Here is a 230,686-nt window from a genome sequence, read left to right as displayed (position 1 = left end):
GTAGGGATTGATATATGGCAAGAAGTCAAGAAAATCATCAAAAAACTATAGATCCTATTATAGGAAAGTTAAAACCTAAAGGTATAGATCTTGAGCTAGACAAAATAAAAATTACAGATCTATTAAATTGCCGATATAGTAAAAGGTTATTAACGAAGATCATGCTATTTTTGCTTGTCGAGCATCAATCAAAAGCAGATCATTTCATGCCTTTTAGGCTATTTAAATATATGATTAATATTTGTGAGCGACATTTAATACAAAATCCTCAAGCTAAGACTTTACCATTAATATACCCGATGATATTTTATAATGGTCAGTAGAAATACAATGTTGCAAGGAATTTATGGGATTTATTTGCTAATAACAAATTAGCAAAAGAATTATGGATTAATGATTACCAGTTAGTGAATGTTCATGAAATACCAGATGAGGAGTTTAAACAAAGAATATGGTCAGGGATATTAGAATTTTTTCTCAAACATATACATGAGAGGGAATTATTAAAAAGATGGCAAGAAATATCAGATATATTACCGGAATTAACTAAAATAACGATAGGTTATGATTATCTAGAAATGATATTATATTATACTTTGACAAAGATAGAGCAAGCTGATAAAATAAAGCTAGAGAATTTATTAACAAAGTTGAATCCAGAAATAGGAACAAGGCTTATGAGAAGTTTAGCACAGCATTGGCAACAAGAAGGGAAAGAACTAGGTATTCTTGAAGGCTTACAAGTTGGTGAAGCTAAAGGTATCCAAATCGGTGAAGCTGAAGAAAGAGTTGAGATAGCAAAAAAAATGCTATCCCAAGGTTGTAATGTTTCTTTAATTTCTAGTGTAACAGGTCTTGATGAAGCTTTTATTAGTTCTTTAGAGTAAATATGTTTTTTGTAAAATTTACTCTATACAAATTCTGAAATAACAAAAAAGTTTTTTATGCACAGCTTACCTCTAAAACTTGTAATACTAAATTAGCGATTTAAATGGGCATTATAATAGAATTTTTCTTTATAAGGTATCCCCCTCCATCAAACAATTGAAATCTTTTAAAAATGCCATTAAAATGGTTTTATGTTTTTGGATTTAAATCAAGTTTGTAAATTCATTTGTAATTTAGTAATTGGGAAATTACCCAAAAGTTTTACATAATAGGTAAGATCTTCTAGATTCATAATTTCAGAAGGCATTACTAATAATTTTCTTCTTTCTAGGTGGTTCATATTCACTCCATCACGCATGGAGTTAGCTCCGTATGAGAGACTTTCTTGAGTTTCAATAATTTCTTGCTCACCAAGCATTAAAGCTGATTTATGTGCTATCTGCTGATCACTCACTCGAAAAATAAATTTGCTACCAAATAGATCAAGCATTGAAGCTGCTCCTGCATGACCATATATTTCCTCTAATTGATGAATATTCTGCATACCTGCAACAACGCAGCCACCATATTTCCTGCTTTCAGCTAAAGCTATAGGGAGTGAAGATATCTTTTGTAAAGCTGGCAGCTCATCAATCACAAACCACATATTACTATGAGTATTATTGATGTTCCTATTCATTAATGCTTTTATCGCTATGCTAATCCATGCAGCAATAAGTGGTCGTAGCATTCTCTTTGATTAGGAGTATTAGTTATAAATAACCAACCTTTGTCCGCAGTAAACCACTTTCTAATACTAAACCTACCATCAGGCTTTAAATGTTGCAGAGCTTCAATATTTTTACTAATAGTTGCTTGAATACCTGAAGAAGTCTCAGGTGCATTACTGCTAATTATACCAGCTACTGCACTATTCTTAAAGATCCTAACAAATTCTTTATTATTTGCATAAAGAATAGTATTTATTAGCTTTTTGATATCTTTACTATCATGATATAATCTTAATCCTTCAGCTAATACTAACTCAGCACTTTTAGCAAAAAAATCATCTAATTTTGGATTATAATTACTAAAACTACTGGCTATATCATTAAAATCCCAAATTGCATGACAATCATTCCACGGTAACCATGCTGAAGTATTCTCTTGCAAAGGATTAAGTATCTTATCACATTTGGGATCAAAAAATCTATCAGTAAAGCTACCTGTTAAATCAACAATAATTGCTCTACCACACTCTTTTCTAATCTGAGGTAATAACCAGGATAATGAGGAATATATATTTTATAACCGAGTTTTGTAAGAAGCTTAATTTGCTGTATCCAAACATGAAAAAGTGTATTTAAAGGTGTTTAAAGGTGGAAGCAGAATTATATTTTTATTAAATCCGGTTCCAAAGATAACCCATTCTATATTTTTATCTATAATGGTTTTATATTGGATATTTTTAAAGCTAAAATGAGATTCCGATGAATTATTTAAAAATGTCTTTGAGTTTTGCTCTTTTTTTAAATTAAAAATTTTAGATGATAGGTCCACAATATTTTTCGAATCAAAAATTATACTAGAATCATTTACATTATATTGAGTTTTAAAATTTTCTAAAATCTGTAAGGCAATTATTGAATCAACTCCAAGATCACTTAAAGTTTTATCTATTGGAATTTCTTCTATTTTGTAATCTAATTTTTCGGATATTATGTATAGAATCTTTCTTAGAATTTCATTAACTTCATCTCCTAAATTATCTAAAATAAAACTTACATTTTCCTGCTCATGTTTAATATCACTAAAACTTTGAACCCAAAATTCTTTTTGTTTATATTTATATTCTGGTAGACTTATTTTTTGTGCATTTGGTGAATAAATTGAGGAAATATTAAATTTTTTCCGCTCAATATTTCTGTAGCTAATTTTTCTAACATGTTTAAATATATATTTTTATCATTATCTAAGCTTTTCTTTGAAAGAAACTCTAGAACATTTTCTAAATCAATATAATGCTTTTCATATTGAATTAGCTCTCTATTATTTAGATAAGATTGTATTTTATTTTTCAGATCTACAATAGAATCAGCAATAAATAATATTTTCTCATCAAAGTGATTTTTTCTACAGTTCAAACTATAACTCAAGCTTTCAAGATCCAAATCAACATTACTATTCAAGAATTCAATATTATCTTTAAGAAGTTCATCTAATGACATATTATCCAGCGCAGTAAATAAAAATATAAAAGGTTTCCCTGAAATTTTGTGTAATACTTTGTTAGCTCTTTCTGGTTTACTTAACACTAAATGTGCATTAGTGCCGCTAAAACCAAAGGCACTGATTGCAGCAAATTTTTTATCTTTAGGCCATGAAGTTGTAGCTTATCTGTACAGTATATTCTTTCCCTTTAGAATTTATCCAAGTTTTCTCTTCATATCGATCGCAAGCTCTATGAGTTTTTACGTCACTCAAATGCATTTTATTGCCGAATTCAGTTTTACGCCTTTTTTCGATATGTTTAATTCTATTGGAGTAAGTATGGAATAAAAGTTACGTGTGCTATTAATTCTAAAAATATATACTAAATTACCCTGCTTACCAGCGGAAATCCTACATTTACATACCAATATTTGCTTAATGCAAGTTTCTTTTAATTGAGACGAATTTTATCTCCAAATGTAATGGTAATTTGTCCAAAGTCCAAATGATAAAATTATGGGAGAAATTTTTAACAGAGTTTAAACATATTATAATATTGGATAAAGAAAAAGGTTATATTTACCTTAGGTCATTCTTGTGGTATACTGACACAAAATTATCAGAATAAAAACAACCGGCATTAGTACAAGTATTTACTAAGCATTTATCATCTAAAGATAAGGATAACATTATGAAAACTATAGCAGAAAAATATATGGGAGAAGGTCTGATACGAGGAAGAAGAGAAGGTATTAAGATAGGAGAAGCTAGAGGAAAAGCCGAGGGCGAGTATAGTAAGGCGGTAATAATAGCAAAAAAATGTCCACTCAATTGTAAAAAGTAATTAATTGTGCAAGCACCACTTACACAAATCCTAAATATCCATATCCTCCCAAAGAAAAGCATATATTGTCATAATCACATATAATCTTTATAATAACATTCTTGAATCAACTACAAAATCTATGAAAGAATTTCCAAAAAATTATAATTTTACCGAAAATGAAAAAAAGTGGCAGCAAATTTGGCAAGAGCAACAAATTTATGCGTATGATCCAAATATTTCAAAAGAAGAAACATTTATAGTAGATACACCTCCTCCGACTGTTTCAGGACAACTACATATCGGGCATGTTTACAGCTATACGCAAACAGATTTTATTGTACGCTTCCAGCGTATGATCGGTAAAAATATCTTTTACCCTATGGGTTTTGACGATAATGGGCTACCGACCGAGAGACTTGTTGAAAAGCAGAAACAGATCAAAGCTTATAATATGGGAAGAGACGAGTTTATAAAAATTTGCGAAGAGGTAGTAGCAAGTGAAGAAGAAAAATTTAGAAGTCTATTTAACCAAATAGCTTTATCGGTTGATTGGAGTTTAGAGTATCAAACTATCAGTCCGTTATCACGAAAAATATCACAAATGTCTTTTCTTGATTTAGTACAAAAAGAGGAAGTTTATCGTGCTAATCAACCAATTTTATGGGATCCGGTAGATGGTACAGCTCTTGCCCAAGCTGATATTGAGGATAAGGAAAAAACCTCTTTCATGAATTATATTACGTTTAAAACCGAGCAAGGAGAACCGCTTACTATAGCAACTACAAGACCTGAATTATTACCGGCTTGCGTAGCCGTATTTTATCACCCTGACGATAGACGTTATAAGCATCTAGCAGGTAAATCAGCTATAACCCCGCTTTTTAATGAGAAAGTTCCACTGCTTGCTGATCCTTTAGTACAACAAGATAAAGGTACAGGGCTGGTAATGTGCTGTACGTTTGGCGATCAAACGGATATTACTTGGTGGAAGACACATAATCTACCTTTAAAAACAATTATCACTAAAAAAGGTACAATAGACTTCCAACATGAAACTTCTATAGACGGATTGAAAATTAAAGAAGCTCGAACAAAAATAATAGATATTTTAAAAGAACAAGAGTTGCTTATTAAACAAGAAGAAATAACGCATACCGTTAAATGTGCTGAGAGATCAGGTTCACCGCTTGAAATTTTAACCGTCCCGCAATGGTTCGTTAAAACGATATCACATAAAGAAGCATTACTTAACAGAGCAAACGAGTTAAACTGGCGTCCTAACAATATGAAAATTCGCTTAGAGAATTGGATTAATGCCATTAGCTGGGATTGGTGCATCAGTAGGCAACGTTATTTCGGTGTACCATTTCCTGTTTGGTACTCTAAAAGAGTCGGTGAGAAAGGCAAGATTTTATATGCCGATATTTCACAGCTACCTGTCGATCCGTTAAAAGATTTACCTATAGGTTATAGTAAGGAAGAAGTAGAACCTGATTTGGACGTTATGGATACTTGGGCAACAAGTTCCGTTTCGCCTCAACTTTCTACTAATGGCATTTCTGATGATTTCGCTGTTAATAAAGATAGACACGATAAATTATTTCCGATGGATTTAAGACCTCAAGCACACGAAATTATCAGAACTTGGGCATTTTATACTATCTTAAAAGCTCATTTACACCAAAATACTCTACCGTGGAAAAACATCATGGTAAGCGGTTGGTGTTTAGCTGAAGATCGAAGTAAAATGTCAAAATCTAAAGACAATGTTTTAGTTCCTGAAAAACTGCTAGAACAATATGGTTCCGACGTAATACGTTATTGGTCAGCAAATTCAAAGCTGGGTGCTGATACCGCCTATTCTGAAGACGTTATGAAAAACGGCAAAAGGCTTGTTAACAAGCTATGGAATGCTGCTAAATTTGTTTCTATACATTTTGATAAACTGAAAGGTGAAGATAAAAAAACAAAGCTTTTAGATATTAAAGAAAAAATCACTAACGAATTTGATCAGTGGATGATTAATAAACTAGTGGAATTAGTTAATACGGCAAAAAATGAGTTACAAAACTATGAATATGCAAATGCTATGCATCTGACGGAAAAGTTTTTTTGGGCGGTATTTTGTGATAATTATTTAGAAATAAGCAAAACAAGAAGCTATGACGAGAAAAACAAAAATCCACAAGGACAATATAGTAGCATATTAACTTTATATCATGTTATGCAAACGTTATTAAAACTATTTGCACCTTTCATGCCTTATATTACCGAAGAATTATACCAAATAATATATAGTGAAAATTCTATTCACGTTAAAGGTAACTGGGTTCATTACGGTGACTTAAATTATAAAATCGATGCAAAAGGAGCAGAAGGGCTGATTGAAATACTAGATATCGTCAGAAAATTCAAAGCTGAGAAGAATCTATCTATAAAAGCTCCAATAAAATTGCTTGAAGTTAGCGGCATAGTATTATCTGCAGAATTAGCAGAAGATTTAAAAAACGTCACATCGGCAGAAGAAATACAATTTGAGATGAAAGATGATAAAATTAAAGTCAATGTTATTCTTTAAAAATATTACAGGTTTAATATTACTTATATTTGCCGGTATATTTTTTTATGCTTATATATCAGAACATGACTGGCGATATGTAACCTTAAGTGATGAACAAGTAAAAAAATACAGGATTAGCGAGAAAAAAGCTATTGCCCTTTATCAGTTAATGAAAGACACTCATGAGCTACTTGGTAAGAATAATATTAATTATTGGATAGAAGGCGGCACTCTACTTGGAGCCGTTAGACATCAAGGCATAATTCCTTTTGACGATGATTTAGATATCGGTATTATGCATGAAGACGAAATACGCCTACAACAAATATTACCGCAATTTGAACAATTAGGTTATACTGTTTCCTATGAGAGAGCTTATAATATATGCAAAAAAGCTTGTTTAGATATTTTCATTGTTCATAAAGAACAAAACAAATTTATATATACTAATTTAGCGGCACGAGATAAGTATCCAAAGAGTTCATTTTATGATAATGAATTATATCCTTTAAAAAAATATAAATTCGGTAGTATAGAGGTTTACGGTCCCGCTGATCCTATAGGAAATCTAAATAGGCAATATCCGGAATGGGATAAGTATGCAGTGATAGAGCATTCCCATAGCTTACATTTACCTTTTTTATCGAATATCGAGAAAAAAACCAAATTTATATTAACGCCGGAATTGTTAAAACCGGCTCAGCCACTCGGACCGCTAGAAGATAAAGTGAATATAACCAATTCAGCTACATTTATTGGTATGTGAGGATACAGCTTATAATTAAATGTCGAATTGGTAATGACAATTTCTTTATATGTTTAAACAGATTACCTTTTTTGCAAAAATTCATATTAAATAAGTTGAGATAAGAAAGTAATAGCCAGTACTATCCATAAACCCGATTTATCAAAGCAAGAGGTAGAAATAGCTTGTTCATTTTGAATTACTTAAAAACTAAACTTAGGTTTAAGTAATTCATGGAAATATTTTAAGATTGAAGAAACAGCTAGGTCACTTACTTTTGCTTCCATTAAAATCCAAGATTGGTTATCTTTTGTGTGTATCACGAAGATAGTATAAACCAAAATCACTAAGCCCTGTTTCGTTCCCAAAATATACGGCTTTTAAAAGGTGAGAAGCTACAAGATTTTCAAACCTCGCTCCTATATCTTTTATTTGTGACCAATCCCAAAGGTAATATTTAGGCTCTTTTTATTAACGCGAGTTTCATATTAATCAAGGCGTTGTATAGCTGATAATCACTGTGTTACGAGTGTATTAATAATAGTGTTTTTGTTATTTGGACTTTGGACAAATTAGCATTATATTTGGAGATAAAATTCGTCCCAATTAAAAGAAACTTGCATTAAGCAAATATTGGTATGTAGTTGATATTTTAATTAATACAACTATGACGATATGCAAGAGCTACATACTGGGATTCAACAGTTTAGGAGTGAGTTATATCATCTTTTTCCAAAACGTTTGGATGCAATTATGAATTTACTAGATGCGTTAACTAGTCATGGACATCGGTGTAGAAGCATTATACAATTAAGCGACGTCAATTGTTTTGATAGACAGTATAGTATAGCTAGACCATAGTAAGTAGGTACATACTATGCTAATATATATGTTATAAATAATAAAATAAATTATGGCAAGCAGTTACAGTTACGATTTAAGAATGAAACTATTCAAAGCTCTAGATGATGGGCTCTCAATTGTTAAAGCATGTAAAATATTCAATATAGGTCGTAACACTATATATAGATGGAAAACTCTTAAATGGGAAACAGGAAAAAGCAAAACCTTATGGTCCAGCAAAGGGTTATAATGCAAAAATAAATCTCAAAGAATTTGAAGAATTAATTATCTAATAATCATGATAAAACAGCTAAAGAATTAAGTATTATACTAGGTAATAGATTACAAAGAACTAGAATAAATTACTATAGAAAACTACTAGGCTACACTTATAAAAAAAAGTCATCTTCATCCCAAAAGGGATATTGGTTTAAGGAATGAATTTATAGAAAAGATACAGCAAATTTCTAAAGAAACTCTAGTATTCATTGATGAGTCAGGAATAGAAGATAATGTTTGTAGAGAATATGGATGGAGTATAAAAGGTACTAGATGTTATGGAAACAAAGTGTATCAACATAAATCCAGGATCAGTATGATAGCGGGGCTTCGTAATAATCAAATTATAGCGCCAGTAATATTTGAAGGAAATTGTAATAAAGAAATATTTACAACCTATGTAGAGACTATATTAACTAAAGAATTACATCCTGGACAAACAGTAATTATGGATAATATCAACTTCCATAAGAATAATATAATAAGAGAATTAATCGAGTCGGTTGGGTGCAGAATTTTATTCTTACCTACATATAGCCCAGACTTAAATCCTATAGAACATTATTGGTTTAAGATTAAGAACGAAATAAGAAAAGTTACGGGGCAATTCAAAGATATCAGTATGGCTGTAGAACACGTACTAAAGTTTATTTAACTGTACCTTTTCCTATGGTCTAGCTATACTCCAGAGTTAGGTTGTTGTAATCCAGAATAAATAATATTAATAAACTTTATTCCTAAATTTAATAGATTATTCACTAATTTTTCTAAACTATTACTAAAACTTGAATTTTTATTTAGGGAATCAATTATCGATACACCATTAGTATTTTTGACAAAAACTATAGCATGATTACCATCTTGATAATTTTTATACCTAAAATTTTTAAATAATTTGTATTGTTAAATAACAGTTGCATTCTATTATCATCAATATCAACTACTGTTTGATTAATATCTTGATTAATCATATGTATATTATGCCTAATTGATTCTAAATCTAACCCCATTGCTTCTACATAATCTATTCCTTTATAGACATCTTCTTTCAAACTTGTCTGAATTCGTTTAATAAAATCTTGTACGTTTTCTAGCCCGCTATGCTTATTGCAATATTGAATGATTGAATTTAATTTTAATGCTTTTATAAAGCCTAGGTTTATTTTGATGTAATGATTATAATACTGTTCTATTGTTTTACCCATGATTTGAGTTCCACTATTCTCCTTTAAATAAGTAGAAAATTCATTATAACAATCATAATTACTTGCCCCCTTCCGAACAAAGCCAGTTATATCAGCTTTTTCCAAAACGTTCGGATGCAATTATGAATTTACTAGATGCGTTAACTAGTAATGGACATCGGTGTAGGAGCATTATACAATTAAGCAACGTCAATTGTTTTGATAGACAGTATAGTAACCCCGATTATGGATAAGGAATAGAGAGGAAGGAAGGTTACAAGAGTTATTAAACCTTATATAAATAGGGCACTGAAGGAGTAAAATAAAGGTTTAATAACATGTGTAAATATACTACAATATTTTGTATAGTAGATAAATTTTGTAAAATTTATGAGAAATGGGTAAAACATCAATTGCTGAAAAGTAATAAGCAAAGATTTAGAGAAGGTAAGCTTTCCTTAAGTGAAGAACTCTCAATAATGATTTTTACCATTTTAGTGCATATAAACATTTAAAAGCTTATTACCAAAACTTTATTATTAATGGTAATTTGTTCAGGAATCCACCTTGTTATGAGAGATTTGTTCAGCTTATTCCTTCATTATTTCTGCCATTGATTGTGATGTTACATTACTTAAGTGGGAAAAGAACGGGAATTTATTATGCAGATTCCACACATTTTGCAGTATGTAAAAATATCAGAATTAATTCTAACAGAACTTTTAATAATCTTGCAAAAATGGGACGTAGTTCTGTCGATTGGTTTTTTGGATTCAAGCTTCATATGATAATCAATGATAAGGGAGAAATTATTGCTGTTAAAATTACCAAAGGTAATGTTGATGACAGAATTGCATTTGAAGCAATGGTTATCAAAAAAGGTCTAAAAGGTAAGTGTTATGATGATAAGGGGTTTATTTCAGAAAAAATGTTTACAAAACTTTATAAGCAAGGTTTAATAAAAATTACCGGAATAAGAAAGGATATGAAAAACTATTTATTACCTCTTTTGGATAAAATCCTTTTAAGGAAGAGATTCATTATCGAAACCATTTTTGGCTACATAAAAGAGAATTTTAATATTACTCCTTTCAGACATCGATCACCTATTAATTTTTTTACTTCTTTATTCTCTGCTCTTATTGCTTACCAACTTAAACCTAATAAACCATGTATTTCTTATCCATAATCGGGGTTATAGTAGCATTACCGACGCCATCGCAGATGGAGCCGTATGCAGACTTTAAACAAATAGGGAAACTGATTTACGATTATGCAAGCAAGAAGGATGAAGCAAAGTATCATCTTTTTATTATTGATTGTACGCTGAATCCAAGGCCTTATGCAAGAAATCTTGTTGATAGACGTATAACACATTTTCCGAATCCTGCACCTGGGAACAAGCCGATTGTAGTTGGTCATCAATATTCAGTATTGACGATGCTAACGAATAATCCGTTAGAAAAAGCAAAACATTGGGTAATACCGATTTCAACAAAAAGAGTAGAGAGCTGTACAAAAGGTAATGAAGTTGGAATGGAGCAGATAGTAGAGAGCATCAGTACATTAGATTTAGAGCAAGAGCTTTGCGCTACTGTAGGGATACATTATATGGAACTGAACAATGCAGGATGTCCGCTGGTAAGCAGGGTAATTTAGTACATATTTTTAGAATTAATAGCACACGTAACTTTTATTCCATACCTACTCCAATAGAATCAAACATATCGAAAAAAGGGCGTAAAACTGAATTCGGCAATAAAATGCATTTGAGTGACGTAAAAACTCATAGAGCTTGTGATCGATATGAAGAGAACACTTGGATAAATTCTAAAGGGAAAAATATACTGTACAGATAAGGTGCTGGGATGATATGTTACTACGTGGATCAAGAAAATATCATTCATCCGCATATCCGATGAATTTAATTCAAATTATACTACTAAACGATCAAAAAAAAAGAAGTATATAAAAGACCTTTGTGGCTGAGTGTATTTGGATTAAGGCGTAATGAAATTTCGCTTTTTGATGCATATCAAAGTTATAATTCTCGTTATGATATCGAACATTTTTTTAGATTCAGTAAACAAAACTTACTATTGGAGGCGTATCAAACACCAGACGTAGAACATGAAGAATTATGGTGGCAGTTTTGTATGTTAACCCCGATTATGGATAAGAAATACATGGTTTATTAGGTTTAAGTTGGTAAGCAATAAGAGCAGAGAATAGAGAAGTAAAGAAATTAATAGGTGATCGATGTCTGGAAGGAGTAATATTAAAATGTAAAAGTAAAGAATTGATCTGACAGTTAAGGATTGTTGGGTACGAAGAAAAAAGATAAGATAGTACCTGGCAAGTTTTAACAACCTACTAAAAAGGAGACTGTCAGATGACAACATATCAAGAAAAAATCATAAAGCCAAGAATCGGTTTATTAAAACTCGCTGAACAATTAGGGAATGTATCACAAGCTTGCAAAGTAATGGGTTATAGCAGGGATACATTTTATCGTTACAAAGAGCTCCATGATCAAGGTGGGGAGGGGGGAAGCTCTATATGAGATGACTAGACGTAAAGCTTGCATTAAGAATCGTGTGCCCGCAAATATAGAGGATGCTGTAGTTAATATAGCTGTTGAATTTCCAGCATTTGGTCAGGAACGTGCTGCTAATGAATTACGCAAAAGTGGGATAATCATTTCTGGTGGCGGAGTTAGATCTGTGTGGTTACGTCATGATTTAGAAAGTTTCAAAAAACGTCTAAAAGCTCTAGAGACTAAAGTAGCAAATGATGGTATTGTTTTAAGTGATAATCAACTTGCTGTTCTTGAAAAAGTTAAAAACCAACGTGAAGCTAGTGGTGAAATAGAAACTATGCACCCTGGCTACCTTGGTTCACAAGATACTTACTATGTTGGTAATATTAAAGGCATAGGCCGTATTTATCAGCAAACTTTTGTCGATACCTATTGAGGAGTAGCTATTTGTAAACTCTATACCGAAAAGACGGCTATTACAGCTGCAGACCACTTAAATGATAAGGTTATTCCATTCTTTGCAAACCATGATATCCCTCTGCTTAGAATATTAACTGATAGAGGTACGGAATATTGTGGAAAACCAGAAAACCATGCTTACCAACTATATCTTGGCATTGAGAATATCGATCATTCCAAAACTAAAGCATATAGTCCTCAAACCAACGGTATCTGTGAGCGTTTCCATAAAACTATGCAGGAAGAGTGCTATCACATTCTATTCCGCAAAAAATTTTATAATTCACTTGATGAATTGCAAACAGATATAGATAACTGGCTTGTGAGTTACAATAATGCAAGACCTCATTCCGGTAAACATTGCTTTGGTAAAACACCAATGCAATCTTTTACAGATTCACTTTATATTGCTAAAGATAAAAATATTGGTAATATTGGTAATATAGATAAAAATATTGGTAATATAGAGAGAATATCAGACAATTTGATGATTGCCCATCAAGCTGCCTGATTACTCAACTCTGTCAGATTAAGTCGTAACTTGTACCCCCTGATACCTACACACCAAATCTTACAGAGTCAAGATTTTGTAAATTTTTCTTTAAGTCTACCAGCGATGTGCTTACTACTAGCTTTCTTATATCGCCTGCTATCTGCATAGTTTGTGAGCCTAGCTGATATAGGTTTAATGCACGATCTAGAACATCAAGCCAGTGTGCGTACCATTTTTATGTATTAAGTGATTGGCAAGCTTTGCCGTGTAGCTTAAATCTTCTTGCATGCCAATATGTATGCCAGCTTGCATTGTAGTAGATAGAGGATAATTATATAGAGGATTTAGCTGTCATTGCCTATTATATCGACTTCGTCCTCTAAATAAGAAGCTATATGATATTTTTAGGTCAACAGGCAGTAGATTAAGGATTGGACTTTCTTCTAAAGATTTTTCTACTAATTTAAAATTTAAAAATGGAGTATGATCTTTAAAAGGGTTTTCAGTTTGATAAGAGCTATAAAAAAGCTTATAATTTTGTCCTATAAATAAATTTAATGCCTCTTTATCTATTGCTTTATATTTATCTGCAATCTCCTTTATTTCTTCTAGCGTATAATTATTAGATAAAATTTTAGCAAATTCTTTATGAGGTAGATTAGCTATTTTTGCTAACGTATTTATATCTTGGAAACTCATTTTATCTTGATAATGATTTGTAAAAGTATATTGCTCATTTTTTTTGTTAATTTATAAGAAAATAATATTAATAAGTCAATAAGTTGTATTTAATATTTTAATAATTTATTATTCTCTTCACCGCTATAATTACTGAGTTCTAGCAAAGCTGCGTGTATTTCTTTCTCAAGTAAATTAGATACTGCCGCAAAATCATTATCAAGAGCTATTATTTGCCTTGCTAGATTATTTGGAAGCCCTAGAGCATCCTTGCTCTAAACGCTAGCAACAAATTTGACCAAGTAAGCTCTATTTCCGATATTGCTAAATATTTACCCTCTAATATGGCTACTTCTAGCTCTGCCTTATCTGCTTGAGCTTTTAGTAACCTAAGCTTTTGAGTATGTAGATTATTGTTTTTGCCTAGATTCTGCTGTTGTAAATACTTCCCATAACCAATAGTAGACAGAATATTTTTTAGCAAGACATGGATCGAAAATTAAAACAAAAGGAACATTCAAAGTTTTTACTAAATTTCAAAAAGCCTTGAAACCCTTGTCGGAACTGGTGGAGGCAAAGGGAATCGAACCCTTGACCCTCTGCGTGCAAAACAGATGCTCTACCCCTGAGCTATGCCCCCGATTATGTAGAAGATATATTGTTTATAAGTAATTAGGATAAGCTTTTAACTAGTCCCCAAGGTAATGGTTGACCGTTACTTCCTACGACTAAATCTCCGGAAGATTCATATTCGGCAGCTAGAAAAGAATTTTGAACAGCAATAAGCTTTACCGGTTTGATTTTCTGACCGTTATGAAAATATTCTTTAGCCTGTTCCCTAGAAGTCGGGTTATTTTTGGAAGCTGTTTTTGCTTTCGCTTTAGACATACACTATTAACTTTTTTTAAACTTGTGAAAAATATAAAACTTTTTCCTAAACTTGTCAATAACTACCGTGTCGATAAATAGACATTGCTTAGAAAAAAGTGGTTTTGTTTTACACAACTTCTAAAAAATCCCTTATTGTCATTCCTGCGAAAGGCTTGCTTGCATGGAGCAGTTGTTTCGTCATTGCGAGCAGCCATTGTTACGTGGATCAATTTCACCTCTGTCATCCCGTGGCTTGACCACGGGATCCAGTTAAAAATATTAAAATTATTAGTATTTTTTATTGTCTTTATGGACCCCGTGGTCAAGCGAACTAGGTGACACAGTAAATTTTACCGGTCTACGCAACAATTTGCGAGCAGCCGTAGGCTGCGTGGCAATCTTATGAAATAATAACAAACTCCTGAGATTGCTTCGTCGAATTACTGCGTAATTCTTCTCGCAATGACGATGAAACTAATCCATGCGAGAATGACATCCTGAACGTTCGTACACTATAGAGTCAAGCTACAGAGTGACAGTAAAAAAACCGAAGCTTAATAACAATCATTATTATTCCGTTATTACTTCACTTTCACCGACTAATGCTATTTTAAATTCTACTATTTCTGATATCGTTTTTCCATCATATATACTAAACCCTACTCCTCTAAATTCTACTTTTGCGTTGATATCAGCACCATATGATACTAACAGCTTATATATTTCATCATCCTTAATATCTTTAGAAGTACATCGAACGTTTTTAAGTAATAGTTTTGCTACATTAAAGTGCTTACCGCTTCATATAAAGGTGATCATAGCCAAGTTCCATCGTTCCCGTTTACTACAGCTCCTTTTGATATTAGATATTCTGCTACTTTATAATTTCCGTGACGTGCGGCTGAATTTAAAGGAGTATCCTTAAAAATATCACTACACATATTAACATTTGCTTTTTTTTCTTCGACTAACCATTTAGCAACTTTTAGCGCATTATTTGTAGATGCCGAAAATAGTTCAGTAGTAGATACTGCACGTAATTCATTTAAACTCCTTACTACGCCCACTTTATCAAGAAAGATAGACTCTTTTAAAACTTAAAGGTGATAAAGAGCCTATTGTCATTCCTGCAAAAGGCTTGCTTGCGTGGAGCAGTAAAACCCACTGTGTCATCCCGTAGTCAAGCCACGGGATGACAGGGGTGAACTCGATCCACGCAGACAATACTAAGCTAGGCATGACACTAAACTCCTACTGATTAATTCTTGCCGTGCAGATTTTCGGTGATTTCTTTCAGTTTTTCTACTCTATCTATTAAATATAAAAGTTGTTCTTTTGTAATTTTATAGTTTTTATCATATCTTGCGTCAACATAAGCTTTTTGAAGCAACTCAAAACATTCTTTTTGCTCCGGGGTTGCTATAGGAAATACTTGCAATAACTCACTATTATAATTTTCTGCCATACTACCTAATTTTTCTATATCATGTAGCTTTGGTTTATAGTTTGAAAAAACTAATAAAATAGTGCTATAAAGACTTTCCGTAGCTTGATGTAACTCAAAAGCACATTTATTTAAATTACCTCTTAGCAAAATATTATGAACATCAATAAGACATTCGTTAGCATGTTTAAACCATTCTTTATAATAATCTTTAGCAATTTCTTTCATCTCACTCCAAGGTAACTCCTTAGCTTCGCTTAAGGTAAATTCACCTCTATTATATAAAAGAATACCTTCTTTTTTTATATCCGTGTAAAAATAACGCCCTATCTCCAACTGTCTATTTACTTCATCAATTGACTCTAGAATTATCGATATTAATGAATCATACGGAATAATTTGCTTAGGATTTATTACTCCTGTTTTTTCTAATCTTTTATATATTATCTTCTAACCTTAAAGTAGCATGCCCTTTATATTTACCTTTTTTCAGAATTATCAAAATATCGGTATCGCTATGGTAACCGTTAGGTAGATCACGTACCCAATCGCCTCTTGCAAAAGAACCGTACAAGATAATCATAGCGATTTTATCTTGTGCAATATCTAAAATTTGCTGCACTATAAAATTAAGCCTAGCTTGGATTTTTAGAGAACGTTCGGGTAAAGTGGTTTTCATCTACTCATTTGCACCATGACAATATTTATATTTCTTGCCTGAACCGCACGGACATAGCTCATTACGAGATACCCTACCCCAACTAGTAGGATCTTCAGGGTTTCTATCTTTTGGGTCAATGCGTGATACGACGGGTTTAAGGTCAGTCTCAAGGCTACTTCCTGCATTATATTTACTAAATGCCGGATCTTCCCGACTCTCACGCATATTTTTCTGAAGTTTTTTATGCTCAAGCGAAACATCTTCTTTTTGAACATGTTTTAAGTCGATATGGAAGTGATATATTGTTTGAATAAATAATTCTTTTAAATTATTAAGCATCTGCTCGAATAAGTTAAATGCTTCTCTTTGATACTCGCTAAGAGGGTCTTTTTGAGCATAAGCTCGAAGCGATATGCCTTGTCTTAAATGATCTAAGCTATATAAATGATCTTTCCAAACTTGATCAAGGGTAGTTAGTAAAATATATTTCACGGCATTATGCATTAACTCGCTACTATAGGCTTCTTCTTTTGACTTATATATATCATGAGCCATTTGTATAACGGTCTTCGTGATTTCTTCTTCCGTTACATCATTTTTACTTACTAAATTATGATCAAATTTTATAGAAAAAACACGATGTAATTCTACGCTTAAATTTTCTATATCCCAATCTTCTCTATAAGAGCCTACCGGCATGAAAGTTAATACTATCTTTTTGGCGAGTTCCTCAGTAGTACTATTTAAGAAACCGTGACTATCTTTAGATTTAATAATTTCAGTACGTTGCTCGTATATTATCTTACGTTGGTCATTCATTACATCATCAAAACGTAATAAATTTTTACGCATCTCGTAGTTATGTCCTTCAACTTTTTGCTGAGCTTTCTCAAGTGAACGACTAATCATCGGATGGTGGATAGCCTCTCCGTCTTTCAATCCAAGTGTTCTAAGAACTCCTGATATACGATCTGATGCAAAAATACGCATTAAATCGTCATCAAGCGATAGGAAAAACTTAGTTTTACCAGGATCACCTTGTCTACCTGATCTTCCTCTTAGTTGATTATCTATCCTACGGCTTTCATGCCTTTCCGTACCTATCACAAATAAGCCGCCTGCTTCAATAACCTGCTTCTTTTCTTCGGCAATTTGAGCTTTTATTTCAGCTATTTTAGCTTCATAATTATGTTCTTTATCCAGCTGCTCTATTAACATTTCAGGGTTACCACCAAGCATAATATCAGTGCCTCGCCCTGCCATATTAGTTGCAATCGTTACTGCCTTAAACCTACCTGCTTGAGCAATAATAAAAGCTTCCTGCTCATGAAATTTGGCGTTTAATACTTTATGAGGGATTTTTTCTTTATTTAAAACGCTTGAAAGTTCTTCTGACTTTTCTATGCTTATCGTACCGACAAGTATAGGCTGACCACGATCGTAACAATCCTTAATCAGTTTTAAGATAGCATCATATTTTTCTTTTTTACTACCGTAAATCTCGTCATCAAGGTCAAGCCTTGTGACTTTATTATGGGTTGGGACTGCGACCACATCGAGATTATATATGTCTTTTAGTTCGGGTGCTTCGGTCATAGCCGTACCGGTCATACCCGATAATTTAGGATAATTACGGAAATAATTTTGGAAAGTAATGGATGCAAGAGTTTGGTTTTCATTTTGAATTTTCACATTTTCTTTTGCTTCTAATGCTTGATGTAGGCCTTCTGAATATCTACGCCCTTCCATTACACGACCGGTAAACTCATCAATAATCATTACTTTACCTTCACGCACCAAATAATCTACATCAACAGTAAACATATTATGAGCTCTTAAGGCTTGGTTAACATAATGTACTAAAGTTAAATTCTCAAAATCATATAAACCGGTATCAGGTTTTATAATATTTTCTTTACTTAAAAGCGATTCTATATGCGTAATGCCGGTTTCCGTTAAATTGATAGTTTTTAATTTTTCGTCTTTTTCAAAATCACTTGCATTAAGCAGGCGTACAATTTTATCAATTTTACCGTATAATTCTGAATTATCATTAACCGGACCTGAGATAACTAGCGGAGTTCTTGCTTCATCTATCAAAATCGAATCAACCTCATCGATGATAGCAAAATTAAAAGGACGAAGTACTCGCTCTTGCAAACTATACTTCATATTATCCCTTAAATAGTCGAAACCTAGTTCATTATTTGTTGCATGGGTAATATCGGCATTATAGGCAGCTCGTTTTGCTTCATCAGGCATACCGGCAACAATACATCCAACCGATAAACCTAAAAAATTGTAAATTTTACCCATGGAAGCAGAATCACGGCTTACCAAATAATCATTCACGGTTACAACATGTACGCCTTTTCCGGTTAAAGCATTTAAGTAAGCAGGAAGCGTTGCAACTAAGGTCTTACCCTCACCGGTACGCATTTCGGTAATCATGCCTCTATGTAATATAAGACCACCTATAAGCTGAACGTCAAAATGACGCATACCGCAAACTCTTCTAGCCGCTTCCCTAACTACCGCAAACGCCTCATATACTATATCGTCTAAAGTTGCTCCGTTTTTAAGCTTTTCTTTAAACTCTACAGTTTTATTCTTCAACTCCTCGTCTAATAATTTTTGTATAGCAGGCTCAAGCGAGTTAATTTTTGTAATTTCGGAAAATAGTTTTTTTACAGTACGATCATTTGCAGTACCGAAAAGTTTTTTTAAAATAGAAAGCATTAAAGTCCTTATGATATTTTTAGTATTTTAGTACTTAAAATTAAAAATATAGGTATATTTTATAAAATTATCAAATGTTATAATTTTATTTAAATGAATAATTTTTTATTGAAAGGCATTTTTTTACTACAAATATTTGTAAATTATTATTAATAAATAAAATATTCTCAAATAGCTGTTGACGGTTATATATTATTTTTATAAAATTTAAGCTTATTTTTAACACAATTATGAGTCATAAATGAAAAAATTATCTGTTATATTTTTATCAGTTAGCATGCTTTCCGGTATTGCTTTTGCCAATAAAGACAAAGTAGTTGCTACCTATAAAGGCGGTGAAGTAAAAGAATCGCAAATTATGAAAGAATTTAAGCCTCAGCTTAATCTTCAATCAGGTGAAACAATCAAAAATTTTGATGATTTTCCGCCGCAAGATCAGGAAAAATTAATAAAAATTTATGTTAATAATCTTTTGTTAAAAGAAGAAGTTGCTAAATCAAACATTACTTCATCTAAAGAATTCCAAGAAAAACTTAAAAATGCAAAAAATCAATTAGCTCAACAAGAATTACTAGCAAATTACATAAAATCTAACATTACAGATAAGATGTTTGATGACGAATATACTAAATATGTCGGTAATCTTAAAGGTAAAGAGCAAATAAAAGTTGCTCATATTTTAGTTAAATCCCAAAAAGAAGCTAACGATATAAAGACCAAATTAAGCAAAGGCGGAAATTTCACTAAGCTTGCAGAAGAGTCATCTCTTGATAAAGCTTCAGCTTCAAACGGCGGCGTTATCGGTTACATTCTACTAAATCAACCTGGGCAGTTAGTACCGGAATTTGAAAAGAAAGCTTTTGCTTTAAAAGTAAATGAAGTTTCAACTCCTGTAAAAACCGATTTCGGTTGGCATATTATCAAAGTGCTTGAGAAAAAACCTGTGCCTATTCCAACAAAAGAAGAAGCAAAAGTAACTATTGATAATATATTAGCTGCAGAAGTACTAAAGAAATATATTTCTGATTTAGAAGCTAAAGCTGATTTAAAAATCATGTTACCTAAAGCAGATAGCAAAGCCGGATCGTAATTTATATTTTGTCATTGCGAGCGGGTATTGTGGGTAGCAAATCGTCATTGCGAGCAGCCATAGGCTGCGTGGCAATCTCATGAAATAATAACAAAATCCTGAGATTACTTCGTAATTTCCTCGCAATGACGAGAAAACTGATCTACGCAGGCATAACATTATAACTACTCTCAATCACAGCAAATGCTACGCATACAGGATAATCATCAGAAAGAGAAAGGTGAATATTAAAAGGAGTGGGTTTGTTTGTATAGTTTGAACTAACTTCTACTATAGGCTTGCCTAAATCATCATTTAGTATAGTAATATCTTTAAAATTTATACCTTGACCTATACCGACTCCAAAGGCTTTACTAACAGCCTCTTTAGCAGCAAAACGCTTGGCTAAAAAAGCAGCACAGTTTGTTTTATCCAACAAAGCAAACTGTTTTAATTCCTTTAGAGCTAGAATTTTTTTAGCAAAAAGTTCCGGATATAAATGTAATATCTTTTCGATTCTAGGAATTTGTACTATATCAGTACCGACACCGATAAGCATTTACTTATCGGTTTCATAATCTTCGCCATTCTCATCAATAAAGATTTGATCATCTAAATCAGAATAATCTTCCCCGATATAAACTTCAGGTAAATACTCAAATTTTTCTTCTACATCTTCTGATTCATCTTGCTTAACAAGCGGCTCTATCATAGTTCTTGTACGCAGACTGTTTATTAAGTCTTGTTCTAACTGGGCTACCGATACTTTTCCGGCAGCAATTCTACGTAATGAGATAACAGGAGGTTTATCACGCTTTTCTTTTTTTATTTGACTAGTTTCTACTTTATAATTTAATAATTTAGCATATATTGTTGCTAGAACAACAAGCCGAAACCTATCCGGTATAATTTTATTACAATCTTCTGCTGTAATTCTTGCCATAATTTTCTCCGTTAAAAATAATATACTACGAATAAAAAATAAGAAATGAGTATACGAAGATCAACTTCAAAAAGAGCAAGGAGTTCACAAGTCGAGGAACGGAGCGTATACTTAATACGTGAGTACCGCAGATCTTGTAGAACGACGCAGCCAATTTTTGAAGTTCATCGAGTATATTATACTCTTTTTATATCCGCACCGCAATTACTTAATTTTTTTTCTAAATCTTGGAAGCCACGATCTAAGTGATATATTCGATGTAATACGGTTTTGCTATTAGTACTAAGACCGACGAGTATTAGCGATACCGAAGCTCTAAGGTCACTTGCCATAACTTCCGCTCCTTTTAACATTTCTACACCTCGGACGACCGCCTTATTACCTCGTACTACTATATCTGCTCCCATCCTACATAATTCAGGGACATGCATGAAACGATTTTCAAAAATATTTTCGGTGATCATTGAAACACCGTTGCTAAGCGTCATAAGACTCATAAATTGTGCTTGTAAATCTGTGGCAAACCCAGGATAGGGATTAGTTTCTAAATCAACTGAATTTAACTTCCCTTCATAAGTTACTTGGACTCCGTTATTGATCGGCACGACTTTTATACCTGTTTCAATGAGTTTTAAAGCTATATTTTCTATAATATGGTAATCAATTCCACAAATTTTCACATCACCTTTAGTAATAGCTGCCGCAAACATATAAGTACCGGCTTCAATACGATCAGAAAGTACTTTATAGCTCGCTTTATTTAAAGAATCTGTACCTTTAATCGTTATTTCGCTAGTGCCGACACCTGCAATATCGGCTCCCATTTTAATAAGACAATTACATAAATCAACTATCTCCGGCTCTCGACCGCAATTAAAAAGCACAGTGTCTCCCTCTGCTAAAACAGCTGCAAGTATTGCATTAATCGTAGCACCTACGGAAACTTTATCAAAAACAAAATGAGTACCTTTTAAGCGTCCTTTACTTGAAGCGTTAATATAACCGTCTTCTATTTCAATCGTAGCTCCCATAGCTTTTAATACGGCAATATGCAAATCTACTTGCCTTGCTCCAATAGCACAACCACCCGGAAGCGATACTTTTGCTTTACCGTATTTGGTAAGCAAAGGACCAAGCACCCAAATCGATGCTCTCATTTTACGGACTATTTCATAATCTGCAGTAAAGTTATTTATATTTCCGGTATTAATTATAAGCTCAAATTCATCTTGGTGTTCTATTATTTCAATATCCGCTCCGTGACTTCTTAGCAAATCTTTCATAGTACTAACATCCGTTAATTTTGGAACATTAGTAATATGTAGTTTATCGGTAAGAATAGATGCCGCCATAATAGGTAACACGGCATTTTTAGCACCGCTAATATTAATACTACCTTCAAGAGGCTTACCGCCGTGAATAATTAATTTTTGCATAAATTATTTTGATAAAATTGTAACGTCATTGCGAGGAGAAACTGATTATATTGTCATCCTACGACTTGATCGCGGGATCCAGTTAAAAATAATAATATTATTAGTATTTTTAGTTATTTTCTGGATACCGTGGTCAAGCCACGGGATGACACCAATTATACTACACATCCAAATTCACGACATTTAAAGCATTCGCTTGAATAAATAATCTGCGAGGTTCAACAACGTCACCCATTAAAGTAGAGAAAATGCCCTCCGCTTCATCGACTTCCGCAACTCTTACCTGAAGCAAAGTTCTTTTTGCAGGGGCAAGAGTAGTTTCCCATAGTTGGTCGGAATTCATCTCACCAAGACCCTTAAAACGCTGGATGTTTATACCTTTTTTCCCGCATTCTATAATAGTATTTAACAACTGGCTTGGCGTTAAAATATCGAATTCTTGACTTTTCACTATAAGCTTTAATTGCTTACCGAATATATCAAAAATTGTTAAAGCAAGCTTTGATATTTGTACAAACTCAAATGATTCCAACTGCTCTTTCAACAATATTTTACTTTCTTTTAAACCCCTACTAAAGCGGAAAAACTCTATTTTATTTTCATGTTTTAAAATTTCCCAATTAGTTTTATCAGGCGACTCTTCTAAGCTATTTAAAACATCTAAAGCTTTTTCAAGTCTTAAATCACTTTCAGCTTCAAATATTTTGTTATTAAGTAAGTCATTAATTGCAAGAATTTCAGTAATTGAGCGATTAAATTTTTTGCTAGCATGATCAAGCAAGCCGTTAAACTTAACTACTTTATTAATTAGCTCTTCTAAATTATCGCCTACTAACTGTTCTTTACCGTCTAGAGTTAAGGTTGCATCATTAATAGTTGATTTTATCAAATAATCTTGCAGTGCTTGTTCATTCTTTAAATAAAGCTCGGCTGCTCCTTTCTTTACCTTATAAAGCGGTGGCTGGGCTATGTATAGATAACCTTTATTTATTAGCTCCGGCATATGACGATAAAAGAACGTAAGTAATAATGTTCTAATATGTGAACCGTCAACATCAGCATCGGTCATAATAATAACTTTATGGTATCTAAGCTTTTCTAAGGAAAATTCTCGTTCAACACTAATCCCAAGAGCTGTAATTAACGTACCGATTTGGTCCGAACCAAGCATTTTATCAAACCTTGCTCGCTCAACGTTCAAAATTTTACCACGCAGAGGCAATATAGCCTGAATTTTACTATCCCTACCCTGTTTTGCAGTACCGCCCGCAGAGTCTCCCTCAACAATAAACAATTCTGAAATTGCCGGATCTTTTGCATGGCAATCAGCAAGCTTACCGGGTAAATTCGAGACTTCTAAAGCTGATTTTCTTCGAGTTAGCTCCCTTGCTTTTCTAGCAGCTTCACGAGCATTAGCCGCTTCCATAATCTTAGCTATAATTGCCTTAGCTTCCGCCGGATGCTCTTCAAACCACTCAAGAACCTTTGTATAAACGGCATTCTCAACAACCGGTCGTACTTCGGAGCTTACTAGCTTATCTTTTGTTTGAGAAGAAAATTTAGGATCAGGAACTTTAACGGAAAGCACACAACATAGCCCTTCCCTAGTATCTTCACCGCTAAAGTCATTTTTAGCTTTTTTATTAAGACCCGTAGTATCAAGGTAAGAGGTAATAACACGTGTTATCGCTGATTTGAAAGCACTAAGATGAGCTCCGCCGTCACGCTGCCTAATATTATTAGTAAAGCATAAAATATTTTCGTGATAAGAATCGTTCCAATGCATCGCAAGCTCAAGACTTATACCGGACTCATCATTCTCCGTATTAACTACTATACATGGATGAATAGCGTGCTTCGCTCTGTCTATATATTTTACATAAGCTTCTATACCGCCCGTATAATAAAACTGTACTTCCTTAGCTTCTTCAAAGCGATTATCGACGAGTAAAATCTTTACTCCTGAATTTAAAAAAGCAAGCTCACGAAGACGATGTTCTATAGTGCCGGAATCAAATTCTATATTAGTAAACATTTCTACAGATGGGAAAAAAGTAACTTCCGTACCTTTTTTGTCAATATTTTCTTTGACAACCGCAAGCGGAGCTTCCGTTATACCATTATTAAATCTAATCAAATATTCCTTATTATTACGCCAAATACGCAGCTCAAGCCACTCAGAAAGAGCATTTACAACCGATACACCGACACCGTGTAGACCGCCTGAAACCTTATAAGAGTTCTGATCAAACTTACCGCCGGCGTGAAGTTGCGTCATAATAACTTCAGCTGCCGATATTCCTTCTTCTTCATGAATTTCAACGGGTATACCTCGCCCGTTATCAGATACGGTTACCGAACCGTTTTTATTTAATGTTACTCGTACTAGATCGCAATAACCGGCGAGCGATTCGTCGATAGCGTTGTCGACTACTTCATAAATCATATGATGTAGACCCGACCCGTCTCCAACGTCCCCGATATACATTCCGGGTCTTTTTCTTACAGCTTCAAGACCTTTTAAAACCTTAATAGAATCAGCACCGTATGATGATTCGTTAAATTTTTCTTCAATTTCCGACATAATCTTTATATTTATATATTTAGCTCTATATATTTGTTGCTAGAAACAATAAAAATTACTATAACGTAACTTATTAAAATAGTAAAGTTTCTTGATTTAAAATTAGCGAGATAACAAAATAAAGGCTGACACCGTCATTGCGAACGACTGAAGACCTTGTTGCATAGCTCTTATGTCATTCCCGCAAGAGCGGGAATGACACCGAAACTTTAAGTCAACTTTTTCTAGTCAATACCAAATTAGCGAGATAACAATGAATACATTAAAGTTAAAAAATATTTTCGACGTGATAGATGATTATGATGTGTTTTTATTTGATCTTTGGGGTGTAATAATCGAAGGAGGGCATACTTATCCGGGCGTCGTAGAAAATATTAATAAAATTATTAAACGGAAAAAAGTATATTTCGTTACTAATGCTCCGCGAAATATTTTTTCGCTGCATCAAACAATTAAATCTTGGGGAGTAAACGTGTTACCTGAAATGATTATTAGCTCAGGTGAAATAGCAGTGCAAATGATCCTAGAAAGTAAAGAACGATTCGATATTGAAAAGCCGATAATATATCACTTAGGACATTTAGAAAATGATATAATAAACGGAATTCAATGTCCTATCACTGATGATATTAACAAAGCTAATATTTTCTTAATGACTATCTATAGAGATGAAAACGAAAATTTAGATTTAAACGAGTTCAATGAATTATTTAAAATTGTTGTACAACATAAAATGGTCAATATTTGTGCTAATCCTGACCTTGGAATAAATCAGCACAGTGTTTATAGATATTGTAGCGGCTATTATGCTGAAAAAATAAAGCAGCTTGGTGGAAAAGTAATTTATAGCGGTAAGCCATATGAAGAAATATATAGCAAGATTTTAAAAGAATGTCATAATACCCCTAAGAATCGTATGTTAATGATTGGGGACACTTTTTACACCGATATACTTGCTGCAAATCGCCTCGGTATAGGCTCTGGCCTAGTGTTAACCGGAAATTCTAGAGAATATCACATTAATTTTGATAATATTGAAGAAAAACTAGATAGTTTAACGAAAGCTGCTGCTAAACAATCGATTACACCTAGTTTTGTTGTTGATTTATCTTGAATAGCTTTGCCGTCATTGCGAGAAAAAACTGTAAGTTTTGACGAAGCAATCTCGTGCTAAAGTCCTGAGATTGCCACGCTCCTTTTAGTCGCTCGCAATGACGGAAACCTATATATGCCCTTGCAATGACGTTAAAACAACAACTCTATTGATATTTTACTTATAATCTGCTATAGAATAAAACTTAAGCGGTCGTGGCGGAATTGGTAGACGCGCAGCATTGAGGGTGCTGTTCTGTAAAAAGATTGGAAGTTCAAGTCTTCTCGACCGCACCATTCGTCGTTTTTCACAAAGTCAAATTAGCGACTTCTTGCTGCAGGTTGCTCTTTTCTTTGTTCTGAGGTCACTGCCTTAAAACTTTTCTGTTTTAACACTTCAGATTTTATATTTACTCCTAAGTTCTTCTTGTTAGCAAATGTTTGTGCTAATTGTATACTCCTGATAAATGAAAAGGAGTTAAAATAAAAACTATTGCTTATTTGTACTCTGTGATTTATATTGATTAGCAAATTGTACACAATTCTGTGCCAAGCCTAACTAAATCAGTTTTAAATAATTATAATTAACTAAGTCTAATAAACTATTAGGTAAATAGGTTATGCCTAATTTCAATATATTTAAAAGCATCTTACCTGATCATCACGATCAATTTGCTGAAATTTTTGATCAAATTAATGATCTGATCGAAGATCACAATTATGATGCTGCTGCAAGCAGGCTGGCCAAACTTCATTATGCCGATTTAGCGGATTTCTTAGATAATCTTAACAATAAAACATATAAAATAATTATTCCCTTATTACAGGATGAAATTAAGCCTGAAACGTTAGTATCGTTAAATGCTTATAGTAAACCTATAATAATAGAAACTTTAGGCATAAAAAAATCTGCAGAATTAATCAATAAGCTAGTTATAGAAGATGCTATTGAAGTAGTAATCGATCTAGACGATGATATAAAAGACCTTATCCTAAGTAATCTCACTAAAGAAAAAAAACACCAAATTACCGTAGGTTGTACATATCCTGAAAATACGGTAGGTAGAGTAATTGAGCGAGATTTTATTAATCTTCAAGAAGGATGGACGGTCGAGGAATCATTAAATTTTATCAAGAACGTAAAAAATGACTTTTATGCTGCAATTGTTACGGATAATAAATTACGCCCTATCGGTATTATTTCTCTTAGCACGCTAATTAAAGGCAAAAAAAATGAATTAATAAAAGATTTGATGAGCAAAGATTTTAAGCTTGCAGATGCTTTTACCGACTTAAACGAACTAAGCTTCATTTTTAGACAATATGCTTTAACTATTGTACCGGTAGTAAATAAAAGCGGTAAGTTAGTAGGTAGCGTATCAATCGATAATATAATTTATATTATCGAAGAACAAGCCGGAAAAGATATATTATCATTAAGCGGGGTGCACACTCAAGATACTTTCTTCAATGTATTTTATACCGTTAAACATCGTTTTCCTTGGCTCTTTGTTAATTTAATCACTGCCTGCATGACCTCACTTATCATTAACCATTTTAACGATACTATTGCAAAACTTGTAACACTTGCAGCCACTATGCCTATTGTAGCTTCAATGGGCGGAAATGCCGGAACACAAGCCATGACCGTTACGGTTAGAGCCCTTGCTAATAAAGATATTCATTATAATAATGTCAATAAAGTTATATTAAAAGAAATAGCCGTATCGGCTTTTAACGGTTTTGTACTTGCAATTATCGGAGCAGGACTTAGCTTTGTGATGTTGCTTGACTTAAATCTTAGCGTTATTTTTGCTATTGCAGTTATTTTAAATTTTTTAGTAGCCGGATTATTCGGCTCTGCTATTCCTATAATACTGCATTATTTTGATATAGACCCCGCTGCAGGCTCCGGTGTATTTCTAACAACCATAACCGATGCTCTAGGTTTCCTAACTTTCTTAAGCCTTGCTCATATTTTTTTAGTGTAAAATTTGGTGTTTATTCAAATAAAAATACGTACGCATTGCAGCAAACAGTAGCTATAGCTCCAAGACATTTACATATACCACAACTTGTATCCTGATTTTCAAAGTCGGTAATATTATTAATATTATTCTCAGATATATTATTATCTCTTTTTATATTTGTATATTCTGATTATTATTATTAATATTTGACTCTTTGAACAATAAATTTGCAACAGTTAGTATTAACTCACCCTGTGATGCAGTTAGATTATTATTATTTAAGGAGCTAGCTTGTGCGTACTCTTGTACTTCTAAACTATTACTGTTTGACATAGTGACATTTTGACTTTAGGATTAATATTTAAAATTATATAACAATAATCTTTAATCTGCAGCTATTTATTACTGCAATTTTTGGTATTTCCTCGAAACGGTTGATATCGTCATGAGCTAAGCGACTGCAAAGAGCGTGGCAATGACGTAAACTTTTCAAATTATCAACTTTTCTAGGCAATGCCTAATTTTTTAATAGCCCACAAATTATAATGAAATAAGAAATAACTTTTATGGAAGATATAAGCTCTCGGAAAGAAAAGTTTGAAATTTGTGTTTATAGTAAAAAATTACTTGATAAACTCGAATATTTAAATACTAAAGTAGAAAATCCTATATATATACTCGAAATCAAAAAAGGTATCTACTAAATATAAATTTTTTTCTTTCAACCAGCTATTTAACCCCGATTATGGATAAGAAATACATGGTTTATTAGGTTTAAGTTGGTAAGCAATAAGAGCAGAGAATAGAGAAGTAAAAAAATTAATAGGTGATCGATGTCTGGAAGGAGTAATATTAAAATTCTCTTTTATGTAGCCAAAAATGGTTTCGATAATGAATCTCTTCCTTAAAAGGATTTTATCCAAAAGAGGTAATAAATAGTTTTTCATATCCTTTCTTATTCCGGTAATTTTTATTAAACCTTGCTTATAAAGTTTTGTAAACATTTTTTCTGAAATAAACCCCTTATCATCATAACACTTACCTTTTAGACCTTTTTGATAACCATTGCTTCAAATGCAATTCTGTCATCAACATTACCTTTGGTAATTTTAACAGCAATAATTTCTCCCTTATCATTGATTATCATATGAAGCTTGAATCCAAAAAACCAATCGACAGAACTACGTCCCATTTTTGCAAGATTATTAAAAGTTCTGTTAGAATTAATTCTGATATTTTTACATACTGCAAAATGTGTGGAATCTGCATAATAAATTCCCGTTCTTTTCCCACTTAAGTAATGTAACATCACAATCAATGGCAGAAATAATGAAGGAATAAGCTGAACAAATCTCTCATAACAAGGTGGATTCCTGAACAAATTACCATTAATAATAAAGTTTTGGTAATAAGCTTTTAAATGTTTATATGCACTAAAATGGTAAAAATCATTATTGAGAGTTCTTCACTTAAGGAAAGCTTACCTTCTCTAAATCTTTGCTTATTACTTTTCAGCAATTGATGTTTTACCCATTTCTCATAAATTTTACAAAATTTATCTACTATACAAAATATTGTAGTATATTTACACATGTTATTAAACCTTTATTTTACTCCTTCAGTGCCCTATTTATATAAGGTTTAATAACTCTTGCAACCTTCCTTCCTCTCTATTCCTTATCCATAATCGGGGTTAAATAAACTAGGGATTGATATATGGCAAGAAGTCAATAAAATCATCAAAAAACCATAGATCCTATTATAGGAAAGTTAAAACCTAAAGGTATAGATCTTGAGCTAGACAAAATAAAAATTACAGATCTATCAAATTGCCGATATAGTAAAAGGCTATTAACGAAGATCATGCTTATTAATAAGATTTCTAGAAATAGAATTGATCTTAATAAAATTAAAAAAGCAATATATTTTACTAAAAAATATCATGGCGGGCAAAGAAGAGAAACAGGAGAATTTTATTATTCACATCCTTTAGAAGTAGCATATATGATTTCTGATTATTTATTTAGAACGGATATCATAGTAACTAGCATATTGCATGATTGTATTGAAGATACGTTACTTACTAAAGAAATGATTATACAAGAATTTGGCCATAAGATTGCTAATCAAGTTGAAGATTTAACACGAGTTAAAAATGATAAAAAAATTAGTTCAGCAGAAATAGTTAAAATATTATATCAGCAAAAGAAAAAAGAGTTGCTATTAATTAAATTATTTGATCGATTACATAATATACAAACAGTCGGAGCTAAAATTCCTGAGAAAGGATGAAAAATAATTTTAGAGACTTTACAATTTTTCTTAACTATTGCTACTTATCTCAAGGTACCAAGAGTTGCAAGGCAATTATATACACATTGCTTTAATATAGCTGCAAATTACAAAAAATTAAATGTACTGAGAGTGTTGCAAGAATAAAATTTTTATTTCAGAATGAAAGTATTACGATTTCAGGATATAGATTTTATAGTGTGGTTAAAAATTTTTTATCTTGCAACATTTTCACAGATGCTTAAGTAAATATCATGTTATATCAAAATATCACCAATAATTCATGCATTAATCAAGCTTTAGAGTTATACCATCAATACTGCTCTGATAAAACAACCTACCCTGACCAAATATATACCATTACAAAAGCATTACAACTAGATTCTTCCTCATTCACAGCAGTACTATTACATGAAAATATACAACATCTTAATCTAGAAGATTATAATCATTTTAATAATAATATTATATATCTAGTTGATGTTATTAATAAATTATCTACTATTCACTATAAACCATATGCTGAGCAACATATTCATTTTCATGAGCTGTTACTAATTATTAATCCCAAACTACAGGAAACGGCAATATTAACTTCGCTTGTTCCATTATTACATAAGGTGAGTATCTTTAACCTTGAGTATAATAATACCGATGCTCAGCATATATCAGAGATCATCACTAATTGTTATATCCCTTATCTTTTATCATATACAGCACACAATGACCTTGCTTATCTTTTACAAGATTTATGTTTTAGATTCAATATCCTGAAGAACGTAATAGAATTCTTCATTATATGCATTGGCTATATCCTGACATAGATAATATAATTCACAATATAGAACAGCAATTCAGAAATATATTTAGAAAACTAAATATAAAAGCAAGCCTAAGCTACAGAATTAAGTCCCCATATTCTATATGGATAAAAACACTTGTTAAAGATATCCATATTACAGCACTTAATGATATTTTGGCTTTTAGAGCAATTGTAACAAATAAAAAAGCATGTTACGATTTTTCTAAATTAATTCATCTACATTATAATACCATAACATCACAGTTTGTTGATTATATTAGATATCCCAAGAATAATGGATATCAATCAATACATTTAGTCATATCAGGTGGTAGTAATAAAGGTAATATTGAACTTCAAATACGCTCTACCACTATGCATAGGCAAACACAATACGGTAGTGCACATCACACTTATAAAGCAAATAAGTATTATGTATCTCGTACTAATAATAATGTCAGTGTATAATTACATTAAGTTATAGTAATAGGATACTCAATGTTGATATAAGCATCGTAACTATTACCAGTAAAATAATCAATAACGTGAGTACTTATAATACTTTTGCTTCATTTACCCACACTCAACATAGTACTCATTTTGTTGTCAATAACACTACAACATGCACATTGTCTCGGACCACCACCCCAGAATATATAACGTATTATAATAATAATTTATCACTTTTGATAAAAGACACTAATACTATACCTTACAACTTTTCTCTAAATATAAATCTCAATTTGCATAATATTTTAGAATATAAATTAGTACCTTTAGCAGTATTACAGATTCCGGTAAGTAATTTATTATTCGAACATAATAGTGTTTTTATTAACATCACTTACAAACCAATATTAGCTGAATGTGCTTTTCCGGCAACTATAACTTATACAAAGAGACATGAAGATTCCAATATCAGATCAATATTTAAGCCACCCTCACCAAAAACAGATATAATTAACACAACATACAATACATTATTGGCTACCATAAACGATAAAGTTGTTTTGGAACAATATGGTCAAAAGGAATTTTTATCAACTACTATAAACACAAACATTACTCAAATGCTTCCTATAATAACCTTATTAGTAGATCCATCAGAGCTGAATAAGAGAATAAATGATATATCAGATAGTAATAAGGACCAGTTATTACATCTTGCACTTCAACTTGGCTGTGTAGAATCAGTGCCATTATTAATCACACATGGTGCTAATCCTAATGCTACAAATTGTCATGGTGTAATATCATTACACTGTGCTGCTAAGAATGGTAACTTAGATTTAGCGAAATTATTAGCTAAAAATGGTGCTGATGTTAATGCTAAAACTGATAATGGTCTAACAGCATTACACTATGCTGTTTATGATGGTAACTTATACTTAGTAAAGTGGTTGATTGAAAATAAAGCTAATATTCATGCTAAAACCGATAATGGTGAAACAGTATTCTGTTAGTTTTGGTAGCTCAGATTTAGTATACTTACTAATTTCCCATGGTGCTGATGTCAATAATGCTAAAACAATATTACACTTTGCTGCTAAGTCTGGTAACTTAAATTTAGTAAATTGGTTGATTGAAAATAAAGCTGATATTCATGCTAAAACTAATAGTGGCGAAACAATATTACACTTTGCTGCTGAGTCTGGTAACTTAAATTTAGTATCTTTGCTAATTCACAATGGTACTGATATCAATACTAAAACTGATGATGGTCTAACAAGCACTACCTTGGTTCACAAGATATAGCTAGACCATAGTAAGTAGGTACATACTATGCTAATATATATGTTATAAATAATAAAATAAATTATGGCAAGCAGTTACAGTTACGATTTAAGAATGAAACTATTCAAAGCTCTAGATGATGGGCTCTCAATTGTTAAAGCATGTAAAATATTCAATATAGGTCGTAACACTATATATAGATGGAAAACTCTTAAATGGGAAACAGGAAAAAGCAAAACCTTATGGTCCAGCAAAGGGTTATAATGCAAAAATAAATCTCAAAGAATTTGAAGAATTAATTATCTAATAATCATGATAAAACAGCTAAAGAATTAAGTATTATACTAGGTAATAGATTACAAAGAACTAGAATAAATTACTATAGAAAACTACTAGGCTACACTTATAAAAAAAAGTCATCTTCATCCCAAAAGGGATATTGGTTTAAGGAATGAATTTATAGAAAAGATACAGCAAATTTCTAAAGAAACTCTAGTATTCATTGATGAGTCAGGAATAGAAGATAATGTTTGTAGAGAATATGGATGGAGTATAAAAGGTACTAGATGTTATGGAAACAAAGTGTATCAACATAAATCCAGGATCAGTATGATAGCGGGGCTTCGTAATAATCAAATTATAGCGCCAGTAATATTTGAAGGAAATTGTAATAAAGAAATATTTACAACCTATGTAGAGACTATATTAACTAAAGAATTACATCCTGGACAAACAGTAATTATGGATAATATCAACTTCCATAAGAATAATATAATAAGAGAATTAATCGAGTCGGTTGGGTGCAGAATTTTATTCTTACCTACATATAGCCCAGACTTAAATCCTATAGAACATTATTGGTTTAAGATTAAGAACGAAATAAGAAAAGTTACGGGGCAATTCAAAGATATCAGTATGGCTGTAGAACACGTACTAAAGTTTATTTAACTGTACCTATTTCCTATGGTCTAGCTATACTTACTATGTTGGTAATATTAAAGGCATAGGCCGTATTTATCAGCAAACTTTTGTCGATACCTATTGAGGAGTAGCTATTTGTAAACTCTATACCGAAAAGACGGCTATTACAGCTGCAGACCACTTAAATGATAAGGTTATTCCATTCTTTGCAAACCATGATATCCCTCTGCTTAGAATATTAACTGATAGAGGTACGGAATATTGTGGAAAACCAGAAAACCATGCTTACCAACTATATCTTGGCATTGAGAATATCGATCATTCCAAAACTAAAGCATATAGTCCTCAAACCAACGGTATCTGTGAGCGTTTCCATAAAACTATGCAGGAAGAGTGCTATCACATTCTATTCCGCAAAAAATTTTATAATTCACTTGATGAATTGCAAACAGATATAGATAACTGGCTTGTGAGTTACAATAATGCAAGACCTCATTCCGGTAAACATTGCTTTGGTAAAACACCAATGCAATCTTTTACAGATTCACTTTATATTGCTAAAGATAAAAATATTGGTAATATTGGTAATATAGATAAAAATATTGGTAATATAGAGAGAATATCAGACAATTTGATGATTGCCCATCAAGCTGCCTGATTACTCAACTCTGTCAGATTAAGTCGTAACTTGTACACATAATGAATATTGCCTAAACATGGTTGCTTTGTAGGACATCTTAACCATTCTTAAGTTATTCTTGTAAAGGTGCTGTTGCATGGATTAATTCCACTCCTGTCACCCCGTGACTTGACCACGGTATGACACCGAACTTATTTTTCGATTCATGCAGCAAGTTATATTCCTCTTCCTGTAGGTTCTATTTTCTTTCTTTGTACCGCTATAGCTTTTGCTAGTTCTTCTTTATGATTATCTCCTCCTTGAGGCATTTGTTTACCAATATCCTTTACCTCTTTTTTTATAGTCTTTGGAATTGATATAGGTGGTGACGGAGGCGATGGGGGGATAGGAATAACGCTTCCAGGCATTGGAGGCGGCATCGGTATAGTACCGCTAGGCATAGTTGTAGTATTTTTTGAAGATTGATTAACAGCTTCTGCTTGCTGCTGTTTTATCTTCTCTTCTTTCATACGTTTTATAACTGCTAATGCTCCTTGTTGCTGTAAATCTGCAGCTGTCGGTTCTCTTTTTGTAGAAGTTAAGTGTTTATTTTTATAATCAAACTTTTTTTCTCTATCGGAAGCACTATTAATAGTATTATGTTCTTTTTCTATAGCCTTAAATTGATTATTAATAGCTTCTAATTCTGCAACGATTTTCCATCTTTCTTCTCTAGTAATATTAGAATTAGCTTTTTTTTCTTCAAGCCCCTTTTTCCTATCTTCTAGTTCTTTCTGTTTTTGCTTTAATTCTTCTATACGTTTTGCATGATTATCTATTTTTTCTTCTGTAATCTTTGTTTGCTGCTCGGAAGAATCCTTTACTTGTCTGCTTTGAACTTTTTTCTTTAACTCTTCATCAAAAGAAAGCGGTTTACTTCGTACAGGTTTTCCTAAATCAGAATGTATTAGATCTTCAAAATTTTCTCTAGAAGCTAACGGTTTTTTACTGATATCAGGTATTTGAGGATCATGTTTTCGTAAATCTTTTGTAATTTCTTGTATATTTTTATGAAGTTCTGTAATTGAAGCCATTTTACCTCTCACAAGTTAATTGATTTTAAAGATATAGTAATTAAACCTCTTTTATAGCTTCAACGCAAGCAAAAGTTGCTATTTTTAGTATTTCATTAGCTGTTGCTGTAGCTTGAAGTATTTGAACGGGTTTTTCAAAACCGTTTGTTATAGGACCTATAAAGCTATTTGATGAAAATTCTTGTAATAATTCAGTAGAAATAGCAGCTGAATTTAAACCAGGCATAATTAATACATTTGCAGATCCTGATAATCTACAAAATTTATATAATTTACGTAAATCACCATCTAAAGCCACCTTAACCGACATCTCTCCGTCATATTCAAAATCTACTTTCATGCCACTCAGCTCTTCTTTGTCTTTGCTAAAATTATCTAGTATATTTACTGCTTCACGAATACGAGCTGTTTTTTCCTTAGAAGAATTACCGAATGTTGAAAAAGAAAGAAGTGCAACACGAGGAGTGATTCCCATATTTTTAGCAATTTCTGCAGTTTGGGTTGCTATTTGTGCAAGTTCCCAGCTGTTTGGATATTCGGTAATACAATTATCGGCAATAATAATATTATTATCTTTAGCAATCATAATTGAATAGCCAAGGATTCTACGATTAGGTTTTGGTGAAATGGCTTTCATGATATCTTCTAAACTATCGATATAACTTTTCGTAACACCAGTTAAAAGAGCATCACCGTCACCACATGCTACCATACAAGCAGCAAAAATATTCTTATCAGTTTTAACAAGCTTTGCACAATCACGATATAAATAACCTTTTCTCTGAAGTCTTTTATATAAATAATCAGTATATTTCTCTAAACTATCGCTTAAGGCCGCATTCATTATTTGAATTCCGTCTAAGCTAATATCTTTACCTATCTTTTTTAACGTAGCCTCAATTCGTTCAACACAACCAATTATAATCGGATGGCCGTATTTCTCGTCTCGCATCATAAGAGCGGCAGAAATTACTTCTTCTTCTTCACCTTCAGCAAAAACAATCCGTTTAAGCGGTGCATTATGAATTTTTTCAGCTAAGAAATTCATATAGTTAGCAGTAGGGTTTAATCTGCTACCTAATTCTTTCTTATATTTACCTATACTAAAATCTTTAACCCTAGCAACGCCGCTTTCTATTGCAGCAACGGCAACCGCTGCTGCCACTACAGTAATTAAACGAGGATCAAAAGGCACAGGAATAATATACTCATTACCGAAAACCATCTTACGCCCTGAGTAAGCTTTATACACCTCTTCCGGTACAGGTCTACGGGCTAAATCTGCAATGGCTTTTGCTGCAGCTATTTTCATTTCCGTATTAATAGTCTTAGCTCTTACATCTAATGTTCCTCTAAAAATATAAGGAAATCCCATAACATTATTAATCTGATTATTATAATCAGATCGCCCTGTTGCTATAATCGCATCATCTCGCATAAGCTTTATATCTTCAGGAGTAATTTCCGGATCAGGGTTAGCCATAGCAAAAATAATCGGATTATTTGCCATCCCCTTCACCATGTCTTTAGTTACTGCCCCTTTTACCGATAACCCTATAAATACATCAGCATTATTTAAGCTTCCCGCTAAGGTTCTAAACTTGGTATCACTTGCATATAGCTCTTTCCATTTATTCATACCTTCTAGGCGTCCTTTGTAAACAACACCTTTAGTATCACATAAAATAATCTTTGATTTATCAACTCCAAGAGCAATTAATAAATCAATACAAGCAATAGCCGCTGCACCTGCTCCGTTAACTACGATTTTTAAATCTTCAAGCTTGCGATTAGTAAGATACGCAGCATTTATTAGCCCTGCGGCGGTAATAATCGCCGTTCCATGCTGATCGTCATGAAAGACCGGTATATCCATTAAAGATTTTAATTTTTCTTCTATAATAAAACATTCTGGAGCTTTAATATCTTCAAGATTAATACCCCCAAAACTATAACTGAGATACTTCACGGCATTAATAAATTCTTCAGGGTCTTCCGTATTCAATTCCAAGTCAATTGCATCAATATCGGCAAATTTTTTGAATAGTACGGCTTTGCCTTCCATCACCGGTTTTGAAGCGGCAGCTCCCAAATTACCAAGCCCAAGTACGGCAGTGCCGTTAGAGATCACCGCAACTAAATTACCCCTTGCCGTATATTTATATACTTCCTCTAGATTTTTAGCAATTTCAATGCAGGGAGCAGCAACCCCCGGTGAATAAGCAAGCGATAAATCTTGCTGAGTAACTAAAGACTTTGTTGCAGAAATAGCTATCTTACCAGGCTTATCTTTTTCATGATACTCAAGTGCTTCAGCGTAATTTATTTTATTCATTTCATCCATTTTAGAAATTCCTGTTTTATTTGTTTGTTTGTTTTAATTTATCGTCATTGCGAGAAGAATTACGTAGTAATTCGACGAAGCAATCTCAGGCAAATTCTTGAGATTGCCACGCTCCATATGGTCGCTCGCAATGATGTGATAAATTCACCCCATTATATACATAATAATTGATATAGTAACTACCGAGAAAAAAGTAGTAAATGTTATAATCGACGCCATAGAATCAGGATCACCGTCAAGCTGACGAGATAAAACATAAGCCGTACTCGCACATGGAAGACAGCTATATAATATTCCTACCGATCTATCTAATCCGTCAATAGACATTAACCATAGTACTACTACACTAACTAGAGGAAATGCAACTAATTTAACAAAGCCTGTAAACATTACATTATGTAAAAGCTCTTGTCTAATAGTAAAATTAAGCCCTGCCCCAACATTTAGCATACCGATAGCTAAAGCGGCATTAGAAAGGCTATCTAACGTTTTCTTAAGCCCTAAATGTAATTCAAGATTTGAGTAATTAAAAACGAATCCTACTAAACTTGCGATAATTAACGGATTACGCACAATTAATTTCATCATTAAAACAAAACTAGTTCTAATAGTATTAGTAACGGATTTATTAGGGATATAATAAGCGAAAATCATTATCGATAAAATATTGGTAAAAATAATCATATAAGAAGAAATAACGGCGACAATAGAAAGCCCGCTAGGACCAAGCAGCGGGCTACTTACTCCAAAAAAAATGTAGCTATTATAACGAATCGACCCTTGAAAAATGGAAGTAAATTGGACTTTATCTATGTTGTATTTTTTTTGGTAAATTATAAGACCGATTGATACAAGAATAGTGGATATAATAAGAGCCACTACTAATTTAATTATGGATGCAACGCTTAAGTCGGCAGTAGATACGTAATTAAACAGCATGGCAGGGAATAGTACAAAATACGATAATTTCTCAATACCACGCCAAAATTCTTCCGAAGTTAACCATTTATTTTTGATAATACTACCAAGAAGCGTAATTAAAAAAATAGGTAACGTACTACAAAAAATTTCATTCATTTGTTTTCGGTGTCATACCGTGGCTTGACCACGGTATCCAGTTTTATAATATAATTTGTTCATGGTTTTATGACAATTGGCTTATGTAATGTCATTCCTGCGAAAGCAGGAATCCATAGAACTATTCAATTAAATCTTTGTAAATTCTTCTGTATAAACAAGCTTTGTAATATTATATTTTGAGGTAAAACCCTTTATTATTTTTTGTTTATGTTCATAAGCACGACGTATTATATTATTAGTAATACCAATATATAAAGTACCATGCTTATTAGAGCATAATATATACCCAATACATTTTAATTTTGTAGTTTTATTTTATGGATTCCTGCTTTCGCAGGAATGACATATAGGTTACAACTTCCCTTCAACCAACTTCATCGTTTCTTTTATACCGTAAAGCTTTATAAAAGTCCCAAGTCTTGGACCTTCATTCTGCCCAAGCAATATCTGATATAAATCTTTGAAGTAATCACGCAGATTTTCATACCCTGCTTTCATTCCTATATCATATATTGCTTTCTGAATTACTTCAGCCTCGGTTTGATTGGATATACTAGATAACATATCTAATATATCCCGTAAAATAACCTTATGCTTTTCAGAAGGAGCTAAATATGATTTATGTGCTTTAATAAAGTCATTATAATATCTTATAGCAAATTCTGCTAAGTGGTCAAGATAAGGACTAGTATTTGGAGTTGCTTTTGGCTCATATTTGCTAATAAATCCCCAAAGTACCGATTTATCGGAAGGATTACACACAGAAGTAAGATTTAAAAGCAACGAATAGGTAATGCCAAAAGTCTCAATTTTCGGTACATTTCCGTGATGGATGTGATAAACGGGATTTGCAAAACGCTTTGCCCTATCCTCTTCTAAATGATATTTCTGATTAAAAGTAATATATTCATCAACATTTTTAGGAATTACATCAAAAAACAAACGCTTAGCTCTAGTCGGATTTTGGTACATAAATAATGCCATACTTTCAACAGGAGCATATTTAAGCCAATCATCAACGCTAATACTATTACCTTTTGATTTTGATATTTTCTCACCGTTTTCATCTAAGAACAGCTCATAACATAGCTGCACCGGCGGCTTTCCTCCTAGGATTCGGCAAATTTCCGAATAAAGTCGAGCATTTGCCAAATGGTCTTTGCCGTACATTTCATAATCGACTTTAAGAGCAGCCCAACGCATACCAAAATCCGGCTTCCACTGTAATTTACAATGCCCTCCCGTTACCGGTACTTCTATATAATTACCGACATCGTCTTTATACGTAACTGTCCCTGCTCTAGCATCCCATTTTTCTATAGGTACTTGCAGTACCTTACCTGTTTTCGGGCATATAGGCATGAAAGGTGAATAGGTAGCCTTTCGCTCTTCTCTAAAATTCGGTAACATCAGCTCCATTATCTCATCATATTTCTCAAGCACCTTTAGTAGCATCTCATCAAACATACCCGCTTTATAACTTTCAGTACTGCTATAAAACTCATACTTAAAGCCGAATTTATCAAGAAATGAGCGAAGCTTTGCATTCATATAATGCCCATAACTTTCACATTCCTTGAACGGATCAGGGATAGAGGTAAGCGGCATATCCATATACTGTGCTACCATTTCAGGGTTGGGGATATTACTTGGCACTTTACGAAGCCCGTCCATATCATCGGAAAAGCAAATTAGCTTAGTCGGAATATCGGATAATTGCTCAAACGCTTTCTGCACCATCACCATACGAGCATTCTCACCAAAAGTACCTATATGAGGTAAACCTGAAGGACCGTAACCCGTTTCAAATAATACATAACCTTTTTCAGGAGTTTTACCGTTTAAGCTGTCTAATATCTTCTTAGCCTCGACAAAAGGCAAAGCATTTGACTTAATTGCATCTTCCCAAATTTCTGACATTTATTTTTCTTGCACTTTAATTAATAATCAGTGACAATATACTAAATTTATTTATTTGTAAAATATCACTTGAATTTCTTACGATTTTGAGCATAAACTAGCGTCATTGCGAGGAGGCATTGTTGCGTGGACCGGTAAAACCCACTGTGTCACCCCGTGGCTTGACCATGGGGTCCATAAAAACAATAAAAAATACTAATAATTTTAGTATTTTTAACTGGATCCCGCGATCAAGTCGTGGGATGACACTGGAAAAACTGATCCACGCAACAATGCCTTGCGAGAAGCGAAGCGACGTGGCAATCTCATCAAACTTCCTGAGATTGCCACGCCCCTTACAGTCGCTCGCAATGACATTAAGAATAAAAAGCCCATGCCATTTAATACTATTATAAATTACATCAGAAAAGATAGCTATAAAGTTCTACATTTAGGGCTAATTGCAATTTCTATAATAGCACTTGCTACCGCTTATATTGCTGAATATATATTCCATTACACCCCCTGCCCTTTATGCGTTTACGAAAGGTTCCCCTATTTAACGCTAATCAAAATTTGCTTAACTGCTTTAATCATCAGACAATTAAGCAAATATACTTTAATATTCATTCTCCTAACTATCCTTAGCTCTTGCATATTATCAACATATCATAGCTTCGTAGAAAGAGGCATAGTACAACCAAGTGCTCTTTGTTCATCAATGATCCGTATCCCAAAAGGTTTATCCATCCAGCATATCAAACAAATGTTCTACTCGCAGCCAATCACTTCCTGCACTAAACCCGCTATCAAAATCCTGGGTATTTCCATGACAGAGTATAATCTACTCTTAAATATCGGTCTTCTAATCTGTTTACTCCTCGTTTGGTTTTATCCAAAAAAAACTTAGTTTTAAAAACATTCCTAGCTCAACATGGGGTTGTTACATGCATTGGGTTTATGTCATTCTCGCATATGCGGGAATCCTCCGTTGTCATACCGCGACTTGATCGCGGTATCCAAAAATACAACTTAAAAATACTAAATTTTAGTATTTTTAACTGGACCCCGTGATCAAGTCACGGGGTGACAGTCATTTTCTGGATTCCACCTACGCGGGAATGACATACAGTAAAAATCATAGAGTACTATACCCTACTTCTTACTCACCGTACTCAACGAAATAAACAATACTATCCCTAATATAAGTTTAAGGTTTATGGGATCAATGCCAATCCGAAGCAACACGCTCAAAGCAATAAAGTAAAATAATATACCTATAAAACAGGAAAATATCTCTTTAAACGCATTAAAATTATTAGCATGGATTAAAATATGATGCCCTATAACAATCGCACCGATACCGACTAGTGCCACCCCAAAACCCATATTAATATCGGCAAAACCGTTTATTTGTGCAGATAAAGTACCCGTTAAAGCAGCCAAGCAATTACTTATGCTAAGACCGATAGTGCGATAAAGCTCGGCAGGTTTTCCTAAATTAATCAATAAATCTTTATTAAAACCAAAAGCTCGAAGAAATAAACCGAGCTTACCTTTCAATAAAATTATAACTGCAGATATAATAAGGCAATTGATTATTTTAAAGGCACTAACCAATTTTCGAGATCTAATATAGATAATAGCGTCGGCATACCAAGAACCGATATATTAGGACGCTGCATAATTTGTAAGTTAACGGAATAAAGCATAAAACTTGCAAGTATTCCGGCATAAGCCCGTTAATGCGGTTATTCTTCTGCATAAACTAACTATACTGCCGATAATTCCGCCTGATATTACGGCAAATATTAATGCAGGAAATAACCCAAATGAAAGACTACGAGCAAATACCGCCGCACCAAGTACATAAGTACCGTCTACGGTAAGATCGGTAATTTTTAGAACCCGATAACTTATATACATACCTAAAATAAGCGGTAGCATTATTAAGGATTGCTCAAGAGCAGTAATAACAATACTCATATACTACTCTACAATTTCTTTATGAGTGAAAGGAAGTATGGATAAATTTTCTTTAGTTAGAATAACTTGTTTTGACAAAGATTGAAGATTAATAAACAAAGTTAACTCCGATTATGGATAAGGAATAGAGAGGAAGGAAGGTTACAAGAGTTATTAAACCTTATATAAATAGGGCACTGAAGGAGTAAAATAAAGGTTTAATAACATGTGTAAATATACTACAATATTTTGTATAGTAGATAAATTTTGTAAAATTTATGAGAAATGGGTAAAACATCAATTGCTGAAAAGTAATAAGCAAAGATTTAGAGAAGGTAAGCTTTCCTTAAGTGAAGAACTCTCAATAATGATTTTTACCATTTTAGTGCATATAAACATTTAAAAGCTTATTACCAAAACTTTATTATTAATGGTAATTTGTTCAGGAATCCACCTTGTTATGAGAGATTTGTTCAGCTTATTCCTTCATTATTTCTGCCATTGATTGTGATGTTACATTACTTAAGTGGGAAAAGAACGGGAATTTATTATGCAGATTCCACACATTTTGCAGTATGTAAAAATATCAGAATTAATTCTAACAGAACTTTTAATAATCTTGCAAAAATGGGACGTAGTTCTGTCGATTGGTTTTTTGGATTCAAGCTTCATATGATAATCAATGATAAGGGAGAAATTATTGCTGTTAAAATTACCAAAGGTAATGTTGATGACAGAATTGCATTTGAAGCAATGGTTATCAAAAAAGGTCTAAAAGGTAAGTGTTATGATGATAAGGAGTTTATTTCAGAAAAAATGTTTACAAAACTTTATAAGCAAGGTTTAATAAAAATTACCGGAATAAGAAAGGATATGAAAAACTATTTATTACCTCTTTTGGATAAAATCCTTTTAAGGAAGAGATTCATTATCGAAACCATTTTTGGCTACATAAAAGAGAATTTTAATATTACTCCTTCCAGACATCGATCACCTATTAATTTCTTTACTTCTCTATTCTCTGCTCTTATTGCTTACCAACTTAAACCTAATAAACCATGTATTTCTTATCCATAATCGGGGTTAAATAAGATTTCGGTTGGTTTAGTTTGTATCACTTCATCATCAATGCTTTTTTTATTATTTATATTAGACAAACCTTTTCGAGGTCCTTTCGCCGTAAATCAATATGACCTTATTAAGGCTGTACATTATATTGAGAGATTAAATTCGTGATATCTGTAACAACATAACGCCATAATTTATCCGTGCCTTTGGTAATACCGATGCGGGTAGTAGTAGAGTAGGGGAGTTTTAAACCAATATCGCTGACAAAAAATTCGTTGTTATTTATAAGATTGCATTTATTATGAGAAATATTAATTCCTAAATATTTGCATAATTTACCAGGACCGTTGAGGTATAGATTTTCAGGCGAAATAACATGTACGCCCCTTATTAAGGTCGCAGCAGGGAAGCCTTCAGCTTCAGTTACGAAATTTAAACAATAATACATTCCGTAAATTAAATAGACATAGCTAAAGCCTGCAGGACCAAACATTATATCCGTTCTTTTAGTCCGCCCTCTTGCTGCATGGCAAGCAGGATCATCCTGTCCTATATAGCTTTCAGTTTCAGTAATGATAGCTGTCTTACCTTGGAAATAAAGAGCTTTACCGATTAACTCAGTGCTTACTAGGTTAGTATCTCTTGCAAAAAATTCACGAGGTAAAGGATTTAAATTCATTTCACTATAGTATTTATATTTATGACCCTAACAAAGTATATCGATGTCATTCCTGCGAAAGCAGGAATCCAGAAAAAGCGAAATTATTGAGCTTTTAATTCTAAAGTTTAGTGTGTTTATACCTTTTAGTGGCTGGATTCCCGCTTTCGCAGGAATGACATCGAACTTCTGTATCATGCAATAAAACCCCATTATAAAACGGTTGGCATTTGATGATTCTTTTAAAGGTAAGCAACAAGCCTTTAAGTGTGCCGTGTGTTGTTATAGCTTCTTTTGCATATTCTGAACAAGTGGGGCGAAATCGGCAATTATTGCCAAGTATCGGGGAAATGAAATATTGATAAAACTTTATTATTAATAAGAGTATTTTACTCATTTTGCAGTTTATCTATAATAGTTTCCATTTTTTCTTGAGTTAGATCTTCATAATAATCATCATTGATTTGTATGACCGGAGCGTTAACGCATGCTCCTAAACATTCTATCTCGCTTAAAGTAAATTTTTGATCTTCAGTAGTTTCTTTGAGTTTTACACCTAATTTCTTTTCGCAAATTTTCATTATATCATCACTACCACGCAGCCAGCAAGGAGTAGTAGTACATACTTGAATATGATATTTACCGACGGGCTTTAAGTTAAACATAGTATAAAATGTTGCAACTTCATAAGCCCGCATATAAGACATTTCTAACATATTTGCGACATATTCGATAGCAGGCACGGGCAGCCAACCGCCATTTTGACGTTGTGCTAGATCAAGCAGCGGAAGTATTGCACTTCTTTTACCTTTCGGCGGATATTTCTTTATAATCTCTTCTGCTAGATTTAAATTTTTCTTATCAAACATAAAATTTGTGTTCATATATCTCTTATATTATTCCTGTGTGGATCGATTCCCCCGCTGTCCTCCCGCGACTTGATCGCGGGATCTAGTTAAAAAATACTAGTATTTTTATTGTTTTTCTGGATACCGTGGTCAAGCCACGGTATGACAAATTTGGTATTTTCCGATCCATGCAACAATGCCTACTCGCAATGACGACCTATCTATCTATCTCACCAAATACTATATCAAGCGTGGCTATAATAGTAATAACATCTGCCATTAAATGACCTTTAGACATAAAATCTAGTCCTTGCAAATGAGCAAAGCCTGGGGCTTTAATTCGGCATCTATAAGGTCTGTTATTGCCGGTTGAATATAAATATACTCCGAACTCGCCTTTAGGAGCTTCTACTGCTTTGTAGGTCTCGCCGGCTGGTACTTCATATCCTTCCGTATAGAGCTTAAAATGATGAATCATTGCTTCCATAGATTCTTTCATTTTAGCTCTTGTCGGTGGTGTTAATTTAGGATCATCGGTTTTAACTGCACCTTTCGGCATTTTTTCTATACATTGCTTGATTATCTTAACAGATTCATACATTTCAAGCATACGAACGAAATATCTGTCGTAACAATCACCGTTTTTGCCGATTGGTACTTTAAAGTCCATTTCATCGTAAACGTCATAAGGGTTTGACTTGCGTAAATCCCAAGCTATACCCGAACCTCTAAGCATCGGTCCTGAAAACCCCCAGTTCATTGCCTCTTTTTGAGACACAACGCCGATATCTACTAAACGTTGTTTCCATAATCTATTTTCATTTAGTAGATTTTCAATATCGTGAAGTTTAGGAGGAAACTGCTCTATGAACTTATCTATATCCTCAAGTAAACCATCGGGTAAATCTTCTACAACTCCGCCGGGTCTGAAGTAGTTTGAATGCATACGAGAGCCGGAAACACGCTCGTAAAATTCCATGATCTTTTCTCGCTCTTCAAAAAGCCATAATAGAGGAGTAGTAGCACCGATATCTAAAGCTTGGCTGCTGATATTTAAAGTATGGTTAAGAATTCTTGTTAGCTCTGAAAATAGCACCCTGATAAACTGAGCTCTTCGTGGGACTTCGCATTCTAATAATGACTCGACAGCTAAAGCAAATGCATGTTCCTGGCACATTGGCGAAACATAATCAAGGCGATCAAAATAAGGTATAGCCTGCAAATATGTTTTATGCTCAATAAGTTTTTCCGTACCACGATGAAGTAATCCAATATGAGGATCGGCGTTATTTACTACTTCTCCGTCCATCTTAAGTATTAACCTTAAAACTCCGTGAGTTGCCGGATGCTGCGGACCAAGATTTAGAGTTATAGTTTTAGTATTGTTAGTCATAGTATCCGTTATTGCGAGGAGCCGTAGGCGACGTGGCAATCCAGTTAAATAATTTCATCATATAAATCTTTCCAATTTACATTCATTTGCTCAATTAAATTAAGCTTTTTTGCTCTTGAGCCTGATTTAATTTGTGTTCATATATACGTTTGATAAGATTAGAAGTTACTCCTAAGTAAATAGTACCGTTTCGTTTATTAGCAATAATATATACAGTCGGTTGTTTCATAATTTTTACTGGATTGCCACGCTCCTTTCAGTCGCTCGCAATGACGACTTGGGTATCCTTCTCGCAATGACGTTGTTACTTCCCAGCTTTCTCATCCCCAGGCAATATGTAAGTCGGGCTGTGCCAGTGAGAGCTAAAATCAAACTCACGATATTCTATGTCTAAATCGACCGGTTCATAAGCTACTTTCTTTAGCTTCTCATCATATTTAACTTGTGTATAACCGGTTAACGGGAAATCTTTACGTAATGGATGCCCCTCAAATTCATAATCGGTTAGTATTCGTCTTTTATCATCATTGCCATCAAAATTTATCCCGTACATATCGTAAACTTCACGCTCATACCAACAAGCGGCACTAAATATATTCATTGCCGAAGGTATAGTTTCTTTTTCAGATATATCTACTTTTATCATTAAACGCTTATTTAATTTTAAGCTTAGTAAATTATATACTACTTCAAATCTTTTATCTCTTTCAGGAAAATCAGAGCCGAATAAATCCGTAAGTACAGTAAAACGTAATTCTTCCGATTCTTTTAAAGCTTTTAAAAACGGTAATAAAAAATTCGGCGCAATTTTATAAGCTAAATAATTCTTAACTGTGACCGGAGTTATTAAAATGCTAGATTTAGCTGCAAGTTTTTCAATGAGTTTGTCTAGCGTCATACTTAAAACCTGTAGTGCGTTTAATTTTTTTCTGTAGCTGCATAAGCCCGTAAATTAATGTTTCGGCAGTAGGAGGGCAACCAGGGACATATATGTCAACCGGTACGATTCTATCACAGCCACGCACTACCGAATAGGAAAAGTGGTAATAGCCGCCGCCGTTAGCACAGCTACCCATTGAAAGCACCCATTTAGGCTCAGCCATCTGATCATATACTTTACGTAGAGCCGGTGCCATTTTATTAGTAAGCGTTCCTGCGACTATCATAAGGTCGGACTGTCTTGGACTTGGTCTAAATAACATACCGAAGCGATCCATATCATATCTGCTTGCTGCTGCCTGCATCATCTCAACAGCACAACAAGCAAGCCCAAAAGTCATAGGCCATAAGGAATTAGTTCTCGCCCAGCCTATAACGTCATCAACTTTAGTGAGTAAGAATCCTCTATTAGAAAGCTCATGGTTTAATAATTCGTCTTCTTGATAAAAGTTATTATGCATGTTTATTCTTAATAAATTAAATACAGTAAATATAGTCATTCCGTACACGTCATCCCGTAGCTTGTCCAGCTTTGTTGCATGGATCGGTTTTTCCGTCATTGCGAGCAATTGTAAGGAGCGTGGCAATCTCATGAAATAATGAGAATCTCCTGAGATTGCTTCGTCAAAACTTACAGTTTTTCCTCGCAATGATGGAAAAACCGATCCATGCAACAAAGCTGGACAAGCTACGGGATGACCCCAAGTATTTTTATTACCAGTCTAAAGCTCCTTTCTTCCATTCATATATGAACCCGATAGTAAGTACGAATAAGAAAAATATCATTGAGAAAAAGCCTATTTTACCTATTGTATTAAGGCTAATAGCCCAAGGCACTAAAAATGCGATTTCAAGGTCAAAGATAATAAATAAAATAGCAACTAAGTAAAAACGTATGTCAAATTTTGACCTTGCATCACTAAAAGGTTCAAAACCACATTCATAAGGCTCTAGCTTATCTTTATTATATTTCTTTGTCGATAATAGGTTAGGTAGAATCATTATTAAACCGGAAACCAATACCGCAATACCGAAAAATATAGCAATCGGTAGGTATTCTTGTAAAAGCTCTGAGTTTTGTAGCATATGTTTTTTATTATGTAATTTCTGTGTCATACCATACAAAATGTCATCCCGCGACTTGATCGCGGGATCCAGACTTTTTAAATTTTTTTCTGGACCCCGTGGTCAAGCCACGGGGTGACACAGTGGGTTTTACCGGTCCACGCAATGACGTAGGTTTAATGATACTTATTTCTATATTTACCTCAAATAGCATCAATTATCAACGACAATATCAGGTTTAACTAGTAACTTCATTAAAACTAGTATCCAAATACTGCTTGATATCCACCATATTTGCCAAATATTATATGAAATCATGCCGATAATGTAGTAATTTATAAAACATGCATAAGAAGCTGACCTAAAATTATTATTCTTTATTTTATCAATTTGTTTTAAGTATTTATAGGTTAAGCTTAAAAATAATATTAAACCTATTATACCGAGTTCAAGAGTGATTTGTAATATATTATTATGAGGATGAAGCGGCAAAGGATGCCATTTTTCACCTTTATAATCGATCATTTCACTATCATTGACTTCGATATATTTAGAAGAAGCAAAGCCATAGCCTAAAATCGTCTTTTCGATGATTTTGTTTGCGACGAAATGCAAAATAAATAAACGATGAGCAGCTGAAGGCTGAGTAGTTAAATATTTTTCAGATAAATATTGCGGTTCTATTTGTTTAGCTATAACGGGTAATAGTAATGAGCCGGTAATTAAACTTATTGCAATTAACTTGAAAAATATCGGCTTTATAAGTCTTGCTAAAATAAATATTACTCCTCCTATACCGAAACCTAAAAAACTTGCTAAACTATCGGAAATACTTAATAAATAAAGCACTAATATATATAGCATTAATGCATGTCTTCTTTTACTAGACCTCTTCGGAAACTCTACTTCTAGAGGTAATTTGTACGTCGATCCGGTACTTGAATCCTCACGTACATTTGAGTACGTTGCGGTTCTGCGTTCTGTGTCTCCTCCAAATTCCTCTCTATAAGCGAGTTTCCGAAGAGGTCTACCGTTAGAGAGTAAAATTATAATCGCTACCCAAGCAGTAATTGAAAGTAAAGCACAGCCCCGATCTAACATATATAAGCCAAAACTAGCTTTGAATATTCTTGTTAAAAAACCATGAGAAGAATATTCGATGAAGAATAATAATATTGCTGTGAGAATCCCGAATATTAAGGCTTTTTTAAGCTGTAAGCGATTTTGAAAAGGAGCAGAATTACTAACGATAAATCCAAGGAATAAGAGTATGGAAACTTGAGTAAAAGTAGCTAAGCTATTAATAGGATGAATTGCGAATAAACAAGATATAAAGCACCAAGCGGTGAATAATAGTTCGGTTTTTATGACATCCCCACACTTTATGATGTCATTCCCGCGAAAGCGGTGATCCATTTTATTTTTTCTAGATTCCTGCTTTCGCAGGAATGACATAGACATTTGTGGGAGGGTATTCCGTACAACAATACTTAGCAAAAAAATTGTAACAGTAGCTGCAGCTGATAAGCCCGCAAGCATCCCAAGGCTTGGAATTAAAAATATTAAACTTGAAATTAAATATTGCATCTAAAAACAATCTTTAGCAAAAATTTCATAGATTGGGTGTTCAAACGTTGAAAGTGAAATGCTTGACGAAATCATCCATCCTTGAAAGAGTAAATTAGGATCTTCGTCTATTTTATATTCTGTTATGGTCATCAACAAATAATTATCTTCATTATACGGATCAAGATTTTTTGTACATTTATGTAATTTGATTTTTATATTACCGAAATATTTTTCTTCCCCGACTTTAAAATCTATCTCTTCAGAAGTAGCGGTAATTTTATTTAATGCAATAATTTTACCGTTTGTGTAATTCTTAAATTCAGAACTATTATTAATATTATCGTTTGGATTTAAAATAGGATGATTTTCATCAAGAGGGATAAATACATCATTTTCAATATCCTCGGTTGTAGTAACCGACTCTAAATTTTCTGCGAATATAGGAAAATTAATGCATATAGTAATGATAAAAATAATTTTTAGTAATTTCATAAATAAACATATTTTTTTCAAAATTATATACTATAGGGGATTAATGGCAATGATAATTTATAATATATGTCATACCGTGGCTTGACCACGGTATGACAGTAAGTCACAGTATGATATAATAACATGCTCCACTTTAAAGAACTCTTAAATTCTATTTTACGGCAGGATTTTTACAGTTTTATAATTAAGGTATTTAATACTATTAATCCCGGAGCAGAGTATTACCCAAGTAAACATATAAGAATAATTACCGATTATTTAAATGCCGTGCAAAGCGGTGAGTTTAATAATTAATATACCGCCAAGGAGTTTAAAGTCTATTTGTGTTAGCGTTGCTTGGCCTGCTTATTTACTTGGGGCCAAGTCCCACCAAAAGAATTATGGTTGCCAGCTATTCTCAAATACTTAGCATTAAACACTCACTAGATTGTCAGTTTATTTTAAATTCCGATTAAGGAACTTTTTCCAAGTACTATCCTTAGTAAAACTCATAATCAAAAAAGTAAATTTTTAACGACAGCTAACTGCTTTAGATTTGCAACATCGGTCGGAGGATTGGCAACAGGCGAGGGCGGTGATATCTTAATTATCGATGATCCTCATAATCCTACGCAAATTCATTCTTATAAAATACGTAAGAAAGTTATAGATTGGTTTGAGCAAACTTTTGTTAGCAGACTAAATAATCGTAATAAGGGAGCGATAGTTTTAGTTATGCAGCGTCTTCATACGGATGATTTATCCGGTTATCTACTTAATAATAGCAATTCATGGCATGATTTAAAAATTCCGGCGATTAGTATTCAAGATTATTCTTTTAAATTAATGAATAAAGAATATCACTATCTTAGTGGTGAAGTATTAGACAGCTATAAAGAACCTCCTGATTGCTTAGCAAAGTTAGAGCAGGAAATAGGTAGCTATAATTATAATGCTCAATATTTGCAAGAACCTATAGCTATAGGGTCATCGCTACTTAATATGGAGGAAGATATTAGCTTTTATGAAAATTTACCTTCAAGATTTGGTTATTTTGTACAAAGCTGGGATACGGCAATTAAGATTTCCGAAGATTCCGATTATAGTGTTTGCACTATATGAGGGGATTCTTGAGCAGAAATATTATCTAGTATCATTAGTACGGAAAAAAATTAATTATCCTGAGCTTAAGAATTTGACGAAAAAATTAGCTAGAGAATATCAGCCAAAATTTATATTAATCTTTATATTAATCGAAGATAAAGCAAGCGGTCAACAATTGATTCAAGATATAGGATTTTTAGGCGATAATATTAGAGTGATCGGGATTAAGCCAAGATTTGATAAAGTTACAAGATTCGCCTCGATAGTTCCTTTATTTCAATCAGCTAGTGTTCTAATATCCAAACAATCAAGCATAATTTTAAAGGAATTATTGAATTTTCCCCATATTAAAAATGACGATATAGTAGATTCAGTTAGCCAGTTCTTGAATTTTATGAAGGATAAATCGTTTAAATATCCTGCAAGGATTAGGAGTTTAATATAAAAATAGTTGCTTTTTTGTATGGATGTTGGTAGTATTACAGCGGTTTAGTAGTGGCTTTAAAAACGTCATTGCGAGGAAAGGCGAAGCCTTGACGTGGCAATCTCAGGAATTTTGTGCTACTTCATGAGATTGCCACGCTCCTTACAGTCGCTCGCAATGACGATGGACATCATAAAAACAACCAAGGCTGGGTAGCAAAGTGGTAATGCCGTGGACTGCAAATCCTCTATTCGTCGGTTCGATTCCGACCCTGGCCTCCAATATAAAAATTAAAACATCTTATGGAATTTATTTCGCAATTCCTAGAAATGCTTTTAGCCGAGAGAGCATTGTCAAAAAATTCCATACTTAGCTATAAGCGTGACTTATTCGATTTTCAAAATTATCTTGCTAAACAAAAATTATCAGAATTAAATATTACCACAGAGAATGTTAGAGATTGGATTGAGTATCTAGCAACTAATGATTTGCAAGCACGCTCAATCAACAGAAAAATCTCAACTATAAAAAGTTATTATGAATTTTTAATTAGCGAAAACCATACCGCTTTTAATCCGGTTCTTAACGTAGATTTGCCCAAATATCAAAATAAACTTCCCGAAATATTATCTATAGATCAAATTAAATCGTTACTTGAACATTGCTCTCAAGATAATTCTCCTGAAGGTATCCGGCTTAATGCTATGATTCATTTGCTTTATGCTAGCGGTCTTAGAGTCTCGGAGCTTGTTAGTCTTAAGCTTGCTGATATTCTGACTAATAAAACGTCTAAAGGAGAAATAAGAAAAATATTTTCGGTACTTGGTAAAGGTAATAAAGAAAGAGTCATAGTAATAAATGAACAGGCAGTTATCAGTATTGCTAAATATCTTGCAATTATAGATGTTTTTGTGAATAAAGCTAAACCAGAAAATCTAATTTATTTATTTCCCTCATCAGCTTTAGCGGGTTATATGACTAGGCAAAATTTTGCTATTCTGTTAAAATCTGCTGCCCTTTATGCAGGACTTAACCCTGAGCATATTTCTCCGCATATATTACGTCACAGTTTTGCAAGTCATTTGCTTGAGGGCGGAGCAGACTTAAGAGTAATTCAAGAGCTACTCGGTCACGCTGATATATCCACTACCCAAATATATACTCATCTTCAAACTAATCATCTAAAAAAAGCATTATTGCATCACCCCCTTAATAAAAATTAATTTATCTTAATCTTTTATAAAGTGCTTGTTAATATTTTTTAACTAAATATAATATGCCTTTTAAATTTAAGGAATAAATTATATGAAGCTAAAAGAAATTATGATCTCTTGTATTAGTAAACCTAGAAAAATTGAAAAAAAATATCCTAGATTAGATCAAAAGAAAGAAGCAGGATTCAATGTTTGTTCCAGGTTAGGATACAAAAATCAAGAAGTAGAATTTAGTAACTATTATGAGTTAGTTAAAAAAATTCAACAAGGAGAAATAACTTTAGAAGTTCTAGAAAATTTAAGGAAATTAAAAGTAGATGATAAAAAATCTTTTCTAGCAGATGTGAAAGATATTATATCTAACAATAGGTTACATGAACTTAATGGAAAAATGATAGAACATGCTTTAGATTTAGTTGATTCTAAAGATTCAGCTTTTTTACTCCGTAGGACAAAAGAGGATGGTATATTTCGAGATCTAATATATTTAGAAGCAAAAGAAAACAAGTTTACTGTAGAAATTGATAAAAAAGGAACTTTGAAAATTAACTTTCCTAGCGGGGTACTTGAGCTTTACAAGCTATTAATTGATAATTTTTATTTGAAAAAATTTGAAGAAGAGGAATTACAGAAAAAATTATATCAAGAATTGTTACCTGATTTCAAAATTTCTTTTGAAAAACTAATTGAAGAAGAGGAGTTGCAGAAAAAATTATATCAAGAATTATTACCTGATTTCAAAATTTCTTTTGAAAAACTAAATTTTTTTGAGGGTTTTATTGAATGCTTAAAAGAATTTTATATTAAAAATAGTTTAGCACGAAGCATAATGAGTTTATTTGTAAGTAGAAATATTAAAGAACATGCTGTATGTGAAGGATTACTTGAATTAGATACATTTAAAAAATTATTTGAGGAAAAAATGTCATTATACGGAACTTCTGCTGATTCTAAATTATTAGTGGTTGATTATGTATTAAATGATGTAAAAGATGTTTATATTAGCAATTTAGCATCTTCAAATATTTTAGATTTAGTAATACATAGTCAGTCAAATAGTGAGATAGTAGAATCAATAGAAATTCTAGGAAATAGTGAAAGCCCAGTATGACTTTCTAGATACTGTCTTAAAGTTTTGATTATAAATATAGTAAAAACATCTAGAAATTAATTTAATCTATAATTAATATTTAAATAATTATAAGTTAGATTAATATTAAATATGGCTACAAAAAATAAAAAAGAAACAGTGAATACTAAAACAAAAAATTTAGCAAATTTAGTTATCAAAGAAATAGGTAACGAAAATTTTGATTTTGGTGTTTTGCAAAAGATGCAGCAGGCTTTTAGTACTGCAAGTAAGCAAAAACAAAGGGAAGCTTTTATAAGTTTTTTAGATAAAAAGCTTAATAAAGAGCAATTACATAAACTCAATCAAGCAATAATGGAAAATGCAAATGAATTAATGCCGGATAATGATCCTAATTTTGTTTGTCGTACTCCTAATAATAAAGTTTTTCAAGAAATATTATTATTGGAAGCAAAACGCTCAGGTATGAAAGCAAAATTTAATGATAAAGGAGAATTACAATCTCTTGATGTAAAAGATATAACACAGGAAATATTAGATCACTATTGTATTTTACAAGAAAAATTTTATCCTAAAAGAGATTCTAAAGATTTGATAGATAGTAGAATAGCTCAAAGTATTAATTTTTTATTATATGCTCCACTTTTCCGAGAATCAGATATATATACAAAATTAGGTTTAAAATCTGCTGAGATAGAGCGAGAAATACAAGATCCTAACTGTAAGTATGTTAAACAATTAGTAGATGCTAAAATAGGAACCAATATACATTTTAATACCAAAGAAAATTTAGAAAATAAAGCAAATGAAGGAAAAAAGACTAAGATATCTTCAATAATTGAAAAAGCAATAACAACACTCGAGAAAGACAAAAAGGTAAGTATTGAAGATAAGAGACAAGGAGAAATAAAAAGGCATTTATCTAAATCCTTAGAAGGAGCTTCTGATTATATATTAACATTCAAAAAAAATGATTTAGTAGATGTAATATATCAAGGATTAGATAAAAGACAAACTTGGTGGTCAAAGATTGTTAATTATATAGGTATAAAATCATATTCCATTTCTAAAGAAAATCTTGAGAAAATAGGAAAAATAATAAATAGTGAAATTAAAAACTCTCATACTCCTTTAAAGATAGAAATACAAGAACAGTTAAAACAAATCTCAAAAGAGTTAAATAGATTAAATAATCCGGCATTGCCGTCAGAGGCTAAAAAGGTTCAGGCAAAATCTAAAAAACCGCCTGTTCCTCCAAAACCTGAACACCTCAAAAAAAGAAATCACGAATTATAATGATTTTGTTGTGTGGCTCAGTTTTTTCGTCATTGCGAGGAAAAATTGAAAATTTTGACGAAGCAATCCAGTAAAAAATTCTGATTTTACAGAATTTTTTATTATTTTTCTGGATTGCCACGCTCCTTTCAGTCGCTCGCAATGACGATTCGGTGTCTACACAAGCAAGCCTTTCGCAGGAATGACATCAATCCCTATAATTTATTACTTCCCATAATATTATAACCGCAATCTACATAATGAATTTCACCGGTAACACCTTTAGATAAATTACTAAATAAATATACTGCTGCTCCTCCTACATCTTCTTGGGTAGTATTACGTTTTAACGGTGCGGTTGCAGCGTGAGATTTAAGCATAGTACTAAAATCACCTATTGCACTAGATGCTAAAGTTTTGATAGGTCCTGCCGAAATAGCATTTACTCTAATATTATTTTCTCCCAAATCGTTTGCTAGATATTTTACACTAGCCTCAAGTGCAGCTTTAGAAATCCCCATTACATTATAATTAGGTATAACTTTTTCAGCACCGTAGTAAGTTAACGTCACAATGCTTCCGCCGTCATGCATTAAGGCTTCTGCGGATCTTGAGAGTTCTAAAAGAGAGTAACATGATATATGTAAGGAATTATGAAAATTTTCTAAGCTAGTATCAACATAACGTCCTTTTAATTCATTTTTATAGGCAAAAGCCATACCGTGAAGTAAGAAATCGAAACTACCCCATTTCTCTTTTATATCATCAAATAAATTACTAATTGATTTTGGATTCGTAACATCAAGTTCGCTAACAAAATTACAACCTATTTCCTCAGCAAGCGGTTTAACTCGTTTTTCTAGTACTTCCGATTGATAAGTAAACCATAGTTCGGCACCGTGTTTTTTAGCAAGCTGTGCAATCGCCCACGATATTGACATATTATTTGCAATACCTGTAATTAAGCCTTTTTTTCCTTGTAGTAATCCTGTAGTCATTTATTTACTCATTATATTAAAACTTGCTGAAATGATAGCATGATGTATGTTTTTGTAAACAAATAATCGATAAAAATGTATAAACCTAAAATCATATGTTTACTGCTAGGTATGTTAAGCGGTTTAGTTTTTGCTCCGACTTTCTTTATACCGGCATTATTAACGTTATCTTACTTATGTTATATAGTTCAAAAATCCGAAAATTGGCAAGAAGCCGCAAAATTTGGTTATTTATTCGGTTTTGGGCATTTTTTAAGTGGAATATATTGGATAAGTATCGGTGTTAGCGTTTATATTGCAGATTTTTGGTGGGCAATTCCTTTTGCGTTATTTGGACTACCTATAGTTTTAGCTTTCTTTATATCGGCAAGTTGCACGCTTAGTTTTTTCGCTAAAAATAATAAATATTACCAATTTATATTCTGTTTATGTTGGGTATTATTTGAGTGGATACGTTCGTGGATTTTTACCGGTCTTCCTTGGAATTTGATCGGTTATGCTTTTTCATTTTCAGATATTTTAATACAGTCTTTAAGTATAATAGGGATATATGGACTTAGTTTTATAGTTATATATATTGCCACTTTCGCTTATCCTTTATTTAGCAAGCAATTTACTCAGTTAAAAATATTACTAGCTAGTTCAGTTCTAGTATTAACCTTAATTGTCATTTACGGAGCAGTAAGGCTAAGTAATAACCATGCAAATTTTACCGATATAAAAGTGCGATTAGTGCAGCCTTCGATCCCTCAAACCGAAAAATGGAATGAAGAAGAATTTTGGCATAATTTAATGCTATATATTAATTTATCGGACAATTCGGAACCTACCGATTTAATTATTTGGTCTGAAGCAGCATTAGTAGTACCTGATGATATACCGCAAGTTAAATCAGAATTATTAAAAATGCTAAATTCTACAAATGCTATTTTGATAACAGGAGGAATTTCGGATAATAAAAAACAAGGTGATGAGTTTGAACTTTACTCAGCTATGTATGCTCTTGATAAAAATGATCATAAATTATTTGAATACCATAAATCACATTTAGTACCTTTCGGTGAGTATATGCCTCTTAAAAAGATACTACCGTTTAAAAAATTAACTCACGGTTTAATTGATTATAAAGAAGGAGACGGAGGGCTTGTTTATCTTGAAAAATATAATCTTAAAATTAAACCTTTAATTTGCTATGAATCTATTTTTCCTGATTTTGTACGGACGAATAATGAAATAGCCGATGTAATAATTAATATTACAAATGATGCATGGTATGGTAAATCAAGCGGTCCATATCAGCATTTTCATATTAGTAGAAGTAGAGCCGTAGAGAACGGTTTACCTATGATTAGAGTAGCGAATAACGGTATTTCAGCTATAGTAGATCCTTTTGGCAGAACAATAAAAAAACTAAATCTAAATGAAATAAATTATACCCAAGGTTTAATTCCTAAAAAACTAACCTCTCCTACTATATTCTCGCAATTCGGTAATTTTACTATTCTATTACTCATCGTTTTTATACTTTTAATTAATTATTTATTAGCCTTGATTCTTGATAACTAAAGGGTTTTAGTATTATTATATTAAATTTTTAATAAAGTTGCTTGATTAAATATAAAGTAATATATATTACATTCAAAGTTGAATAGACTTTATAATAATTAACTTTTAATAATTAAAACTTATTGTTAAAATGAATGATTCAATAAAACATCCGGACAAACTCGCAAGTGAACGTTTAAAAGAACGACGTCTTGCTGTAGGTATTAGCCAAAAAGAATTAGGGCAAGCTTTAGACATTAGTGCTCTCCAAGTTAAAAAATATGAAGAAGGTTTAAGTAGGTTATATGTTTTTGCAAAAGTTTTAAATACGCCTTTAAAGTATTTCTTTAATAGTTCTGAAGAAGAAAAGTTAAAAACTGACGATGAAAATACTTCTAATAATAAAATTGAATATCTATTCAAAGAAATAGAAAGTGATTTTTTAAATAATATTGCTGAAGAAGAAGGGCAATATGAAAATGACATCTCTTTTGATTATAAAGAATTATCAAGGACTATGGAAAGAGAACTTTTATCGTTAACTAGAGCATTTACTAGAGTACAAAATCCAAATATTAGAAAAATAATAATTGAACTTGTCAGATCAGTATCTATACCTTGTGAATAATATTAAATTTTCATTGACTTAGCATTACTAAAGTATTAATTTTTGTTAAGGTTTAGTAAATTCTGAACCATGTAACAATTATTAAATATATTGGAGGAAGTTTATGAGTAAAAGTAAGGCTATAGAAAATAACGGTATTAGTAATACAAATAGTACAAACGGTAAATATATGACTCCAAGGCCGGAAGGAGTAAAACCTACCTGTGTAGTAATTACTTATTCTGTAAGCAAGGATATTAAAGCTGCTCGTGAAGTATTGGATGAGCGAGGTGCAAGTGTTCATTACATAATTGATAAGGATGGGACTCAAAAAGAATATCATAATGATTTAACAGATCAAGCTTTTTATGCGGGCAAGAGTAGTTGGAAAGGAGAAGTAGGTGTTAATAAGTTTGGTATTGGAGTCATGCTTATTAATGATGCAAAAAGCGATTTTCCTAAAGAGCAAATAGGGAAATTAAAAAGCTTTCTTACAGATTTAGCAGAAAGATATCCAGATTTAGATTTAAAACATGATTTAGTTGGTCTTGGTGAAGTAACTGTAAACCGAGAAGGAAATGCTCATATAGCTCCTGGATCAAAATTTCCTTGGAAAGAATTAGCGGAAGCGGGTTTTGGTAGATATTTTGAGACTATGCAAGAGCAAAAGAGTAAATTATTATTAAGTCCTGATAGTACTGGAGAAAAAGTTAATACTTTACAAGGAAATTTAAAAGAATATGGCTATGGAGTAGAATCCACAAGTACATTTGATCAATTTACTCAGCAAGCAGTTAGAGTATTTAATGATCGTTATGGTACCGGTTTAACAGGTGAAGAGCCGCCCGTAAGCTGGACTGAAGCAGGTCAAGATGTTCTATCGCAATTACTAGGGCAAACGGTATTAGAACAAACAGAAAATGCATAGTTTAAGAAATGAATTTCTTTTTCATTTTGCAAGCCTTGCTGCATAAGTACTGAATCGTCATTAAGAGGATGAATGGCTTGTTTAGGATCGATTCCACCCCTGTCATCCCGCGACTTGATCGCGGGATCCAGTTTAAAATACTAAAAATTTTAGTATTTTAAGTTACTTTTATGGATACTGTGGTCAAGCCACGGTATGACAACCAAATGCATTTTTCGATCCACGCAACAATGTCATGCGGGGATGACATCGAGTATGCTTTTCGAGTCGTGCAACAACTTTATGCAATAATAACTTTTCGCAAAGGCGGTAATGACATCGGAGTATAGGCTATCTCAAGCAATTCTTTTAGGCAATACTATTTATTGGTTATTGACATAATCTTAAAATGGTGCTAAACATTAAAAATTTAGAGGCTATCTGTAAATAACCCCGATTATGGATAAGAAATACATGGTTTATTAGGTTTAAGTTGGTAAGCAATAAGAGCAGAGAATAGAGAAGTAAAGAAATTAATAGGTGATCGATGTCTGGAAGGAGTAATATTAAAATTCTCTTTTATGTAGCCAAAAATGGTTTCGATAATGAATCTCTTCCTTAAAAGGATTTTATCCAAAAGAGGTAATAAATAGTTTTTCATATCCTTTCTTATTCCGGTAATTTTTATTAAACCTTGCTTATAAAGTTTTGTAAACATTTTTTCTGAAATAAACCCCTTATCATCATAACACTTACCTTTTAGACCTTTTTTGATAACCATTGCTTCAAATGCAATTCTGTCATCAACATTACCTTTGGTAATTTTAACAGCAATAATTTCTCCCTTATCATTGATTATCATATGAAGCTTGAATCCAAAAAACCAATCGACAGAACTACGTCCCATTTTTGCAAGATTATTAAAAGTTCTGTTAGAATTAATTCTGATATTTTTACATACTGCAAAATGTGTGGAATCTGCATAATAAATTCCCGTTCTTTTCCCACTTAAGTAATGTAACATCACAATCAATGGCAGAAATAATGAAGGAATAAGCTGAACAAATCTCTCATAACAAGGTGGATTCCTGAACAAATTACCATTAATAATAAAGTTTTGGTAATAAGCTTTTAAATGTTTATATGCACTAAAATGGTAAAAATCATTATTGAGAGTTCTTCACTTAAGGAAAGCTTACCTTCTCTAAATCTTTGCTTATTACTTTTCAGCAATTGATGTTTTACCCATTTCTCATAAATTTTACAAAATTTATCTACTATACAAAATATTGTAGTATATTTACACATGTTATTAAACCTTTATTTTACTCCTTCAGTGCCCTATTTATATAAGGTTTAATAACTCTTGCAACCTTCCTTCCTCTCTATTCCTTATCCATAATCGGGATTATATTAATTATTATTAATTAAATTAGATAATAATTAGTTAAAGAATGTAAACCATTTTAAAATTTATGAATGAAAATTAATTAAAACTTATAAAAAGAAGTGTATTTTTTCATAGAAGAGGTCCTGATCGTAATTTCATCAGGGATTTCGGTTATGAACCTTGAAGGATAAGAACGGACTATTTCATAAAATATTTTTCGGTTTTCCGCATGTGTAATGTATAGGTCTTTTTTGGCTCTCGTAATGCCGACATAAGCAATGCGGCGTTCTTCTTCTAAGCCTTTTTCACCGTCTTCGTCTAGAGATCTTTGAGACGGAAATACCCCCTCTTCCCATCCCGGTAAAAACACTACGTCAAACTCAAGCCCTTTAGCTGCGTGCAGTGTCATTATAGTAACAGAGCCACCGTAATTGGTTTCAAGTACTTCATTTTCCATAACTAAGCTTGAATGTTCGATAAAATCATGAATATCGTTAAATTCGGCAATAGCTCTAAGCATTTCGTTAATATTTTCGATTCTACCTAATGCTTCTTCGGTTTTTTCTTCTTGAAGCATTTCAAGATAACCGGAATCATCAAGTATTGCTTTAACCACGTTTATTGGAGCATCTATACTAAATCTTTCGTACCAATTATCGATTTTAGTAACCAAATCTTTTAGAGAATCATATGATTTTGCTTTAATCTCACCTATTTCTAGCATTTCTTTAATGGCTGCGAAATTAGAAATATTTCGCTCAAGTGCATAAACTCTAATTTTATTTAAGCTAGCTGCACCTATTGCCCTTTTCGGCACATTTATAATACGCTCAAGTGCTAGATTGTCATTTTGATTCAAAGATATACGGATATAAGCAAGCACGTCTCTTATTTCCATACGTTCATAGAACCGCAAACCGCCTATAATTTTATAAGGCATAGCACTATTTATAAAAGCCTCTTCAAAACTTCTAGTTTGGAAACCTGCCCGCACTAATATAGCGATATTACCTGCATTATATCGGTCTTCTCTCACTAACTTATCTATTTCGCCGGCTATATATCTTGCTTCTTCTTTATCACTCCAACAAGAAATAATTTTTATCTTTTCACCGCTTTCCCTATCCGTCCATAACGTTTTACCGTGACGGTTCTTATTATTATTGATAACATTGGAAGCAGCAGCAAGTATTGGCAAAGTTGATCTATAATTCTGCTCTAATTTAATAATTGTTGCACCTGCAAAATCTTTTTCAAAACGTAATATATTCCCGACTTCTGCTCCTCGCCAACCATAGATAGATTGATCATCATCCCCTACACAGCAGATATTTTTATATAAACTTGCGAGCATTCTTGCCCATAAATACTGGACAACGTTAGTGTCTTGATATTCATCGATTAAAATATATCGATATTTTTCTTGGTAATATCTTAGTATTTTGGGATTTTTAATAAAAAGCTCATTATTATAAAGTAGCAAATCTCCAAAATCTAAAACATTAGAAATAAGTAAATTTTTCTGATATTCTTCGTATACAAGTTTTGCCACCCGCTGCAGCGGTAAATTAGTATCTGATGCTGATAGTTTACTTGGTAATAATCCTTGATCTTTCCATCTCGAAATTATGATATGTATTAATTTAGGAGCATATTTTTTAGTATCAATATCTTTTAGCTTTACTATATCTTTAACTAGTTTTAATTGATCATCATGACTAATAATAGTAAATCTATTATTTAAACCAAGATTTAAATGCTCAATCTGGTCACGTAATATCCTAGCTGCCATTGAGTGGAAAGTGCCTATATTAAGACCATAGCAATTAATTAGACTATTAACTCTTTCAGCCATTTCTTTAGCAGCTTTATTAGTAAAAGTAACGGCTAGAATATTTTGAGGTGAGGCTAAATTTTGGTGAATAATATTAGCTATTCTTGAGGTAAGTACCTTTGTTTTACCTGTCCCTGCACCTGCAAGCAATAAAAGCGGTCCTTCAGTGTGAAGAACTGCTTTTTGTTGCTCTGGATTTAATGTATGTATGAAATCTTGATTTTGCATTGTACCTGTCATACCGTGGCTTGACCACGGTATCCATAAAAAAATTTAAAAAGACTAGACCCCGTGATCAAGGAACTAGGTGACACTGTTGGCCTTGTTGCATGGATCAATTCCACCACTGTCATCCCGCGACTTGATCGCGGGATCCAGATTTAAAATACTAAAATTGTTAGTATTTTAAGTTGTTTTCTGGATACCGTGGTCAAGCCACGGTATAACACCGAGCGTATTTTTCGATCCATGCAACAATGCCAACACTGTTCTAAAATATCACCTAATTCTTCTCAGATTTTTAATAATATAAGAAATAGTAATTATCGGACTACAAATAATTATTTTAAATAACCTAAAATAAGAGATTAAATTTCTATCTTCAATAAACCAATTATATAAATCATTTATAGGTTTAATCTCAGCAGGAATAATATATTTATCTTTAAATAATTCTTTCAAAGCTCTTTTTGCCTGTTTTGCTTCTACTTTACGCTCTATTGTTAAGCTTTGATCATGTACTCGGTAGAAATATAAAGATTCCGGTATATGAGCAAATTTCGTAACAAGTCCAAAACGAAGCCAATATTCATAATCATCCACTAACTGTATATTTTCATTATATCCACCTACCTGCCTTGCTAAATCAACTCTATATAAGAAACATGCACCGACGCAATCTCTAATCGGTAAAAACTCAGGCGGTTCTTGATAAAGTCTTGCACCTATACTACCTTGCTCATCGATTAAAGTATAATCAGTATATACAAGCCCTATCTCAGGTGAATTATCAAGTGTCTTAACCATTTTTTCTAAAGCATTTTCATGGAAAAGATTATCATCTGAAGTCCAAGTAAAATACTCCCCCTTAGCCTCTTTAAAAGCAATATTAAGACTTGCCGGTAATCTTTTATTGGTCTCATTTACTATTACCTTAATACGTGAATCCTGCTCTGCATATTTCCTAGCTACTATAACACTATTATCTTTTGAGCAATCATCAATAATAATAAGCTCAAAATCTTTAAAACTTTGATTAAGGCAGCTCTCAATAGCAAAAGGTAATAGCTTCTCTCTATTATAAACCGGTAAAACTATTGAGATTTTTGGAAGATTACTATGCATGTACTCCTAACATGTCAAGGGTATTTAAACTATTATATCTTCTATTAGTTCTGATTCTTCAGATTTACATCCATCTTCAAAGATTAATATTGCTTAAAGCATTATTAAGCATTTTGGGTGTTATAGTATTTTTCTCTTCAAACCTTTTAATTAGTTGCATCAAAGGATAAACATATTCAATTGATAACGATTCTTTATATTGATCTAATAGTCCAGCAAGACAATCAGATACTGCCCATAACCAAGGATCAGCTCCTTCATTATCTATTAAATCAAATACTTCATAAAGTTTTTCAATTTGTACTTCAATATTATCTACAAGAACCGGCATAATTTTTACTATTTATTACTTAGATTATTATATTTTCTATGTCATTCCCACGAAAGCGGGAATCCAGAAAAAATAATCTTAATACTGCTACGAAGAATTATATATTTTATAAAATAAGCATATAAAATAATTTTTTATATTCTTTACTAGATTCCTGCTTTCGCAGGAATGACATAAAAGGAACCATGCGGGCATTCTTAATTCTGTAAATTTATATATTTCGTATTTAGATATTCAAATATCCCTTCAAATGAGCCTTCAACTCCAAAACCTGAAGCTTTACGTCCTGCAAAAGGTGCTTTTGCATTTGCAGGTAACGAGTCGTTAATCGATACCATACCAAAATCAAGCTTACCGGCTATCATTTGTGCCACGGATATATTATTTGAATATACATATCCTTGCAAGCCGTATTCTGTATTATTGGCACGTTCTATTACTTCATCCAAATCTTTAAATTTATAACAAGCAACTACCGGGCCAAATATTTCTGTTCTAAAGATATCCATATTATCCAAACAGTCAATAATAATAGTAGGCTCAATAAAATTATCAACAGCTTTACCGCCACAAATTAATTTAGCTCCTTTATTTTGTGCATCAATGAGTAGCTTTTGTATTTTTTCTATAGCAGCGTGATTAATTAATGGACCTACATCTGATGTCTTATCAAATCCGTCCCCGGCTTTAAGCTTAGTAAATTTAGCTTTTAGAATTTCTATCAATTTTTCATATATAGATTCTTCTATAAATATCCTATTAGGTGAAGTACAAGACTGCCCGCTATTTCTAGTTTTAGCGATTACTAAATCACTTGCCACTTTTTCCAAATCATTAGACATCTTTTCAAACTTCGCTTCTAGAGGTAATTTAGACGTCGATCCGGTACTCATATCCTCACGTACCAAAGCGTACGCTGCGGTACTGCGTTTCGTGTCTCCTTTAAATTCCTCTCTATAAGCTGGTTTGAAAAGATGTCTATTATCTGCAGTTATAATGAAAGGAGCATTACCGCCAAGTTCTAAAGATAAACGTTTTATAGTATTAGCTGAATTTTGATATAGAATTTTACCGACATTTGTAGAACCGGTAAATGATAATTTACGAAGCCTAAAATCTTCACAAAAAGCCTTACCTATAATATCCGAATCACCGGTAATTACGTTAAATACTCCGGCAGGCAACCCGGCATCGCTTGCCAATTTTGCAAGCACTAAAGCCGATAAAGGCGTAAGGCTTGACGGTTTTAATATAACGCTGCAACCCGCAGCTATTGCAGGTACTACCTTGCGAGTAATCATTGCATTTGGAAAATTCCAAGGAGTTATAGCCGCAGAAGGTCCAACCGGCTCATATTGCGTAACAATTTTATGAGTTTTACTATTACCGGATTTGATAGTTGAATAAATATTATGTATAGCATATGTATACCAATCAATAAAAGAGGCTCCGTATAGAATTTCTTTTTTTGATTCGGCAAGTACTTTACCCTGCTCTAGCGTTAATATATGACTTAGCTCATCAATATTTTCGATTACTAAATTATACCATTTTCTAAGAATCGCTATTCTTTCTTCAAATGAACTTTGTGACCATGAAGAAAAACTAGTCACCGTATTATTAATTGCTGAATTAATCTCAGATAATCCCAAATTCGGAACTGTAGCAATTTCTTTTAAGGTCGAAGGATTAATAACGGATATTTGCTTCCCGAACTCTATAAATTCACCGTTTATATAATTCTTTCCCGTAATGTTTTTAAGTAAGTTCATATATTTCTCATGGCATTATTGGGTGGATACTAAAATCGTCATTGCGAGGAAAATTACGAAGTAATTGACGAAGCAATCCAGTTAAAAATGCTAATATTTAGCATTTTTTTAATTTTTTCTAGATTGCCACGCTCCTTTCAAGTCGCTCGCAATGACGAAAAAACTATTACAAACTTATCTTAAAATTATCCGGTAATACTAGCAAGAGAAATATAATAATTAAGCTACTTCATCATAACAACTTCTTACCACACCGGTAATATCTGTATCAGTCTCCTCTGTTCCAATTGTGAAATGTAATTTCTTTATCGGTATCTACCTTATCTCCAATAAAAACATCACCTTCTTGTACTCGTGTTATCAAAATGTCTCAAGTTTGGATTCATCCATTTTATGTTTTATTGGATTTCCACAAGAGAGTTGAATCTCAGCAGTTAATAATTCTTTATTAAATTCAGCTTCTAATCTTATTGTTTCTAAAATTTTAGACAAACCATACTCTGTTATAAGGTCACCATCTACTAGCTTATAAAATAACTCTCCTATTGCTATATCTGAAGTATCCGCATTATATATATAGTTCAGATTCTACTATATTCTCCTTATTATCCTTAAATAAAGCATGTATCACATTCTTCTTTAATTCATCAGGGGATGCTAATAATGTACGAAAATGTTCTAAGTCATTAGAAGTTGTTTTAAAAATGACTTTATTATCAGTTACCTTTGTAACTCCTATCTCTGCTCCTATAGCTTTTAAAAAAATTTCCCATTTTTTCACTGAAGTTAAGTGCTGGATAGGTATAATTCCTCTCTATTTTATAAAATTAGAAAGAAAAATTATATTGCTATAATTTTCAATACAAAAAAAATTAATAAATTTTTATATGATTATGTCTTTTTTTTTAGGAAATTTATTATTTATTCAAAAATTTCTCTGCCTCAAGAGCCGCCATACAGCCACTACCTGCAGCAGTTACTGCTTGTCTATAAATTTTATCCTGAACGTCACCGGCAGCAAAAACCCCTTCTACGCTAGTTTTAGTCGTACCTGACTTCGTGATGATATAATTATCGTTATCCATTGCAATTTGTCCGGTAAATAGCCCCGTATTCGGTGCATGCCCGATAGCTATAAATACACCACTACAATTCACTAAACTAATCTCTTTGGTGTGAACATTTTGAATTTTAACTCCGGTAACGGATTTTGGTTTATCGCTACCTACAATCTCATCTACTACATGATCCCAAATTACCGATATTTTAGGGTTTTTAAATAATCGATCCTGTAATATTTTCTCAGCTCTAAAACTATCTCTTCTATGCACTATAGTAACTTTACTAGCATGATTGGTTAAGTATAAAGCTTCTTCTACTGCACTATTTCCTCCCCCTACTACCACTATTTCTTGATTCTTAAAAAAGAAACCATCGCAAGTAGCACATGCCGAAACACCAAAACCACGAAATTCCTGCTCTGAAGCTATACCAAGCCATTTTGCTTCTGCACCGGTACAAATGATTATACTTTCTGCTTCATACTCATTTCCTGATCCTGTAAATACTTTAAAAAGCCTTTTTGATAAATCTACCTTTTCTACGTAATCACTAACAATTTCTGTACCGACATTTTTAGCCTGCATAGACATCTGCTCCATAAGCCAAGGTCCTTGCACCGTTTCCGCAAATCCAGGATAATTCTCAACATCGGTGGTAATTGTAAGCTGCCCGCCTGGCTGCATACCATTAATTAATATTGGTTTTAGAGCGGCTCTAGCCGTATAAATAGCGGCACTTAAGCCCGCAGGTCCTGAACCTATTATTAGTACTTTAGTAGTAATTTTCATAATTATTATTTATTAATTTAAATGATTCCTATATCATTCCTGCGAAAGCAGGAATCCAAATTTTTCGCTGGCACCCCGTTGGCTTGACCACGGGGTCCATAAAAACAATAAAAAATACTAATAATTTAGTATTTTTAACTGGATCCCGCGATCAAGTCGCGGGATGACAATGAACAAATGACACCTAAGACTTCTTCTCTAACCAAGATTTGACATAGTTAATTTCTTCAGGGTTCATTAGAGAAGGAGCATGACCGGCATATTTTATTTCATAAAGATCAAAAGTTTTTGTTTCTTTCATCTTTTTAACAGTAGATTTTGTTAAAATTTGAGATTTCATCCCATGAATTACTAATATTCTACTACATTTTATTTTATTCCATACGGACCATAGTTTAACACCTTCTTGGTTACTAGCATTTTTCATTCCTTTTGTTATAGCAGGATCATAATTCATTTTATATTTTCCGCCAAATGTAGAAATTACGCTATATTTTGTTAAATAATCCCAATCTTCTTCATCTTTAATACCTATTTGGGCATAAATAAGTTTTAAATGTTCTTTTGCACTAGCCAAATCATCTAAAAGTACCGTTTTTTTAGCATAGCCTCCAATTTTAATTAAAGGAGCAGCATCAATAAATGCCCCTATATCATTTAATATTAAGGCTTTAAAAATATTTTTATATTTACTGGCAAGTACCATGCCTATAATACCTCCCATTGAAGTACCGAGCCAAATAGGTTTTTTAATATTTAGTCTTTTAAAAAAGAATAACGTATCCTTAATATAGGTAGTATAATTATAATGATTAGCTTTTTTAAAATTTTCGCTATCACTGCGACCAGGATAATTTATTGAAATTACTCTATAATTTTTACTCAACTCTTTAGCTATTTTATCAAAATCATGAGCATTTCTAGTTAAGCCGTGAGCACATACTATTATATTTTTATTTTTAGGATCACCGAATTCTACATAAGAAATTTTATGTTTCGGTATATATTGAAGAGGTAATAAATTAATATAGGGACCAATTGTTATTGAATTAATTTTCATATGAACCTATTAATACCAATTTAGAATAAATTTTAAAAAAATCATTGTCATCATGTTATTAATTTAAGTCACTTAAAAATATACTGACCATTGTCGGCATATATATAACTACAAAAAGCAAAGATAAAAACACGGTAGCTGCAACTTTCTCAGGATAAAATTTCTGTAAATTCGCTATAACTATAGTATTTGCTGCGAGTGGTGCCGTAGAAAGTAGTTTTAGGGCATTATAGTAATCATTGTTATACCATTTTGTTACAAAATGATCAAACATGATAAATAACCCTACTCCCAAAGGATAGAATAGAAATTTAGCAGCAAAAGTAGCAAAAGTAAATTTTATATCGACTTCAAATTTTTGTAGAGACGAAAGAGCAAGACCCACCATCACCATACCGAGTATTGAAAAAGAACCTTTCATATTATATATAAAATCATCTAAAAAATCCGGTAAAGTAAAACCGCAAAAACTAAATAAACATCCCAAGAAAAAAGCGTTTAAAATCGGTAATTTTACTACTTTTAATATACTATCGGTGGTATTAGCAAAACTTCGCATACAAATATAAAAGCCGACTGAACATTCATAAATATTAACTCCTATCACCGCCATCATGTAAATACTTAATGTATAATCATCGAAAAGTGCTGCAGCTATAGGCAACATAAAATATCCGCCGTTTGCCGTACCTGCAGATAAAGCTATAATATTACGTGTATGATCCTGCCAAAATTTACCAAAAAAATAATAAGAAAAAAGCGATAAGAGTGTTGCAATTACAAATGTTACGACCGTAACGCTTAATGCCGAAAGTGTTAAGGTTGTACTAGCAGGTATCGTAAAAAATACTATAGGCGATATAAAATAGAATAGTAACGAAGAGATACTATCTCTTTCAACATTTGAATATTTACCTGCTAAAAATCCTATTACTACACTTAATAATACCGAAACGGTTTTAAAAAAAACTATACTAAAGATTATCATGTAATGAGCTAGATATAATTACTTATAATATATGAGGTTTTATTTTTTTCACTAAATTTTGTAAAGATTTTTACTTCATCGGACAAAAATAAATTTTTAATTGAAATTTAAAAAATCTTATGTTATTTAAGGTATCTAATTTAATAGAATATTTTCATATTATTTATGCAAAATCTATTATCCTTATTCATTATATTTTTTTGTTTAAATACCTATTCTAATCCTATGCCCCTTGGTCTTGAATTAAATAAAACTACCAATATAGATCTAACAAAAAAATACAAAATCATCAATAAAGAACCTAATTATTGGCAAGGATATAATTATTATATAGAACCAAATGAAAAAACTATATCTAAAGCTTTAGTGATATGTAATGATTTTAATGTAATAGAAGCCGTTATTTTAAAGATAAATATAGTTTAGAAGAAGAAAATGATAAAGCTTGAATCTTCTGAATTAAATCCCGAAATGGAACTTGTATATATAACAAACGGTTTTTATAAAGAATTTTTAAATAAACTAGATAAAGAAGAAAAATTAGAGCAGGAACAGATGAAGAGATTATTGTAGCTACAATCAATCGTCATTGCGAGGAGGCATTGTTACGTGGACCGGTAAAACCCACTGTGTCACCCCGTGGCTTGACCACGGGGTCCATAAAAACAATAAAAAATACTAATAATTTAGTATTTTTAACTGGATCCCATGGTCAAGCCACGGTATGATAGAGGTGAAATTGATCCACGCAACAATGCCTTGCGAGGACGGTTTATGCAACAATACTTATGCAAGGATAATATAATGAAAAATATGTAGACGAAGTTTAATTTGGAAAAGAGCAAGGACTTAATACGTGAGCACCGCAGTACTTATAGGACGACGTAGCCAATTTTTCAAATTAAACGAGCATACACGAAGCCACTTCGGAAATTATAGGCATCCGTAAATTATATTTTTTTATCAAATCCAAAACTAATTTTAATGCTTCTTTTCCCTCTACTAACTCTTTATATTCTTGTAAAAATTTCTTTTTATCTTTACTAATTCCAAGCTCATAACCGAATTTTGTATTACGTGATCCTAAAGAATAGCAAGTAAGAACTAAATCACCTACTACTCCCACCTCTAATAATATATTCCCCTCCTCTTGCATACAGCTTAAAGCTTTCGATAAAGTAGCAATTTCTTTTAAGGCAGCTACTATAAGCATTGCTCTTGCATTTTCGCCCTGCTCTCTTGCTAAATCAATCCCGCTTTTAATAGCAAAAATATTTTTTAATGCTCCTGCTACCTGTAATGTCACAATATCGCTTGTCACATTAGTAGTAAAAATTTTTGAACTTAGGTTATAAGCTATTTTATTTGCTATATCTATATCTAAACTTGCAATACTTGCTGAAGCCGGTAATTTTTAGCAAGTTCTCTTGCTAGATTCGGACCTGCAAAAAACGCTGTAGGGCTATGCGGTAATAGAGTTTTAAGTCTATCAGAAAATAGTTCAGTAGGATTACGGGCAAAGCCTTGTGTTGCAATTAGAAGAGTATTAGCTGTAGAAATACCGTGAGTTTTTAATAATTTTATTGAGTAATCAAAAGCGTAAGACGGCACTGCAATAATAATTAGTTCATAATTCTTAATTATATCTAAGTTTGTAGTAGCCTGTAAATGAGCAGGTAATTTAATATCCCCTAAATATTTTACGTTAGTTTTGTTATGTAAAATTTCTTTTGCTATTTCCTCGTCACGTAAAAATAAAGTAACGTTATTACAGTTTTGTGCTGCTAAAGAAGCAAGGCTAGTACTGAAACTCCCTCCCCCATAAACCGCAATATTTTTAAATTTATTCATGTGCTTATTTTTTCTTTGTCACTTGCAGGCTTGTAGGTATCGTTGCTTGGCTCAGATTCTTCGGTGTCACCCCGTGGCTTGACCACGGGGTCCATAAAAAAATTAAAAAGACTAGATCCCGTGGTCAAGCCACAGGATGACAGTCAAGAAAAAATAACACTACTCCATAGCTTTCTCAAGATTTACTATTATAACGGGTGACTTATTAATTTCTTGTTTTAAGGTTTTACGGATTGTTCCTTTTATTGCCTCGATTACTTGTTCATCCGACAATGCTTTTTTAGCCTGTTTATTTTGAATGGTAACAAGTTCTTTAATGTCGTTTTTAATGAGGTTAACTAATGCCATATCCTCTTTCGGATCAAGCAGCCCAGGCATAGACAGCATTGGGTTTGCAGCAAGCAGCCCTTTTTTATTAATTACTACTGATGCTACCACGATACCCGACTCACGCATATGTCTTCTAGCTTTGAAAATCGGGGATTCAACGGGCAGTAAATAATTACCGTCTACAGCTAAATAACCGTTTTCAACCTTTGAAATTACTTTTGCATTATTAGGTTCAAGCAGTACTACACTACCGTTTTCAACCTCTACTGCCTGTTTTATGCCGTTTTTCTTAGCAAGCTTAACATGTTCATGAATATGTACCGGCTCGCCGTGAACAGGTATACAAATATTCGGTCTAATTATAGAATACATTTTTTGCAGCTCGTCAATCGATGGATGTCCTGAAACATGCACAAAATGGTCTCGCTCGGTAATAACTTCTACACTGGCTTTAACAAATATATTAAATAGCCTGAATATTTTCTTTTCATTACCCGGAATAATTTTTGAAGAAAAAATCATTGTATCCTTAGGAGCAAGCTTTATAGACGGGTGAGAATTACTAGCCAGTTTTGCGGTGGCAGCCATAGGCTCACCTTGACAACCGGTAGCAATTACTAATAATTCTTCTCTTCTAAATCTGCTAACATCACGTTCACTAATTAGAGGAGCAATATCTTTAAAATAGCCGCTTTCCTGAGCAGCAAGCATCATACGATGCAAACTTCTACCGGTTAAAACTACTTTTCTACCAGCAAGCCCTGCTGCATGAATTATTGTATCAAGCCGTGCTAAATTAGAGGCAAAGGTTGAAACTACTACCATTTGAGGACAGCCGGCTATAATATCTACTAAACTTTTTCTAACATCCCCCTCAGAACCCGAGCTTCCTTTATTAAACACGTTAGTTGAATCACAAACAAGTGCAAGAACCCCTTCATCTCCGTAAGATTCTAAAAGCTCCTCATCGGCTTTTTTCCCAAGTACCGGGTCATTATCAAATTTCCAATCTCCCGTGTGTAAAATATTACCTGCATCCGTACGGATCATAATTGCTTGCATTTCAGGAGCCGAGTGAGTCAGCGGCACCATCTCTAAGGAAAAAGGATCTAGATTTATTTTACTACCGGGTTTTACTTCATGAATTTTTATATTTTTAGCAAAATCATATTCATTTAAACGAATCTTTAAAAAATTTGCCGTGAAAGTAGTAGTATAAATAGGACATTTAAGACTATTCCATAAATATTGTACCCCGCCTAAATGATCCTCGTGAGCATGAGTTAAAATCAGACCTACTATATCTTTTTTATATTTCTCGATAAAGCTGCTATCGGCAATTATCATATCAACACCGGGTAAATAATCATCAGCAAAACCGCTACCGCAATCAATCATTAACCATTTACCTTTATAATGGTAAAGATTAAGATTCATACCTATTTCATTAGATCCTCCTAGCGGTACAAATAGCAGATCATTTTTATGATTTTTGATGTTGAATGATGACATAATTTAACTTAATATTTATTTTATTACTTATATTCTTATAACTTATTATTAGCTAAGCGTCTATATATTAAAAAAGAAATTCATATAATGAATATAAATAAAATAGCATTGATTTATAACCAAAATTCCAAACATCTAGCTATTATAGAGGAAATAAGAAAACTCTATAATTATTGTAAAATAGAGGAAGCAGAAGCAATTATCGTAATAGGCGGCGATGGAGAATTACTACATAATATTCACCGCTATATGCATCTTAATATCCCTTTTTATGGAGTTAATTTAGGGAACCTTGGCTTTTTAATGAATCCTTTAGATACCAAGAATTTATTACAAAATATACATGAAAGTACGGTTTCTATCCTAAATCCTCTTCTTATGGAAGTCGAAGATACGAGCGGTCAAATATATACGGCACTTGCTATTAACGAAGTATCGATATTTCGTAAAACTAATCAAGCTGCTAAATTTAGAATAGACGTAAACGGGATAGAGAGAATGAGCGAATTAGTAGCAGACGGAGCTTTAGTTGCAACACCTGCCGGAAGTAGTGCTTATAATTTATCTGCCGGCGGTCCTATTTTACCGCTTGAGTCAAACATGTTATGCCTAACCCCTATCTGCTCGTTTAGACCGCGTAGATGGCACGGCGCTTTACTGCTTTCATCTGCTACGATTAAATTTGAAATACTTAATACAAATAAACGACCGGTAAATGCTACTGCCGACTTTCAGGAGTTTAATAATATCACAAATGTTACCGTTAAATCTACTAAGGATAAGCCTATCAAACTGCTCTTTAATAAAAACCATACGCTGGAAGATAGAATTATTAAAGAGCAATTCGGTGAGTAATTATTAAAAAATATTAATAATTTTTTGACTAAGAATTAAATTAATGTATAATGTAACTAGGCATTATATATGAAATCAAAAAAGTCTTCTATTAACTTTTCTAAAAATAACCATATTTTATGGTTACCGCTCGAAACTCGCAATATTCCTTAAATACAAGACCCCTCTTTAGAATTATATAGAGGTCAGAAATTAACAATTTTTAAATATTGTATTAATAAAATATTAATTTTACTTAAAATTTTTTTAAAAAAGTAGACTTGTATTATACATCTCAGTTTACTATAGCTCTACATATTTTGCATCTATCTTATTTAAAAGATTACTTAAGGATATAGACTCACTTAATGGTTCTAAATTTCGTAAAATATAAGCAGCATATTTATCATCACTCAAATTATCATAATAAATTCCACCACCCAATATTTTTTCTCTTTCTCTATCTATATCTCTAGCAAATTGTAATGTGGTTATACTTTTTTCTAAGATATTTGCAATTATTCATACATGAGGCTTATCTTTATAAAGGCAAATATTCCTGGCTTTACTAATTCTAATTTACTATCATTTATACTACCATCTAATTCGACAACTAACTCATAACCATATTGACTCCAGTCTTCTTTCATTTTTTGAGTTGATATATCTTTTATTTGTTCAGCCTTTACATAAGTCACTTTACCTACTGAACTTGAGCAATCCTCTGGAGCGAATACTGACCAATTTTCAAAGTAGTTATGACCGCCAAATTGGTAATCTCCAAAAAGTAATATTCCTTCTTCATTAGCAAAAGGATAATGTTTTGGTAATTTATATTTAGGATTATAAAATAGATAAAATGTAGCAGCACCTATCATAGTAGGTGTTTCAGCTTTAAGTATTTTAGCAATACTCTTTAATAATACTGAACTAACAGAAGAATTTTCATTACCCCAATACGAGATCCTACTATCCGATTGTAAAACAGGTAATTCATTAGGAGATATGCCATTTGATAGACCATGATAAAATTTCTTTTTTATTATTTGGTCTATTAAATTACCTTTTTGTTGTTTCACATATTCATAAACCATTTTGAGCTGTATATCAGTTTTATTGTATTTTATAGGATATTCTACATCATCTATACTTTGATCTTTTAAGTAATTATTTATTGCTTTACTAGTTTCTAAATATTGCTGTATATTGTCCTATATTTCTTGCACTAACTCTTCGTTGCTTTTATTAAACTTCTTTCCTCTTTCTTCAACTATAATTTTTTGAATTTTATTTTGTGAATCTCTAATAGCTAATTGTTTTACTCTAATCTGTGCTACCATATTAGCAACCGATTTTGAATTAATTTTAAAATTCTGCATAAAACCTCTTTTGTGATATAGAAGCTTCAGATTAAACATTTTTTAATAAAATTGTCAATTTTTATTAATATTTTACTCAAAAGGTTGGCGTAGGTTAATAGCGGCAGATAAAGTACCTTCGTCTAAATAATCAAGTTCACCTCCGATAGGTATACCACTAGCAAGGCGAGAAATTTTAGCAGGATGCTCTTTTAAATATTCTGTAATAAAATAAGCAGTAGTCTGACCTTCTAAAGTAGAATTAGTAGCAATAATAACTTCTTTAATATTTTCTGCAAAACATCTTTTAAGTAGTTCAGGTAACCGAAGTATGCTAGGGTTTTGTCTACTAGCTGCCGATAAATTATGACCGAGTACATGATATAAACCTTTAAAATTACCGCTACGCTCCATTGCCCATAATTCAGCCACAGTTTCGACAATAGCAATAATTGATTTATCTCTATATTCAGAAGAACAAATATGGCAAATATTTTCCGTATCCATATTACCGCAAATCTTGCATTTTACTATTTTCTTATCTATCTCTACAAGATTATTAATCAGGCTTTTTAACCTTATATCTTTATCTTGTAGTAAGTATAATACTATACGTCTTGCCGACCTACTACCAAGACCGGGTAATTTTGAAAAAAGATACATTAGCTGATCTATATCATTATCATTTGTTTCATTCATAAATAATACTCGTTTAATTTGAAAAATTGGCTACTTCGTCTAATAAGTTCGCAGGTAGCCACGTATTAAGTATACGCTCCGCTCCTCGCCTTATAAACTCCTTGCTCTTTTCCAAATTAAACTTCGTCTATTACTTAGGAGTATATTTAAGACTTAATAACGACGGTTCCGGCTATTTTATCATGTAATGCTTGTTTTTTAGAAGAAAAAAGTATGAAAAAAATACCTATAGGAAAAGTCATATATCCTAAAAATCTTTTAATTAACTGCTTTAAAGTCGGACGATTTAATGTTACGGCATCTACGATTTTCATACGTAAAAACATTTTACTAAGCGTTGCACCTTTATAATACCAAAGTGTTATGAAATATGAGCCTATTACTAATATATTAGTAGCAAAAATTGAAATATTAAACAAAATATATTTATTAAAATTTCCTGCTTTAAGATATTCATAAAATTCCTGACTCATAACAGAGTTAAACATTTCATTGGGATTATGAAGATTAATGTTATTGCTAAGGAAATAATCATTAAAGAACAACCATAATAAATTAAAAGAACAAAATTGTGATATTGGGATTGCTATAAAGGCAAATAATGATAAATCAAGTGCCGTAGAAAAAATTCGTGCTATAAAATCAGGATAAATAATTTGCTTTTTCATTGCCGGTTACTTTATTTTGGTGTTAGATTAGTAAGGGTTGCCGAAATCGTCATTGCGAGGAGATGCGTAGCATCGACATGACAATCTCAGGAATTTTATATTACTTCATGAGATTGCCACGCTCCTTATAGTCGCTCGCAATGACGATTAATGCCCCTAATTAAAATTCAATATATTACATTTATGAATCAATTTGAAGCATATAGTTTACTATTTGTTGATAGTTTTGTCTCAAATCTTGTTATCGGTTTTCAGAATGAATTAATATTTCATTCTATGAAAATGTTTGGGGGCTATAATAGTTTAATAATGCTGCTAGTAGCTATTTGTGCTTCTCTTAGCGGTAATGCAGTCAATTATATTTTTGGAAGCATAGTTTTAAATATCTTTTATGCTTCCAAAAATGAACAAAATATCTTAAGACATAAAAATTTAACAAAATTATATTATAAATATGAGATATTTATAATTTTCTTAATAGCCTTTCCTTTTTGGGGATGCTTTATTTCATTATTTTCCGGTTTTTTTAAAACAAAATTTCTAAAATTTTTAGGTATTGGTTGTTTGGCAAAAGCATGCTATTATGCTCTAGAATTGTATATATTTTAACTCATGAAAAAATTAACCAAAACTCATTCTTATAGACAACAAAAATTAGCAAGCATTATAAATGAAGCATTAATCGAAATTCTAAGGCGTGGTAAAATGCTGGATAGCAGACTTTTTGATTGTCCTCTTACTATTACGAAAGTTATAGTTACTGCCGACCTAAAAATAGCTAATTGTTATTTCTTGCCTTTTAATACTAAACTAACAATAGATAAAATTATGGATGCATTAAATAATTCTAAAAATGCTATCAGAAATTTTATTACTAATAAAATAAATATGAAATTCTCGCCTGATATAAGATTTCATTACGATTACGGATTTGATAATGCTATAAAAGTGGAAGAGTTACTAAAAAATATATAGGTGCAGGGGATAAACTCAATCATTAAAAACAATAATTATCCGTTATACTAAAAACGCTTAAAAATTAAGCTTTAGTACAACAACCCCCTAGCATAAATGGACTAAAGGCTATAAATATTTTGCAATGATGGAGTTTAAACATCATTTACAAAATGATAATATCATAATAATTGAAATAATCAAGATATTTTAGCTGTTTTTTAAACTTTAAGTATAACTAAAATAAAAATAAATCCTTATTTTTATTAAATAACTTTAAAAGATTATTTTTTTATATTAAGATATAAGAATAAATCTTTATAATAAAAATAAATAGAAAATGTCTCCTCAAATAATAGAGTTATTAATTTTTGCCGTTATTGCCTTTTTTATTATTAACAAATTAATTACGACTCTCGGTTCTACTTCAGAAGAGGAACAGACAAAGCAAAAATCTTATTTTGGCGAACCGGTTATTAAGGACGTAACTTACAGTACAGTTAAATCTAATAAAGAAGAAAAAAATATTCCAACAGCCCAAGATATTAAAGCTTTTAAAGATATAATAGTGGAACACAATATAACTGCGGTCGTAGATGGAATGGAACAAGTCCATAAACGCCTTTATTCCTTTGATCCGGTTAAATTTATAAATAATGCTAAAACTGCTTTTCAAATGATTATAGAAGCTGCTTATAAAAAAGACACTCAAGAATTATCTGAGCTAATAGATAAAAGATACTTGGAAGAATTTGAAAAAATAACGCCGTCTTACGGTGATTTTTTTGACTCATCGGCTTTAAGTGCAAAATATTCAGAAATTTACATGTTCGGTAATAACATATTTATTAAATTACTATTTCAAGGTAAAAATGTAGTTGACAAAATCGAAGATTTAAAAGAAGAATGGACATTTACACGTAATGCTAATGCCAAAGAAGTTGATTGGTTTTTAAGCAATATTGAGAGAGTGTAAATAAAATTCTAGGTCATTACGAGGAGATGCTACTTGCGTGAACACCAAGTAGTCATTGCGAGGAAATTACGAAGTAATCTCAGGATATTTGACGAGATTGCCACGCAGCCTACGGCTGCTCGCAAGGCATTGTTGCGTGAATCGAAAAACGCATTCGGTGTCATACCGTGGCTTGACCACGGTATCCAAAAAACAATAAAAAATATTTAGTATTTTAAACTGGATCCCGCGATCAAGTCGCAGGATGACAGCGGTGGAATTGATACACGCAACAATGCCTGCTCGCAATGACAACTCTAGATCCACGGCATGACACTTATAAATAACATAACAAACCATTAGTAATGAGCAAAATTTTCTATATTATAGCTACTATATTAATAATAAGTGTCGGTATTTTTATGTTTCAAAAGCAAACGATAATGGATAACAATCAAATAATCCCAAGAAAAGTTTTATTCGGTAACCCTGATAAAGCAAGGGTTTCTCTAACCCACGACGGCAAATATATTCTATATGTTGCACCCAAAGACGGCGTCTTGAATATTTGGCTAGCACCATCAGACGATATTAGTAAAGCAGAATCTATAACTCATGATAAAGATCGGGGAATAAGAGGCTATATGATAGCTTATAATAATAAGAATATTATATATTCTCAAGATCATAAGGGTGATGAAAATTTTAGGCTTTATAGCTATAACATAGAGACTAAAGAAACAAAGTTACTCACTCCTGAGCGTGATGTTAGAGCTGGTATAGTTGCGATAAGTTATAAAAGCTCTAATGAAATATTAATAGATTTAAATGAGCGTGATCCTAAATATTTTGATGTTTATAAATTAAATCTAGATACTTTAGAAAAAGAGCTAGTATTAAAAAATGAGAAATTTACAAGTTTTATCATAGATAATAATTTACAAATAAGATACGCTGCTGCACCTGATAAAGACGGAGGTACGGAATACTATGAACTAAAAAATGATAAGTGGAAATTATTTACTAAAATATCAATGGAAGATTCAGCGAATACTTCTATTTTAGGCTTTGATGCTAGTGATGAAATTCTTTATATGGTTGATGGACGCAATCGCAATACTTCTGCACTTAAAGCTATAACACTTATAAACGGTAAAGAAGAAATATTAGCCGAAGATGCAAAAGCCGATATAGGCTTATTTACCGTGCATCCTACCAAACAAGCTCCTCAAGCGGTATCTATAGATTATGATAGAGTATCATACAAAATATTAGATACAGACATTGAAGATGATGTTAAATATTTGCAAGCTCTTGATCGTGGGGATTTAATTATTAATAGCAGAACACTAGATGATAAAACTTGGATTGTATCTTATGATAGTGATAATGCACCGGTGAAATATTATAAATATGATAGGGCAAATAAAAAAGCCGAATTTTTATTTACTAACCGTAAAGAACTTGAGCAATATAATCTTGCTAAGATGATTCCGGTAATTATCAAGTCACGTGACGGACTTAATTTAGTTAGCTATATAACTTTCCCAAATGATGTAAAGCTTGATGAAAATAATATACCCGATAGAAAAGTACCTCTAATCTTAAATATTCATGGTGGTCCGTGGGTACGTGATAGTTGGGGATATGATCCTGAACATCAATGGCTTGCAAACCGTGGCTACGCAGTTTTAACTGTTAATTACCGTGGTTCTAAAGGCTTTGGTAAGGATTTTGTTAATGCTAGTAACCTCGAATGGGGAAGAAAGATGCATTATGATTTACTTGATGGAGTCAACTGGGCAGTTAAGAATAATATCACTGACCCTGATAAAATTTGTATTATGGGCGGTAGTTACGGTGGTTATGCAACTTTAGTCGGTCTTACTATGACGCCGGACGTATTTGCTTGCGGTGTTGATGTGGTAGGACCTTCAAATTTATTAACCTTAATTAAAAGTGTGCCGCCTTATTGGGAACCGGCTTTAAATGAATTTAAAAAAAGAATTGGACCTTGGAACAACGAAAAAGATATAGAATTTTTAAACGAACGCTCTCCTTTAACATTTGTTGATAATATTAAAAAACCACTTTTTATTGCTCAAGGAGCTAACGATCCTCGTGTAAAACAAACAGAATCCGATCAAATTGTAAATAGCATGAAAGCAAAACATATACCGGTAGTTTATGCACTTTACAAAGATGAAGGACACGGCTTTGCAAAACCAGGTAACAGAATCTCATATTACGCTCTTGCCGAACAATTTTTAGCCAAGATTTTAAAAGGAAGAGCAGAGCATATAGGAGATGACTTAAAGAATGCTAATCTCATCCTGAATGATAAAGAAAAAATTACCGGTGAAGAGGCAGAAAAGATTATAGATAAGGTGGTTGGGAATTGATATACTACGTCATTGCGAGCGGGGATTGTTGTACGTGGATCAAAAAACGCGTTCGGTGTCATACCGTGGCTTGACCACGGGGATCTAGTAAAAATACTAACATGTTCACAAGTTGTTTTCTAGATACCGTGGACAAGCCACGGTATGACAATGCAACCAATTTTGGGGGTATCATGCTACTTACAAACACTGAAAATTCTTACGGCTTAATTGCAACACTTTTTCACTGGATCATGAATGAGTATTATAGTTATAGTAATGCTCGTTGTCGGTTTCTCAATGGATAATTTCGTAGAGCCTCCTTTAAAATAGCAACTATACGGGATACATGAAGCAACCGGCATAGTTGTTTTATCTTTAGTAATAATAGGCTTTTATGGAAATTCTATAAGCTAAGTTTTGCTACCGGAAAATATGCCGAATTGGCAGAAAAAAATCGCTAATATTAATATAAATTAATGTTATTAATGCTGATAAGTGGCTTTCTAATGACTATTTTATCAAACCATCATATTGATTTTTATGGTTTGTTTACTATAAATTCTTTTGCTCAAGATTTACAATTTGCCAAAATCTTAAAAAAATCCATAAAAAGGCTGCTTTGTTATTTACTGCTTTAATTATTTTGCATATACTAGCTGCGTTATAATCATCACTTTATTAGTAAAGATAACGTACTTAAGAGGATGTTGAATGAGTAGCACAATGTCACCCCGTGGCTTAACCACGGGGTCTCAGGATACAGCCTGTGATACAAGATACCGTGGTCAAGCCACAGTATGACATTAAATAACAAAGAACTCTCTTCTTTACAGCTTAAAGATTAGTTATTATACTGTGCTTTTATTATTTAAATAAATTATTTAAAATGAATATTCATGAATATCAAGCAAAAGAGATTTTAAGAAAATACGGCGTACCTACTTCCACCGGGCTAGTTGTTACGAAAACCGAAAGGATTAATGAAACCATAGATAAATTAAATACGGAAGTATATGTGGTTAAAGCACAAATACATGCCGGCGGTAGAGGTAAAGCAGGCGGTGTTAAGGTTGTTAAGAGTAAAGAAGAAGCCAAAAAAGTTGCTCATGACATGTTTGGTATTAATTTAGTAACGCATCAAACAGGGCCTCAAGGACAAAAAGTAAACCGTCTTTATATCGAATCAGGTTGTGATATTTTAAAAGAATATTATTTCAGTATAGTATTTGATAGATCGGCTAGCTGTATTACTTTCATAGCTTCTACTGAAGGAGGAGTTGATATTGAAGAAGTAGCAGAAAAAACTCCGGAAAAAATTATTAAATTTTCCGTTGATCCTGCAACCGGTTTACAAGATTTTCATATGCGAGGCATAGCTTATGAGTTAGGCTTTAAGGATAACCAAGTCAAACAGATGAAAGAAATAGTAAAATCAGTCTATAATGCTTTTATTGAAACCGATGCAGCACAAATTGAAATCAACCCGTTAATTGTAAATAGCGACGGGAACTTATTAGCTTTAGATGCAAAAATTACTTTTGACGATAATGGCTTATTTAAGCATCCGAATATTACGGCAATGCGTGATCACGATGAGGAAGATCCTTTAGAAACTAGAGCAGCAAATGCAGGACTTAGCTATGTAAAAATGGACGGTAATATCGGCTGTATGGTTAACGGGGCCGGTCTTGCCATGGCTACTATGGATATTATTAAACTTTACGGTGCTTCGCCTGCTAATTTCTTGGATGTCGGTGGCGGGGCCGATCGTGAGCGTGTAAAAGAAGCTTTAAAAATAATTCTATCCGATAAAGAAGTACAAGGGATTTTAGTTAATATTTTCGGCGGTATCATGCGTTGTGATATTATAGCCGAAGGAATTATTGCAGCTGCAAAAGAAATAGGCATAAAAGTACCGTTAGTGGTTCGTTTAGCCGGTACAAACGTTGAAAAAGGCAAAGAAATTTTATCAAATTCCGGTTTAGAAATAATACCGGCACATGATTTAGCAGATGCTGCAAGCAAGATAGTTGAAGCGATAAGGTAATACTGCTTGTATTTCAAGAATTGAATTTCATTTTATCAAGGACTCGTGATGCTCACGTACTATATATATGTACGCTCCGCTCACTCGCTTATCAAAATAAAATTCAATTCTTGAAATACAAGCAGTATTAAATACAACAAATTTTTAAAATAGCGTATTAAAAATGGCAATATTAATAAATAAAAAAACAAAAGTTATCTGTCAGGGTTTTACTGGTTCACAAGGAACTTTTCACTCTGAACAAGCTATAGCTTATGGCACTAACATGGTTGGTGGTGTTACACCTGGCAAAGGCGGTCATACTCACCTTGATTTACCTGTATATAATACCGTACATGAAGCAAAAGCAAAAACCGGTGCAAATGCGAGCGTTATATATGTTCCGCCCGACTTTGCCGCTGATTCGATATTAGAAGCAATCGATGCCGAAATTGAAGTAGTAGTATGTATAACGGAAGGAATTCCGGTACTTGATATGGTAAAAGTAAAACGTGCTTTAGTCGGCTCTAAAACTAGATTAATCGGTCCTAACTGCCCTGGGGTTATCACACCGGGTGAATGTAAAATCGGTATTATGCCTGGGCATATTCATAAAAGGGGGACGATAGGTATTGTTTCAAGATCAGGTACTCTAACTTATGAAGCAGTAGCACAGACAACAACAGTAGGACTTGGACAATCTACGTGTGTCGGTATAGGCGGCGATCCTGTTAACGATACTAATTTTGTTGATTGTATTGAAATGTTTTTGAAAGATGATGAGACAAAAGCAATTATTATGATTGGTGAAATTGGCGGTAATGCGGAAGAAGATGCAGCTGAGTTTATCAAACAATCAAAAATCAAGAAGCCTATTGTTAGCTTTATTGCAGGTATTACAGCACCTCCAGGTAAAAGAATGGGACATGCCGGAGCTATTATTGCCGGAGGAAAAGGAAGTGCCGAAGATAAGCTTGAAGCTCTACAAAGTGCCGGCGTAACTATTACTAGATCTCCTGCCGATATCGGTAAAACTATGCTGGAATTTATTGAATAAAGGCTAAATTCGTCATTGCGAGGAAAGTACGTAAGTAATGACGAAGCAATCTCAGGATGCTTGACAAGATTGCCACGTCGCTTCGCTCCTCGTAAGGCATTGTTGCGTGGATCAATTTCACCTCTGTATCCTGGGCGTGGCTTGACCACGGCATCTAGTTAAAAATACTAATATTAATTAGTATTTTTTATTGTTTTTATGGCCCCCGTGGTCAAGCCACGGGGTGACACAGTGGGTCTTACCGGTCCACGCAACAATGCCTTGCGAGCGACTGCAAGGAGCGTGGCAATCTAGAAAAAATAATAGAAATTCTGATTTACAGAATGTTTAATAACATGTGTAAATATACTACAATATTTTGTATAGTAGATAAATTTTGTAAAATTTATGAGAAATGGGTAAAACATCAATTGCTGAAAAGTAATAAGCAAAGATTTAGAGAAGGTAAGCTTTCCTTAAGTGAAGAACTCTCAATAATGATTTTTACCATTTTAGTGCATATAAACATTTAAAAGCTTATTACCAAAACTTTATTATTAATGGTAATTTGTTCAGGAATCCACCTTGTTATGAGAGATTTGTTCAGCTTATTCCTTCATTATTTCTGCCATTGATTGTGATGTTACATTACTTAAGTGGGAAAAGAACGGGAATTTATTATGCAGATTCCACACATTTTGCAGTATGTAAAAATATCAGAATTAATTCTAACAGAACTTTTAATAATCTTGCAAAAATGGGACGTAGTTCTGTCGATTGGTTTTTTGGATTCAAGCTTCATATGATAATCAATGATAAGGGAGAAATTATTGCTGTTAAAATTACCAAAGGTAATGTTGATGACAGAATTGCATTTGAAGCAATGGTTATCAAAAAAGGTCTAAAAGGTAAGTGTTATGATGATAAGGAGTTTATTTCAGAAAAAATGTTTACAAAACTTTATAAGCAAGGTTTAATAAAAATTACCGGAATAAGAAAGGATATGAAAAACTATTTATTACCTCTTTTGGATAAAATCCTTTTAAGGAAGAGATTCATTATCGAAACCATTTTTGGCTACATAAAAGAGAATTTTAATATTACTCCTTCCAGACATCGATCACCTATTAATTTCTTTACTTCTCTATTCTCTGCTCTTATTGCTTACCAACTTAAACCTAATAAACCATGTATTTCTTATCCATAATCGGGGTTACGTTAAAACTTACAGTTTGTCCTCGCAATGACAGAAAAACCGATCTACGCAACAATTCTTAAGAACTCTTATTATCCCTAATTTCTTTAACTATATTTAGTAATTGTGGGAAATCTATTAACCCAGGTATTAATTTTGAATCAATTATATACGCAGGTACTCCTTGGATTCTAAGGCTTCTAGCTATTTTCATATTTTGAGTAATTAAATCTTTAATCTCATTGCTATCGGCAATTTCTTCAATTTCCGTAGCATTTAAGCCATTCTCGGTTAATAATTCTTTTATAGATTCCTTAGAAACATCTCTTATTTTTATTAATTCATCATGAACAGCTTTAAATTTACTTGGATTGACCTTATAAACGGCTAAAACTATTCTTGCAAGATATTCGGAAGCATCTCCAAGGATAGGAAGCGATCGTAATATAACTTTAACTTTTGGATCATTTTGCAATAATTCATTTATAGAAACATCACCTTTTTTACAATAAGAACAATTATAATCATAAAAAGCAATTATTGTTACATCACCGTCTTTATTTCCTATAACAGGAAAGCTTGTGCTATCCTCAATACCTAACTTATTATCTTTTAGATAATTATTAACTTTAGTCTCATTTTCCTGTACTTTACGTTTTTGCAACCCTTCTATTGATTCTATTATTATTTCCGGAGTTTTAAGCAAATAATCTTTGATTATTTCTTGGACTCTTTCCTCTTCACATTTTCTTGCATCCTCGCTTTGTTTAACCTCAACGGAAACCGGATTTGTAGAATAAGTTTTCATTGTTTTGAAAACAAATAAAACTCCTATCACAACTACAAATATAACCAATATTTTACCTATAATATGCTGCATAAATACCTTTTTAAAAATTCTAGATTGTTTTTACTTTATTTCAAGAAAGCTGGTTCAATGTCATCTAGTTCGATTATTTGTTACATGGATCATGGATAGGTTTTTCCGTTGTCATACTGCGACTTGATCACGGTATCCAGCTTAAAATATTAAAATTATTGATATTAAAGTTTATTTTTCTGGATCCCGTGGTCAAGCCACGGGATGACACCGAATACGTCGAACCCACACAACAAAATCCATTACTTCTGTCTTATGAATCTGCTCTGATCTCTTTTCCAGTCTTTTTCTTTAATTGACTCTCTTTTATCATGTAATTTCTTACCTTTAGCAATACCAAGTTCAACTTTCACTTTATTTTTTTTATTAAAATACATAGAAAGAGCTACTAGCGTATAGCCTTTTATTCTAATTCTACCGATAATTTTCTTTATCTCTTTAGTATGCAACAATAATTTACGCGGTCTACGAGTAGAATGATTAAATCTATTCGCTTTTTCATATTCTGCAATATGGCAGTTATACAAAAATACCTCATGTACGGTATCTGCCGCATGACTTTCTTCTATAGAAGCTTTGCCTTGACGCAGAGACTGTACTTCACTACCCTTTAATACAATACCTGCTTCTAATCTTTCTTCAATAAAATAATTAAAAAGGGCTTTCTTATTTTGTGCAATAACTTTCTTATATTCGGTCATATTTTTATGGATAGTGATGTTATGATGTTTTCAATTTGTTTTTTAGCACTATCACTTGCTTCAGTTAATGGGAGTCTAATTTCATTTTCACATAAACCTAAATAATGTGCAGCATATTTTATTGGAATCGGATTAGATTCTACAAATAATGCTTTATATAAAGGCAGTAATTTCTGATGGATTCCTAATGCTCCTTTAGTATCATTCTTATACCACTTCTCTAATAGTTCTTTACACATATTGGGAGCAATATTAGAAGCTACGGAAGTCCACCCTACCCCACCTTGAGCGTTAAAAGCTAAGACTACTTCATCATTACCGGTTAAAATGTTGAAATCCTCTTTAACTATTGCTCTAATCCGCAATGGACGTTCTAAATCTACGCCACAATCTTTTAATGCTAAAATACGCAGTAGCTTGCTAAGTTTCAATATTGTCTCATCAGAAAAATCTACTCCGCTTCTAGTTGGAGCTGAATATAACATAATAGGTAGATTACACGCTTCATGCAATGCTTCAAAATGCTTATAAATCCCGTGTTGGGTAGGTTTTACATAAGATGGCGGACTAGCCATAAAACCATCTACACCGATTTTTGTAGATTCCGCTGCAAGTTCTCGTGCATAAGCAGTATTATTTGATGAACACCCGCTTATTATAGGAATACGCTTATTAACGATTTCTACGCTAGTTTGCAGTAATAATTTATACTCTTCAAAGCTTAAACTACTACCTTCTCCGGTTGAGCCTGCAATTAATACTGCATCGACTTCATGCTTTATTTGATATTTTAAAATTCTCTCTAAAGCATATAAGTCTAACTTATTATCTTTAAAAGGTGTTATAAGTGCGGTAATTAAACCTTTAAATATGTTATGCATGATTTTTTTGATTTTAATTGTTTAGCTTATTAAATCGTCATTGCGAGAAGAATTACGTAGTAATGCGACGAAGCAATCTCAGGAGTTTGTTATTATTTGATGAGATTGCCACGCAGTCTACGACTGCTCGCAATGACGACTCGGTATCCACGCACGGGCAATACCTCCTCGCAATGACGTTTCTTCTACTCCCTAACAACACGCCCATACTCTTCTTTCAAACGATCTGCAATTTGATGATCATCGAAAGTAATCTTTTTATTGCCTAAATCTATAGAATCAATATTTTGTACCTCGATTGCCGTGCCTGTAACAAAGCATCCGGTAAAATCCTCTATTTGCTCTAATTTTAAACGCTCTTCTTTTACTTCTAGACCTAAATCTTTTGCAATTTCAATAATAGTCTGTCTTGTTATACCGTTTAAAAACCTATCAGCAATTGGAGTATATAATGTTTTATCTTTAACAAAGAAAATATTTGTTGTAGTGCATTCAGCGATATACCCTTCATAATCAAGTAATAATGCATCATCATAGCCAAGAGCTTTAGCTTCTTTTGTACTCGTTATTGCCATATTATATTGAGCGGCGGATTTAGATTGTACCGGCGTGCTATCAGGCATTGCTTTACGCCAGTGGCTTACATGCAAATTTATACCTTTCTCAAAAGACCTCAGCATAGATGGAATACCGGCAATCAAAAGATTAGTAGATAAATACTGATTAGTGATATTTAGCGACTCGTCTCCACTCCAAATAAGCGGTCTTATATATGCATCCTTAATATTATTTTGTTTTATTACAAGTTCATGAGCTTTCATAATCTCATCAACATTATACGGTACTTTCAAACCTAATGCTTCTGCTGATTTTATTAATCTTTCCGTATGTTCTTTTAGTTTAAAAACTTTGCCGTTATAAGCTCTCTCACCCTCAAATACCGATCCTGAATAATGCAGACTATGAGTTAAAACATGAATCCTTGCAAATTGATAAGGAACTAAATCACCGTTAATCCAAACATGCCAAAAAATTTGCTCTAGTTTTATCATTGTCATTAACCTATATTTATATTAAAGTATTGTCAATCGTCATTGCGAGTAGCGTTGTTGCGTGGATCGAAAAACGCATTTGGTGTCATACCGTGGCTTGACCACGGTATCCAAAAAACAATAAAAAATACTAAAATCATTAGTATTTTTAACTGGATCCCGCGATCAAGTCGTAGGATGAAAACAGTGGAATTGATCCACGCAAGCAATACCGGCTTGCAATGATAGAAAAGCTAATACCAATTTTAAACGAGTATGCATACATACAAAGCACATATTTTAATCGTTGATGATGATAGCAGAATATTAGCACTTTTAAAGCAGTTTTTATATAAAAACGAGTTTTTAGTATCAACGGCAAGCTCAGTCATAGAAGCTAAAAATCTATTAAAAACTTCTAATTATGATTTAATTATTTTAGATGTTATGTTACCTGAAATAACAGGGCTTGATTTTGCTACTACTATAAGGGATGCCGGTAATAATATCCCTATAGTTATGCTTACTGCTTTATCGGAAGCCGATGACCGTGTTAAAGGACTTGAAGCCGGTGCCTCTGATTATATAACTAAACCTTTTGAACCGAGAGAATTATTACTTCGGATAAATAACTTAATCAATAATTATAATAACTTTAAAAAAGAAACGAATATAATTAAATTCGGCAATAATTTTTATAATTCCGATACAAAAGAATTTACCAAGAATAATCAAATTGTATCTCTTAGCTCTACTGAACAAAAATTACTTGAGATATTAATAAAAAATTCCGGTAAATCTACTAGTCGTTTTGAACTTTCAAAAATAATGGGAGGGCTTAGTATGCGTTCTATCGACGTACAAATTACAAGAATAAGAAGCAAAATAGAAGACAACCCAAAAGAACCGAAATATTTAAAAACCGTGCGTAATGAGGGCTATGCACTTTATATCTAAATTATTACAACATATTTCAAAGAACTTCAGACAAGATGAATTTAAAAGCGAGCCTGCACAGCGTATAAAAATACGTGAACACAGGCGAGTCTTGAAAAATTCGCTTGTATCAAGTTCTTTGAAATATGCTTTACCGAGAACATTACTTGTACGGTTTATGTTTATTATAATCATTCCGATTTTAATAGGACAAATCGTTGCTATATTTTTGTTTTACGATCGTCATTGGTATAATGTTTCATATTATACTAGTACTATTATTATCAATGAAATAGAATCACTGATTAAAGAACATAGAAATAATTCAAGAGAGATAACCCATTTATCGGAAAATTATCTTAATTTATCTTATCAATTTCAGCTTAGTAAAAAATTATCTATAAAACAACCTAAATTAAGTGAGCCTCTAACTATATTTAAAAATATTTTAGCTACAAAAATCCATGAAAAAAATATAGTTAAACTAAATAAAGAAAATAAAATTGAAGTATTTTTAGAATTAAAAGATGGAATATTATATATTACTTTTCCCGCAAAGTTACTACTTAATCCTACAGTATATATATTTGTTTTATGGATTATATCTTTAACAGTTATATTACTTTCTGTTTCTATTATTTTCTCCAAAAATCAAATTAAATCAATACTCACTCTTGCGGATAGCATGGATAAATTTGGTCAAGGTGTTTTAAAAGGCAAAAATTTCAAACCTTCAGGAGCCTTAGAAATAAGAAAAGCAGGGCTTGCTTTTTTAAAAATGAAAGCCCGTATAGAAAAACAAATTACTAAAAGAACCACTATGCTTGCTATGATTTCGCATGATCTTAGAACTCCTTTAACAAGAATGAAGCTACAACTTGAATTGATGGAAGAAAGCGAAGAAATCAAAGGATTAAAACAAGATATATTAACTATGCAGCAAATGATAAATTCTTATTTAGATTTTGCTAAGGGTGAAAGTACAGAAGAATTTGAAGAAATTTTATTATTACCTTGGATGGAACATCTTTTAAACAAATGGTCACATGTAGATATTGAATTTATAAAATCTATTAATTTAGATAAACTAGAAGTACGAATTAAGCCGAATTCTTTTGAAAGAGCCTTGTCTAATTTAATCGGTAACGCTATAAAATATGGAACTAAAATTAAGATATCTTCAAAAGATAATTCATCTACCGTAGCTATAATTATTGAGGATAACGGTCCCGGTATAGATGATACGGAAAAACACCTTGTATTTAAACCGTTTTATAGATCGGATAAAGCAAGACAGCTTGATAATGCAAGTAACGTAGGACTTGGGCTTGCTATTACTAAAGAAATAATAAACGATCACAAAGGCTCTATTTATTTAGAAGATAGCAAGGATTTAGGCGGACTATCGGTAAGAATCGAAATACCTAAAATATAGCTTTTGTTTTCTCTGTCATCCCGTGATTTATTCACGGGATCTAGGAAAATAAACAAAAAAATAACATTATTAAGTTGTTATTCTGGATACCGTGGACAAGCCACGGTATTACATCAAGTACGTTTTTCGATCCATGCAGCAACATCTAAAATATAAAATAATGACTAACATAAAACATTTAGCAATAATAATGGATGGGAATGCTCGTTGGGCAGATCGGCATAACTTAACAAAATCTGAAGGGCATAAAGCAGGAGCCGATAAAATTCGTGAATTACTCCCTGAGTTTATTAATCTTGGCGTGCCGTACGTAACTTTATATACTTTCTCTTCCGAAAATTGGCAACGTTCAAGCACGGAAGTAGATTTCTTAATAAAATTATTAAGTATTTATTTAAAAAATGAATTAAACAGTTTACATAAAAACGGCGTTAAAATAAAAGTAATAGGTAGGCTTAATTTATTAAGTAGCTCATTGCAAAAACAAATAAATAATGCTATAGAATTAACAAAAAATAATAATAAAATAACGCTTTGTATAGCTTTTAGTTATGGAAGTCGCCAAGAAATAGTTGATGCCTACACAAAAATTATTGCAAGCGGTAAAAAAGAAGTAAGTGAAAGCGATATACAACACGCTTTATATGATCCTGAAATGCCGGATGTAGATTTATTAATAAGACCGGGCGAGGTTTATCGCATCAGTAATTTCTTGCTTTGGCAAGCAGCTTATGCTGAATTATATTTCTCATCCAAATATTGGCCTGATTTTAATAAAGATGATATACTAGAAGCTATAAATGATTACTCAAAAAGGAAAAGAACATTTGGCAAAAGATAAACAAAATATATATTTAAGAATCCTGTCCGGTATAGTTTTAGTTCCGTTATTTGTTATAGCTATATTATGGTTTAAGCCTTTATTCTATATTCTAATGATAATAGTAGGTATGGGAATGTTAAGTGAATGGTATAATATGACCTATTCTTCTATTCCTTTTCTATTAATCGGGCTAATTATTATTCCGATTCCTATAAGCCTATTAATATTTTTAATTATGGAAGATACCAATAGGTGGCTTATTATGCTTTATTTTTGCATAATTTGGTCGGTAGATACTTTCGCTATGATTGGCGGCAAAATTTTTAAAGGAGCAAAACTTGCTCCAAAAATCAGTCCTAAAAAAACTTGGAGCGGTTTAGTTACGGGAGTATTATCAGCAGGTTTAGTTGCGGTATTAGTTAGTTTTATACCAAACTTTCATATTGAAAATTACTATTTTTCAAATAAAATTTATTTGTTTATAATTAGTTGTATATTAGCATTAATAGCTCAATTAAGTGATTTATTTATTTCATATTTTAAGCGAAAATTTAATATTAAAGATAGCGGTCATATAATACCCGGTCATGGAGGAATACTAGACAGATTTGATAGTATTATTTTAACTGCTCCGGTATTATTTCTTATGAATATATATTTATGATAATACATTTAAATAATCATTCTAAAAAAATAATTTTAAATATCTTTTTAGCTTTACTGCTTGGATATTTTGTTTTTCATTGCATATATGGTAACAAAGGGATTATTGCATATTTAAAAGTAAATAGGCAGCTTGAAAAAGCTTATGATGAACTAAAAGGCTTACGAGCAGAAAGAGTAGAACTTGAACATAACGTCAAATTACTCCGAACGGAATCGCTAAATAAAGATATGTTAGAAGAACAAGCAAAGAAAGTTTTAGGAGTAGCTGCTCCAAATGAGCAGGTGTTTACAATAAAAGACACACCTAGTCAAAGGTAGGTATCGTCATTGCAAGCAGGAGTTGTTGCGTGGATAGATAAAATCCACTGTGTCACCCCGTGGTCAAGCCACGGGATGACAGAGGTAAAATTGATACACGCAACAATGCCTTGCGAGCAGCCGTAGGCTGCGTGGCAATCTCATTAAATAATAACAAACTCCCGAGATTACTTCGTCAAAACTTGCAGCTTTTCCTCACAATGACGGGAAAACGAACCACATAACAACATTATTGATTAAAAGGAATTAAAAATCATTTATGACTATAAAAATTTATCAAAACGACCTACCTAATAATTTTGAACTTGAAGGAGATCTAGCTATAGACACCGAGACAATGGGGCTAAATCTACATAGAGATAAACTATGTTTGCTACAATTTAGTAACGGCAATGGTGAAGCTCATCTTGTTCATTTTACAAATCAAGATTATATAGCTCCTAATTTAAAAGCATTATTACTAGATAAAACTAGATGCAAGATATTTCATTTTGCTAGATTTGATCTAGCATCCATAAAAAAATATTTAAGTATAGATTTAGAAAATATCTTTTGTACTAAAATATCTTCAAAACTAGTTAGAACTTATACCGATAGTCATGGGCTTAACGATTTGTGCCGAGAATTGCTTAATATAAATATTTCAAAACAACAACAATCTTCCTATTGGGGTGCTGACAATTTATCTTCAGAACAAAAAGAATATGCAGCAAAAGATGTGCTTTATTTGCATCAGTTAAAAGATATTTTACAAAAAATGCTACTTAAAGAAAATAGATATGAACTGGCCCAAGATATTTTCCGTTTTTTACCGACAAGAGCTAATTTAGATTTACTCGGTTGGAATGAAATCGATATTTTTATGCATTAATGCATTAATTTAAATTAAGATAAATTAATAAAAATATTAACTTATTAACATAATAAATTGACTTCAGGTATAAAATCCTGCACTCTATTTAAGAGGCTAATTGATTTTTTTAAATTACTTAGCCTACAATAGACTTATTGCATAATGTAGCTAATAAGGAAGAATTTGAAGGAAACACGGAAGTGCTTACCTGCCACAGTGTACCTAAAAGTACGTGAGGATGCGAGTACCGGATTGACATACAAATTTACCCTTAGAAGCAAGTTATATAAAAAGTTTAATTAATTAGTAACTTAAAAGGGGATCTTTATGACTAATAGAAAAAAATAGACGTGCTAGATTCAGAGTCAGATTTAAATTTAAATCTAAGTCTAGATAACCCCGATTATGGATAAGGAATAGAGAGGAAGGAAGGTTGCAAGAGTTATTAAACCTTATATAAATAGGGCACTGAAGGAGTAAAATAAAGGTTTAATAACATGTGTAAATATACTACAATATTTTGTATAGTAGATAAATTTTGTAAAATTTATGAGAAATGGGTAAAACATCAATTGCTGAAAAGTAATAAGCAAAGATTTAGAGAAGGTAAGCTTTCCTTAAGTGAAGAACTCTCAATAATGATTTTTACCATTTTAGTGCATATAAACATTTAAAAGCTTATTACCAAAACTTTATTATTAATGGTAATTTGTTCAGGAATCCACCTTGTTATGAGAGATTTGTTCAGCTTATTCCTTCATTATTTCTGCCATTGATTGTGATGTTACATTACTTAAGTGGGAAAAGAACGGGAATTTATTATGCAGATTCCACACATTTTGCAGTATGTAAAAATATCAGAATTAATTCTAACAGAACTTTTAATAATCTTGCAAAAATGGGACGTAGTTCTGTCGATTGGTTTTTTGGATTCAAGCTTCATATGATAATCAATGATAAGGGAGAAATTATTGCTGTTAAAATTACCAAAGGTAATGTTGATGACAGAATTGCATTTGAAGCAATGGTTATCAAAAAGGTCTAAAAGGTAAGTGTTATGATGATAAGGGGTTTATTTCAGAAAAAATGTTTACAAAACTTTATAAGCAAGGTTTAATAAAAATTACCGGAATAAGAAAGGATATGAAAAACTATTTATTACCTCTTTTGGATAAAATCCTTTTAAGGAAGAGATTCATTATCGAAACCATTTTTGGCTACATAAAAGAGAATTTTAATATTACTCCTTTCAGACATCGATCACCTATTAATTTTTTTACTTCTTTATTCTCTGCTCTTATTGCTTACCAACTTAAACCTAATAAACCATGTATTTCTTATCCATAATCGGGGTTAGATAGTATAGCAAACCTCTGTTATCCTAGGGTTATAACTTGTGAAACAGAAGAAGATACTTTAAGTATTGATGGCGGTGTTTTTGCCGCATTTTGGTGGGCAGCCAATTATATAATAGATAAAGTATTAATGCCAATAACAGACAATATTTACTATTACCTTAGAGAAGATCTAGGGCATTATGAAACTTCATCTTATCAGAGTTATAAGGGTGCTTCAAAAGGTACTTACCATAATAATTGCAGTAACTTTATAAATGAGACGAAGCATTATGACTCTTCATTAGATAAACATGAGCAGGTGGTTTTAGGTAATACTACTTTTTTTAGTATGGTGGTAATGCAATAAAAGTATGCTAGGTGTCATACTGCGGCTTGACCACGGTATCTAGAAACAACTTAAAGTACTAAATTTAGTATTTTAGCTGGATACCATGGAAGGACCATGGTATGACATTCTGACTAGTTTTTAATCCCCACAATCTTTCACTTCAAACAATAATATTCACAATTTTACGAGGAACGAGGATAATCTTCTTCAGTTCTTTTCCCTCTAAGAACTTTTGTACCTTTGGCAGACTGACGGTAATTTGCTTTATTTCATCTTCACTTACGGAAGTTTTAAACTCATAGGTATCACGGAGTTTGCCGTTAACCTGCACTGCCATAATATATGTATCTAACTCTAGCATTGATTCATCAAATGCAGGAAAAGACGAATTATATAATCGCTCTTTATTGCCAAGCTTCTGCCAAATTTCTTCCGTAATATGCGGGATAAAAGGATTTAGTAGCTGTACTAAAACATTAAAGCCATGCCTTACGGTTTCAACATCAATTTTATCTTTGGATATTTCAGCAGATATAGCATTAGAAAGCTCACGCATACGTGCTATTGCTCTGTTTAGGGCAAAATGCTTTATATCTTCGGCGACATGCTTTATTGTAAAATATACTAATCTATTTAACTCTTTACTAATTTCAGTTATATCATCTTTTAAAGAATCTATCGCCTCAAACATATGCTCAAGCCTATTAATAAAACGTGAGCAGCCTTCAATACCGCTTGCCGACCATTCTAGATCTTTCTCAGGCGGACTATCGGACAGCACAAAAAACCTAATCGCATCTGCCCCGTATTGATCTTGCATTGTCTCAAGATCGATGAGGTTCTTTTTAGATTTACTCATCTTCTCAATGCGTCCCTGCACTACTCTATTATTGCTTTCTTTATGAAAAAATTCATTACCTTTTTTAACTACTTCTTCAGGATATAACCAATTATTATGCTCGTCTTTATAAGTAGCATGTAGCACCATCCCTTGAGTAAACAATCCTTTAAAAGGCTCACGAACGCTTACGTAATTCTGTTCGTTCATTACCTTAGTGAAAAACCTTGCATATAATAAATGCATTACCGCATGCTCTATGCCGCCTATATATTTATCGACCGGTAGCCAATAATCACAAGCTTTTTTATCGGTCATATCTGTAGCATTGCTATTGCAATATCTCGTAAAATACCAAGATGATTCAAAAAATGTATCAAAAGTATCGGTTTCACGAACAGCCGGCTTATCGCATTTCGGACAATTAACATGTTTCCAACTAGGATGATGATCAAGCGGATTACCGTGACCGTCAAAATTTACGTCATCAGGTAACGTAACGGGTAAGTCTTTGTAAGGTACGGGAACTATGCCGCAAGCTTCGCAGTGAATCATAGGAATAGGACATCCCCAAAAGCGTTGACGAGAAATCCCCCAATCTTTTAGACGATAATTTACGCTGCGTTTACCTATACCTAGTTTCTCAAATTCCCTAATGATTTTTTGTTTTGCTTCATTACTAGTTAAGCCGTTTAGAAAATCTGAGTTAACCAAAATTCCATCTTCCGTGTAAGCGGTCTTTTGTACATCAATATCTGCTTTTATTACTTGTTTAATAGGTAAATTCATTTTAACGGCTAATTCATGGTCACGTTCGTCATGAGCAGGACAACCGAAAACAGCACCAGTGCCGTAATCCATTAACACGAAATTCGTAATAATAACCGGCAATATTATATTAGAGTCAAAAGGATGAATGACATAAAGACCGGTAAACACTCCCTCTTTTTCAGCCTTTTCTAGTTCGCTACTTCCTGTAATATGTGAACATTTAGTTATAAAAGCTAGTATCTCAGGTGTTTTGGAAACTAACCGTTCTATTATCGGATGATTAAAGGCAATTCCTATAAAGCCAGCTCCGAAAATAGTTTCAGGTTTGGTTGAGAATACTTCTATAGTAGTATCTTCATTATCCTTAATTTTGAAATGAAAGTTAGCACCTATCGATTTACCTATCCATTTCTCTTGCATAGACCGAATAGCTTCAGGCCACTCTTTTAAATTCTGAATTTCGTTTAATAATTCTTCAGCATAATCGGTGATTTTTAAGAACCATTGCTTTAAATAGCGTTTCTCAACAATTGCACCTGAACGCCAACCACGCCCGTCTACAACTTGCTCATTCGCAAGAACGGTATTATCAACCGGATCCCAATTAACAAGTGATTCTTTTTGATAAGCAAGATTTCGTTCATAAAGCTCTAAAAAGAATTTCTGCTCATGTTTATAATACTCAGGATCACAACTATTTATCTCTCTAGACCAATCATAAGAAAAACCCATAGATTTTAGCTGCTTTTTCATATTCTCGATATTAGAATAAGTCCAATCTTTCGGATGAGAATTATTTTTTATTGCGGCATTTTCGGCAGGTAGCCCAAAAGCATCCCAGCCCATCGGATGAAGCACGTTAAAACCTTGCATAGTCATAAACCTTGCAATAACATCACCTATAGAATAGTTGCGTACATGACCTACATGGATTTTACCGGAAGGATAAGGCAACATTTCAAGTACGTAATATTTTGGCTTGCTACTCTCGTTTGATACTTCAAAAGCTTTTTCTTCTTGCCAAATTTGCTGCCATTTTTGTTCTATTTGGTTCATATTTTTTTATAATTTATATGCTGCATCGTCATTGCGAGCAGTCGTAGACTGCGCGGCAATCTCATCAAATATCCTGAGATTGCTTAGTCAATTGCTATGCAATTTCCTCGCAATGACGGAAATACTGTTATTACCTCGCACTATTAATATATATCTCTCTAGCTTTTCTTAAAATTTTATCTTCAAGCGTGATAGCAAGATTTGAGGTGTTTTCATTAAGTACCCATTGTTTATTTTTAAGCATTTCTTCAAATACTTTCACATCAATTGAATCAGGGCTTATTACATCGTCTTTAATAAATATATTTATTTTAAATCGAAAATTAGGATTAGAGCGTGGGCGATACCATTCCGTAATAATCACGCCGCCGTTTGAGTCAGCTGATGCAAGAGGAGCAAAACTTATATTCTCTAATGCTGCTTGCCAAAGATATTTATTAACAGAGCCTCCTACAGCTTTAGTAGATTCATTTTTTACCCTGCCCGGTCTAAAAACTAATCCTTCTTCACCTGCTATAGAACCTACTTCGTCCCATTTCTGCTCTCGTTCTGTTTTTGGATAATCATCCGCTACGATACTAGTACTTATTGCACTAAGTATAATTACAAAAAATAATCCGATAATTTTCTTCATAACCAATATTTAATTAGTGTGCTTGAGGGAAATAATAGAGAAGCTTTGGCTATTAGTCAAAAATTATTTGAACATAACTAATATGTCATTCTTGCGTGGACCGGTAAAACCCACTGTGTCATACCGTGGCTCGACCACGGGATGACAGAGGTAAAATTGATCCACGCAACAATGCCTTCTCACAATGACGGGAAAACTGATCCATGTAACAAGACTACACCTTAACAGGCATGACGACAAAAATATCTTTAGGATTCTCAGGAAATTTAATAAGTACCGGTGCTGAAACATCTGAAAAATATAGTTCTACTAAATCCGATTTCACTGCTTTTAAGACATCTTCCAAATATTGCGGATTAAAGCCTATAGCTAAAGACTCATCACTATTATATTCATAAAAACTTTCCTTATCTTGTGAAGAATTAATAACCTCTTTTGCGTTACCTCTTGCTTCACCGACGGCACTAATCTCTAAGGTTTCACGAGATAACGATAATTTTACCGCTCTAAATTTTTCAACGGTTATTATCGCTATCCTTTCTATACTATCTGCAAATATTTTTCGATTAATTACTAATTTTGAGCTACTGCTTTCCGGAATAAAAGTACTATAATCAGGGAAAATACCGTCTATAAGCTTTGATAGCATAATAGTATTTTCGTTACATATAAACTTAATCTTATTGCTACTTAATAAAATTTCTATATCTTCATTTATATTTTTAGGATCTTTAACTATTTTTAAAATTTCCTCTGCACTTTTTTGCGGTAATATAACTCCAAAATTCTTTATTTGTTTTTCTAATGTTACCCATGAAATCGAAAGTCTATGCCCATCGGTACTTGCCGAACAAAACTCTTTGTCTTTTATGTGTAAATAAACACCGTTTAAATTATAACGAGTTTCATCTAAAGAAATCGAAAATTTTGTCGATTCGATTATTTTAGCAAAATCCGTGCAGGAAATTTTAAAACTTGCTTCAGGATTAATACTATCCATTGCAGGAAAAGAACTAACCGGCAAAGTAAATAAATTAAATTTACAATTTTTTCCTTTGATCTCAAGTCCCGTTGTACCGAGATCTGTTAATGTAAGCTCGGAATCCGGAAGTTTTCGGACTATATCATTTAGAGTTTTCGTAGAAACGGTAAGTTCGCCTTCACTTACTACCTGTACTGCTATTTTTTGACTTAAGTACAAATCCATATTAGTAGAACTAAGTTCCAGATTGCCGTCTTTTGCCGATAATTTAATGTTTGCATATTCAGGTATTACATTACGTTTTTCAACAACGGAACTTGCAAACCCTAGGGACTGAACTAACGTTTTTGTTTCAACTATTAATTTTAACATATTGTTATTCTCTTAATGTTCCTTGAAATTTTTGCGAGATGGCAGCAATTAAATCTTTACTGAACGAATTTAAATCAGTATCAGATAACGTCCGATCATCCGCTTGTAGCTCTATTTTAACCGCTATAGATTTTTTACCTTCAGGTAATTTATCACCGCTATAAATATCAAATAATATAACTGATTTGACAAGCTTTTTATTAAAATTATTTATATATGATATTATTTCACCGACTCTATGATCTTGATCAACAATAAATGCGTAATCTCTAAAATTAGATTGAAAATCCGATACTGCAAATTCGTCTCTTTTACCGAATTTAGCTTTTATCAACGGCAAATTTGTAATATTTAGCTCGAATGCGAATATTTCCTGATTAATATCGTAATATTTCAAGATTTTAGGGTGTATCTGCCCAAAATGACCTAATAAATTTTTACCAAGCCCTATATTTACTGCTCTGGTTGGATGATAATATTGTGGCAATGCTGCCCCATTTGTTGCTATACATTTATCTATAGATAGTCCTGCATAATCAACTACCAGCTCTAAATCACCTTTAAGATCAAAAACATCATAGCCCCGTCCAAGCGAATGAGGATTTTTATTATTATATGAACCGCTTATAATTGCCGTCAAATAAGTTGCTTCCGTATTTAAATCTACAAAACTCGGCCCAACTTCAAAAAAAGCCATATCTTTTATAGAGCGTGCTAGATTTTTACTTACTATACTTAACAAATTTGGTAGTATAGTAGGACGCATATAATTGTCTCCTATGCTAATAGAATTAAGCAAAAATAACTCTTCTTTTAATTCAGCAAACAACTTTGCATCTTCGCTACTCATAAAAGAGTTAGTTACTACCTCATCATAGCCTTTGCTTGCTAATATCCTTTTAAAACTAGATATTCTTTTATGCTCTCTTAGCTTATTATTATCTTGGTCTAGTTCGGGTAATTTTATACTCTCTATTTTATCATAGCCGTAAATACGAGCGATTTCTTCAGCTATATCTTCTAAAATAGTTATATCGTGACGCCAAGAAGGAGCTATTACCTTTATAATCTCACCTTTAACATCCGTAATAAATCCTAATTTATTTAACATAGCTTCTATCTCTTTGATATTTAATTTAATTCCTGTAATTTTTTCTAAATAGCATGCTGAAAAATCTAAAGATTTTTTTTGTGACTCTTTTTCACCGACTTTCACTACTTCCGACACTTCACCGTTTCCGCATATTGACAAAATAAGATTAGTTGCTATGTCCAAAGCCTTTTCCGTAAAATTTCTATCGATATTACGCTCATTACGATATCTAGCATCCGTATCAATTTGGAATCTTCGCCCACTAGTTGCAACCATTTTAGCATTAAAACAAGCAGCTTCGAGTATTATATTATTCGTACTATCAGTACAACTACTATCAGCCCCGCCAATGACACCAGCCAGACCTTGAATACCGCTTTCATCTTTTATAACTAAATCATTTTTGGTAAGTAAATATTCTTTGCCGTTTAGGGCGTGGAAAGTAACTGCGTCATCCTTGTCATACCGTGGCTTGACCACGGTATCCATAGAACAACTTACAGCACTAGTAATTTCATTGGATCCCGCAGTCAAGCCGCGGGATGATAATTGTTTTTCCTCGCAATGACGATTACAATGACGTGCTACAGTAATCTCTCCTTTTATCCTATCCGCATCGTAAGCATGCATAGGCTGCCCGAAGCTATAGGAAATATAATTTGTTACATCCACTAAGCTTGAAATAGTTTTTACCCCGACATTTTTTAATAATTTCCGTAACCAATCAGGGCTTGGTTTATTTTTTAAATTTCTTATTTCTCTAAAAGTAAATAACGGGCAGGCTTCTTTATCTTGCACGTTAAGCTTCATTTTAGAAATGAATGTACTCTTTATTTCCGAAATTTCTAGCTCTTTAAGTATTCCTATTCCTTTAGCTGCTAAATCTCTTGCAATGCCATAAACTCCAAGTGCATCACCTCGGTTAGGAGTAACGTTAATAATAAATACCGGATCATCTAAACCGTAATATTTAGTAAAATTCTCTCCAACCGCAGCATCTTCAGGTAGCTCTATAATCCCTTCAGACTCTGAAGCTAGCAGTAATTCCTCTTCAGAGCAAAGCATACCACAGCTTTTTTCACCTCTAATAACAGATTCCTTAATCTTAAATTTACCGTTTGGTATTTCTATTCCGATATTTGCAAGTACTACTTTTATACCTGCTCTTGCATTACTCGCACCACAAACTATTTGTAGCATACCGCTTTTAGTCTCAACATCACAAAGCTTTAATTTATCAGCTGACGGGTGAGGTTTAGTACTTGCTATATATGCTACTTCAAATTTTTGTAACTCCCCTGCCTTATCTATCACCTCTTCTACTTCAAGGCCGATAGCTGTTAGGGCCTCGGCAATTTCAATAACCGAAGCCGATGTCTCTAAAAATTGTTTTAACCATGATAAAGTAAATTTCATTTTGTTAACCCCATTGCTAAATTCGGTATATCAAATGAGGTAAAGTTATAATGTCTAAGCCAACGCATATCACCTTCAAAAAATTGTCTTAAATCTTTAATATTATATTTTAGCATCGCAAAACGCTCTATTCCAAGCCCAAAAGCAAAGCCTTGATACTCACTGCTATCGATTCCAACATTCTTAAGTACGTTTGGATGAACCATCCCGCACCCTAGCACCTCAAGCCATTTATCGTTTTTATTCATCCGAATATCAACTTCAGCAGAAGGTTCGGTAAATGGAAAAAAGCTGGGTCTAAAACGTAATTCAATATTAGAATTTTCAAAAAAGCTTTTTATAAATTCCGTGATAACATATTTTAAATGTCCCATATTGATATTTTTATCAATAACAAGCCCTTCTATTTGGTGGAACATCGGCGTATGCGTCATATCCGAATCCGATCTATAAGTCCTACCCGGTGCTATAAACCTAAAAGGCGGTTTGCCGTTTTTCATAGCTCTAATCTGCACTGTTGAGGTATGAGTACGTAATAACAGCGGCTTATTATTTTCCTGACCTTTCAAATAAAAAGTATCATGCATTTGCCTTGCGGGATGATCATCTTCAAAATTGAGAGCGGTAAAATTATGAAAATCATTCTCGATATTCGGTCCGTTTTCTATAGTAAAACCAAACTGCGAAAATACTTGTATTAACTCCTCACTACATTGTGTTATTGGATGAATAGAACCTTGTTTATATCTTCTTGCAGGGATTGTTAAATCAATTTTATCGGCAGCAAGTTTAAAATTTAGTTCCTGCTCCTCTAAAATTTCTTCTTTTGCTTTTATTATATTCTGTATTTTATCTTTTAATTTATTGATTTTTAAGCCAAATTCTTTACGTTCCTGTTCATTTAAACTACCTAATTTTTCAAGTTCACCGGTCACTATACCGTTTTTGCCTAAAAATTCTACTTTATATTCTTGCAGATCTTTTAAGCTTTGTACTAATAAGATTTTTTCCTCAGCAAGCCTTAATATTGTTTCTATATTTTCCATGATTTTCTTTATTTTATGTTAACACTGTCATCCCGTGGCTTGTCCACAGGATGACACCGAAAACGTTTTTTGATCGACGCAACAAACCTCATGAGGGAATGACAACGCACCTCATATACCCCTCTTCTATCCCCACCAACTTCGCTTTAAATATCTGCCCTATTTCTAAAGGTTTATCTAGCTTTACCGGAATAAAATTCTCGGTATGAGCAATATTATTATTCTCTACTAATAACTCCACTTTCTGCCCCATATGTTTTTTAAAGAATTCGGTCAACTGGTTTTGCCCTTCTTGCCTTAAAATTTCTGCCCTTTCTTTTCTTATATTTTTAGGTACTTGCGGCATACGTGCTGCAGGCGTCCCTTCTCTTTCCGAATAAGGGAAAACATGTAAATATTGTAATTCCGCTTCTGAAATTAATTTTCTTGTATTTTCAAACATTTCAGGGGTTTCCGTCGGGAAACCGGCTATAATATCCGCACCAAACGATACTTCCGGTCTTATTGCCCGCAGCTTTCGACAAAACTCTATTACGTTTGCTCTATTATGGCGTCTTTTCATACGTTTTAATATCATATCGTCGCCTGCTTGCAAGCTAATATGAAAATGCGGCATTATCCTTTCATTATAAGCTATAAGCTCAAAAAGTTCATCATCTATTTCAGCCACATCTATCGAAGATAATCTAAGCCTCTTTAATTCAGGGACTAAATTCAAAACTCGTTTAATCATTTGTGCGAATGTTGGACTTCCCGGCAAATCACTACCGTAAGCCGTAACATCGACACCGGTAAAAACTACTTCTTTAAAGCCGTTTAATACTAAATGCTTTACCTGCTCTGCTATAGCTCCTATTGCTACTGATCTACTTTTACCTCTACCGTAAGGGATAATACAGAAAGTACAAAAATGATCACAACCGTTTTGTACCTGAATAAAAGCACGAGATTTACCGTCAAAGCTACTTACTAAATGACTTGCCGTCTCTTTCACCGACATTATATCATTAACTGTTATTTTTTCATCGGTAATTTGGTAGTAATTAGGTAATAACTTCTCTTCATTACCTATAACTTTGTCAACTTCCGGCATATTACCGTACATTTGCGGACTTGTTTGAGCGCTACAGCCGGTAACAATAATTTTTAAATCAGGATTATTTTTTTTAGCCTTGCGGATAGCTTGTCTTGCTTGTTTCTCAGCTGCTTTAGTTACCGCACAAGTATTGAATATTGCCACATTATCGATACCCGACAATTCCAAGTTTTTTCGTATTATCTCACTTTCATAAATATTAAGTCTACAGCCAAATGTTACTACTTCTTGTCTTAAATTATTGCTCACAATAATATTCCCCACGTGCTACAAGCGTAGCTGCCCCTTGCATTATTATATTACCGTTTTCTTCTTTCATAGTAAGGTTACCGTGCTTAAATACTACCGTACTTGGTGAATGGATAAAACCGAGCTTTAAACCGGCAGCAAAACTACCGCAAGCTCCGCTTCCGCAAGCAAGCGTTAACCCTGCCCCCCGCTCCCAAACAGATAAATAGATTTTATTATCTTTTACTTTAGCAAAATTAACGTTTACCCCATCTGCGAATAATTCCTTAGCCTGCAATTTTTCACCGACAATTTTTTGATCTTGAGGTTCTAACTTACTAAAAATAACCAAATGCGGATTACCTATATCAACGCAAATAGTTTCCTTTAAATCAATCATATAACGCTCTGCAAATTCCCAAATTCTATCACGGCTTGGCATCCAAGCTTCATTAAAACTAACGCTTCCTACATTAACGCTAATATTATTTTCATCATTGACATTACATAGCAATTTTTTATTGCCTACCATTACGGTAATATCTTTCTTTCCCGTATCAAGATAAATTAACTTGGCTAAACATCTTGTAGCATTACCGCATAATTTAGCACTAGAGCCGTCTATATTATAGATAATCATCTCATAAAAATCATCATGCTCTTCATAAAGAATAAACTGATCACAACCTATACCCGTATGACGATCAGCCATATTTTTTGCTAACTGCGATAAATCATGTGAACTTGATAAATCTCGTTTGTTAACAATAACAAAATCATTACCGAGACCATGCATTTTTACAAAATTAATTTTACTAATCATAATGTTTTACATATTAGGAAATTGTATTATAGCAAATTTCTTGGAATTTGCTATAATGAAGTGATGATATATAAAAATATAGACTATTATACTAATTTACGTTTCTTAGACCCTAAAAATAACTATGCATTTTTAAAAATTTTCGGTACGGGAAAAATAAGGATATACTTATTCATTTTCTAAATGACATTTTAGGTTATACGGGAAAAGAAGTAATTACCGAAGTTACTTTTTTTAAAAACAATCCAAGATCCCGATATCGCCGCTTATAGACAATCTATAGTTGATGTATTATGTAGAGATTAAATACGGTACTCAATTTATTGTAGAGATGCAGGTCAGCAAACATCCAGGTTTTGAAAAACGAGCTCAGCTTTATGCAGCAAAGGCCTATTCAAGACAAATAATAAAAGAAGATGAAGATCATAAAAAAAATGGCAGTATATGCAAAACTTCGAGGAGTAATATTCTTAGCTATTGCCGATTTTATTTTATTTCCCGATAAAAAAGATTGGAGATCAGATTATAGATTACTTGATACTAAAACTTATGAGAACGACCTACAAGATTTTTATCTTATCTTTTTAGAGCTTGAGAAATTTAATAAAGAATTAGATCAATTAGAGAACCTTCAAGAAAAATGGGCATATTTCTTTAAACATGCACATGAAAGCACTCTAGAAGAAATGGAGAATTTGATAGGTCATGATTTTATTATTAAAAAAGCTTTTTATGCTTTGGATCAAGCTAGTTGGTCTGAAGAAGAGTTAAATACTTATGAAAAAATGATAAAAACCGAAATGGATAATCTAGCCGTAGAAGGGCAGAAAATTATGAATGCTGAAGCTAAAGGGGAAGCCAGAGGAGAAGCAAGACAAAAAATTTCTATAGCTAAAAAAATGCTAGCAAAAAATAAACCTTTAGATGAAATTATAGATTTTACCGGTTTAACAGAAAAAGAAATCGAACAATTAAAGTAATGAAGATCCTTAATATTATGCTAAGTCGTGACCTTGGCGGCATTCAACAAGCATTTTTAGATTATAACGCAGCTCTTGGGATGCAAAAAATTGAGGTTATAAATATCACTTCTTACAAGGCAAAAATAAATTCCTTTCTACACAAACAAAACTTAAAACTACCTAATATAGTACCGTTTGATTTACTCTCGGTACTTATTCTTAAATATATAATTCATAAGACTAAGCCCGATATAATTATAGCACACGGTAATAGAGCAATAAATTTTAGTAAATTTGCTAAATCACAAAATATAAAATTAATCGGTATCGCTCATAATTATATTTTAAAAGGACTACGTAAATGTGATTTTGTTATTGCCTTGACGCATCATATGAAAGAATTTTTACTAAAAAATAACTTTGTCGAATCTAGGATATGCATCCTACCGAATATGATAAATTTTGCTAAAGACTTCACTTCAAATAAAACATATAGAAAACCTATCGTAATTGGTGTACTAGCAAGATTTGTAGCTAAAAAAGGTGTTGATGTTTTTATTAATGCTATAAAAATTTTAAAAGAAAAAAAATATGATATTCAAGCTGTGATAGGTGGAAGCGGCGAGGAAAAAGATAATTTAATTGCTTTAGCACGTAAACTTAATTTACAAGATCAAATATCATTTACGGGATGGGTTAACAATAGAGATAAATTCTTTAAACAAATAGATATTTTTTGTTTACCGTCTCTTCATGAACCGTTTGGAATTATAGTGCTTGAAGCAATGGAGGCAAGCGTGCCTATCGTTAGTACGGATACTGAAGGACCTGCAGAAATTCTAACACACCTACAAGACGGGCTTATTTGTAAAGCCGGCTCTAGCGAAGATTTAGCAGAAAAAATTGTCTATCTAATAGAGAACCCTATAAAAGCAAAAGAATTTTCTAAAAACGCCTACCTTACTCTCAAACAAAATTATGACATTAAAGTTGTTTCTGAAAAGTTACAGCATATTTTAGAAAGCTTCAGATAAGATGAATTTAAGGGGGAGCCTGCACAGCGTATAAAAATACGTGAGCACAGGCGAATCCTGTAAAATTCGCTTATATCAAGCTTTCTAAAATATGCTGTAGCAACATTATTACGTAATTATAAAAATAGTTAGTTGAAAAAATAATAGTCTATATTGACATAGCGGTTTAAAGATTCATAATTAATATTAAATAATATTAATTATGAATCTACTGAAGAGTTTTATGTCATTCCTGCGTGGATCAAAAAAAGTACTCGGTGTCATACCGTGGCTTGACCACGGTATCCAGAAAATAACTTATTATATACGTTGTTTTAGCTTTTTTAACTGGACCCCGTGGTCAAACCACGGGGGGTGACGATGGGGGAACTGGATTCTCGCTTTCGCAGGAATGACATAAAAAGAGCTAAGAATAACATACCGGTTATATCAATTTTTATATTCCTATTATGCAGCTGCAGTGCAAAACACGATAATATTCCCACTTCAGTGCCCTATTTATATAAGGTTTAATAACTCTTGCAACCTTCCTTCCTCTCTATTCCTTATCCATAATCGGGGTTACTATTGATTACTTTTCTTTATATATTCCTTTGGAATATATTGTTCAATATAATCAAAATCAGATGCTTTTTGTAATAAGTATGGTGATAAAAATTTTAACGATTCTTTACCACTTTTTTTAGCCAATAAATAAGTAATACATATAATAGCATCGCTTAACTTGTTACATAATTCTTTTGTTTGATCTGTAAGCTGTTGCTTTGCTGATTCAACAACTTTTAATGCTTCTAATACCTGGTCTTTTGTTTCTGCTATCTCATAGGCTTTTTAAGTTTTTTTATAACATCTAATTTCTTTGCTAATTCATTTATTTCAATAACAATAGGGTTTTGAAGGCCTTTTATAGAGGTAAGACTAGCAGTACTTACTGAAAGTTTACTTTTCATAATATACCTATTAATAAAAAGTAAATTATTGTTATACCATGGCTTGACTATTTCATCCCGTGGTCAAGCCACGAGATGACAGCAAAGAAGTCTGGATTTCTGCGATCAACGGAATAATATATATTATATCGAACAAGCATTACTGCCGTTATCATCATCTTCACGGATAAATTTTTGCTTTACCTTAGAATTATTATTATACGGCTTACTATTTTTTACCGGTGGATAATTTACAGGCTCATAATTTGTAACGGGCGGTGCATAATTTTGGTTTACCGTAGCATTTGGACAAGTATATTTTGATATATCACGCTTAGTTTCTCTAAGCATTGCTTTTATCTGATTTAATTCCTCTTGCATCTTTTTTTCTTTATCACTATCGTCTTTTCTAACCTTTTTATTCGCTCTACTTAAAGTCATATCATCATCGGATTCAGCGAAGCCGGCTTCTGCTTTTTGCCTTGCTATATCCCTTTTAATCATCTTAAGATACATTTCACGATTTCTCTTTACAGGATCGATTCTTTCTCCTCTTAAAGGACTATCATAGTCATCATCATCGTCGTTATCATAATCAAGATTATCTTCTACTATATTCTTTTTAGCCAAAGTAATATATTTATTATTATATACAGGTTTTCTCTTGCCGCCTTTAGCACCTTTACTATCAACCAATCTATTATTTGCGGATCTTTGAAAATAGCTTCTAAAATTATCTGTACAAGCTGAAAGTAAAAACATTCCTAAAAATAATATTATAATTTTTTTTAACATATATTTATATTCCAAAACTTTTATTAGACTTCCTGTATAACGTAGCTAATAAGGAGGAATTTGTAGGAGACACGGAACGCAGTACCGCGTACGCTTTGGTACGTGAGGATACGAGTACCGGATCGACGCACAAATTACCCTTAGAAGCAAGTTATGCAGGAAGTCTATTATGATTAATGCCACATAATAGCCAAACTTGCAAGAATAAAGAGCCGGACTGCTATGTACTTAATTAAATTATTGTTATTCTGAGGTATTTTTGGTCTTGTTGTATGTCTTCCACCCCATCATTGCGAGCGACTAAAAGGAGCGTGGCAATCTCAGGACTTTAGCACGAGATTGCTTCGTCAAAACTTACAGTTTTTCCTCGCAATGACGGAAAACAAAACTTAAATCACCTCTTCTATTAGGTTACTTAATAGCTTATGCCCTTCTTTTCTTCTTTTTAATAAATTTTGTGAAGCATCCTCTAATATCTTAGGATTACTTATCAAATCGAGTATTTTATCTGCTAATTTTCCTGCAGAAATATTATTCTGCTCTAAACACCATCCTGCTTTTTTATCTTCCAATAATTTTGCATTGTAGTATTGATGATTATCCGCAGCACTAGGCAGTGGAATAAAAATTGCCGGCAACCCTATATAGGTCAATTCTTCTATAGTAGATGCTCCTGCTCTTGAAATCACTAAATCGGCTTCTTTATATTGCAATGCCATATTCTCAAAAAATTCGGCAAATTCATAATTAATGTTTAATTTCGAGTATATATCTTTTATTTTTACTTGATCATCTAATGCTGCTTGCTGGATTATATTTAATTCAAGACCTGGCTGTTTTTGCATTAAAATTTGGATACTTGCAGGTATCAGCTCTGAAAATAACTTGGCTCCTTGACTACCGCCAAAGATGAATATAGTAAAGATATTATCAGTGGAAGGCTTGTCACCCCGTGGCTTGACCACGGGGTCCAAAAAGTCTTTAATAAAACCACTGGACCCCGTGGTCAAGCCACGGGGTGACATTATATCCCTAATATTCTCTCTAACTACCCCACCGGTAACTACTATTTTACTTTTTGCAAATTCCGGTAAATTCTTTATTTCTTCATAAGAAATAGCTATCTTTTTAGTAAAGCTTGCAAAAAATTTATTAACTTTTCCAAGGTAAAAATTCTGTTCATGAATTATAATCGGTACTCTTAAAAAAATTGCCGCAAACATTGGAGCTATAACAGGATAACCGCCAAATCCTATAATAGCTGAAGACCTGATATTATATAATAATCTAATAGCCTTTAAAACTGCAATTGATAACCTAGGTAAAAACAAGAAAATATTACCTGAGCGTTTTAAATCTAGGATATGAAAAATTACTTTCATATCCTGTTTTATATATTTTTTGCATCTTAAATCAGTAATAAAATGAACTTCATACCCACGTTTCACTAACTCTTCCCCAAGAGCGACTGCCGGAAAAAAATGTCCCCCCGTCCCTCCTGCTACCAAAATGATTTTTTTCATATTTCAATATTACGAATTTTGTACGAATTTAACGGCGTTCGGTGTCTTGTAAAACCAAGAAGCATACCGGTAGCGATAGCTATTGCAAGCGTTGAAGAACCACCGTAACTAATAAACGGCAATGTCATACCTTTAGTAGGAAGTAAATGTAAAGTCACACCCATATTAATTATTGCCTGAAGCCCTAATTGTGCAATTATACCGCTAGCAGCGAATTGTACAAATTTATCTGTTTCATTTAATAACTTAATAAGACTTCTTAATACTATAAAAGCAAATATACCTATAACAATCAGGCAAATAATAGCCCCAAACTCCTCACCAGCTACGGCAAAAATAAAGTCCGTATGGGAATCGGGTAGTACCTGCTTTACTGCTCCCTCCCCTGGACCGCGTCCATATAAACCGCCATGCTCAAAAGCCTTAAGAGACTTACTAACTTGATAATTCTCGCTACTATCGGGATCTAAAAATGAATTAATTCTTTGCGTTACGTGAGGTAACCAAAAATAAGCAATAGTTACTCCTATCATTCCTAAAAAACCCGCTAGAACAATCCAAAATATCGGCATACCTGCAATAAACAGCTGAATACCAAAAACTGCCGTAATCATTACAAGCATTCCAAAATCCGGCTGAATAATTAAGAGAATAGCAACAATAGAATAAAGTATTACACAAATCGTAAAACTTGGAAAATCATCATTAAATTTTAGCGATAATATCCAGCCCGTAACAACTGCAAAAAACGGTTTGATAAATTCCGAAGGTTGAATAGATAGACCTAGAATATTAATCCATCGCACTGCTCCTTTTACTTCATAGCCAAAAAATTTAACTGCTACTAATAAAACTATACTAGCAATAAACCCAACTATTGCAAAACGCCTTAACCATTTCTTATTAAGACATGAAAATAATAATATAAGCCCTGAAGCGGCAGCTAAATAAAATATTTGTCTAGATGCAAAATAACTTTCTTCAAGACCTATTCTACTTGCTACTGCTGAACCTGAGGTAGTAACAAGCATTAGACTAAAAGCAAATAAGATAATTAAAGAAATTATTATTTGCCTATCGGTACTCCGCCACCATAATTTTATAAAGTTATTAGATATTTCGTTATTCAAATTTTCCCTATTCTTTTATGGCTATATTGATGATGTTATTGCATGGATCGGAAAATACACTCGATGTCACCCCGTGGCTTGACCACGGTATCCAGAAAAACAATAAAAAATACTAATATTATTAGTATTTTTAACTAGACCCCGTGGTCAAGCCACGGGGTGACAGTATACTACACAATTTTATAAACAACTCTCCACGCTCTTCAAAATTTTTAAACTGATCATATGAACTACAACTAGGTGCTAACAAGATATTTTTTACCTCCGCATTATCACCTATTGCATCCTTATAAGCAAGATCGAAGGCTTGCTCAAGATCATCACATATTACAAAATCTACTATATTCTTAGCAGTATTTGCAAATATTTCTTTAGCTTGACCATAAAAATAAGCTTTCTTAATTTTACTGAAATAAGGCTTTATTTCCTCAATACCACCCCCTTTAGGGGTTCCTCCAGCAAGCCAATAAATATTATCTAGTGCTTTAATTGATTGCACGGCAGATATGGCATTTGTTGCTTTACTATCATTGTAAAAACTTATATTATTTATACTACCGATATATTGCATTCTATGAGGTAAACTTTGAAAACTACTTATAGACTCAATTATTTTTTTAGGTTCTACTCCTATTATTTTAGCTACTGCATAACTTGCTGCAATATTCTCATAATTGTGAAGTCCTTGCAAATTTTTATTAAACGATAATTTATAACTTATATCATTATCTTTAATTTTATCATCAACTACCAAAATACCGTTTTCAAGAATTTTAGTAACCGAAAAAGGAATTAGTTTTATACGCTGCTCTTGCTGTAATAGCATAAAAATCTTACGACAATAATCATTATCGATATTAATTACTGCATAACTCTTTTTATCCATTCGATCGAAAATCTTAGATTTTGCTGCAATATAACCGGTCATGTCTTGATGTCTATCCAAATGGTCGGGAGTTATATTAAGAAGCACTGCTATTTTAGCTGTAAAGGTTTTTACTAGATCTAGCTGAAAAGAAGACAATTCAAGTACATACCCATCCTTACTTGCTTTAGCTTGCAAAGCAGAAATTCCAATATTACCGGCAACCGGATAGTCTAAACCGTTACTATTTAAGATATGGCTTATTAAAGCAGTAGTAGTACTTTTACCATTTGTACCAGTTACGGCGATAAAGTTTAAATTTCTTGATTTTTCAAATAATAAGTCTATATCGGAAGTGATTGGAATATTAAAATTTTTTGCAATCTTGACTATCTCATGCGTTAAAGGAATTCCAGGACTTAAGACAATTTTATCTAAATTTTGCCATCTTGAATCAGATAAAGCAGCAATAGCGGTTTTACTATATAATTCTTCAAATATATCTCTATTTGCTTTTAAATCATCATAAACAATTACATCATATTTATTTTGCAATTCCTCGTAAACTGATATACCGGTTTTACCAAGCCCAAAAACACCTATTTTCTGTTTTTTATGAGAATTCATGAGTAACTTAACCCCGATTATGGATAAGAAATACATGGTTTATTAGGTTTAAGTTGGTAAGCAATAAGAGCAGAGAATAGAGAAGTAAAGAAATTAATAGGTGATCGATGTCTGGAAGGAGTAATATTAAAATTCTCTTTTATGTAGCCAAAAATGGTTTCGATAATGAATCTCTTCCTTAAAAGGATTTTATCCAAAAGAGGTAATAAATAGTTTTTCATATCCTTTCTTATTCCGGTAATTTTTATTAAACCTTGCTTATAAAGTTTTGTAAACATTTTTTCTGAAATAAACCCCTTATCATCATAACACTTACCTTTTAGACCTTTTTGATAACCATTGCTTCAAATGCAATTCTGTCATCAACATTACCTTTGGTAATTTTAACAGCAATAATTTCTCCCTTATCATTGATTATCATATGAAGCTTGAATCCAAAAAACCAATCGACAGAACTACGTCCCATTTTTGCAAGATTATTAAAAGTTCTGTTAGAATTAATTCTGATATTTTTACATACTGCAAAATGTGTGGAATCTGCATAATAAATTCCCGTTCTTTTCCCACTTAAGTAATGTAACATCACAATCAATGGCAGAAATAATGAAGGAATAAGCTGAACAAATCTCTCATAACAAGGTGGATTCCTGAACAAATTACCATTAATAATAAAGTTTTGGTAATAAGCTTTTAAATGTTTATATGCACTAAAATGGTAAAAATCATTATTGAGAGTTCTTCACTTAAGGAAAGCTTACCTTCTCTAAATCTTTGCTTATTACTTTTCAGCAATTGATGTTTTACCCATTTCTCATAAATTTTACAAAATTTATCTACTATACAAAATATTGTAGTATATTTACACATGTTATTAAACCTTTATTTTATTCCTTCAGTGCCCTATTTATATAAGGTTTAATAACTCTTGCAACCTTCCTTCCTCTCTATTCCTTATCCATAATCGGGGTTAACTTATATGTCATTCCCGCGAAAGCGGGAATCTAGAAAAAATAACCTTAATATTGATACAAAATTTATATATTTGATAAAATAAACCTATAAAAAACAAGTTTTTTATAGGTTTTGCTGGATTCCCGCCTTCGCGGGAATGACAGCGAGGGCTTTTTAAAAACTGTCCACTATAAACAAACCACGGGATGACATGACTCAGAACCTTAATCCATGTCCTGCATTAATGCTTGTTCACCTTCATTAAATTCATCTTGTCCTTTTATATTATTATAAGTTGGTTTACTATTCCCAGGATCAGGTAAATAATAATGAGGCGGAACTTCTAGTGCTTTAGCACGCTGTACTTGATACTCATTAGGTCCGGCTGTTGATATACCTACGGTTTCTTTTAACTTTTTACTACAAGCAGAAGTAATTAATAAAACAGTAAATAATAAAAAAATCTTTTTCACTTAAACACCTATAAATTAAAATTATATTAGACTCCTTGCAAAATGAACTTCTAGAGGTAATTTGTACGTCAATCCGGTATCGAATCCTCACGTAGATCTACTACGCTACGGTTCTGCGTTCCGTGTTTCCTTCAAATTCCTATCTATAAGTTTAATTTTGCAAGGAGTCTATTTTATCGTTACCACCCTTATCGGTATTACGAATTTTTTCAGCCATAGCTTCAATTTGAGCATTATCATAATTCCCTTTAGCCTTTTCTTCAATAACTTTTTTAGTACGATAATAATCTTCTATTAAGATAATTACTCCTATTGTAATAAAGCAATCAGCTAAATTAAATACGGGGAAGCTATAATTCTGATAATGAAAATGGATGAAGTCAAAAACTGCTCCTCTAAAAAATCTATCAATTAGATTACCAACAGATCCGCCGATTACAAAGCTATAACCGGCAAAGCTTCCGATCGTTTTTGAACGTATCATCAAATAATATAAATAACAGACAATAATCGTGTTCGTTATTAAGAAAATAGCATTGCTATATTGATAATATTCACGCATTAGACCAAAGCTAATACCGTAATTCCAAGTATAAACCATATTTAAGAAAGAAGTAACCTTAAGCATTAAGCCCGGCTTCCATCTCAAATTATCAATAAACCACCATTTACTTAACTGATCAATAATCACTAAGGTTATTATTATACGACTACTACGAGCGAATGTTAGATATAGGAGTAGGGACATAGATGTTTTGTGAATATTTTTGCGTGGATACCTAATCGTCATTGCGAGAAAATTACGAAGTAATTGACGAAGCAATCTCAGGAGTTTGTTATTATTTCATGAGATTGCCACGCAGCCTACGGCTGCTCGCAATGACGACTATCCTACAATGAAACTGTGGCTGCTTTCTCTACTTGCAATTCCTTATCAAGCTTAACATTTAAAGTTTTTATTTCTTTTTTAAATTGTTTAAATTTCTCTAAATTTTTTCCGTTTAATTCTATACCCGGTGTTGTTTTAACTGACATAGGATTAACATGTTTGCCGTCAATTTTAACTTCATAATGTAAATGTGGACCTGTAGCTCTGCCGGTACTTCCGACATATGCGATGATTTGTCCTTGTTTTACGATACTTCCCACTTTTAAATTTTTTGCAAAATTTGAAGCATGAGCATAAGCAGTAGATAGCGTACCGCTATGTTTTACCTGAATAAAATTTCCATAACCCGACTTCCAACCTATTTCCGTTATAACTCCGTTTCCTGCGGAATATATAGGCGTACCGGTTGGAGCTGCAAAGTCAACTCCCTTATGCATTTTAGTATAACCGAGTATCGGATGCTTTCTATTACCGTAATGTGAAGAAACTTTTATAACTTTTAGCGGAGTTTTAAGTAAGCTTCTTTTTACGCTTTTACCGTCTTCGGAAAAAAATGCATGATTATTTGCGTTACTGTCATGGGAATAACGATATATATTATATTCTTTCCCTGAAAGATTTAATGAAACATATAGAATTTTACCGTGGTGGGAAAATTTACCGTCTTCCGTTACGTATTTTTCCGTTATTACGGTTGCGATATCACCGCTTTTTATTTGACGCTGAAAATCGATTTGATAAGCATAAGCATTAATCAGCTCTATTATACTATTATTCGATAAGCCCAGTTTTTTAAGGGCTGACATAAAATTTGATTCAATACTTACCGACGATTTGGCAACTTTTTTACTTAAAGGTACTACAATTTCTTCAACTTTAAAATTATCACCTTCTCTAATTACTTCAATAGTTTTTAGCTTATCGATAATTATAACGATTTTATTTAAGAATGTTACCTCTGAGGTTAAATCTTCATCTTCGTTTTCGGTAATTTTTGTTTCATATTCAAAAGTAATTTGCTGCCCTATTTTAAGAGCAGAAGATAATTTACCTTCTTTTACTAAACTTACAATTTTTTCTATTTCATTTTTAGGGATATTTTGTTCTATCAAAATTGACTTTATAGTATCGCCTTTTTTTACTACTACTTCTTTAAAGGAAATTGTTTCTTCTTCACTATTATCAGGTTGTACTAAAGTTATGGATAAAGTGTCGTTAACATAATTATTAACAGCAAAAGAGACAAAAATAACTAATGCTATAAATAATAATAAGGAGGCAGAGGTGAGGATTTTCCTGAGACGTGCACTAATAAAAGATGATGGTAATATGCCATTAAAATCATAAGATAGTGCAGTATCATTCATTAAAATTGCTCTGAATATTATTTGAATCAATTTTTCATTACTAATAATAGTATGAACTATATACGAACAAATTACAATAGAAAATTGTAAAATTTTGTTTTATTTCTGTTTTATTAGTTTTTTATTGCTTAAAACTAAATTTTTTATATAAGTTAATTTTCGTTAACTTAATATAGATGAAGATTATGCCTAGACTTTTCCTATTTTTATTAATTTTTATAAATCTTATGTCCTGCTCATCTAACCATAATGCTGTCAAATTACCCAAAATAGAATATTATGAGAATATTTCTTTAAATAAAAACTGTCCTATAAATAGTGAAATAGTTCTAGTAGGCGGTTGTTTTGATTTATTACATTACGGTCATATAGAATTTCTACGCAAAGCTAAAAAACACGGTAAATACTTAATCGTTGCTTTAGAACCGGATGAAACAATTATTAAATATAAAAAACGTCAACCTATCCATAATCAATTACAACGAGCAAAAATTTTAAGTTCTTTCACATTTGTTGATAAAGTACTTATATTACCTAAACTAAAAGAGATTACGCTCGGTTAGTGCAAAATATTTGTCCTTCTGTAATAGCTGTAACAAAGCACGATCCTCAGTTAATAAATAAGCAAATTCAAGCAAAAATAAATGCGAAAGTAATAGTAAGTTATTGACTTACTGCAACATCCTAATATAGGCACACTTTCTAGCTCAAATATTATTAATTATTAAAAATATGTAGTTTTTACAAAAATTTATCGATTTTTACTTTAATAAAACTGTATATACATTTATATTAATATATAATAATAACTTATATGTGCTATGAAAAATATTATTAGACATCTTTCCAAACGAGGATTTAGAGAGGAATTTAAAGAAGACACTTCACCTCGAATCGCAGCATACACAAGCGTACGTGAGGATTCGAGTACCGGATCGACGAAATTACCTCTAGAAGCGAAGTTTGGGAAGATGTCTATTGCTTTAATTTGTTTTTTGATTGTTAGTAGTAGCTGCTTTGCTTCCGAGCCGTTACCTTGGCAAGTAACGTTCCAGCCGCCGGCAAGTCCGATTATGGAGGAATTACATCATTTTCATAATTTTCTGCTTTATATCTCAACAGCTATTGTTTTATTCGTTGCCGGATTACTTGGCTTTGTATGCATTAGATTTAATGCAAAAAATAATCCCGTACCGGCAAAATTTTCACATAATGTTTTAATAGAAATAATTTGGACTGTAATACCTATAATAATTTTAGTTATTATTGCAGTGCCGTCTTTTAGAATATTGCGTCATGCCGAAAAAATACCCGAAACGGATTTAACTATTAAAGTAGTAGGTTATCAATGGTATTGGCATTATATATATCCTGATCATGATAATTTAGAATTTGATAGCGTAATGATCTCTGATGAGAATTTAAAACCTGACCAAAAAAGATTATTAGATGTTGATAATCGAATTGTTATCCCTGAAAATACTACCGTAAGGTTTCTCATTACCGCAGGTGACGTAATACATAGTTTTGCCGTTCCGTCGCTTGGGTTTAAAATAGATGCAGTGCCTGGAAGAATTAATGAAACGTGGACAAGAGCTGCCAAGAAAGGTGTATATTACGGGCAATGCTCCGAACTATGCGGTATCAATCACGGCTTCATGCCGATTGTTATAGAAGTAGTAAGCAAAGAGGATTTTGACAATTGGGTTGCAAATAAAAATAAGGTTGCCGAGAATAACGGGAATCAGAAATTGGTTGCTAATTAATTATATGATAATGAGTGAGGAAGAATATAGAAATCAACCGGATGTAATTGATCTATCTGAATGGGAAAAAACTTTTTATTATCTTATATATGTAGGGCATTATAAGGATTATGACGATGCACTAGACATTCTAACACAAAATTTAAGAAATCCGGAAGAATTAATACAAGTTGCAGCAGTTGAAGCTATAGGTCGTTTGGTTGAAAGATTTTATAATATTAAAGAAGATTTAATATTGCCTTTATTGTTTGAAAATTTGAAAAGCACCAGTGAAAAAATAAATGCAACTAATTTAACATTAGTTAGCATTGTTATTTGTATACCAAGATTAGAAAGAAAAGTTTATTTAGAATATTTTAAAAAAAATTTGAAATTTTTAAGCCATAAAAAATTAAAAATATTTATAGATAAAACATTAATAAATTCTTTAAAAAATGAGAAAGAAAAAATAGAGTTTATTTTAGGCTTTTGTCAAAATTCTTTAAATTACCAAGAAGCTTTAGAAATTTGCTTATACTTTCTTAAGAAAAATGAAAGTACAGAAATAAACAGTGCTGCTTTTGTTGGGCTTACTTATATAATAGCAAGATTTCAAAAAATAGAACTTAAAGCTATATTACCTTTTATCACAAAATATTTAAAACATTCTTCTATAGGTTCTGATTTATGAATGGGGATGCACGATCTTTATTAGGGAACATTGTAACTATGATACCATTTTGAAAAAATACTATTCTGTTCACTTAAAGACTCCGTCAATTATAGAGTATATAATGACTAAAAATAAACCAAAGAATCAAATAAAGCTTGAGAAAATGCTAAAATTATATGTAAATAACCTTAAGAGACAAAAAATTAAACTTAATGTTTCTAGTTTTCACAAATCAACGTAAATTTTAAGAAATTAATTTAAATAAAAATTACAATTGCTATGCACTTACTTACAAATACAGAAGACCTAAACCACGATGACCACCATACCCCACACGGTTGGAGGCGGTGGCTTTTTTCTACTAATCACAAAGATATCGGCATTATGTATATCATATTTGCCGTTTTTGCCGGAATTGTCGGCGGTTTGTTCTCACTGCTTTTTAGGTTAGAGCTTGCAATGCCCGGCGGCACTTTCTTAAATCATGATTTCCAGCTATATAACGTGCTTATCACGGCACATGCGGTTATTATGGTATTCTTTATGATTATGCCGGCTTTGTTCGGTGGCTTTGGTAACTATTTCGTACCTCTGTTAATAGGAGCTCCCGATATGGCATTTCCACGCCTTAACAATATCAGTTTTTGGCTACTAGTTCCTGCTTTCATCCTGCTTATGGGTTCGGCATTTGTTAACGACGGTCCCGGAACGGGCTGGACGTTCTACCCTCCTTTAAGTAATTTGAGCGGTCACCCGGGAGCAGCAGTCGATATGGCTATTTTCAGTTTACATTTAACCGGTCTATCGTCAATCCTCGGATCAATTAATTTAATTGTTACTATCTTTAATATGAGAGCTCCAGGGATGGGGCTTTTCAAAATGCCGTTATTCGTTTGGTCTATATTAGTAACTGCATTTTTAATAATCCTAGCTATGCCGGTACTTGGCGGAGCTATCACTATGCTACTTACCGATCGTAACTTTGGGACTAATTTCTTTAAACCGGACGGCGGCGGTGATCCTGTATTATTTCAGCATTTATTTTGGTTTTTCGGTCATCCTGAAGTATATATCGTAATACTTCCGGGCTTTGGTATAGTAAGTCAGGTTATTTCAACTTTTTCACGCAAACCTATATTTGGCTATCAAGGTATGGTCGGAGCTATGGTAATAATCGGTTTCGTCGGATTTATTGTATGGGCTCACCATATGTTTACTGTTGGGCTTTCTTATAATGCACTTATATATTTCACTGCCGGAACAATGATTATAGCAGTTCCGACGGGTATTAAAATATTTAGCTGGATAGCAACTATGTGGGGTGGCTCAATTACCTTCCCAACTCCTATGCTGTTCTCTATAGGGTTTATTATATTATTCACGATCGGCGGCGTAACCGGCATAATCCTATCAAATTCGGCACTTGATAGAGTTCTGCACGATACATATTATGTTGTTGCACATTTCCATTATACAATGTCGCTCGGTGCTTTATTTACAGCATTTGCAGGCTTTTATTATTGGTTCGGCAAAATATCCGGTAAACAATACCCGGAAATTTTAGGCAAAATCCATTTTTGGATTACCTTTATAGGCGTTAATTTAACTTTCTTCCCGCAGCATTTTTTAGGTCTTGCGGGCATGCCAAGAAGAATACCAGACTACCCTGATGCTTTCGCCGGCTGGAATATGGTTTCGTCGATAGGAGCAGGTATCTCTATGTTTGCTGCTCTTTATTTTGTATTTATCGTTTTCTATACTTTAAAGTACGGCAAAAATTGTCCAAACAATCCTTGGGGAGAAGGAGCAGACACATTAGAGTGGACACTTACCTCACCACCGCCGTTCCATACTTTTGAAACACCACCACATATTGAGGGGTAATAGTGGCTTTGCTACGTGGATGCCAAGTCGTCATTGCGAGGAGTTGCGTTAGCAACGACGCGGCAATCTCATAAGATAATATAAAAAAAACTCCTAAGATTGCCACGCCAGCATAAATGCTGGCTCGCAATGACGGGACCTTTATGAACTGTCCGGTACTATGAGGAATGACATAGCTGAAAGAAAAATAGTAAAACGATAATAAAATGCATAAAAAACCGATAATTAGGTGTTACACCTGATTTAGCTCAAAATTGTGAAAAATATACTTACGCTGCTTTTCCATGGTACGCCTTGCGAAGAAACTATACCGATGCGATTATTACAGCCGGTGGTGTACCGCTATTATTACCTTATCAAAGTGATACAATAAATCAGCTTATGGAACTTGTTGACGGTGTTGTAATTCCAGACGGTGATGAGGATATACATCCTAAATTTTATGAGCCGGAATACGCCGAAGATGTAGTAGTTTCCAATGAAGAACGTGATAATTTTGAGATATTAGTTTTAAAGAAAGCATTAGAGAAAGATATTCCGGTTTTAGGAATATGCCGAGGTATGCAGCTATTAAACATTATTTTTAAGGGTACGCTTATTAAACATATTCCTGATTATATTGAAACTGTAACATACACAACCTTCGCCTAAAAACATAGTTTCGCATGCAATTAATATAGAAGCAAATACTAAACTTGTTAAAATGACTAATAATCAGCTACAAACTATGGTTAATTCGATTCATCACCAGGCTGTTAAACAACTTGGTAACGATCTTATAGTATCTGCAAAAGCAGAAGACGGTATAATTGAAGCCATTGAATCAACGAAACATAAATTTGTTATCGGCGTTCAATGGCATCCTGAATATCTTAACGATAATGGAGTAAATTTAGAATTATTTAAAGAACTCGTAAAAGCTAGTACAGTATAACCGCCTAGCTTTTTACTTTAACTACAACTCCATTCTATACCTATCTCGCCTAAAACTTTTTCAGCCTTATCAATATCAGACTTAAGAGTCTGATAGTTGTTATCATATTCTTCAAATACAGAGGCAATAGGAGAAATATTTAAAAAGTCTTTTACCTCCTTACATAATAAAATAACCCCGATTATGGATAAGAAATACATGGTTTATTAGGTTTAAGTTGGTAAGCAATAAGAGCAGAGAATAGAGAAGTAAAGAAATTAATAGGTGATCGATGTCTGAAAGGAGTAATATTAAAATTCTCTTTTATGTAGCCAAAAATGGTTTCGATAATGAATCTCTTCCTTAAAAGGATTTTATCCAAAAGAGGTAATAAATAGTTTTTCATATCCTTTCTTATTCCGGTAATTTTTATTAAACCTTGCTTATAAAGTTTTGTAAACATTTTTTCTGAAATAAACCCCTTATCATCATAACACTTACCTTTTAGACCTTTTTGATAACCATTGCTTCAAATGCAATTCTGTCATCAACATTACCTTTGGTAATTTTAACAGCAATAATTTCTCCCTTATCATTGATTATCATATGAAGCTTGAATCCAAAAAACCAATCGACAGAACTACGTCCCCTTTTTGCAAGATTATTAAAAGTTCTGTTAGAATTAATTCTGATATTTTTACATACTGCAAAATGTGTGGAATCTGCATAATAAATTCCCGTTCTTTTCCCACTTAAGTAATGTAACATCACAATCAATGGCAGAAATAATGAAGGAATAAGCTGAACAAATCTCTCATAACAAGGTGGATTCCTGAACAAATTACCATTAATAATAAAGTTTTGGTAATAAGCTTTTAAATGTTTATATGCACTAAAATGGTAAAAATCATTATTGAGAGTTCTTCACTTAAGGAAAGCTTACCTTCTCTAAATCTTTGCTTATTACTTTTCAGCAATTGATGTTTTACCCATTTCTCATAAATTTTACAAAATTTATCTACTATACAAAATATTGTAGTATATTTACACATGTTATTAAACCTTTATTTTACTCCTTCAGTGCCCTATTTATATAAGGTTTAATAACTCTTGCAACCTTCCTTCCTCTCTATTCCTTATCCATAATCGGGGTTAGGAGTAATCTTAAAGTAAAAAAGTTTTTATTGGTTAAAAATCCTTAAATATATTCCCTAAATATCTATTTATCCAGTTGCTCCAACATCATTTTAGCGGCTTTTATACCTGCTTCTTTTGAAGTTTTTATATTGGTGGTTTCAGTATGGAAAGTTATTTTACTACCGTCAAGGTTACCGAGCATAAAATCGGTTTGTATATTAGACATCTTCCCAAACTCTACTTCTAGGGGTAATTTGTACGTCAATCCGGTACTCGCATCCTCACGTACGCTTTTGTACGCTGCGGTGCTGCGTTCCGTGTTTTCTTCAAATTCTTCCCTATAAGCGAGTTTGGAAAGATGTCTAGGATCCGCATCTAAATATTTAGAGTAAGCAGCAATCGGGGTACGGCAATTAGCATCTAGATATTCTAAAAAAGCTCTTTCAGGTTTTATTAGTTCAAAGGTAGGAATATGATTAATTTGGTTGCATATCTCAAGCATAGCATTATCATCTTGTCGTATTTCAACTGCAATGACTCCCTGCCCTATACACGGTAACATCTGTGAATACTCTATCAAATGACAATATTCCGGATTAAATGCCCCTAACCTTTTCAGCCCTGCATATGCTAAAATTGTCGCATCAACTTCGCCGGTCATTAACTTTTTTATTCTTGAATCAACATTCCCTCTAAAAACCGTTGCCTTTAAATCCGGTCTTATTTTTTGGATGAATGCTTTTCTTCGTACTGCCGAGCTACCTATTACGGCATTTTGCGGCAGTTCTTCTATGGATTTATAATTTAAACATACAAAAACATCTCTAGGATCTTTACGCTCTAAAACGGCAGCAATTACTAGCTCTTCGGGTATTCTACCAGGTACGTCTTTTAAAGAATGAACGGCTAAGTCAATTTTTTTATCAAGCAAAGCTTGCTCTATTTCCTTTAAAAATAAAGCTTTGCCGCCTATATCGTATAATGGTTTATTTTGGATTAAATCCCCGCTAGTAATAATTGGTACTATTTCACAATTAATATCAGGAAAAAATTGTTTAATTTGCTGAATAACTAAATTAGTTTGTATTAAAGCAAGCGGACTTTTTCTTGTACCTATTCTGATAGAATTTGTCATTTGTTTTCTACTATTTCAAAAGGGCTAGTAAAACTTAAAACATTACTGCTTATAATTACTTCATGATTCATAATAATGATTTACCTCTCCATGCCCTATTCCTACCGCTTTATAAGCTTCTATATGCGGAATATGATTTAAACAAAAACTTTTTATAGCTTGTTCTACAAACTCATCCCCTTTAGTAAAATCACCGAAAATTATCGCCTCTATATCGTCAAATATACCGGCATTTTTTAATTGAACTAGATTACGATGCACGGCATAGGCTTTTTCATTAACGTCTTCAAGCAGTAATATATTACCCTTTTTTAGGTTAATAGAAGTTCCTATTAATTTGCTAAAAACCGTTAAATTTCCGCCTGTTATTTTACCGGTTATATTTTCCTCACTAATTTTCTTTATAGGTATAAGTTGTATTTCACTCTTTTCTCCTTTAAGAACATTTATTATAGATGTAATATCCTGATTAGTAGGCGGGTAGTAACGAGGTTAGTACTGAATCGTGAATAGTTGGGATATTATAATGGTTATTTAGTAATAAATGCAAAACGGTAATATCGCTATAGCCTATCAGAATTTTATCGCCTTTTTGCTTTATATTAAAACAATCTTCTACAAATTCACCGCATCCATATCCGCCACGAAAAGCCCAAATTATTTTAATCTGTTCATTTTCCATAGCTTCTTTAAATGTTCTTAGCCTTTCCTCTTTAGGAGCAACGAAAAAAGCAATTCATCACCTGAAAAAATCTTATCATCTACTAAAGTTTTAAACCCTTGTAAAGTTAGTATTTCAATAGCTTTCTTTAGTTTATCCTGTGCATCAGGACAACCTGACGCCGGTGCTATAATTGATATCAAATCTCGTTGTTTGTTAAAAATAATCTTTTTCATAATAATGTCATACCGTGGTCAAGCCACGGTATGACAGCAAAAAGTACTGGATTCCCGCTTTCGCGGGAATGACATTAAAATCATAATAGTTATACGAAGATCAACTTCAAAAAGAGCAAAGAGTCTATAAGGCGAGGAGCGGAGCGTATACTTAATACGTGAGCACCGCAGCTCTTATAAGACGACGTAGCCAATTTTCGAAGTTCATCGAGTATAAGACATCGTAAAAATAAAAGTAGTCTCCCCCAGTTTATCGTTTTCTGCCCAAATTTTCCCGGCGTGCAGTTCTATTACTTTCTTACATAGAGCAAGCCCTACTCCTCTACCTCCTGCCGTTGTACGTGTTTTAGAGCTTACGACAAATACGCCGAATATACTCTGCAATTCCTCTTTTAGTACTCCTATTCCATCGTCTTTTATACTAAACAAGATATTATTTTCTTGCATGTGTAGATCAATTTTTATTATTCCCTCACTACAATAGCTAATAGCATTAATTATTAGATTATCGAATGTGTGTTTAATATAATGAGGATCACAGTTAAATATTATATTTTCTTCAATATCAGATATAAAATTTAAGGTTTTGCCGTTTAGATATAATTTCTTACATATTTTAATCCTTTCATGTATCAATTCGCTTAAGTTTATATCTTCTTTATTTAGTTCATAATTAAGACTAGATAATTTTGAAAAATCTAGAATATTATTTATCAAGCTATTTAATCTAATAGAGCTTTTAGCTATAATCTCTACGGCATTACGACGCTGATCTTCATTAAATTTATCATAATTAGCCCATAAGGTTTCACCAAGGCTAATAATACCGGTTAGCGGCGTATTGATTTCATGGTTTATATTACGTAAGAACTCATGTTTCAAATCAAGTAACTTCTCTAATTCCTGCTCTCTATAATTAACTCTATTACCTAAATGGGTATTTTTTAGGTTAACTAATCTCTCTTGCTCCTGCCTTGGTTTTAAGAATACTATTAAAAGGCTGCTAAATAAGATTAGGAAATATACTACTTTAAATTGAAAACTATCTATGCTAATTAATAACTTCTCATCCATAAAATATTTATAAAACTCTATACTAGCAAACACGCCCGTAACGGTCATAAGTAAAGTAGCTTGCCACCTGAATATCGTTGCAATTATAAGTAAGTTAATTATCGAACACATTAATTGCATCTGATCAAAACTACTTGATATAACAAGTAAACTACCGAAAAATATTAATATAACAGTAGCAACAAACCAAGATAAAGATATAATATAATAATTCTTTTTAAACTTTAAAGACCATAAAGGATAAGTGATTAATATTGCAGCAGTTATAAGTGTGGTATGGTAAATAATATTATATATATCCAAATGGTTCATTATTCTGCTACCCGGTGTGGTATATAAAGATGAGAACATCGATATTAAAATAAATATACCGACATAACTATAGGTAATTTCTTGATTTGGTAGGGTACTTTCCCAATATTTAAAGATGTTAAAATTCTTAAGATCACGAAATAAAGTCAAAAATTTTCTTTTTCTCTCTTGCCTGATTATTTTAACGGCTAGCGGCTCTTTTAAAGAACTAAACCCTCCGGGTTGCTTTAAAATATAATGGCTTCCAAGGAAAAAGAGTAAATTTACGATAGTTGCGGGTATTATCGGATAAATACCTAGAACTGCTCTTAAAGAAAATATTTGCCACAATATAATAGTTAATATTGCAGCAATCATACCGATAAAAAAACTTTTGGCACTTGATTTAAAACCGTATATTAACAAAATTAACGGCAAAGTGATTAGAGGTAAATAGATACTAGTTAACAATAGAAATAGATTTATTAAATCTTTCGTATAGAGTGATATAATAAAACCTATTAATCCTATAGTAATTGCGGTTATATAATTATAATTTAATGAAGCTTTTTTAATGATGTCATTAGTAAAAGTTACCACTGCAACGTTAATATAAGAGTTAGTACTTGAGATTATCATTGCCATAATAACGCCGACGATTAACCCCTTAAATCCTATATAACTTTTAATAATCCGTAAAAACAGTTCATTAGTGTCAACACTCGGTTCTTGAGATAGTAATAATATTACAATCCAAATAAATAAAACGGATAAACAAAGACAAATAATTGCCGAAATAAAAAAAGTTTTTGATATTTGCTTTGTGTCTTTTGCCATCAATACTCTTTGAAAAATTGAAGGACCAAGCGACGGAATCGCAAAATATATAAAAATATTTAAAGAAATCCAAAATTTAGGACTAGTATAGTGAAACAATCCTTGTAAATCAGTCAGACGAGTTTGTACGTTTGAGTCTATAACTATATGCGGATCGCTAAAAACATTCCATACGACAATTCCTATTACCGGAATAATTGCACTATAGGTAAAAAACTGTACGGCTTCAGTAAAAGTAACCGATTTTACGCCGCCAAAAGCAGAATAACTTATTATTACGGTGGCTATACATAAATCTATATAAAAATTTGAAATATTAAAGAATAGCTGTAATATTAAACTTGCTACGTGGAATTGCATGGCAATCCTACCTATAGACATTAATATACTAACTATCGACGTAAGAATACGAACTTTGTTACCGTACGCTTCCCCTATTATTTCTGCTGCCGATAAGCTGCCCAAAAAATTCTCAAAACGAGGAGCTATAAAGTAACTAATTAATAACCAACTAACGACGCTACCGAATATACTAGGTAATAAGTAAAATAATCCATCCGTATATATTCTTGAATTATCGATTAAAAAAGTACTAGTACCGATCCAAGTAGCAATAAGAGTTGCAACTATCGTACCTGTAGAAAAATTCCTTTTTCCTATAGCATATTCGCGAATATTTTTTATATTTTTGATATTTAGAAGTCCAACTAGCAAATTAATCGCTAAAAAGCTAGTAAAAATGAGGAGATCTATATTTGGCATAGAGTTAAGTTATAGGGATTTTCTATGCAAATAATAATAAAGATAAAAAAAGAAACAAACAATATTTTTGTGGAGTTAAAAAAGTATGTCATTCCTGCTTTGGCATTGTTGTGTAGATCTATTTTCCCGTCATTGCGAGGAAATTACGTAAGTAATTGACGAAGCAATTCAGTCAAAAATTCTGATTTACAGAATTTTTTTATTATTTTTCTGGATTGCCACGCAGTCTACGACTGCTCGCAATGACGACGCGAGAATAACATTAAGATAAACTATCTTTTATTCATAAAGATTGAACTCTTCTACTGCCTGACCTAATGATGCTACATTTGCTCGACACGAAATTCATCGGAAATATGTGTCTCCATAGTAACACGCCAAAAATTTTGGATTTGTGCTTTTTCAGTTGCAACAAATTTATTCATTATTTGAGAATTATTATGAAATACTTCCATCACTTTAGTGCTATTACTCCATAGCCCCCCCATTCAAAAACGGTATTACCGTTTTTATCTCAATCAGTTTCTGGGTTGGAAAACATTTTATTTAATACTTGTACTGCAGTACTTTCTAATACATTAAACTGCAAAGAGCTTCAAAAATATTTAGCTTGGAATTATTAAGCTCATTAATATTAGTTCCGTTTAATATAGATGGTATTTGTTGTATATTTCTTGAATTTAACAATTGAAAAAGACTCTTCATAAAAAACCAAAATTTATATTATAATTTTTTACCATGAAACATGGTTTTTTACTTGTGTCATTAAAATACATAAAGTATTAATAAATGTCAATGGATTATTTACTAATAATTTAAATTATGTTAATTAATTTAATACCAAGGTGCGAGAGATAAGTTTATTTTAATCCCTTTAACGGTAATATCAGCTTCTTTATCGGCAAGATATTTTTCTTCTCTGATTAAGGCGATTGCTTTATTACGATAACTTGAGCATATTACGCCGATTTTATCGTTATCTGCGAGTATTTCTTCATCTTTAACTAATGAGGATAAATCTTCATCTGCTGTAATTTTATATATCTTTCTTCTTATAACACCTTGATATTTAGCTCTTGAAATAACTTCCTGACCAACATAACAGCCTTTGTCAAAACTAATTGCATTTAACTCCTCAGCACCATACATATTTGGAATAGATTTATCTGTGATTAAATCTTCTACTCCGTCTATTATTGCAAAATTATATTTATCTTCTAGGTATAATTTTTCATTAAAAGAAGCTGGATCCCCGCTTTCGCGGGGAGGTATTGTTGCATGGACCGATTCCACTCTTGTCATCCCGCGACTTGATCGCGGTATCCAATCTTGTTTAATTGTTTTCTGGATACCGCGGTCAAGCTGCGGTATGACAACGAACTCATATATAGAACGAAAACCGAGCATAGTATAGCGAGGATCACGAGACGTAACTAGCGTGTCTATATCTAATTTTTGATGTGAGTAGATAACTTTATATTCTTCGCTGCAATCTATTATTTGTATTTTAGAGCGAAATTTATAAAAGTTTAAATGCTCTATCAAAGCAGCTTTATTACTTTTATCAATATCAAGGTAAATTTCCTCAAGGTTAGGAACATACACAAAAAAATCAAATAAATATCTTCCTTGATTATTAAGTAAATAAGTATAGCAGTAATTATTCTTTTTTATGTCGTTAGTAATGAGATTTTGTAGGAACTTTACGGAATCTAAACCTATTATTTTGATAACTTCTCTATTACTTAATATTTCATACATAATTATAATATTATTGACTTTATAGGTTCCTAACTACTATACTCTAAATTTATATAAATTAAACTTAATAATCATGAGATGTTCATCTTACTGTACTTCTTCCGAATATAAGATGAGTGATCTAGTTACTAATTTAAAAAAGATTGGTCTTGAACCTCAACATTTTGACGATGTTTTATATATTCGGAAAGAGATAAATAAAGATTCTGATTTTATAGAGATATTTTTCTTCCCGTTTGGCTGTGTAACTATTTGGGGCGGCGATGAAATTCAAGAAAAAATAGTTTTAAGCGATACTGATTTAGTAACCGTGAACAAGCTTAAAGAGCCGGTGTCTGATTATATTTATTTTGAATATAATACAGAAGTCGAGAAAACATTTATTGATGAAGAAAAAAATAAAATAATCTTAGCCGATAAATCAGTTTTTGTTAAACTTTCTATTTCCCATGCTCTTGCACAATCGGTTAAACTTAGCGTTCTTGAGCAATCCGTTAGTAACTTGATTGTTCAGACAACCCCTATACAACAGGAACTAGCTAGAACCGGTAGCGTATCGCTTTCTAAAAAGGAGATATTACAGCAAATAGGTATATTATTTAACGAGCGTTATTCAATCAGTTTGTATAGCGATATATTCGATACTCCGGAATTCTTTTGGCGTCGTCCGAGCTATGAGCCTCTATATCTTATGACAGCAGAGTTTCAAGACATAGAAATACGGCAAAATATAATGAATCATCGTCTTAATATGATTCATGAACTTTTAGACATTCTTTCAAATGACCTTAATTATAAACATTCTACCAAACTTGAGTGGATTATTATTATTTTAATCGGTCTTGAAGTTGTCCTGTCGTTATCTCATACTAATCTTTTCTTAAAAATTATCGGAGCTTTATAAATAGCTTCTATGCAAATTATCGATAATCAAAAAACATTAGAAGAATTTTGTAACCGGTTAGCAAATAAGGCATGCTTAAGCATAGATACGGAATTTGAGCGTCGCTATACTTATTATGCTCAGCTTAGTATAATTCAAGTTAAAGCAGAAGAATATTGCGGAATAATTGATGCATTAAGCAATTTAGATCTGAATATTTTTAATAAGCTGCTTACAGATAATAATATTACTAAAATATTTCATGCTCCTCGTGAAGATTTAGAGATTTTCTATAATTTATTTAAAATACTACCTTCTAATGTTTTTGATATACAAATTGCAGCAAATATTTGCGGATTCGGTAAACAGCTAAGCTATGATGACCTTTGCTATAAGCTAATCGGTATTACTATCGATAAAACCCACCAAAAATCTAACTGGCTAAAACGCCCTATCACTAGTGATATGTTAAATTATGCAATGTTAGACGTGGAGTATTTGTATAAGATATATAAAGAGTTAAATAATATAATTATTAGAAATAATTTAACTAATAAATATCAAACTACTCTTAGTTCTTTATTAGATGTTAGAAATTATAAGGTTGAGCCGAAAGATGCTTGGAAAAAAATAAAATATAGAAGTGATGATGAGAGTTTTAACCACAAAATTCAAATGCTTGCAGCTTATCGTGAAGAGAATGCACAAACTATAAATATTCCTCGTAAGCATTTTATTTTAAATGAAGATTTAATAAAGCTTAGTAAATACCCGCCATTGAATCACAAGGATTTTAAAAATCTAAATTTAAAAAGCAAATATTTACACAAACAAAAATATAAAGATGAAATAATAAGTTTGTGTAATAACTTATAAGAAAAAAGCTACAAATCAAATAACTTGTAGCCTATATATGAATAGAAAAAAATTAGCCAACTAATGTAACTTGTATCTCACTATCTTGTACTACTTTGACATATTCGTTGTATACATCATCAGGCAAGTTACTAAATGCCTGATCTATGATAAGTGTCCCTACTCCTACCAATGCTAATTGAAAACAAATATCTTCAGTCTGAGTATCGCCGGATACTTGTCCTGTTTCTAGCCAATCTCCAACTGCTTGTGCAAAAAAAGCAAAAGGTACACCGATCAATACGAAAATTTTTTTTATTATATCAACCATTTTACCCTAAGTTGATTTTTGTAAAAATATTGTATAAAATATTATATATATACAAATATAATATTTTATACAATTAAAAAAATTAAGGTTATTATACCGAAATCACAAATTTAAGCTTACGATCATGAGATTCAACCAGAAAATTATCTATTAATTGTTCTTTTAAACAAACTCCGGCGGTTAATATATTTCGGTTATTATTAAGATATCGGTCAAAATGTCCTTTGCCGTATCCAAGTCTATAACCCTCCTTACTAAACGCAAGCCCTGGGATAACAACTAACTCAGGAATAAAAAAATCATTATTTATAGGTTCATAGGTTTTAAAAGCCCCTAAAGCCAATTGATCGTTATAATGATAAGGACAATATTTTACCTCATTTTTTATAATTTTCGGTAAGAAGAATTTTATTTTAGGATGTAAGTTTGTTATTTCAAGTAAGTTAATTTCGTATTTTAGAGGAAAGTAAAGTCCTACTGTCTTTACTTTTAACTCCTGTAATAACCGGCTAATTTTATTGATTAGGGAGTTTTTGACTAAGTCGGAAGTAATTTTTTCTTGGTTTTTTATTAAAAGTTCTTTGAAATAAAGACGCAGTTCTTGCTTGTTCATATCATTGTCATACCGTGGCTTGACCACGGTATCCATAAAAATAACTTACTATTCTAATAATTTTAACTGGATCCCGTGGTCAAGCCACGGTATGACAATTTGAACATTTACATATTAATAGTCCTTTTATCCACACTAAGTGCTGCTTCTTTTATAGCTTCGCTTAAAGTTGGATGGGCGTGGCAGGTTCGTGCTATATCTTCTGAAGCTGCTCCGAATTCCATATAAGCGGTAAGCTCGGCAATTAATGTACCTGCATCGGCTCCTATAATATGAGTTCCTAAAACCCTATCGGTTTTACTATCGGCAAGAATCTTAACCATACCTTCCGTACTACCGATTACTCTTGCTCTACTATTTGCTAAAAACGGAAACTTACCGACTTTATAATTAATGCCTTTTTCTTTTAGTTGTTCTTCCGTTTCACCGACGCTTGCTACTTCAGGATAAGTATATATTACGCTTGGAATTAAATTATAGTTAACATGTCCTGCCTGCCCTGCCATAATTTCCACAGCAGCTACAGCCTCTTCCTCAGCTTTATGAGCAAGCATAGCTCCTTTTACCACATCACCGACTGCGTAAATATTTGAAATTGCTGTTTGGAACCGGTCATTAATCTCAATTCTACCTTGCTTATCCGTAATAATACCGACAGACTCAAGTCCTAGATTTTGCGTATAGGCTTTTCTGCCTACCGCCATCAACACAACATCGCTTGTTACTACCGAACTCTTACCGCCCTCCTCTATTGTCAGATTTACTTTTCCTGACTTTACTGCAGATAGCACTTTAGTATTCAGTTTAAACTCTATACCTTGTTTTTGCTGTAGTTTCATAAATTGCGTAGCAATTTCTTTATCAAGCATAGGTACAATGCTCGGTGCATACTCAATAACCGTTACTTTAGCTCCCAAACGACGCCAAACTGAACCAAGTTCTAAGCCTATATACCCTCCCCCGACAACTATTAAGTTCTCAGGTACTTTAGAAAGTTTCAAAGCACCGGTAGATGAAACAATAAATTCTTCGTCTATTTTGATGTTCGGTATTTCTATGACACTGGAGCCTGTAGTAATTAGGATATTTTTGGCTTTAATTTGCTCTTTATTTACTTCAACGATATTACTAGAGATAATTTTAGCTTCGCCTTTTATCCTAGTAACCTTATTCTTAGCAAATAAGCTTTCTATACCTTTTGTAAGATCAAGAACTACTTTATCTTTATTAGCTAGCATTTTTTGTAAGTCTAGTTTTACATCTGCAGTAATACCTATACTCTCAAAATGCTTTAGAGCTTCTTCATATTTTTCAGAGGAATTAAGTAAAGCTTTCGACGGTATGCATCCTATATTTAAACAAGTGCCGCCAAGAGTATCGTTTTTCTCAATACACGCTACTTTCATACCAAGCTGAGCAGCCCTAATACTGCCTGTATAACCGGCCGGACCGCTACCTATTACCACTAAATCAAATTCTTGCATATTTTTACCTTATATTATCCTCCCTTTGTCACCCCGTGGCTTGGACCACGGTATCCAGAAAACAACTTAAAATACTAATAATTTAGTATTTTTAACTGGACCCTGTGGTCAAGCCACGGGGTGACAACAAAAAAGCCTAGATTCCCACTTTCGCGGGAATGACATCGACTGCCATACGGCAATGCCTCTATCATCATTCCAACCCAACCATACACCAATATCACCTTTATAACAACTTTAATCTTATACTATTCTTATTCGGTGAAGCAATAAAACTAATTAAATTAATATTATCTTCAAAGCCGTTTGTATAATTTTGTAGTAAAGAAAACATCTTTTTAGAAATAGCGTAATTATGACTAGCATTTAGTGAATTTGACTCACCTATATTTTTTATTTCCCTCATTAAAGCTAAAGGATTATCAAATTTTAGCTCTATATTTTCATAGTCAACAATTACTTCGGCAAATCCTGCTTGTGATAATAGCATTGGGACATGATCAAAATTAATAAAAGGAGAAATATGAGGAAAATGTTTAAAACCACTTGCTATTTCGGCATCTATTAAGGATTTACGTAAATTCTTTAAGCTATTTCCTCCGACAAAATTACCGATAAAAATACCGTCAGGCTTTAAAAATGTTCTTATATTAGATAGAAAACTTTGCACATCGTTTATCCAGTGTAATCCTAATGAATAAATAATTAAATCAAAAGAGTTCGGAGGAAATTCTAAATCTTCATCATCGATTAACAATTTGTGATTATGCTCAAAAAAATCAAGCAATAAAGGCGACATATCTGTTACGGTAATATCGGCACTTCGATAAGCATTTTTTAGTAAACCCGTAAGATAACCGCATTTAGCCGATATTTCTAGAATATCCGAAAAATCCTTATCAATCATCTCTAACCGACTTATTATATCATTAGCTGCATGCTTGATAAATAAGCTGTTACTTATTCCCGCTACTGCATTATTTCGGTGATTTTTTAGCTTTAGTCTGTTGAATATATAATCCTCCCCTATCTTGAATTTTCTCTCCTAAAATTGTTGGTGCCGGCGGTCGAGAAATAAAACCTCCTAAAAAATCTCCTAGCAAACTATTTTGAACAAGTTCTCTCTGTCTTGCAGTGCGAATATCATCCCTTTTAACTCTATCTAGTCCTTCAAAATTCTCCTGAATACCTACAACTATAGGTTTCGTATTTTTATTATTAGGCGATAAAGGTTCTAAACTCAACAGGCTTTTTTCTGAAGGATTTAAATCCGAAGTTAGATCCAAGTAGACAGGTTTTAGTTGTTTATCATTACTAGAAACTTTTTTTCTTTCTACCACTGAAACAGTGTTCTCTGTCTTATTAGATTCTCCTAGAGATTTATAACTAACTATATACACAACAATAATAATATTTTAAATTAAACAATATATGAATCAAGTATTGAAATAAATTAATTATTTCTAAAGATATTATCTTCGTATTTTTTTCTATAATATATTTTGTAATTCTCGTTTCTTATATCATTAAACCATTGGTCTTGTTGTTTTTTAATATAATAATTTAGGGAATTAGATTTACTTTTACTAGTTTGGAAATTATCTTCACAAAATTTTAAAAAACCTGATATTAAAGTTTCTACTCCATTAGTCTCAGATTTTTTCTCAAGAAATTGCATAGAAAAATTAGTAGGATTATTATGTTTTAAATAAAATTGCTTATATTTCTCATGAATTTTATTTTCTTTTTTTATTTGTTGTTCTGAAAAAGATAATTTTTCCTCTAATAATTTATGAATTTCGGTACAGTCGCTCCAAGGTAATTCTATTGTTATCTGCTCTTCCTGATATTCAAAATTATCTTGAATATTGTTAAAATCGGTATTTACTTTTACCGCACTTACTAATATTAAAAAACATGTAATTAATTTAATATTCATAGAATTAATTAATTTTAGCAGGAACCGGTATCATAATACTACTTCTGTATCTTTTATTGCCACTAAAAAGTGATTTTTTTTGAACTTTGTTATTATTTACCGGAATTGTATCTTTTAAAGCCCCTTCATTATTATTTAGATAACTATGTAAGGATGCTTTATAAAGAGCCATATTACTTGCTATTTTAACTACATCTTGCTTATATTTAAACCCTAAAGAATGTGTAGCCGAATGATAATGAGCTATCGCTTTGTGCCAGCTCCCTAACTGATAATATTTTGAACGTAAAAATTCTGCACCGTAACGAATGTTATTATTTGGATCAAATGCCTGTTCAAGGGAATTAAAAGCCCCTAAATGATGCCTTAAGTTAATCTGCATGCATCCGACATCAATACTCTCTCGCCCTTTTATAAGCTCTATTCTAACAAAACTTACGGCTTCTCTTTTACTGTTAAAATAATAGCCTTTTCCTTCAACATTTACCGTCCAAGGCCATACTACTCTAATTTTACGGGTTGTATGTTTTTTTCCCGATTCTTTTAAAGCTATTGAATGTAACGTATTAGATGGGATATTAAATTTTTTTTCAAAGTAAGGAAAAAGTTTTGAACATTTAAAGGATTCAGCTATTTCAGGATCGGCAATAGCCGGCTTAGAGAAGAGGATAAAGGATAATAATAGGAGTAGTATGGTCATTGTGTTATTCTTTGCCTCCCCTATGTCATTCCCATACTTCTCTATAGTCATTCCCGCGTAGGCGGGAATCCAGAAAAACATAAAATAATCTAAGTTTATAATATTTGTATTTTTTAAGAACTGGATTCCCGCCTACGCGGGAATGACATAGGAAAATTTGACACAATTCCCAAACCATACCGGCAACGCTAAAATAAACTTGAGTTACAATAAGATAAACTATCCTATCATAACTTATATTATGAAGCAAGGGAAGTTATGGTATAAGAAGTGAACAAGATTACTTATAAATCATTAGCATCAAAATTATCTTTAGTAATACCTAATGTTTCTAATATTTGTTCAAGTTCTATTACTACAGGCTCTAACTCAGCTGACTTTTTATTAAAGTTAAAATTTTCTGAGGTTAATGTTTCTTCATCTAAATTTGCAGCTCTAACCGCATTAAATCTTACGCCAACTTCTTTAAGCCATTGATATGTATTATTAACATCTTCATTATTTCTATAATAATCACTACAATCATTTAGTAGTATGTGAAATATTGTTGTTTTTAATGTATCGCTTTTAGTTGCCGGTAAATTTTGAGCAAGTAACTCTAATATGTCCTTACCTTTTATAATAGCTTCATTATTATTTTTTGCTTCTTTAAAATACCATGCTTCATGGTTTTTTATTTAAAAATGCTTAAAATTGGTAATTGACTGAATAAATAAAAATGTTTATTATCAGTCCAAATTAAATGTAAAAGTATATTTTATGAAAGTTGTTAGCTCATTAAAATCATTAAAAAAACGTGATAAAGATTGTCAGATCGTTAAAAGAAGAAGCAAAATTTTTGTAATAAATAAAAAGAATAAAAGATTTAAAGCAAAACAAGGCTAATTAATCGGATGAACTTGAAAAATTGCCTTACTCTTTTGCTTTCAAGAATTGAATTTTATTTTGAGAGGTGACTGCACGCAACGTACAACTTAGTACGTGAGTACAGGAATCCTCGATACAATTCTTGAAAGCATGTGAGTATATGTCGTCTTTGTAAGTTCTCGGATGCTGAACGTTTAATATACGCTCCGCTCCTCGGCTTACAGACTCCTTGCTCTTTTCCAAGTTGATCTTCGTATACTACTCTTCATTTTACTTCGGAGTATATAATACTACTTTTGAAAGAAAAGAAATAAATATGGCCGGTCACTCAAAGTTCAAAAATATTCAGCATCGTAAAGGGGCTCAAGATAAAAAAAGAGCAAAAGTTTTTACTAAATTAATTCGTGAAATAGTTACTGCAGCTAAAACCGGTTCTTCTAATAATCCTGAAAATAATCCACGTCTTAGAAATGCTTTAACCGCCGCACGTAGTCAAAATCTCCCTAAAGAAAGAATAGATAAAGCTATTAATAGTGCTAATGATTCTTCTAATACCGAAAATTATACGGAAATTAGATATGAAGGTTATGCCCCGAATGGTATTGCTATAATAGTTGAAGCTTTAACCGATAATAAAAACCGCACTGCTGCAGAAGTACGCTCTAGTTTTACTAAATATGGTGGAAGTTTAGGCGAAACCGGTAGTGTCAATTATTTATTTAAACATTGCGGCGTTATTCAATATCTAAGCAATATAGCATCGAATGAAAATATTTTAGAAGCAGTCATAGAGTTAGATGTAGATGATATTATCTCTGATGATACCACCCATACAATCTATACGAATATTGAAAATTTTTCCAAAGTTCTAGAATTTTTAACCGGCAAATACGGTATACCTGAAAACTCTTATATAGGCTGGATTCCATTAAATACAATAATTATAGATGATAAGGAAAAAGCTGAAAAATTACTAAAGCTCGTGGAAGTTTTAGAAGAAAGCGACGATGTACAAAGAGTTTTCGGGAATTATGAGTTATCTGATGATGTTTATGAAATAATACAAGGAGAACAATGACTTATAACGATACAAATTATCAAATAATTATTTTAGCAGCCGGTAAAGGTACTAGAATGGAGTCCGATTTACCGAAAGTAATGCATAAAGTCGGCGGAGTTCCAATGCTTGAAACGGTATTAAAGAATTCGCTTAACGTCACAAATGATGTAATTATAGTTTATTTAGAAGAACTTAAAAAACATTTAACGCCCTATGAAAATATGTGTTGCTTTGTACTGCAAGAAGAACCTAAAGGCACAGCTCATGCTACTTATGCAGCAATAGATTTAATTGATAAAAATAAAACAATATTAGTTTTATACGGCGATCATCCTCTTATTACTCCAAAACTTATGCATGAATTAATAGATTACTTAAGCCTTACTAATTCTGCATTAGTGACTTTAAGCTTTGAGAGAGCAAATCCGGCTCAATATGGAAGAATAGCTACTGATAAAAATGGTGAATTTTTAGAGATAATCGAATATAAAAATGCAAGTGAAGAAGAGAAAAACATAAAACTTTGTAATTCAGGTATTATGGCTTTCAGTAGCGGAATTTTAAATAAATACTTACCTTTATTTGCTACTAATACTAACGGTAATAAGGAAGTTTATTTAACTGAAATAGTAAAAATATGTAAAAATCATGGTGAAAAAGTTTCATATTTATTATCTACTGATCATGATTTAATTGTTGGTGTTAATAATAAAAATGAGCTAGAAGAAGCTAATAATATTTTTTCTAAGAATAAGTCTTAGTATTGTATTACCCGCATGGATACCGAGTTGTCATTGCTAGTGGGCTTTGTTGCGTGGATCGAAAAACGCATTCGGTGCCACCCCGTGGCTTGACCACGGTATCCAGAAAAACAATAAAAAATACTAATAATTTTAGTATTTTTAACTGGATCCCGCGATCAAGTCGCAGGATGACAAAGGTGAAATTGATCCACGCAGCCTACGGCTGCTCTCAATTACGATTAAGTATCCATGCAAACGCCTTGCGAGAATGACATAGGAAGCCACACGGGCAATGCTAAAATTTTGGAGAGATGGCCGAGCGGTTTAAGGCGCACGCCTGGAAAGCGTGTTCACGGCAACGTGTCGGGGGTTCGAATCCCCCTCTCTCCGCCATAATAATATTTCTTTTGTTATTATGCATTAGCATCTTTTATAATTTTTATATTTATAAATCTATTTAATATATTATGGAAGAAAAACAAAAGTCTAAACCGACTCTTCGCACAAGAGCTAATAAAATTAAAGAGTTTAGGTGCAAGAACTTGATCGCCGTAATTGAGAACCCTGATAATATAAAAAATATTGGCACCATCATTCGAAATGTTAACGCACTTGGGATTAAAAAAGCTTATATTGTTACCAATCAAAAACTCTTGCTTGACACATGGGAAGAAAACTCAATGCTATATCCGTCTCTGACATCAAATGGAGTTTCGTAAAGATTTTCAAAGACACAAATAGCTGTATGGATCATTTGGAGAAGGAAAGTTTTGTTTCGGTCATTACTTCTCCTCACATAAAAGGATACAAAAATGTAGTGCTTCATGAACATGATTACACTAAGTATAAAAAGCTTGCAGTTTGGTTTGGAAACGAAGGAGTAGGAATTAGCAAAACTGCTGTCAAGAGAAGTAGCTTTTGTATTAACATTCCAATGTACGGAATTATTGAAAGTCTTAATTTGGGTACATCATCCGGCATTGTGCTATATGAGATCGCAAAACAACGACGCAAATTTTAGTTTAACCTAAAAAAGAAGGTCACTACAAATAAGGTTAGCAAAGAAGTTTCCTAATTTAAGTAAAACGGTAATTTCAGTCTAATAAAATCTTAATCATTTTTTGATAAGGAACATGTGCAGTTGCTGCTTCTGATTTAAAAAATTCTACGCTCTCTTTACTTAAAGAAATGGTTACTTTTACTGAATCATCTTTTAATAAAAGTTCTCTAGGGTGCGGCAAGAAATCTTTTACTATTTTTACTTCATCTATTTCCCCATCAGTATATTTTATTCTCTTGCTCATAAATCCTCTTACCTTTACGCCAGTATCCTGCTCCAAAAATTCTTGTATGATTATCTCGGAACGTAAAACGGACGGACTGTTAACTTTACCTAAACAAAAATATCTTTTTTCTGTAATACTAACAGAACCCCGATTATGGATAAGAAATACATGGTTTATTAGGTTTAAGTTGGTAAGCAATAAGAGCAGAGAATAGAGAAGTAAAGAAATTAATAGGTGATCGATGTCTGAAAGGAGTAATATTAAAATTCTCTTTTATGTAGCCAAAAATGGTTTCGATAATGAATCTCTTCCTTAAAAGGATTTTATCCAAAAGAGGTAATAAATAGTTTTTCATATCCTTTCTTATTCCGGTAATTTTTATTAAACCTTGCTTATAAAGTTTTGTAAACATTTTTTCTGAAATAAACCCCTTATCATCATAACACTTACCTTTTAGACCTTTTTGATAACCATTGCTTCAAATGCAATTCTGTCATCAACATTACCTTTGGTAATTTTAACAGCAATAATTTCTCCCTTATCATTGATTATCATATGAAGCTTGAATCCAAAAAACCAATCGACAGAACTACGTCCCATTTTTGCAAGATTATTAAAAGTTCTGTTAGAATTAATTCTGATATTTTTACATACTGCAAAATGTGTGGAATCTGCATAATAAATTCCCGTTCTTTTCCCACTTAAGTAATGTAACATCACAATCAATGGCAGAAATAATGAAGGAATAAGCTGAACAAATCTCTCATAACAAGGTGGATTCCTGAACAAATTACCATTAATAATAAAGTTTTGGTAATAAGCTTTTAAATGTTTATATGCACTAAAATGGTAAAAATCATTATTGAGAGTTCTTCACTTAAGGAAAGCTTACCTTCTCTAAATCTTTGCTTATTACTTTTCAGCAATTGATGTTTTACCCATTTCTCATAAATTTTACAAAATTTATCTACTATACAAAATATTGTAGTATATTTACACATGTTATTAAACCTTTATTTTGCTCCTTCAGTGCCCTATTTATATAAGGTTTAATAACTCTTGCAACCTTCCTTCCTCTCTATTCCTTATCCATAATCGGGGTTAAATAAAAAAACTCTATAACTTTGTCTGTTAAAATTAGATTTATTTCACAAAGTTTTAAGAGCAGGATAAGTAAATAACAATAAATGGCATAGATTTAGACCAAAATGGACTATCATAGAGCATAGCCTGTTTATAATATGCATAACCATAGAAAAAACCGCATATAGTGCTTAAAGCTATATATAGCCCGCCTTGAAAATTGTGTTGACCCCAAATATTAAAGATGCTATAATATAGCTAGACCATAGTAAATAGGTACATAAGAATTTGAAGAATTAATTATCAATAATCATGATAAAACAGCTAAAGAATTAAGTATTATACTAGGTAATAGATTACAAAGAACTAGAATAAATTACTATAGAAAACTACTAGGCTACACTTATAAAAAAAAGTCATCTTCATCCCAAAAGGGATATTGGTTTAAGGAATGAATTTATAGAAAAGATACAGCAAATTTCTAAAGAAACTCTAGTATTCATTGATGAGTCAGGAATAGAAGATAATGTTTGTAGAGAATATGGATGGAGTATAAAAGGTACTAGATGTTATGGAAACAAAGTGTATCAACATAAATCCAGGATCAGTATGATAGCGGGGCTTCGTAATAATCAAATTATAGCGCCAGTAATATTTGAAGGAAATTGTAATAAAGAAATATTTACAACCTATGTAGAGACTATATTAACTAAAGAATTACATCCTGGACAAACAGTAATTATGGATAATATCAACTTCCATAAGAATAATATAATAAGAGAATTAATCGAGTCGGTTGGGTGCAGAATTTTATTCTTACCTACATATAGCCCAGACTTAAATCCTATAGAACATTATTGGTTTAAGATTAAGAACGAAATAAGAAAAGTTACGGGGCAATTCAAAGATATCAGTATGGCTGTAGAACACGTACTAAAGTTTATTTAACTGTACCTTTTCCTATGGTCTAGCTATAACAGCTAAAATTTGCTGTTTCGGTAAAAGATTTTGTAATGTTTTGTAAAAACCCTTGAAAGAATACCTTCCTTAGCCATACAAACAAGAAAGAAATTATTAATTGCCCATATCGGTAATATGCTTGGTATTTTACGTAACCGCTTATTAAAGATAGAACCATAATAATTATTATACACAGTAATAAAAATAGTAATGTGTATTTTACAGTGCCGCTACTCTCTTGTTTTTCTAAAGACATCTTTCCCAACTTCGCTTCTAGAGGTAATTCCGGTACTCGCATCCTCACGTATTTCTATATACGCTGCGGTGCTGCGTTCTGTGTCTTCTTTAAATTCCTCTCTATAAGCTGGTCTAGAAAGATGTCTAATATATAAATCACTGATAGAGAAAATTATTAAAGCCGGCATTACCTTATCAAAATTTAGATACATAGAAAACGGTATGGATAATTCCGATAACTGTACTTTATTAATAGCAAGTATATTAAAAAATCCCGGAACTTTATGAAAAGCAAATAAAGTAAAACAAAGGGAGATTAATATAAATAATAAGGTTTTTAGTACTTTATTTAACTGTAAATTAGAATAGGCATAGGTAATAGCAGCAAAAATAGATAAAGTCCCAACTCCTATAATATTTATTACGCCTTGAATAAAGCGGCTAAAACTGTAATGCCTATGCCTAAATATGCAGGTCTTTTATCACGACAAAATAAAGATATTAAGATTGTTGTAATGAGAAAAATGTAGGTGATAGTTAAGGATGACATGTAAACCTTTATAAAAAACTATAATATATAGTTATTTTTTAGCATTAAAAATAGAAAAATTATTAAATATAGAGATTTTTAATAAATAATAATTGGATTTTAAAAAGAAAATATAAAAGATAATCATAAGAGAACCAATAAAATAATATATAGAATTAGGAGATTTTATGAAAGATATAGAATATTGGGAAAAAAATTTTGAAAGCTGTAAATATTCAGATAAATTAATCGAAAGGCTTTTATTTTTAAATACCCAAGTAAAACAACCTATCGATATTAGAGAAGTTAAAAAAGGTATTTATTATGCTCGTAAATATCATGGTGAGCAAATGCGTCAATCGGGTGACCCTTATTATTCTCATCCAATCGCAGTAACAATTATGGTAGCGGAATTTGTAGCAAAAGAAGTGCCTAAACTCTTTACTTTTAGAATGCTACAAGCTGCATTACTTCATGACACTATTGAAGATACTGAACTTACTGAAGAAATGATTAGCAACATTTTTGATGAAGAAGTAGCAAGGCATGTAGAAGGTCTAACTAGAATTAAACCTTGTGGAAAAATAAGTAGCGAGAAAAGTCTTGTTTTATTAATTAAACAAAAAAGATACGATACTGCTCTTATAAAACTTTTTGATAGAATACATAATTTACAAACTTTAGAAGCAAAATCGCCTAAAAAAGCTCATAAAATAATTAAAGAGACATTAAGAAGCTTTTTAGTGTTAAGTGAAATACTTGAAATATCTTTAGTTTCAGAGGTTATATATGCTGAATGTTATAAAAATAATTTAAAGTTTAATATAAATTCTACTTTTAATAAAATTAAAAATTTCGATTCTTTTCCATTCTTTCAAAATAAGTTACTCCCATGAAGAAAGTTATACCTACCGGAATGAAAATTAAAAATAATCCCCAATATCCTAGATAATTGGTAATATAAACTAAACCAAATGACGTTATAATATAAGTAAATAATTTTGCTATTGCACTTAGCATACTAGTATATGTAAATCTCTTAAAAACCGGAAAATACTTATAAAATATAGGAGATGCCGGTACGTGATCAAATACGAATAATGCAGCTAAACATTGAAAAATAAAAATATATAAAGGCATAGGGTTATAATTTAATATTATAGGAAAAAAAATGAGAGAGGTAAAAAATAGATATAATTTTACCTTTAGGATTTTTAAAGGATGAATTTTATAGCTAATAAATGCAAGACCGATAATACCGAGTAAATCTATTATAGATACCCAAAAATTTTGATTTATAATTTGATTCGGAGTAAATCCGCATTCTCTTTTTAATATATCACCGCAATATATATACACGAAATAAAAACACGGTGGTCTAGCACACTGGATAAAGAAATACCAAATAGAAGTGGCGTTTGGAACTTTTTGATCTAGAATATCTTTGTCAATTTCTTCAAACATAATATTATTTTCTTGAAGTCTTAGTTTTAATTTGTTTCTTTTATTTGAAAATGCATCTGCTTCTTTTAAACTAGTCCTTGCAATAGTACCTACAAAAGCGATAGTTGCACCAACGAAAAAGGCTATACGCCAACTTGATTCATGGTGATAAATATTTTGATTAGTAAAAATTGATGCAATACCTAGTGCTACCGTCGTGCCTACGGCAGAAAATACGGTTATAATTGCTACTAATGGATATTGTATAGGAGGAGATGAATTTTCGGTTAAATACAGCTCTGCACCTCGTGCTTCTGCAGTTGCCGACATACCTTGAATTATACGACATATAGTAAGAACCCAAGAGGCTGTTATACCTATCTGTGCATATGTTGGCATGCTGCCTATAATCACACAAGTAATAGCCATTAATAGGGTAGTTAAAACAACTACAATCTTACGGCCAAAATGATCGCCTATATACCCAAATATTAATGCTCCTATAGGTCTTAGCAAATAGGTAGAACAGAAAGAAAAGGCAGTAAGCAACGAAAAAGTGAAAGAATCATATTCCAGAAAAAATAAATTATTTAAAAGCACCGCCATATGCACATAAAGCATAAGGTCAAAATACTCTAGAAATGTACCTATAGAAAGTAATCCGACAGCTTGTTTTTGTTCTTTATTTAAACTTCTTTGTTCTTTTTCATAGCCTAACATAACCTTATATAATTAATTAGATTACAAATATAGTTATACTTTTTTGGTTTAAAGTCAATAAAAATTAATAATTTTTAATAAAAATTGAAAATATCTAGGTTCCGTAAAGTTATCTAACCTAAAATTTTCAAATTATCTATTTTTCTCTGAAAGCTTTAAATGCAGTATCAGTAACGGGATCAAGTAAATATCTAAGTAGTGTTCTAGTACCTGTTACGATTTGTACCTCAGCTTGCATACCGGGGTGTAATTCAAGATTTTTAACTTTAGCAACTTTGTTAAATTCATCCATATCGATTTCAACTCTTGCAACATAATAATTATCTTGCTGTTGTCCCGGATGCTGTCTTTCATCTTGTACTATATCGGGAGATATGCTTACTACTTTACCGGTAAATGTTGGAGTTGTTCTTGATTTAAATGCACTGAAACGTATTTTTGCAACTAATCCCTCATGTACTGAGTCAATGTTTTTTTGAGATACCTTTGCTTCTATTATTAATGGGTCATTAATTGGCGAAATTTCCATAATAGGTTGTCCGTGACTTATAACACCGCCTATTGTATGATATTTTAAATTATTAACTATACCGTCAACAGGTGATCTGATTATCACACGATTAAGCGAATCCGTCAGGGAATTATATTTTTCTTTAAGAGATGCTGTTTGTACTTGAGCTTCACGAAGCTCGGTTAAAGTCCGTTCAGTGTATTTATTTTGTTGATTTATAATTTTAATTTGAGTTTCGGTAATAGCATGGCGTATTCCTGCTATTTCGGCTTCAGTTGTTGCAACATCGCTTTTTGAAGCGGCAACTTTTGCCTCTTGGTCTAATAAGGCTGCTTTTTGTACAAAGCCTTTTTCTTTTAACGTTCTTAAAGCTTTTAAACGGTCTTGATAAACTTCAGCAGTCTTGGAGGCGGCAACTTTTTTTGCTTCTAAACCTTCAATTTTTTTCTCAAGTTGAGCAATATTTTGATGTAATGCATCTTTCTCTGAGTTATATACTTCTTTTCTAGATCTAAATAAATTTTCCTGTGTATGAATTATTTTAGCTACTTCCGGTAAATTTATATCCTGCATTAGAAAATCAGAGAATTCGATTTGTTCTAAATTATCACGTTCGGCAATTAAACGATTTTCAGTTGCTAAAAAATTACGGTACTGACCAAGAATATTTTCATGTTCGCTTTTTATTCTAGTTTCTTCAAGTTCTATTAATTTATCGCCTTCTTTGACTTTATCACCTTGCTTAACATAAATAGCATTGATTATTCCGCCTTCATGATGTTGAATCGTTTTTTTATTTGTGCTTGGTATTACGATACCGACAGCTACAGCACCGCTATCAAGCGGAGCAAGAGCCGACCATAATCCGCCTATTAATACTAAAAAGATAATAACATAAATACCGAAAAGTATAGGTGATCTTGCAGCTTGGGCTACGTTATTACGATCTTTATCGGTTTTCTTGGTAATAAAATTAACAAACCTATCAAGTTTTACTAATAAGAATTCTATAGCATGAGAGATTTTCTTTAATGTAGTGTTTATTAAAGCTTTACGTTTAGAACTCTGACCTTTAAGATTTAACGCATCTTCTCTTAAGGACAATAATTGTTTTAATTGTTCCGGAGTAATTTGAGGTTTATTGTGTTTTAAGTCCTGCATAATATTTAATCATTATTCTCCTCTGTCATCCCGTGATTTATTCACGGGATCCAGGAAATTATTAGTATTTTAAGTTGTTTCTGGATACTGTGGCGGGGCCACGGTATGACAATTAAACTTATTTTGATATGACACTTTAGTTATTAATATGAATTGTACCGCTTTTTAAAGTTAAAGTTTTAAAGTGTTTTTGAATCTCTTCTTCCGTTCCGTAAACTGCAACGGCTCCATCCTGTAATATTAGAATTTTATCAACAACGGATAATACGGATGGTCTATGTGAAATTACAAGAACTGCTATTCCTTTAAGTTTTGCTTGTTTTAAGGCACTTGCAAGGGCAACTTCACCTGCTTCATCTAAATTAGCATTAGGCTCATCTAAAATGATGAGTTTTGGATTACCGTAAAAAGCTCTAGCAAGCCCGATACGTTGTCTTTGACCACCTGATAGATTAGAGCCTGCAGGACCGATATCAGAATCATAACCATCAGGAAATCTTAATATCATTTCATGAGCTCCGGCTATTTTAGCTGCTTCAATAACTTTTTGTGGATCGGCATCTTCTTCCATTCTAGCTATATTTTGTTTAATACTACCGCTAAAAAGTTCTATTCCTTGAGGAAGATAGCCGACATGTCTACCGAAATCTTCTCTATTCCAACGATAAATTTCAGCACTATCTAAACGTACGGAACCTGATGATTCTTTCCATACCCCGACTATGATTTTAGCTAAAGTTGATTTTCCTGTAGCTGAAGGACCGATAATTGCTAAAACTTCGCCCGGTTGTACTACAAAACTAACGCCTTTTAAGATATATTCCGGTACGGGAGGTTGCGGTAAATGTTCCGGTATAGGGTGAGCATAATAAATATTTTCAACAGTAAGATGACCATCAACGTTCGGAATTGGCATCGCTTCGTCTCTAGAAGAATAAGTGTTAAATAAATTATTAATGTTTTTGTATGATTTAATAGCACCGCTCATACTTTTCCATAAATCAATAGCATTATCGAAAGGAGCAAGAGCTCTACCGACTATGATAGAACTCATAATCATATTACCGGGAGTCATATCTGCACTATGAGATTTTACAACAATGTAAGCACCGACTCCGGTAACAGCCATTTGCATTATATTACGAATAAACCTTGAAAAGTTAGAAATAACACCGTTACGATAGCTAGCAACCGATTGCTTATCAAGTGCTAATATGTTAAATTTATGCCAATTTTTTGTAATATTCTTCATCATTCCCATTGCTTCAATTGCTTCTGCATTTCTGTTTGCAATATCGGCTTGTGTCATACCTTTTATCGAAAATTCGGTAGCTTCACCGAGCGTTTTATTAGTAGCTGCAGCGTTAAAGAAAGCGGTTGAAACTATTATAATTGCTCCAAAAACGGTAATAAGACCGATATATGGATGAATTGAAAAAATAACCGCAATATAGATAAGGCTCCAAGGGGCATCGAATAAGGTATTAATTCCGGTACTTGTTAGGAATGTTTTGACGGCTTGAAAATCACGTAATAATTGGCTAGAACCCATATTTGCTCGTGTTGCAGCTGCAGAAATTGAAGAAGCAAAAATTACGGGAGCTACTGTTCTATCAAGCCATTCTCCTACCTTTATAAGTGTAAAAGAACGGGCAATTTGTAATAATCCATAAACAAAATAAATATATGCGATTATTATTGATAAAAATAATAATGTTTGTAGATTACCGCTTCCAAGGACTCTATCAAGAACTTGTAGTGAGTAAAGAGGAGTAATTAACATTAGTAAGTTAATTACAAAAGCAAACCAAAAGACTATCCAAAAAGCTGTTCTACATTCGCCTAATGCTATTACTAGCGGGTTTTTTTTATTTAGATTATTATTTTTATTATCCATATTAGTTATATTATAAATAATTATTAATTAGTTCTTCAGCAATTTGGACGCTGTTTAAAGCTGCTCCTTTACGTAAGTTATCACATGTGATCCATAGATTTATCGTATTAGGTTTACTTACGTCATTTCTAATGCGGGAGACATATACGGCATCTTCGCCTACCACTTCAACGGGTGAGATATAAGCAAGGTCATTATTATTAGAAATTGTAACAATTCCATCGGCATCTTGTAATATTTCTTCAACTTCTTTGGCATCAATTTTGTCGTTAAATTCTATGTTAACCGATATAGAATGACCGATAAATACCGGTACTCTAACAGAAGTAACGCTAGCTTTAAAGTGATTACCTATAATTTTGTTTAGTTCAAAAGCAATTTTTGCTTCTTCACTTGTATAGCCATCTTTATTTAAATCACCTATATGAGGAAAAAGATTAAATGCAATCTGTTTTGGAAATTTCTTAGTATCATTCTCTCCAAAAACATATTTAGATTTTGTTTGGTCGTAGAGTTCGTCCATTCCTGCTTTACCTGCTCCTGATACTGATTGATAAGTAGATATCACTACTCTTTTAATCTTTATTTCATTATCTAGCGGTTTTAATGCTACTGCAAGCGGAATTACTATACAGTTAGGGTTAGCTATGATATTTTTAGTATTAAACTCTTTAAGTGTTGATAAATTAACCTCAGGTACAATTAACGGTACTTGATCGTCAACTCTAAAAAGTGAGGATTTGTCGATAACTACACAATTACTAGCAGTAGCTTTTGGTATAAATTCTTTTGAAACTTCTGAACCTGCACAAAAAAAAGCAATATCGATATCGTCAAAATTTAAATTTTTTAAACTATTAATTTGTAGTATTTTTTCTCCAAAGCTTACTTCCCGCCCTAGAGAGCTATCTGAAGCTATAGCATAAACTTTATTAATGGGGAAATTACGCTCAGCTAGAATGTTTAAAGTTTCACGCCCTACATTTCCTGTAGCTCCAATTACTGCAATATTGTATTTTTCAGTCATTTTTATTTATTAATCCGATGAGTTTTTCACCGCCGATAATATGGAAATGGAAATGAAAAATAGTTTGTCCCGATTTCTCGCCTTTATTAGTTATTAAACGATAACCGTCTTTATCTAAACCCGCTTCATTTGCTATATCAGAAATTTTAGCAAAAAAATGTTTTATTTCGTCTATAAAAGCTTTAGAGATAAAATCGGCATAATCTATATATTCGTTTTTAGGTATAACGATAATATGTACAGGTGCTACGGGTGCTATATCTTTGAATGCTAAAATTTGTTCGTCTTCATAAATTATTTCTGCCGGAAGATTTTTACCTATGATTTTTGCAAAAACATTTTCTTTGTTATACATCATTTTATTCCTGTTAAAAGCTTTATTGCATGGCTCGTTTATGTCATTCCTGCGTAGACACCTAATCGTCATTGCGAGCAGTCGTAGACTGCGTGGCGATCTCATGAAATAATAACAAACTCCTGAGATTGCTTCGTCAAAATTTCAATTTTTCCTCGCAATGACGGAAAAATCGATCCACGCAACAATGCCATGCGGGTATGACATCGATCCTTAAGTTGACACTCATTTGCTTTTAGCTAGGAATGACATTAAGGACATTTTTCTATTCATTAAACGAGTATATTACGTTTTAGAAATTTTAATTCAGCTTCAATTCTAGAGTTGGCAATTATTATATCTTCTAGTCGGTAATTATTTCTTTTTAAATAATTTTCTCTAATATCTGAAGCAAAAAAGCCGAAGCCTAATATTAAGACTATCTTAAATATAAACTTTAACTCTTCGATATTAATCTCCGTAACGATTATATTCGCTATTACGGCAATAGCAACAACTAACCACATTTTATGGTATAATGCCCAAAATATACTTAAAAGAGCAGCTATCCATGAAAAGCCTTCTTCAATAACAATAAAATTATTATTTTTTTGTGTGGAGTTAATGTATATTGCGTATATATTCATTATTTAAGTTTAAACCTTGAAAATTCAAGGGACAATAATTATTAATTAAATTGACTCAGTCAAGTATACCTTTGATACTTCAAAAATTGGCTACATCGTTCTACAAGAGCTGCGGTACGAACTATATTAAGTATACGCTCCGTTCCGAGGACTTTGAACTCCTAGCTCTTTTTGAAGTTGTGTCGAAGTATAATAACTCTTCATTTATTTAGGAGTAATTCTAATACTATATAGTACTTAATTAACAACTTAATATCAATAAATTTTATATTATGTCAGACAATTTAGCCTTACACGGCACAACAATACTTTGTTTAAAAAAGAACGAAGAAATAATTATAGCAGCAGATGGACAAGTCTCGCATGGTAATACCGTACTAAAATCTACAGCACGAAAACTTCGGACTATAGCAAATAATAAAATTATTGCCGGTTTTGCGGGTTCTACGGCTGATGGTCTTGCGTTATTTGAAAAACTTGAAGTAAGGATAGAGCAACATAAGCATAATCTACTTAGAAGTGCAGTTGAGCTTGCAAAAGATTGGCGTAGCGATAAATATTTGAGACGTTTGGAAGCAATGATGATTGTTGCTGATCGTAGTCATATATTAATTTTAACCGGTAACGGTGATGTCGTAGAGCCTGAAAATAATGTTGCAGCAATAGGTTCAGGCGGTTTATTTGCACTATCTGCCGCTCGCGCTCTAATGTCTTACGAGAATAATTTAACTGCTGAAGAAATTGCTTTAAAATCTATGAATATAGCTGCAGATTTGTGTGTATTTTCTAATCATAATATTATAATGGAAAAAGTTGTATGAAAGCTACTAAAACTACTTATAAAAAAGACCCTATGGGGCTTACCCCTTCTCAAATAGTTAATGAACTTAATAGGTTTATCGTAGGTCAAGAAAAGGCCAAAAAAGTCGTTGCTATTGCACTTAGAAATCGTTGTCGTCGTAAAAGAGTAGAAGGTAATTTACGTAATGAAATAGTACCGAAAAATATTTTAATGATTGGTTCAACCGGTGTCGGGAAAACGGAAATAGCAAGACGCCTTGCAAAGCTGACTAATTCTCCTTTCTATAAAATAGAAGCAACTAAATTTACCGAAGTCGGATATGTAGGGCGTGATGTAGAATCAATAATTCGTGATTTAGTCGAAATAGCCGTTAATACTGAAAAAACTTTAGCAAAAACAGAAGTAGATATTAATGCCCGTGAGAAAGCGATAGAGAGAATATTAGATAGTTTAGTAGGTAAAACTTCTAGTAGTGAGACTAGAGAAAAGTTCAAAGAAAAAATTTTAAACGGCGAACTTGATGATACGGAAATTGAAATTAGTGTAGCTGATACTACACCTGTCGGCGGTGGAAGTTTTGAAATACCGGGCATGCCGGGAGCATCTATGGGCATTCTTAATCTTGGCGATATGATTGGACGAGCCCTTGGTAGCAGTAAGACTAAAACAAAAAAAATGCTAGTTAAAGATGCTATGGCTATTATTATACCTGAGGAATCAGAAAAATTAATAGACCAAGAAAAAATTATTCAGCAAGCTATAAATTTAGCTGAAAATGACGGGATAGTTTTTATTGACGAAATTGATAAAATAGCTTCGACCGGTAGTTACGGAGCAAAAAATGCCGAAATAAGTAGAGAGGGAGTGCAAAGAGATTTGCTACCTTTGATAGAGGGAACGACGGTTAATACTAAATATGGACCGGTTAAAACCGATCATATATTATTTATTGCTTCCGGTGCTTTCCATATTGCTAAACCTTCTGATTTATTACCGGAGTTACAAGGAAGATTACCGATGAGAGTAGAATTAAATTCGCTTACCAAAGATGATATGATTAAAATATTGCTTGAGCCTGAAACTAGTTTAATAAAGCAATATTCGGCGTTAATAGGTACTGAAGACGTGCATCTTGAATTTGCTGCTTCTGCTATTGAAAAGATAGCGGATTATGCGATCACCGTTAATTTAGAAGTCGAAGATATAGGGGCTAGAAGGCTGCATACTATACTTGAGAATTTGCTTGAGGATATAAGCTTTGAAGCTAGCGAAATGAAAAACAAAAAAATAACTATCGATGATAAATTCGTAGAAAATCAATTATCAAAAATAATGACTAATCTTGACTTAGCTAAGTTTGTTCTATAGTATAATTTTTCAATTAATGGTTGGGCTAAGATTGTTATTTTTCGTCATTGCGAGGAAATTACGTAAGTAATTGACGAAGCAATCTCAGGAGTTTGTTATTATTTCATGAGATTGCCACGTAGATCTACGACTGCTCGCAATGACGACTTTAGTATCCATGCAATAACATCTACAACCTACCAAAATGGTATTTTAAGAAAAATTTCATGATAATTCATATAGCAAGTCTAACGTTTAATGGAATTGATATTATTGATGTTGACGTGCAGGTACAAATATCACCGGGTATCCCTGCTTTTAGTAGGGCTTGCCGATAAAACTATAGCTGAATCAAAAGAACGAGTTAAAGCAGCGTTATCTTCTATAGGGCTTGCACTACCTACTAAAAAGATTTTAATAAATTTAGCTCCGGCAGATTTAGTAAAAGAAGGAAGCCATTTTGATCTTGCGATTGCTTGTTCGATACTTATCGCTTAAAGGTTCACAAGTTTTAACTCCTCCGGAAGCTAAGCTGCAAGATGAGCCAATAAATTATCCCGATTTTAAAGATATAAAAGGTCAAAAAATTGCTAAACGAGCTTTAGAAATTGCAGCATCAGGTGGACATAACCTTTTAATGTTCGGTCCTCCCGGAACCGGTAAATCAAGGCTTGCTGCCTGTCTTCCCAGTATACTACCTAAAATGTCTACAAAAGAAATTTTAGAATGCAGCACGATTACAAGTATTGCAGGAAAATTTTTAGACGGTAAACTTACCAAAGCAAGGCCGTTCAGAACTCCGCATCATTCATGCTCACTTGCCGCTATGGTCGGCGGCGGTGTCGGAAAAAAAGTAAAGCCTGGAGAAATTACGCTAGTTCATAACAGAGTATTATTTTTAGATGAACTACCTGAATTTCCACAGCATGTTATTGATGCATTAAGACAACCTATTGAAAATGGTGAAATACTAATCTCCCGATTAAACGCTCATATAAAATATCCGGCAAATTTCCAGTTAATAGCAGCTATGAATCCTTGTAAATGCGGTTATTTAGGCGATTCTTTAAAGAATGTATGAAAGCTCCAAAATGTGCTAGCGACTATCAAATGAAAGTATCGGGACCTATTATGGATAGATTTGATTTGCATATAGAAGTATCTAGTATTAATGTTTATAATTATGACTTGATTGTAGATAACTCTGAGGAAGAATCTGAATATATAGCTGCAAGAGTCGAGAAAGTGCGTTTGATTCAAGAAAAGAGATATGAGGGCTATAATATTAAAACAAATAACAAATTAGACGGGCAGTTATTAATAGATTACGCTATGCCTGCGGATGAAGGTAGAGATTTACTGAATGAAGCGGCAAATTTCGTTTATCAATGCGTGCTTATAACCGAATACTTAGAGTAGCACGCACGATTGCCGATCTTGAGAATGTTGATAAGGTCTTGAAAATTCATATTACTGAAGCTTTGAGCTATCGTAAAATGGAATTTAATAATATGTATACGAAGATCAACTTCAAAAATTGGCTACGTCGTCCTACAAGAGCTTCGGTACTCACGTATTAAGTATACGCTGCGTTCCTCGCCTTGTGGACTCCTTGCTCTTTTTGAAGTTGATCTTCGTATACTGTCTTCATTTTTTGCAATATATTTAAGATGATTTAAGGATAAAAGATATGAGTACTATAATAAGTTTTGATTATGCTATAAAATATTTGCTTAAGGATAAAGGTGATTACGAGATAGTTGAAGGATTTATCTCGGCAATACTTAAAGATGCCGGTTATAGTGCCGTTAAAATAAAAGCATTACTTGAGAGTAGCAGCAATAAAGAAAATTATAGCTTAAAATCTAGCGTAGCAGATGTAATTGTGGAAGATGAAGAAGGGCATAAATATATAGTAGAAATAGATAAATCCTATACAAATCTTTTTATGCATAAAGCTTGTTTTAATTCTAGTAGATTAATAGTTGATAGTATTTCTAAGAGCGAGGATTATTCTACTATAAAAAAATATTTCATATTAATTTATTGTATTTTCCTTTTGATAATAGGAAAGCACCTTTATATCACGGTAAGACTATTTTTAGAGAAGTTGATAAAAACACCCTATGAAATTTTCTTTGGGAGATATGAGAGGTAAAATATTTGATTTATGTAATGTATTTCCAGAATATTTTGTAATATCAGTACCATTATTTAATGATGTTATAAGAGATGAATTGGATGAATGGCTATATGTAGTAAAACATTCTGAAGTTAAGAAAGATTTTAAATCACCATATATGAAGAAAGTAGCAAAGCGTCTTGATATACTTAAGATGACTCCTAAAGAGCAAATTATTTATTGTGCCTATATGAATAAAAGCTTTAAAGAGCGTGATTACCGCTGAAGAAAAAGGTAGAGAACAAGGTATGGCAAAAGGAATAGAAGAAGGGAGGAAAAAAGGTAGACAAGAAGGGATACAAGAAGGCGAAGTCACAAAAAGTATAAAAATAGCAAAAAAGATGTTAATGAAAAAAAACTCGATAGAAGAAATACATGAGATTACTGAAGTATCTATAAAAGAAATAGAGCGATTAAAAGCAGAAATTGAGAACCTTAAAAAATAACTATCTTTAATGACAAAAATTTACTTTATAGCCGGTGAGGTGTCAGGAGACTTTGTAGGTGGTCGTATAATTCAACATTTAAAAAACAATATAGGAGTACAGCATCATTCACAAAGCTTCAGACAGGATGAATTTAAGAGTAAGTCTGCGAAAGCAGTACAAATAGTACGTGAGCATAGACTTAACTCAAAAAATTTGCCTGTATCAAGCTTTGTGAATGATGCTGTACAGTTTGTTGGTGTTGGCGACAAATATATGGAGGAAGCTGGTAGCTTTAAAAGCTTATTTCCTATTACTTCCATAAATTTAATGGGTTTTGTAGAAATTTTGTCTCATATTTTTAAGCTTAAAAAATTAATTGATAAAACTGTGGAGGATATAATAAATAGTAAAGCTGATTTATTAATTACCATAGATTCACCAGGGTTTACTTATCGTGTGGCAAAGCGGGTAAGAAAACTTTTACCAAAGCTGAAAATGATTCATATCGTTGCACCGTCAGTTTGGGCATATAAAGAGGGTAGAGCAGTAAAATACGCTAAAATTTATGATTGTTTATTTGCTTTACTACCGTTTGAGCCTCCATATTTTACTAAAGTCGGTCTTGATTGTAGATATATAGGTCATCCGATTATGGAGCAGGAGTTTTATAGCGATAAAATAGCTTTACGTGAAGAGTTTAAAATAGACGAGAATGAGAGAGTTTTATGTGTTACTCTCGGAAGCAGAAAAGGAGAGATTCTAAAGCATTTACCGGTTTTTGTTTCTTCTATTGAAGAAATATTTAAGAGTTGTAATAATCTTAAAGTTATATTTACTCTTGCAAATCCTGCTCATGAGGCAATAATAAAACCATTTTTAGAAGATGTTAAGTTTAATTATTTATTTTCAAGTGAGAGACTTAAAACTTATGCTGTTGCGGATGTAGCTCTAGCAAAATCCGGTACTAATACTTTAGAGATAGCAGCTTCCGGTACCCCTATGATTGTAGCATATAAGGTTAATATTTTAAGTTTTCTTATCATTAGGCTATTGATAAAAATAAAATATGTTACGTTAATAAATATTATAGCCGATAAAGAAATAATTCCGGAATTTATCCAATTTAATTGCCGAGCTAGTCTTATTAGTAATAAGCTTCAAGAGTTATTATTTAATTCTAAAAAAGCTTATGAGCAGGTAATAGAAAGCCAAAAAATTTTGCAGCAATTAGGATTTAAATCAAACCGATTACAGCTAAATTCAGAAAGCTTTAGACACGATGAATTTAAAGGCAAGCTAGATAGGCGTACAAAAGTACGTGAGCACAGGCTTAGCTTGGAAAATTCGCTTGTATCAAGTGATCGAGATGACGCTGTACCTTCTTATATAGCTGCAGAAATTATTAAACAGGAGTTCTTAGAACCTAAAATAAAGTTGTTAAAAGAGAAAGATTAGTACTTGAACCGGTGGTCCACAACATTTTCTGAATTATAATAAACATTATTATTAATATAATAACAAAATATATTTCCATGTTTTTTCTTATAGTATTAATTTGTTTCATTAAAATTTCTAAATCATTGGAAATTTTTTTGTATTCTTCATTGTTATCAGAACGCATTGTTGTCAAGAAACCGGATAAGTTTCCTAACTTATGTTGTAAAGCTTTTAACCTTTCATTATGTTCTTCGTGTTTTAGATCGGTATTGTGATCTTGTATCATAATATATAATGCCCATTATAAGATCAGTATTAATGCTAGTAATATAAACTATGAATAAAGATTTATATTTTTTGTTTGTAATAAAAATTACAACTTTTCATTTTACAGGAGTATACTATTGTTATAGTAAATTGGTTTACGTTATTAATTTGTTGCTCATTAGTCATCTAATTTTAATATTTTAATTACCAAATATTAAAACTATTGATTTATTTAGCAAAAACTATTTAATCTAAATTTAGCAAATATTTAACTTCAACTAAACTTTAAGTTAGTTTTACTATATGTTATTTCAAATGTCAAGAAAAAACCATATTTCGTGGCAATATTTCTAAGCCTTATAAAAATAATAGTTATTATGTTAAAAAACCTATTAAAAACTAAACTTTTTTTAGTTATAGTATCTCTAACTATATTTATTACTTTGCTAAATTTTAGTATATTTTATATTTTTGTGCCGGGTAATCTTACTCAAAATAAAACGATAATTATTGAACCTAAATTATCCGTAAATCAAATAGTTACAAAACTTTATTCTAATGAAGTAATCAAATATCCGAGAATTTTTAAGGTAATTGCTAAAATTTATTCTATAAAAAGACCTCTTAAAAGCGGTGAATATGTGTTTACTCGTAATATATCGCCTCTGCAAACTTTAAGAATATTAGCAAGCGGTAAATCTATAATACACAAGATAATTGTACCGGAAGGTACGGTAGTTAGTGAGGTTATAAAGAAAATTAATGAAGAAAGTCGATTACTTGGAGAAATAAAAGGGATAATACCTGAAGGTTTTTTAATGCCTTCCACGTATTTTTTTTCTTACGGTGATCAAAAAGAGCAGATAATCGATCAAATGAGAAATTTAATGTCTGCTAATTTAGATAAAGTAATGCAAAATCTTGCACCAGATTCTCCGTTAAAAACTAGACTTGAGGTATTAACGCTAGCTTCAATAATTGAAAAAGAAGCCGGCTCAAATGCAGAAAAGCCTATTATAGCAGCAGTATTCATTAATCGTTTAAAGAAAAATATGAAGCTACAAGCCGATCCGACTACTATATATGCTTTGACTGAAGGAAAATTTAAATTAGCAAGAGCTTTAACAAAAAAAGATTTATTGCAAGAACTACCCTATAATACTTATTATATAAAAGGTTTTCCACCCGGTCCGATTTCTTGTCCGTCGTTAAAATCTTTAGAAGCAGTGGTAAAACCTGCTAAGACGGATGCATTATTTTTTGTAGTTGACGGTAAAGGCGGGCATAATTTTTCTAATAATCTTAATGATCATAATAGATTTGTTGAAACTTATCGAAAAAGTTTGATTAAAGTACCTGAGCCGGAAATTGATCCTGAACAACCATCTACTCGATGAACTTCAAAAATTGGCTACGTCGTCTTATAAGATCTGTGGTGCTCACGTATTAAGTATACGCTCCTCGGCTTACAGACTCCTTGCTCTTTTTGAAGTTGATCTTTGTATATTTTTATCTACTTAAGGGATGTTATCATGAATAATAGTGAATTTAGTAAAATAGCCGAGACAACAATTGCATATATAGCAGACAATATAGAAGAGCAGGATGAAGAAGCAAGTATAGATATAGATTTACAAGGCGATATATTAAATCTTGATACTGATAAAGGTATATATGTAATAAATAAACAAAGTGCTGCCAAAGAAATTTGGTTGTCGTCGCCGGTTAGCGGTCCTCATCATTTTTTTTATGAACAAGGCGAATGGAAAAATAGAGCAGGGCTTGAATTAATGGCTATTTTAACTGAAGAACTTAATATTAAATTTGATACTCGTTGAACTTGAAAAATTGGCTATGTCGTCTTTGTAAGACCTCGGATGCTGAACGTTTAATATACACTCCGCTCCTCGGCTTACAGACTCCTTGCTCTTTTCCAAGTTGAACTTCGTATGGCTACTCTTCATTTTACTTCGGAATATATATGAAAAATTTTGAAACTGCTGACAGTGCTGCAAAAATCTATGATTTAATAATAAAAAATGCCCCTATTGATGCATATATACTCCTTGATGTTGACGATACTATTATAACTCCTAAATCAAAAACTTTTAAGAAGCCACCTTATAATCAAATGATTGACAGAATTAAGGAAAATAAAAGTAATTATGACAATTATGAGGAAATTATCAGTAATTGGCGTCTGCAGCGAAAAGTAATATTAATTGATGAAGAGTGGGTAGAAGTTATAAACAAGCTCAAAACAAAGTTTCCGGTTTACGGTCTTACACAAATGAATACGGGAGAATTCGGCAATATTCCTTCTATGCAAGATTGGCGATATAAAGAATTAAAGAGTCTAGGTATAGAATTTTCAGATAATGAAGAATTAGCAATTTATAACTCAGGACAAAAGGATGATGTTATTTGTTATAAAGGGATATTCATAACAGGTAATCATTCAAAAAGCGGTACTTTATCAAAATTTTCTGATAAGTTAAAGGCTAGCTTTATTGTATTTGTTGATGATCGTACGAAGCATGTTGAAGATGTAAGAGATTATTGTAAAAAGAATAATATAGGTTTTTTAGGTATTTTATTTGATGGGCTTAAACATTTAACAGGTGAACCTGATCCAAAACTCGCCGAATTTCAAGAATCATATTTAATAGAAAATGCTAAATGGCTTGAAGATGAAGAAGCTTATGGGTTAATGGTCAGGAATAATTTAACTTTAAAGGATCACAATAATGATTATTAATATGTCTGATAAAGAATTCAGGCGATTAGAAGCTTTTAAAGAGCAAGTATTGCTGAAGGGATAGATGATTTTAAAAATAATAAAATACATGATTCTACTTGGGTGTATTCAGAAGTTTAAAAAATAAGATTGAGACCATTCCCGCATAGACATTATTGCATGGCTCGAAAAACCTACTCGATGTCATTCCCGCCTTCGCGGGAATGACATCAAAGTCATACAACAACGCCGCTTCTAGCTAAGAATAACATAAAAGAATCTAAGTAACCCCGATTATGGATAAGGAATAGAGAGGAAGGAAGGTTGCAAGAGTTATTAAACCTTATATAAATAGGGCACTGAAGGAGCAAAATAAAGGTTTAATAACATGTGTAAATATACTACAATATTTTGTATAGTAGATAAATTTTGTAAAATTTATGAGAAATGGGTAAAACATCAATTGCTGAAAAGTAATAAGCAAAGATTTAGAGAAGGTAAGCTTTCCTTAAGTGAAGAACTCTCAATAATGATTTTTACCATTTTAGTGCATATAAACATTTAAAAGCTTATTACCAAAACTTTATTATTAATGGTAATTTGTTCAGGAATCCACCTTGTTATGAGAGATTTGTTCAGCTTATTCCTTCATTATTTCTGCCATTGATTGTGATGTTACATTACTTAAGTGGGAAAAGAACGGGAATTTATTATGCAGATTCCACACATTTTGCAGTATGTAAAAATATCAGAATTAATTCTAACAGAACTTTTAATAATCTTGCAAAAATGGGACGTAGTTCTGTCGATTGGTTTTTTGGATTCAAGCTTCATATGATAATCAATGATAAGGGAGAAATTATTGCTGTTAAAATTACCAAAGGTAATGTTGATGACAGAATTGCATTTGAAGCAATGGTTATCAAAAAGGTCTAAAAGGTAAGTGTTATGATGATAAGGAGTTTATTTCAGAAAAAATGTTTACAAAACTTTATAAGCAAGGTTTAATAAAAATTACCGGAATAAGAAAGGATATGAAAAACTATTTATTACCTCTTTTGGATAAAATCCTTTTAAGGAAGAGATTCATTATCGAAACCATTTTTGGCTACATAAAAGAGAATTTTAATATTACTCCTTCCAGACATCGATCACCTATTAATTTCTTTACTTCTCTATTCTCTGCTCTTATTGCTTACCAACTTAAACCTAATAAACCATGTATTTCTTATCCATAATCGGGGTTAAATAAACATTCACTATCATTTTAAATTAAAAACTCTATATGGCTAAATCGTTTTAGGGTAAAAAGATGGTTTTATACAACCCTTAAAAAGACCTTATTGGCATTATTGTGTGGATACTGAGGCGTCATTGCGAGCAGCCGTAAGCGTTGTTGCGTGGATCGGAAAACGCACTAGGTGTCATCCCGTGGCTTGACCACGGGATCCAAAAAACTACTTAAAATATAGTATTTTTAACTGGATCCCGCGATCAAGTCGCGGGATGACAATGAGAATCCGATCCGTGCAACCCCTCTCCTCTCCTCGCAATGAGGATATCAACTACTTCGGAGCAATGCTAATATTTCTTCAATAACTCAAGAGCTTTTGCAAAATCTACTATATATTCTTCTTCTTTTTTTAAGTCTTTGATTTTTAAGCTATTATTCGTCTGCTCTTCGTCACCTATAAAAATAATAAGTTTAGCATTTTCATTAAGAACGCGTTGCATTCTTTTAGCTATTTTACCTAGGGGTTCTATGATAGTAGCAATATTTTCTGTTCGCAATTTATCTACAATTTCTAAAGCATAGCAAATATTATTTTCGCCTATAGGTAATACAAATACCGGCTTTACTTCAGATATATTATATTCTCGCATTAAAGCAATTCGCTCGATACCGGCAGCAAAACCGATAGCCGATACATCATCGTTATTACCCATGATTTTAGCAAGCCCGTCATAACGTCCGCCGGCTAGAATAGTAGATTGTGACCCAAGCTTTTTCGTAGTGAATTCAAAAGCAGTATGACAGTAATAATCAAGTCCTCTAACCAAACGTGGGTTTATAGTATATTCTACGCCTAAAATATCTAGATACTTTATTAACTCCTCAAAATATTCTTTAGACCCATCAGTGTAATATTCAGATAAAACCGGTGCGTTTGCTATTATTTTCTGATCGGTCTCACTTTTAGAATCAAGTATCCGCATTGGATTTTTGGATAACCTTATTTTGCTTTCTTCTGATAATTGATCTTTAAAATCATTTAGATATTCTACTAATTTTTGCTGATAAACGCTTCTTGATTCACTACATCCAAGAGAGTTAAGCTCTAAGGTAGTATCCTGCTCTATTTCGAGTGCTTTTAATATATCAACGGCTAACTTCAAAGTTTCAGCATCAGTAATTGCTCCTTTAGCACCGATATACTCATAATTTAGTTGGTGAAATTGTCTTTGACGCCCTGCTTGCGGTCTATCATAACGAAAAACAGGACCGGTAGAGAAGAACTTTAATGGTAATTTATGTTGTAATCCGTTTGAGATAAGGCTTCTTATAATACCTGCTGTAAATTCAGGTCGTAATGCTACGGAATCATTGCTTTTATCTAAAAAACTATAGATTTCTTTGCTGATTACGTCAGAGCTTTCACCCATCGAGCGGTTAAAGACTTTAGTATACTCCAAAATAGGAGTACTCATTTGCTTATATCCGTACAATACTCCAACATCTCTTGCTTTATTAATTATATAGTCGTGAACTTTATAATCATCCGGCAAAAGATCTTTCATTCCTCGGAGTGGTTGCAGCTTTTCAGTCATTTGCTTAATTTTGTGGTTTTGTGTGGATTAACGTCATTGCGAGGAGGCGTTGTTGCATGGACCATTTTATGTCATCCCCGCGAAAGCGGGGCCCCAGTAAAATCTAAAAAAACTTGTTTTTTAGACTTATTTTACCAAATATGTATCAATATTGAAGTTATTTTTCTGGATCCCCGCTTTCGCTGGGATGACATCGAGTAGGTTTTTCTATCCACACAACAATACCTTGCGAGGAAAGGCAAAGCCTCGACGTGGCAATCTCAGGAATTTTTTACTACTTCATGAGATTGCCACGCTCCTTTCAGTCGCTCGCAATGACGACTCGGGTATCAATGCAACAACGCCGAGTTGACCACGATATCCAGTTTTTTTTTTTATTTTTTCTAGATACCGTGGTCAAGCCACAGTATAACATACGTCCCTAATTTTGCTCTTCTTTCATAAAGAACGATCTTATAATATATAAAACAAATATCGTAATAAACCAATATATTAACGCACGACCTGCCGTTAATATATTAAAGTTTCCTTTATATATTTCATCACCATACATTTGTGTAAGTAATAGATAGATACAAGCAAACAAAATAAACGGTGCAATAACAAATACTATAGGACATTTAAATGCTCTTTGAGCAGTCGGTAATTTTATCCTAAACATCATTACTATTATTGCTACAACAATATAATCAATAAGTGCTCCCATTGAAGTTAATTGCGTTATAATTTCAGTAGGACAAAAACCTCCTAAAAACGCTGCAAGTGCAGAGAATATTATAATCGTAACATATGGGCTATCATATTTAGGATGCAATTTTGCAAAACTTTTCGGTAGTAAACCGTCACGTGCGATAGCATAAAAAATACGAGAAGTACCGTAAATATTCATCATCAACACCGTCATCATACCACAAACCGCTCCGGTTGAAACAATTGCTGAACCAATTTTACTATTATTGATAGTTAAGGCATAAGCAAGCGGACGATCATTATTTAGCTGATCAAAAGGAGCTATACCGGTAACTAAGCCTGACATTACCACATATACTAAAGTAGTTAAAACTAGTGATCCTATAATACCGATCATTATATCACGCTTTGGATTTTTACATTCTTCAGCTGCAGTTGCAATTGTTCCAAATCCCGTAAAAGCTAAGAACAAAATAGAAGAACCCATCACGACTCCACCGAAACCGAAAGGCATAAAATTACTCCAATTAGTAGCATCAAAATGCGGAGCAGCTGCCACAACAAAAGCAAATATTGCTGCCATTTTTACAAAAACTAAAATAGCATTTATTTTTTTACTATCTTTAGTACCTAAAAATAAAATAAATCCAATAAATGCCGAAATTAAAAATGCCGGTAAATTTATTACTCCACCATTTGAAGGTACGGTAGTTAAGGCTTTTGGTAAATATACTCCGCCTGCTTCCAATATTCCTTGTATATAACCTGACCAACCGGCAGCTACTATTCCAGCAGATACTCCAAGCTCTAATATTATAACGCTACCGATCATCCAAGCGAATACTTCACCGAATGCAACATAAGAGTAAGTATAAATACTGCCGGAAGTCGGAAGCATAGCAACAAGTTCGGTATAAACAAGTGCGACGAAAATACAGGTAATACCGGCGATCATATAAGATATCATCACTGCAGGTCCTGAAAATTTAGCGGCAATTATACCGGTAACAACGAATACGCCCGTACCAACCATTGCACCAAGACTCAGTAATATTAAATCGAATGCTCCAAGCGTCTTACTAAGACCGCTTGAGCTACCTATCTCTTTTACTGATTCAAAACTTTTCTTCTTAAAAAAACTCATTATTTTCTCCTGTTTTAGTGAGCTTATTTTTTTGTGAATTGTGTCATTGCGAGCGACTAAAAGGAGCGTGGCAATCTCAGGAGGTCTAACTAGATTGCCACGTCGCTTCGCTCCTCGCAATGACGCAATTACCTCATATCCCTAGTAATCCATCCGCCGCCAAGTACCCTCTCTCCAGCATAAATAACGCATGCTTGTCCAGGGGCGACGGCTTTTTCTTCGGATAAAAATTTTATCTTCATTTTATCATCACCGAGTTTACTTATTTCGGCTAAACGAGGCGGTCTTGTTGAGCGGATTTTAACGGCTACTTCTAGCTTTTCGTTATCTTTAGTCTCATCTGCAAGCCAATTCACGTCTTTAATTATAAACTCCTGCACATGTAATGCAGACTCCGGTCCTACATATACTATATTGTCCTTAGGATCAATCTTTACTACATATAAAGGCTTTTTATAAGCTATACCAAGCCCACGACGTTGCCCTATAGTGTAATTAATTATACCACTATGTTCTCCTAGCTCAAACCCGTTTACGTGAACAATCTTACCGCTTTCGCTGCTACCGGGACGTATTTTATTTATTACGCTCTTATAATTCCCGTCAGGTACGAAGCAAATATCTTGGCTATCCGGCTTATCCGCTACCTCAAGCCCAAATTTACTAGCAAGCTTTCGTGTTTCATCCTTAGTAAGTCCTCCAAGAGGAAAGCTTAAATATTCTAATTGCTCTTTAGTTGTCGTAAATAAAAAATAACTTTGGTCTTTTGCCGGATCAAGCCCTGTATGTAATTCCGCTCCATTATCACCGTTTATTTTTCGTACGTAATGACCGGTAGCAAGCTTATCTGCCCCAAGTTCTCTAGCCGTTTTAATTAGATCCCTAAATTTTACCGATTTATTACATTGCACGCATGGAAGCGGTGTTTCACCTTGTAAATAGCTATCGACGAAATTATCTATTACCAACTCTTTAAATTTGCTCTCATAACCAAGTACGTAATGGGGAATACCTAGCTTATTTGCTACCATTTTAGCATCGTAAATATCCTGACCGGCACAACAGGTATTTTTTTTCCCTACTGCCATACCGTGATCATATAGCTGCAAAGTAATACCTATAACATTATGTCCCTGTTCATGCAACATTGCGGCAACCGCCGAACTATCAACCCCGCCTGACATTGCGACAACTATAGTAGACTGCTTATCCCCTAAATTAATCATACCAACCTTAAACAAACAGCAAATTATACTAAATTTATAATTAAATTACAACACTATCTTTTAATATATTAAAATGCTATAATTGGCGTTGTCTAATAATTATCGATTTCGTCATTGCGAGCAGGCATTGTTGCGTAGGCCGATAAAATCCACTGTGTCATACCGTGGTCAAGCCACGGTATGACATCGCACGCATTTTTTGATCCACACAACAAGACACATAGCTTAAAAAATTATATGTTATTTAAAATATTATACAAAACAGTTATTACATTAGCTCTAATTTATTTTCTACTGATTATTTTAGAATATGCACGTCAAGGTTTTATTAATGACCTATCATTACAAAAAGTAGATTTATCTATTCAGAATTCTATAAAGGAGCCTATTTATTTAGTTTCTTATGCCGACGGTCCGGAGTATGTTTATCGTAATCAAAATGCAACTACTCATTATGCGATTAATAAAGGTATAGATTTCATATTTAACTATAAGAAAAAGCATATAAATCAAGCATTTTTAGAAAAAAATCAAGAAATTTTTAATGAACCTGCAGGAGCGGGGTTATGGCTATGGAAGCCTTATATTATACTTGAAACAATGAAAAATGCACCGGAAGGAGCTATTATAGTATATTTAGATTCAGCATTTGTTATTAAAAAGCATATTAGTAATTTAACAAATCTTTTAGGCGATAATGATATATTACTGGTACATGATCGCAATCGTAAAAACGGTAGTTTTGTTAAAGGTGAAACTTTTGCTTTAATGGATTGTCTTACTGACGAATGCAGAAATGACGATCACATTTGGTGTGCCGTTATTATTGTACGTAATACCAAGCTTTCTCGTTCTTTTATTGAAAAATGGCTAAAAAGTTGTGAAGATATTAGAATTCTTTCAGGCAAAGATTATAATATTTACCCTAATTACGATGAATATAAATGGCATCATTCCGACCAATCGGTACTTAGCCTTATATATCACAAAAATCCACAATCGGTTAAAGTAATAGAGTATGAAGAAACAACACCTTCTTTATCTTGGTTTCACCGTAAATATTCAAATAGCTCGCCGTTAAAGCCTTGGTATAGCATATACGGTATAGATCCTATAATTAACCTTAATACTAACGGCAAAGTTTTACCTTCTACTGCTCTTATAAATACTCCGCCGATTGTTAGACTTCGTAAATGGGTTATTGAACATCAATGATGGACTTTGTTGCATGGCTCTTGAAAAACGCTCCGTTGTCACCCCGTGGTCAAACCACGGGGTGACAGCTATAGTTCTCTTACTTTAAAGAAACTATAAGATAAAGTAAGTACTTTAATGTCTTGCATTTCAGGATCAAGCTCAAAATCCTTATCTATATAAAATGTAACCGGCATTAAGACTTTTTCGCCGGCTTTTAATAATTGTTCTTCAAAACAAAAACAATGAATTTTTACGAAATATTTTCCTGCTTTATTTGGAGTAACATTATATACGGAAGTACCTATTATATCGTTATCACTTAGATTCTCCGTTTCATAGAACACTAGAGTATTCTGCCCCGGAACAATTTGCACTCTTTGCTGCCTTGGGATAAAACGCCAAGGCAAATCTTTATCAACATTAGCATCGAACTCGATAATTATAGGTTTAGTGCCTTTTACCTTAGAATATACACTCACCGTTTCTTTTGCAGTAGTGCCGCCATATCCTGTAACTTTACAAAATAAATTATAGATAGGTACGGAAGCAAAGCTTAGTAACACCATGCTAATTATTAATCCCAGCAAGGAAAAAGCTAAATTTTTATTGGATTTTTTAGACATTATTTGATTTTATTTAAAAATACTCTAGAAAAAGTTTATTTTAGATCATATATGTGTTAGTATAAAGAAAAATAGTTTTTAAGGTTAGTATGACTAATAATATTAATGCATTAGCAATTTCTAGCGAATCAGGATTTTATAGCTACTTACAGAAAATCAATAAAATTCCTTCACTTACGCAAGAAGAAGAATTTTTATTAGCGAAATCCTATTTAGAAGAGAATGATTTACAAGCTGCACATAAATTAGTAACGAGCCATCTTAAGCTTGTTGCAAAAATTGCAAGCGGCTATAGGACTTACGGTCTTCCTATTACCGAATTGGTTTCAGAAGGTAATATAGGTTTAATGCAGGCAGTAAAAAAATTCAATCCCGAACTTGGTTTCCGCCTATCAACATATGCGATGTGGTGGATTAAAGCAGCCATACAAGAATATATATTAAAATCTTGGTCATTAGTAAAGATGGGAACAACGGCCGCACAAAAAAAATTATTTTTTAGTCTTAATAAAGTTAAGCATAAAATTACTAATTTATACTCAAGGGCTATTACTACCGATGATTTTGCACAAATAGCAGATGAGCTAGGCGTTTCGGTTAATGAAGTTTCCGAAATGAATACTAGAATTTCAGGTCCTGATTTATCGTTAAATAACTCTATAAATAGTGACGATGCAGAATCCGGAGAGTTAATAGAACTACTACCGGAAACACGCCCTACTCCCGAAGCTATGGCTATTAATAAGCAAAATTCTACCAGTAAAAGGAAGTTACTATCAAATGCTATGAAGATTTTAAACGATAGGGAACTTCGTATTTTAACAGAGCGTAAATTAACAGATACTCCTAAAACTCTAGATATTCTAAGCAGTGAGTATAATATTTCTAAGGAACGTATTAGACAAATAGAAAATACGGCTTTTGAAAAAATAAAGAAGTTTATTTTAAACCATAGTAGAGAAGTAGCTTAACTTCATTCCTGCAGAGGTATGACCTTGTTGCACAACTCGTTTATGTCATTCCCGCGAAAGCGGGAATCCAGTAAAAAAATGATAAAAACAAAGAAAATTATATGAAAATTTAGTATATAATTTGCTTAAAAAACTGGATTCCTGCTTTCGCAGGAATGACATTAGTTCAGCACACCTGACCATTCCGGATCAGAAGCATCTGCCGGTGTTATAATTTCTCTTTCATTATGACCTGTTAGATCAATTGCAAAAATTTTATTCTTTCCTGGAGCTTTAGCTCTTGAAGGCCAACCTTTAGCAAACATAATAACTCGTCCGTTAGGCGACCAACAAGGGCTTTCGACTAAATACCCGCTTGTTATTATCCTTTCGCTATTCTCATCATCTTGGGGGCATGCTTTCATAATTCCGATATTAAAAGTTTTTCCTCCGTCTCCTCTAGTAATCTTAGTAAATGCTATATAATCTCCTCTAGGCGACCAGCTAGGAGCAGTGTAAGAACCTCCACCAAAACTAATACGCTGAACGTCACTTCCGTCCGAATTCATGATATACAATTGAGGTACACCGTTTCTATCGGAATTATACACAATTTTTTTACCGTCCGGTGAATAGCTAGGAGAGGTATTAATACCAAATCCGTCAGTTAATTTATGAAGCCGTTTAGTAGCAAGGTCGATTTCATAGATATGCGTCGAGCCGTTTTTAGCTATCGACATTACAGCTTTTCTACCGTCCGGTGAGAATCTAGGAGCAAAAGATATACCGGAAAAATCACCTACTACACTTTCTTTGCCTGTTTTTAAATCTTTTTCATAAACAAGTGCTCTTCTTTTGGTAGCATATGAAACATAAAAAATCTTATCCGCCGAACGAGCAAATCTTGGGGTTAAGACTAATGACTTTCCATTGGTAAGGTATTTATTATTAGCCCCGTCATAATCCATCAAAGCAATTCTTTTTATTTTCGGTAAAGAACTGCTTTCTGATACATACACTATTTTGGTATCAAAATAACCGGCATCACCGGTAATTTTTTCATAAATTTTATCGGCAATTTTATGTGCCGCTCTTCTCCATAAGGTTTCAGGTACTTCAAGAATTTCACCGGCGAGCTGTTTTTCAAGCAATGTATCCCATAATATAAAGCTAATTTTAAGTTTACCGCTTTCTAGTTTCTTAACTTCACCATTTACTAAAAGACTAGCATTAATTTGACGCCATGCAGCAAAAAGCGGTTTATATTCTATTCCTGTCTTCTCTTCTATAAAAGATGCAGAGGAAATAGGACGGAATAATCCCGAAAGCTTTAAATCATTAGAGATAACTTTAACCACATCGTGACCTACTACGTTATCAGTAGAACTACCAGCATTAAATTTATTTACTGCTATAGGCGTAGGGTCGGCTCGCCCATGCTCAATATTTATTGTTTCAAGTGCATAACCGGTAAAGCTAAATAATAGTGATAGTATAAAATATATAATATTTCTCACTCAAAATACTCCTTTTTATCAAAATCAAATTCCGTCAGTACGGTGTCATCCCGCGACTTGATCGCGGGATCCAGCTTGCAACACTATTATAAGTTATTTTTTTGGATACTGCGATCAAGTCGCAGTATGACATTAAAGGTTACTAGATTCCTGCTTTCGCAGAAATGACATCCACTACCCAAAAATCTTCATTAATTCTTCCCATTCTCTTTTAGTCATGCCGCTAGTTTCATGGGTAACTTTTTCACCTTTTATCATTCTTTTAATTACATCTAAACCTTTACGTGAAATATTCGCTCCCTGCAAACGATATTCCTCAAAAGCTTCGTAAGTAAAAGGTACCCAAGCTTTAACTATCTCAAGCATTTTTTCGGCATAAACTCTAATTTCATATTGTGCGTGAGGGGCGGCACGCAACCTTAAGAAATGAAGTAAATTATGTAAATTAATCTTCCAATACCATTCCGTATAATAATTTAAAGTTAAATTCATACGAGCAAGCTCTCTTGCTATCCCTGTGGCGTTCTCATCTATAATATTACCTTCTTCATCGGCATTCATCAATTCCTTATAATGCCCGTAGCACTGTCTAGCATCTTCCTCTAAAATTGCAAGGACCTTTTCAGCCACTTCTTTCGGTAAGCTATCCCCTTCCCTACATTGTTTATTTACGGCAGATTGGGAAGCAATATTTGCCGGTTCAGGTAAATAAAATTCGTTGCCTAAAATAGAATACCTTGCAGAATATTCGTTAACGCTAGCTGTTCTATGCCTAATCCATTGCCTTGCAATAAATATCGGTAGTTTAATATGGAACTTGATGTCACACATCTCAAAAGGAGTGGTATGATAATGACGAAGCAAGTAGTTTATCAGCCCTTTATCTTGGTTTAATTGCTTCGTACCCTTACCGTAAGAAACACGAGCTGCTTGTACTATAGCACTATCATCCCCCATATAGTCGATAACTCTAATAAAGCCGTGATCTAAAACTTTTATAGGCTCATATAAGATTTCTTCAAGTGCCGGAACTGTTACTCTTTTTGTGGTGTTGTGCATTCTATTTATCCTTTATGTTTTTCTTTAAATTAACCTTTCCGATGTCATTCCCGCTTGGTATTGTTACGTGGATCAATTTCACCTCTGTCATGCCGTGGCTTGACCACGGGATCCAAATACTAAAATTATTAGTATTTTTTATTGTTTTTCTGGATGCCGTGGACAAGCACACGGCATGACATTTCATGACAAATAACTATATAAATTTTTACCGTTTCTTTTTAGCCATAATTTTGCCGGTTGGTATTCAGGATATATATCCTCAACTAACTGCCAAAAATTTTTGCTATGGTTCATTTCTTTTAAATGTGCCATTTCATGAGCTACTAAATATTTTAGTACTTCAAAGGGGGCAAAAACTACCCGCCAATTAAAAGCAAGATTCCCTTTGCTACAACAACTCCCCCAACGGCTAACATTTTCCATTATTCTAATATTAGAATAAGTCAAATTATGTTTTTTGGATATATTCTCTACTATTATTTTTATTTCTGCTAATAATTTCTTTTTAAGGAATACTTCTATACTAAGTTTTTTTAGTACCTTACTGCAATACACTTCTAACGTAGAATCATTTAGTTTTATCTGATTTTTAGACGAATCAATATGTATTATTTCATAAGATTTACCCAAAATAGAAATCTTATCTTCATCCTTTGGTATCTCAGTTACATTACGACGTAATTTTTGCCTAACCCAATATTCTTTACTTAATAAAAAATTATGACCTTTTTCGACTTTTACCTTAAGAGGTAATACAAGCTCTGCACCTTTAGACGTAATTCGGATGGCTATATTTTTAGCTTGGCTACTCCTCCTTACTATAACATTTTGAGGTTCGCCGTATTTGGTAAGAGTAATAAAATCTTCCATTTAAAATTCTATATATTTGCTTGGATCAACCGCTATTTTGTTTTTACGCATCGCAAAATATAACTTATGTTCTACATGTCCGATAACACTATTTTTAGCAATTTTATCACCTTTTTTAAGTAACAAATCGTCTAAACTCGCATATGCTACTTCCAAATCATCTTTATCTAACTTAACTATTACTAAATTACCGAATTGTTTATTAAAGCCTGAATATATTACCGTTCCTGCAGCAATAGATTTAACTTCGCTATATTCTTTAGCGGCAATATCTATCCCTTTACTTTTACCGGCTTTAAACTCGGTAATAATTACCCCATTTAACGGTTTTACAAAATTTAATTGTTCTATCGCTTCTTCATCTTCGTCTTCATTCCGAAATATAGGAATCTCAATATTATCATTATCATCTTCTATAATTTTTGCCTTTGGTTCTTCGAGTCTACCACTAACTTTTTCTGATACGGGATCGTCTTCCATAGTTCTTTGAACTATCAACCCCTCGTCGTGTTCTAGTTCGGTAGAATTATTATTTGCAGTAACATCTCCTACTTTATACTCAATTGGAGCCGGTGGCTGATCAACACAAGAAACTAAACAAAAACATATAACGATACTAAGTGCAACAGGATATTTCATATATTTAACAAAACTATTATTTACATTAGAAAACAAATCTTACATAGTATATAATTTTTATCATTATTTGCCATCAAAAAATTAACTATGAAAACTTATAATATTGTCATAGCTAGTGATCATTCAAGTTATGAGCTTAAGTCTGAAATTATCAATTATTTAGAGCAGAAATCTCTAAAGATTTATGACTGCGGAACGAATAATACACAAACCGTTGATTATCCTGATTATGCTAAGAAAGTAGTAGATATTATTATTGAAAAATTAGCACCTATCGGTATTTTAATTAGTGATACGGGGATTGGTATGTCTATAGCTGCTAATCGTAGCTCGGAGATAAGAGCCGCTTTATGCAATGATATATTAACTGCCGAAAATGCTAAAGCTCATAATGACGCTAATATTTTGATACTCGGAGCAAAAACCGTAGATCACAAAATAGTATTTGATATTATAGATAAGTTTTTAACTACCAAATTTGAAGGCGGCAGACATAGCACCCGCCTATCAAAGATAAAGTAGTTTTATATAGATAGACGTCGTCATTGCGAGTGGGCATTGTTGCATGGATATAAAAAAGCACTCGGTGTCATACCGTGGCTTGACCACGGGGTCCATAAAAACAACTAAGAACACTAATAATTTTAGTATTTTTAACTGGATCCCGCGATCAAGTCGCGGGATGACAATTAGGAAACTGGTCTACGCAATAAAGCCTATATCTGATAAACTAATATATAACTTTGCTTAATATGAATCTTCAAGAGTTTAAACAAAAATATAATTACGATGTTGCAACGAAAATGATGCAGCAATATCTAGACATTAAATTTGCTCATTTAGATTGTTTATTATTATTTAGAATGGGTGATTTTTATGAGATGTTCTATGAAGATGCAATTCTAGCAAGCAATGTACTTGGCATTGCTTTAACAAAGCGAGGCAAAAACGGCGAAGAAGAAATTGCGATGTGCGGAGTACCTTATCATGCTCTTGAGAATTATTTAACTAAGTTAATTGAAGAAAATTATAAGGTTGCTATTTGTGATCAACTAGAAACACCCGAAGAAGCAAAGAATAGAGGCGGTTATAAAGCGGTAGTTACTAGAGACGTCACACGTATTATAACTCCAGGAACTATAATTGAAGAAAATCTAATTGCTTCAGCAGAACCTAATTATTTAGCAAGTCTCGTAATACCAAAAAATAAAGAAACGGCTAGCCTTTGTTATGTTGATCTTTCTACTTCCGAAATTTTTGTAGTTAATGTACCGGAAGCCGAAATTCTTAATGAACTTGCCCGTTTAAAACCTCGTGAAATTTTACTTAGCGAAAATCTAAGATCTTCTAATCTTGCGGATAGTATTTTTAAACAATTAAATTTTCGTATTACTTATCAAGTTGATAGTTTTTTTGCAGTTAATAAATGTGGAAAAATTATTTTAGATTTTTATAAAATGAAAGATATTAAAGGAGTTGGAGAAATATCTAGCAGTCAAATTTGTGCCATAGGTAGCATTTTAGAATATTTATCGTTAACGCAAAAACAAAATATTCCTCATTTGCCAATCCCTAGAATTATCAATTTTCATAGCTATATGACTATTGATTTTGCAACTAGACGCAATCTTGAAATTGTAACAAACTCACAAGGCAGCTCGAAAGGAAGTTTACTAAGCACCCTTAATCATACGGTTACTAAACAAGGCGGACGTTTACTATATAATTTTCTTTCAAGTCCTTTAACCGACATTGCTAAAATAAATCATCGTTTAAATATTACCGAGTTCTTTTATTCCAACTTAGAAATAGTAAAAAGAACTAGAGAACTTCTAAAAAAAACTAGTGATATAGAACGCTGCTTAACCCGTATTACGATGAACAGAAGTTCGGGTCGTGATTTACTTAGTATTAAATATACCTTGGAAACTGCAACGATTATTAAAGGAGTATTTTTTGATGCTTACGGTTTTAATTTGCCTGATTTTATTGAAAAAATTATTAAGCCACTGTCAGGTAATGAAGAGTTATATAATTTAATAGATGAAACAATACGGGAAAATGCACCGAATAATTTAAATGAAGGGGGTATAATAAAACATGAATATCATCCGAAAGTAGCACAATTACATGATTTAATTAATAACGGAAAATTACATATTGAAAAGCTAAAAGAGCAATATCGCAAAGAAACGAGAATAGACAGTTTAAAAATATCCCATAATAATGTTATAGGGCTTTTTATCGATATAACTGCTAAAAATGTCAATAAAATCACCGATTCCAAATTTATTCACCGTCAAACCACAGTTAATAATGTCCGCTACACTACTGCCGAATTACAAAAGCTTGAAAGCGACTTAGTCAATGCCAAAACCTTAGTAATAAGTTTAGAAAAAGAATTATATGCGGATATTTGTAGCCAAGTAATTGAAAAAGCTTCCTATTTACGAATACTTGCAAGCTCTTTAAGCGGACTTGACGTATTTTGTAATTTTGCTTACATCGCTGATGAATATGATTATGTTAAGGCTGAATTTACCGATGATTTAAGCTTTGACATCGTTAAAGGACGGCATCCTGTAGTAGAGAAAGCACTACAGCAAGAAAGCAAAAGCTTTGTATATAATGATTGTCATTTATCGGAGCTTGAGCGTATTTGGTTAATTACCGGTCCTAATATGGCAGGTAAAAGTACTTTTTTACGTCAAAACGCCATTATTGCAATCATTGCTCAAATAGGTTCGTTTGTGCCGGCTAAAAGTGCTAAAATAGGAGTAGTCGACAAAATATTTAGCCGAATAGGTGCTGCCGATGACTTAATTAAGGGACAATCGACCTTTATGGCAGAGATGCTTGAAACCTCAGCGATTCTTGCCCAATCTACAAAAAACTCACTAATCATACTTGATGAGGTAGGTAGAGGGACATCCACTTATGACGGGGTATCTATAGCATGGTCGGTGCTTGAATATATCCATGATAAGCTAAAATGTCGCTGTTTATTTGCAACGCACTATCATGAGCTAACCGTTATGAGTAATTTCCTGCCGGCTTTGCAAAATTATACTATTGCTATTGAGGAGTCAGGTAAAGATATTCTATTTTTACATAATATTATATCAGGCGCTGCCGATAGGTCTTACGGTCTTCATGTTGCGGCTCTTGCCGGTCTTCCTGCAAGTGTTATAAACAGAGCTGAGCAGATTCTGCTTAAATTTGAAAAAACTTCTACAGGTAAAGGAAAAAATATATTATCGACGGAATCAAATAATTTGAGTTTGTTCAATCTTGAGTCTAATAAAACTACTATAAGCAACAAATTAGATGAAAAATTTAGAACTATAGATCCTGATAAACTATCCCCTAAAGAAGCACTTGAGTTAATTTATGAGTTAAAGAAGTTGGTTTGATGCGAGTTTGGCAGTGTCTGCGTGGATCGAAAAACGCGTTCGATGTCATCCCGTGGCTTGACCACGGTATCCAGAAAAACAACTAAGAACACTAATAATTTTAGTATTTTTAACTAGATCCCGCGATCAAGTCGCGGGATGACATTTTTGCCTCCCTTTCCAATAAATATTTACTACAGGCTACAGGCGAAAAAATTAGGATTAGCGAAATTTTCTTTGCCGTAAGTAATTTCTTGTCCATGCGTATCTAACCCCGATTATGGATAAGAAATACATGGTTTATTAGGTTTAAGTTGGTAAGCAATAAGAGCAGAGAATAGAGAAGTAAAGAAATTAATAGGTGATCGATGTCTGGAAGGAGTAATATTAAAATTCTCTTTTATGTAGCCAAAAATGGTTTCGATAATGAATCTCTTCCTTAAAAGGATTTTATCCAAAAGAGGTAATAAATAGTTTTTCATATCCTTTCTTATTCCGGTAATTTTTATTAAACCTTGCTTATAAAGTTTTGTAAACATTTTTTCTGAAATAAACTCCTTATCATCATAACACTTACCTTTTAGACCTTTTTGATAACCATTGCTTCAAATGCAATTCTGTCATCAACATTACCTTTGGTAATTTTAACAGCAATAATTTCTCCCTTATCATTGATTATCATATGAAGCTTGAATCCAAAAAACCAATCGACAGAACTACGTCCCATTTTTGCAAGATTATTAAAAGTTCTGTTAGAATTAATTCTGATATTTTTACATACTGCAAAATGTGTGGAATCTGCATAATAAATTCCCGTTCTTTTCCCACTTAAGTAATGTAACATCACAATCAATGGCAGAAATAATGAAGGAATAAGCTGAACAAATCTCTCATAACAAGGTGGATTCCTGAACAAATTACCATTAATAATAAAGTTTTGGTAATAAGCTTTTAAATGTTTATATGCACTAAAATGGTAAAAATCATTATTGAGAGTTCTTCACTTAAGGAAAGCTTACCTTCTCTAAATCTTTGCTTATTACTTTTCAGCAATTGATGTTTTACCCATTTCTCATAAATTTTACAAAATTTATCTACTATACAAAATATTGTAGTATATTTACACATGTTATTAAACCTTTATTTTACTCCTTCAGTGCCCTATTTATATAAGGTTTAATAACTCTTGTAACCTTCCTTCCTCTCTATTCCTTATCCATAATCGGGGTTATCTAAAATATTACCGCCGCCGGCTTTAATTAAAGCATGACCTGCCGCTATGTCCCATTCCATGGTTTGACCAAATTTTGGATATATATCAGCTGCTCCTTCAGCAATTAAGCATAGTTTAATTGAACTGCCTATTGCATTTATTTGACCGAATGAATATTTACTTAAAAATTCTTTAGTAGCTTTATTTAAATTATAAAAACCTATTACCGCGTTAAGCTCTTCATGTTTAAATTCATGATTAACAAATATTTCTTTAGAATTCTGTTCGATTTTTAACCGACCGTTTACATCAGAATATAGCTTTGCTGTTTCAGGGTGTATATCAAGCCGATGGTTGGAAAACCGTTTTCAATAAGCCCCTATATTTACCGTATATGTACTTTTACCGTTTACATAGCTCCGTGTCCCGTCAATAGGATCAATTAACCAAAAAGTATCACTGCTTAATATAGGTAGCGGCTGCTCTTCAAATACTATAGCTATTTGAGAAGTTAAGGTTTGTAGAGTTTGATAAATTATTTTACTAATTTCCTTATCGGCATTAGTGACTACTGACCCATCTGATTTAGTATCAGTCAATATTCCTGCCTTTTTTATATCTAATGCAACCTTACCGGTATTAATAATTAAATCTTTTAAAGCATTAATTAAATTGTCATTCATAATTATTTATTTAACATCTTTGCAGCTGTATCATCTTCTAACCACTGACCGGTATTTAAAAACGTAGATTGCTGCAACTCAGCGATTTGATGATCAGGTGACCCCGGTAACATTTGCCATCCCAAATATTCAATTCCATAATACCCTATATCAACCATACTTAAATAAGAGTCCATATTTTCTAAATCTTTTTTATTATTTGCAAAAATTACTATTTTTTTAGGTTGTTTTGGTATAATTTTTAAGAACTCTATAAGAGTTTTTACTCTATTTATATTACCGGTAAATATTATACCTAAATAAAAAATAGGGGCTCCAGCATCGCTTGGATTAAATCTAAATACATCTTTATCATTAACCTTATTAGTAAAATTAATATTGAGTCCGTAAAGTAAGGTATATAACCATCCTTCATAATTTTCAATTAAATTACATGGAACCGTTATTTCTTGAAGACCTAAAACTGTTGCACCTTGCTGTTTCATCTTATTAATTAAATCTACCCACTTAGATTCAACAAGCATCATTTGACGCTGCACTATCAATTTTGCAATAGTTTTATTAACTGATGCGTTATCCGCTGCAAGACTATATAAATATTTAGTAAAATTTATATAAGAATTATCCTGATATCGAAATAATTTGGATTTCGGTGTTATAATAGTATTATCTATATTTATAAGTACCAGCGTATCTGCATCTATCTTCGGTAATAAATTTTTCATTGTTACTGAATCTACGGAGTAAGTAGGAATAATTTGACCGTAGCCCGCATACGAAATAACTAAGCAAAGTAAACTCAATAAAACTTTATTTATTCGTGTCATAAGGATTTTTACCTTTCGCATTATTATTCTTTAAAGGTGGATTATTTCTTTTTAGCTTATTTATTTGAGGTATTAAATCACCAATGGTTTTATTATAATATGCAGCATCTTTATTTTCCGGGGTATTTTTATTATTATAATGATAACCAATAAATAATATATTAGAACTATAACTATTAAGTTGAAATTCCATTGAGCTTAGCAATTCTACGCTACTACTAATCATTATAAAGCATTTCGGTATAAAATTCATTTGAACAAGGAAATTGATCATCATTTCCGCTTCCGATATATTATTACTCGTCAATATACCCTTATAAAATACCGGATAAGTATTAGCAAAACTGTCTAAATTATTAAAAATAATATAATTATTGTTTGGAAAACTATTTGAAAAATCAATATCGAAATTTTTCTTTAAATAATCGGCAAACCATATTTCAAATTTAGGAATATTATTAAAATTACCGGTAAAGCCATCATTTACTGCTATTATAGGGATTTTGCTATTACTCATTTCATTTACAAAATTTGGAAAATCAGATTCTTGTAATTCTTTCTTATAACTATCATTAGTTAAAATCAATTGATTTATATAAATAGCTTTTGGATTTTTATTAAAATTACGCAAAAGAGGAGTTAGTGTAAGATAAATATCTTTATCAATTTGTTCACCAATAGGCACTAAAGACTTAAACAAAAATTCATCTAAAACCGTTACTACTAATAAATCCTGAGGTACATAATTTTTATTATAATTTTCTTTAAAATCTTGTTTTATTTTATCTAAGTTATCTACTTCGATAATCTCTGCACAAGCTATAGACGTAATAAATAATATTAGAATAAATATATATTTTTTAAACATTTATGGTTCCGTTTTTTAAAGGTAGCGTGTCATACCGTGGTAAAGCCACGGTATGACAATTGTTATATATTAGTGTTACCACATCATACTTCTAATATCAATCCATATTAAACTATAATATGGTAAATATGTTTATGTTTGAAAGTTTTTTTAGTTCGCTTGGTGGTACTGTTGGAAATGCATTTGGCGACGGCATATTTTCAAGCGTGGGAAGATTTGCTGGTAAAATGCTCGGGGAGTATTTAGATCAACTAAATCATGAACCGATAGAATATGATAATATTAAAAATTTCAAAGAAAGCTTTAAGTACGTAACGGCAAATTATGGCGAAGCTATACCTCTAATTTTCGGTACTGCAAGAGTTAACGGAAAAATAATTTGGGCAGACACAATAAAAGAAGTCGCAAATAGTACCCGTCATAAAGAATATTTCCATTATTTTCATAACTTAAAATCCGTTACTAATTTCACTGAATATAGCTATTTCTTTTCTTTTGCAGTTAGTATTTGTGAGGGAGAAATTACTGAAATTAATAGAGTATGGGCGGGTGATGAAGTTATAAATTTAGGTAAGTATAATTTTAGATTATATAAAGGATCAGAAACGCAATTACCTGATCCTTTAATTGAAACCAACTTAGGTATCGGTAAAACTCCTGCTTGTAGATCACTTAGCTATATAGTATTTGAAGAATTATTTCGGCAACATTATTCCACATTGCTCATTTGAGGTAACAAGAAAACCAAATATTTATTTACCGAGTAATTATGCAAAAGTTGAAAATTTAATCAGTAGCATTAACATGATCCCGGAATCAGGGGAATTTGTTTACGATACGGAAGTTCAATATAAAACTCAAGAAAGTTCTTACGGCGGTGTTATAAGCCATGAGGCTATTAACTCCTATAATCATTATAATATTGCAGATAGCGTATTTAGTCTTAATCAGCTGCAAAACACCTGCCCTAATATTAAATGGATAGCACCTGTAGTTTCTTGGTTCGGCGATAGTTTAAGATATAGGCTATTGCAGCATAAAACCGGCTATAGAGTTTAACGACCCTCTAACCTCATATTCATGCACTTGGCAAGTCGGTAGTTATAATAGAGAGAATGCTAAAATTATCTCTAAAGATTAGCGTGACAACCCTCATTACGGCGGCACGATTAATGATGCTAGTTTAGTGCGTTACTTAACCGAGTTAAAAAGACGTAATTTAAAAATTATGTTTTATCCAATGTTTTTCATGGATTTATCAGATAAACCGTGGCGTGGACATGTAACAGATTCTGCAAATGCAGTAAGCAATTTTTTCATAAAGCGGACGGTTATAATAATTTCATCCTGCACTACGCACGACTTGTTAAAGATTATGTCGATGCCTTTATAATCGGCTCGGAGCTGATCGGCATAACTTCTATAAAAGATGCAGCCAATAATTTTCCGGCAGTAAGCGAGCTTTGTAATCTTGCACATTTAGTAAAAAAATAGTAGGAAGTAATGTACAAGTTACTTATGCTGCCGATTGGTCGGAATATCATCGCACTAGCGGTGGCTGGTATAATCTAGATCCGTTATTTACCTCCCCTTATATCGATTTTGTAGGTATAGATGCTTATTTCCCTTTAACTAGTTCTTTAAGTTCTCAGATAACTAAAGAAGAAATTATGAAAGGTTGCCGTTCAGGCAAGGGTATGATTATTATTTAGACGGTAACGGTAATAAACAGCCTCTATCTACTGCTTATGCTTGGAAGAATATAGGGTATTGGTGGGAAAACCATCATTATAATCCTGATGGGAATCGAACGGCTTGGGAGCCGAAAACGAAAAAAATATGGTTTACCGAGTTTGGATTTCCGTCAATAGATAAAGCTCCAAATCAGCCAAACGTTTTCTTTGATCCTAAATGCACGAATGGCGGTAGCCCTAAATATTCCTCGGCAGGTACGGATTTCTCTGTACAACGCACGGCTATTAAAGGATTTATAGAATATTGGCAAATGCAAGAATATATAGAAGAAATGTTTTTATGGACTTGGGATGCACACCCCTACCCTGCATGGCCACACGGTAATATTTGGAGCGATAATCATTTATGGGAAAAAGGACATTGGATTAACGGTAAGTTCGGAGTTTGTAGTCTTGCCGAGATAATCCTTGAGCTATCTGCTAGAAGCGGTATTGACCTACAAAAAATCGATATTTCTACTATTGACGAAGTGGTAGACGGTTTTATTTTGAATAAAATTTTATCTACAATAGATGTTATTAATTCTCTAAGAATATTTTACTTTTTTGATATGATAGCAAGCGAATGTGAAAAAATTAAATTTCTGAAGCGAGGAGCAGGTAATTTAGAGTATCTAAGCAGTGAGAGCTTAATAAAAATTTCAGATAATAGTTATTTAAAGCAAACGGAAATACCTGAAGAAAATATTATTAGCAAACTTAGTATTAATTTTATCGATAGGTTTAATAATTATACTAATTCCTATTGTTACATAAGTAATGAAGCAGGTTCAAATAGTCCAACCCTTAACGTCAAAATCCCTATTATCTTATCACTACCCGAAATAGAGAGGATAGGAGGATTAATTTTAAAAAATGCTTCTATTGAGAGCAAAGTAATTAAATTCCTAATACCAGCAATCTTTCATGGATTCAAACCAAGATAATTTATCTTCTTATTATTTGCCTACTGCAAATATTTTATCCGGTTTTGAGAAAACCGTAAATGAACAAGCTAAATGTATTATACTTGACTTACCTTTTAATATAGTATAGGGAAATGATCAGCCTTATCTAGCAGTTTATTTACAAAGTAATATTAATGAAGCCTTATATGTATCTACAGACGGCAGAGATTATACCAAAATAGCAAATTTAACTAATCGAACTTTCATAGGAAGCGTAGTGGGTTTTGCTTCTGATAATATTACTATTAATTGTAAAAATTTTGAAACGCTAGTTAATTATGATTGGAATTTGGCAGCTTTCAGTCTAGAAATTATAAAATTCAAAAGATGGGGGAAATTAGATACCGATACTTATAAAATAAGCGAAATAGTTAAAGGCGAATTTGCAACGCAAAACTTAATTCACTCTCATTTTCATCATGAAAATTTTATTTTACTTAAAAAGAATTTTAATATCATACCCGTAGCTAAAAAATATATTTTAAAGTCGGTAACCTATCACCTATAGAAATTACTTTCCAAAACAAAGCAGGGTTATAGGTTTGCATAAAGGAATAGAAAAAATTACGGACGGTTATTTCAATTCCTCAATCTCTCTTTCGGTTAAACCTGTAAATTCAATAATTTCATCTAAAGGCTTATTTTTCCTTAACATTTTTTTTCACCATCTCAGCTAATTTCATTTCACCAATTTGTATGCCTTTTTCTATACCTTCTTGAAGCCAATGATGTGCAATACTTCCCATAATCTTCTCTTCTACTTTAGGATTTAAACATGTTTTAAGCATATTTTCTAACTCTATTTTATCAGTTTGATCTATTTTAGTCAAAGAGTAACTCAAAGCACTTTTTATATAATCAACACCAGTATTAGAATTAGCAATTATTGTCAAACAACTAGATATTTCTTGCCATTTATCAAATAAATTAGTTTTGTGAACATATTTCATTAGAATCTGTAAAACAGCTAGCCAAGAATTTTCTTTTAATTTCTCATCAGGTATATTTTGTAAATCTATAAGTTGATAATCATTGCTCCAAGTAGCTTTTACTAATTCACTATTTTCAAATAAGTCCCATAAATTTAAAGAAGCAGTATATTTTTGATTATCATTAAAAAATACTAACGGATATATAAACGGAAATTTCTTGGAACTAGGATACAAATTCGAGTACCACTCAGCGATATTTAACATAACCCCGATTATGGATAAGGAATAGAGAGGAAGGAAGGTTGCAAGAGTTATTAAACCTTATATAAATAGGGCACTGAAGGAGTAAAATAAAGGTTTAATAACATGTGTAAATATACTACAATATTTTGTATAGTAGATAAATTTTGTAAAATTTATGAGAAATGGGTAAAACATCAATTGCTGAAAAGTAATAAGCAAAGATTTAGAGAAGGTAAGCTTTCCTTAAGTGAAGAACTCTCAATAATGATTTTTACCATTTTAGTGCATATAAACATTTAAAAGCTTATTACCAAAACTTTATTATTAATGGTAATTTGTTCAGGAATCCACCTTGTTATGAGAGATTTGTTCAGCTTATTCCTTCATTATTTCTGCCATTGATTGTGATGTTACATTACTTAAGTGGGAAAAGAACGGGAATTTATTATGCAGATTCCACACATTTTGCAGTATGTAAAAATATCAGAATTAATTCTAACAGAACTTTTAATAATCTTGCAAAAATGGGACGTAGTTCTGTCGATTGGTTTTTTGGATTCAAGCTTCATATGATAATCAATGATAAGGGAGAAATTATTGCTGTTAAAATTACCAAAGGTAATGTTGATGACAGAATTGCATTTGAAGCAATGGTTATCAAAAAGGTCTAAAAGGTAAGTGTTATGATGATAAGGAGTTTATTTCAGAAAAAATGTTTACAAAACTTTATAAGCAAGGTTTAATAAAAATTACCGGAATAAGAAAGGATATGAAAAACTATTTATTACCTCTTTTGGATAAAATCCTTTTAAGGAAGAGATTCATTATCGAAACCATTTTTGGCTACATAAAAGAGAATTTTAATTGTACAAGTTACGACTTAATCTGACAGAGTTGAGTAATCAGGCAGCTTGATGGGCAATCATCAAATTGTCTGATATTCTCTCTATATTACCAATATTTTTATCTATATTACCAATATTACCAATATTTTTATCTTTAGCAATATAAAGTGAATCTGTAAAAGATTGCATTGGTGTTTTACCAAAGCAATGTTTACCGGAATGAGGTCTTGCATTATTGTAACTCACAAGCCAGTTATCTATATCTGTTTGCAATTCATCAAGTGAATTATAAAATTTTTTGCGGAATAGAATGTGATAGCACTCTTCCTGCATAGTTTTATGGAAACGCTCACAGATACCGTTGGTTTGAGGACTATATGCTTTAGTTTTGGAATGATCGATATTCTCAATGCCAAGATATAGTTGGTAAGCATGGTTTTCTGGTTTTCCACAATATTCCGTACCTCTATCAGTTAATATTCTAAGCAGAGGGATATCATGGTTTGCAAAGAATGGAATAACCTTATCATTTAAGTGGTCTGCAGCTGTAATAGCCGTCTTTTCGGTATAGAGTTTACAAATAGCTACTCCTCAATAGGTATCGACAAAAGTTTGCTGATAAATACGGCCTATGCCTTTAATATTACCAACATAGTAAGTATCTTGTGAACCAAGGTAGCCAGGGTGCATAGTTTCTATTTCACCACTAGCTTCACGTTGGTTTTTAACTTTTTCAAGAACAGCAAGTTGATTATCACTTAAAACAATACCATCATTTGCTACTTTAGTCTCTAGAGCTTTTAGACGTTTTTTGAAACTTTCTAAATCATGACGTAACCACACAGATCTAACTCCGCCACCAGAAATGATTATCCCACTCTTGCGTAATTCATTAGCAGCACGTTCCTGACCAAATGCTGGAAATTCAACAGCTATATTAACTACAGCATCCTCTATATTTGCGGGCACACGATTCTTAATGCAAGCTTTACGTCTAGTCATCTCATATAGAGCTTCCCCCCTCCCCACCTTGATCATGGAGCTCTTTGTAACGATAAAATGTATCCCTGCTATAACCCATTACTTTGCAAGCTTGTGATACATTCCCTAATTGTTCAGCGAGTTTTAATAAACCGATTCTTGGCTTTATGATTTTTTCTTGATATGTTGTCATCTGACAGTCTCCTTTTTAGTAGGTTGTTAAAACTTGCCAGGTACTATCTTATCTTTTTTCTTCGTACCCAACAATCCTTAACTGTCAGATCAATTCTTTACTTTTACAATTAAACCTTGCTTATAAAGTTTTGTAAACATTTTTTCTGAAATAAACCCCTTATCATCATAACACTTACCTTTTAGACCTTTTTTGATAACCATTGCTTCAAATGCAATTCTGTCATCAACATTACCTTTGGTAATTTTAACAGCAATAATTTCTCCCTTATCATTGATTATCATATGAAGCTTGAATCCAAAAAACCAATCGACAGAACTACGTCCCATTTTTGCAAGATTATTAAAAGTTCTGTTAGAATTAATTCTGATATTTTTACATACTGCAAAATGTGTGGAATCTGCATAATAAATTCCCGTTCTTTTCCCACTTAAGTAATGTAACATCACAATCAATGGCAGAAATAATGAAGGAATAAGCTGAACAAATCTCTCATAACAAGGTGGATTCCTGAACAAATTACCATTAATAATAAAGTTTTGGTAATAAGCTTTTAAATGTTTATATGCACTAAAATGGTAAAAATCATTATTGAGAGTTCTTCACTTAAGGAAAGCTTACCTTCTCTAAATCTTTGCTTATTACTTTTCAGCAATTGATGTTTTACCCATTTCTCATAAATTTTACAAAATTTATCTACTATACAAAATATTGTAGTATATTTACACATGTTATTAAACCTTTATTTTACTCCTTCAGTGCCCTATTTATATAAGGTTTAATAACTCTTGTAACCTTCCTTCCTCTCTATTCCTTATCCATAATCGGGGTTATTTAATAAAATGAACCTATAAAACTTAGTTTTTATAGGTTTTACTGGATTTCCGCTTCCGCGGGGATGACATATAGGGTTTTTCAAAAATTGTCCGATACTATAATTCTAACCTCCCGAACGTCCGACTTTCAAATCTAGCTCTTTTAAATCGAATTTTATATCGATTATTGCTCCCTCTTCTTCTCTGTTCGCTATATCTAGAATGCCGCAATGTTCTTCTACTATTCTTTTGACTATAGCAAGCCCTACTCCCATACCTTTAATGCTGGTCGTAACATAGCTTTCGGTAGCTTTGCCTATTAGCTCAGGCGGGAATCCTTTACCGTTATCTATTACAATAACACTAATAAAATCGTCTTTAGCATCTATAGTAACTTCTATTTTCCCGGATTCTCGCCCTCCTATTGACTCTTCTGCATTTTTCAACAAATTTATCATAACTTGATTTATTTGGGTAGCATCACACATAAAATCAAATTGATCTACGTTAGACTCAAGTTTATACAAAATATTATCATTAAGTAATTTACGTGCTTCAACAATATGCTTAACTAAATAAACTAATTCACTCTTCGTAAATTTAGGAGCAGGAAGACGTGCAAAAAGAACAAATTCGGATACTATATTTTTAATATCGTTAGTATGGCGAATAATCATTTTTAAATAACTTTCAAATTCTGCCCTTTCCTTAATTTCAGGACTAAATTTCTTAAGCAGCCTTTCAGAAGCAAGTAAAATAGGAGTTAACGGGTTCTTGATTTCATGGGCTACTTTTTTTGCAACATCCGACCAAGCCATAGCCCTCTGTGCTATAACTAAATCGCGCTGCTGGCGGGAAAGCTGCTTAATCATTCTATTAAATGCCGCATAAAGCGTTCCTATTTCGTCTTTATCTACTTCATTTTCAGGTACTTGCACCGTTAAATCACCATCTTTAACTTTGTCGGTTGCAGTAACTAATTTTTTAATAGGTTTTACTATTTTAGCAGTAAATATAACCCCGAAACTTATAGCTACAAAAAGAAGTAATAAGGCAATAAAGATAAACATTATAGAGAACTTAATCTGTATATTATCTATTTCATTTTTAAGGCTATTATACTCGGCAGCTGCTCCGTTAGTTGCATCTACATGGTCGATAATTTTATTATCTACTAATCTACCGATTAATAAATACACATCATTATATTCTTTTAATTTAATCAGCATCCTTATTTTGGTTGGATCGGATTTTACTTCCACCGGTTCACCTAAATCCGCTTTTTTAATTAAATGTGCAGGGATAGTTGCAAATGATAATGAAAAACTTAAATAACTATTAGCTACTATAGTATTAGTAGATTTGTTTAAAACTATAGCTTCATCAAGCGAACGCATTTCTGCTTCAGTATTAAGTGTTTTAGTAAATAAAGCGGGATTGTGAATTAAATCGTAATACATATCGCTTAAATCTTCAGCAACGGCTAAAGCCGTTTCTTTTAGCTGTAATTTATGCTCGGCAATATAAGATTCTGCAACTATCACGGATTGGTCAAGAACTGTAGAAATCTTCTTATCAAACCAAGCTTGAACACTAAGATTAAAAAAATAAACAGAAAATACCGAAACAATTATAGTTGGAATAGCTGCAACTAAACTAAAGGCAATTACAATACGATTTTGTAATTTAGAACTATCATTATTATTATTTTTAGTAAAAAATTTTTGAGTTAGTAAAACACCTAAAATTAAAAAAATTGCTAAATCAACTAATAAAAATCCAATAATCGTACTAAAATTCTTCGATTCTAAAGATATCACATAAGAAGTAGCACAGGCAAAAATAACGGCAGCCGCTATTAAAGTAAAAATCAGCATTCTACTAGAAAAATAAGAATGTAAATTTTGTTTAAGATAACTAAGCATAGATACTGTTTATATAACTATAACCGTTCTTTATAACATAAAAAAAGTCAATTGGGAATATTTCAAGTTTTAAATACCTTATTGTATTTCTGCGGAGGCGTTGCTGCGTGGGTACTTAATCGTCATTGCGAGCAGGCATTGTTGCGTGGACCGGTAAAACCCACTGTGTCACCCGTGGTCAAGCCACGGGATGACAGAAGTAAAATTGATCCACGCAACAATGCTTTGCGAGTAGCCGTAGGCTTCTGAGATTGCTTCGTCAATTGCTATGCAATTTCCTCACAATGACGGAAAATTACGAAGCAATCTATAGTCAATTCAGCCCCATTTGGTGACAGGCGTGAGAGTAGAGCAATAATAGGCGAAAGGGCGAACAACGTACTACCTCGTTCAAATCAATTGACTATATAACAAAAAAGCTAGAAATATTAATATTTCTAGCTTTTTCTAGCTTTATATTTAGTATTTAAATAGTTTGAAATTTTATTCATCAAACATTTTTTTACGAGCAAATTTTCTCTGTCTTCTCGCTGCTTCTTGTGCTTTACGAACACGCTTCGCTGAAGGTGTTTCATAATAACGCTGTTCTTTCATCTTACGAAAATAAAGCTCTCTTTGTAGCTTTTTCTTAAAATTCTTAAGCGTATTATCACAATTACCGGCGTGAACATTTACTAGTATCACTAAAATTACTCTCCTTAAAAGATATTGTGGTTTATTGAACTATACCCTATAATTAAGTTATATGTCAAGGTTAAAAATATGAGCATTCAAGAAGAACACCATATCAAAAAAATAAGCTTCGTGCAATCTTTATTAGAATTATTACCGTTTAATGAATGGAATAATAAGCTATTCGAAAAAGCAGAAGAAAAATGCGGCTTTGCAAAAGGTTATGCTTTAATAGTTTTTCCGGAAGGTTTATCTGAAATAGTAGAATTCTTTGAAAGCTACTTAGATAATATTATGTTAGAAAGCTTAAACACAATAGAAGAACCAAAAAAAATAAGAGAGAAAATATTTTTAGCCGTAAAGATCAGAATCAAAAACGTGCTTCCTATTATTCATAGTAAGAATGCCGCTTATTTTGCATTAAACCCAATGCAAGGCACTCAAGTTGCATTCCGTAGTTGTGATGCTATTTGGCGTTATGCCGGCGATAAATCTCTTGATTTTAACTATTATACCAAAAGAGGCTTATTACTCTCGGTTTATGTCTCATCTATTCTTTTTTATATCCAAGACGAATCGGAAAATTATATTGAAACTGATAAATTTATTGAGACTGCCTTAGAAAATATAGTAAAAACTTTCTCACAGATGAAAAAATTACTTGATCCTTCAAATATCCCCATAGTTAGAATGTTTACGTAGAATATACTTAAATGGGGTAAAATATATTTTTGTGTAATATTAATTATTTAGTAGGCTTTAAATAAATACATGATTAATAATTGACACTATATGTATATTATAATATTCTATCTTAGAATTTAAGTGATATAATTATGAAAGCTTTACATAGTAGCATTGATAAAAATGGTAGGTTATTAATTCCTCATCAAATTAGAAACGCTATGAAACTTAAAGCCGGCGATTCTTTCATTATAAATAAAGTTAATAATGAACTACATTTAGTAACTCTTCATAAGGCTGAAAAAGAAGCTCAAGCATTGTTTAAACAACATGGCTCTAAATCAGAATCATTTGTTGATGAATTTTTAAAGCAGAAATATCAAGAAGCAAATAAAGAAAATTCTAAGTTTTAATTTGTGGTTCGATAATGTCTTCTCATAACGATAAATCTGTGATTCTAGATAGCTCTTCCTTGATAGCTTTACTTGCTGAAGAAAAAGGACAGGAAAAAATTATAGAAGTACTACCTTACGCTGTAATGAGTACTGTAAATATTGCAGAAGTAGTAAAATTCTTGATAGACCGAAAAGGTTTAACAAGAGAGCAAACACATAAGCTAATACCAAATCTTATTCCAACAATTTTACCGTTTGATGAGGAGCAAGCTTTTTTAAGCGGAGAGCTAATAACTAAAACTAAACAACTAGGATTATCACTTGGTGATAGAGCTTGTCTTGCTCTATCAAAAATTATCCCGTATATACAGCAGATAAAGCTTGGGCTAGCTTGCAATTAAGTTGCAATATTGTTTTGATTCGCTAATTTTTATCAAAAAAATATTTTTATAGAGCTTAAATGCTTCATTTAAAAAACTTTTCTGATTCTTTTGCTGATAACCACTGTGGTTGTTGTTCAATATTTGCCGCTGTTTTCCCCCAATAATTATCTTTAAGATTTTCTATCCAAGCTTTATCTCTTATTTCTTCAAAAGAAAGCTCATTATTTTTCTTATATTTTGAAAATATTCCTCCCACATCCGGAATAGGAGATAACATAGCTTGGTTATTATTAATTTTCTTATTAATAATATTAATGTTAAAAGGTTCTCTGATTTTCATTTGTTCATTAAAATTAAATAGTTTAGTACAAATTATGTATTTATCTCTTAGTCATTATCTATTATAATAGACCAAACTATTATAATAGATAATGACAAATACTAAATATTATCCTGAAGTTAGTTCGAATGCTGATTTTGCAGGCTTAGAGCGAGAAATACTAAAATTTTGGCAAGACAATAATATATTCCAAAAATCTATTGACGATAGGAATGGAGAGGCGGAATTTATTTTTTATGACGGTCCACCTTTTACAAACGGTTTGCCGCATTACGGTCACTTGCTTACCGGCTTTGTTAAAGACGTGTATGCTAGATACCAAACCGTAAAAGGTAAGAAAGTCGAGCGTCGCTTTGGCTGGGACTGCCACGGTCTACCTGCTGAAATGCAATCAGAGAAAGAACTTGGTATTTCAGGACGTCTTGCAATAACTAATTTCGGTATAGAGAAGTTTAATGCACATTGCAGAGCTTCGGTAATGAAATATGCTAACGATTGGGAAGAATATGTAACTCGTCAAGCAAGATGGGTGGATTTTAAAAATTCTTATAAAACGATGGATAAGAATTTTATGGAATCCGTCCTTTGGGCGTTTAAAGAACTATATAATAAAGGGCTATTATACGAGTCAATGCGGGTAATGCCTTATTCTTGGGCATGCGAAACACCGCTTTCTAATTTTGAAACAAGGCTTGATAATTCTTATCGTGAGAGAGCAGATAAAGCAATAACGGTGAGTTTTGTACTATGTCATCCCGTGGTCGTAGCCACGGGATCTTTTAAAGAATACCGTATACTCGCTTGGACGACTACGCCTTGGACATTGCCATCGAACCTAGCCCTCACAGTCGGTAGTGATATAGATTATGCATTAGTCCCCAAAAATGGTGTTTGTTATATTATAGCTGCTTCTTCCGTCTCTAAATATGCTAAAGAATTAGGACTTAGCGGTGAGGAAAATTTTGAGATAATTAAAGGCTCAGAGCTTCAGGGATTAAGTTATAAGCCTTTATTCGACTATTTCGAGAATCATCCAAACAGCTTCAAGATATTTGCAGGTGATTTCGTGGTTGAGGGTGACGGCACGGGCGTTGTTCATATGGCTCCAGGCTTTGGTGAAGATGACCAAATACTTTGTGAATCAAAAGGGATCTCACTTGTTTGCCCTGTTGATAATAGCGGTAAGTTTACCAAAGAAATTCCTGATTTAGAGGGTTTGCAAGTATTTGACGCAAATGACAAAATAATTATCAAACTGAAAGAGCAAGGAAATTGGCTAAAAACCGAGCAGTATATTCATAATTATCCTCATTGCTGGCGAACAGATACACCTCTTATATATAAGGCTGTTCCGTCATGGTATGTAAAGGTTACACAGTTTAAAGATAGAATGGTAGAATTAAATCAGCAAATAAATTGGATTCCATATCACGTTAAGGATAATTTATTCGGTAAGTGGCTTGAAAATGCCCGTGATTGGTCAATAAGCCGTAATAGATTCTGGGGAACGCCGCTGCCTATATGGAAATCAGACGATCCAAAATATCCACGCATAGATGTTTACGGCTCTATAGAGGAATTAGAGAAAGATTTCGGAGTTAAAGTTACTGATTTACATCGTCCGTTTATCGACGAACTTACTAGGGCCAATCCTGATGATCCAACCGGTAAATCAACAATGCGTAGAATCGAAGACGTGTTTGATTGCTGGTTTGAAAGCGGCTCAATGCCATATGGGCAAGCCCATTACCCTTTTGAAAATAAAGAATGGTTTGAGGATCATTTTCCGGCTGATTTTATAGTTGAGTATTCAGCTCAAACACGCGGATGGTTCTATACTTTAATTGTGCTATCTACCGCTTTATTTGATCGTCCACCATTTTTAAATTGTATATGCCACGGCGTAATTTTGGATGCTACAGGTCAAAAACTTTCAAAGCGTCTTAATAACTACGCCGATCCGCTGGAGCTATTTGATAAATACGGCTCAGATGCCTTAAGAGTTACTATGTTATCTTCAAACGTTGTTAAAGGTCAGGAGCTATTAATTGATAAAGACGGTAAGATGGTGTTTGATACGCTTCGTCTATTTATCAAACCTATATGGAATGCTTACCATTTCTTTACGATGTATGCTAATGCCGATTCACTTAAAGGCGAGCTTAATTTTGCTTCCGAAAACGTGCTTGATGTTTATATATTATCCAAGCTTAAAATAGCCGTACAAAAAATTGAAGAGAGCTTAGATAATTTCGATACGCAAACGGCTTATCATGCAGTTTCAGAATTTTTTGAAGTATTGAATAACTGGTATATAAGACGAAGTAGAGCTAGATTTTGGAAAAGTGAAAAAGATACAGATAAGCAAAATGCTTATAATACTCTGTATTCATGCCTTGAAACCATGGCTATTGCGATGTCAGCACTAGTGCCTATGATTTCGGAGGCGATATATAAGGGATTACGTCATTGCGAGGACACTCTGTCATCCCGTGGCCCTAGTGGCTTGTCATCCCGTGGCTTGACCACGGGATCCAGTAAATCAATAAACAACAACACTACAAGTTGTTTTTTGGATCCGGTGGTCAAGCCACGGGATGACACCCCATCAGTACCTCGCAACGACGAGATTAGTGTACATCTCTGCAACTACCCTACTCTCTCAGACTTTGAAATAAATCACGAGCTAGTTGCTACTATGGATAATGTGCTTGATATTTGCAGTAATAGCCTGTTTATCCGAAGCACTGAAAATATCAGAGTAAGGCAACCACTAGCTAGTATAACTATCATTAGTAAACATAATGATAACCTTAAAGATTTTGAAGATTTAATTAAAGATGAAATTAATGTTAAGGCGGTAATTTATCGTGACGATCTAGAGAATTACGCAAGCAAAAAACTATCGATTAATTTCCCAATGCTTGGTAAACGTTTGCCGCATAAAATGAAAGAGATTATAGCCGCTTCTAAAAAAGGTGAGTGGGAAGCTATCGCAGGCGGTTTAGCTATATGCGGTGAAACCTTAAATAGTGACGAATATAAGCTAGTTTTAGAGCCATATTCACATATTAAAGGAGCAGCAAGTTTTGAGAATAATAGTAGCTTGTTAATACTTGATTTAGAGCTAACACCTGAGTTAATAGAAGAAGGATACGCAAGAGACATTGTACGCTTCATACAACAGGCTCGAAAAAATGCCGATTTTTCTATAACTGACAGGATTTTAATTGAGATAATAAGCGAGTTTGATTTATCCAAGATAATTGATAATTATGGAGACTTTATTAAAGAACAAACTTTAGGCGAGTTTGCTAAAAATTTCACGCCTGATTATGTAAGTAAAGTAGAATTAGAGAACCATCAAATACAACTTAAAGTTAAGAGATCGTAAATTATTTTACTATCAATTAAGATATTGATAATTTACTTAGATTAATCTATAGTACGCACGCTATAAATTAATTTAAGGTAAATTATGCATAAAAGCTTCTCTTTTAAAGCTCTAAGAAATTCTTTGAAAACTGAAAAACAAAAATGATAGTCTTTATGAAACGGTTCCTTCAAGGTCGTTTAGATTTAGTTAAATATTTTATTGAAGAAAAAGGGTTTGATGTTAATACTACAATTGATGATCCTGTATACGGAAGTGCTATATTTAAGTATTGCTACTATGGAGGAGCATACTGATGTAGTAAGTAGGTACATACTATGCTAATATATATGTTATAAATAATAAAATAAATTATGGCAAGCAGTTACAGTTACGATTTAAGAATGAAACTATTCAAAGCTCTAGATGATGGGCTCTCAATTGTTAAAGCATGTAAAATATTCAATATAGGTCGTAACACTATATATAGATGGAAAACTCTTAAATGGGAAACAGGAAAAAGCAAAACCTTATGGTCCAGCAAAGGGTTATAATGCAAAAATAAATCTCAAAGAATTTGAAGAATTAATTATCTAATAATCATGATAAAACAGCTAAAGAATTAAGTATTATACTAGGTAATAGATTACAAAGAACTAGAATAAATTACTATAGAAAACTACTAGGCTACACTTATAAAAAAAAGTCATCTTCATCCCAAAAGGGATATTGGTTTAAGGAATGAATTTATAGAAAAGATACAGCAAATTTCTAAAGAAACTCTAGTATTCATTGATGAGTCAGGAATAGAAGATAATGTTTGTAGAGAATATGGATGGAGTATAAAAGGTACTAGATGTTATGGAAACAAAGTGTATCAACATAAATCCAGGATCAGTATGATAGCGGGGCTTCGTAATAATCAAATTATAGCGCCAGTAATATTTGAAGGAAATTGTAATAAAGAAATATTTACAACCTATGTAGAGACTATATTAACTAAAGAATTACATCCTGGACAAACAGTAATTATGGATAATATCAACTTCCATAAGAATAATATAATAAGAGAATTAATCGAGTCGGTTGGGTGCAGAATTTTATTCTTACCTACATATAGCCCAGACTTAAATCCTATAGAACATTATTGGTTTAAGATTAAGAACGAAATAAGAAAAGTTACGGGGCAATTCAAAGATATCAGTATGGCTGTAGAACACGTACTAAAGTTTATTTAACTGTACCTATTTCCTATGGTCTAGCTATACATTACTTAAGTGGGAAAAGAACGGGAATTTATTATGCAGATTCCACACATTTTGCAGTATGTAAAAATATCAGAATTAATTCTAACAGAACTTTTAATAATCTTGCAAAAAGGGGACGTAGTTCTGTCGATTGGTTTTTTGGATTCAAGCTTCATATGATAATCAATGATAAGGGAGAAATTATTGCTGTTAAAATTACCAAAGGTAATGTTGATGACAGAATTGCATTTGAAGCAATGGTTATCAAAAAGGTCTAAAAGGTAAGTGTTATGATGATAAGGGGTTTATTTCAGAAAAAATGTTTACAAAACTTTATAAGCAAGGTTTAATAAAAATTACCGGAATAAGAAAGGATATGAAAAACTATTTATTACCTCTTTTGGATAAAATCCTTTTAAGGAAGAGATTCATTATCGAAACCATTTTTGGCTACATAAAAGAGAATTTTAATATTACTCCTTCCAGACATCGATCACCTATTAATTTCTTTACTTCTCTATTCTCTGCTCTTATTGCTTACCAACTTAAACCTAATAAACCATGTATTTCTTATCCATAATCGGGGTTATATATAAAGATATTTGCAAATTATTAATTAAGCATGAAGCTGATACTTCGAGATTTAAGCATAATAATGATAAGCATAAGAAAATATATAGCAATTATAGAAAAGTTAAAAGCAGAAATAATACAAGAAACAAGCATAAATAATGTAAATGTTTCTGAGGCTAATATTGAAACTAAAACAGGTTCTAGATTAGGAGAAACTGCTAAATCAAAATTCTTTTCACTTGATGAAATTAATACACTTGGTGAAAGTCAAACTCCTTTAGGCGGTGATATAAAAAATATAAAAGATATATTTAATTCTGAGCTTGAATAATGTTATTCCTACGGAGACAGGAAAGTATTGTTGAGTAGATACCCAATTCGTCATTGCGAGGAAAAACTATAAGTTTTGACGAAGCAATCTCAGGAGTTTGTTATTATTTGTAAAAGTAAAGAATTGATCTGACAGTTAAGGATTGTTGGGTACGAAGAAAAAAGATAAGATAGTACCTGGCAAGTTTTAACAACCTACTAAAAAGGAGACTGTCAGATGACAACATATCAAGAAAAAATCATAAAGCCAAGAATCGGTTTATTAAAACTCGCTGAACAATTAGGGAATGTATCACAAGCTTGCAAAGTAATGGGTTATAGCAGGGATACATTTTATCGTTACAAAGAGCTCCATGATCAAGGTGGGGAAGGGGAAGCTCTATATGAGATGACTAGATGTAAAGCTTGCATTAAGAATCGTGTGCCCGCAAATATAGAGGATGCTGTAGTTAATATAGCTGTTGAATTTCCAGCATTTGGTCAGGAACGTGCTGCTAATGAATTACGCAAGAGTGGGATAATCATTTCTGGTGGCGGAGTTAGATCTGTGTGGTTACGTCATGATTTAGAAAGTTTCAAAAAACGTCTAAAAGCTCTAGAGACTAAAGTAGCAAATGATGGTATTGTTTTAAGTGATAATCAACTTGCTGTTCTTGAAAAAGTTAAAAACCAACGTGAAGCTAGTGGTGAAATAGAAACTATGCACCCTGGCTACCTTGGTTCACAAGATACTTACTATGTTGGTAATATTAAAGGCATAGGCCGTATTTATCAGCAAACTTTTGTCGATACCTATTGAGGAGTAGCTATTTGTAAACTCTATACCGAAAAGACGGCTATTACAGCTGCAGACCACTTAAATGATAAGGTTATTCCATTCTTTGCAAACCATGATATCCCTCTGCTTAGAATATTAACTGATAGAGGTACGGAATATTGTGGAAAACCAGAAAACCATGCTTACCAACTATATCTTGGCATTGAGAATATCGATCATTCCAAAACTAAAGCATATAGTCCTCAAACCAACGGTATCTGTGAGCGTTTCCATAAAACTATGCAGGAAGAGTGCTATCACATTCTATTCCGCAAAAAATTTTATAATTCACTTGATGAATTGCAAACAGATATAGATAACTGGCTTGTGAGTTACAATAATGCAAGACCTCATTCCGGTAAACATTGCTTTGGTAAAACACCAATGCAATCTTTTACAGATTCACTTTATATTGCTAAAGATAAAAATATTGGTAATATTGGTAATATAGATAAAAATATTGGTAATATAGAGAGAATATCAGACAATTTGATGATTGCCCATCAAGCTGCCTGATTACTCAACTCTGTCAGATTAAGTCGTAACTTGTACATATTATTTCATGAGATTGCCACGCAGCCTACGGCTGCTCGCAATGACGATGTGCTATCCATGCTGGAGTGATATCAACTACTTTATGCAAACTCCAATAATACCTGCCCTCTTACAACATTATCCTTTTCATTAACAAAAATTTTAGCTATTTTTCCGTCTCTTTCAGCTAAAATAAGATTTTCCATTTTCATAGCAGTTAAAATCATAATTTCTTGTCCTGCCGTCACTTCCTGCCCTTCTTTTACCTTTATTGCAGCAATCTGACCGCTTAGAGGAGCTTGTAGTTCGGAGCTTTCTTCCACCACTACTTTTGAGACCATCAACGCTTCAAGTTCTGATATACGAGGAGAGCGTACAAAGGCTTTTACGCTAATACCGGCATGCGATAATAAATAACCGGTTCTGATATTTTCAATTTTAACATTTGTCTTTTTACCGTTAATGATAGCCGTAAAAAGTTCATTACCTAAATTCCAGTTACTACGAATATATATTCTATCGCTTTCGTGACGTATATTATAGCCGTTTTCAACAGGTGTAATTAATACGGGGAATAGTTTATCATCGATAGTTACTACCCACCTTGTACCTATTTTGTTAGCCTGATTGTTAATATTGCCGGAAATTAAAGAAGCACGTCTTTGCTCCGATATATAAATAAAAATAGCCGTTGCTAAAAATACGGTAGTTACTTCTGAAGTTAGACTAGCCCCGGAAAAACCGTCAGGATATTCTTCTTGAATAAAGGCAGTAGAAATATCGCCACTAACAAAGCGTGGATGTAGCATTACCGCTTCTAAGAAACTGATATTATGAGCAATACCGTTAATTATATAAGAACTCAAAGCAGAACGCATTACTTCAATTGCCTGCTCTCTTGTTTCACCGTAAGTACATAATTTCGCAATCATTGAGTCATAAAACATACTTACTTCACCGCCAAGCCCAATCCCTGTATCTATACGGATATTAGGACTCTTTGCAGGTTCGGAATAAGCTATAATTCTACCGCTAGAAGGTAAGAAACCTCGGCTTGGGTTTTCGGCACAAATGCGTGATTCAAATGCCCAACCTTTTAATTTTACATCATCTTGCGTAAATGATAATTTCTCGCCGGCTGCGATTTTTATCATCTCTTCAACGATATCTATACCGGTAATTAGCTCAGTAACAGGATGCTCGACTTGCAACCTAGTATTCATCTCTAAAAAATAGAAATTTTTATTGCTATCTACTATAAACTCAACGGTACCAGCCGAATAATATCCCACTTTTTGAGATAAGGATATTACCTGCCGATACATTTCTTGCCTTATATCTTCGGTAATAAAAGAACTTGGTGCTTCTTCAATTACTTTTTGATGGTGACGCTGTATTGAACATTCCCGCTCTCCGAGACATACACTATTGCCGTATTGATCGGCAATTAGCTGAATTTCGATATGACGGGGAGTTTGAATTAACTTCTCAATAAATAATCTATCGTCACTAAAACTATTGGCTGCTTCAAGCTTTGCCGACTCAAAAGCATTTGCCATTTCAGCGGGATTATTCACTACTCTCATACCACGTCCACCGCCACCGGCAGCCGCTTTTACTATTACCGGAAAACCAATCTCTTTAGCAATATCCACCGCTTGCTTAACATCGTTTATAGTTCCCATATAACCCGGAACGGTGCTAACTCCGGCTTCTATCGCTATCTTTTTTGCTTCAATTTTATCGCCCATTTTTTTAATAGTTCCGGCACTCGGTCCTATTAAAACAACACCTTCTCTTTTAAGAATATTAGCAAAATTTGGATTTTCCGATAAAAAACCGTAACCTGGATGTACTGCACTTGCTCCACTTTCACGAATCGCCGAAATAATATTTTTAATAGATAAATAACTTTCCGTTGCAGGGGAATCACCTATATAATAAGCCTCATCTGCATGCTGCACATACATGGAGTTTGTATCTGCTTCAGAATATACTGCAACCGACTTTATCCCCATCTTTTTTAAAGTACGTATTATCCTAACGGCGATCTCGCTACGATTAGCAATTAAAATTTTATCAAATAATGGTTTATTCATAGTTTTTTGTTACAATTTTAGTTTTTGTCATTGCCAGAAAAATTACAAAGTAATTTGACGAAGCAATATCAGGAGTTTGTTATTGTTTCATAAGATTGCCACGCAGCCTACGGCTGCTCGCAATGACGATTTGGTATCCACACAGGAATAACGGTTATAACGGCAAGTTATCATGTTTCTTCCAAGGCAGTTCTACTTTTTTAGTACGCAGGAAATTTAATGCCTTACATATTCGCCATCTAGTATTTTGCGGTCTTATAATATCATCTAAATATCCCCTAGATGCCGCAACAAAAGGCGATGTTACTACTTTCCTATATTCATCGATTTTTTGTTTTTTAGCTTCAGGGTTTTTACATTCTTCCTTAAATATTATCTCGGCTGCTCCCTCTGCCCCCATAACGGCGATTTCTGAATTAAACCAAGCATAGTTTATATCGCCTCTAAGATGCTTGGAGTTCATAACTATATAAGCACCTCCGTAAGCCTTACGGGTAATTACGGTAATCTTCGGCACTGTAGCTTCCGCATAAGCGTATAACAGCTTAGCACCGTGCTTAATAATACCATCATGCTCTTGAGATGTACCAGGCAGAAATCCAGGCACATCAACAAGGCTTACTATAGGAATATTGAAAGCATCGCAAAATCTAATAAATCTTGCTGCTTTTCTCGAAGCGTTTATATCTAAACATCCTGCTAAATACAAAGGCTGATTAGCCACAAATCCTACCGGATAACCTTCCATATAACCAAAACCAATAATGATATTCTTAGCAAAATCAGGTTGTAGTTCAAAAAATTCTCCCTCATCAACTATACGCTCAACAAGCTCTTTCATATCATAAGGCTTATTAGGAGTGTTAGGTATTAACGTGCTAAGAGACATATCGACTCTATCGGCAGGATCAACAGTCGAACGAACAGGGAGAGGACTACGATTGGATGACGGAAGGAAATTAAAGAACTTACGAATTTCGAGCAATGCTTCTATATCATTGTTGAATGCAAGATCGGCAACGCCGCTTTTAGTGGTATGCATCCTAGCACCGCCGAGCTTTTCTTGGCTTACTTCTTCACCTGTAACGGTTTTTACTACATCGGGACCGGTTACAAACATATAAGAGCTATTCTTAACCATAAATATAAAATCGGTTAAGGCAGGAGAATATACCGCACCACCGGCACAAGGTCCCATAATTAGGGTAATTTGCGGGATAACACCCGAAGCTAAAACATTACGCTGAAATAATTCACCGTATCCGGCAAGAGCATCAACCCCTTCTTGAATTCTTGCTCCCCCTGAATCGTTAATACCGATTACGGGAGCACCGGTTGCTATAGCTTGATCGATAATATCGCAGATTTTCTTAGCATGATATTCGCCTAGAGAGCCGCCGAGTACGGTAAAATCTTGGCTATAAATAAATACCAATCTACCGTTTATCGTACCATGTCCCGTTACAACACCGTCACCTAAAAACTTTTTATCCTGCATCCCCAAATTATCGCATCTATGGGATACAAACATACCTGTTTCGGTAAAGCTATTCGGATCTAATAATACTTCTATGCGTTCTCGTGCAGTTAACTTACCTTTTTGATGTTGTGCGTTGATCCTAGCTTCACCGCCCCCTTGCCTTGCAATATTTTTTCTCTCATCCAGTAACTCAGGAGAGATTATATTACTTTGATTCATAGATTATTTATAGTTTTATTTTCCAAAATATCCATAATATAATATAATAATGCTAATGTGAAAAGATAATTATTTATGTCATCTACCGAAGATACCAAAGAAAAACCTTCAATAGCTAAACCGACAGCTAAATTTAATAACTTATCAAGTGCTTTAAAAAAGAATTTACAAAGAAGAAAGAAAGTACAAAAAGAAAAGAATAATAAAGAAAAAATTGATACTAGGCTCTGTAACATTTCTAATTGATGTGTTATTTTGAGGAGAATAAAATATGAATTTACATGAAGTAATAATTAAAATTAGTAAAATTTTTTCTCTTTATTATTCCCAAACAAGATATAGAGGAATCTAATAATAATATTCCTGCTAATAGAGAAGCAATGCGCGATTATTATGAAGATTTAAATAATCCTCATTAAAAAGTATTTATCTATATGCAATTTGACATATTAATATAAATTGCTAATATTATTTGACAAAAACCTTAGGTTAGGGTAATAGTTAGGAACTATGACATAATTAAAGTAATGTGACAAAATGGTAATTTATGCAAACTATGCGTACTAAACTTGGAGAAGGTGGCAGAATTGTTATCCCTGCATCATTCCGTCAGAATCTTCACCTACTACCAGGTGATGATATAGTATTACATATGAAAAAAAATATAATCTATATTACAACCCCAAATCAAGCTCTAGCTGAACTACAAGCAATGGTAAAAAATTACACTGATTCTACAGGAGAAAGAATCTCTCTTGTAGATGAATTAATAAAATCAAGACGTTTAGAAGCACGTCATGAGTAATAGAGTAGTACTTGATACTTCAGCACTTTTAGCCTTACTACAAAATGAACCAGGTAGCACAATAGTTAAGCCTTTGATACAATTTTCTTGTATGTCTACAGTAAATATTACAGAAGTATTAACTTCATTGCAACGTATGAAAATTACTATGGATACAGCTTACACCTTAGTTACAGAAATAATACCGTCTATTATTCCATTTGATCTAGAGCAAGCCGCTCATACAGCCCAATTACAACCATACACCCAACCCAAAGGCTTATCACTCGGTGATCGAGTGTGTATTACTTTAGGTATCAAACTACAAGTTCCTATATATACCGCAGATAAAATATGGGCAGAATTAAAATTAAATAATGCTGATATTAAATTGATTCGTTAATTGTAAGTATTAAAATAGAGTATTATATAATATGGACACAAACAAATTATATCTTTTCAAAGATAGACGATTTTTACCAAATTTTATAGTGCAGTTATGCGGTTGTCTTAATGATAATATATTAAAAAATGCTCTAGTAATCCTTATAACTTACAGTATTACCGATTCTTTAAGTAAATATAATAATCTACTTGTTTTAATTGCTAATGCTACTTTTGTACTACCTTTCATAATATTCGCAAGCATAGCAGGACAAATTGCCGATAAATACGAGCGTGCAAATCTTATTAAAATTATTAAGATTTGTGAAATCGGTATAATTGCCTTTGCAATTTATGGATTTCATCATAATAATCTGCTAATTCTGTTTTGTTCTATTTGCTTAATGGGTATACACTCTACTTTTTTCGGTCCAATCAAATATAGCGTATTACCTGATCACCTAAATAAAGACGAACTACTTGGAGCTAACGGCTTTGTTGAAGCCGGAACTTTTATCGGTATTTTTATCGGTACTATAATCGGCAGCTATTATACAATCAGCAATAATTTTATAATTTATTCCTTAATTACCATCGCTTTTCTTGGCTTTATTACAAGCCTTTTTTCCCCAAAATCTAAAAACGCAAATAGTGATATTAAAATAAATTTTAATATTATAGATGAAAGCATAAATATGATTAAATATACCAAAGCAAAAAAACAGATATATTTAGCTATACTTGGTATTTCATGGTTTTGGTTTATTGAAGCTGCTATAATTTCTCAAATACCTTTACTTGCTAAGATAACTTTTAAAGCCGATGAGAATGTTGCTAATTTATTTTTAGCGGTTTTCTCGCTTGGTGTTGGGGTCGGTTCGTTTTTATGTAGCAAAATATTTGAAGATGAGATTACCGTTAAATATCTATTTATTTCAGCCCTAGGCATTAGTATTTTCGGTATTGATTTATTCTTTGCAAGTAGAATTAGCTCAGTTAACTACGAACCTACTCAGCTAAAAAGTATTTTAGTATTTTTATCGAAAAGACATAATTGGCGAATAGTTATAGATTTATTTTTCTTAGCGGCAATAGGCGGTTTATATATCGTTCCTCTTTTTGCGATATTACAGCATTACGCAAACCCTGCTCATCGTAGTCGAATTATTGCCGTTAACAATCTTATCAATTCCATTTTCATGGTGGGATCAACAATTATTTTATCTTTATTATTTTATCTAAATTTCACTATACCTTGGATTATATTATTTATTAGCCTAGCTAATATAATCGTTACTATACATATTTACCGTTTAATACCTGAAGTTAAAATTATTCCGTTTAAGCTATTGCGAAGAATATTCCAAATCTGTTTTGATCTTATGTATAAGGTTGAAGTTAAAGGATTTGAAAATTTTCAAAAAGCAGGTAAAAAAGTAGTAGTTGTCGCTAACCATATTTCATATCTCGATCCGCCGCTAATTGCTACTTACTTACGAGAAGAAATGACTTTTGCAATTAGTCCCGATATACAAAAAATATGGTGGATTAAACCGTTTTTACGTATGGCAAGAACTTTGCCGGTTGATCCAAGTAACCCAATGGCAATAAAGACTTTAGTAAAAGAAGTACAAAAGGATCAGAAAGTAGCAATTTTCCCTGAAGGTAGAATAAGCGTTACCGGCTCTTTAATGAAAATATACGAAGGACCGGGAATGATTGCCGATAAAGCCGGTGCTACCGTTTTACCGGTTAGAATAGACGGTACTCAATTTACTCATTTATCAAAATTTAAAAACATATTAAAAAGAAAAATATTTCCTAAAATTACTATAACCATTTTACCGCCGGTAAAATTCGCTAATATGGATGCTGCAAGCAATCAAGAACGACGCAGTTATATATCTAGGACTCTTTATGATATAATGGCTGACATGGTGTTTGAGAGTTCAGACTATAAAAATACTTTATTCTCATCTCTTATAGAAGCTGCTAAAATTCATGGATTTAAGAAAAAAATAGTTGATGATTTTGAAAAAAATGCGGTTACTTATCGAGATTTAATATTAAAATCTTTTATCCTAGGTGATTTAATCAAAAAGAATAATATCTTTGGCAGAAATTTAGGCTTAATGTTGCCTAATACCACGAATACGTTAATTACTTTTTACGCTATGCAATCTAGCGGTTATGTTCCTGCTATAATTAACTGGAGCAGCGGCATAAGTACTATTATTAACTCCTGTAAACTTACACAAATTAAAGTAGTTTACACTTCAAAACAATTTATCGAGAAAGCAAATTTACATGAATTAATAACTAACTTATTAGATTTCGGTATTAAAATAATATATTTAGAAGATTTTAAAAATCAGATTGGTACAGCTCTAAAACTAAAAGCAAAAATAGGAAGTTATTTTGCCCAAACTTATTACAATTATTTTTGTCGTAATCGTGATGACGAAAAACCGGCAGTGATAATTTTTACTTCGGGTACTGAATGTGAACCTAAAGCCGTATTATTATCTCACAGAAATTTACAAACTAATAGATATCAAATAACTGCTAAAGTACCTTTTAGCCCTGAAGATATAGTATTTAACTCATTACCTTTATTTCATTGTTTTGGTCTTGGTGGTGCAATTATTACAACTTTAAACGGTATTAAGCTGTTTCTATATCCTTCTCCAATAAATTATCGCAGCATTCCTGAAGTTATATACGATATTGGAGCAACTATATTAATTTCTACCGATACTTTTTTAAACGGTTATGCTAATTACGCTCACCCATATGATTTTTACTCATTACGCTATATATTTGCCGGTAGCGAGAAATTAAAAGAATCTACAAGACAATTTTGGCTTAATAAGTACGGCATACGTATTTTTGAAGGGTATGGGATTACAGAAGCCGCACCTATTATAGCTTGCAATACCCCTATGCATAATAAAGCAGGCACGGTAGGAAGATTATTACCAAAAATTGATTATAAGCTTGAGAAAGTAGAGGGAATAAATGAAGGGGGACGTTTATTCATTAAGGGTCCTAACATTATGCTTGGTTACTTAGACTTAGAAAGCAACTATACTTATAAAGAATGGCATGACACCGGCGATATAGTCAAAATAGATTCTGAAGGATACATAACAATTTTAGGACGTTTAAAACGCTTTGCTAAAATAGCGGGAGAAATGATATCTCTTACAAAAATTGAAGAATTTGCAAGCGAAATTGATCCTGATTCCTTACACGCTGCTATTTCTATCCCCGACAAAACGCACGGAGAAAAGATTATTTTACTTACTACCGGTTCCGATATAAATAGAGAGAATTTTGCAGATGCCGTATCTAAAGCTCAAATTTCTTTACTACATTTACCGAAAGTAATTATTACCGATTCAGAAATACCTCTGCTTGCAAACGGCAAAATTGACTATCTTGAGATTATGAAAAACCAACAACGTCATCACATGGCTTGACCGGCATCGTTGCATGGCTCGAAAAACCCGTTCATTGTCATACCGTGGCTTGACCACGGTATCCAGAAAAATAACTAAAAATATTAATATTATTAGTATTTTTAACTACCGTGGACAAGCGAACTAGGTGACGGTGGTGAAACCGATTCACACAACAACACCGGCTTGACCACGGGGGTGACATTTATTTTTTCTTTTGACTATTAATAGCAGCATTCAAAGCTAATTTAAACCACTTGCCTAATAACTCTTGATCCTCCATAATTTCAGGTAACACCTTCCAATATGATAGAGTTACAAGTTTACCTTTACTTTGATATACAAATGGCTCAGAACCGAAAGATTGAAAATATTCATAAGTGCTTAGGTCTGACTTAAAATATAATTCATTGCTCTTAATAATTCCTATCATAACACCACCCTTATATATACCATGTCCACCAAACATTGCACGAACGGCTACTGAACCATATGGTTCTAACAATTCTTTGACATATTCAGTAAATTCATTTTTGTTCATAATAATCGCTTTAAATACAACAAACCATAAATAAACGTACCTAATATAATAAACAATGGAGTTAAAGGTAAATCAAAGTAGAAAGAGCTAAATGCGGCACAAAAATTAATAAATAAAGATATAAGAATTGATATTATAATCATCTGGGAGGGGCTATATGCTACAAACCGTGCAATCATTGCAGGAATAAGTAAAATAGCAGTTACCATAAGTACTCCGACAATCTTTATAGCAGAAAATACCGATAATGAGAGAAGAAGTAAAAATATTAGCTCAATAATATTAACCTTTAAGCCTTTTATGACTGCAATATCTCTATTGATAATGATAAGAAGAATTTGATTATAAAAATATACTATAAAGCCTATAATAGTTATTAGGACTACCCCTAGTATAATCAAATCATTAAAAGACACGGATAAAATATCCCCAAACAACAAATTCACTATATTATTCTGCAAAGAAGTAAAATAATTAATAACTAAAGCAACAGCTAGCATAAAGCTAGAAATCAAATTAATAACTGCGTTTTTTTCAGAATTATTTTTAAAAATAAACACAAAAAACGAAAAAAGAATTGCAACTATTATGCCTGAATATATTAATGGAAAATGTGCTATAATACTTATGCTAGCCGCTAAAAAACTACTATGAGCAAGCCCATCGCCAAAATAAATATATCTCTTCCATAGGGCAATACAGCCAAGGGGAGCAAATATGCAGCTAATTAAAATTAAGGCTAGTATTATTAAAGTCATCTGAGTATATTATATATGTTTGTTGTATGGCCTCTTGTCATCCCGTGGTCAAGCCACGGGATGACATTGGAAAGAATCATAGACTATGTCTTCAATCGATAAAAAAGAATTAGAAAAATTTGAGAAAATTGCTCACAATTGGTGGAATAAGGACGGGGAATTCGGTATCTTACACCGAATAAACCCTATTCGCCTTGAATATATAATAGAGAAAATAACTACACATTACAATAGGCACCTTTCCAAACTCGCTTATAGAGAGGAATTTGTAGGAAACACGCAGCACAGCACCGCAGCGTACATAGAAGTACGTGAGGATACGAGCAGCGGATTGACGCACAAATTACCTCTAGAAGTAGAGTTTGAGAAGATGTCTAACGATATTTCTAAATTAGAAATATTAGACGTCGGTTGCGGTGGAGGATTAATTGCAACGCCTTTAGCGGCTCAAGGTTTTAACGTTACAGCCATTGATGCATTGCAAAGTAACATTGAAACGGCAACTGCTTATGCTAAGGAAAACGGCGTAAAAATAAATTATTTACAATCTACTATAGAAGAATTACAGAGTGACAAACTATATGATGTGGTAATTTGTCTTGAGGTTATTGAGCATGTAGAAAACGTGCAGCAATTCATACTGAATTTGGTGAAGCATATTAAGCCCAACGGTATGGCAATAATTTCTACGATTAACCGCACTAAAAAAGCTTATGTACTTGGAATAATAGTTGCTGAATATGTTTTAGGTTGGGTGCCTAAAAACACTCATGATTATAGCAAATTCCTAAAACCATCGGAAATTTACGAAATACTTACGGATACCGATGTTGAAATTAAAGAGCTAAAAGGCTTGGTATATGATCCGATTAAAAATGAATGGAAATTAAGCGATGATATAGATGTAAATTATTTTATGTGTTTGGGGAGAAAGAGTATATGTCATCCCGCGACTTGATCGCGGGATCCAGTTAAAAATACTAATAATATTAGTATTTTTAGTTGTTTTCTGGATACCGTGGTCAAGCCACGGTATGACACAGTTCTTAGTATATATTTAAAAAAGATAATAAATGACTAATAGCGTAATTACTAGATTTGCTCCGTCACCGACGGGGTTTTTACATATAGGTTCGGCAAGAACTGCCCTTTTTAACTACTTGTTCGCAAGGCATCATAACGGTAAGTTTTTGCTTCGCATTGAAGACACTGATAAAGAAAGATCAACGAACATCGCAGTAGAAGCTATATTCTCAGGTCTAAAATGGCTAGGGCTTGATTGGGACGGTGAGGTTATATTCCAGTCTAAACGTAATAATCTTTACAAAGAAGCTGCACTAAAATTACTGCAAGACGGTAAAGCATATTATTGTTTTACTAGCCAAGAAGAAATAGAAAGACAGCGACAAAAAGCTTTAGAAAATAAACAGCATTTTATTTTTAACAGCGAGTGGCGTGACAAAGAACCATCTACCTACCCTACTGATATTAAACCGGTAATACGTCTAAAAACTCCAAGAGAGGGCAGCATAACAATTCATGATACCTTACAAGGCGAGGTAGTAATTGAAAACTCTCATATAGACGATATGGTACTATTAAGAGCAGACGGCACTGCTACTTACATGCTAGCCGTTGTAGTAGACGATCATGATATGGGTATAACTCATATTATTAGAGGTGACGATCATTTAACCAATGCAGCAAGGCAAATCGCTATTTATCAGGCTTTCGGCTATGAAGTACCTAGCATGACTCATATACCGTTAATTCATGGAGCAGACGGGGCGAAATTATCCAAAAGGCATGGAGCATTAGGCGTTGAAGCTTATAAGGATATGGGATATTTACCGGAAAGTTTGTGTAATTATTTATTGCGTCTTGGATGGAGTCACGGCGATGATGAAATTATCTCAATGACTCAGGCTATAGAATGGTTTAATCTTGATTCACTCGGTAAATCACCTTCTAAGCTTGATTTTGCTAAGATGAATAGCCTTAACGCTCATTACTTAAGAATGCTTGACAATGATAGCTTAACTTCAAAGACTGTAGAGATATTGAAACAAAATTATAAGGTTAGCGAGAAGGAAATAAGCTATATAACCCAAGCAATGCCAAGCTTGTTAGTTAGAAGTGAAACATTACTAGAACTAACACGCCTTGCTCAAATTTATCTCGTAGATTCGCCTATCATCTACAACCAAGATGCAAAAGAAATTATAGAAAATTGCGATAGGGATTTAATCAAACAAGTTATAGAAAACTTAAGCGAACTTGAGCAGTTTGATAAGGAATCCGTACAGAATAAATTTAAAGAAATAGCAACAACAAACGGCTTAAAGCTGAATGACATTATGAAACCAGTAAGAGCTTTAATAACAGGTATGACGGCTTCACCTAGCGTATTTGAAATTGCAGAAATTTTAGGAAAAGAAAATATTTTAAAAAGGTTAAAAATTATATGAAAGATTGTATAAAATTGCTTTTGTTTTTAGTGGGTTATTTATAATAACCGGCACTTTTGTTTTGTATAGCATAGAAAACGTCAACGCACAACGGCACCAAAAAAGTACGGAGCTTGGACTTTAAATTGTACTCTTAATAATGAGAAAAAACAACTTTGCTTCTTATCACAACAAATTAATAATCTAGAGAAAGATAAAGAAAAGGGAATATTAGCCATTTATCACATAGGTTATTTCAATGGGGAGCAAGAAGAACAGGAATTAAAGATAATCGAAATAGTCCCATCAAATGTTCAAATTCCAGCAGGTACAGTTATTAATAGCGGTGACAAACGAATATCAGCCGGGAAATACGTAAATTGTACGGTAAACGGCTGTCAGGCTTTAGCTATTATTACAAAAGACGATCTAGACATGATTTTATCTAATGATAATTATTTAGAACTAATCACCACTGACGGTAAACAAGCTAAAATTTCATTTATAAAAGACGGTCTAAAGGAAGGTCTAAACGCTTTGAGTAGATAGTAACGGAATTTAAGTGCTGTTGCATGAAATGCTTTTCATCGTGATTGCGAGCAGGCATTGTTGCGTGAATACTAAACCGTCATTACGAGCGACTGAAAGAAGCGTGGCAATCTCAGGATTTTGGCACGAGATTGCTTCGTCAAAATTTTCAATTTTTCCTCACAATGACGACTCGGGTATCCACACAATAACACCTTGCGTCGCTTAACCCATGACGATACGCTATTAAGTTGCTTTAAAGCTTAATTAAGCATCATGATGATGGTGTTCATGTCCCAGCCCTTTACCACCTAAACTTGCTTCATATTCAAGAACCCATGATTGATGAAATGCCATGCCTGTATCAGCTACTATCCATCTTTCTAAAAGAACATGAAATCCTGCTTCTCTTTCCGGAAGAATTATTGAGTGATCCGTAGAAGCAGGTAATTGATGACTCCAAAATGGTTTTTCTTGGCTTATATTTTCAAAAAATGTCTTAAGCTCATTAAAAGTTAGTCTTTGAGAAAAGTCAGTAGGATGATCAGTGATCGCATATGTATAACCACGTGTTTTATGTGCCATGGTATAATCCCAATGTATATCAAACTTGTCACCGGCTTTTACTTTATGAACATGATGGTACTTGCTTCCATCTCTCCAATCAAATGTTTTGTCAGATGAAAATTGTCGCATTTCTGCATTAGTATAATTAACAGAATCTCTCTCATCTTCTTTTCCACCGCTAAGAAGATGTCCCTCTTTAATTGCCGGTGCACTTAGAGTATCATCAGGAAAGGATTTTTTCCTCCTTCCATCTCATTTTTCTGTGAGCTATCTTAAAACTTTAACTCTTCGCAAACTAAAGCCATTGTCTTCGGTAAGGTTACTGCCCCATGTAATATGGGGTAACATCTAAGATATGCGAAAATTTCTTATCGTACTCTGCTTTATTAGGAGCTATTTTGTTATCAACTAGTTTTTTAGTCATAATTTACCTATTAATTTAAATTGTATTTCGATATATATAAAAATAGATTGAATAATAATCTATCTTTACAATTAACAATGCTTACTAAATTTTTAATATATTGCAAGAAGTTATAAACCACTAAAGTGAAAAAATATTTGAGAATAAATAAAAAAATACCTTTCTTTTTATTAAGTTTTATTAACTATTTTTATATTTTTACTTAAGCTACTAGCTATTATTATAGTAATATATTCAATTTATCATGTTAACAAAAATTAATATTAATGTAATATAACTGTGTAAAAAAATCACAAAAATATAATCCTATTTAAAAATCAAGATATAGTTTAACTTGTGCTTAACCATTGATTATAGATAAATTTAAAAAATAAATATCAGGTCTTTCTAAAATCTTATGAATTTTCTCATAAAAATATTTTTTGTATGCATATACTCCTTTTAAAAGAAGTTTAAATAATTAGTAGGTTTATGGAAGATATTGATACTTGGCAGAAAAAATTTGAGGTTTGTGATTATAGTAAAAAATTAATTGATCGAATTAAATATTTGTAGTAGATTCACCTATAGATATAACAGAAATTGAAAAAGGTCTTTATTATACCCGTAAATATCATGCTTCTCAAATGCGTCAATCAGGGGAACCTTATTATTCTCATCCTATAGAAGTTGCAATCATGCTTGCAGATTTTACAGCTCTTGAAGCTCCTAAACTTTACAAATCATATATGATAAATATTGTCCTTCTTCACGATATTATAGAGGATACAATACTTACACATGCTGATATTAGCAAAATTTTTGATAAGAATATTGCCGATAGCGTAGAACGTTTAACAAGAATTAAGCCATACGGTAAAATTAGCTCCGGTGAAAATGTTAAATTTACTAATCCAAGAACAAAGATATGATATAGCACTTATTAAAGTATTTGATCGCCTACATAATTTACAAACTAATAAATGCTAAATCGCCGGAAAAGGCTTTAGAAACAGTAAAAGAAACTATAGAAAGCTTCTTACTCATAGCAGCTTATTTACCGTAGAACAACAACTATTAAATGTTTGCACTAATTTTATCAAGCAACATTTCCCTTCAGAACAAAAAGAAATATTTCAAAAAGTCGGTTTACAAAATTTCTTTTTAAAACTTCAAAATAATACAAAATAAATTAAAGAGTATGCAATACTACTTTAGAAAGAAAAAAAGTGTATATCAGCTAAAAACTATTTTTATATTTCCAGTGTGCAGCTTCACCGCTCTCTGCATGATAATGCATCTTATGATCACGTATTTGTATCTCTATTTTATAATTATCCTCAGTTGTAATAATAGTATGTAAAGATTGATAGCCGTTTGGTTTAGGATTAAGAATATAATTTTTAAATTTATCCTTTTTATGCTCATAAAGATCATGAACTTTTAAAGCTTTATAACATTTCTCTTCATCTATTACTACTATTCTTATCGCAAAAATATCTGTTAATTCTTCTAACTTTATACCCTTACGATATAATTTATATAAAATTGATATTGGATGTTTGATCCTACCTGTTATTTGAGCAGCAATATCATGTTTAGATAAATTATGATTTAAATGTTTAATAACCCTTTGGAGCAAAAATACCTCCTTAATTTATACTAATTCAGTTAGTTATACTTACGAATAACTAAACACCAATTAAAGCAATAAACTTATTAAGTTCTATTAATATTTCTAATTAATTTGCTATTTTTAGTAAATATTAATAAAGCCTAGCTTTAGTTTATATTAATAGGAAAAATTAAGCTTGTGGCGAGCTTCACACTACCCTATTATTTTATCTTTTATCCTAAATTCACATTATTTAGATTTCTTTTAGAACCTAATTTTTTAAGTTTTATATATAAAATTTAAATTATCTTATTTTAGTCTTTCTTAACTGTATAAATTATAAGATTTTTTTAAAATAAGAATAGTAATTTTTCTAAAACCTTACTAATTTTAGTTAGCGTAGTTTAACCGACCAAAAGCTAGAAACTTTTATTACTAATTTTTTAAATTAAACGAATATATACATTATAGATTAACCTTGCCTATAGCTTCAACAAGAAATCTATTCTTAACCCCGATTATGGATAAGGAATAGAGAGGAAGGAAGGTTGCAAGAGTTATTAAACCTTATATAAATAGGGCACTGAAGGAGTAAAATAAAGGTTTAATAACATGTGTAAATATACTACAATATTTTGTATAGTAGATAAATTTTGTAAAATTTATGAGAAATGGGTAAAACATCAATTGCTGAAAAGTAATAAGCAAAGATTTAGAGAAGGTAAGCTTTCCTTAAGTGAAGAACTCTCAATAATGATTTTTACCATTTTAGTGCATATAAACATTTAAAAGCTTATTACCAAAACTTTATTATTAATGGTAATTTGTTCAGGAATCCACCTTGTTATGCGAGATTTGTTCAGCTTATTCCTTCATTATTTCTGCCATTGATTGTGATGTTACATTACTTAAGTGGGAAAAGAACGGGAATTTATTATGCAGATTCCACACATTTTGCAGTATGTAAAAATATCAGAATTAATTCTAACAGAACTTTTAATAATCTTGCAAAAATGGGACGTAGTTCTGTCGATTGGTTTTTTGGATTCAAGCTTCATATGATAATCAATGATAAGGGAGAAATTATTGCTGTTAAAATTACCAAAGGTAATGTTGATGACAGAATTGCATTTGAAGCAATGGTTATCAAAAAAGGTCTAAAAGGTAAGTGTTATGATGATAAGGAGTTTATTTCAGAAAAAATGTTTACAAAACTTTATAAGCAAGGTTTAATAAAAATTACCGGAATAAGAAAGGATATGAAAAACTATTTATTACCTCTTTTGGATAAAATCCTTTTAAGGAAAAGATTCATTATCGAAACCATTTTTGGCTACATAAAAGAGAATTTTAATATTACTCCTTCCAGACATCGATCACCTATTAATTTCTTTACTTCTCTATTCTCTGCTCTTATTGCTTACCAACTTAAACCTAATAAACCATGTATTTCTTATCCATAATCGGGGTTATTCTTAATAATTAAGGCGTAAAACCGCTTTAAACCTTTTGATCATCCTATATAAGACTGTTAACAAAATAACTTTAATTGATAATTAAAGAGATTTTTAAATGAAAATTAATAAGATTTTTACAGTAATAGATATCCCTATTTCAAAAAAATCTTATAATTTGCAGTTAAAAAGAATTTAATTAGCTTTAAAGTTATTTTGTTAACAGTCTTATATAGGATGATCAAAAGGTTGAGCTATTATAATTAATTAATTAAAAATTATTTATTATTGAAATAATTACAAGAAATTCTATATTTTATTTTTTTGAGGAAGAGTTTTATTAAAGAATTTATTTTCAAATTAAGCAAAGAATCGCTTTAAAACCCATTTGTTGCATAAATCAGTTTTTCAGTGTCCTACTGCGACTTGATAATGTGTTGTACGGCACGTTGTTAAAATCGTCATTGCAAGCAGGCATTGCCTGCGTGGACCAGTTTCTTAATTGTCATCCCGCGAGCTTGTAGCGGGATCCAGTTTAAAATACTAATATTATTAGTATTTTTAGTTGTTTTCTGGATACCGTGGTCAAGCCATGATATGACATTGAACAGGTTTTTCGGTCCACGCAACAATGCCTCCTCGCAATGAGGGGAACGAGCAATACAACAAAACGGGTTTATTAGACCTATTGCATAACCTATCTTATGGAGATATAGACTTAGAAATCCATACCTCCCATACCGCCACGCATTGGCATTAGCTCTTTCTTATCAGAAGGTTCGTCAACAATTAAAGTTTCCGTGGTAATAATTAACGAAGCAACGGAAGCAGCATCTTGAAGTGCAGTACGCACTACTTTAGCCGGATCAATAATTCCTGCTTTAATCATATCGACATATTGCATATCTTGAGCATTAAAGCCATAATTTTTATCCTTATGTTCTAGTAATTTACCAACTACTACGCCACCGTTTTCACCGGCATTTTCAACAATCTGTTTTAGCGGATCCTTTAAAGCTTCTATTACTATTTCAATACCTGCTTGTTGATCCTTATTCTCTACTTTAAGCTTTGTTAAAGTTTGTGATGCATGAAGTAATGTTACACCGCCACCGGCAACAACACCTTCCTCAACTGCCGCTCTTGTAGCAGCAAGTGCATCTTCAACACGATCTTTACGCTCTTTCACTTCAACTTCCGTAGCACCGCCAACCTTTAATACGGCAACACCGCCGGAAAGTTTAGCTAAACGCTCTTGTAGTTTTTCTTTATCATAATCAGAAGTAGTTTCAGCTATTTGAGATTTAATTTGTAATACTCTATCCTCAATATTTTTCTTATCACCATTACCATCAACAATTACGGTATTTTCTTTAGAAATTGTTACTCTTTTTGCCGTCCCTAAACTCTTAATACTCACATTTTCAAGCTTCATACCTAAATCTTCAGTAATAAGCTCACCTTTAGTTAGGATAGCAATATCTTCCATCATTGCTTTTCTTCTATCGCCAAAACCGGGAGCTTTTACTGCCGCAACTTTTAAACCACCACGTAATCTATTGACTACAAGCGTTGCAAGAGCTTCGCCCTCAACATCCTCAGCAATAATTAATAGTGGGCGTTGTGATTGCACTACAGCCTCAAGTATAGGTAACATCGGTTGTAAATTTGATAATTTTTTCTCAAATAGTAAGATGAAAGGGTTTTCAAGCTCAGCAACCATTTTCTCGGAATTCGTTACAAAATACGGAGATAGATAACCTCTATCAAACATCATACCTTTAACTACTTCAACATCGAAGCTAAAATTCTTTGCTTCTTCAACGGTTATCACGCCTTCTTTACCGACTTCCTCCATTGCCTTAGCAATTTTCTCACCGATTTCCTTATCACCGTTTGAAGAGATAGTACCGACCTGTGCGATTTCCTCTTGGCTATTAATCTTTTTACTAGAATTTTTAATTTCCTCTACTACTGCATTTACCGCTAAATCCATGCCACGCTTTAAATCCATAGGATTATAACCGGCAGCTACTAACTTATTACCCTCACGAGCTAATGCTCTAGCAAGTACCGTAGCTGTAGTAGTACCGTCACCGGCTACTTCTGCAGCTTTTGTAGCAGCTGATTTTAATAGCTGAGCTCCTGCATTTCTAATTTTATTTTTTAACTCAATCGATTTTGCAACCGTCACACCGTCTTTGGTAATTTTCGGTGAACCGAATGATTGCTCGATAAGTACATTTCTACCTTTTGGACCTAAAGTAACTTTTACTGCATCTGCAAGTATATCAATGCCCTCTAGCATTTGCTCACGAGCTTTTGAGCCGTGTTTAATAAGTTTTGTTGCCATATTTAATTTCTCCTTAAAACAAATAATTAATTAATAATACCAAATACGTCGCTTTCTTTCATAACGATCAGTTTTTCGCCTTTAATTTCAATTTCGGTGCCTGCCCATTTACCGTATAAAACTTTATCGCCTACTTTTAGCTCTAAAGGATGAATTTCGCCTTTTTTATTACGAATACCGTTACCTACGGCTACTATTTCACCTTGCATCGGCTTTTCTTTTGCAGTATCCGGAATAATAATTCCACCTTTAGTTTTTTCTTCGTGTTCGATAGGCTTTATTGCAATTCTATCATGTAATGGTTTAAAAGACATTTTAACCTCCAATTATTTAAATACTTTGTACATATTATATATATTTTATTTTTGTTAATTCAAGGGGCAAGAATAAAAATTTTTTTATTAGAGGTCTATTCTTTCTCAAAATACTCTAAAAAAGTACCTATGGATAGTAAGCCTATAGCCCGTTTTTGTTCTCTGTTTAAACTTTTTTGTTTTTTTCGTATCCCAACACAATTTTTTCTAAAAAGTTAATTTATAGAAAGGTTATATATTGAGAAGATTTAAAGTCAAGGAAAAAGTTACAATATTTTATGATTATAGTTATTTAAAACTTCTTTGACTAATGAAGTTGTTATTTTTCTTTTGGAAATTAAAGCAAAATGGTTAATATTTTCTAATATTTCTATAATTTTAGAATATTCCCTAGGCAAATTTACTAAAAGAAAATCTATTATTTGTCTGGATATTGTTACCGAAGAAATAGAAAAATGCTTAAATATTAGAATTTTGATTAATTCATCGTTAGGTGAGTTTAATACAATACTAAGTACTGATTTAATACGTGAAGATAAATCGGGTAAAGTAAAATTTCTGCTTTTATCAGATGAGGTAAGTAAAAGATATTTCTGTTTTTCGTTAATAATATTAAATATATGAAGTAATGCCGGCTCTTGCCAGTTTTCAATATCTTCAATGATAAAAGCATTATATTTTTCTAAAATTTCTTCACTAAAAAAAATATCTTTAATAATATAGGCATTGCTTAAATTTTGCCATATTTTGGTTAAATAAGTTTTGCCTGACGAAGAAGGTCCTTTAATTAATAAAGTAAATTTATAAGGATTAACACCAAAGCCGCACTGCCAATTTTTTATAATATTATAAGCTTGATCGTTAGAACTAGAAACAATAAACTCATCAGGATGATATTTATTAGAAGTAGTAAAACGAAATATATATTGCTGCACTGTTATAAGAATTTTTTAGTCGTCTGTTCGATAGAATTTGCTAGATTTATAAAATTTAATTAGATTCAGGAGTAAAATTTTTGTAATCCCTGCAATCGGTATAGCAAAAAATATTCCAATAATTCCAAATAAACTGCCGCAGGCAAAAATCGAGAATATAATCCAAAGAGGATGCAACCCTATTTTATCACCGATAATTTTAGGAGTTAAAATATAAGACTCACAAATATTCCCAATTAAATAAATTATCATTATATATAATAATTTTGCGGTCATGCCGAAAGTTAAATAACCGATAATTAGAGTCAAAAGAAACGATATAAAAGTACCGATAAAAGGAATAATAACTAAAAATCCCGTTAAAATGCCAAGTAAAAGAGCGAGATCAATACCTATTACGGTAAATGCAATACTATAATAAGTAGATAATAATAAGCAAATATTTAGCTGTCCTCTTATGTAAGCAGATAACAGATTATTAATTGCCGATAATATTTCAAGGATTTTCGGTCGGGTTTTTATAGGTAATAATGATTTCATGTTTACAATAATTTTAGCCCAATCACGTAGGAAATAGAATAATATTATAGGTATAAGTAAAAATAAAACAAATATGTTAATGGTAATAATGGTATAACGCCAAAAATTATTAGCAATACTGCCAAGTATAGTAAATATACTATTTATAAAATTGCTTAAAGAATTCTTGATTTTATCGGCAATATCAGGTTCTATCGAATAAATTTTTGCCATTATAGGCGGTAATATTTCTGCTTGTAAATAATTTTTATATTTTGGAATATTTTTTATAAAAGTAAAAATTTGTCCATAAATTATCGGCACTAAAATAGTTAAGCTTAAGAAAAATATGCTCAAAAATATCAGATAAATTATGCTTGATGCAAATTTATCTGATATTTTAAATTTTGATGCGATAAAACCTATAGCAGGTTGTAGTAAGTAAGATATTATAAATGCGATAAAAAATGGTTTTACTGCGTCTGAAATTAGCATAAAACCGCTTATAAAAAACCCTAAAAAAACTAGCCAAAATATAGCGGTTCTATTCATATTATTTTCCCCATTTTCTATACGAAGATCAACTTCAAAAAGAGCTAGGAGTTCACAAGGCAAGGTGAGCTGCGTATACTTAATATAGTTCGAACCGAAGCTCTTATAGAACATTGAGCCAATTTTTGAAGCTCTACCTTAGTATTAAGATTTTTTAGCTACTTGTACGGTAGCAGGACGAAGTAGTCTATCTCTAATTTTATATCCTGATTGCATTAAAGTAATAATGCTATTCGGTGCATGATCAGGATGTTCTATCTGCGAAATTGCATTATGTAAATTATAGTCGAACATTGAACCTATTTCCGGCTTTATTTCTTCAATATGATGTTTATGAAAGATTTTGTCCAGCTCATCTTTAGTCATCTGAACGCCTGCAATAATATTTGTGACTTCTATATCAGAATTTGCCGGTTTATGTGCTAATGCTCTTGAAAGATTATCACTAACATTTAGTAGTTCTTTAGCAAATGTAGCAATTGCATAATCTTTTGCTTCGTCACGTGCTTTTTCTAAACGCTTTCTTGTATTGTCTATTTCGGCAGTAGTTCTAATTAGCTTGTCTTTTAGCTCTTCAATTTCTGCTTTTAACGCTGTTATCTCTGGATTTGCTGTTTCAACTATCTCTTCAGCAATATCATTTATTGTTTGTTCATTATTTTCTATATTATCATCTATCATATTATTTACTTTATATTTATATTCTTTTTTGAGATATATATAGATATAATAAAAATTTTTTCAATGGTAAATTAATATTATGAGACAGTCAGGAAGAAAAAGCAACCAATTACGTCCTATTTCATTAGAATTATCCCCGCTTGTTAATGCGGAAGGCTCATGCCTTATTAAAATCGGTAATACGCATGTTATGTGTAGTGCTACTTGTGAAACTACCGTACCGCCATTCTTGAGGGGACAAAATCAAGGTTGGATTACTGCCGAGTACGGTATGCTTCCCGGTTCTACATCACAGCGTATTAAAAGAGAAGCAGCACTCGGAAAACAAGGCGGAAGAACGCAAGAGATACAGCGTTTGATAGGTAGGGCGATGCGATGTGTAATTGACTTGAAGAAACTAGGGGAGAGGCAAATTATCATAGATTGTGATGTTATTAATGCTGACGGCGGTACTAGAACGGCAGCAATAACAGGGAGCTATGTAGCATTGCACCTAGCTATTAGATCCTTGATGAAAAAGAGAGTTTTAAAGGTGAACCCGTTAATTAGTCAAATTGCAGCTATTTCTTGCGGTATATATAAAGGCGAGGCAATACTAGATTTGGATTATTTGGAAGATAGTGATGCCGAAGTGGATAGTAATTTTGTGTTTGCAGGTAACGGTAATTTAATCGAAGTACAAGGCACGGCAGAGAAAAATCCTTTTTCCGAAGAGCAGTTTTTAGCAATGTTAAAACTTGCCAAAGGCGGCGTGGCAGAATTGTTTAAACTACAAAATCAAGTACTACTTGGGTCTTAGAAAGTTGCTACGTGGATCAGTTTTCCCGTCATTATTGACGAAGTAATCCAGTAAAAAATGCTGATTTATAGCATTTTTTTGTTATTTTTCTGGATTGCCGTGTCGCTTTCGCTCCTCGCAAAGCATTGTTGCGTGGATCAATTTCACCTCTGTCATCCCGTGGCTTGACCACGGGATGACACAGTGGGTTTTACCGGTCCATGCAACAATGCCTCCTTGCAACGACGGTTCATGTATCCACGCAATCAAGCTTCCACAGGAATAACATATTTATTAAGCGTATAGATTATCATCAAAAGCAATATGTTCACCTGATAATGTAATTATCTTATCTCGATTGGTATTATTTATAAATACCTTATGATTAAGGTCTGTTACTTTAACATTACTATGTGGTCCTAAGATCAATTCCTTAATATCACCTATGGTTTCAAACGTAACACGCTGATTAGCTCCAATTGTTATTTTATCACGGGATATATTAATATTTGCTGTTCTACTTTCTTTGGTAAAAGTAATAGTTCCATATTTCGGATCGTTCATATTTTCCTCTTTGAATGAATTTTAAGTTGTAAAATCATTACTACAATATTCCATATACTACTTCAATTAAAAATTTTTTAATTTAACCCCGATTATGGATAAGAAATACATGGTTTATTAGGTTTAAGTTGGTAAGCAATAAGAGCAGAGAATAGAGAAGTAAAGAAATTAATAGGTGATCGATGTCTGGAAGGAGTAATATTAAAATTCTCTTTTATGTAGCCAAAAATGGTTTCGATAATGAATCTCTTCCTTAAAAGGATTTTATCCAAAAGAGGTAATAAATAGTTTTTCATATCCTTTCTTATTCCGGTAATTTTTATTAAACCTTGCTTATAAAGTTTTGTAAACATTTTTTCTGAAATAAACTCCTTATCATCATAACACTTACCTTTTAGACCTTTTTGATAACCATTGCTTCAAATGCAATTCTGTCATCAACATTACCTTTGGTAATTTTAACAGCAATAATTTCTCCCTTATCATTGATTATCATATGAAGCTTGAATCCAAAAAACCAATCGACAGAACTACGTCCCATTTTTGCAAGATTATTAAAAGTTCTGTTAGAATTAATTCTGATATTTTTACATACTGCAAAATGTGTGGAATCTGCATAATAAATTCCCGTTCTTTTCCCACTTAAGTAATGTAACATCACAATCAATGGCAGAAATAATGAAGGAATAAGCTGAACAAATCTCTCATAACAAGGTGGATTCCTGAACAAATTACCATTAATAATAAAGTTTTGGTAATAAGCTTTTAAATGTTTATATGCACTAAAATGGTAAAAATCATTATTGAGAGTTCTTCACTTAAGGAAAGCTTACCTTCTCTAAATCTTTGCTTATTACTTTTCAGCAATTGATGTTTTACCCATTTCTCATAAATTTTACAAAATTTATCTACTATACAAAATATTGTAGTATATTTACACATGTTATTAAACCTTTATTTTGCTCCTTCAGTGCCCTATTTATATAAGGTTTAATAACTCTTGCAACCTTCCTTCCTCTCTATTCCTTATCCATAATCGGGGTTAGATAATATAACGCAAGGCTGGCAAATTCTCTTAATTCAACTAATTGTAGTTACTTTTTCTCCAAGTGAATTTCCGGCAATTCCAATATTTTATAAAAGTTTTCCGATTTTTAAACGATTTACCTATGCTAGCTTTATATATGCTTCTTCAAGAGCCGCTATGTATGTAATTAGTTCTTTCGGGCTTGTTTATTTAACAGAACGTTTTAATAATTTAGGGTTATTGATGATAGTAATTCCTATTATTATAGGGTATAGCCTCGGTATATCACATTTTAAAAAGCTAGAAGTTGAAGCAGGAAATTATTATTGAATATAAAAGGCGAAATGCGGCTTTCACCTTTTATACAAATTAAATTAGTTATATACTTTATCTTCTTCAGCTAGTTCGGTTTTAATTATTTCAAGCAGAGAAAAAACCTTACAATATTCTTCAAGCTTTTCGTTTATTTTTTGTAGTTCGCTTAAAGCACTACTAAAATCTTCTTGTACTAAATAGGTTTCTACAGTTTTATTCTGCTCTAATGTTTTAAGCATTATATCTTGTAACAATTTATTATAGTGATTTTCTAACTTAGATGTATTTGACATAATGATTAATAAATAATTTTGTATTTTTAATTAATATATGAATTTTTTAATAATACAATAACTTTTAGTTAGTTTATGTTATTATTTATCTCTCTTTGCTCTATTAACACTAATTCACCACAAATATTTACTCTAAATTTGCATTTTAAGTAATTTAATTATATATATATTAACAAATTTTAATAATTATCTAAATGCACCCTAAAACAGATTAAAGGCATACAAATAGAGCGAATAGAATGGCGAGACCTATAGAAATATGCACAATTACTAGAAAAAGATTTAGATATTATAAAGGAACAGAGAAAAAAGCATCATCCAATAATATAAACACAGTACCTAAAAAGCAGCCTCCAATATTTAGAAGTATGGATGATATAGAAATTATACAAAGGTGTAACTTGGAGCGTATAATTTCTCAAGAAACAGTAAAAAGTAAAGATGATTTATATATAATAGAGCAAGAACAGATACAAAAATTAATGAGTAGAGGCACAAACGCCTTAAAAAACCATGCACAACACCCAAATACTATTTATAAAAGTGAGCATAAAGCACAAACTAACTCAAGAACATACAATATTATAAATAGTATTAAGACCTCAAAACATGGGGTAATGTAAAGAAAATAAGCAACGTAACAGGAAAGATTCTTTTTAATAAAACCACAGCTAGCGTACTCGGATTAATAGCAAGTAGTATTATGCTGGCAACTATAGCACCTGCAACAGCTCCATTTATGTTTATATCAGCTACTGCCATGGCAGTAGGTAAAGCAATAATAGATGTAGTACATACTCGAAAGATACGTCTTCTTACACAAGAAAATAAATTATTAGAAAAATATCGTGATGATTTGAGTAAACAACAAGCCCTTTTAAAAATTGATCCAAAGTTAAAAGATGATTTACATATACATAATGATAAACAGCAAACGAAAGACAAAAGTAATAAAAGTACCAAATCATTATTTATAGCATCGGTTATAACAAATGGAATAAGTAATATAGTAAACGTGGCGGGAATATCTGCAGCTATAGTCGGTAATAATGTAGCACAAATAATTTCATCAATAAATATAGGATTGCAATCATTAAAAGGTTCTAAAGATTCGGTAAATCAGATCCAGGATAGGATAAAGTTAATTAAGGAGCTAAACCATAATATTAATCAAGAAAAACAAAAAGCAGATATAGGTAATTATAAAAATATACAAGCATTAGCAGAGATAGGGTATAAACAAACTATTCAAACCGAAGCATTAACCGCTTTATTACAAGATAAGAATTACTTTAAATTTACCGATCAAGAAAAACAACAGAGATTTAATCAGCTTAGTAAAGAAATAACATTAAGGACAGCATCAGAATATGCTGATACAAAAAAAATAACATCACAAAATATAATAGTAGATATACTGAAAGATATAGGTAGAGCACATAGTCCTTTTTATAAACAACCGGAACAAATAACTACTCATAAAAGCGTGTTAACAAAAGCAGTTGAAAATGCAAATACTAACGATCATAAGAAATATAAAACAATACAGTTACAAAAGAAATTAGAACTAAGCGGCACAGAAAATATAGTAAATAGAATCGGGAAACAATTAATTAATAACAATACTATTTCTAATAAAAATACAGGTACGCCAAATAATTATATAAAAAGAATTGCAAAAAAAGATTTAGGGTTAATAAGGTAAAATAGGAAACCATCAATAGACCTCTTGCATAACCTAATCTTATAAAGAGGAAACACTCACCTCACACTGCAGTATACAAAAAATATGTGAGGATATGAGTACCGGATTGACGTACAAATATTTTTTCTCTCAATTAGTTTATTATCATATCATTAAGTCATTAATGAATAGGTAAAAATAAGCTAATGGTAAGTTGCACTTCACTTCCTTATTTATCGTATAAAGCGAAATTTCCTATTGACTTTTATATAAAACAGCATAATTTCTTTACAATTTAACTTTTGTAAAGAAATTATGCTCGGCTATGAGAAAAAACAAAGAAGTTTAACACGTAATCAAAAAGAAGCAATAGGATTAATATGTTTTGGAACATTTTTTGAGTATTTTGATTTAATTCTATATATACATATGGCAGTAGTTATCAATGAATTATTTTTTCCTAAAACTGATCCTCAAGTTACTTCGCTTTTATCTGCTGCCGCATTTTGTTCTACTTATTTATTAAGACCATTTGCAGCTTTGGTACTTGGATGGATAGGTGATAATATCAACCGTTATTATTACCACATTTATAATGGCTATATCATGTTTTATTATGGCTACTTTACCTATTTATGCAGAAAAAGGCATCGTAGTTTCGTGGATTATGATAATTTGTAGTATGTCTCAAGGCGTATCTTCTATGGGAGAAATAGTAGGAGCAGAGTTATATGTTACTGAGACTACTAAACCGCCAGTTCAATATACCTATGTTGGTATAATAAATATAGCTGCTCAGTGGGGTGGCATTATGGCATTAGCATTTGGTATTATTAGTATTACTTATCTTTTTAATTGGCATTATGCCTTTTGGGGAGGAATTATAATAGCTTTAGTAGGTTTTATAGCAAGAACTAATTTACGTGAATCAACGGAGTTTATAGATGCAAAACGTCGAATAAAAAATACTTTAGAAAATTTTGGAATAAATGATAAAGAATTATCATTTAAAGAATATGTAGAAGAGAAAATTAATATAAAATGTACAAGTTATGACTTAATCTGACAGAGTTGAGTAATCAGGCAGCTTGATGGGCAATCATCAAATTGTCTGATATTCTCTCTATATTACCAATATTTTTATCTATATTACCAATATTACCAATATTTTTATCTTTAGCAATATAAAGTGAATCTGTAAAAGATTGCATTGGTGTTTTACCAAAGCAATGTTTACCGGAATGAGGTCTTGCATTATTGTAACTCACAAGCCAGTTATCTATATCTGTTTGCAATTCATCAAGTGAATTATAAAATTTTTTGCGGAATAGAATGTGATAGCACTCTTCCTGCATAGTTTTATGGAAACGCTCACAGATACCGTTGGTTTGAGGACTATATGCTTTAGTTTTGGAATGATCGATATTCTCAATGCCAAGATATAGTTGGTAAGCATGGTTTTCTGGTTTTCCACAATATTCCGTACCTCTATCAGTTAATATTCTAAGCAGAGGGATATCATGGTTTGCAAAGAATGGAATAACCTTATCATTTTTTTACGAAAAAAATGATAGATGTACTAAATTTAGTTGCCAATGCACATCAATATTTTAATTTGTCGAATGCCAAGGAAAAAGACGTTTAATAAAAACTGTGTTTTCGACAATTAAATTAACAGGCAAAAAGCTTGACTTTATGCTGCATCTGCCGTTTGATTCATTCGTAAATTTGTCGAAAACCGAGGAATGGCTCCCCGGGCCGGACTCGAACCAGCGACCGAACGGTTAACAGCCGTTTGCTCTACCACTGAGCTACCGAGGAACATTAGAAACATCTGGAAAATTCAGATACTTCCTTATAACAAATCTTTATTATAACGTCTAGCGTTTTCTTTATATAAAATAAAAAAAGTTTTATTCATCACCTATTTTTAAAGCTGCAATAAACACAGATTGCGGAATTTCGATATTACCGTACTTTCTCATTCTCTTTTTACCTGCTTTTTGCTTCTCAAGTAATTTACGTTTACGGCTTATATCACCGCCGTAACATTTAGATAAAACATCTTTACGTAGGGCTTTAATAGTCTCACGAGCAATAATACGGCTACCTATAATTGCTTGAATTGCTATATCAATCTGCTGTCTCGGTATTAAATCCTTTAACCTTACGCATAATGCCCTACCCCTCTGCTCGGCACGTGAGCGGTGTACAATTGTGGATAGTGCATCAACCACCTCTGCGTTAACCAAAATCCCAAGCTTAACAAGCTCGGAAGGTTCATAAACATCCATTTGCCATTCAAAACTTGCATAACCTTTAGAGCAACTTTTTAAACGATCGTAAAAATCGTAAACTATCTCATTTAGTGGTAATTTATAAACTATTTTAGTCCTATTTGCTATATAGCTATGATCGAGCTGCATCCCTCTCTTTTCCGTACAAAGCGATAATACCGCACCTAAAAACTCATCAGGTACCATTATAGTTGCCTTAATCCACGGCTCTTCCATCGATTCGATTTTTTGTAAATCAGGCAAATCTGCTGGGTTATGTATCTCTAAGCTCTCACCGTCCCGCATATGAATTTTATACACCACGCTTGGAGCGGTAGTGATTAAATCTAAATCGAATTCCCTACTTAAACGTTCTTGGATTATCTCTAAATGTAACAGCCCTAAAAAGCCGCATCTAAAACCTACTCCGAGTGCCGAAGAGCTTTCCATTTCATACTCAAAACTAGCATCATTAAGGCGTAATTTAGCTAGTGAATCCTTTAGATGCTCAAATTCCGAGCTATCCGTTGGATAAAGACCACAAAACACTACGGGTAAGTTTGGTTTAAAACCCGGTAGAGCTTGCTCACAAGGCTTTTTTTCATCAGTGATAGTATCCCCGACTTTACAATCCGCTACTTGCTTTATAGAAGCAGTAAAGAAGCCGATTTCGCCTGCATGCAGAACATCCGAAATATGTTTTTTCGGAGTAAAATAGCCAACATTTTCGACGGTATAAACCGAGTTAGTAGCCATCATTTTAATCCGCATATTCTTACGTAAGTAGCCATCAATAACACGTACTAAAATAACCACCCCAAGATAAGGGTCATACCAACTATCAACAAGCAAAGCTTTTAAAATATCACTGTTACTTTCTTTCGGCGGAGGTAATTTATTTACTATTGCTTCTAAAACTAAATCAATACCTATACCGCTTTTTGCCGAAATCAATACAGCCTCACTTGCATCGATCCCGATTATATCCTCTATTTGCTGCTTAACCTGTTCAGGTTCTGACGCCGGCAGATCAATCTTATTAAGCACCGGTACTATTTCATGATCATTCTCGATTGCTTGGTAAACATTGGCAAGCGTTTGTGCTTCTACTCCTTGCGTACTATCAACTACCAATAACGAGCCTTCACAAGCAGCAAGTGACCTACTAACTTCATAAGCAAAATCGACATGCCCGGGAGTGTCCATTAGATTCAAATAGTAGGTGTTACCGTCTTTAGCCTTATATACAAGCCGCACGGTTTGTGCCTTAATAGTTATACCTCTCTCTTTTTCGATATCCATCGAGTCTAGCACTTGCTGGCTCATTTCCCTAACTTGCAAGCCACCGCAATGCTCAATTAACCTATCGGCTAACGTAGATTTACCGTGATCGATATGAGCGATTATTGAAAAGTTCCTTATATA

229 protein-coding genes, 5 tRNA genes and 42 pseudogenes (1 of these 276 only partly in view) are annotated in these 230,686 nt (G+C 32.6%); 134 read left to right on the top strand and 142 right to left on the bottom strand.

Translation table 11 applies throughout. The features are described from left to right. Positions 1-14: 14 nt before the first annotated feature. Positions 15-887 (top strand): annotated as a pseudogene (locus RMONA_RS09670) (Rpn family recombination-promoting nuclease/putative transposase). A 209-nt stretch (positions 888-1,096) separates the two neighbouring features. On the opposite strand, the pseudogene RMONA_RS04840 reads toward RMONA_RS09670, so the two are convergent. From RMONA_RS04840 to RMONA_RS04830, 3 genes and pseudogenes are all read right to left on the bottom strand, one after another. After that, positions 1,097-2,157: pseudogene (locus tag RMONA_RS04840) on the bottom strand (type IV secretion system DNA-binding domain-containing protein); the annotation flags it as partial. Positions 2,158-2,196: 39 nt separating this feature from the next. Further along, positions 2,197-2,547, bottom strand: a complete 351-nt coding sequence (locus tag RMONA_RS11480) for an acyl carrier protein (RefSeq protein WP_410526358.1) — start codon at positions 2,545-2,547, stop codon at positions 2,197-2,199. A 182-nt stretch (positions 2,548-2,729) separates the two neighbouring features. Next, positions 2,730-3,245: pseudogene (locus RMONA_RS04830) on the bottom strand (CurL C-terminal domain-containing protein); the annotation flags it as partial. 524 nt (positions 3,246-3,769) lie between these two features. On the opposite strand from RMONA_RS04830, the gene RMONA_RS11230 reads away from it, so the two are divergent. The 4 genes and pseudogenes from RMONA_RS11230 to RMONA_RS08480 all read left to right on the top strand — a co-directional run bounded on the left by RMONA_RS11230 (position 3,770) and on the right by RMONA_RS08480 (position 8,986). After that, a complete protein-coding gene (locus RMONA_RS11230; RefSeq protein ID WP_023507065.1) occupies positions 3,770-3,922 on the top strand; it encodes a hypothetical protein in 153 nt (50 codons plus the stop codon). A gap of 121 nt (positions 3,923-4,043) precedes the next feature. Beyond that, a complete protein-coding gene (locus RMONA_RS04820) occupies positions 4,044-6,482 on the top strand; it encodes a valine--tRNA ligase (protein ID WP_023507066.1) in 2,439 nt (812 codons plus the stop codon). Further along, positions 6,451-7,230, top strand: a complete 780-nt coding sequence (locus RMONA_RS04815) for a LicD family protein (RefSeq protein ID WP_023507907.1) — start codon at positions 6,451-6,453, stop codon at positions 7,228-7,230. Before RMONA_RS04820 ends, RMONA_RS04815 begins: the two co-directional genes overlap by 32 nt. Before the next feature lie 892 nt (positions 7,231-8,122). Continuing rightward, positions 8,123-8,986 (top strand): annotated as a pseudogene (locus RMONA_RS08480) (IS630 family transposase). Positions 8,987-9,173: 187 nt separating this feature from the next. On the opposite strand, the gene RMONA_RS04800 reads toward RMONA_RS08480, so the two are convergent. Next, positions 9,174-9,641, bottom strand: a complete 468-nt coding sequence (locus tag RMONA_RS04800; protein ID WP_157699831.1) for a hypothetical protein — start codon at positions 9,639-9,641, stop codon at positions 9,174-9,176. A 409-nt stretch (positions 9,642-10,050) separates the two neighbouring features. Between RMONA_RS04800 and RMONA_RS04795 the strand changes: the two genes are divergently transcribed. The 4 genes and pseudogenes from RMONA_RS04795 (at position 10,051) to RMONA_RS04785 (ending at position 13,024) form a co-directional block, all read left to right on the top strand. Next, a complete protein-coding gene (locus RMONA_RS04795) occupies positions 10,051-10,704 on the top strand; it encodes an IS982 family transposase (protein WP_339325424.1) in 654 nt (217 codons plus the stop codon). Then, positions 10,686-11,174: a hypothetical protein gene (locus tag RMONA_RS07405; protein ID WP_023507904.1), complete on the top strand. Its 489-nt coding sequence runs from the start codon at positions 10,686-10,688 to the stop codon at positions 11,172-11,174. The genes RMONA_RS04795 and RMONA_RS07405 overlap by 19 nt, the downstream gene beginning before the upstream one ends. A 320-nt stretch (positions 11,175-11,494) precedes the next feature. After that, entirely contained in the window at positions 11,495-11,713 is a 219-nt protein-coding gene (locus tag RMONA_RS09330) for a hypothetical protein (RefSeq protein ID WP_023507902.1), read from the top strand. Between the two features lie 194 nt (positions 11,714-11,907). Then, a pseudogene (locus RMONA_RS04785) lies at positions 11,908-13,024 on the top strand (IS481 family transposase). A gap of 450 nt (positions 13,025-13,474) precedes the next feature. Here RMONA_RS04785 and RMONA_RS04780 read toward each other — a convergent pair. The 4 genes and pseudogenes from RMONA_RS04780 to RMONA_RS04765 form a co-directional block, all read right to left on the bottom strand. After that, positions 13,475-13,747 (bottom strand): annotated as a pseudogene (locus RMONA_RS04780) (hypothetical protein); the annotation flags it as partial. Between the two features lie 196 nt (positions 13,748-13,943). After that, a complete protein-coding gene (locus tag RMONA_RS04775) occupies positions 13,944-14,168 on the bottom strand; it encodes a hypothetical protein (protein WP_037231493.1) in 225 nt (74 codons plus the stop codon). Between the two features lie 81 nt (positions 14,169-14,249). Continuing rightward, positions 14,250-14,324, bottom strand: a tRNA-Ala gene (locus RMONA_RS04770). A 32-nt stretch (positions 14,325-14,356) separates the two neighbouring features. Further along, positions 14,357-14,572, bottom strand: a complete 216-nt coding sequence (locus RMONA_RS04765) for a hypothetical protein (protein WP_008580410.1) — start codon at positions 14,570-14,572, stop codon at positions 14,357-14,359. Positions 14,573-14,656: 84 nt separating this feature from the next. On the opposite strand from RMONA_RS04765, the gene RMONA_RS09665 reads away from it, so the two are divergent. Next, the gene (locus RMONA_RS09665) at positions 14,657-14,893 is read left to right on the top strand and encodes a hypothetical protein (RefSeq protein WP_242402803.1); all 237 of its coding nucleotides are present in this window, start codon (positions 14,657-14,659) and stop codon (positions 14,891-14,893) included. Positions 14,894-15,369: 476 nt separating this feature from the next. Here RMONA_RS09665 and RMONA_RS04760 read toward each other — a convergent pair whose 3' ends face one another. From RMONA_RS04760 to secA, 5 genes are all read right to left on the bottom strand, one after another. Next, positions 15,370-15,621, bottom strand: coding sequence for an ankyrin repeat domain-containing protein (locus RMONA_RS04760; protein ID WP_023507901.1), 252 nt, complete (start codon positions 15,619-15,621; stop codon positions 15,370-15,372). A 4-nt stretch (positions 15,622-15,625) separates the two neighbouring features. Next, the gene (locus RMONA_RS09325; RefSeq protein ID WP_023507900.1) at positions 15,626-15,793 is read right to left on the bottom strand and encodes a hypothetical protein; all 168 of its coding nucleotides are present in this window, start codon (positions 15,791-15,793) and stop codon (positions 15,626-15,628) included. 19 nt (positions 15,794-15,812) lie between these two features. Further along, positions 15,813-16,334 carry a HEPN domain-containing protein gene (locus RMONA_RS09815; protein ID WP_023507899.1) on the bottom strand — a complete coding sequence of 174 codons (522 nt, stop codon included), beginning with the start codon at positions 16,332-16,334 and terminating at the stop codon, positions 15,813-15,815. A 100-nt stretch (positions 16,335-16,434) separates the two neighbouring features. Further along, complete coding sequence (locus RMONA_RS09810) at positions 16,435-16,677, bottom strand: nucleotidyltransferase domain-containing protein (RefSeq protein ID WP_023507898.1); 243 nt, start codon at positions 16,675-16,677, stop codon at positions 16,435-16,437. After that, entirely contained in the window at positions 16,678-19,398 is a 2,721-nt protein-coding gene (gene secA, locus RMONA_RS04750; protein WP_023507897.1) for a preprotein translocase subunit SecA, read from the bottom strand. It abuts the gene before it with no gap. 241 nt (positions 19,399-19,639) lie between these two features. Here secA and RMONA_RS04745 point away from each other — a divergent pair, with 241 nt between their 5' ends. After that, on the top strand, positions 19,640-20,488 hold the full coding sequence (locus RMONA_RS04745; RefSeq protein ID WP_023507896.1) for a foldase protein PrsA: 849 nt from the start codon (positions 19,640-19,642) through the stop codon (positions 20,486-20,488). Positions 20,489-20,630: 142 nt separating this feature from the next. Here RMONA_RS04745 and acpS read toward each other — a convergent pair whose 3' ends face one another. From acpS to gyrB, 5 genes are all read right to left on the bottom strand, one after another. Continuing rightward, positions 20,631-21,026: a holo-ACP synthase gene (gene acpS / locus RMONA_RS04740; RefSeq protein ID WP_023507895.1), complete on the bottom strand. Its 396-nt coding sequence runs from the start codon at positions 21,024-21,026 to the stop codon at positions 20,631-20,633. Continuing rightward, the gene (gene rpoZ / locus RMONA_RS04735) at positions 21,027-21,410 is read right to left on the bottom strand and encodes a DNA-directed RNA polymerase subunit omega (RefSeq protein WP_023507894.1); all 384 of its coding nucleotides are present in this window, start codon (positions 21,408-21,410) and stop codon (positions 21,027-21,029) included. It lies immediately after the preceding gene. A 176-nt stretch (positions 21,411-21,586) separates the two neighbouring features. Further along, entirely contained in the window at positions 21,587-22,846 is a 1,260-nt protein-coding gene (murA, locus tag RMONA_RS04730) for a UDP-N-acetylglucosamine 1-carboxyvinyltransferase (protein ID WP_023507893.1), read from the bottom strand. 45 nt (positions 22,847-22,891) lie between these two features. Continuing rightward, positions 22,892-23,014 carry a hypothetical protein gene (locus tag RMONA_RS10935; RefSeq protein WP_269429013.1) on the bottom strand — a complete coding sequence of 41 codons (123 nt, stop codon included), beginning with the start codon at positions 23,012-23,014 and terminating at the stop codon, positions 22,892-22,894. Continuing rightward, positions 23,007-25,430, bottom strand: a complete 2,424-nt coding sequence (gene gyrB, locus RMONA_RS04725) for a DNA topoisomerase (ATP-hydrolyzing) subunit B (protein ID WP_023507892.1) — start codon at positions 25,428-25,430, stop codon at positions 23,007-23,009. Before gyrB ends, RMONA_RS10935 begins: the two co-directional genes overlap by 8 nt. A gap of 253 nt (positions 25,431-25,683) precedes the next feature. On the opposite strand from gyrB, the gene RMONA_RS04720 reads away from it, so the two are divergent. From RMONA_RS04720 to mgtE, 3 genes are all read left to right on the top strand, one after another. Then, positions 25,684-26,544: a TIGR01459 family HAD-type hydrolase gene (locus RMONA_RS04720; protein ID WP_023507891.1), complete on the top strand. Its 861-nt coding sequence runs from the start codon at positions 25,684-25,686 to the stop codon at positions 26,542-26,544. A gap of 188 nt (positions 26,545-26,732) precedes the next feature. Next, positions 26,733-26,819, top strand: a tRNA-Leu gene (locus RMONA_RS04715). 323 nt (positions 26,820-27,142) lie between these two features. Continuing rightward, a complete protein-coding gene (gene mgtE / locus RMONA_RS04710) occupies positions 27,143-28,513 on the top strand; it encodes a magnesium transporter (protein ID WP_023507890.1) in 1,371 nt (456 codons plus the stop codon). Positions 28,514-28,523: 10 nt separating this feature from the next. Here mgtE and RMONA_RS04705 read toward each other — a convergent pair. Then, positions 28,524-28,825: pseudogene (locus RMONA_RS04705) on the bottom strand (hypothetical protein). Positions 28,826-29,058: 233 nt separating this feature from the next. Between RMONA_RS04705 and RMONA_RS09655 the strand changes: the two are divergent. Beyond that, a pseudogene (locus tag RMONA_RS09655) lies at positions 29,059-29,193 on the top strand (HD domain-containing protein); the annotation flags it as partial. Positions 29,194-29,235: 42 nt separating this feature from the next. Here RMONA_RS09655 and RMONA_RS04695 read toward each other — a convergent pair. Together RMONA_RS04695 and RMONA_RS04690 are read right to left on the bottom strand one after the other, a co-directional pair. Beyond that, the gene (locus tag RMONA_RS04695) at positions 29,236-29,496 is read right to left on the bottom strand and encodes a transposase (RefSeq protein WP_023507102.1); all 261 of its coding nucleotides are present in this window, start codon (positions 29,494-29,496) and stop codon (positions 29,236-29,238) included. 41 nt (positions 29,497-29,537) lie between these two features. After that, positions 29,538-29,801: a transposase gene (locus RMONA_RS04690; protein WP_023507103.1), complete on the bottom strand. Its 264-nt coding sequence runs from the start codon at positions 29,799-29,801 to the stop codon at positions 29,538-29,540. 554 nt (positions 29,802-30,355) lie between these two features. On the opposite strand from RMONA_RS04690, the pseudogene RMONA_RS04685 reads away from it, so the two are divergent. From RMONA_RS04685 to RMONA_RS08450, 6 genes and pseudogenes are all read left to right on the top strand, one after another. Then, positions 30,356-30,931: pseudogene (locus RMONA_RS04685) on the top strand (HD domain-containing protein). A gap of 652 nt (positions 30,932-31,583) precedes the next feature. Continuing rightward, positions 31,584-32,054, top strand: coding sequence for a hypothetical protein (locus tag RMONA_RS10390; RefSeq protein ID WP_242402802.1), 471 nt, complete (start codon positions 31,584-31,586; stop codon positions 32,052-32,054). 218 nt (positions 32,055-32,272) lie between these two features. Next, entirely contained in the window at positions 32,273-33,049 is a 777-nt protein-coding gene (locus RMONA_RS07395; RefSeq protein ID WP_096001029.1) for an ankyrin repeat domain-containing protein, read from the top strand. Beyond that, a complete protein-coding gene (locus tag RMONA_RS04665) occupies positions 33,012-33,341 on the top strand; it encodes an ankyrin repeat domain-containing protein (RefSeq protein ID WP_023507884.1) in 330 nt (109 codons plus the stop codon). Before RMONA_RS07395 ends, RMONA_RS04665 begins: the two co-directional genes overlap by 38 nt. Positions 33,342-33,404: 63 nt before the next feature. Further along, positions 33,405-34,268, top strand: a pseudogene (locus RMONA_RS08455) (IS630 family transposase). 10 nt (positions 34,269-34,278) lie between these two features. After that, positions 34,279-34,899, top strand: a pseudogene (locus RMONA_RS08450) (integrase core domain-containing protein); the annotation flags it as partial. Between the two features lie 197 nt (positions 34,900-35,096). Here RMONA_RS08450 and RMONA_RS09650 read toward each other — a convergent pair. The 5 genes and pseudogenes from RMONA_RS09650 to RMONA_RS04635 form a co-directional block, all read right to left on the bottom strand. Then, positions 35,097-35,954 (bottom strand): AAA family ATPase, encoded by an 858-nt coding sequence (locus tag RMONA_RS09650; RefSeq protein ID WP_023507883.1) that lies wholly within the window; start codon positions 35,952-35,954, stop codon positions 35,097-35,099. 40 nt (positions 35,955-35,994) lie between these two features. After that, complete coding sequence (locus RMONA_RS04645) at positions 35,995-38,298, bottom strand: NADP-dependent malic enzyme (RefSeq protein ID WP_023507882.1); 2,304 nt, start codon at positions 38,296-38,298, stop codon at positions 35,995-35,997. A 144-nt stretch (positions 38,299-38,442) separates the two neighbouring features. Next, a complete protein-coding gene (locus RMONA_RS04640) occupies positions 38,443-39,375 on the bottom strand; it encodes an AEC family transporter (protein WP_023507881.1) in 933 nt (310 codons plus the stop codon). A 132-nt stretch (positions 39,376-39,507) separates the two neighbouring features. Further along, positions 39,508-39,673 (bottom strand): annotated as a pseudogene (locus RMONA_RS11225) (GIY-YIG nuclease family protein); the annotation flags it as partial. A 56-nt stretch (positions 39,674-39,729) separates the two neighbouring features. Continuing rightward, the gene (locus RMONA_RS04635) at positions 39,730-41,298 is read right to left on the bottom strand and encodes a lysine--tRNA ligase (RefSeq protein WP_023507880.1); all 1,569 of its coding nucleotides are present in this window, start codon (positions 41,296-41,298) and stop codon (positions 39,730-39,732) included. Positions 41,299-41,408: 110 nt separating this feature from the next. Here RMONA_RS04635 and RMONA_RS11475 point away from each other — a divergent pair. Continuing rightward, positions 41,409-41,591: pseudogene (locus tag RMONA_RS11475) on the top strand (tRNA lysidine(34) synthetase TilS); the annotation flags it as partial. Positions 41,592-41,671: 80 nt separating this feature from the next. Next, on the top strand, positions 41,672-42,187 hold the full coding sequence (locus tag RMONA_RS08430; RefSeq protein ID WP_023507879.1) for a disulfide bond formation protein B: 516 nt from the start codon (positions 41,672-41,674) through the stop codon (positions 42,185-42,187). A gap of 245 nt (positions 42,188-42,432) precedes the next feature. On the opposite strand, the pseudogene RMONA_RS04630 reads toward RMONA_RS08430, so the two are convergent. After that, positions 42,433-43,263 (bottom strand): annotated as a pseudogene (locus tag RMONA_RS04630) (ABC transporter permease). 3 nt (positions 43,264-43,266) lie between these two features. Then, positions 43,267-43,371 (bottom strand): annotated as a pseudogene (locus tag RMONA_RS11635) (ABC transporter substrate binding protein); the annotation flags it as partial. Positions 43,372-43,665: 294 nt separating this feature from the next. Here RMONA_RS11635 and RMONA_RS04625 point away from each other — a divergent pair. After that, the gene (locus RMONA_RS04625; RefSeq protein WP_339325421.1) at positions 43,666-44,319 is read left to right on the top strand and encodes an IS982 family transposase; all 654 of its coding nucleotides are present in this window, start codon (positions 43,666-43,668) and stop codon (positions 44,317-44,319) included. Between the two features lie 121 nt (positions 44,320-44,440). On the opposite strand, the gene RMONA_RS04620 is transcribed toward RMONA_RS04625, so the two are convergent. From RMONA_RS04620 to RMONA_RS04580, 10 genes are all read right to left on the bottom strand, one after another. Continuing rightward, a complete protein-coding gene (locus RMONA_RS04620) occupies positions 44,441-44,989 on the bottom strand; it encodes a DNA-3-methyladenine glycosylase (protein ID WP_023507875.1) in 549 nt (182 codons plus the stop codon). Positions 44,990-45,089: 100 nt separating this feature from the next. Next, positions 45,090-45,365 (bottom strand): membrane protein insertion efficiency factor YidD, encoded by a 276-nt coding sequence (gene yidD / locus RMONA_RS08420; RefSeq protein ID WP_096001028.1) that lies wholly within the window; start codon positions 45,363-45,365, stop codon positions 45,090-45,092. Continuing rightward, on the bottom strand, positions 45,358-45,852 hold the full coding sequence (gene nuoE / locus RMONA_RS04615; RefSeq protein ID WP_037231453.1) for an NADH-quinone oxidoreductase subunit NuoE: 495 nt from the start codon (positions 45,850-45,852) through the stop codon (positions 45,358-45,360). The genes yidD and nuoE overlap by 8 nt, the downstream gene beginning before the upstream one ends. A gap of 181 nt (positions 45,853-46,033) precedes the next feature. Then, entirely contained in the window at positions 46,034-47,209 is a 1,176-nt protein-coding gene (nuoD, locus tag RMONA_RS04610; RefSeq protein WP_023507873.1) for an NADH dehydrogenase (quinone) subunit D, read from the bottom strand. 94 nt (positions 47,210-47,303) lie between these two features. Beyond that, complete coding sequence (locus RMONA_RS04605; RefSeq protein WP_008580026.1) at positions 47,304-47,438, bottom strand: GIY-YIG nuclease family protein; 135 nt, start codon at positions 47,436-47,438, stop codon at positions 47,304-47,306. A 75-nt stretch (positions 47,439-47,513) separates the two neighbouring features. Next, positions 47,514-48,107: an NADH-quinone oxidoreductase subunit C gene (locus tag RMONA_RS04600; RefSeq protein ID WP_023507872.1), complete on the bottom strand. Its 594-nt coding sequence runs from the start codon at positions 48,105-48,107 to the stop codon at positions 47,514-47,516. After that, positions 48,085-48,609, bottom strand: coding sequence for a NuoB/complex I 20 kDa subunit family protein (locus tag RMONA_RS04595; RefSeq protein WP_037213697.1), 525 nt, complete (start codon positions 48,607-48,609; stop codon positions 48,085-48,087). The genes RMONA_RS04600 and RMONA_RS04595 overlap by 23 nt, the downstream gene beginning before the upstream one ends. A gap of 253 nt (positions 48,610-48,862) precedes the next feature. Further along, on the bottom strand, positions 48,863-49,234 hold the full coding sequence (locus RMONA_RS04590) for an NADH-quinone oxidoreductase subunit A (RefSeq protein ID WP_032139652.1): 372 nt from the start codon (positions 49,232-49,234) through the stop codon (positions 48,863-48,865). A 192-nt stretch (positions 49,235-49,426) separates the two neighbouring features. After that, a complete protein-coding gene (locus RMONA_RS04585; protein ID WP_023507869.1) occupies positions 49,427-50,800 on the bottom strand; it encodes a palindromic element RPE1 domain-containing protein in 1,374 nt (457 codons plus the stop codon). Then, complete coding sequence (locus RMONA_RS04580; RefSeq protein WP_023507868.1) at positions 50,801-51,274, bottom strand: DUF2155 domain-containing protein; 474 nt, start codon at positions 51,272-51,274, stop codon at positions 50,801-50,803. Between the two features lie 555 nt (positions 51,275-51,829). Between RMONA_RS04580 and RMONA_RS10385 the strand changes: the two genes are divergently transcribed. From RMONA_RS10385 to RMONA_RS04550, 6 genes are all read left to right on the top strand, one after another. After that, positions 51,830-52,375, top strand: coding sequence for a transposase (locus RMONA_RS10385; protein WP_023507867.1), 546 nt, complete (start codon positions 51,830-51,832; stop codon positions 52,373-52,375). Next, complete coding sequence (terL, locus tag RMONA_RS10380; RefSeq protein ID WP_023507866.1) at positions 52,359-52,802, top strand: phage terminase large subunit; 444 nt, start codon at positions 52,359-52,361, stop codon at positions 52,800-52,802. Before RMONA_RS10385 ends, terL begins: the two co-directional genes overlap by 17 nt. A 185-nt stretch (positions 52,803-52,987) precedes the next feature. Beyond that, positions 52,988-53,062 (top strand) — tRNA-Cys (locus tag RMONA_RS04565). A 21-nt stretch (positions 53,063-53,083) separates the two neighbouring features. Further along, positions 53,084-54,004, top strand: a complete 921-nt coding sequence (xerD, locus tag RMONA_RS04560; RefSeq protein WP_023507865.1) for a site-specific tyrosine recombinase XerD — start codon at positions 53,084-53,086, stop codon at positions 54,002-54,004. Positions 54,005-54,086: 82 nt separating this feature from the next. Then, positions 54,087-55,106, top strand: coding sequence for a DUF5410 family protein (locus tag RMONA_RS04555; protein ID WP_023507864.1), 1,020 nt, complete (start codon positions 54,087-54,089; stop codon positions 55,104-55,106). Between the two features lie 111 nt (positions 55,107-55,217). Beyond that, on the top strand, positions 55,218-56,381 hold the full coding sequence (locus tag RMONA_RS04550; protein WP_023507863.1) for a DUF5410 domain-containing protein: 1,164 nt from the start codon (positions 55,218-55,220) through the stop codon (positions 56,379-56,381). Between the two features lie 194 nt (positions 56,382-56,575). On the opposite strand, the gene fabI is transcribed toward RMONA_RS04550, so the two are convergent. Further along, positions 56,576-57,358 carry an enoyl-ACP reductase FabI gene (gene fabI, locus RMONA_RS04545; protein ID WP_023507862.1) on the bottom strand — a complete coding sequence of 261 codons (783 nt, stop codon included), beginning with the start codon at positions 57,356-57,358 and terminating at the stop codon, positions 56,576-56,578. 75 nt (positions 57,359-57,433) lie between these two features. On the opposite strand from fabI, the gene lnt reads away from it, so the two are divergent. From lnt to RMONA_RS09300, 4 genes are all read left to right on the top strand, one after another. Beyond that, the gene (gene lnt / locus RMONA_RS04540) at positions 57,434-58,924 is read left to right on the top strand and encodes an apolipoprotein N-acyltransferase (RefSeq protein ID WP_023507861.1); all 1,491 of its coding nucleotides are present in this window, start codon (positions 57,434-57,436) and stop codon (positions 58,922-58,924) included. A 130-nt stretch (positions 58,925-59,054) separates the two neighbouring features. Next, the gene (locus tag RMONA_RS04535) at positions 59,055-59,531 is read left to right on the top strand and encodes a helix-turn-helix domain-containing protein (RefSeq protein WP_023507860.1); all 477 of its coding nucleotides are present in this window, start codon (positions 59,055-59,057) and stop codon (positions 59,529-59,531) included. A 103-nt stretch (positions 59,532-59,634) separates the two neighbouring features. Continuing rightward, positions 59,635-60,438, top strand: coding sequence for an N-acetylmuramoyl-L-alanine amidase (locus RMONA_RS04530; RefSeq protein ID WP_023507859.1), 804 nt, complete (start codon positions 59,635-59,637; stop codon positions 60,436-60,438). Positions 60,439-60,608: 170 nt separating this feature from the next. Further along, a complete protein-coding gene (locus RMONA_RS09300; protein ID WP_023507858.1) occupies positions 60,609-60,767 on the top strand; it encodes a hypothetical protein in 159 nt (52 codons plus the stop codon). 107 nt (positions 60,768-60,874) lie between these two features. On the opposite strand, the gene RMONA_RS04525 is transcribed toward RMONA_RS09300, so the two are convergent. From RMONA_RS04525 to RMONA_RS04480, 11 genes and pseudogenes are all read right to left on the bottom strand, one after another. Then, the gene (locus RMONA_RS04525; protein ID WP_242402836.1) at positions 60,875-61,525 is read right to left on the bottom strand and encodes an IS982 family transposase; all 651 of its coding nucleotides are present in this window, start codon (positions 61,523-61,525) and stop codon (positions 60,875-60,877) included. Positions 61,526-61,907: 382 nt separating this feature from the next. After that, positions 61,908-63,881, bottom strand: a complete 1,974-nt coding sequence (gene pcrA, locus RMONA_RS04520; RefSeq protein WP_023507856.1) for a DNA helicase PcrA — start codon at positions 63,879-63,881, stop codon at positions 61,908-61,910. A 77-nt stretch (positions 63,882-63,958) separates the two neighbouring features. Next, positions 63,959-64,115: pseudogene (locus tag RMONA_RS11470) on the bottom strand (MFS transporter); the annotation flags it as partial. Between the two features lie 24 nt (positions 64,116-64,139). After that, on the bottom strand, positions 64,140-64,985 hold the full coding sequence (locus tag RMONA_RS04515; RefSeq protein WP_023507855.1) for a glycosyltransferase: 846 nt from the start codon (positions 64,983-64,985) through the stop codon (positions 64,140-64,142). Between the two features lie 76 nt (positions 64,986-65,061). Then, positions 65,062-65,316, bottom strand: a complete 255-nt coding sequence (locus RMONA_RS04510) for a hypothetical protein (RefSeq protein ID WP_023507854.1) — start codon at positions 65,314-65,316, stop codon at positions 65,062-65,064. A gap of 197 nt (positions 65,317-65,513) precedes the next feature. Then, positions 65,514-67,088: an aldehyde dehydrogenase family protein gene (locus tag RMONA_RS09645; protein WP_023507853.1), complete on the bottom strand. Its 1,575-nt coding sequence runs from the start codon at positions 67,086-67,088 to the stop codon at positions 65,514-65,516. 37 nt (positions 67,089-67,125) lie between these two features. After that, a pseudogene (locus RMONA_RS11465) lies at positions 67,126-67,242 on the bottom strand (lytic transglycosylase domain-containing protein); the annotation flags it as partial. A 414-nt stretch (positions 67,243-67,656) separates the two neighbouring features. After that, a complete protein-coding gene (locus RMONA_RS04495) occupies positions 67,657-67,869 on the bottom strand; it encodes a hypothetical protein (protein WP_023507852.1) in 213 nt (70 codons plus the stop codon). Positions 67,870-68,005: 136 nt separating this feature from the next. Beyond that, positions 68,006-68,938, bottom strand: a complete 933-nt coding sequence (gene trxB / locus RMONA_RS04490) for a thioredoxin-disulfide reductase (protein WP_023507851.1) — start codon at positions 68,936-68,938, stop codon at positions 68,006-68,008. A gap of 184 nt (positions 68,939-69,122) precedes the next feature. Further along, positions 69,123-69,998 carry an alpha/beta fold hydrolase gene (locus RMONA_RS04485; RefSeq protein ID WP_023507850.1) on the bottom strand — a complete coding sequence of 292 codons (876 nt, stop codon included), beginning with the start codon at positions 69,996-69,998 and terminating at the stop codon, positions 69,123-69,125. Between the two features lie 58 nt (positions 69,999-70,056). Next, positions 70,057-70,986, bottom strand: a complete 930-nt coding sequence (locus RMONA_RS04480) for an AEC family transporter (protein ID WP_023507849.1) — start codon at positions 70,984-70,986, stop codon at positions 70,057-70,059. Positions 70,987-71,151: 165 nt separating this feature from the next. Here RMONA_RS04480 and RMONA_RS04475 point away from each other — a divergent pair, with 165 nt between their 5' ends. The 3 genes and pseudogenes from RMONA_RS04475 to RMONA_RS11460 form a co-directional block, all read left to right on the top strand. Then, positions 71,152-71,412 carry a hypothetical protein gene (locus RMONA_RS04475; protein ID WP_023507848.1) on the top strand — a complete coding sequence of 87 codons (261 nt, stop codon included), beginning with the start codon at positions 71,152-71,154 and terminating at the stop codon, positions 71,410-71,412. 9 nt (positions 71,413-71,421) lie between these two features. Next, the gene (locus RMONA_RS09640; RefSeq protein ID WP_023507847.1) at positions 71,422-71,559 is read left to right on the top strand and encodes a hypothetical protein; all 138 of its coding nucleotides are present in this window, start codon (positions 71,422-71,424) and stop codon (positions 71,557-71,559) included. A gap of 17 nt (positions 71,560-71,576) precedes the next feature. Next, a pseudogene (locus tag RMONA_RS11460) lies at positions 71,577-71,755 on the top strand (tRNA lysidine(34) synthetase TilS); the annotation flags it as partial. Positions 71,756-71,887: 132 nt separating this feature from the next. On the opposite strand, the pseudogene RMONA_RS04470 reads toward RMONA_RS11460, so the two are convergent. Both RMONA_RS04470 and RMONA_RS04465 read right to left on the bottom strand, forming a co-directional pair. Further along, a pseudogene (locus tag RMONA_RS04470) lies at positions 71,888-72,837 on the bottom strand (NAD(P)H-dependent glycerol-3-phosphate dehydrogenase). A gap of 159 nt (positions 72,838-72,996) precedes the next feature. Next, a complete protein-coding gene (locus tag RMONA_RS04465; RefSeq protein ID WP_023507844.1) occupies positions 72,997-74,679 on the bottom strand; it encodes a ribonuclease J in 1,683 nt (560 codons plus the stop codon). 87 nt (positions 74,680-74,766) lie between these two features. Between RMONA_RS04465 and RMONA_RS04460 the strand changes: the two genes are divergently transcribed. After that, a complete protein-coding gene (locus RMONA_RS04460; protein ID WP_023507843.1) occupies positions 74,767-75,534 on the top strand; it encodes an NAD kinase in 768 nt (255 codons plus the stop codon). A gap of 497 nt (positions 75,535-76,031) precedes the next feature. Here RMONA_RS04460 and RMONA_RS07385 read toward each other — a convergent pair whose 3' ends face one another. The 4 genes from RMONA_RS07385 to RMONA_RS04445 all read right to left on the bottom strand — a co-directional run bounded on the left by RMONA_RS07385 (position 76,032) and on the right by RMONA_RS04445 (position 78,238). Next, a complete protein-coding gene (locus RMONA_RS07385; protein WP_458693429.1) occupies positions 76,032-76,718 on the bottom strand; it encodes an RP439 family protein in 687 nt (228 codons plus the stop codon). Between the two features lie 6 nt (positions 76,719-76,724). Next, positions 76,725-76,931, bottom strand: coding sequence for a hypothetical protein (locus RMONA_RS07380; RefSeq protein WP_052691090.1), 207 nt, complete (start codon positions 76,929-76,931; stop codon positions 76,725-76,727). A 33-nt stretch (positions 76,932-76,964) separates the two neighbouring features. Continuing rightward, the gene (recR, locus tag RMONA_RS04450; protein ID WP_023507840.1) at positions 76,965-77,570 is read right to left on the bottom strand and encodes a recombination mediator RecR; all 606 of its coding nucleotides are present in this window, start codon (positions 77,568-77,570) and stop codon (positions 76,965-76,967) included. Positions 77,571-77,716: 146 nt separating this feature from the next. Next, the gene (locus RMONA_RS04445; protein ID WP_008579802.1) at positions 77,717-78,238 is read right to left on the bottom strand and encodes an RDD family protein; all 522 of its coding nucleotides are present in this window, start codon (positions 78,236-78,238) and stop codon (positions 77,717-77,719) included. A 183-nt stretch (positions 78,239-78,421) separates the two neighbouring features. Between RMONA_RS04445 and RMONA_RS04440 the strand changes: the two genes are divergently transcribed. The 10 genes and pseudogenes from RMONA_RS04440 (at position 78,422) to RMONA_RS04410 (ending at position 86,800) form a co-directional block, all read left to right on the top strand. After that, positions 78,422-78,847 (top strand): YqaA family protein, encoded by a 426-nt coding sequence (locus tag RMONA_RS04440; protein ID WP_023507839.1) that lies wholly within the window; start codon positions 78,422-78,424, stop codon positions 78,845-78,847. 3 nt (positions 78,848-78,850) lie between these two features. Continuing rightward, complete coding sequence (gene rbfA, locus RMONA_RS04435) at positions 78,851-79,213, top strand: 30S ribosome-binding factor RbfA (protein WP_023507838.1); 363 nt, start codon at positions 78,851-78,853, stop codon at positions 79,211-79,213. A gap of 319 nt (positions 79,214-79,532) precedes the next feature. Then, a complete protein-coding gene (locus RMONA_RS04430) occupies positions 79,533-80,168 on the top strand; it encodes a Tim44 domain-containing protein (RefSeq protein ID WP_023507837.1) in 636 nt (211 codons plus the stop codon). Between the two features lie 344 nt (positions 80,169-80,512). Beyond that, complete coding sequence (locus RMONA_RS04425) at positions 80,513-82,549, top strand: S9 family peptidase (RefSeq protein ID WP_023507836.1); 2,037 nt, start codon at positions 80,513-80,515, stop codon at positions 82,547-82,549. A gap of 173 nt (positions 82,550-82,722) precedes the next feature. Continuing rightward, a pseudogene (locus RMONA_RS11215) lies at positions 82,723-83,008 on the top strand (cytochrome b). After that, on the top strand, positions 83,008-83,169 hold the full coding sequence (locus RMONA_RS11210; protein ID WP_339325418.1) for a cytochrome B: 162 nt from the start codon (positions 83,008-83,010) through the stop codon (positions 83,167-83,169). The pseudogene RMONA_RS11215 and the gene RMONA_RS11210 overlap by 1 nt, the downstream one beginning before the upstream one ends. 248 nt (positions 83,170-83,417) lie before the next feature. Further along, a complete protein-coding gene (gene sucC, locus RMONA_RS04420; RefSeq protein WP_023507835.1) occupies positions 83,418-84,578 on the top strand; it encodes an ADP-forming succinate--CoA ligase subunit beta in 1,161 nt (386 codons plus the stop codon). Positions 84,579-84,741: 163 nt separating this feature from the next. Beyond that, complete coding sequence (gene sucD, locus RMONA_RS04415; protein ID WP_046058391.1) at positions 84,742-85,614, top strand: succinate--CoA ligase subunit alpha; 873 nt, start codon at positions 84,742-84,744, stop codon at positions 85,612-85,614. A gap of 190 nt (positions 85,615-85,804) precedes the next feature. Continuing rightward, positions 85,805-85,945: a hypothetical protein gene (locus tag RMONA_RS09630; RefSeq protein WP_172643947.1), complete on the top strand. Its 141-nt coding sequence runs from the start codon at positions 85,805-85,807 to the stop codon at positions 85,943-85,945. Positions 85,946-86,146: 201 nt separating this feature from the next. After that, positions 86,147-86,800 carry an IS982 family transposase gene (locus RMONA_RS04410; RefSeq protein ID WP_339325421.1) on the top strand — a complete coding sequence of 218 codons (654 nt, stop codon included), beginning with the start codon at positions 86,147-86,149 and terminating at the stop codon, positions 86,798-86,800. 67 nt (positions 86,801-86,867) lie between these two features. Here the strand turns inward: RMONA_RS04410 and RMONA_RS04405 are convergent, their stop codons facing one another. The 4 genes from RMONA_RS04405 to RMONA_RS04390 form a co-directional block, all read right to left on the bottom strand. Continuing rightward, positions 86,868-87,668, bottom strand: coding sequence for a DsbA family protein (locus tag RMONA_RS04405; RefSeq protein WP_023507831.1), 801 nt, complete (start codon positions 87,666-87,668; stop codon positions 86,868-86,870). Positions 87,669-87,910: 242 nt separating this feature from the next. After that, the gene (gene smpB / locus RMONA_RS04400; protein WP_023507830.1) at positions 87,911-88,369 is read right to left on the bottom strand and encodes an SsrA-binding protein SmpB; all 459 of its coding nucleotides are present in this window, start codon (positions 88,367-88,369) and stop codon (positions 87,911-87,913) included. After that, positions 88,366-89,250 carry a 4-hydroxy-tetrahydrodipicolinate synthase gene (dapA, locus tag RMONA_RS04395; RefSeq protein WP_023507829.1) on the bottom strand — a complete coding sequence of 295 codons (885 nt, stop codon included), beginning with the start codon at positions 89,248-89,250 and terminating at the stop codon, positions 88,366-88,368. The genes smpB and dapA overlap by 4 nt, the downstream gene beginning before the upstream one ends. Positions 89,251-89,435: 185 nt before the next feature. Further along, the gene (locus tag RMONA_RS04390) at positions 89,436-90,308 is read right to left on the bottom strand and encodes a branched-chain amino acid transaminase (RefSeq protein WP_037231428.1); all 873 of its coding nucleotides are present in this window, start codon (positions 90,306-90,308) and stop codon (positions 89,436-89,438) included. A gap of 36 nt (positions 90,309-90,344) precedes the next feature. Between RMONA_RS04390 and RMONA_RS11455 the strand changes: the two genes are divergently transcribed. The 11 genes and pseudogenes from RMONA_RS11455 (at position 90,345) to RMONA_RS04345 (ending at position 97,016) form a co-directional block, all read left to right on the top strand. Further along, a complete protein-coding gene (locus RMONA_RS11455; protein WP_410526364.1) occupies positions 90,345-90,527 on the top strand; it encodes a hypothetical protein in 183 nt (60 codons plus the stop codon). 30 nt (positions 90,528-90,557) lie between these two features. Continuing rightward, positions 90,558-91,238: a response regulator transcription factor gene (locus RMONA_RS04385; RefSeq protein WP_023507827.1), complete on the top strand. Its 681-nt coding sequence runs from the start codon at positions 90,558-90,560 to the stop codon at positions 91,236-91,238. Further along, on the top strand, positions 91,222-92,652 hold the full coding sequence (locus RMONA_RS04380) for a palindromic element RPE3 domain-containing protein (protein ID WP_023507826.1): 1,431 nt from the start codon (positions 91,222-91,224) through the stop codon (positions 92,650-92,652). The genes RMONA_RS04385 and RMONA_RS04380 overlap by 17 nt, the downstream gene beginning before the upstream one ends. Before the next feature lie 133 nt (positions 92,653-92,785). Beyond that, positions 92,786-93,493 carry a polyprenyl diphosphate synthase gene (gene uppS, locus RMONA_RS04375; protein ID WP_023507825.1) on the top strand — a complete coding sequence of 236 codons (708 nt, stop codon included), beginning with the start codon at positions 92,786-92,788 and terminating at the stop codon, positions 93,491-93,493. After that, entirely contained in the window at positions 93,453-94,139 is a 687-nt protein-coding gene (locus RMONA_RS04370) for a phosphatidate cytidylyltransferase (RefSeq protein ID WP_023507824.1), read from the top strand. The genes uppS and RMONA_RS04370 overlap by 41 nt, the downstream gene beginning before the upstream one ends. After that, entirely contained in the window at positions 94,136-94,459 is a 324-nt protein-coding gene (locus RMONA_RS04365) for an FtsB family cell division protein (protein ID WP_008579820.1), read from the top strand. Before RMONA_RS04370 ends, RMONA_RS04365 begins: the two co-directional genes overlap by 4 nt. Positions 94,460-94,718: 259 nt before the next feature. Beyond that, positions 94,719-95,330 carry a ribonuclease D gene (locus tag RMONA_RS04360; RefSeq protein ID WP_023507823.1) on the top strand — a complete coding sequence of 204 codons (612 nt, stop codon included), beginning with the start codon at positions 94,719-94,721 and terminating at the stop codon, positions 95,328-95,330. A gap of 128 nt (positions 95,331-95,458) precedes the next feature. Then, positions 95,459-95,613 (top strand): annotated as a pseudogene (locus tag RMONA_RS11450) (palindromic element RPE1 domain-containing protein); the annotation flags it as partial. A 480-nt stretch (positions 95,614-96,093) separates the two neighbouring features. Further along, positions 96,094-96,357, top strand: coding sequence for a transposase (locus RMONA_RS10930; RefSeq protein WP_023507103.1), 264 nt, complete (start codon positions 96,094-96,096; stop codon positions 96,355-96,357). A gap of 41 nt (positions 96,358-96,398) precedes the next feature. Further along, positions 96,399-96,659: a transposase gene (locus tag RMONA_RS10925; RefSeq protein WP_023507776.1), complete on the top strand. Its 261-nt coding sequence runs from the start codon at positions 96,399-96,401 to the stop codon at positions 96,657-96,659. 138 nt (positions 96,660-96,797) lie between these two features. Beyond that, entirely contained in the window at positions 96,798-97,016 is a 219-nt protein-coding gene (locus RMONA_RS04345; RefSeq protein ID WP_023507822.1) for a hypothetical protein, read from the top strand. A gap of 142 nt (positions 97,017-97,158) precedes the next feature. On the opposite strand, the gene leuS is transcribed toward RMONA_RS04345, so the two are convergent. From leuS to dapF, 7 genes are all read right to left on the bottom strand, one after another. Beyond that, positions 97,159-99,663: a leucine--tRNA ligase gene (gene leuS / locus RMONA_RS04340; protein ID WP_023507821.1), complete on the bottom strand. Its 2,505-nt coding sequence runs from the start codon at positions 99,661-99,663 to the stop codon at positions 97,159-97,161. Between the two features lie 130 nt (positions 99,664-99,793). Beyond that, positions 99,794-100,297 carry a DUF3576 domain-containing protein gene (locus RMONA_RS04335; protein ID WP_023507820.1) on the bottom strand — a complete coding sequence of 168 codons (504 nt, stop codon included), beginning with the start codon at positions 100,295-100,297 and terminating at the stop codon, positions 99,794-99,796. A 214-nt stretch (positions 100,298-100,511) separates the two neighbouring features. Continuing rightward, a complete protein-coding gene (dnaN, locus tag RMONA_RS04330; protein WP_023507819.1) occupies positions 100,512-101,651 on the bottom strand; it encodes a DNA polymerase III subunit beta in 1,140 nt (379 codons plus the stop codon). A 4-nt stretch (positions 101,652-101,655) separates the two neighbouring features. Then, complete coding sequence (gene pheT, locus RMONA_RS04325) at positions 101,656-104,160, bottom strand: phenylalanine--tRNA ligase subunit beta (protein ID WP_023507818.1); 2,505 nt, start codon at positions 104,158-104,160, stop codon at positions 101,656-101,658. Beyond that, a complete protein-coding gene (gene pheS, locus RMONA_RS04320) occupies positions 104,157-105,206 on the bottom strand; it encodes a phenylalanine--tRNA ligase subunit alpha (protein WP_023507817.1) in 1,050 nt (349 codons plus the stop codon). Before pheS ends, pheT begins: the two co-directional genes overlap by 4 nt. Before the next feature lie 88 nt (positions 105,207-105,294). After that, positions 105,295-106,566: a tRNA (N(6)-L-threonylcarbamoyladenosine(37)-C(2))-methylthiotransferase MtaB gene (mtaB, locus tag RMONA_RS04315; protein ID WP_096001026.1), complete on the bottom strand. Its 1,272-nt coding sequence runs from the start codon at positions 106,564-106,566 to the stop codon at positions 105,295-105,297. Then, positions 106,541-107,353, bottom strand: a complete 813-nt coding sequence (gene dapF / locus RMONA_RS04310; protein ID WP_023507815.1) for a diaminopimelate epimerase — start codon at positions 107,351-107,353, stop codon at positions 106,541-106,543. Before dapF ends, mtaB begins: the two co-directional genes overlap by 26 nt. 63 nt (positions 107,354-107,416) lie before the next feature. Here dapF and RMONA_RS11630 point away from each other — a divergent pair. From RMONA_RS11630 to RMONA_RS10350, 3 genes and pseudogenes are all read left to right on the top strand, one after another. Next, a pseudogene (locus RMONA_RS11630) lies at positions 107,417-108,333 on the top strand (Rpn family recombination-promoting nuclease/putative transposase). Further along, the gene (locus RMONA_RS04300; RefSeq protein WP_023507813.1) at positions 108,333-109,349 is read left to right on the top strand and encodes a glycosyltransferase family 4 protein; all 1,017 of its coding nucleotides are present in this window, start codon (positions 108,333-108,335) and stop codon (positions 109,347-109,349) included. The pseudogene RMONA_RS11630 and the gene RMONA_RS04300 overlap by 1 nt, the downstream one beginning before the upstream one ends. Before the next feature lie 202 nt (positions 109,350-109,551). Beyond that, entirely contained in the window at positions 109,552-109,707 is a 156-nt protein-coding gene (locus tag RMONA_RS10350) for a hypothetical protein (RefSeq protein WP_242402801.1), read from the top strand. 457 nt (positions 109,708-110,164) lie between these two features. On the opposite strand, the gene RMONA_RS10920 is transcribed toward RMONA_RS10350, so the two are convergent. Both RMONA_RS10920 and RMONA_RS04295 read right to left on the bottom strand, forming a co-directional pair. Beyond that, entirely contained in the window at positions 110,165-110,299 is a 135-nt protein-coding gene (locus RMONA_RS10920) for a hypothetical protein (protein ID WP_023507812.1), read from the bottom strand. A 123-nt stretch (positions 110,300-110,422) separates the two neighbouring features. Further along, positions 110,423-111,073, bottom strand: coding sequence for a hypothetical protein (locus tag RMONA_RS04295; protein ID WP_008579795.1), 651 nt, complete (start codon positions 111,071-111,073; stop codon positions 110,423-110,425). Positions 111,074-111,081: 8 nt separating this feature from the next. Between RMONA_RS04295 and RMONA_RS08335 the strand changes: the two are divergent. After that, a pseudogene (locus RMONA_RS08335) lies at positions 111,082-111,243 on the top strand (palindromic element RPE1 domain-containing protein); the annotation flags it as partial. Between the two features lie 219 nt (positions 111,244-111,462). Here the strand turns inward: RMONA_RS08335 and murG are convergent. Next, positions 111,463-112,596: an undecaprenyldiphospho-muramoylpentapeptide beta-N-acetylglucosaminyltransferase gene (gene murG / locus RMONA_RS04290; RefSeq protein WP_023507810.1), complete on the bottom strand. Its 1,134-nt coding sequence runs from the start codon at positions 112,594-112,596 to the stop codon at positions 111,463-111,465. Next, positions 112,593-113,726, bottom strand: a complete 1,134-nt coding sequence (gene ftsW / locus RMONA_RS04285; RefSeq protein WP_023507809.1) for a putative lipid II flippase FtsW — start codon at positions 113,724-113,726, stop codon at positions 112,593-112,595. The genes murG and ftsW overlap by 4 nt, the downstream gene beginning before the upstream one ends. 17 nt (positions 113,727-113,743) lie before the next feature. Here ftsW and RMONA_RS11445 point away from each other — a divergent pair, with 17 nt between their 5' ends. Continuing rightward, on the top strand, positions 113,744-113,842 hold the full coding sequence (locus tag RMONA_RS11445) for a permease (RefSeq protein WP_233419025.1): 99 nt from the start codon (positions 113,744-113,746) through the stop codon (positions 113,840-113,842). A gap of 14 nt (positions 113,843-113,856) precedes the next feature. Here the strand turns inward: RMONA_RS11445 and murD are convergent, their stop codons facing one another. The 6 genes from murD to RMONA_RS04255 all read right to left on the bottom strand — a co-directional run bounded on the left by murD (position 113,857) and on the right by RMONA_RS04255 (position 118,898). After that, complete coding sequence (gene murD / locus RMONA_RS04280; protein ID WP_023507808.1) at positions 113,857-115,218, bottom strand: UDP-N-acetylmuramoyl-L-alanine--D-glutamate ligase; 1,362 nt, start codon at positions 115,216-115,218, stop codon at positions 113,857-113,859. Between the two features lie 17 nt (positions 115,219-115,235). Next, positions 115,236-115,508 (bottom strand): transposase, encoded by a 273-nt coding sequence (locus RMONA_RS04275; RefSeq protein ID WP_046058373.1) that lies wholly within the window; start codon positions 115,506-115,508, stop codon positions 115,236-115,238. A 29-nt stretch (positions 115,509-115,537) separates the two neighbouring features. Next, the gene (locus tag RMONA_RS04270) at positions 115,538-115,801 is read right to left on the bottom strand and encodes a transposase (protein WP_023507103.1); all 264 of its coding nucleotides are present in this window, start codon (positions 115,799-115,801) and stop codon (positions 115,538-115,540) included. Positions 115,802-116,393: 592 nt separating this feature from the next. After that, positions 116,394-116,642, bottom strand: coding sequence for a DUF3035 domain-containing protein (locus tag RMONA_RS04265; protein WP_023507807.1), 249 nt, complete (start codon positions 116,640-116,642; stop codon positions 116,394-116,396). A 151-nt stretch (positions 116,643-116,793) separates the two neighbouring features. Then, complete coding sequence (lspA, locus tag RMONA_RS04260) at positions 116,794-117,390, bottom strand: signal peptidase II (RefSeq protein WP_023507806.1); 597 nt, start codon at positions 117,388-117,390, stop codon at positions 116,794-116,796. Between the two features lie 143 nt (positions 117,391-117,533). After that, positions 117,534-118,898, bottom strand: a complete 1,365-nt coding sequence (locus tag RMONA_RS04255) for a M23 family metallopeptidase (protein WP_023507805.1) — start codon at positions 118,896-118,898, stop codon at positions 117,534-117,536. Positions 118,899-119,083: 185 nt separating this feature from the next. On the opposite strand from RMONA_RS04255, the gene RMONA_RS04250 reads away from it, so the two are divergent. The 5 genes and pseudogenes from RMONA_RS04250 to RMONA_RS04230 all read left to right on the top strand — a co-directional run bounded on the left by RMONA_RS04250 (position 119,084) and on the right by RMONA_RS04230 (position 124,134). Then, on the top strand, positions 119,084-119,461 hold the full coding sequence (locus RMONA_RS04250) for an adenylyltransferase/cytidyltransferase family protein (RefSeq protein ID WP_023507804.1): 378 nt from the start codon (positions 119,084-119,086) through the stop codon (positions 119,459-119,461). Positions 119,462-119,719: 258 nt separating this feature from the next. After that, on the top strand, positions 119,720-120,664 hold the full coding sequence (coxB, locus tag RMONA_RS04245; protein ID WP_023507803.1) for a cytochrome c oxidase subunit II: 945 nt from the start codon (positions 119,720-119,722) through the stop codon (positions 120,662-120,664). Positions 120,665-120,668: 4 nt separating this feature from the next. Then, positions 120,669-121,334 (top strand): hypothetical protein, encoded by a 666-nt coding sequence (locus RMONA_RS07375; protein ID WP_023507802.1) that lies wholly within the window; start codon positions 120,669-120,671, stop codon positions 121,332-121,334. A 261-nt stretch (positions 121,335-121,595) separates the two neighbouring features. Next, complete coding sequence (ctaD, locus tag RMONA_RS04235) at positions 121,596-123,200, top strand: cytochrome c oxidase subunit I (RefSeq protein ID WP_023507800.1); 1,605 nt, start codon at positions 121,596-121,598, stop codon at positions 123,198-123,200. Between the two features lie 206 nt (positions 123,201-123,406). Beyond that, positions 123,407-124,134, top strand: a pseudogene (locus RMONA_RS04230) (gamma-glutamyl-gamma-aminobutyrate hydrolase family protein). 17 nt (positions 124,135-124,151) lie between these two features. Here RMONA_RS04230 and RMONA_RS04225 read toward each other — a convergent pair. From RMONA_RS04225 to ygfZ, 8 genes and pseudogenes are all read right to left on the bottom strand, one after another. Continuing rightward, positions 124,152-124,334, bottom strand: coding sequence for a hypothetical protein (locus RMONA_RS04225; protein ID WP_023507797.1), 183 nt, complete (start codon positions 124,332-124,334; stop codon positions 124,152-124,154). Continuing rightward, positions 124,316-124,576, bottom strand: coding sequence for a transposase (locus tag RMONA_RS07370; protein WP_023507776.1), 261 nt, complete (start codon positions 124,574-124,576; stop codon positions 124,316-124,318). Before RMONA_RS07370 ends, RMONA_RS04225 begins: the two co-directional genes overlap by 19 nt. A gap of 41 nt (positions 124,577-124,617) precedes the next feature. Beyond that, positions 124,618-124,881 carry a transposase gene (locus RMONA_RS07365; RefSeq protein WP_046058374.1) on the bottom strand — a complete coding sequence of 88 codons (264 nt, stop codon included), beginning with the start codon at positions 124,879-124,881 and terminating at the stop codon, positions 124,618-124,620. 451 nt (positions 124,882-125,332) lie between these two features. After that, on the bottom strand, positions 125,333-126,385 hold the full coding sequence (gene hemC, locus RMONA_RS04215) for a hydroxymethylbilane synthase (RefSeq protein WP_023507796.1): 1,053 nt from the start codon (positions 126,383-126,385) through the stop codon (positions 125,333-125,335). Then, positions 126,382-127,282 (bottom strand): annotated as a pseudogene (locus RMONA_RS04210) (LD-carboxypeptidase). Before RMONA_RS04210 ends, hemC begins: the two are co-directional and overlap by 4 nt. 204 nt (positions 127,283-127,486) lie before the next feature. After that, entirely contained in the window at positions 127,487-130,246 is a 2,760-nt protein-coding gene (locus RMONA_RS04205; RefSeq protein ID WP_023507792.1) for a sodium:solute symporter family transporter, read from the bottom strand. Positions 130,247-130,569: 323 nt separating this feature from the next. Next, positions 130,570-130,701: a hypothetical protein gene (locus RMONA_RS10915; protein ID WP_277914363.1), complete on the bottom strand. Its 132-nt coding sequence runs from the start codon at positions 130,699-130,701 to the stop codon at positions 130,570-130,572. Positions 130,702-131,080: 379 nt separating this feature from the next. Further along, the gene (ygfZ, locus tag RMONA_RS04195) at positions 131,081-132,007 is read right to left on the bottom strand and encodes a CAF17-like 4Fe-4S cluster assembly/insertion protein YgfZ (RefSeq protein WP_023507790.1); all 927 of its coding nucleotides are present in this window, start codon (positions 132,005-132,007) and stop codon (positions 131,081-131,083) included. A gap of 112 nt (positions 132,008-132,119) precedes the next feature. On the opposite strand from ygfZ, the gene RMONA_RS04190 reads away from it, so the two are divergent. Together RMONA_RS04190 and RMONA_RS04185 are read left to right on the top strand one after the other, a co-directional pair. Further along, complete coding sequence (locus RMONA_RS04190; RefSeq protein WP_037214149.1) at positions 132,120-132,911, top strand: RMD1 family protein; 792 nt, start codon at positions 132,120-132,122, stop codon at positions 132,909-132,911. Between the two features lie 9 nt (positions 132,912-132,920). Continuing rightward, positions 132,921-133,766 carry a ribonuclease D gene (locus RMONA_RS04185; RefSeq protein WP_023507789.1) on the top strand — a complete coding sequence of 282 codons (846 nt, stop codon included), beginning with the start codon at positions 132,921-132,923 and terminating at the stop codon, positions 133,764-133,766. A gap of 52 nt (positions 133,767-133,818) precedes the next feature. On the opposite strand, the gene RMONA_RS04180 is transcribed toward RMONA_RS04185, so the two are convergent. The 7 genes and pseudogenes from RMONA_RS04180 to RMONA_RS04150 all read right to left on the bottom strand — a co-directional run bounded on the left by RMONA_RS04180 (position 133,819) and on the right by RMONA_RS04150 (position 138,990). After that, positions 133,819-134,076: a hypothetical protein gene (locus RMONA_RS04180; protein ID WP_023507788.1), complete on the bottom strand. Its 258-nt coding sequence runs from the start codon at positions 134,074-134,076 to the stop codon at positions 133,819-133,821. 91 nt (positions 134,077-134,167) lie between these two features. Then, positions 134,168-134,689, bottom strand: a complete 522-nt coding sequence (locus RMONA_RS04175; RefSeq protein WP_037231392.1) for a 5-formyltetrahydrofolate cyclo-ligase — start codon at positions 134,687-134,689, stop codon at positions 134,168-134,170. A 107-nt stretch (positions 134,690-134,796) separates the two neighbouring features. Then, positions 134,797-136,173 carry a dihydrolipoyl dehydrogenase gene (gene lpdA, locus RMONA_RS04170; protein WP_023507786.1) on the bottom strand — a complete coding sequence of 459 codons (1,377 nt, stop codon included), beginning with the start codon at positions 136,171-136,173 and terminating at the stop codon, positions 134,797-134,799. A 226-nt stretch (positions 136,174-136,399) separates the two neighbouring features. Next, positions 136,400-137,080 (bottom strand): methyltransferase domain-containing protein, encoded by a 681-nt coding sequence (locus RMONA_RS04165; protein WP_023507785.1) that lies wholly within the window; start codon positions 137,078-137,080, stop codon positions 136,400-136,402. Between the two features lie 70 nt (positions 137,081-137,150). Beyond that, entirely contained in the window at positions 137,151-137,582 is a 432-nt protein-coding gene (locus RMONA_RS04160) for a hypothetical protein (RefSeq protein ID WP_410526357.1), read from the bottom strand. Between the two features lie 44 nt (positions 137,583-137,626). Further along, positions 137,627-138,112 carry a DUF2532 domain-containing protein gene (locus tag RMONA_RS04155; RefSeq protein ID WP_023507783.1) on the bottom strand — a complete coding sequence of 162 codons (486 nt, stop codon included), beginning with the start codon at positions 138,110-138,112 and terminating at the stop codon, positions 137,627-137,629. 4 nt (positions 138,113-138,116) lie between these two features. After that, positions 138,117-138,990, bottom strand: a pseudogene (locus RMONA_RS04150) (lytic transglycosylase domain-containing protein). Between the two features lie 92 nt (positions 138,991-139,082). Between RMONA_RS04150 and RMONA_RS09625 the strand changes: the two are divergent. The 7 genes from RMONA_RS09625 (at position 139,083) to RMONA_RS09800 (ending at position 142,503) form a co-directional block, all read left to right on the top strand. Next, positions 139,083-139,289, top strand: coding sequence for a hypothetical protein (locus tag RMONA_RS09625; protein WP_008579330.1), 207 nt, complete (start codon positions 139,083-139,085; stop codon positions 139,287-139,289). 282 nt (positions 139,290-139,571) lie between these two features. Continuing rightward, positions 139,572-139,697 (top strand): type B 50S ribosomal protein L36, encoded by a 126-nt coding sequence (ykgO, locus tag RMONA_RS04140; protein ID WP_008579439.1) that lies wholly within the window; start codon positions 139,572-139,574, stop codon positions 139,695-139,697. 298 nt (positions 139,698-139,995) lie between these two features. Next, positions 139,996-140,757 (top strand): YebC/PmpR family DNA-binding transcriptional regulator, encoded by a 762-nt coding sequence (locus tag RMONA_RS04135; RefSeq protein WP_023507781.1) that lies wholly within the window; start codon positions 139,996-139,998, stop codon positions 140,755-140,757. Then, positions 140,754-141,500: a sugar phosphate nucleotidyltransferase gene (locus RMONA_RS04130; RefSeq protein ID WP_023507780.1), complete on the top strand. Its 747-nt coding sequence runs from the start codon at positions 140,754-140,756 to the stop codon at positions 141,498-141,500. Before RMONA_RS04135 ends, RMONA_RS04130 begins: the two co-directional genes overlap by 4 nt. Positions 141,501-141,787: 287 nt before the next feature. Further along, positions 141,788-141,875, top strand: a tRNA-Ser gene (locus RMONA_RS04125). A 74-nt stretch (positions 141,876-141,949) separates the two neighbouring features. After that, positions 141,950-142,201, top strand: coding sequence for an RNA methyltransferase (locus RMONA_RS09805; RefSeq protein WP_023507779.1), 252 nt, complete (start codon positions 141,950-141,952; stop codon positions 142,199-142,201). Further along, a complete protein-coding gene (locus RMONA_RS09800; RefSeq protein ID WP_023507778.1) occupies positions 142,147-142,503 on the top strand; it encodes a TrmH family RNA methyltransferase in 357 nt (118 codons plus the stop codon). Before RMONA_RS09805 ends, RMONA_RS09800 begins: the two co-directional genes overlap by 55 nt. 73 nt (positions 142,504-142,576) lie before the next feature. Here RMONA_RS09800 and RMONA_RS04115 read toward each other — a convergent pair whose 3' ends face one another. The 3 genes from RMONA_RS04115 to RMONA_RS04105 form a co-directional block, all read right to left on the bottom strand. Beyond that, the gene (locus tag RMONA_RS04115; protein ID WP_046058390.1) at positions 142,577-142,786 is read right to left on the bottom strand and encodes a hypothetical protein; all 210 of its coding nucleotides are present in this window, start codon (positions 142,784-142,786) and stop codon (positions 142,577-142,579) included. 133 nt (positions 142,787-142,919) lie between these two features. Beyond that, entirely contained in the window at positions 142,920-143,192 is a 273-nt protein-coding gene (locus RMONA_RS04110) for a transposase (protein WP_096001023.1), read from the bottom strand. A 29-nt stretch (positions 143,193-143,221) separates the two neighbouring features. Further along, positions 143,222-143,485, bottom strand: coding sequence for a transposase (locus RMONA_RS04105; protein WP_023507103.1), 264 nt, complete (start codon positions 143,483-143,485; stop codon positions 143,222-143,224). 650 nt (positions 143,486-144,135) lie between these two features. Here RMONA_RS04105 and RMONA_RS04100 point away from each other — a divergent pair. Next, positions 144,136-144,799 (top strand): annotated as a pseudogene (locus RMONA_RS04100) (IS630 family transposase); the annotation flags it as partial. A gap of 258 nt (positions 144,800-145,057) precedes the next feature. Here the strand turns inward: RMONA_RS04100 and RMONA_RS10340 are convergent. After that, positions 145,058-145,212: pseudogene (locus tag RMONA_RS10340) on the bottom strand (palindromic element RPE1 domain-containing protein); the annotation flags it as partial. A gap of 553 nt (positions 145,213-145,765) precedes the next feature. On the opposite strand from RMONA_RS10340, the gene RMONA_RS04090 reads away from it, so the two are divergent. Then, positions 145,766-146,473, top strand: coding sequence for an HD domain-containing protein (locus RMONA_RS04090; protein WP_023507775.1), 708 nt, complete (start codon positions 145,766-145,768; stop codon positions 146,471-146,473). Here the strand turns inward: RMONA_RS04090 and RMONA_RS04085 are convergent. The 6 genes from RMONA_RS04085 to RMONA_RS04060 form a co-directional block, all read right to left on the bottom strand. Next, the gene (locus RMONA_RS04085; RefSeq protein ID WP_023507774.1) at positions 146,424-147,740 is read right to left on the bottom strand and encodes an MFS transporter; all 1,317 of its coding nucleotides are present in this window, start codon (positions 147,738-147,740) and stop codon (positions 146,424-146,426) included. The two genes, RMONA_RS04090 and RMONA_RS04085, sit on opposite strands and share 50 nt — an antisense overlap. 136 nt (positions 147,741-147,876) lie before the next feature. After that, positions 147,877-149,412 (bottom strand): HlyD family type I secretion periplasmic adaptor subunit, encoded by a 1,536-nt coding sequence (locus RMONA_RS04080; protein WP_023507773.1) that lies wholly within the window; start codon positions 149,410-149,412, stop codon positions 147,877-147,879. A gap of 136 nt (positions 149,413-149,548) precedes the next feature. Continuing rightward, positions 149,549-151,309, bottom strand: a complete 1,761-nt coding sequence (locus RMONA_RS04075) for a type I secretion system permease/ATPase (protein WP_023507772.1) — start codon at positions 151,307-151,309, stop codon at positions 149,549-149,551. 10 nt (positions 151,310-151,319) lie between these two features. Further along, the gene (gene asd / locus RMONA_RS04070; protein ID WP_023507771.1) at positions 151,320-152,336 is read right to left on the bottom strand and encodes an aspartate-semialdehyde dehydrogenase; all 1,017 of its coding nucleotides are present in this window, start codon (positions 152,334-152,336) and stop codon (positions 151,320-151,322) included. Then, on the bottom strand, positions 152,329-152,691 hold the full coding sequence (locus RMONA_RS04065) for an HIT domain-containing protein (protein WP_037231381.1): 363 nt from the start codon (positions 152,689-152,691) through the stop codon (positions 152,329-152,331). Before RMONA_RS04065 ends, asd begins: the two co-directional genes overlap by 8 nt. Before the next feature lie 272 nt (positions 152,692-152,963). After that, complete coding sequence (locus RMONA_RS04060) at positions 152,964-153,317, bottom strand: DUF2628 domain-containing protein (protein ID WP_023507769.1); 354 nt, start codon at positions 153,315-153,317, stop codon at positions 152,964-152,966. A gap of 272 nt (positions 153,318-153,589) precedes the next feature. Between RMONA_RS04060 and hslV the strand changes: the two genes are divergently transcribed. From hslV to lpxB, 7 genes and pseudogenes are all read left to right on the top strand, one after another. Then, a complete protein-coding gene (hslV, locus tag RMONA_RS04055; RefSeq protein ID WP_008580094.1) occupies positions 153,590-154,138 on the top strand; it encodes an ATP-dependent protease subunit HslV in 549 nt (182 codons plus the stop codon). Further along, the gene (gene hslU / locus RMONA_RS04050; protein ID WP_023507768.1) at positions 154,135-155,487 is read left to right on the top strand and encodes an ATP-dependent protease ATPase subunit HslU; all 1,353 of its coding nucleotides are present in this window, start codon (positions 154,135-154,137) and stop codon (positions 155,485-155,487) included. The genes hslV and hslU overlap by 4 nt, the downstream gene beginning before the upstream one ends. Before the next feature lie 206 nt (positions 155,488-155,693). After that, positions 155,694-157,046 (top strand): annotated as a pseudogene (locus RMONA_RS10335) (YifB family Mg chelatase-like AAA ATPase). A gap of 110 nt (positions 157,047-157,156) precedes the next feature. After that, entirely contained in the window at positions 157,157-157,624 is a 468-nt protein-coding gene (locus tag RMONA_RS08300) for a PD-(D/E)XK nuclease family transposase (protein ID WP_023507767.1), read from the top strand. Beyond that, on the top strand, positions 157,614-157,874 hold the full coding sequence (locus RMONA_RS04025) for a hypothetical protein (protein ID WP_037231374.1): 261 nt from the start codon (positions 157,614-157,616) through the stop codon (positions 157,872-157,874). The genes RMONA_RS08300 and RMONA_RS04025 overlap by 11 nt, the downstream gene beginning before the upstream one ends. Beyond that, positions 157,861-158,094 carry an RpnC/YadD family protein gene (locus tag RMONA_RS09245; RefSeq protein ID WP_023507765.1) on the top strand — a complete coding sequence of 78 codons (234 nt, stop codon included), beginning with the start codon at positions 157,861-157,863 and terminating at the stop codon, positions 158,092-158,094. The genes RMONA_RS04025 and RMONA_RS09245 overlap by 14 nt, the downstream gene beginning before the upstream one ends. A gap of 9 nt (positions 158,095-158,103) precedes the next feature. Beyond that, entirely contained in the window at positions 158,104-159,531 is a 1,428-nt protein-coding gene (gene lpxB, locus RMONA_RS04015) for a lipid-A-disaccharide synthase (protein WP_023507764.1), read from the top strand. Here the strand turns inward: lpxB and RMONA_RS04010 are convergent. Continuing rightward, a complete protein-coding gene (locus RMONA_RS04010) occupies positions 159,500-159,799 on the bottom strand; it encodes a hypothetical protein (RefSeq protein WP_023507763.1) in 300 nt (99 codons plus the stop codon). The genes lpxB and RMONA_RS04010 overlap by 32 nt on opposite strands. A gap of 358 nt (positions 159,800-160,157) precedes the next feature. Here RMONA_RS04010 and mltG point away from each other — a divergent pair, with 358 nt between their 5' ends. The 5 genes from mltG (at position 160,158) to RMONA_RS03985 (ending at position 163,755) form a co-directional block, all read left to right on the top strand. After that, positions 160,158-161,177, top strand: a complete 1,020-nt coding sequence (gene mltG, locus RMONA_RS04005; RefSeq protein WP_023507762.1) for an endolytic transglycosylase MltG — start codon at positions 160,158-160,160, stop codon at positions 161,175-161,177. A 135-nt stretch (positions 161,178-161,312) separates the two neighbouring features. Next, a complete protein-coding gene (gene cyaY / locus RMONA_RS04000; protein ID WP_023507761.1) occupies positions 161,313-161,618 on the top strand; it encodes an iron donor protein CyaY in 306 nt (101 codons plus the stop codon). A gap of 143 nt (positions 161,619-161,761) precedes the next feature. Then, entirely contained in the window at positions 161,762-162,538 is a 777-nt protein-coding gene (locus RMONA_RS03995; protein WP_023507760.1) for a DUF2608 domain-containing protein, read from the top strand. A 651-nt stretch (positions 162,539-163,189) separates the two neighbouring features. Further along, complete coding sequence (locus RMONA_RS03990) at positions 163,190-163,453, top strand: transposase (RefSeq protein ID WP_023507103.1); 264 nt, start codon at positions 163,190-163,192, stop codon at positions 163,451-163,453. Between the two features lie 41 nt (positions 163,454-163,494). Then, entirely contained in the window at positions 163,495-163,755 is a 261-nt protein-coding gene (locus RMONA_RS03985; protein WP_023507102.1) for a transposase, read from the top strand. Positions 163,756-163,909: 154 nt separating this feature from the next. Here RMONA_RS03985 and RMONA_RS11440 read toward each other — a convergent pair. From RMONA_RS11440 to mnmA, 4 genes and pseudogenes are all read right to left on the bottom strand, one after another. Next, a pseudogene (locus RMONA_RS11440) lies at positions 163,910-164,028 on the bottom strand (YgfZ/GcvT domain-containing protein); the annotation flags it as partial. 70 nt (positions 164,029-164,098) lie between these two features. Continuing rightward, positions 164,099-165,346, bottom strand: a complete 1,248-nt coding sequence (hisS, locus tag RMONA_RS03980; RefSeq protein ID WP_023507758.1) for a histidine--tRNA ligase — start codon at positions 165,344-165,346, stop codon at positions 164,099-164,101. Between the two features lie 421 nt (positions 165,347-165,767). Then, entirely contained in the window at positions 165,768-167,180 is a 1,413-nt protein-coding gene (locus RMONA_RS03975) for an amino acid permease (protein ID WP_023507757.1), read from the bottom strand. A gap of 128 nt (positions 167,181-167,308) precedes the next feature. Then, positions 167,309-168,406 carry a tRNA 2-thiouridine(34) synthase MnmA gene (mnmA, locus tag RMONA_RS03970; RefSeq protein ID WP_023507756.1) on the bottom strand — a complete coding sequence of 366 codons (1,098 nt, stop codon included), beginning with the start codon at positions 168,404-168,406 and terminating at the stop codon, positions 167,309-167,311. A 237-nt stretch (positions 168,407-168,643) separates the two neighbouring features. Here mnmA and RMONA_RS03965 point away from each other — a divergent pair, with 237 nt between their 5' ends. Continuing rightward, positions 168,644-169,621, top strand: coding sequence for a hypothetical protein (locus RMONA_RS03965; RefSeq protein WP_037231370.1), 978 nt, complete (start codon positions 168,644-168,646; stop codon positions 169,619-169,621). Between the two features lie 68 nt (positions 169,622-169,689). On the opposite strand, the gene RMONA_RS03960 is transcribed toward RMONA_RS03965, so the two are convergent. Next, on the bottom strand, positions 169,690-170,226 hold the full coding sequence (locus RMONA_RS03960; protein WP_008580370.1) for a cytochrome c oxidase assembly protein: 537 nt from the start codon (positions 170,224-170,226) through the stop codon (positions 169,690-169,692). Between the two features lie 89 nt (positions 170,227-170,315). On the opposite strand from RMONA_RS03960, the gene rpoH reads away from it, so the two are divergent. Further along, complete coding sequence (gene rpoH / locus RMONA_RS03955; RefSeq protein ID WP_023507754.1) at positions 170,316-171,197, top strand: RNA polymerase sigma factor RpoH; 882 nt, start codon at positions 170,316-170,318, stop codon at positions 171,195-171,197. Between the two features lie 161 nt (positions 171,198-171,358). On the opposite strand, the gene tolB is transcribed toward rpoH, so the two are convergent. Both tolB and thyX read right to left on the bottom strand, forming a co-directional pair. Further along, the gene (gene tolB, locus RMONA_RS03950; RefSeq protein ID WP_023507753.1) at positions 171,359-172,693 is read right to left on the bottom strand and encodes a Tol-Pal system beta propeller repeat protein TolB; all 1,335 of its coding nucleotides are present in this window, start codon (positions 172,691-172,693) and stop codon (positions 171,359-171,361) included. Positions 172,694-172,867: 174 nt separating this feature from the next. Then, complete coding sequence (gene thyX / locus RMONA_RS03945; protein ID WP_008580374.1) at positions 172,868-173,752, bottom strand: FAD-dependent thymidylate synthase; 885 nt, start codon at positions 173,750-173,752, stop codon at positions 172,868-172,870. Positions 173,753-173,766: 14 nt separating this feature from the next. On the opposite strand from thyX, the gene RMONA_RS09615 reads away from it, so the two are divergent. Beyond that, positions 173,767-173,931: a hypothetical protein gene (locus RMONA_RS09615; RefSeq protein WP_172643943.1), complete on the top strand. Its 165-nt coding sequence runs from the start codon at positions 173,767-173,769 to the stop codon at positions 173,929-173,931. 4 nt (positions 173,932-173,935) lie between these two features. On the opposite strand, the gene RMONA_RS03935 is transcribed toward RMONA_RS09615, so the two are convergent. After that, positions 173,936-174,625, bottom strand: coding sequence for a M48 family metallopeptidase (locus RMONA_RS03935; protein ID WP_023507751.1), 690 nt, complete (start codon positions 174,623-174,625; stop codon positions 173,936-173,938). Next, a complete protein-coding gene (locus RMONA_RS03930) occupies positions 174,626-175,300 on the bottom strand; it encodes a murein hydrolase activator EnvC family protein (RefSeq protein WP_037231368.1) in 675 nt (224 codons plus the stop codon). Positions 175,301-175,351: 51 nt separating this feature from the next. Here RMONA_RS03930 and rpiB point away from each other — a divergent pair, with 51 nt between their 5' ends. The 3 genes from rpiB to mutS are packed head-to-tail and all read left to right on the top strand — an operon-like array spanning position 175,352 to position 178,677. After that, positions 175,352-175,786, top strand: coding sequence for a ribose 5-phosphate isomerase B (rpiB, locus tag RMONA_RS03925; protein ID WP_023507749.1), 435 nt, complete (start codon positions 175,352-175,354; stop codon positions 175,784-175,786). A 43-nt stretch (positions 175,787-175,829) separates the two neighbouring features. Further along, positions 175,830-176,015 carry a hypothetical protein gene (locus tag RMONA_RS10325; RefSeq protein WP_242402877.1) on the top strand — a complete coding sequence of 62 codons (186 nt, stop codon included), beginning with the start codon at positions 175,830-175,832 and terminating at the stop codon, positions 176,013-176,015. 1 nt (position 176,016) lies between these two features. Next, complete coding sequence (mutS, locus tag RMONA_RS03920; RefSeq protein ID WP_023507748.1) at positions 176,017-178,677, top strand: DNA mismatch repair protein MutS; 2,661 nt, start codon at positions 176,017-176,019, stop codon at positions 178,675-178,677. 257 nt (positions 178,678-178,934) lie between these two features. Here the strand turns inward: mutS and RMONA_RS03915 are convergent, their stop codons facing one another. The 5 genes and pseudogenes from RMONA_RS03915 to RMONA_RS03895 form a co-directional block, all read right to left on the bottom strand. Then, complete coding sequence (locus RMONA_RS03915; protein WP_023507102.1) at positions 178,935-179,195, bottom strand: transposase; 261 nt, start codon at positions 179,193-179,195, stop codon at positions 178,935-178,937. Between the two features lie 41 nt (positions 179,196-179,236). Next, entirely contained in the window at positions 179,237-179,500 is a 264-nt protein-coding gene (locus RMONA_RS03910) for a transposase (protein WP_023507103.1), read from the bottom strand. Between the two features lie 368 nt (positions 179,501-179,868). Further along, positions 179,869-180,552 (bottom strand): annotated as a pseudogene (locus tag RMONA_RS03905) (3'(2'),5'-bisphosphate nucleotidase CysQ family protein). Positions 180,553-180,554: 2 nt separating this feature from the next. Then, entirely contained in the window at positions 180,555-181,400 is an 846-nt protein-coding gene (locus RMONA_RS03900) for a DUF2608 domain-containing protein (protein WP_037231353.1), read from the bottom strand. Beyond that, positions 181,363-182,247: a DUF2608 domain-containing protein gene (locus RMONA_RS03895; protein WP_023507745.1), complete on the bottom strand. Its 885-nt coding sequence runs from the start codon at positions 182,245-182,247 to the stop codon at positions 181,363-181,365. Before RMONA_RS03895 ends, RMONA_RS03900 begins: the two co-directional genes overlap by 38 nt. A gap of 134 nt (positions 182,248-182,381) precedes the next feature. On the opposite strand from RMONA_RS03895, the pseudogene RMONA_RS11195 reads away from it, so the two are divergent. From RMONA_RS11195 to RMONA_RS03870, 6 genes and pseudogenes are all read left to right on the top strand, one after another. Beyond that, positions 182,382-182,627: pseudogene (locus RMONA_RS11195) on the top strand (host specificity protein); the annotation flags it as partial. Between the two features lie 424 nt (positions 182,628-183,051). After that, entirely contained in the window at positions 183,052-183,306 is a 255-nt protein-coding gene (locus tag RMONA_RS03885) for a hypothetical protein (protein ID WP_023507743.1), read from the top strand. Between the two features lie 210 nt (positions 183,307-183,516). Continuing rightward, positions 183,517-183,959: pseudogene (locus RMONA_RS11435) on the top strand (baseplate megatron protein TIM-barrel domain-containing protein). After that, entirely contained in the window at positions 183,926-184,927 is a 1,002-nt protein-coding gene (locus RMONA_RS03875) for a baseplate megatron protein TIM-barrel domain-containing protein (RefSeq protein ID WP_023507742.1), read from the top strand. Before RMONA_RS11435 ends, RMONA_RS03875 begins: the two are co-directional and overlap by 34 nt. Then, positions 184,908-185,036, top strand: coding sequence for a hypothetical protein (locus RMONA_RS10910; RefSeq protein ID WP_023507741.1), 129 nt, complete (start codon positions 184,908-184,910; stop codon positions 185,034-185,036). Before RMONA_RS03875 ends, RMONA_RS10910 begins: the two co-directional genes overlap by 20 nt. A 129-nt stretch (positions 185,037-185,165) precedes the next feature. Beyond that, the gene (locus RMONA_RS03870) at positions 185,166-185,456 is read left to right on the top strand and encodes a hypothetical protein (protein WP_023507740.1); all 291 of its coding nucleotides are present in this window, start codon (positions 185,166-185,168) and stop codon (positions 185,454-185,456) included. A gap of 130 nt (positions 185,457-185,586) precedes the next feature. Here the strand turns inward: RMONA_RS03870 and RMONA_RS11430 are convergent, their stop codons facing one another. Continuing rightward, positions 185,587-186,114 carry an Rpn family recombination-promoting nuclease/putative transposase gene (locus RMONA_RS11430; RefSeq protein WP_242402798.1) on the bottom strand — a complete coding sequence of 176 codons (528 nt, stop codon included), beginning with the start codon at positions 186,112-186,114 and terminating at the stop codon, positions 185,587-185,589. Between the two features lie 416 nt (positions 186,115-186,530). Between RMONA_RS11430 and RMONA_RS03860 the strand changes: the two genes are divergently transcribed. Both RMONA_RS03860 and RMONA_RS08275 read left to right on the top strand, forming a co-directional pair. After that, positions 186,531-186,794 (top strand): transposase, encoded by a 264-nt coding sequence (locus RMONA_RS03860; protein ID WP_023507103.1) that lies wholly within the window; start codon positions 186,531-186,533, stop codon positions 186,792-186,794. A gap of 41 nt (positions 186,795-186,835) precedes the next feature. Then, the gene (locus RMONA_RS08275; protein ID WP_242402797.1) at positions 186,836-187,012 is read left to right on the top strand and encodes a transposase; all 177 of its coding nucleotides are present in this window, start codon (positions 186,836-186,838) and stop codon (positions 187,010-187,012) included. Between the two features lie 13 nt (positions 187,013-187,025). On the opposite strand, the pseudogene RMONA_RS03855 reads toward RMONA_RS08275, so the two are convergent. The 3 genes and pseudogenes from RMONA_RS03855 to RMONA_RS03845 all read right to left on the bottom strand — a co-directional run bounded on the left by RMONA_RS03855 (position 187,026) and on the right by RMONA_RS03845 (position 190,882). After that, positions 187,026-188,142 (bottom strand): annotated as a pseudogene (locus RMONA_RS03855) (IS481 family transposase). A gap of 89 nt (positions 188,143-188,231) precedes the next feature. Next, a complete protein-coding gene (locus RMONA_RS07350; RefSeq protein ID WP_052701320.1) occupies positions 188,232-188,588 on the bottom strand; it encodes a transposase in 357 nt (118 codons plus the stop codon). A 494-nt stretch (positions 188,589-189,082) separates the two neighbouring features. Further along, positions 189,083-190,882, bottom strand: coding sequence for a sensor histidine kinase NtrY-like (locus RMONA_RS03845; protein ID WP_023507737.1), 1,800 nt, complete (start codon positions 190,880-190,882; stop codon positions 189,083-189,085). A gap of 51 nt (positions 190,883-190,933) precedes the next feature. Between RMONA_RS03845 and RMONA_RS09230 the strand changes: the two genes are divergently transcribed. Next, on the top strand, positions 190,934-191,131 hold the full coding sequence (locus tag RMONA_RS09230) for a hypothetical protein (protein WP_157699825.1): 198 nt from the start codon (positions 190,934-190,936) through the stop codon (positions 191,129-191,131). Positions 191,132-191,365: 234 nt separating this feature from the next. Here RMONA_RS09230 and rpsU read toward each other — a convergent pair whose 3' ends face one another. Beyond that, the gene (gene rpsU / locus RMONA_RS03840; protein ID WP_012148483.1) at positions 191,366-191,566 is read right to left on the bottom strand and encodes a 30S ribosomal protein S21; all 201 of its coding nucleotides are present in this window, start codon (positions 191,564-191,566) and stop codon (positions 191,366-191,368) included. Positions 191,567-191,644: 78 nt separating this feature from the next. Here rpsU and RMONA_RS03835 point away from each other — a divergent pair, with 78 nt between their 5' ends. The 4 genes and pseudogenes from RMONA_RS03835 (at position 191,645) to RMONA_RS03825 (ending at position 193,034) form a co-directional block, all read left to right on the top strand. After that, the gene (locus RMONA_RS03835; RefSeq protein ID WP_023507736.1) at positions 191,645-192,256 is read left to right on the top strand and encodes a COQ9 family protein; all 612 of its coding nucleotides are present in this window, start codon (positions 191,645-191,647) and stop codon (positions 192,254-192,256) included. 134 nt (positions 192,257-192,390) lie between these two features. Beyond that, positions 192,391-192,471 (top strand): annotated as a pseudogene (locus RMONA_RS11185) (hypothetical protein); the annotation flags it as partial. Further along, positions 192,460-192,651, top strand: a complete 192-nt coding sequence (locus RMONA_RS11425) for a hypothetical protein (RefSeq protein WP_037231333.1) — start codon at positions 192,460-192,462, stop codon at positions 192,649-192,651. The pseudogene RMONA_RS11185 and the gene RMONA_RS11425, both read left to right, overlap by 12 nt. Positions 192,652-192,665: 14 nt before the next feature. Beyond that, complete coding sequence (locus tag RMONA_RS03825; RefSeq protein WP_023507734.1) at positions 192,666-193,034, top strand: type II toxin-antitoxin system VapC family toxin; 369 nt, start codon at positions 192,666-192,668, stop codon at positions 193,032-193,034. Between the two features lie 64 nt (positions 193,035-193,098). Here the strand turns inward: RMONA_RS03825 and RMONA_RS10310 are convergent, their stop codons facing one another. Then, positions 193,099-193,356, bottom strand: coding sequence for a hypothetical protein (locus tag RMONA_RS10310; RefSeq protein WP_023507733.1), 258 nt, complete (start codon positions 193,354-193,356; stop codon positions 193,099-193,101). Positions 193,357-193,447: 91 nt separating this feature from the next. On the opposite strand from RMONA_RS10310, the gene ileS reads away from it, so the two are divergent. From ileS to RMONA_RS03795, 6 genes and pseudogenes are all read left to right on the top strand, one after another. Beyond that, on the top strand, positions 193,448-196,750 hold the full coding sequence (gene ileS, locus RMONA_RS03815; protein ID WP_023507732.1) for an isoleucine--tRNA ligase: 3,303 nt from the start codon (positions 193,448-193,450) through the stop codon (positions 196,748-196,750). A 353-nt stretch (positions 196,751-197,103) separates the two neighbouring features. Then, positions 197,104-197,967: pseudogene (locus tag RMONA_RS08265) on the top strand (IS630 family transposase). Further along, complete coding sequence (locus RMONA_RS11180) at positions 197,919-198,254, top strand: transposase (protein ID WP_096001018.1); 336 nt, start codon at positions 197,919-197,921, stop codon at positions 198,252-198,254. Before RMONA_RS08265 ends, RMONA_RS11180 begins: the two are co-directional and overlap by 49 nt. A 41-nt stretch (positions 198,255-198,295) precedes the next feature. After that, positions 198,296-198,556, top strand: a complete 261-nt coding sequence (locus RMONA_RS10900) for a transposase (RefSeq protein WP_023507102.1) — start codon at positions 198,296-198,298, stop codon at positions 198,554-198,556. Positions 198,557-198,598: 42 nt separating this feature from the next. Then, positions 198,599-198,880 (top strand): hypothetical protein, encoded by a 282-nt coding sequence (locus RMONA_RS03800; RefSeq protein ID WP_157699824.1) that lies wholly within the window; start codon positions 198,599-198,601, stop codon positions 198,878-198,880. A gap of 216 nt (positions 198,881-199,096) precedes the next feature. Beyond that, positions 199,097-200,212, top strand: a pseudogene (locus RMONA_RS03795) (IS481 family transposase). A gap of 119 nt (positions 200,213-200,331) precedes the next feature. Here RMONA_RS03795 and RMONA_RS03790 read toward each other — a convergent pair. After that, positions 200,332-202,329, bottom strand: a complete 1,998-nt coding sequence (locus RMONA_RS03790) for an acetyl-CoA carboxylase biotin carboxylase subunit (protein ID WP_023507730.1) — start codon at positions 202,327-202,329, stop codon at positions 200,332-200,334. Between the two features lie 154 nt (positions 202,330-202,483). Beyond that, the gene (locus RMONA_RS03785) at positions 202,484-204,028 is read right to left on the bottom strand and encodes an acyl-CoA carboxylase subunit beta (protein ID WP_023507729.1); all 1,545 of its coding nucleotides are present in this window, start codon (positions 204,026-204,028) and stop codon (positions 202,484-202,486) included. Between the two features lie 75 nt (positions 204,029-204,103). Here RMONA_RS03785 and RMONA_RS09610 point away from each other — a divergent pair, with 75 nt between their 5' ends. From RMONA_RS09610 to RMONA_RS11420, 5 genes and pseudogenes are all read left to right on the top strand, one after another. Further along, positions 204,104-204,274, top strand: coding sequence for a hypothetical protein (locus tag RMONA_RS09610; protein ID WP_023507728.1), 171 nt, complete (start codon positions 204,104-204,106; stop codon positions 204,272-204,274). 310 nt (positions 204,275-204,584) lie between these two features. Beyond that, positions 204,585-204,833: an AbrB/MazE/SpoVT family DNA-binding domain-containing protein gene (locus RMONA_RS03780; protein ID WP_157699823.1), complete on the top strand. Its 249-nt coding sequence runs from the start codon at positions 204,585-204,587 to the stop codon at positions 204,831-204,833. Continuing rightward, the gene (locus RMONA_RS03775) at positions 204,826-205,215 is read left to right on the top strand and encodes a type II toxin-antitoxin system VapC family toxin (RefSeq protein ID WP_023507726.1); all 390 of its coding nucleotides are present in this window, start codon (positions 204,826-204,828) and stop codon (positions 205,213-205,215) included. Before RMONA_RS03780 ends, RMONA_RS03775 begins: the two co-directional genes overlap by 8 nt. Positions 205,216-205,246: 31 nt before the next feature. After that, a complete protein-coding gene (locus tag RMONA_RS03770; protein ID WP_023507725.1) occupies positions 205,247-208,678 on the top strand; it encodes an acyl-[ACP]--phospholipid O-acyltransferase in 3,432 nt (1,143 codons plus the stop codon). Positions 208,679-208,687: 9 nt separating this feature from the next. Beyond that, a pseudogene (locus RMONA_RS11420) lies at positions 208,688-208,787 on the top strand (permease); the annotation flags it as partial. A 75-nt stretch (positions 208,788-208,862) separates the two neighbouring features. Here RMONA_RS11420 and RMONA_RS03765 read toward each other — a convergent pair. Next, the gene (locus RMONA_RS03765; protein ID WP_023507724.1) at positions 208,863-209,198 is read right to left on the bottom strand and encodes a TfoX/Sxy family protein; all 336 of its coding nucleotides are present in this window, start codon (positions 209,196-209,198) and stop codon (positions 208,863-208,865) included. Continuing rightward, positions 209,195-209,956 carry a metal ABC transporter permease gene (locus tag RMONA_RS03760; RefSeq protein ID WP_008580849.1) on the bottom strand — a complete coding sequence of 254 codons (762 nt, stop codon included), beginning with the start codon at positions 209,954-209,956 and terminating at the stop codon, positions 209,195-209,197. Before RMONA_RS03760 ends, RMONA_RS03765 begins: the two co-directional genes overlap by 4 nt. Positions 209,957-210,041: 85 nt before the next feature. Here RMONA_RS03760 and ubiG point away from each other — a divergent pair, with 85 nt between their 5' ends. From ubiG to RMONA_RS03745, 3 genes and pseudogenes are all read left to right on the top strand, one after another. Next, the gene (gene ubiG, locus RMONA_RS03755; protein WP_023507723.1) at positions 210,042-210,914 is read left to right on the top strand and encodes a bifunctional 2-polyprenyl-6-hydroxyphenol methylase/3-demethylubiquinol 3-O-methyltransferase UbiG; all 873 of its coding nucleotides are present in this window, start codon (positions 210,042-210,044) and stop codon (positions 210,912-210,914) included. A gap of 115 nt (positions 210,915-211,029) precedes the next feature. Beyond that, complete coding sequence (gene gltX / locus RMONA_RS03750) at positions 211,030-212,424, top strand: glutamate--tRNA ligase (protein WP_023507722.1); 1,395 nt, start codon at positions 211,030-211,032, stop codon at positions 212,422-212,424. 4 nt (positions 212,425-212,428) lie between these two features. Next, positions 212,429-212,952: pseudogene (locus RMONA_RS03745) on the top strand (invasion associated locus B family protein). Between the two features lie 246 nt (positions 212,953-213,198). On the opposite strand, the gene RMONA_RS03740 reads toward RMONA_RS03745, so the two are convergent. Then, on the bottom strand, positions 213,199-213,699 hold the full coding sequence (locus tag RMONA_RS03740; protein ID WP_096001017.1) for a lytic polysaccharide monooxygenase: 501 nt from the start codon (positions 213,697-213,699) through the stop codon (positions 213,199-213,201). A 694-nt stretch (positions 213,700-214,393) separates the two neighbouring features. Here RMONA_RS03740 and RMONA_RS03735 point away from each other — a divergent pair. Then, a pseudogene (locus RMONA_RS03735) lies at positions 214,394-214,961 on the top strand (HD domain-containing protein); the annotation flags it as partial. A 180-nt stretch (positions 214,962-215,141) separates the two neighbouring features. Here the strand turns inward: RMONA_RS03735 and RMONA_RS03730 are convergent. Then, the gene (locus RMONA_RS03730; protein ID WP_023507716.1) at positions 215,142-215,543 is read right to left on the bottom strand and encodes a bifunctional (p)ppGpp synthetase/guanosine-3',5'-bis(diphosphate) 3'-pyrophosphohydrolase; all 402 of its coding nucleotides are present in this window, start codon (positions 215,541-215,543) and stop codon (positions 215,142-215,144) included. A gap of 782 nt (positions 215,544-216,325) precedes the next feature. Between RMONA_RS03730 and RMONA_RS03725 the strand changes: the two genes are divergently transcribed. Beyond that, positions 216,326-216,979: an IS982 family transposase gene (locus tag RMONA_RS03725; RefSeq protein WP_339325423.1), complete on the top strand. Its 654-nt coding sequence runs from the start codon at positions 216,326-216,328 to the stop codon at positions 216,977-216,979. A 455-nt stretch (positions 216,980-217,434) separates the two neighbouring features. Here the strand turns inward: RMONA_RS03725 and RMONA_RS11415 are convergent. The 6 genes and pseudogenes from RMONA_RS11415 to grpE all read right to left on the bottom strand — a co-directional run. Beyond that, positions 217,435-217,599, bottom strand: a pseudogene (locus RMONA_RS11415) (MFS transporter); the annotation flags it as partial. 89 nt (positions 217,600-217,688) lie between these two features. Then, entirely contained in the window at positions 217,689-219,323 is a 1,635-nt protein-coding gene (gene groL / locus RMONA_RS03720) for a chaperonin GroEL (RefSeq protein WP_023507714.1), read from the bottom strand. Between the two features lie 26 nt (positions 219,324-219,349). After that, positions 219,350-219,637, bottom strand: a complete 288-nt coding sequence (locus RMONA_RS03715; protein WP_014412487.1) for a co-chaperone GroES — start codon at positions 219,635-219,637, stop codon at positions 219,350-219,352. Between the two features lie 266 nt (positions 219,638-219,903). Then, positions 219,904-220,572: an HdaA/DnaA family protein gene (locus RMONA_RS03710; protein ID WP_023507713.1), complete on the bottom strand. Its 669-nt coding sequence runs from the start codon at positions 220,570-220,572 to the stop codon at positions 219,904-219,906. Between the two features lie 15 nt (positions 220,573-220,587). After that, a complete protein-coding gene (locus tag RMONA_RS03705) occupies positions 220,588-221,643 on the bottom strand; it encodes an AI-2E family transporter (RefSeq protein ID WP_037231328.1) in 1,056 nt (351 codons plus the stop codon). 144 nt (positions 221,644-221,787) lie between these two features. Further along, a complete protein-coding gene (gene grpE / locus RMONA_RS03700; protein WP_008581003.1) occupies positions 221,788-222,324 on the bottom strand; it encodes a nucleotide exchange factor GrpE in 537 nt (178 codons plus the stop codon). Positions 222,325-222,403: 79 nt separating this feature from the next. Between grpE and rph the strand changes: the two genes are divergently transcribed. Together rph and RMONA_RS09210 are read left to right on the top strand one after the other, a co-directional pair. Further along, complete coding sequence (gene rph / locus RMONA_RS03695) at positions 222,404-223,123, top strand: ribonuclease PH (protein ID WP_023507711.1); 720 nt, start codon at positions 222,404-222,406, stop codon at positions 223,121-223,123. 94 nt (positions 223,124-223,217) lie between these two features. Beyond that, positions 223,218-223,388: a hypothetical protein gene (locus RMONA_RS09210; RefSeq protein ID WP_157699822.1), complete on the top strand. Its 171-nt coding sequence runs from the start codon at positions 223,218-223,220 to the stop codon at positions 223,386-223,388. 8 nt (positions 223,389-223,396) lie between these two features. Here the strand turns inward: RMONA_RS09210 and RMONA_RS03690 are convergent, their stop codons facing one another. The 3 genes from RMONA_RS03690 to RMONA_RS03680 all read right to left on the bottom strand — a co-directional run bounded on the left by RMONA_RS03690 (position 223,397) and on the right by RMONA_RS03680 (position 224,324). Further along, entirely contained in the window at positions 223,397-223,666 is a 270-nt protein-coding gene (locus RMONA_RS03690; RefSeq protein WP_023507710.1) for a hypothetical protein, read from the bottom strand. Between the two features lie 92 nt (positions 223,667-223,758). Beyond that, positions 223,759-224,019 carry a transposase gene (locus RMONA_RS03685; RefSeq protein WP_023507102.1) on the bottom strand — a complete coding sequence of 87 codons (261 nt, stop codon included), beginning with the start codon at positions 224,017-224,019 and terminating at the stop codon, positions 223,759-223,761. 41 nt (positions 224,020-224,060) lie between these two features. Beyond that, the gene (locus RMONA_RS03680) at positions 224,061-224,324 is read right to left on the bottom strand and encodes a transposase (protein WP_023507103.1); all 264 of its coding nucleotides are present in this window, start codon (positions 224,322-224,324) and stop codon (positions 224,061-224,063) included. A 546-nt stretch (positions 224,325-224,870) separates the two neighbouring features. On the opposite strand from RMONA_RS03680, the gene RMONA_RS10300 reads away from it, so the two are divergent. Next, complete coding sequence (locus tag RMONA_RS10300) at positions 224,871-225,023, top strand: hypothetical protein (protein WP_023507709.1); 153 nt, start codon at positions 224,871-224,873, stop codon at positions 225,021-225,023. Between the two features lie 44 nt (positions 225,024-225,067). Here the strand turns inward: RMONA_RS10300 and RMONA_RS03670 are convergent, their stop codons facing one another. Next, positions 225,068-225,301: a hypothetical protein gene (locus RMONA_RS03670; RefSeq protein WP_023507708.1), complete on the bottom strand. Its 234-nt coding sequence runs from the start codon at positions 225,299-225,301 to the stop codon at positions 225,068-225,070. Between the two features lie 239 nt (positions 225,302-225,540). Here RMONA_RS03670 and RMONA_RS09205 point away from each other — a divergent pair, with 239 nt between their 5' ends. The 4 genes from RMONA_RS09205 to RMONA_RS10285 all read left to right on the top strand — a co-directional run bounded on the left by RMONA_RS09205 (position 225,541) and on the right by RMONA_RS10285 (position 228,051). After that, positions 225,541-225,924, top strand: a complete 384-nt coding sequence (locus tag RMONA_RS09205; RefSeq protein WP_023507707.1) for a hypothetical protein — start codon at positions 225,541-225,543, stop codon at positions 225,922-225,924. 116 nt (positions 225,925-226,040) lie between these two features. Next, entirely contained in the window at positions 226,041-227,006 is a 966-nt protein-coding gene (locus RMONA_RS10295; RefSeq protein ID WP_242402796.1) for a hypothetical protein, read from the top strand. Positions 227,007-227,300: 294 nt separating this feature from the next. Next, on the top strand, positions 227,301-227,666 hold the full coding sequence (locus RMONA_RS10290) for a hypothetical protein (RefSeq protein ID WP_023507705.1): 366 nt from the start codon (positions 227,301-227,303) through the stop codon (positions 227,664-227,666). Continuing rightward, the gene (locus tag RMONA_RS10285; protein WP_242402795.1) at positions 227,602-228,051 is read left to right on the top strand and encodes an MFS transporter; all 450 of its coding nucleotides are present in this window, start codon (positions 227,602-227,604) and stop codon (positions 228,049-228,051) included. Before RMONA_RS10290 ends, RMONA_RS10285 begins: the two co-directional genes overlap by 65 nt. Positions 228,052-228,064: 13 nt before the next feature. Here RMONA_RS10285 and RMONA_RS08225 read toward each other — a convergent pair. The 3 genes and pseudogenes from RMONA_RS08225 to lepA all read right to left on the bottom strand — a co-directional run. Beyond that, positions 228,065-228,538: pseudogene (locus RMONA_RS08225) on the bottom strand (integrase core domain-containing protein); the annotation flags it as partial. Positions 228,539-228,731: 193 nt separating this feature from the next. Continuing rightward, positions 228,732-228,806, bottom strand: a tRNA-Asn gene (locus tag RMONA_RS03635). 92 nt (positions 228,807-228,898) lie between these two features. Beyond that, positions 228,899-230,686, bottom strand: the 3' portion of a protein-coding gene (lepA, locus tag RMONA_RS03630; protein WP_023507702.1) for a translation elongation factor 4. It continues 15 nt past the right edge of the window; the window shows 1,788 of its 1,803 coding nt (coding positions 16-1,803); its start codon lies beyond the right edge, outside the window; it ends in the stop codon at positions 228,899-228,901.

The organism is Rickettsia monacensis (assembly GCF_000499665.2).
GTDB classification, from domain to species: Bacteria; Pseudomonadota; Alphaproteobacteria; order Rickettsiales; family Rickettsiaceae; genus Rickettsia; species Rickettsia tamurae.
Note: the sequence above shows the minus strand (reverse complement) of the source record. Positions and strands in the feature narration are given on the sequence as shown.

Bases quoted from the DNA above. Each gene is read 5' to 3' on its own strand.
- RMONA_RS04105 (WP_023507103.1), bottom strand. From the start codon at position 143,485: ATGTTACATTACTTAAGTGGGAAAAGAACGGGAATTTATTATGCAGAT.
- RMONA_RS04250 (WP_023507804.1), top strand. From the start codon at position 119,084: ATGCCTAGACTTTTCCTATTTTTATTAATTTTTATAAATCTTATGTCC.
- RMONA_RS03715 (WP_014412487.1), bottom strand. From the start codon at position 219,637: ATGTCTTTTAAACCATTACATGATAGAATTGCAATAAAGCCTATCGAA.
- RMONA_RS10910 (WP_023507741.1), top strand. From the start codon at position 184,908: ATGGATTCAAACCAAGATAATTTATCTTCTTATTATTTGCCTACTGCA.
- RMONA_RS04820 (WP_023507066.1), top strand. From the start codon at position 4,044: ATGAAAGAATTTCCAAAAAATTATAATTTTACCGAAAATGAAAAAAAG.
- RMONA_RS04425 (WP_023507836.1), top strand. From the start codon at position 80,513: ATGAGCAAAATTTTCTATATTATAGCTACTATATTAATAATAAGTGTC.
- ubiG (WP_023507723.1), top strand. From the start codon at position 210,042: ATGTCTTCAATCGATAAAAAAGAATTAGAAAAATTTGAGAAAATTGCT.
- RMONA_RS07370 (WP_023507776.1), bottom strand. From the start codon at position 124,576: ATGTTTACAAAACTTTATAAGCAAGGTTTAATAAAAATTACCGGAATA.
- RMONA_RS04130 (WP_023507780.1), top strand. From the start codon at position 140,754: ATGACTTATAACGATACAAATTATCAAATAATTATTTTAGCAGCCGGT.
- RMONA_RS04025 (WP_037231374.1), top strand. From the start codon at position 157,614: ATGAGAGGTAAAATATTTGATTTATGTAATGTATTTCCAGAATATTTT.
- RMONA_RS04510 (WP_023507854.1), bottom strand. From the start codon at position 65,316: ATGCCGGTTCTTGTAGATAATATTGAAGTACAAATTGAAAAACTTTAT.
- RMONA_RS04225 (WP_023507797.1), bottom strand. From the start codon at position 124,334: ATGTATTTCTTATCCATAATCGGGGTTATTTTATTATGTAAGGAGGTA.
- mnmA (WP_023507756.1), bottom strand. From the start codon at position 168,406: ATGATTAATTTAGGGGATAAGCAGTCTACTATAGTTGTCGCAATGTCA.
- dapF (WP_023507815.1), bottom strand. From the start codon at position 107,353: ATGATTAGTAAAATTAATTTTGTAAAAATGCATGGTCTCGGTAATGAT.
- RMONA_RS04645 (WP_023507882.1), bottom strand. From the start codon at position 38,298: ATGGATGAAATGAATAAAATAAATTACGCTGAAGCACTTGAGTATCAT.
- mutS (WP_023507748.1), top strand. From the start codon at position 176,017: ATGAATCTTCAAGAGTTTAAACAAAAATATAATTACGATGTTGCAACG.
- coxB (WP_023507803.1), top strand. From the start codon at position 119,720: ATGAAAAATATTATTAGACATCTTTCCAAACGAGGATTTAGAGAGGAA.
- RMONA_RS03990 (WP_023507103.1), top strand. From the start codon at position 163,190: ATGTTACATTACTTAAGTGGGAAAAGAACGGGAATTTATTATGCAGAT.
- RMONA_RS04485 (WP_023507850.1), bottom strand. From the start codon at position 69,998: ATGAAAATTAATTCAATAACAATTGGTCCCTATATTAATTTATTACCT.
- nuoD (WP_023507873.1), bottom strand. From the start codon at position 47,209: ATGACTAACAATACTAAAACTATAACTCTAAATCTTGGTCCGCAGCAT.
- RMONA_RS04445 (WP_008579802.1), bottom strand. From the start codon at position 78,238: ATGAAAAAGCAAATTATTTATCCTGATTTTATAGCACGAATTTTTTCT.
- murG (WP_023507810.1), bottom strand. From the start codon at position 112,596: ATGAAAAAAATCATTTTGGTAGCAGGAGGGACGGGGGGACATTTTTTT.
- RMONA_RS07405 (WP_023507904.1), top strand. From the start codon at position 10,686: ATGTATTTCTTATCCATAATCGGGGTTATAGTAGCATTACCGACGCCA.
- RMONA_RS04550 (WP_023507863.1), top strand. From the start codon at position 55,218: ATGGCTACAAAAAATAAAAAAGAAACAGTGAATACTAAAACAAAAAAT.
- RMONA_RS09645 (WP_023507853.1), bottom strand. From the start codon at position 67,088: ATGAACTTACTTAAAAACATTACGGGAAAGAATTATATAAACGGTGAA.
- thyX (WP_008580374.1), bottom strand. From the start codon at position 173,752: ATGCACAACACCACAAAAAGAGTAACAGTTCCGGCACTTGAAGAAATC.
- RMONA_RS09205 (WP_023507707.1), top strand. From the start codon at position 225,541: ATGGCGAGACCTATAGAAATATGCACAATTACTAGAAAAAGATTTAGA.
- rpoH (WP_023507754.1), top strand. From the start codon at position 170,316: ATGACTAATAATATTAATGCATTAGCAATTTCTAGCGAATCAGGATTT.
- RMONA_RS08300 (WP_023507767.1), top strand. From the start codon at position 157,157: ATGAGTACTATAATAAGTTTTGATTATGCTATAAAATATTTGCTTAAG.
- RMONA_RS03800 (WP_157699824.1), top strand. From the start codon at position 198,599: ATGAAGCTGATACTTCGAGATTTAAGCATAATAATGATAAGCATAAGA.
- RMONA_RS04460 (WP_023507843.1), top strand. From the start codon at position 74,767: ATGAATATAAATAAAATAGCATTGATTTATAACCAAAATTCCAAACAT.
- RMONA_RS04345 (WP_023507822.1), top strand. From the start codon at position 96,798: ATGCCAATAACAGACAATATTTACTATTACCTTAGAGAAGATCTAGGG.
- RMONA_RS07365 (WP_046058374.1), bottom strand. From the start codon at position 124,881: ATGTTACATTACTTAAGTGGGAAAAGAACGGGAATTTATTATGCAGAT.
- RMONA_RS10920 (WP_023507812.1), bottom strand. From the start codon at position 110,299: ATGAAAAGTAAACTTTCAGTAAGTACTGCTAGTCTTACCTCTATAAAA.
- RMONA_RS11425 (WP_037231333.1), top strand. From the start codon at position 192,460: ATGAAACTTAAAGCCGGCGATTCTTTCATTATAAATAAAGTTAATAAT.
- RMONA_RS04155 (WP_023507783.1), bottom strand. From the start codon at position 138,112: ATGAATATTAAATTAATTACATGTTTTTTAATATTAGTAAGTGCGGTA.
- RMONA_RS09650 (WP_023507883.1), bottom strand. From the start codon at position 35,954: ATGGCTTCAATTACAGAACTTCATAAAAATATACAAGAAATTACAAAA.
- RMONA_RS04695 (WP_023507102.1), bottom strand. From the start codon at position 29,496: ATGTTTACAAAACTTTATAAGCAAGGTTTAATAAAAATTACCGGAATA.
- RMONA_RS08430 (WP_023507879.1), top strand. From the start codon at position 41,672: ATGCCATTTAATACTATTATAAATTACATCAGAAAAGATAGCTATAAA.
- RMONA_RS11230 (WP_023507065.1), top strand. From the start codon at position 3,770: ATGAAAACTATAGCAGAAAAATATATGGGAGAAGGTCTGATACGAGGA.
- RMONA_RS03770 (WP_023507725.1), top strand. From the start codon at position 205,247: ATGGACACAAACAAATTATATCTTTTCAAAGATAGACGATTTTTACCA.
- dapA (WP_023507829.1), bottom strand. From the start codon at position 89,250: ATGCATAACATATTTAAAGGTTTAATTACCGCACTTATAACACCTTTT.
- rbfA (WP_023507838.1), top strand. From the start codon at position 78,851: ATGAAAAAATTAACCAAAACTCATTCTTATAGACAACAAAAATTAGCA.
- RMONA_RS03835 (WP_023507736.1), top strand. From the start codon at position 191,645: ATGAGCATTCAAGAAGAACACCATATCAAAAAAATAAGCTTCGTGCAA.
- RMONA_RS04585 (WP_023507869.1), bottom strand. From the start codon at position 50,800: ATGCAATATTTAATTTCAAGTTTAATATTTTTAATTCCAAGCCTTGGG.
- RMONA_RS07375 (WP_023507802.1), top strand. From the start codon at position 120,669: ATGATAATGAGTGAGGAAGAATATAGAAATCAACCGGATGTAATTGAT.
- RMONA_RS09810 (WP_023507898.1), bottom strand. From the start codon at position 16,677: ATGAAAACCACTTTACCCGAACGTTCTCTAAAAATCCAAGCTAGGCTT.
- pheT (WP_023507818.1), bottom strand. From the start codon at position 104,160: ATGAAATTTACTTTATCATGGTTAAAACAATTTTTAGAGACATCGGCT.
- leuS (WP_023507821.1), bottom strand. From the start codon at position 99,663: ATGAACCAAATAGAACAAAAATGGCAGCAAATTTGGCAAGAAGAAAAA.
- rph (WP_023507711.1), top strand. From the start codon at position 222,404: ATGAGACAGTCAGGAAGAAAAAGCAACCAATTACGTCCTATTTCATTA.
- RMONA_RS03960 (WP_008580370.1), bottom strand. From the start codon at position 170,226: ATGTCTAAAAAATCCAATAAAAATTTAGCTTTTTCCTTGCTGGGATTA.
- RMONA_RS04180 (WP_023507788.1), bottom strand. From the start codon at position 134,076: ATGGTTGATATAATAAAAAAAATTTTCGTATTGATCGGTGTACCTTTT.
- recR (WP_023507840.1), bottom strand. From the start codon at position 77,570: ATGAATGAAACAAATGATAATGATATAGATCAGCTAATGTATCTTTTT.
- RMONA_RS10390 (WP_242402802.1), top strand. From the start codon at position 31,584: ATGCATTGGCTATATCCTGACATAGATAATATAATTCACAATATAGAA.
- secA (WP_023507897.1), bottom strand. From the start codon at position 19,398: ATGCTTTCTATTTTAAAAAAACTTTTCGGTACTGCAAATGATCGTACT.
- ctaD (WP_023507800.1), top strand. From the start codon at position 121,596: ATGCACTTACTTACAAATACAGAAGACCTAAACCACGATGACCACCAT.
- RMONA_RS10285 (WP_242402795.1), top strand. From the start codon at position 227,602: ATGGCTACTTTACCTATTTATGCAGAAAAAGGCATCGTAGTTTCGTGG.
- RMONA_RS10900 (WP_023507102.1), top strand. From the start codon at position 198,296: ATGTTTACAAAACTTTATAAGCAAGGTTTAATAAAAATTACCGGAATA.
- RMONA_RS09610 (WP_023507728.1), top strand. From the start codon at position 204,104: ATGTCATCTACCGAAGATACCAAAGAAAAACCTTCAATAGCTAAACCG.
- RMONA_RS03680 (WP_023507103.1), bottom strand. From the start codon at position 224,324: ATGTTACATTACTTAAGTGGGAAAAGAACGGGAATTTATTATGCAGAT.
- RMONA_RS03895 (WP_023507745.1), bottom strand. From the start codon at position 182,247: ATGTTTAAAAAATATATATTTATTCTAATATTATTTATTACGTCTATA.
- RMONA_RS03705 (WP_037231328.1), bottom strand. From the start codon at position 221,643: ATGAATAGAACCGCTATATTTTGGCTAGTTTTTTTAGGGTTTTTTATA.
- RMONA_RS04385 (WP_023507827.1), top strand. From the start codon at position 90,558: ATGCATACATACAAAGCACATATTTTAATCGTTGATGATGATAGCAGA.
- hslV (WP_008580094.1), top strand. From the start codon at position 153,590: ATGTCAGACAATTTAGCCTTACACGGCACAACAATACTTTGTTTAAAA.
- RMONA_RS03910 (WP_023507103.1), bottom strand. From the start codon at position 179,500: ATGTTACATTACTTAAGTGGGAAAAGAACGGGAATTTATTATGCAGAT.
- RMONA_RS04595 (WP_037213697.1), bottom strand. From the start codon at position 48,609: ATGCATAATAACTTTTATCAAGAAGACGAATTATTAAACCATGAGCTT.
- RMONA_RS04010 (WP_023507763.1), bottom strand. From the start codon at position 159,799: ATGATACAAGATCACAATACCGATCTAAAACACGAAGAACATAATGAA.
- RMONA_RS04475 (WP_023507848.1), top strand. From the start codon at position 71,152: ATGCAAAATCTATTATCCTTATTCATTATATTTTTTTGTTTAAATACC.
- RMONA_RS09325 (WP_023507900.1), bottom strand. From the start codon at position 15,793: ATGCCTAGCTTAGTATTGTCTGCGTGGATCGAGTTCACCCCTGTCATC.
- RMONA_RS04190 (WP_037214149.1), top strand. From the start codon at position 132,120: ATGAGTGATCTAGTTACTAATTTAAAAAAGATTGGTCTTGAACCTCAA.
- RMONA_RS04205 (WP_023507792.1), bottom strand. From the start codon at position 130,246: ATGCCAAATATAGATCTCCTCATTTTTACTAGCTTTTTAGCGATTAAT.
- RMONA_RS03685 (WP_023507102.1), bottom strand. From the start codon at position 224,019: ATGTTTACAAAACTTTATAAGCAAGGTTTAATAAAAATTACCGGAATA.
- RMONA_RS09640 (WP_023507847.1), top strand. From the start codon at position 71,422: ATGATAAAGCTTGAATCTTCTGAATTAAATCCCGAAATGGAACTTGTA.
- RMONA_RS04605 (WP_008580026.1), bottom strand. From the start codon at position 47,438: ATGAAACAACCGACTGTATATATTATTGCTAATAAACGAAACGGTACT.
- RMONA_RS10290 (WP_023507705.1), top strand. From the start codon at position 227,301: ATGCTCGGCTATGAGAAAAAACAAAGAAGTTTAACACGTAATCAAAAA.
- grpE (WP_008581003.1), bottom strand. From the start codon at position 222,324: ATGATAGATGATAATATAGAAAATAATGAACAAACAATAAATGATATT.
- RMONA_RS09800 (WP_023507778.1), top strand. From the start codon at position 142,147: ATGGGAAGAAAACTCAATGCTATATCCGTCTCTGACATCAAATGGAGT.
- rpiB (WP_023507749.1), top strand. From the start codon at position 175,352: ATGAAAACTTATAATATTGTCATAGCTAGTGATCATTCAAGTTATGAG.
- gltX (WP_023507722.1), top strand. From the start codon at position 211,030: ATGACTAATAGCGTAATTACTAGATTTGCTCCGTCACCGACGGGGTTT.
- sucD (WP_046058391.1), top strand. From the start codon at position 84,742: ATGGCAATATTAATAAATAAAAAAACAAAAGTTATCTGTCAGGGTTTT.
- RMONA_RS10325 (WP_242402877.1), top strand. From the start codon at position 175,830: ATGGATATAAAAAAGCACTCGGTGTCATACCGTGGCTTGACCACGGGG.
- RMONA_RS03845 (WP_023507737.1), bottom strand. From the start codon at position 190,882: ATGCTTAGTTATCTTAAACAAAATTTACATTCTTATTTTTCTAGTAGA.
- RMONA_RS03975 (WP_023507757.1), bottom strand. From the start codon at position 167,180: ATGAGTTTTTTTAAGAAGAAAAGTTTTGAATCAGTAAAAGAGATAGGT.
- RMONA_RS04175 (WP_037231392.1), bottom strand. From the start codon at position 134,689: ATGAACAAGCAAGAACTGCGTCTTTATTTCAAAGAACTTTTAATAAAA.
- sucC (WP_023507835.1), top strand. From the start codon at position 83,418: ATGAATATTCATGAATATCAAGCAAAAGAGATTTTAAGAAAATACGGC.
- RMONA_RS04535 (WP_023507860.1), top strand. From the start codon at position 59,055: ATGAATGATTCAATAAAACATCCGGACAAACTCGCAAGTGAACGTTTA.
- RMONA_RS07380 (WP_052691090.1), bottom strand. From the start codon at position 76,931: ATGTTTAATCTGAAGCTTCTATATCACAAAAGAGGTTTTATGCAGAAT.
- RMONA_RS10300 (WP_023507709.1), top strand. From the start codon at position 224,871: ATGTATGTAATTAGTTCTTTCGGGCTTGTTTATTTAACAGAACGTTTT.
- RMONA_RS04530 (WP_023507859.1), top strand. From the start codon at position 59,635: ATGAGTAAAAGTAAGGCTATAGAAAATAACGGTATTAGTAATACAAAT.
- RMONA_RS03915 (WP_023507102.1), bottom strand. From the start codon at position 179,195: ATGTTTACAAAACTTTATAAGCAAGGTTTAATAAAAATTACCGGAATA.
- RMONA_RS04075 (WP_023507772.1), bottom strand. From the start codon at position 151,309: ATGGATAATAAAAATAATAATCTAAATAAAAAAAACCCGCTAGTAATA.
- RMONA_RS04555 (WP_023507864.1), top strand. From the start codon at position 54,087: ATGAAGCTAAAAGAAATTATGATCTCTTGTATTAGTAAACCTAGAAAA.
- RMONA_RS04580 (WP_023507868.1), bottom strand. From the start codon at position 51,274: ATGAAATTACTAAAAATTATTTTTATCATTACTATATGCATTAATTTT.
- RMONA_RS04065 (WP_037231381.1), bottom strand. From the start codon at position 152,691: ATGTATAACAAAGAAAATGTTTTTGCAAAAATCATAGGTAAAAATCTT.
- RMONA_RS04390 (WP_037231428.1), bottom strand. From the start codon at position 90,308: ATGACAATGATAAAACTAGAGCAAATTTTTTGGCATGTTTGGATTAAC.
- RMONA_RS10925 (WP_023507776.1), top strand. From the start codon at position 96,399: ATGTTTACAAAACTTTATAAGCAAGGTTTAATAAAAATTACCGGAATA.
- RMONA_RS04815 (WP_023507907.1), top strand. From the start codon at position 6,451: ATGATAAAATTAAAGTCAATGTTATTCTTTAAAAATATTACAGGTTTA.
- RMONA_RS03860 (WP_023507103.1), top strand. From the start codon at position 186,531: ATGTTACATTACTTAAGTGGGAAAAGAACGGGAATTTATTATGCAGAT.
- rpoZ (WP_023507894.1), bottom strand. From the start codon at position 21,410: ATGGCAAGAATTACAGCAGAAGATTGTAATAAAATTATACCGGATAGG.
- RMONA_RS09300 (WP_023507858.1), top strand. From the start codon at position 60,609: ATGGATACTGTGGTCAAGCCACGGTATGACAACCAAATGCATTTTTCG.
- RMONA_RS04430 (WP_023507837.1), top strand. From the start codon at position 79,533: ATGTCTCCTCAAATAATAGAGTTATTAATTTTTGCCGTTATTGCCTTT.
- RMONA_RS04370 (WP_023507824.1), top strand. From the start codon at position 93,453: ATGATTACTCAAAAAGGAAAAGAACATTTGGCAAAAGATAAACAAAAT.
- ykgO (WP_008579439.1), top strand. From the start codon at position 139,572: ATGAAAGTTGTTAGCTCATTAAAATCATTAAAAAAACGTGATAAAGAT.
- RMONA_RS04515 (WP_023507855.1), bottom strand. From the start codon at position 64,985: ATGCATAGTAATCTTCCAAAAATCTCAATAGTTTTACCGGTTTATAAT.
- RMONA_RS10930 (WP_023507103.1), top strand. From the start codon at position 96,094: ATGTTACATTACTTAAGTGGGAAAAGAACGGGAATTTATTATGCAGAT.
- RMONA_RS04465 (WP_023507844.1), bottom strand. From the start codon at position 74,679: ATGTCATCATTCAACATCAAAAATCATAAAAATGATCTGCTATTTGTA.
- RMONA_RS03775 (WP_023507726.1), top strand. From the start codon at position 204,826: ATGAGTAATAGAGTAGTACTTGATACTTCAGCACTTTTAGCCTTACTA.
- RMONA_RS03765 (WP_023507724.1), bottom strand. From the start codon at position 209,198: ATGAACAAAAATGAATTTACTGAATATGTCAAAGAATTGTTAGAACCA.
- RMONA_RS04640 (WP_023507881.1), bottom strand. From the start codon at position 39,375: ATGAATGAAATTTTTTGTAGTACGTTACCTATTTTTTTAATTACGCTT.
- cyaY (WP_023507761.1), top strand. From the start codon at position 161,313: ATGAATAATAGTGAATTTAGTAAAATAGCCGAGACAACAATTGCATAT.
- RMONA_RS03825 (WP_023507734.1), top strand. From the start codon at position 192,666: ATGTCTTCTCATAACGATAAATCTGTGATTCTAGATAGCTCTTCCTTG.
- trxB (WP_023507851.1), bottom strand. From the start codon at position 68,938: ATGAAAATTACTACTAAAGTACTAATAATAGGTTCAGGACCTGCGGGC.
- ygfZ (WP_023507790.1), bottom strand. From the start codon at position 132,007: ATGTATGAAATATTAAGTAATAGAGAAGTTATCAAAATAATAGGTTTA.
- RMONA_RS10310 (WP_023507733.1), bottom strand. From the start codon at position 193,356: ATGAAAATCAGAGAACCTTTTAACATTAATATTATTAATAAGAAAATT.
- gyrB (WP_023507892.1), bottom strand. From the start codon at position 25,430: ATGTCGGAAATTGAAGAAAAATTTAACGAATCATCATACGGTGCTGAT.
- murD (WP_023507808.1), bottom strand. From the start codon at position 115,218: ATGAATTCTCATAAAAAACAGAAAATAGGTGTTTTTGGGCTTGGTAAA.
- RMONA_RS04090 (WP_023507775.1), top strand. From the start codon at position 145,766: ATGAAAGATATAGAATATTGGGAAAAAAATTTTGAAAGCTGTAAATAT.
- RMONA_RS04745 (WP_023507896.1), top strand. From the start codon at position 19,640: ATGAAAAAATTATCTGTTATATTTTTATCAGTTAGCATGCTTTCCGGT.
- murA (WP_023507893.1), bottom strand. From the start codon at position 22,846: ATGCAAAAATTAATTATTCACGGCGGTAAGCCTCTTGAAGGTAGTATT.
- RMONA_RS07350 (WP_052701320.1), bottom strand. From the start codon at position 188,588: ATGTTACATTACTTAAGTGGGAAAAGAACGGGAATTTATTATGCAGAT.
- RMONA_RS10295 (WP_242402796.1), top strand. From the start codon at position 226,041: ATGTTTATATCAGCTACTGCCATGGCAGTAGGTAAAGCAATAATAGAT.
- RMONA_RS04080 (WP_023507773.1), bottom strand. From the start codon at position 149,412: ATGCAGGACTTAAAACACAATAAACCTCAAATTACTCCGGAACAATTA.
- asd (WP_023507771.1), bottom strand. From the start codon at position 152,336: ATGACTGAAAAATACAATATTGCAGTAATTGGAGCTACAGGAAATGTA.
- RMONA_RS03785 (WP_023507729.1), bottom strand. From the start codon at position 204,028: ATGAATCAAAGTAATATAATCTCTCCTGAGTTACTGGATGAGAGAAAA.
- RMONA_RS11210 (WP_339325418.1), top strand. From the start codon at position 83,008: ATGTTATTAATGCTGATAAGTGGCTTTCTAATGACTATTTTATCAAAC.
- RMONA_RS03985 (WP_023507102.1), top strand. From the start codon at position 163,495: ATGTTTACAAAACTTTATAAGCAAGGTTTAATAAAAATTACCGGAATA.
- RMONA_RS04765 (WP_008580410.1), bottom strand. From the start codon at position 14,572: ATGTCTAAAGCGAAAGCAAAAACAGCTTCCAAAAATAACCCGACTTCT.
- RMONA_RS04720 (WP_023507891.1), top strand. From the start codon at position 25,684: ATGAATACATTAAAGTTAAAAAATATTTTCGACGTGATAGATGATTAT.
- RMONA_RS03885 (WP_023507743.1), top strand. From the start codon at position 183,052: ATGATCCCGGAATCAGGGGAATTTGTTTACGATACGGAAGTTCAATAT.
- RMONA_RS03760 (WP_008580849.1), bottom strand. From the start codon at position 209,956: ATGACTTTAATAATACTAGCCTTAATTTTAATTAGCTGCATATTTGCT.
- RMONA_RS03790 (WP_023507730.1), bottom strand. From the start codon at position 202,329: ATGAATAAACCATTATTTGATAAAATTTTAATTGCTAATCGTAGCGAG.
- RMONA_RS04270 (WP_023507103.1), bottom strand. From the start codon at position 115,801: ATGTTACATTACTTAAGTGGGAAAAGAACGGGAATTTATTATGCAGAT.
- acpS (WP_023507895.1), bottom strand. From the start codon at position 21,026: ATGCTTATCGGTGTCGGTACTGATATAGTACAAATTCCTAGAATCGAA.
- fabI (WP_023507862.1), bottom strand. From the start codon at position 57,358: ATGACTACAGGATTACTACAAGGAAAAAAAGGCTTAATTACAGGTATT.
- lnt (WP_023507861.1), top strand. From the start codon at position 57,434: ATGTATAAACCTAAAATCATATGTTTACTGCTAGGTATGTTAAGCGGT.
- RMONA_RS04405 (WP_023507831.1), bottom strand. From the start codon at position 87,668: ATGCAGCATATTATAGGTAAAATATTGGTTATATTTGTAGTTGTGATA.
- RMONA_RS03670 (WP_023507708.1), bottom strand. From the start codon at position 225,301: ATGTCAAATACATCTAAGTTAGAAAATCACTATAATAAATTGTTACAA.
- RMONA_RS11445 (WP_233419025.1), top strand. From the start codon at position 113,744: ATGGCTATATTGATGATGTTATTGCATGGATCGGAAAATACACTCGAT.
- RMONA_RS04380 (WP_023507826.1), top strand. From the start codon at position 91,222: ATGCACTTTATATCTAAATTATTACAACATATTTCAAAGAACTTCAGA.
- RMONA_RS09615 (WP_172643943.1), top strand. From the start codon at position 173,767: ATGTTTTTCTTTAAATTAACCTTTCCGATGTCATTCCCGCTTGGTATT.
- RMONA_RS04620 (WP_023507875.1), bottom strand. From the start codon at position 44,989: ATGAATTTAAATCCTTTACCTCGTGAATTTTTTGCAAGAGATACTAAC.
- RMONA_RS04115 (WP_046058390.1), bottom strand. From the start codon at position 142,786: ATGAGCAAGAGAATAAAATATACTGATGGGGAAATAGATGAAGTAAAA.
- RMONA_RS10935 (WP_269429013.1), bottom strand. From the start codon at position 23,014: ATGTGTAGTATAATTGGTGTCATCCCGTGGCTTGACCACGGTATCCAG.
- ileS (WP_023507732.1), top strand. From the start codon at position 193,448: ATGACAAATACTAAATATTATCCTGAAGTTAGTTCGAATGCTGATTTT.
- smpB (WP_023507830.1), bottom strand. From the start codon at position 88,369: ATGACCGAATATAAGAAAGTTATTGCACAAAATAAGAAAGCCCTTTTT.
- RMONA_RS03995 (WP_023507760.1), top strand. From the start codon at position 161,762: ATGAAAAATTTTGAAACTGCTGACAGTGCTGCAAAAATCTATGATTTA.
- RMONA_RS04185 (WP_023507789.1), top strand. From the start codon at position 132,921: ATGCAAATTATCGATAATCAAAAAACATTAGAAGAATTTTGTAACCGG.
- pcrA (WP_023507856.1), bottom strand. From the start codon at position 63,881: ATGACAGGTACAATGCAAAATCAAGATTTCATACATACATTAAATCCA.
- RMONA_RS04300 (WP_023507813.1), top strand. From the start codon at position 108,333: ATGAAGATCCTTAATATTATGCTAAGTCGTGACCTTGGCGGCATTCAA.
- uppS (WP_023507825.1), top strand. From the start codon at position 92,786: ATGCAGCAACATCTAAAATATAAAATAATGACTAACATAAAACATTTA.
- RMONA_RS04690 (WP_023507103.1), bottom strand. From the start codon at position 29,801: ATGTTACATTACTTAAGTGGGAAAAGAACGGGAATTTATTATGCAGAT.
- hslU (WP_023507768.1), top strand. From the start codon at position 154,135: ATGAAAGCTACTAAAACTACTTATAAAAAAGACCCTATGGGGCTTACC.
- RMONA_RS04480 (WP_023507849.1), bottom strand. From the start codon at position 70,986: ATGATAATCTTTAGTATAGTTTTTTTTAAAACCGTTTCGGTATTATTA.
- dnaN (WP_023507819.1), bottom strand. From the start codon at position 101,651: ATGTTAAAATTAATAGTTGAAACAAAAACGTTAGTTCAGTCCCTAGGG.
- mgtE (WP_023507890.1), top strand. From the start codon at position 27,143: ATGCCTAATTTCAATATATTTAAAAGCATCTTACCTGATCATCACGAT.
- nuoE (WP_037231453.1), bottom strand. From the start codon at position 45,852: ATGAACACAAATTTTATGTTTGATAAGAAAAATTTAAATCTAGCAGAA.
- RMONA_RS03780 (WP_157699823.1), top strand. From the start codon at position 204,585: ATGCGTACTAAACTTGGAGAAGGTGGCAGAATTGTTATCCCTGCATCA.
- RMONA_RS04085 (WP_023507774.1), bottom strand. From the start codon at position 147,740: ATGTTAGGCTATGAAAAAGAACAAAGAAGTTTAAATAAAGAACAAAAA.
- RMONA_RS04635 (WP_023507880.1), bottom strand. From the start codon at position 41,298: ATGTCAGAAATTTGGGAAGATGCAATTAAGTCAAATGCTTTGCCTTTT.
- RMONA_RS04365 (WP_008579820.1), top strand. From the start codon at position 94,136: ATGATAATACATTTAAATAATCATTCTAAAAAAATAATTTTAAATATC.
- RMONA_RS04165 (WP_023507785.1), bottom strand. From the start codon at position 137,080: ATGATTGATAAGGATTTTTCGGATATTCTAGAAATATCGGCTAAATGC.
- mltG (WP_023507762.1), top strand. From the start codon at position 160,158: ATGTTAAAAAACCTATTAAAAACTAAACTTTTTTTAGTTATAGTATCT.
- pheS (WP_023507817.1), bottom strand. From the start codon at position 105,206: ATGGAAAATATAGAAACAATATTAAGGCTTGCTGAGGAAAAAATCTTA.
- RMONA_RS04255 (WP_023507805.1), bottom strand. From the start codon at position 118,898: ATGAATGATACTGCACTATCTTATGATTTTAATGGCATATTACCATCA.
- RMONA_RS04295 (WP_008579795.1), bottom strand. From the start codon at position 111,073: ATGTTAAAAAAAATTATAATATTATTTTTAGGAATGTTTTTACTTTCA.
- groL (WP_023507714.1), bottom strand. From the start codon at position 219,323: ATGGCAACAAAACTTATTAAACACGGCTCAAAAGCTCGTGAGCAAATG.
- xerD (WP_023507865.1), top strand. From the start codon at position 53,084: ATGGAATTTATTTCGCAATTCCTAGAAATGCTTTTAGCCGAGAGAGCA.
- RMONA_RS04665 (WP_023507884.1), top strand. From the start codon at position 33,012: ATGCTAAAACCGATAATGGTGAAACAGTATTCTGTTAGTTTTGGTAGC.
- RMONA_RS04590 (WP_032139652.1), bottom strand. From the start codon at position 49,234: ATGCTACAAAACTCAGAGCTTTTACAAGAATACCTACCGATTGCTATA.
- hemC (WP_023507796.1), bottom strand. From the start codon at position 126,385: ATGACAAATTCTATCAGAATAGGTACAAGAAAAAGTCCGCTTGCTTTA.
- hisS (WP_023507758.1), bottom strand. From the start codon at position 165,346: ATGACTGAAAAGCTGCAACCACTCCGAGGAATGAAAGATCTTTTGCCG.
- lpdA (WP_023507786.1), bottom strand. From the start codon at position 136,173: ATGCAAGAATTTGATTTAGTGGTAATAGGTAGCGGTCCGGCCGGTTAT.
- RMONA_RS09805 (WP_023507779.1), top strand. From the start codon at position 141,950: ATGGAAGAAAAACAAAAGTCTAAACCGACTCTTCGCACAAGAGCTAAT.
- RMONA_RS04600 (WP_023507872.1), bottom strand. From the start codon at position 48,107: ATGACGCTAGACAAACTCATTGAAAAACTTGCAGCTAAATCTAGCATT.
- RMONA_RS04360 (WP_023507823.1), top strand. From the start codon at position 94,719: ATGACTATAAAAATTTATCAAAACGACCTACCTAATAATTTTGAACTT.
- RMONA_RS04440 (WP_023507839.1), top strand. From the start codon at position 78,422: ATGAATCAATTTGAAGCATATAGTTTACTATTTGTTGATAGTTTTGTC.
- yidD (WP_096001028.1), bottom strand. From the start codon at position 45,365: ATGAGTAAAATACTCTTATTAATAATAAAGTTTTATCAATATTTCATT.
- RMONA_RS08275 (WP_242402797.1), top strand. From the start codon at position 186,836: ATGTTTACAAAACTTTATAAGCAAGGTTTAATAAAAATTACCGGAATA.
- RMONA_RS03935 (WP_023507751.1), bottom strand. From the start codon at position 174,625: ATGGAAGATTTTATTACTCTTACCAAATACGGCGAACCTCAAAATGTT.
- lpxB (WP_023507764.1), top strand. From the start codon at position 158,104: ATGACAAAAATTTACTTTATAGCCGGTGAGGTGTCAGGAGACTTTGTA.
- RMONA_RS03690 (WP_023507710.1), bottom strand. From the start codon at position 223,666: ATGAACGATCCGAAATATGGAACTATTACTTTTACCAAAGAAAGTAGA.
- RMONA_RS04060 (WP_023507769.1), bottom strand. From the start codon at position 153,317: ATGAATATATACGCAATATACATTAACTCCACACAAAAAAATAATAAT.
- RMONA_RS10915 (WP_277914363.1), bottom strand. From the start codon at position 130,701: ATGGAAGTATTTCATAATAATTCTCAAATAATGAATAAATTTGTTGCA.
- RMONA_RS04135 (WP_023507781.1), top strand. From the start codon at position 139,996: ATGGCCGGTCACTCAAAGTTCAAAAATATTCAGCATCGTAAAGGGGCT.
- RMONA_RS03965 (WP_037231370.1), top strand. From the start codon at position 168,644: ATGTTATTTAAAATATTATACAAAACAGTTATTACATTAGCTCTAATT.
- RMONA_RS04335 (WP_023507820.1), bottom strand. From the start codon at position 100,297: ATGAAGAAAATTATCGGATTATTTTTTGTAATTATACTTAGTGCAATA.
- lspA (WP_023507806.1), bottom strand. From the start codon at position 117,390: ATGTCCCTACTCCTATATCTAACATTCGCTCGTAGTAGTCGTATAATA.
- RMONA_RS03900 (WP_037231353.1), bottom strand. From the start codon at position 181,400: ATGCGAAAGGTAAAAATCCTTATGACACGAATAAATAAAGTTTTATTG.
- RMONA_RS10350 (WP_242402801.1), top strand. From the start codon at position 109,552: ATGAATCTACTGAAGAGTTTTATGTCATTCCTGCGTGGATCAAAAAAA.